At 43.5% G+C, this 230686-nt stretch carries 218 protein-coding genes and 4 tRNA genes (2 of these 222 cut by a window edge); 103 read left to right on the forward strand and 119 right to left on the reverse strand.

The window, feature by feature from the left end; all coding sequences use genetic code 11:
* The 3 genes in view from QEP06_RS07080 to surE are tightly spaced (at most 16 nt apart) and all read right to left on the reverse strand, a layout consistent with a single transcriptional unit that may run on beyond the window.
* On the reverse strand, positions 1-410 hold the 5' portion of the coding sequence (locus QEP06_RS07080; protein WP_285269666.1) for a GMP reductase. Its footprint begins 631 nt before the window's first position; only the first 410 of its 1041 coding nucleotides appear in the window; its start codon is at positions 408-410; its stop codon lies beyond the left edge, outside the window.
* Between the two features lie 15 nt (positions 411-425).
* A complete protein-coding gene (locus tag QEP06_RS07085) occupies positions 426-986 on the reverse strand; it encodes an HD domain-containing protein (protein WP_285269667.1) in 561 nt (186 codons plus the stop codon).
* A 16-nt stretch (positions 987-1002) separates the two neighbouring features.
* Complete coding sequence (gene surE, locus QEP06_RS07090) at positions 1003-1770, reverse strand: 5'/3'-nucleotidase SurE (RefSeq protein WP_285269668.1); 768 nt, start codon at positions 1768-1770, stop codon at positions 1003-1005.
* A 134-nt stretch (positions 1771-1904) separates the two neighbouring features.
* Between surE and QEP06_RS07095 the strand changes: the two genes are divergently transcribed.
* From QEP06_RS07095 to QEP06_RS07115, 5 genes are all read left to right on the forward strand, one after another.
* A complete protein-coding gene (locus tag QEP06_RS07095; RefSeq protein ID WP_285269669.1) occupies positions 1905-4025 on the forward strand; it encodes a carboxy terminal-processing peptidase in 2121 nt (706 codons plus the stop codon).
* Positions 4026-4181: 156 nt separating this feature from the next.
* The gene (locus QEP06_RS07100) at positions 4182-4982 is read left to right on the forward strand and encodes an alpha/beta hydrolase (RefSeq protein WP_285269670.1); all 801 of its coding nucleotides are present in this window, start codon (positions 4182-4184) and stop codon (positions 4980-4982) included.
* A 61-nt stretch (positions 4983-5043) separates the two neighbouring features.
* Entirely contained in the window at positions 5044-6378 is a 1335-nt protein-coding gene (locus QEP06_RS07105) for a 2TM domain-containing protein (protein WP_285269671.1), read from the forward strand.
* A complete protein-coding gene (locus QEP06_RS07110) occupies positions 6365-6655 on the forward strand; it encodes a 2TM domain-containing protein (protein ID WP_285269672.1) in 291 nt (96 codons plus the stop codon). Before QEP06_RS07105 ends, QEP06_RS07110 begins: the two co-directional genes overlap by 14 nt.
* Positions 6656-6671: 16 nt before the next feature.
* Complete coding sequence (locus QEP06_RS07115; protein WP_285269673.1) at positions 6672-7415, forward strand: LytR/AlgR family response regulator transcription factor; 744 nt, start codon at positions 6672-6674, stop codon at positions 7413-7415.
* Between the two features lie 37 nt (positions 7416-7452).
* Here the strand turns inward: QEP06_RS07115 and mnmA are convergent, their stop codons facing one another.
* The 3 genes from mnmA to QEP06_RS07130 form a co-directional block, all read right to left on the reverse strand.
* On the reverse strand, positions 7453-8640 hold the full coding sequence (gene mnmA / locus QEP06_RS07120) for a tRNA 2-thiouridine(34) synthase MnmA (protein WP_285269674.1): 1188 nt from the start codon (positions 8638-8640) through the stop codon (positions 7453-7455).
* A 355-nt stretch (positions 8641-8995) separates the two neighbouring features.
* On the reverse strand, positions 8996-9637 hold the full coding sequence (locus tag QEP06_RS07125) for a hypothetical protein (protein ID WP_285269675.1): 642 nt from the start codon (positions 9635-9637) through the stop codon (positions 8996-8998).
* Positions 9638-9739: 102 nt separating this feature from the next.
* Positions 9740-11959 carry a TonB-dependent receptor gene (locus QEP06_RS07130; protein WP_285269676.1) on the reverse strand — a complete coding sequence of 740 codons (2220 nt, stop codon included), beginning with the start codon at positions 11957-11959 and terminating at the stop codon, positions 9740-9742.
* Positions 11960-12088: 129 nt separating this feature from the next.
* On the opposite strand from QEP06_RS07130, the gene QEP06_RS07135 reads away from it, so the two are divergent.
* Positions 12089-12592: a superoxide dismutase family protein gene (locus tag QEP06_RS07135; RefSeq protein ID WP_251832545.1), complete on the forward strand. Its 504-nt coding sequence runs from the start codon at positions 12089-12091 to the stop codon at positions 12590-12592.
* 60 nt (positions 12593-12652) lie between these two features.
* Here QEP06_RS07135 and QEP06_RS07140 read toward each other — a convergent pair whose 3' ends face one another.
* The 5 genes from QEP06_RS07140 to QEP06_RS07160 form a co-directional block, all read right to left on the reverse strand.
* Positions 12653-13927 carry a DUF6080 domain-containing protein gene (locus tag QEP06_RS07140; RefSeq protein ID WP_285269677.1) on the reverse strand — a complete coding sequence of 425 codons (1275 nt, stop codon included), beginning with the start codon at positions 13925-13927 and terminating at the stop codon, positions 12653-12655.
* Between the two features lie 32 nt (positions 13928-13959).
* Positions 13960-15504, reverse strand: a complete 1545-nt coding sequence (locus QEP06_RS07145) for a protein adenylyltransferase SelO (RefSeq protein WP_285269678.1) — start codon at positions 15502-15504, stop codon at positions 13960-13962.
* Between the two features lie 72 nt (positions 15505-15576).
* Positions 15577-17955 carry a penicillin-binding protein 1A gene (locus tag QEP06_RS07150; RefSeq protein ID WP_285269679.1) on the reverse strand — a complete coding sequence of 793 codons (2379 nt, stop codon included), beginning with the start codon at positions 17953-17955 and terminating at the stop codon, positions 15577-15579.
* Between the two features lie 8 nt (positions 17956-17963).
* A complete protein-coding gene (locus QEP06_RS07155; protein WP_482183827.1) occupies positions 17964-18434 on the reverse strand; it encodes a gliding motility lipoprotein GldH in 471 nt (156 codons plus the stop codon).
* Positions 18418-19704, reverse strand: a complete 1287-nt coding sequence (locus QEP06_RS07160) for a PSP1 domain-containing protein (protein WP_285269681.1) — start codon at positions 19702-19704, stop codon at positions 18418-18420. The genes QEP06_RS07155 and QEP06_RS07160 overlap by 17 nt, the downstream gene beginning before the upstream one ends.
* 388 nt (positions 19705-20092) lie before the next feature.
* On the opposite strand from QEP06_RS07160, the gene QEP06_RS07165 reads away from it, so the two are divergent.
* The 4 genes from QEP06_RS07165 to QEP06_RS07180 all read left to right on the forward strand — a co-directional run bounded on the left by QEP06_RS07165 (position 20093) and on the right by QEP06_RS07180 (position 24524).
* Positions 20093-21328, forward strand: coding sequence for an OmpP1/FadL family transporter (locus QEP06_RS07165; RefSeq protein WP_285269682.1), 1236 nt, complete (start codon positions 20093-20095; stop codon positions 21326-21328).
* A gap of 15 nt (positions 21329-21343) precedes the next feature.
* Positions 21344-22801 (forward strand): SGNH/GDSL hydrolase family protein, encoded by a 1458-nt coding sequence (locus QEP06_RS07170; RefSeq protein WP_285269683.1) that lies wholly within the window; start codon positions 21344-21346, stop codon positions 22799-22801.
* A 96-nt stretch (positions 22802-22897) separates the two neighbouring features.
* On the forward strand, positions 22898-23836 hold the full coding sequence (locus tag QEP06_RS07175) for a ribose-phosphate pyrophosphokinase (RefSeq protein WP_251832537.1): 939 nt from the start codon (positions 22898-22900) through the stop codon (positions 23834-23836).
* A gap of 49 nt (positions 23837-23885) precedes the next feature.
* Positions 23886-24524 (forward strand): 50S ribosomal protein L25/general stress protein Ctc, encoded by a 639-nt coding sequence (locus QEP06_RS07180; protein WP_285269684.1) that lies wholly within the window; start codon positions 23886-23888, stop codon positions 24522-24524.
* A 202-nt stretch (positions 24525-24726) separates the two neighbouring features.
* On the opposite strand, the gene QEP06_RS07185 is transcribed toward QEP06_RS07180, so the two are convergent.
* Both QEP06_RS07185 and dinB read right to left on the reverse strand, forming a co-directional pair.
* Positions 24727-27786, reverse strand: a complete 3060-nt coding sequence (locus QEP06_RS07185) for a DNA polymerase III subunit alpha (protein WP_285269685.1) — start codon at positions 27784-27786, stop codon at positions 24727-24729.
* Between the two features lie 5 nt (positions 27787-27791).
* Positions 27792-28967: a DNA polymerase IV gene (dinB, locus tag QEP06_RS07190; protein WP_251832534.1), complete on the reverse strand. Its 1176-nt coding sequence runs from the start codon at positions 28965-28967 to the stop codon at positions 27792-27794.
* 61 nt (positions 28968-29028) lie between these two features.
* Between dinB and QEP06_RS07195 the strand changes: the two genes are divergently transcribed.
* Positions 29029-29796 (forward strand): XRE family transcriptional regulator, encoded by a 768-nt coding sequence (locus QEP06_RS07195; protein WP_251832533.1) that lies wholly within the window; start codon positions 29029-29031, stop codon positions 29794-29796.
* A gap of 13 nt (positions 29797-29809) precedes the next feature.
* Here the strand turns inward: QEP06_RS07195 and QEP06_RS07200 are convergent, their stop codons facing one another.
* Positions 29810-30658: a hydroxymethylglutaryl-CoA lyase gene (locus tag QEP06_RS07200; RefSeq protein WP_285269686.1), complete on the reverse strand. Its 849-nt coding sequence runs from the start codon at positions 30656-30658 to the stop codon at positions 29810-29812.
* Between the two features lie 151 nt (positions 30659-30809).
* On the opposite strand from QEP06_RS07200, the gene pepT reads away from it, so the two are divergent.
* Positions 30810-32069, forward strand: coding sequence for a peptidase T (pepT, locus tag QEP06_RS07205; protein ID WP_251832531.1), 1260 nt, complete (start codon positions 30810-30812; stop codon positions 32067-32069).
* 105 nt (positions 32070-32174) lie between these two features.
* Here the strand turns inward: pepT and QEP06_RS07210 are convergent.
* From QEP06_RS07210 to QEP06_RS07225, 4 genes are all read right to left on the reverse strand, one after another.
* A tRNA-Asn gene (locus QEP06_RS07210) sits at positions 32175-32248 on the reverse strand.
* Positions 32249-32322: 74 nt separating this feature from the next.
* Positions 32323-33660, reverse strand: a complete 1338-nt coding sequence (rseP, locus tag QEP06_RS07215) for an RIP metalloprotease RseP (protein WP_251832530.1) — start codon at positions 33658-33660, stop codon at positions 32323-32325.
* 102 nt (positions 33661-33762) lie between these two features.
* Positions 33763-34215 (reverse strand): DUF6646 family protein, encoded by a 453-nt coding sequence (locus tag QEP06_RS07220; protein ID WP_251832529.1) that lies wholly within the window; start codon positions 34213-34215, stop codon positions 33763-33765.
* 30 nt (positions 34216-34245) lie between these two features.
* The gene (locus tag QEP06_RS07225) at positions 34246-34686 is read right to left on the reverse strand and encodes a DUF6646 family protein (RefSeq protein ID WP_251832528.1); all 441 of its coding nucleotides are present in this window, start codon (positions 34684-34686) and stop codon (positions 34246-34248) included.
* A gap of 112 nt (positions 34687-34798) precedes the next feature.
* Between QEP06_RS07225 and QEP06_RS07230 the strand changes: the two genes are divergently transcribed.
* Positions 34799-35557, forward strand: a complete 759-nt coding sequence (locus QEP06_RS07230) for an amidohydrolase (RefSeq protein ID WP_285269687.1) — start codon at positions 34799-34801, stop codon at positions 35555-35557.
* Here QEP06_RS07230 and trxA read toward each other — a convergent pair.
* The 5 genes from trxA to QEP06_RS07255 all read right to left on the reverse strand — a co-directional run bounded on the left by trxA (position 35554) and on the right by QEP06_RS07255 (position 38910).
* On the reverse strand, positions 35554-35859 hold the full coding sequence (trxA, locus tag QEP06_RS07235; RefSeq protein WP_251832526.1) for a thioredoxin: 306 nt from the start codon (positions 35857-35859) through the stop codon (positions 35554-35556). The two genes, QEP06_RS07230 and trxA, sit on opposite strands and share 4 nt — an antisense overlap.
* A 23-nt stretch (positions 35860-35882) precedes the next feature.
* Complete coding sequence (locus QEP06_RS07240; protein ID WP_285269688.1) at positions 35883-36251, reverse strand: rhodanese-like domain-containing protein; 369 nt, start codon at positions 36249-36251, stop codon at positions 35883-35885.
* Positions 36251-37654: an MBL fold metallo-hydrolase gene (locus tag QEP06_RS07245; protein ID WP_285269689.1), complete on the reverse strand. Its 1404-nt coding sequence runs from the start codon at positions 37652-37654 to the stop codon at positions 36251-36253. The genes QEP06_RS07240 and QEP06_RS07245 overlap by 1 nt, the downstream gene beginning before the upstream one ends.
* Positions 37655-37734: 80 nt before the next feature.
* Positions 37735-38106, reverse strand: a complete 372-nt coding sequence (locus tag QEP06_RS07250; RefSeq protein ID WP_251832523.1) for a hypothetical protein — start codon at positions 38104-38106, stop codon at positions 37735-37737.
* 3 nt (positions 38107-38109) lie between these two features.
* Positions 38110-38910 carry a sulfite exporter TauE/SafE family protein gene (locus tag QEP06_RS07255; RefSeq protein ID WP_285269690.1) on the reverse strand — a complete coding sequence of 267 codons (801 nt, stop codon included), beginning with the start codon at positions 38908-38910 and terminating at the stop codon, positions 38110-38112.
* Positions 38911-39119: 209 nt separating this feature from the next.
* Here QEP06_RS07255 and QEP06_RS07260 point away from each other — a divergent pair, with 209 nt between their 5' ends.
* From QEP06_RS07260 to QEP06_RS07310, 11 genes are all read left to right on the forward strand, one after another.
* Positions 39120-40646, forward strand: a complete 1527-nt coding sequence (locus QEP06_RS07260) for a helicase HerA-like domain-containing protein (protein WP_285269691.1) — start codon at positions 39120-39122, stop codon at positions 40644-40646.
* 48 nt (positions 40647-40694) lie between these two features.
* The gene (locus tag QEP06_RS07265; protein WP_285269692.1) at positions 40695-41918 is read left to right on the forward strand and encodes a 3'-5' exonuclease; all 1224 of its coding nucleotides are present in this window, start codon (positions 40695-40697) and stop codon (positions 41916-41918) included.
* A 110-nt stretch (positions 41919-42028) separates the two neighbouring features.
* The gene (gene lysA, locus QEP06_RS07270; protein WP_285269693.1) at positions 42029-43228 is read left to right on the forward strand and encodes a diaminopimelate decarboxylase; all 1200 of its coding nucleotides are present in this window, start codon (positions 42029-42031) and stop codon (positions 43226-43228) included.
* A 62-nt stretch (positions 43229-43290) separates the two neighbouring features.
* Entirely contained in the window at positions 43291-43773 is a 483-nt protein-coding gene (locus QEP06_RS07275) for a hypothetical protein (protein ID WP_285269694.1), read from the forward strand.
* A 58-nt stretch (positions 43774-43831) separates the two neighbouring features.
* Complete coding sequence (locus tag QEP06_RS07280) at positions 43832-44560, forward strand: energy transducer TonB (RefSeq protein WP_285269695.1); 729 nt, start codon at positions 43832-43834, stop codon at positions 44558-44560.
* Complete coding sequence (locus QEP06_RS07285) at positions 44557-45282, forward strand: energy transducer TonB (protein WP_285269696.1); 726 nt, start codon at positions 44557-44559, stop codon at positions 45280-45282. Before QEP06_RS07280 ends, QEP06_RS07285 begins: the two co-directional genes overlap by 4 nt.
* A 155-nt stretch (positions 45283-45437) precedes the next feature.
* A complete protein-coding gene (miaB, locus tag QEP06_RS07290) occupies positions 45438-46895 on the forward strand; it encodes a tRNA (N6-isopentenyl adenosine(37)-C2)-methylthiotransferase MiaB (RefSeq protein WP_285270074.1) in 1458 nt (485 codons plus the stop codon).
* A gap of 27 nt (positions 46896-46922) precedes the next feature.
* Positions 46923-48200 carry a sigma-54 interaction domain-containing protein gene (locus QEP06_RS07295; protein ID WP_285269697.1) on the forward strand — a complete coding sequence of 426 codons (1278 nt, stop codon included), beginning with the start codon at positions 46923-46925 and terminating at the stop codon, positions 48198-48200.
* 49 nt (positions 48201-48249) lie between these two features.
* Complete coding sequence (locus QEP06_RS07300; RefSeq protein WP_425256196.1) at positions 48250-48738, forward strand: LptE family protein; 489 nt, start codon at positions 48250-48252, stop codon at positions 48736-48738.
* 1 nt (position 48739) lies between these two features.
* Positions 48740-50422 (forward strand): hypothetical protein, encoded by a 1683-nt coding sequence (locus tag QEP06_RS07305; RefSeq protein ID WP_285269699.1) that lies wholly within the window; start codon positions 48740-48742, stop codon positions 50420-50422.
* 24 nt (positions 50423-50446) lie between these two features.
* Complete coding sequence (locus tag QEP06_RS07310; protein ID WP_251832512.1) at positions 50447-50815, forward strand: sulfite exporter TauE/SafE family protein; 369 nt, start codon at positions 50447-50449, stop codon at positions 50813-50815.
* A gap of 24 nt (positions 50816-50839) precedes the next feature.
* Here QEP06_RS07310 and QEP06_RS07315 read toward each other — a convergent pair whose 3' ends face one another.
* The 4 genes from QEP06_RS07315 to QEP06_RS07330 form a co-directional block, all read right to left on the reverse strand.
* A complete protein-coding gene (locus QEP06_RS07315; protein WP_251832511.1) occupies positions 50840-51490 on the reverse strand; it encodes a DUF4126 domain-containing protein in 651 nt (216 codons plus the stop codon).
* 63 nt (positions 51491-51553) lie between these two features.
* Entirely contained in the window at positions 51554-51931 is a 378-nt protein-coding gene (gene rnpA / locus QEP06_RS07320) for a ribonuclease P protein component (RefSeq protein ID WP_285269700.1), read from the reverse strand.
* Between the two features lie 22 nt (positions 51932-51953).
* Positions 51954-52706, reverse strand: coding sequence for a tRNA threonylcarbamoyladenosine dehydratase (locus tag QEP06_RS07325; protein ID WP_285269701.1), 753 nt, complete (start codon positions 52704-52706; stop codon positions 51954-51956).
* Positions 52699-53334: a TatD family hydrolase gene (locus QEP06_RS07330; RefSeq protein ID WP_285269702.1), complete on the reverse strand. Its 636-nt coding sequence runs from the start codon at positions 53332-53334 to the stop codon at positions 52699-52701. The genes QEP06_RS07325 and QEP06_RS07330 overlap by 8 nt, the downstream gene beginning before the upstream one ends.
* A gap of 80 nt (positions 53335-53414) precedes the next feature.
* Between QEP06_RS07330 and QEP06_RS07335 the strand changes: the two genes are divergently transcribed.
* The 6 genes from QEP06_RS07335 (at position 53415) to QEP06_RS07360 (ending at position 59517) form a co-directional block, all read left to right on the forward strand.
* The gene (locus QEP06_RS07335) at positions 53415-54041 is read left to right on the forward strand and encodes a TetR/AcrR family transcriptional regulator (protein WP_285269703.1); all 627 of its coding nucleotides are present in this window, start codon (positions 53415-53417) and stop codon (positions 54039-54041) included.
* Positions 54042-54176: 135 nt separating this feature from the next.
* Positions 54177-55151: an outer membrane protein assembly factor BamD gene (locus QEP06_RS07340; RefSeq protein WP_251832506.1), complete on the forward strand. Its 975-nt coding sequence runs from the start codon at positions 54177-54179 to the stop codon at positions 55149-55151.
* A 42-nt stretch (positions 55152-55193) separates the two neighbouring features.
* The gene (locus QEP06_RS07345) at positions 55194-55520 is read left to right on the forward strand and encodes a DNA-directed RNA polymerase subunit omega (RefSeq protein ID WP_251832505.1); all 327 of its coding nucleotides are present in this window, start codon (positions 55194-55196) and stop codon (positions 55518-55520) included.
* 121 nt (positions 55521-55641) lie between these two features.
* Complete coding sequence (gene coaBC, locus QEP06_RS07350; RefSeq protein WP_285269704.1) at positions 55642-56859, forward strand: bifunctional phosphopantothenoylcysteine decarboxylase/phosphopantothenate--cysteine ligase CoaBC; 1218 nt, start codon at positions 55642-55644, stop codon at positions 56857-56859.
* A gap of 9 nt (positions 56860-56868) precedes the next feature.
* Positions 56869-57774, forward strand: a complete 906-nt coding sequence (porD, locus tag QEP06_RS07355) for a type IX secretion system protein PorD (protein ID WP_285269705.1) — start codon at positions 56869-56871, stop codon at positions 57772-57774.
* Positions 57775-57867: 93 nt separating this feature from the next.
* Positions 57868-59517 carry a DNA repair protein RecN gene (locus QEP06_RS07360; protein ID WP_285269706.1) on the forward strand — a complete coding sequence of 550 codons (1650 nt, stop codon included), beginning with the start codon at positions 57868-57870 and terminating at the stop codon, positions 59515-59517.
* A gap of 73 nt (positions 59518-59590) precedes the next feature.
* Here the strand turns inward: QEP06_RS07360 and fumC are convergent, their stop codons facing one another.
* Positions 59591-60973 (reverse strand): class II fumarate hydratase, encoded by a 1383-nt coding sequence (gene fumC / locus QEP06_RS07365; RefSeq protein WP_285269707.1) that lies wholly within the window; start codon positions 60971-60973, stop codon positions 59591-59593.
* A gap of 176 nt (positions 60974-61149) precedes the next feature.
* Here fumC and QEP06_RS07370 point away from each other — a divergent pair, with 176 nt between their 5' ends.
* From QEP06_RS07370 to scpA, 5 genes are all read left to right on the forward strand, one after another.
* Positions 61150-61437 carry a hypothetical protein gene (locus tag QEP06_RS07370; RefSeq protein ID WP_285269708.1) on the forward strand — a complete coding sequence of 96 codons (288 nt, stop codon included), beginning with the start codon at positions 61150-61152 and terminating at the stop codon, positions 61435-61437.
* 329 nt (positions 61438-61766) lie between these two features.
* Positions 61767-62852 (forward strand): peptide chain release factor 1, encoded by a 1086-nt coding sequence (prfA, locus tag QEP06_RS07375; RefSeq protein WP_251832499.1) that lies wholly within the window; start codon positions 61767-61769, stop codon positions 62850-62852.
* Positions 62853-62919: 67 nt separating this feature from the next.
* Positions 62920-63159: a hypothetical protein gene (locus tag QEP06_RS07380; protein WP_251832498.1), complete on the forward strand. Its 240-nt coding sequence runs from the start codon at positions 62920-62922 to the stop codon at positions 63157-63159.
* A 128-nt stretch (positions 63160-63287) separates the two neighbouring features.
* Entirely contained in the window at positions 63288-63554 is a 267-nt protein-coding gene (locus tag QEP06_RS07385) for a hypothetical protein (protein ID WP_251832497.1), read from the forward strand.
* A 117-nt stretch (positions 63555-63671) separates the two neighbouring features.
* Entirely contained in the window at positions 63672-65789 is a 2118-nt protein-coding gene (gene scpA / locus QEP06_RS07390) for a methylmalonyl-CoA mutase (protein WP_285269709.1), read from the forward strand.
* Between the two features lie 311 nt (positions 65790-66100).
* On the opposite strand, the gene sufD is transcribed toward scpA, so the two are convergent.
* The 4 genes from sufD to QEP06_RS07410 all read right to left on the reverse strand — a co-directional run bounded on the left by sufD (position 66101) and on the right by QEP06_RS07410 (position 70116).
* Positions 66101-67411: a Fe-S cluster assembly protein SufD gene (gene sufD, locus QEP06_RS07395; protein ID WP_285269710.1), complete on the reverse strand. Its 1311-nt coding sequence runs from the start codon at positions 67409-67411 to the stop codon at positions 66101-66103.
* Between the two features lie 99 nt (positions 67412-67510).
* Positions 67511-68254, reverse strand: coding sequence for a Fe-S cluster assembly ATPase SufC (sufC, locus tag QEP06_RS07400; protein ID WP_285270075.1), 744 nt, complete (start codon positions 68252-68254; stop codon positions 67511-67513).
* A gap of 77 nt (positions 68255-68331) precedes the next feature.
* Complete coding sequence (gene sufB / locus QEP06_RS07405) at positions 68332-69780, reverse strand: Fe-S cluster assembly protein SufB (protein WP_285269711.1); 1449 nt, start codon at positions 69778-69780, stop codon at positions 68332-68334.
* 6 nt (positions 69781-69786) lie between these two features.
* Positions 69787-70116: a HesB/IscA family protein gene (locus QEP06_RS07410; protein ID WP_251832493.1), complete on the reverse strand. Its 330-nt coding sequence runs from the start codon at positions 70114-70116 to the stop codon at positions 69787-69789.
* A 138-nt stretch (positions 70117-70254) separates the two neighbouring features.
* Between QEP06_RS07410 and QEP06_RS07415 the strand changes: the two genes are divergently transcribed.
* The 3 genes from QEP06_RS07415 to QEP06_RS07425 all read left to right on the forward strand — a co-directional run bounded on the left by QEP06_RS07415 (position 70255) and on the right by QEP06_RS07425 (position 74765).
* A complete protein-coding gene (locus QEP06_RS07415) occupies positions 70255-71064 on the forward strand; it encodes a GLPGLI family protein (protein WP_285269712.1) in 810 nt (269 codons plus the stop codon).
* 516 nt (positions 71065-71580) lie between these two features.
* Positions 71581-74268, forward strand: coding sequence for a TonB-dependent receptor domain-containing protein (locus tag QEP06_RS07420; protein ID WP_285269713.1), 2688 nt, complete (start codon positions 71581-71583; stop codon positions 74266-74268).
* 20 nt (positions 74269-74288) lie between these two features.
* Complete coding sequence (locus QEP06_RS07425) at positions 74289-74765, forward strand: hypothetical protein (protein WP_285269714.1); 477 nt, start codon at positions 74289-74291, stop codon at positions 74763-74765.
* 54 nt (positions 74766-74819) lie between these two features.
* Here QEP06_RS07425 and msrB read toward each other — a convergent pair whose 3' ends face one another.
* Positions 74820-75308 carry a peptide-methionine (R)-S-oxide reductase MsrB gene (gene msrB / locus QEP06_RS07430; RefSeq protein WP_285270076.1) on the reverse strand — a complete coding sequence of 163 codons (489 nt, stop codon included), beginning with the start codon at positions 75306-75308 and terminating at the stop codon, positions 74820-74822.
* Between the two features lie 119 nt (positions 75309-75427).
* On the opposite strand from msrB, the gene QEP06_RS07435 reads away from it, so the two are divergent.
* A complete protein-coding gene (locus tag QEP06_RS07435; RefSeq protein WP_285269715.1) occupies positions 75428-76672 on the forward strand; it encodes a DUF445 domain-containing protein in 1245 nt (414 codons plus the stop codon).
* Here QEP06_RS07435 and QEP06_RS07440 read toward each other — a convergent pair.
* The 8 genes from QEP06_RS07440 to QEP06_RS07475 all read right to left on the reverse strand — a co-directional run bounded on the left by QEP06_RS07440 (position 76669) and on the right by QEP06_RS07475 (position 81937).
* The gene (locus QEP06_RS07440; protein ID WP_285269716.1) at positions 76669-77676 is read right to left on the reverse strand and encodes a quinone-dependent dihydroorotate dehydrogenase; all 1008 of its coding nucleotides are present in this window, start codon (positions 77674-77676) and stop codon (positions 76669-76671) included. The two genes, QEP06_RS07435 and QEP06_RS07440, sit on opposite strands and share 4 nt — an antisense overlap.
* A gap of 104 nt (positions 77677-77780) precedes the next feature.
* A tRNA-Val gene (locus QEP06_RS07445) sits at positions 77781-77855 on the reverse strand.
* A gap of 36 nt (positions 77856-77891) precedes the next feature.
* A tRNA-Val gene (locus QEP06_RS07450) sits at positions 77892-77966 on the reverse strand.
* A 54-nt stretch (positions 77967-78020) separates the two neighbouring features.
* Positions 78021-79259 carry a bifunctional folylpolyglutamate synthase/dihydrofolate synthase gene (locus QEP06_RS07455; RefSeq protein WP_285269717.1) on the reverse strand — a complete coding sequence of 413 codons (1239 nt, stop codon included), beginning with the start codon at positions 79257-79259 and terminating at the stop codon, positions 78021-78023.
* Between the two features lie 169 nt (positions 79260-79428).
* On the reverse strand, positions 79429-80271 hold the full coding sequence (locus QEP06_RS07460; protein ID WP_285269718.1) for a ferric siderophore ABC transporter substrate-binding protein: 843 nt from the start codon (positions 80269-80271) through the stop codon (positions 79429-79431).
* Positions 80271-80669, reverse strand: coding sequence for an ExbD/TolR family protein (locus QEP06_RS07465; RefSeq protein WP_285269719.1), 399 nt, complete (start codon positions 80667-80669; stop codon positions 80271-80273). Before QEP06_RS07465 ends, QEP06_RS07460 begins: the two co-directional genes overlap by 1 nt.
* On the reverse strand, positions 80670-81323 hold the full coding sequence (locus tag QEP06_RS07470) for a MotA/TolQ/ExbB proton channel family protein (RefSeq protein WP_285269720.1): 654 nt from the start codon (positions 81321-81323) through the stop codon (positions 80670-80672).
* 152 nt (positions 81324-81475) lie between these two features.
* Positions 81476-81937, reverse strand: a complete 462-nt coding sequence (locus tag QEP06_RS07475; protein WP_285269721.1) for a hypothetical protein — start codon at positions 81935-81937, stop codon at positions 81476-81478.
* Positions 81938-82117: 180 nt separating this feature from the next.
* Between QEP06_RS07475 and QEP06_RS07480 the strand changes: the two genes are divergently transcribed.
* Positions 82118-83911, forward strand: coding sequence for a DUF885 domain-containing protein (locus tag QEP06_RS07480; protein WP_285269722.1), 1794 nt, complete (start codon positions 82118-82120; stop codon positions 83909-83911).
* Between the two features lie 111 nt (positions 83912-84022).
* Here the strand turns inward: QEP06_RS07480 and nth are convergent, their stop codons facing one another.
* Positions 84023-84649: an endonuclease III gene (gene nth, locus QEP06_RS07485; RefSeq protein ID WP_285269723.1), complete on the reverse strand. Its 627-nt coding sequence runs from the start codon at positions 84647-84649 to the stop codon at positions 84023-84025.
* A 32-nt stretch (positions 84650-84681) separates the two neighbouring features.
* Here nth and bcp point away from each other — a divergent pair, with 32 nt between their 5' ends.
* Positions 84682-85131 (forward strand): thioredoxin-dependent thiol peroxidase, encoded by a 450-nt coding sequence (gene bcp, locus QEP06_RS07490; RefSeq protein ID WP_285269724.1) that lies wholly within the window; start codon positions 84682-84684, stop codon positions 85129-85131.
* 2 nt (positions 85132-85133) lie between these two features.
* On the opposite strand, the gene QEP06_RS07495 is transcribed toward bcp, so the two are convergent.
* The 3 genes from QEP06_RS07495 to QEP06_RS07505 form a co-directional block, all read right to left on the reverse strand.
* A complete protein-coding gene (locus QEP06_RS07495) occupies positions 85134-86354 on the reverse strand; it encodes an aminotransferase class V-fold PLP-dependent enzyme (RefSeq protein ID WP_285269725.1) in 1221 nt (406 codons plus the stop codon).
* Positions 86355-86480: 126 nt separating this feature from the next.
* A complete protein-coding gene (locus tag QEP06_RS07500; RefSeq protein WP_285269726.1) occupies positions 86481-88022 on the reverse strand; it encodes a glycine--tRNA ligase in 1542 nt (513 codons plus the stop codon).
* Between the two features lie 207 nt (positions 88023-88229).
* The gene (locus tag QEP06_RS07505; RefSeq protein ID WP_285269727.1) at positions 88230-88709 is read right to left on the reverse strand and encodes a hypothetical protein; all 480 of its coding nucleotides are present in this window, start codon (positions 88707-88709) and stop codon (positions 88230-88232) included.
* Between the two features lie 150 nt (positions 88710-88859).
* Between QEP06_RS07505 and QEP06_RS07510 the strand changes: the two genes are divergently transcribed.
* Entirely contained in the window at positions 88860-90395 is a 1536-nt protein-coding gene (locus tag QEP06_RS07510) for a YifB family Mg chelatase-like AAA ATPase (protein WP_285269728.1), read from the forward strand.
* A gap of 12 nt (positions 90396-90407) precedes the next feature.
* Here the strand turns inward: QEP06_RS07510 and QEP06_RS07515 are convergent, their stop codons facing one another.
* Positions 90408-91517, reverse strand: a complete 1110-nt coding sequence (locus QEP06_RS07515) for a DUF3078 domain-containing protein (RefSeq protein ID WP_425256192.1) — start codon at positions 91515-91517, stop codon at positions 90408-90410.
* A gap of 146 nt (positions 91518-91663) precedes the next feature.
* On the opposite strand from QEP06_RS07515, the gene QEP06_RS07520 reads away from it, so the two are divergent.
* The 3 genes from QEP06_RS07520 to gdhA all read left to right on the forward strand — a co-directional run bounded on the left by QEP06_RS07520 (position 91664) and on the right by gdhA (position 95120).
* Positions 91664-92434, forward strand: coding sequence for a rhomboid family intramembrane serine protease (locus QEP06_RS07520; protein ID WP_285269729.1), 771 nt, complete (start codon positions 91664-91666; stop codon positions 92432-92434).
* A gap of 34 nt (positions 92435-92468) precedes the next feature.
* On the forward strand, positions 92469-93575 hold the full coding sequence (gene dprA, locus QEP06_RS07525) for a DNA-processing protein DprA (protein ID WP_285269730.1): 1107 nt from the start codon (positions 92469-92471) through the stop codon (positions 93573-93575).
* A 186-nt stretch (positions 93576-93761) separates the two neighbouring features.
* Positions 93762-95120 (forward strand): NADP-specific glutamate dehydrogenase, encoded by a 1359-nt coding sequence (gene gdhA / locus QEP06_RS07530; RefSeq protein ID WP_285269731.1) that lies wholly within the window; start codon positions 93762-93764, stop codon positions 95118-95120.
* Between the two features lie 85 nt (positions 95121-95205).
* Here the strand turns inward: gdhA and QEP06_RS07535 are convergent, their stop codons facing one another.
* Entirely contained in the window at positions 95206-95502 is a 297-nt protein-coding gene (locus tag QEP06_RS07535) for a hypothetical protein (protein ID WP_285269732.1), read from the reverse strand.
* Between the two features lie 105 nt (positions 95503-95607).
* Complete coding sequence (locus tag QEP06_RS07540; protein ID WP_251832470.1) at positions 95608-96099, reverse strand: YkgJ family cysteine cluster protein; 492 nt, start codon at positions 96097-96099, stop codon at positions 95608-95610.
* Positions 96100-96194: 95 nt separating this feature from the next.
* Between QEP06_RS07540 and QEP06_RS07545 the strand changes: the two genes are divergently transcribed.
* The gene (locus QEP06_RS07545) at positions 96195-96572 is read left to right on the forward strand and encodes a group III truncated hemoglobin (RefSeq protein ID WP_285269733.1); all 378 of its coding nucleotides are present in this window, start codon (positions 96195-96197) and stop codon (positions 96570-96572) included.
* Positions 96573-96623: 51 nt separating this feature from the next.
* Here the strand turns inward: QEP06_RS07545 and QEP06_RS07550 are convergent, their stop codons facing one another.
* The 5 genes from QEP06_RS07550 to QEP06_RS07570 all read right to left on the reverse strand — a co-directional run bounded on the left by QEP06_RS07550 (position 96624) and on the right by QEP06_RS07570 (position 100347).
* Complete coding sequence (locus QEP06_RS07550) at positions 96624-97700, reverse strand: calcium:cation antiporter (RefSeq protein ID WP_285269734.1); 1077 nt, start codon at positions 97698-97700, stop codon at positions 96624-96626.
* Between the two features lie 63 nt (positions 97701-97763).
* Positions 97764-98099 (reverse strand): DUF6122 family protein, encoded by a 336-nt coding sequence (locus QEP06_RS07555; protein WP_285269735.1) that lies wholly within the window; start codon positions 98097-98099, stop codon positions 97764-97766.
* Positions 98099-98815, reverse strand: a complete 717-nt coding sequence (locus QEP06_RS07560) for a DNA alkylation repair protein (protein ID WP_285269736.1) — start codon at positions 98813-98815, stop codon at positions 98099-98101. Before QEP06_RS07560 ends, QEP06_RS07555 begins: the two co-directional genes overlap by 1 nt.
* 12 nt (positions 98816-98827) lie before the next feature.
* On the reverse strand, positions 98828-100042 hold the full coding sequence (gene hflX / locus QEP06_RS07565; RefSeq protein WP_285269737.1) for a GTPase HflX: 1215 nt from the start codon (positions 100040-100042) through the stop codon (positions 98828-98830).
* Between the two features lie 35 nt (positions 100043-100077).
* Positions 100078-100347 (reverse strand): SemiSWEET family sugar transporter, encoded by a 270-nt coding sequence (locus QEP06_RS07570; protein WP_285269738.1) that lies wholly within the window; start codon positions 100345-100347, stop codon positions 100078-100080.
* A 76-nt stretch (positions 100348-100423) separates the two neighbouring features.
* On the opposite strand from QEP06_RS07570, the gene QEP06_RS07575 reads away from it, so the two are divergent.
* Positions 100424-100933 (forward strand): GNAT family N-acetyltransferase, encoded by a 510-nt coding sequence (locus QEP06_RS07575; protein ID WP_285269739.1) that lies wholly within the window; start codon positions 100424-100426, stop codon positions 100931-100933.
* Positions 100934-100988: 55 nt separating this feature from the next.
* Here QEP06_RS07575 and hemE read toward each other — a convergent pair whose 3' ends face one another.
* Genes hemE through hemA form a run of 4 tightly spaced genes read right to left on the reverse strand, consistent with a single transcriptional unit; the run spans position 100989 to position 104892 of the window.
* Entirely contained in the window at positions 100989-102017 is a 1029-nt protein-coding gene (hemE, locus tag QEP06_RS07580; protein WP_285269740.1) for a uroporphyrinogen decarboxylase, read from the reverse strand.
* A gap of 22 nt (positions 102018-102039) precedes the next feature.
* Complete coding sequence (locus tag QEP06_RS07585; RefSeq protein WP_285269741.1) at positions 102040-102711, reverse strand: uroporphyrinogen-III synthase; 672 nt, start codon at positions 102709-102711, stop codon at positions 102040-102042.
* A 5-nt stretch (positions 102712-102716) separates the two neighbouring features.
* Positions 102717-103631 carry a hydroxymethylbilane synthase gene (hemC, locus tag QEP06_RS07590; protein ID WP_285269742.1) on the reverse strand — a complete coding sequence of 305 codons (915 nt, stop codon included), beginning with the start codon at positions 103629-103631 and terminating at the stop codon, positions 102717-102719.
* The gene (gene hemA / locus QEP06_RS07595; RefSeq protein WP_285269743.1) at positions 103618-104892 is read right to left on the reverse strand and encodes a glutamyl-tRNA reductase; all 1275 of its coding nucleotides are present in this window, start codon (positions 104890-104892) and stop codon (positions 103618-103620) included. The genes hemC and hemA overlap by 14 nt, the downstream gene beginning before the upstream one ends.
* Positions 104893-105144: 252 nt before the next feature.
* Here hemA and QEP06_RS07600 point away from each other — a divergent pair, with 252 nt between their 5' ends.
* The 5 genes from QEP06_RS07600 to rodA are packed head-to-tail and all read left to right on the forward strand — an operon-like array spanning position 105145 to position 110795.
* On the forward strand, positions 105145-106170 hold the full coding sequence (locus tag QEP06_RS07600; RefSeq protein WP_251832457.1) for a rod shape-determining protein: 1026 nt from the start codon (positions 105145-105147) through the stop codon (positions 106168-106170).
* Positions 106171-106202: 32 nt separating this feature from the next.
* Positions 106203-107054 carry a rod shape-determining protein MreC gene (mreC, locus tag QEP06_RS07605; protein WP_251832456.1) on the forward strand — a complete coding sequence of 284 codons (852 nt, stop codon included), beginning with the start codon at positions 106203-106205 and terminating at the stop codon, positions 107052-107054.
* A complete protein-coding gene (locus QEP06_RS07610) occupies positions 107051-107557 on the forward strand; it encodes a rod shape-determining protein MreD (protein ID WP_251832455.1) in 507 nt (168 codons plus the stop codon). The genes mreC and QEP06_RS07610 overlap by 4 nt, the downstream gene beginning before the upstream one ends.
* Entirely contained in the window at positions 107554-109569 is a 2016-nt protein-coding gene (locus QEP06_RS07615) for a penicillin-binding transpeptidase domain-containing protein (protein ID WP_285269744.1), read from the forward strand. Before QEP06_RS07610 ends, QEP06_RS07615 begins: the two co-directional genes overlap by 4 nt.
* Positions 109566-110795, forward strand: a complete 1230-nt coding sequence (gene rodA, locus QEP06_RS07620) for a rod shape-determining protein RodA (RefSeq protein WP_285269745.1) — start codon at positions 109566-109568, stop codon at positions 110793-110795. Before QEP06_RS07615 ends, rodA begins: the two co-directional genes overlap by 4 nt.
* Positions 110796-111027: 232 nt before the next feature.
* Here rodA and QEP06_RS07625 read toward each other — a convergent pair whose 3' ends face one another.
* Positions 111028-111714 (reverse strand): C40 family peptidase, encoded by a 687-nt coding sequence (locus QEP06_RS07625; RefSeq protein WP_285269746.1) that lies wholly within the window; start codon positions 111712-111714, stop codon positions 111028-111030.
* A 298-nt stretch (positions 111715-112012) separates the two neighbouring features.
* Positions 112013-114220 (reverse strand): glutamine synthetase III family protein, encoded by a 2208-nt coding sequence (locus QEP06_RS07630; RefSeq protein WP_285269747.1) that lies wholly within the window; start codon positions 114218-114220, stop codon positions 112013-112015.
* A 426-nt stretch (positions 114221-114646) separates the two neighbouring features.
* Between QEP06_RS07630 and QEP06_RS07635 the strand changes: the two genes are divergently transcribed.
* The 3 genes from QEP06_RS07635 (at position 114647) to QEP06_RS07645 (ending at position 119078) form a co-directional block, all read left to right on the forward strand.
* Positions 114647-116326, forward strand: a complete 1680-nt coding sequence (locus QEP06_RS07635) for a DUF6909 family protein (RefSeq protein ID WP_285269748.1) — start codon at positions 114647-114649, stop codon at positions 116324-116326.
* Positions 116327-116441: 115 nt separating this feature from the next.
* Positions 116442-118301, forward strand: coding sequence for a M1 family metallopeptidase (locus QEP06_RS07640; protein WP_285269749.1), 1860 nt, complete (start codon positions 116442-116444; stop codon positions 118299-118301).
* Positions 118302-118316: 15 nt separating this feature from the next.
* Positions 118317-119078, forward strand: coding sequence for a type III pantothenate kinase (locus QEP06_RS07645; protein ID WP_251832448.1), 762 nt, complete (start codon positions 118317-118319; stop codon positions 119076-119078).
* Between the two features lie 51 nt (positions 119079-119129).
* On the opposite strand, the gene QEP06_RS07650 is transcribed toward QEP06_RS07645, so the two are convergent.
* The 7 genes from QEP06_RS07650 to QEP06_RS07680 form a co-directional block, all read right to left on the reverse strand.
* The gene (locus tag QEP06_RS07650) at positions 119130-119561 is read right to left on the reverse strand and encodes a nucleoside deaminase (RefSeq protein ID WP_285269750.1); all 432 of its coding nucleotides are present in this window, start codon (positions 119559-119561) and stop codon (positions 119130-119132) included.
* A gap of 76 nt (positions 119562-119637) precedes the next feature.
* Positions 119638-120192 carry a hypothetical protein gene (locus tag QEP06_RS07655; RefSeq protein WP_285269751.1) on the reverse strand — a complete coding sequence of 185 codons (555 nt, stop codon included), beginning with the start codon at positions 120190-120192 and terminating at the stop codon, positions 119638-119640.
* A gap of 50 nt (positions 120193-120242) precedes the next feature.
* The gene (locus QEP06_RS07660; RefSeq protein WP_285269752.1) at positions 120243-120875 is read right to left on the reverse strand and encodes an energy transducer TonB; all 633 of its coding nucleotides are present in this window, start codon (positions 120873-120875) and stop codon (positions 120243-120245) included.
* Between the two features lie 10 nt (positions 120876-120885).
* On the reverse strand, positions 120886-121212 hold the full coding sequence (locus QEP06_RS07665) for an SUF system Fe-S cluster assembly protein (RefSeq protein WP_251832444.1): 327 nt from the start codon (positions 121210-121212) through the stop codon (positions 120886-120888).
* 27 nt (positions 121213-121239) lie between these two features.
* Positions 121240-121935: a ribonuclease H-like domain-containing protein gene (locus QEP06_RS07670; RefSeq protein WP_251832443.1), complete on the reverse strand. Its 696-nt coding sequence runs from the start codon at positions 121933-121935 to the stop codon at positions 121240-121242.
* Between the two features lie 26 nt (positions 121936-121961).
* Positions 121962-122306: a tRNA-binding protein gene (locus tag QEP06_RS07675; protein WP_285269753.1), complete on the reverse strand. Its 345-nt coding sequence runs from the start codon at positions 122304-122306 to the stop codon at positions 121962-121964.
* A gap of 1 nt (position 122307) precedes the next feature.
* A complete protein-coding gene (locus QEP06_RS07680; RefSeq protein WP_285269754.1) occupies positions 122308-122634 on the reverse strand; it encodes a cytochrome C in 327 nt (108 codons plus the stop codon).
* Between the two features lie 229 nt (positions 122635-122863).
* On the opposite strand from QEP06_RS07680, the gene meaB reads away from it, so the two are divergent.
* The gene (meaB, locus tag QEP06_RS07685; RefSeq protein ID WP_285269755.1) at positions 122864-123844 is read left to right on the forward strand and encodes a methylmalonyl Co-A mutase-associated GTPase MeaB; all 981 of its coding nucleotides are present in this window, start codon (positions 122864-122866) and stop codon (positions 123842-123844) included.
* Between the two features lies 1 nt (position 123845).
* On the opposite strand, the gene QEP06_RS07690 is transcribed toward meaB, so the two are convergent.
* Complete coding sequence (locus tag QEP06_RS07690) at positions 123846-124373, reverse strand: DUF4251 domain-containing protein (protein ID WP_285269756.1); 528 nt, start codon at positions 124371-124373, stop codon at positions 123846-123848.
* 105 nt (positions 124374-124478) lie between these two features.
* Between QEP06_RS07690 and QEP06_RS07695 the strand changes: the two genes are divergently transcribed.
* Positions 124479-125282, forward strand: coding sequence for a M48 family metallopeptidase (locus QEP06_RS07695; protein ID WP_251832909.1), 804 nt, complete (start codon positions 124479-124481; stop codon positions 125280-125282).
* Positions 125283-125351: 69 nt separating this feature from the next.
* Positions 125352-125669, forward strand: a complete 318-nt coding sequence (locus tag QEP06_RS07700) for a hypothetical protein (RefSeq protein WP_251832438.1) — start codon at positions 125352-125354, stop codon at positions 125667-125669.
* A 32-nt stretch (positions 125670-125701) separates the two neighbouring features.
* On the opposite strand, the gene QEP06_RS07705 is transcribed toward QEP06_RS07700, so the two are convergent.
* The 9 genes from QEP06_RS07705 to lon all read right to left on the reverse strand — a co-directional run bounded on the left by QEP06_RS07705 (position 125702) and on the right by lon (position 135450).
* Positions 125702-126340, reverse strand: a complete 639-nt coding sequence (locus QEP06_RS07705) for an outer membrane beta-barrel protein (RefSeq protein ID WP_285269757.1) — start codon at positions 126338-126340, stop codon at positions 125702-125704.
* Between the two features lie 3 nt (positions 126341-126343).
* The gene (locus QEP06_RS07710) at positions 126344-127141 is read right to left on the reverse strand and encodes an ABC transporter ATP-binding protein (RefSeq protein ID WP_285269758.1); all 798 of its coding nucleotides are present in this window, start codon (positions 127139-127141) and stop codon (positions 126344-126346) included.
* Positions 127141-127893: an MlaE family ABC transporter permease gene (locus tag QEP06_RS07715; protein ID WP_251832435.1), complete on the reverse strand. Its 753-nt coding sequence runs from the start codon at positions 127891-127893 to the stop codon at positions 127141-127143. The genes QEP06_RS07710 and QEP06_RS07715 overlap by 1 nt, the downstream gene beginning before the upstream one ends.
* A 36-nt stretch (positions 127894-127929) precedes the next feature.
* On the reverse strand, positions 127930-129297 hold the full coding sequence (locus tag QEP06_RS07720) for an exopolysaccharide biosynthesis polyprenyl glycosylphosphotransferase (RefSeq protein WP_285269759.1): 1368 nt from the start codon (positions 129295-129297) through the stop codon (positions 127930-127932).
* A 35-nt stretch (positions 129298-129332) separates the two neighbouring features.
* Positions 129333-129965 (reverse strand): 7-carboxy-7-deazaguanine synthase QueE, encoded by a 633-nt coding sequence (locus tag QEP06_RS07725; protein WP_285269760.1) that lies wholly within the window; start codon positions 129963-129965, stop codon positions 129333-129335.
* On the reverse strand, positions 129958-130842 hold the full coding sequence (locus tag QEP06_RS07730; protein ID WP_251832432.1) for a bifunctional 5,10-methylenetetrahydrofolate dehydrogenase/5,10-methenyltetrahydrofolate cyclohydrolase: 885 nt from the start codon (positions 130840-130842) through the stop codon (positions 129958-129960). Before QEP06_RS07730 ends, QEP06_RS07725 begins: the two co-directional genes overlap by 8 nt.
* Before the next feature lie 27 nt (positions 130843-130869).
* Positions 130870-132510: a glucose-6-phosphate isomerase gene (gene pgi / locus QEP06_RS07735; protein ID WP_285269761.1), complete on the reverse strand. Its 1641-nt coding sequence runs from the start codon at positions 132508-132510 to the stop codon at positions 130870-130872.
* 110 nt (positions 132511-132620) lie between these two features.
* Entirely contained in the window at positions 132621-132974 is a 354-nt protein-coding gene (locus tag QEP06_RS07740) for a hypothetical protein (RefSeq protein ID WP_285269762.1), read from the reverse strand.
* A gap of 70 nt (positions 132975-133044) precedes the next feature.
* The gene (gene lon / locus QEP06_RS07745) at positions 133045-135450 is read right to left on the reverse strand and encodes an endopeptidase La (protein WP_285269763.1); all 2406 of its coding nucleotides are present in this window, start codon (positions 135448-135450) and stop codon (positions 133045-133047) included.
* Between the two features lie 237 nt (positions 135451-135687).
* Between lon and QEP06_RS07750 the strand changes: the two genes are divergently transcribed.
* The 9 genes from QEP06_RS07750 (at position 135688) to serS (ending at position 146029) form a co-directional block, all read left to right on the forward strand.
* Positions 135688-137838 carry a peptidylprolyl isomerase gene (locus tag QEP06_RS07750; protein ID WP_285269764.1) on the forward strand — a complete coding sequence of 717 codons (2151 nt, stop codon included), beginning with the start codon at positions 135688-135690 and terminating at the stop codon, positions 137836-137838.
* Positions 137839-137965: 127 nt separating this feature from the next.
* Positions 137966-138922, forward strand: a complete 957-nt coding sequence (locus QEP06_RS07755) for an MlaD family protein (protein ID WP_285269765.1) — start codon at positions 137966-137968, stop codon at positions 138920-138922.
* An 11-nt stretch (positions 138923-138933) separates the two neighbouring features.
* Positions 138934-140262, forward strand: coding sequence for a 4Fe-4S dicluster domain-containing protein (locus QEP06_RS07760; RefSeq protein ID WP_285269766.1), 1329 nt, complete (start codon positions 138934-138936; stop codon positions 140260-140262).
* Positions 140263-140354: 92 nt separating this feature from the next.
* Positions 140355-141137 carry a (Fe-S)-binding protein gene (locus tag QEP06_RS07765; RefSeq protein WP_285269767.1) on the forward strand — a complete coding sequence of 261 codons (783 nt, stop codon included), beginning with the start codon at positions 140355-140357 and terminating at the stop codon, positions 141135-141137.
* A 28-nt stretch (positions 141138-141165) separates the two neighbouring features.
* A complete protein-coding gene (locus QEP06_RS07770; protein WP_251832424.1) occupies positions 141166-141660 on the forward strand; it encodes a hypothetical protein in 495 nt (164 codons plus the stop codon).
* A gap of 75 nt (positions 141661-141735) precedes the next feature.
* Complete coding sequence (locus QEP06_RS07775; protein WP_285269768.1) at positions 141736-142866, forward strand: glycosyltransferase; 1131 nt, start codon at positions 141736-141738, stop codon at positions 142864-142866.
* Positions 142866-144125: an MATE family efflux transporter gene (locus QEP06_RS07780; protein WP_285269769.1), complete on the forward strand. Its 1260-nt coding sequence runs from the start codon at positions 142866-142868 to the stop codon at positions 144123-144125. The genes QEP06_RS07775 and QEP06_RS07780 overlap by 1 nt, the downstream gene beginning before the upstream one ends.
* 44 nt (positions 144126-144169) lie before the next feature.
* A complete protein-coding gene (locus QEP06_RS07785) occupies positions 144170-144667 on the forward strand; it encodes a hypothetical protein (protein WP_285269770.1) in 498 nt (165 codons plus the stop codon).
* 93 nt (positions 144668-144760) lie between these two features.
* Complete coding sequence (serS, locus tag QEP06_RS07790) at positions 144761-146029, forward strand: serine--tRNA ligase (RefSeq protein WP_251832420.1); 1269 nt, start codon at positions 144761-144763, stop codon at positions 146027-146029.
* Positions 146030-146072: 43 nt separating this feature from the next.
* Here the strand turns inward: serS and QEP06_RS07795 are convergent, their stop codons facing one another.
* The 9 genes from QEP06_RS07795 to QEP06_RS07835 all read right to left on the reverse strand — a co-directional run bounded on the left by QEP06_RS07795 (position 146073) and on the right by QEP06_RS07835 (position 155920).
* Complete coding sequence (locus tag QEP06_RS07795) at positions 146073-146861, reverse strand: hypothetical protein (RefSeq protein ID WP_285269771.1); 789 nt, start codon at positions 146859-146861, stop codon at positions 146073-146075.
* A gap of 139 nt (positions 146862-147000) precedes the next feature.
* Entirely contained in the window at positions 147001-147744 is a 744-nt protein-coding gene (locus QEP06_RS07800; RefSeq protein WP_285269772.1) for a sulfite exporter TauE/SafE family protein, read from the reverse strand.
* A complete protein-coding gene (locus QEP06_RS07805) occupies positions 147735-148190 on the reverse strand; it encodes a FixH family protein (RefSeq protein ID WP_251832417.1) in 456 nt (151 codons plus the stop codon). The genes QEP06_RS07800 and QEP06_RS07805 overlap by 10 nt, the downstream gene beginning before the upstream one ends.
* Before the next feature lie 8 nt (positions 148191-148198).
* Positions 148199-149647 carry a cytochrome c oxidase accessory protein CcoG gene (gene ccoG, locus QEP06_RS07810; protein WP_285269773.1) on the reverse strand — a complete coding sequence of 483 codons (1449 nt, stop codon included), beginning with the start codon at positions 149645-149647 and terminating at the stop codon, positions 148199-148201.
* A 99-nt stretch (positions 149648-149746) separates the two neighbouring features.
* A complete protein-coding gene (locus tag QEP06_RS07815; RefSeq protein WP_251832415.1) occupies positions 149747-150625 on the reverse strand; it encodes a cbb3-type cytochrome c oxidase N-terminal domain-containing protein in 879 nt (292 codons plus the stop codon).
* A gap of 17 nt (positions 150626-150642) precedes the next feature.
* Entirely contained in the window at positions 150643-150834 is a 192-nt protein-coding gene (locus tag QEP06_RS07820; protein ID WP_251832414.1) for a CcoQ/FixQ family Cbb3-type cytochrome c oxidase assembly chaperone, read from the reverse strand.
* A gap of 27 nt (positions 150835-150861) precedes the next feature.
* Positions 150862-153141 (reverse strand): cytochrome-c oxidase, cbb3-type subunit I, encoded by a 2280-nt coding sequence (gene ccoN / locus QEP06_RS07825; RefSeq protein ID WP_251832413.1) that lies wholly within the window; start codon positions 153139-153141, stop codon positions 150862-150864.
* 4 nt (positions 153142-153145) lie between these two features.
* Positions 153146-153358: a cbb3-type cytochrome oxidase assembly protein CcoS gene (gene ccoS, locus QEP06_RS07830; RefSeq protein ID WP_251832412.1), complete on the reverse strand. Its 213-nt coding sequence runs from the start codon at positions 153356-153358 to the stop codon at positions 153146-153148.
* A gap of 168 nt (positions 153359-153526) precedes the next feature.
* Positions 153527-155920, reverse strand: coding sequence for a heavy metal translocating P-type ATPase (locus QEP06_RS07835; RefSeq protein ID WP_285269774.1), 2394 nt, complete (start codon positions 155918-155920; stop codon positions 153527-153529).
* Positions 155921-156011: 91 nt separating this feature from the next.
* On the opposite strand from QEP06_RS07835, the gene QEP06_RS07840 reads away from it, so the two are divergent.
* The 3 genes from QEP06_RS07840 to QEP06_RS07850 are packed head-to-tail and all read left to right on the forward strand — an operon-like array spanning position 156012 to position 157925.
* Positions 156012-156725 (forward strand): Crp/Fnr family transcriptional regulator, encoded by a 714-nt coding sequence (locus QEP06_RS07840; protein ID WP_251832410.1) that lies wholly within the window; start codon positions 156012-156014, stop codon positions 156723-156725.
* Between the two features lie 51 nt (positions 156726-156776).
* On the forward strand, positions 156777-157592 hold the full coding sequence (gene panB / locus QEP06_RS07845) for a 3-methyl-2-oxobutanoate hydroxymethyltransferase (RefSeq protein WP_251832409.1): 816 nt from the start codon (positions 156777-156779) through the stop codon (positions 157590-157592).
* Positions 157593-157925 carry a hypothetical protein gene (locus tag QEP06_RS07850; RefSeq protein WP_251832408.1) on the forward strand — a complete coding sequence of 111 codons (333 nt, stop codon included), beginning with the start codon at positions 157593-157595 and terminating at the stop codon, positions 157923-157925.
* Here the strand turns inward: QEP06_RS07850 and QEP06_RS07855 are convergent.
* The 10 genes from QEP06_RS07855 to QEP06_RS07895 form a co-directional block, all read right to left on the reverse strand.
* Positions 157922-158380, reverse strand: coding sequence for a heme-binding domain-containing protein (locus QEP06_RS07855; protein ID WP_285269775.1), 459 nt, complete (start codon positions 158378-158380; stop codon positions 157922-157924). The genes QEP06_RS07850 and QEP06_RS07855 overlap by 4 nt on opposite strands.
* Positions 158380-160047: an Ig-like domain-containing domain gene (locus QEP06_RS07860; RefSeq protein WP_285269776.1), complete on the reverse strand. Its 1668-nt coding sequence runs from the start codon at positions 160045-160047 to the stop codon at positions 158380-158382. Before QEP06_RS07860 ends, QEP06_RS07855 begins: the two co-directional genes overlap by 1 nt.
* A 29-nt stretch (positions 160048-160076) precedes the next feature.
* Entirely contained in the window at positions 160077-161351 is a 1275-nt protein-coding gene (locus QEP06_RS07865; protein WP_285269777.1) for a serine hydrolase domain-containing protein, read from the reverse strand.
* An 83-nt stretch (positions 161352-161434) separates the two neighbouring features.
* Entirely contained in the window at positions 161435-162370 is a 936-nt protein-coding gene (locus tag QEP06_RS07870) for a 2-hydroxyacid dehydrogenase (protein WP_285269778.1), read from the reverse strand.
* A 27-nt stretch (positions 162371-162397) separates the two neighbouring features.
* Entirely contained in the window at positions 162398-162913 is a 516-nt protein-coding gene (locus QEP06_RS07875; RefSeq protein ID WP_285269779.1) for an acyl-CoA thioesterase, read from the reverse strand.
* Positions 162901-163614, reverse strand: a complete 714-nt coding sequence (locus QEP06_RS07880) for a hypothetical protein (RefSeq protein WP_285269780.1) — start codon at positions 163612-163614, stop codon at positions 162901-162903. The genes QEP06_RS07875 and QEP06_RS07880 overlap by 13 nt, the downstream gene beginning before the upstream one ends.
* Before the next feature lie 253 nt (positions 163615-163867).
* Entirely contained in the window at positions 163868-165979 is a 2112-nt protein-coding gene (locus QEP06_RS07885) for a TonB-dependent receptor (protein WP_285269781.1), read from the reverse strand.
* 214 nt (positions 165980-166193) lie between these two features.
* Positions 166194-166907: a WG repeat-containing protein gene (locus QEP06_RS07890; RefSeq protein ID WP_285269782.1), complete on the reverse strand. Its 714-nt coding sequence runs from the start codon at positions 166905-166907 to the stop codon at positions 166194-166196.
* 67 nt (positions 166908-166974) lie between these two features.
* Positions 166975-167364: a DUF2752 domain-containing protein gene (locus QEP06_RS11710; protein WP_425256193.1), complete on the reverse strand. Its 390-nt coding sequence runs from the start codon at positions 167362-167364 to the stop codon at positions 166975-166977.
* Complete coding sequence (locus QEP06_RS07895; protein ID WP_285269783.1) at positions 167348-167650, reverse strand: CD225/dispanin family protein; 303 nt, start codon at positions 167648-167650, stop codon at positions 167348-167350. Before QEP06_RS07895 ends, QEP06_RS11710 begins: the two co-directional genes overlap by 17 nt.
* 135 nt (positions 167651-167785) lie before the next feature.
* Between QEP06_RS07895 and QEP06_RS07900 the strand changes: the two genes are divergently transcribed.
* Both QEP06_RS07900 and QEP06_RS07905 read left to right on the forward strand, forming a co-directional pair.
* The gene (locus QEP06_RS07900) at positions 167786-170062 is read left to right on the forward strand and encodes an aconitate hydratase (RefSeq protein ID WP_285269784.1); all 2277 of its coding nucleotides are present in this window, start codon (positions 167786-167788) and stop codon (positions 170060-170062) included.
* 199 nt (positions 170063-170261) lie between these two features.
* On the forward strand, positions 170262-172421 hold the full coding sequence (locus tag QEP06_RS07905; protein ID WP_285269785.1) for an outer membrane beta-barrel protein: 2160 nt from the start codon (positions 170262-170264) through the stop codon (positions 172419-172421).
* A 43-nt stretch (positions 172422-172464) separates the two neighbouring features.
* On the opposite strand, the gene QEP06_RS07910 is transcribed toward QEP06_RS07905, so the two are convergent.
* The 6 genes from QEP06_RS07910 to QEP06_RS07935 all read right to left on the reverse strand — a co-directional run bounded on the left by QEP06_RS07910 (position 172465) and on the right by QEP06_RS07935 (position 177232).
* Positions 172465-173166 (reverse strand): RluA family pseudouridine synthase, encoded by a 702-nt coding sequence (locus QEP06_RS07910; RefSeq protein WP_285269786.1) that lies wholly within the window; start codon positions 173164-173166, stop codon positions 172465-172467.
* Positions 173167-173186: 20 nt separating this feature from the next.
* Positions 173187-173708, reverse strand: coding sequence for an NUDIX hydrolase (locus QEP06_RS07915; RefSeq protein ID WP_285269787.1), 522 nt, complete (start codon positions 173706-173708; stop codon positions 173187-173189).
* A complete protein-coding gene (gene xerD / locus QEP06_RS07920) occupies positions 173709-174611 on the reverse strand; it encodes a site-specific tyrosine recombinase XerD (RefSeq protein ID WP_251832392.1) in 903 nt (300 codons plus the stop codon).
* An 11-nt stretch (positions 174612-174622) separates the two neighbouring features.
* A complete protein-coding gene (locus QEP06_RS07925; RefSeq protein ID WP_285269788.1) occupies positions 174623-175048 on the reverse strand; it encodes a deoxycytidylate deaminase in 426 nt (141 codons plus the stop codon).
* Between the two features lie 10 nt (positions 175049-175058).
* On the reverse strand, positions 175059-175823 hold the full coding sequence (locus tag QEP06_RS07930; RefSeq protein WP_251832391.1) for an enoyl-CoA hydratase/isomerase family protein: 765 nt from the start codon (positions 175821-175823) through the stop codon (positions 175059-175061).
* Positions 175824-175897: 74 nt separating this feature from the next.
* Positions 175898-177232 carry a catalase gene (locus QEP06_RS07935; protein ID WP_285269789.1) on the reverse strand — a complete coding sequence of 445 codons (1335 nt, stop codon included), beginning with the start codon at positions 177230-177232 and terminating at the stop codon, positions 175898-175900.
* Between the two features lie 104 nt (positions 177233-177336).
* Here QEP06_RS07935 and QEP06_RS07940 point away from each other — a divergent pair, with 104 nt between their 5' ends.
* The 6 genes from QEP06_RS07940 (at position 177337) to QEP06_RS07965 (ending at position 181991) form a co-directional block, all read left to right on the forward strand.
* On the forward strand, positions 177337-178281 hold the full coding sequence (locus QEP06_RS07940) for a hydrogen peroxide-inducible genes activator (RefSeq protein ID WP_285269790.1): 945 nt from the start codon (positions 177337-177339) through the stop codon (positions 178279-178281).
* Between the two features lie 189 nt (positions 178282-178470).
* On the forward strand, positions 178471-179751 hold the full coding sequence (gene metK / locus QEP06_RS07945; RefSeq protein ID WP_285269791.1) for a methionine adenosyltransferase: 1281 nt from the start codon (positions 178471-178473) through the stop codon (positions 179749-179751).
* A gap of 79 nt (positions 179752-179830) precedes the next feature.
* On the forward strand, positions 179831-180319 hold the full coding sequence (locus QEP06_RS07950; protein WP_285269792.1) for a hypothetical protein: 489 nt from the start codon (positions 179831-179833) through the stop codon (positions 180317-180319).
* 177 nt (positions 180320-180496) lie between these two features.
* The gene (locus tag QEP06_RS07955) at positions 180497-181087 is read left to right on the forward strand and encodes a sigma-70 family RNA polymerase sigma factor (protein WP_251832386.1); all 591 of its coding nucleotides are present in this window, start codon (positions 180497-180499) and stop codon (positions 181085-181087) included.
* Between the two features lie 46 nt (positions 181088-181133).
* The gene (locus QEP06_RS07960; protein ID WP_285269793.1) at positions 181134-181268 is read left to right on the forward strand and encodes a hypothetical protein; all 135 of its coding nucleotides are present in this window, start codon (positions 181134-181136) and stop codon (positions 181266-181268) included.
* A 27-nt stretch (positions 181269-181295) separates the two neighbouring features.
* A complete protein-coding gene (locus tag QEP06_RS07965) occupies positions 181296-181991 on the forward strand; it encodes a YjjG family noncanonical pyrimidine nucleotidase (RefSeq protein ID WP_285269794.1) in 696 nt (231 codons plus the stop codon).
* Positions 181992-182109: 118 nt separating this feature from the next.
* Here the strand turns inward: QEP06_RS07965 and trpS are convergent, their stop codons facing one another.
* The 7 genes from trpS to QEP06_RS08000 form a co-directional block, all read right to left on the reverse strand.
* Positions 182110-183078 (reverse strand): tryptophan--tRNA ligase, encoded by a 969-nt coding sequence (gene trpS / locus QEP06_RS07970; RefSeq protein ID WP_285269795.1) that lies wholly within the window; start codon positions 183076-183078, stop codon positions 182110-182112.
* 61 nt (positions 183079-183139) lie between these two features.
* The gene (locus QEP06_RS07975) at positions 183140-183781 is read right to left on the reverse strand and encodes a lipoprotein signal peptidase (protein ID WP_251832383.1); all 642 of its coding nucleotides are present in this window, start codon (positions 183779-183781) and stop codon (positions 183140-183142) included.
* Complete coding sequence (locus QEP06_RS07980) at positions 183781-183966, reverse strand: DUF2683 family protein (protein ID WP_251832382.1); 186 nt, start codon at positions 183964-183966, stop codon at positions 183781-183783. The genes QEP06_RS07975 and QEP06_RS07980 overlap by 1 nt, the downstream gene beginning before the upstream one ends.
* Positions 183967-183974: 8 nt before the next feature.
* A complete protein-coding gene (locus QEP06_RS07985; RefSeq protein ID WP_285269796.1) occupies positions 183975-184214 on the reverse strand; it encodes a DUF6576 domain-containing protein in 240 nt (79 codons plus the stop codon).
* 97 nt (positions 184215-184311) lie between these two features.
* On the reverse strand, positions 184312-184692 hold the full coding sequence (locus tag QEP06_RS07990; RefSeq protein ID WP_251832380.1) for a TraR/DksA family transcriptional regulator: 381 nt from the start codon (positions 184690-184692) through the stop codon (positions 184312-184314).
* Between the two features lie 95 nt (positions 184693-184787).
* On the reverse strand, positions 184788-188273 hold the full coding sequence (gene ileS, locus QEP06_RS07995) for an isoleucine--tRNA ligase (protein ID WP_285269797.1): 3486 nt from the start codon (positions 188271-188273) through the stop codon (positions 184788-184790).
* An 85-nt stretch (positions 188274-188358) separates the two neighbouring features.
* The gene (locus tag QEP06_RS08000; RefSeq protein WP_285269798.1) at positions 188359-189810 is read right to left on the reverse strand and encodes a sensor histidine kinase; all 1452 of its coding nucleotides are present in this window, start codon (positions 189808-189810) and stop codon (positions 188359-188361) included.
* Between the two features lie 180 nt (positions 189811-189990).
* On the opposite strand from QEP06_RS08000, the gene topA reads away from it, so the two are divergent.
* The 20 genes from topA (at position 189991) to QEP06_RS08100 (ending at position 215672) form a co-directional block, all read left to right on the forward strand.
* Entirely contained in the window at positions 189991-192534 is a 2544-nt protein-coding gene (topA, locus tag QEP06_RS08005; protein WP_285269799.1) for a type I DNA topoisomerase, read from the forward strand.
* 628 nt (positions 192535-193162) lie between these two features.
* Positions 193163-196270: a T9SS type A sorting domain-containing protein gene (locus tag QEP06_RS08010; protein ID WP_285269800.1), complete on the forward strand. Its 3108-nt coding sequence runs from the start codon at positions 193163-193165 to the stop codon at positions 196268-196270.
* 175 nt (positions 196271-196445) lie between these two features.
* The gene (locus QEP06_RS08015; RefSeq protein ID WP_285269801.1) at positions 196446-197522 is read left to right on the forward strand and encodes an arginase family protein; all 1077 of its coding nucleotides are present in this window, start codon (positions 196446-196448) and stop codon (positions 197520-197522) included.
* Positions 197523-197543: 21 nt separating this feature from the next.
* The gene (locus QEP06_RS08020) at positions 197544-199067 is read left to right on the forward strand and encodes a hypothetical protein (RefSeq protein ID WP_285269802.1); all 1524 of its coding nucleotides are present in this window, start codon (positions 197544-197546) and stop codon (positions 199065-199067) included.
* Positions 199068-199070: 3 nt separating this feature from the next.
* Entirely contained in the window at positions 199071-200072 is a 1002-nt protein-coding gene (locus QEP06_RS08025) for a glycosyltransferase family 2 protein (RefSeq protein WP_285269803.1), read from the forward strand.
* A gap of 3 nt (positions 200073-200075) precedes the next feature.
* Positions 200076-201206: an EpsG family protein gene (locus QEP06_RS08030; protein WP_285269804.1), complete on the forward strand. Its 1131-nt coding sequence runs from the start codon at positions 200076-200078 to the stop codon at positions 201204-201206.
* 8 nt (positions 201207-201214) lie between these two features.
* Positions 201215-202333, forward strand: coding sequence for a glycosyltransferase family 4 protein (locus QEP06_RS08035; RefSeq protein WP_285269805.1), 1119 nt, complete (start codon positions 201215-201217; stop codon positions 202331-202333).
* Between the two features lie 31 nt (positions 202334-202364).
* On the forward strand, positions 202365-203219 hold the full coding sequence (locus QEP06_RS08040; RefSeq protein WP_285269806.1) for a polysaccharide biosynthesis/export family protein: 855 nt from the start codon (positions 202365-202367) through the stop codon (positions 203217-203219).
* The gene (locus QEP06_RS08045; RefSeq protein ID WP_285269807.1) at positions 203219-205699 is read left to right on the forward strand and encodes an exopolysaccharide transport family protein; all 2481 of its coding nucleotides are present in this window, start codon (positions 203219-203221) and stop codon (positions 205697-205699) included. The genes QEP06_RS08040 and QEP06_RS08045 overlap by 1 nt, the downstream gene beginning before the upstream one ends.
* Before the next feature lie 160 nt (positions 205700-205859).
* Positions 205860-206780 (forward strand): DUF6089 family protein, encoded by a 921-nt coding sequence (locus tag QEP06_RS08050; protein WP_285269808.1) that lies wholly within the window; start codon positions 205860-205862, stop codon positions 206778-206780.
* A 3-nt stretch (positions 206781-206783) separates the two neighbouring features.
* A complete protein-coding gene (gene uppS, locus QEP06_RS08055; RefSeq protein WP_285269809.1) occupies positions 206784-207536 on the forward strand; it encodes a polyprenyl diphosphate synthase in 753 nt (250 codons plus the stop codon).
* Between the two features lie 26 nt (positions 207537-207562).
* Positions 207563-210100 carry a BamA/OMP85 family outer membrane protein gene (locus QEP06_RS08060; protein WP_285269810.1) on the forward strand — a complete coding sequence of 846 codons (2538 nt, stop codon included), beginning with the start codon at positions 207563-207565 and terminating at the stop codon, positions 210098-210100.
* Between the two features lie 11 nt (positions 210101-210111).
* A complete protein-coding gene (locus tag QEP06_RS08065) occupies positions 210112-210765 on the forward strand; it encodes an OmpH/Skp family outer membrane protein (protein WP_285269811.1) in 654 nt (217 codons plus the stop codon).
* Between the two features lie 39 nt (positions 210766-210804).
* A complete protein-coding gene (locus tag QEP06_RS08070) occupies positions 210805-211299 on the forward strand; it encodes an OmpH/Skp family outer membrane protein (RefSeq protein ID WP_251832364.1) in 495 nt (164 codons plus the stop codon).
* A gap of 62 nt (positions 211300-211361) precedes the next feature.
* Positions 211362-211850 (forward strand): acyl-CoA thioesterase, encoded by a 489-nt coding sequence (locus QEP06_RS08075; RefSeq protein ID WP_285269812.1) that lies wholly within the window; start codon positions 211362-211364, stop codon positions 211848-211850.
* Positions 211851-211865: 15 nt separating this feature from the next.
* Positions 211866-212726: a dTDP-4-dehydrorhamnose reductase gene (rfbD, locus tag QEP06_RS08080; protein ID WP_285269813.1), complete on the forward strand. Its 861-nt coding sequence runs from the start codon at positions 211866-211868 to the stop codon at positions 212724-212726.
* On the forward strand, positions 212723-213421 hold the full coding sequence (locus tag QEP06_RS08085) for a hypothetical protein (RefSeq protein ID WP_285269814.1): 699 nt from the start codon (positions 212723-212725) through the stop codon (positions 213419-213421). Before rfbD ends, QEP06_RS08085 begins: the two co-directional genes overlap by 4 nt.
* Before the next feature lie 165 nt (positions 213422-213586).
* Positions 213587-214309, forward strand: a complete 723-nt coding sequence (gene bshB1 / locus QEP06_RS08090; protein ID WP_285269815.1) for a bacillithiol biosynthesis deacetylase BshB1 — start codon at positions 213587-213589, stop codon at positions 214307-214309.
* Positions 214310-214344: 35 nt separating this feature from the next.
* Positions 214345-214420: transfer RNA gene (locus tag QEP06_RS08095), tRNA-His, on the forward strand.
* 70 nt (positions 214421-214490) lie between these two features.
* The gene (locus QEP06_RS08100; protein ID WP_285269816.1) at positions 214491-215672 is read left to right on the forward strand and encodes a hypothetical protein; all 1182 of its coding nucleotides are present in this window, start codon (positions 214491-214493) and stop codon (positions 215670-215672) included.
* A 9-nt stretch (positions 215673-215681) separates the two neighbouring features.
* Here QEP06_RS08100 and QEP06_RS08105 read toward each other — a convergent pair whose 3' ends face one another.
* Complete coding sequence (locus QEP06_RS08105) at positions 215682-216020, reverse strand: DUF3276 family protein (RefSeq protein ID WP_285269817.1); 339 nt, start codon at positions 216018-216020, stop codon at positions 215682-215684.
* 110 nt (positions 216021-216130) lie between these two features.
* Complete coding sequence (locus tag QEP06_RS08110) at positions 216131-217792, reverse strand: ABC transporter ATP-binding protein (protein ID WP_285269818.1); 1662 nt, start codon at positions 217790-217792, stop codon at positions 216131-216133.
* A gap of 150 nt (positions 217793-217942) precedes the next feature.
* On the opposite strand from QEP06_RS08110, the gene nusB reads away from it, so the two are divergent.
* Genes nusB through yajC form a run of 3 tightly spaced genes read left to right on the forward strand, consistent with a single transcriptional unit; the run spans position 217943 to position 219663 of the window.
* Positions 217943-218848, forward strand: a complete 906-nt coding sequence (nusB, locus tag QEP06_RS08115) for a transcription antitermination factor NusB (protein ID WP_251832357.1) — start codon at positions 217943-217945, stop codon at positions 218846-218848.
* 1 nt (position 218849) lies between these two features.
* On the forward strand, positions 218850-219320 hold the full coding sequence (locus QEP06_RS08120) for a DUF1573 domain-containing protein (protein ID WP_285269819.1): 471 nt from the start codon (positions 218850-218852) through the stop codon (positions 219318-219320).
* A gap of 19 nt (positions 219321-219339) precedes the next feature.
* Positions 219340-219663, forward strand: coding sequence for a preprotein translocase subunit YajC (yajC, locus tag QEP06_RS08125; protein WP_251832355.1), 324 nt, complete (start codon positions 219340-219342; stop codon positions 219661-219663).
* A 74-nt stretch (positions 219664-219737) separates the two neighbouring features.
* Here yajC and QEP06_RS08130 read toward each other — a convergent pair whose 3' ends face one another.
* The 4 genes from QEP06_RS08130 to QEP06_RS08145 form a co-directional block, all read right to left on the reverse strand.
* Positions 219738-221426, reverse strand: a complete 1689-nt coding sequence (locus QEP06_RS08130; RefSeq protein WP_285269820.1) for a putative transporter — start codon at positions 221424-221426, stop codon at positions 219738-219740.
* A gap of 92 nt (positions 221427-221518) precedes the next feature.
* The gene (locus QEP06_RS08135; protein ID WP_285269821.1) at positions 221519-222784 is read right to left on the reverse strand and encodes a DUF2851 family protein; all 1266 of its coding nucleotides are present in this window, start codon (positions 222782-222784) and stop codon (positions 221519-221521) included.
* A gap of 78 nt (positions 222785-222862) precedes the next feature.
* Positions 222863-223996 carry an N-acetyl-alpha-D-glucosaminyl L-malate synthase BshA gene (gene bshA, locus QEP06_RS08140; RefSeq protein ID WP_251832352.1) on the reverse strand — a complete coding sequence of 378 codons (1134 nt, stop codon included), beginning with the start codon at positions 223994-223996 and terminating at the stop codon, positions 222863-222865.
* Positions 223997-224027: 31 nt separating this feature from the next.
* Positions 224028-225761, reverse strand: coding sequence for a glycoside hydrolase family 3 protein (locus QEP06_RS08145; protein ID WP_285269822.1), 1734 nt, complete (start codon positions 225759-225761; stop codon positions 224028-224030).
* A 118-nt stretch (positions 225762-225879) separates the two neighbouring features.
* Between QEP06_RS08145 and QEP06_RS08150 the strand changes: the two genes are divergently transcribed.
* Together QEP06_RS08150 and deoD are read left to right on the forward strand one after the other, a co-directional pair.
* Positions 225880-226374 carry a hypothetical protein gene (locus QEP06_RS08150; protein WP_285269823.1) on the forward strand — a complete coding sequence of 165 codons (495 nt, stop codon included), beginning with the start codon at positions 225880-225882 and terminating at the stop codon, positions 226372-226374.
* A gap of 178 nt (positions 226375-226552) precedes the next feature.
* Positions 226553-227260 carry a purine-nucleoside phosphorylase gene (gene deoD, locus QEP06_RS08155; protein WP_285269824.1) on the forward strand — a complete coding sequence of 236 codons (708 nt, stop codon included), beginning with the start codon at positions 226553-226555 and terminating at the stop codon, positions 227258-227260.
* A 38-nt stretch (positions 227261-227298) separates the two neighbouring features.
* Here the strand turns inward: deoD and ribA are convergent, their stop codons facing one another.
* The 5 genes in view from ribA to QEP06_RS08180 are tightly spaced (at most 36 nt apart) and all read right to left on the reverse strand, a layout consistent with a single transcriptional unit that may run on beyond the window.
* Positions 227299-227913, reverse strand: a complete 615-nt coding sequence (ribA, locus tag QEP06_RS08160; protein WP_285269825.1) for a GTP cyclohydrolase II — start codon at positions 227911-227913, stop codon at positions 227299-227301.
* Positions 227914-227929: 16 nt separating this feature from the next.
* The gene (locus QEP06_RS08165) at positions 227930-228382 is read right to left on the reverse strand and encodes a hypothetical protein (protein WP_251832347.1); all 453 of its coding nucleotides are present in this window, start codon (positions 228380-228382) and stop codon (positions 227930-227932) included.
* The gene (locus QEP06_RS08170; protein ID WP_285269826.1) at positions 228369-228989 is read right to left on the reverse strand and encodes a DUF4254 domain-containing protein; all 621 of its coding nucleotides are present in this window, start codon (positions 228987-228989) and stop codon (positions 228369-228371) included. Before QEP06_RS08170 ends, QEP06_RS08165 begins: the two co-directional genes overlap by 14 nt.
* 10 nt (positions 228990-228999) lie before the next feature.
* Positions 229000-229203 carry a Sec-independent protein translocase subunit TatA/TatB gene (locus QEP06_RS08175; RefSeq protein ID WP_285269827.1) on the reverse strand — a complete coding sequence of 68 codons (204 nt, stop codon included), beginning with the start codon at positions 229201-229203 and terminating at the stop codon, positions 229000-229002.
* Positions 229204-229239: 36 nt separating this feature from the next.
* On the reverse strand, positions 229240-230686 hold the 3' portion of the coding sequence (locus QEP06_RS08180; protein WP_285269828.1) for a peptidoglycan DD-metalloendopeptidase family protein. It continues 137 nt past the right edge of the window; only the last 1447 of its 1584 coding nucleotides appear in the window; its start codon lies beyond the right edge, outside the window — the gene reads right to left on this strand; its stop codon occupies positions 229240-229242.

Raw genomic sequence — 230686 nt, forward strand, 5'->3', positions numbered from 1 at the left:
TGTTCAGAATAGCCGTTGGCAACATCAATGCACAGAAATTCTATTTGAGGATGTTCCTCCATAATCTGTTTGATCTTTTCCTCATCAGCTTTCCCCGTTCCCGTGCTTAATGCGATGTATTCGTAAATCGAGTCGGGCTGGCTGCGAAGAAAAGTGCTCCATTCGTCCGGCGTATAATGTTTGTGGATGGCAGTGATGATCTTTTCTTTCGCCAGCGCTTCCGCCATTTCGAAAGTTCCGACAGTATCCATATTGGCCGCGATAATCGGCACGCCGCTCCATTTCTTTCCAGAATTGACGAACGTGAAATTTCGTTCTAAACTTACTTGGGATCTCGATTTTAAGGTAGATCTTTTTGGGCGGATCATCACATCCTTAAAACCCAGTTTTATTTCATATTCTATGCGCATCGGTATGATTTAATTTTATCGGTTCCGCTTCACTTTTTTGAGTGCATTTTCGACGTTTTTTTCTGCAATTGCTTTAAGTTCAGCGTCGCCCGATTTCATGTGTTGAAGTATGACCCGGCACTCCGACAGGAAAACGCGCGCGAAATCGGGGTCATGATCTACTATTTCATCAGTGTTATCGAGAATGTCAGCGTATTTTACTGTTTGGGATTCGGGCTGAATTTTTGAAAGCCGTTCAGTTTCTTTGGCTTTCCGCGCGCGGCGGTTCATTTTCGGAAATACCTGCTTGGTGTAAACGTCTGTCAGATCAATTATGTGCTGCAGCGCTTTTTCTGCCGCTTTTTCATCCAACAAAGTCTTTAAGAAATCACCGATTTCGTCTTCCGTCACAGGTGTATCTTCCAAAACATCATGAAGCAAAGCGGCGGCGAGTACTGATATGTCGTTTGTATATTTCTGGCAGGTCCGCATCACCCGAACAGGATGTACCATGTAGCGGTCATCGCAGTATTTCCGGCGCTGCTCACCATGGGCTTTATCGCCAAATTCAATGATTTTTTCGAGCGTATCTTCCATTTTTAAATGTAAATATTTAAAATTTCAAGACTTCAGAAAGTTCATTCATGTATTCGTGCGCAGTAAGGTCAAATTTTACCGGAACCACTGAAATATAGCCATCGGCCAAGGCAACTTCATCCGCATCCGGACTTGTATCCATATTATTGAAATATCCCGAAAGCCAGAAGTAAGTTTTCCCATGAGGGTTTACCCTCTGATCGAAACTTTCTTCCCATTTTGCGTCGGCCTGTTTGCAAACGCGGATGCCTTTTATCTGCTCCTTTTCGAGCTTTGGAATGTTGACATTCAGCACAATACCTTTAGGCATCGGATTTTCGAGTACTTTTTTTACTATTGACTGAATATGGTCTTTGGCCTGCGTAAAGTCTGCGTCCCACGAGAAGTCGAGCAGTGAAAAACCGATCGCGGGCAAACCTTCTACACCAGCCTCTACCGCTGCAGACATCGTACCTGAATAAATGACATTAATGGAAGAATTCGCGCCATGATTAATACCCGAAACCACAAGATCCGGACGGCGCGGCAATATCTTATCAAGTGCAAATTTCACACAGTCAACGGGTGTTCCGCTCAGGGAAAAGTCGCGTTGTGGACCGTCAAGATTGATCTCTTCAAAAGTAAGTGTAGAGTTGATTGTGATGGCGTGGCCTTTTCCGCTTTGCGGCGAATTTGGCGCAACAACCGTCACATTACCAATTTCATTCATAAATTCTACAAGGTTCCGGATCCCCGGTGCGGTGATTCCGTCATCATTGGTTACCAATATCAATGGTCTGTGCATACAAAGAGTGTTTTGAACAAAATTACTTAAAAATAAAAGGTTCAAATATGAAATAAGGTATTAATTTTGATACTTTGTACCGCCTTGTAACAAAATGGCAAAATTTTAAACAAATTCAGTTATTAAATAATTTTATGTTCAAGAAATTAAAAATCAATACTTTACTGCTGTTCATTCCGTTGACTACTTTGGCGTTCTGTTTCAACTCTCCGAAGAATGATGACGAGAAGATGTCGACAATCATGATCAGTGTTAAAAATACTCTAAGCTACCTCCACTATTCCCCGCGACCTATTAATGATGCATATTCTGCGGACGTTTATAAACAGTATTTCGACATGATCGATGCTTCCAAACGCTACTTTCTGCAGTCTGATATGAACGAATTTGAAAAGCACCGCACAAAACTTGATGATTATCTGAACCGTGGTGACCTGTCGTTTTATAAACTCACGGTAGACAGACTCTACCAGCGCGTTGACGAGATTGATAAGATTTCGCAAACCATCCTGAGTGCACCACTTAACTTCGATGAAGAAGAAACTTTGGTTCTGGAGCCTAAGCTCAAAAAAAATCCGGTAAATGCAGCGGAGCTTTCTGCAGAATGGAAAAAGTATATCAAATACAATATCCTGCAGGAAATGGAATCGCTTTCAGCAAAGGAACAGCTGCAAAGGGAAAAGAAGGATTCGGTACAGAAATTTAACCTTAAAGATACCATCAAACTTGAAATCCTTACTCCAGAACAAAAACGTATCAAGGCTACTGAGGAGGTGAAAGATATGTTGACTGATACCTTCCGAAGGTTTAAAAAAAGAAATAAGATGGATTGGTTCACCGTGTATATGAATGCATATACCGAGGTTTTCGATCCGCATACGAACTATTTCTCACCAAAGAACAAGGAAGATTTTGATACCAATTTTACCGGTAAGGTAATAGGAATCGGTGCCATCATTCAGGAAAAAAGAGGCTATCTTTATCTGGGAGCGCTCACGATTGGCGCGCCTGCCTGGAAGTCTAAGCAGCTCAGCGAAGGTGATAAGATCCTGAAAGTAAGGTCTAAACCTAATGAAGAAGCCGTAAATGTGGTCGGAATGCTATCTGATGAAGCAGTACGGTTGATCCGCGGCGAAAAAGGGACGAAAGTGACGCTTACAGTTGAGAAAAAAGACAAATCAATCAAAGAGGTGACGATGGTTCGTGAAGAAGTGGCAATTGAAGACACATTCGCGCGAAGCATTATCATCAATTCAGCTGACGGAAGAAAATATGGATTTGTAAATCTCCCAAGCTTCAACGCTGATTTTGAAGATTCAAAGGGTAGAAATGCTTCCGATGACATCAAGAATGAGCTTATAAAGCTTAAAGCCCAGAATGTGGAAGGCATTATTCTGGACCTTCGAAATAATGGTGGTGGCAGTTTGACGGAAGTAGGTGATATCATGGGGCTGTTTATGAACGCTGGACCGTATGTGCAGGTGAAAGACGGCAACGGCAAGATTCAAACACTGAAAAACAGAACCAACGCTCCGGTTTGGACGGGACCGCTGATCATCATGCAAAATGAACTGTCAGCTTCCGCATCTGAAATTTTAGCTGGCGCCGTACAGGATTATGGCCGCGGAATCGTCATCGGCTCTCCACAATCCTTTGGAAAAGGTACCGTACAGACTTTTGTGGACCTGAACCGTTTTCTGAACAGCAATGATGATTTTGGCTCATTAAAACTGACCATACAGAAATTTTACCGTGTGACCGGAGAATCTACGCAGCGAAAAGGCATTGAATCTGACATTAAAATGAAAGATTTCTTCACTTATGCTGAAATTGGTGAACGCTATGACGACTATGCGCTACCTTGGGATAAAATCCCTGCTGCAGCTTACCAGCCGCTGAACTTTTTACAGGTTAATTCATTACTCAAATCGGCCGAAAGCAGATTGGCTACTAATAAAAACTACCAGCTTATGCAGGAATCTGCGCAGTGGAAAGAAAGACTGGATAAGGAAGAAACCATTTCCTTGAACCAAAATAAATTCAGCGCCCTGATGAAGGAGCGTAAAGCACAAATCGAGAAGTTCCGTGCTTTGGAAAAGTATAATAACGGACTGAAATTCACACTGAATCCGGATGAGGTAGAACGCGAAAAGAAAGATGAAGCATTCGCGAAGAAAACCCAGAACTGGACTAAGAGCTTGCAACGCGATATGTATCTGCAGGAGGCAGTAGCGATAGCAGGTCAGATTAAATAAAATTAGACTTAATCTATCATAATTAACCATCGGAAATTTTCCGGTGGTTATTTTTTTACCGTTCAGTCTCGATATTTTACCATTCGGTTTTATAAATTTTAGTGAGGAGGGAGGCGAGTTTATCTTTGATTCATAATTAAAAACAAAAAAACTGTTATGAAAACTAAACTTTTATTTTTCGGCCTCTTCCTTTCAAGCCTTTGCTTCTCACAACTCGACGAGAAATTTTATCAGCCTGGAAAAACGATGAAACCTATTGAAAATTTAAAATTCCAAGAATTCTCCATTCCGGCTGAAAAAGATACGATAACCGGAATATTCATCGAAAGTAATGTTGTACCTAAAGCAACTGTGTTGTTTTTTCACGGGTCGGGCGGTAATGTTTCGAGTTACACCTTCATGGTGAAACCGTTGGCAGACGCCGGCTATCAGGTGATGATGATAGACTTCCGCGGTTATGGAAAGTCTAGCGGAACACCGACACACCAAAATATTCAAAGCGATGGTCAAAAGTTTTTGGAGTATGCTTTATCGCTTCCGCAAACTACAGGAAAGCCCGTAATCATTTATGGAGCCTCAATGGGAAGCCAGATTGCAACACATTTGGCTAAAAATAACCCCATGGTTATCGAGGCGCTGATCCTTGATGGCGCGATGTCCTCGCATGCCGATATTGCGAGTCACTTTTCACCTGAAAACGCCGCGATGATACAGTCTATTCCGTTTCCTTACTCCGCAAAGGAAGATGTGAAAACCCTTACGATACCCAAACTTTTCATCCACAGTGCGGCGGACAAAATGATTCCGATAGCGCAGGCGCAAACAATTTTCGATAATGCACCGGAGCCTAAAAAATTTCTTACGTATGAAGGCGACCACCTGGAAGGAATGGTGAAGAACGGAAGTGAAATTATTAAGAATATTGAAGCACTAATGAAAAAACAGAAAAAACTGTAGCTGAGGTAGGAGAAACTTTTCTACATTTAAACACCCGCAGCTGCCACACAATTTTCAGATCATGAATAGAAAAAGTCTTATTACCACAACCTGGATTACCTTTTTTATCGGGACGTTTATCTTTGTCTTCTTCAGCAAAGAAAAGTCTGTGGAGATGTTCTTTCTTTATCTCATGATTTCTGCGATGTATTCTTTTCCGCTGGCGATCGGGAATGGGCTTTTAAATGACATGCTCTCGAAAAAATATTCATGGGTAGCTGAAACACGTAAAAGAACTGTTCTGGGAGTCATCTGTACTTTGCTTCTGAATGTTGCACTGGTTTTTCTAATTAATTATATCAATTTCATCGTTATCCATAAGCAGGATTTTGCCAATTTTTTCCGTGGAACAATCGCGATAAATAACTGGTTTACAGTGAATGTAGCTTTACTGATATCGGCAATTTTGCATGCAAAAGGATTCATGGAAGAATGGAAAAAATCGACCCGTAAAGAAGTAGTGGAGCAAAAGCTGATAGCCCGTTCGGCGAATGCACAGTTTGAAAGTTTAAAAAATCAGCTAGATCCCCATTTTCTTTTTAATTCGTTGAATGTCCTAAGTGCACTGATTGATGAAAACCCCGATCAGGCGCAGTATTTCACCGTCTCAATGTCAAATATTTACCGTTACGTGCTCGAACAGAAAGATAAAGAGCTGGTCACTGTAGAAGAGGAAATAGGCTTCGCAAAAACCTACTGTAACCTTCTGAAGACAAGGTTTGAAGACAGCGTAAACTTTGAATTTGATGTTGCTGAAAACGACATGAAATCTTACGTCGTGCCACTTTCGCTTCAACTTTTACTGGAAAACTGCATCAAGCACAACTTTGCGACGCCTCAGAAACCTTTAACAATAAAGATCTATACCGAAAACGGATTTCTACTTATAGAAAATAACCTCATGGCGAGAGAACAGGTGAAAGAAAGCGCCGGAATAGGATTGTCAAATATTGTTCAGCGTTATTCCTTATTAACCCAACAAAATGTTTTTATAGAAAAATCTACCGATTTTTTCCGCGTGAAAATTCCAATGTTAACCCAAAAAATCACAGCTATGAACACACAGCCTTCAGACGAATCAATGGCTTACAGCAGAGCCTCCAAAAGGGTAAAAGAAATGAAAGGTTTCTACTCGAATCTCCTGTCTTATTGCCTGGTGATCCCATTTCTGATCTTCATCAATCTGTATACCGCGCCAAAATTCCAGTGGTTCTGGTTCCCGATGATAGGTTGGGGGATAGGTCTTGGCTCCCATGCGTTTCAGGTCTTCGGGCTGGGACGTGACTGGGAAGAAAAACAGATTCAGAAAATTTTAGACAAACAGAATCAAAAAACTCAAAAAAATGGAAACCTATAACGAAGAGGACCTCAAATATTCAGAAGCTCGCAAGAAGGTCAAAAAACTAAAGGGACTTTATGTTCACGCAGTAGTTTATGTGCTGGTAAATCTTTTTATCATTGCCAGCAATACCCAGCAGGGACTGCAGCTGTCGGATATGGATAACTATTGGACGGCCATTTTCTGGGGTGTAGGGCTCCTTGCACACGCGATCGGTGTTTATGTTCCAAATATCTTTCTGGGAAAAGAGTGGGAAGAAAGAAAAATCCGTGAATTAATGGACAAATACAAATAAAAATTTAAAATTGAGCATGATCCGAACAGTTATCATTGAAGACGAAAAACCTGCTGCACGAAAACTCGGGCGTCTTTTAAGCCGGTTCTCTGATTTGCAGTTAGTTGGAACGCTAAACTCCGTGGAAGAAGGTGTTCAATGGTTTACCGAAAACAGTCATCCCGATCTTATATTTTCTGACATCGTTTTAGGCGACGGATTGTCTTTTGATATCTTTGAACAGGTTCCAAGTAAAAGCTTCATCATTTATACCACGGCTTTTGACCAGTATACTTTAAAAGCTTTTAAACTCAATTCGATCGACTATCTTTTAAAACCGGTTATGGAAGAAGATTTACAGAAAGCCATTGATAAGTACAAAAGTTTTCTGCCCACGGAAAGTAATCATAACCTGAAAGAAATCAAGTCATTAATTAAAGAAGAGAAGCAAAAGCTTACCCGTATTCTGGTAAAGATAGGTTATAATCTGAAAATTGTTCAGACCGATGAGGTTTCGTGTTTTTACAGCGAGAACAAGATCGTTTACCTTCAAACTAAAGAACGGACGTTTCCCACTGATTTTACTTTGGATGAACTGCAGGAAATCTTAGATCAAAAGTGTTTTTTCCGCGTAAACAGGCAGTTTATCATCAATTCCAATTACATAAAAAACATCCACACATCTCCTTACTACAAAGTAGAAATGGAGTTTCAGCCAAAAGAAGAAATCACGGTCAGCCGGGATCGTGTGAAGATTTTTAAAGATTGGTTGTCAAAATAAGAAAAGCGCCAGCAGGCGCTTTTTTATTTTTATAATTTTAAGAGATCACGCCACTTCCCAGCAGTTCATCACCGGAATACCACGCCGCAAATTGGCCTTCCGCAATTGCAGACTGAGGATTTTCGAATTCAATGAAAAGACCTTCCTCAAACTGATAAAGTGTAGCTTCTTCGAGCGTTTGTCGGTATCGGATCCGCGCCTTAACCTTCATGGATTGGCCGTTGCCTAGCCGCAGGTCCTCGCGTACCCAATGCACGTCGCTGTTTTCTATTTTTAAAGCTTTACGGAAAAGTCCCGGGAATTTTTTTCCTTCGCCCACAAAAATCGTATTCGTCGGCATGTCGCGCTCAATGATAAAGCAGGATTCTGCGTGTCCACCGATCCCAAGGCCTTTGCTCTGGCCAATTGTAAAGTAATGAGCGCCCTGATGTTTGCCGATCACTTTTCCGTCGGTCTTGTTGTATTCAATTTTGCGCGACAAAAACTTAAGCTCCTCGATTTTTGATTCAAAAACAGGTTTTTCAGTGTGAAATCCATCAAAATCAGTAAAAATCTCCACTATTTCGCCTTCTTTTGGCTCGAGCTGCTGTTGTAGAAATGTTGGCAAACTCACTTTTCCAATGAAGCACAGACCCTGCGAATCTTTCTTGTCCGCAGTCACAAGTTCCATCTTTTTCGCAATCTCTCTAACCTCAGGTTTCGTAAGTTCCCCAATCGGAAACAGCGATTTAGAAAGCTGTTCCTGGCTGAGCTGACAGAGGAAATAAGACTGATCTTTGTTCGTATCCACGCCCGAAAAAAGATGAAATATTTCTTTGCCGTTTTCGTCGATAGTAGAATCAACACGTGCATAATGTCCCGTCGCAACCTTCTCTGCGCCAAGTGATAAGGCTGTTTTCATGAAGACGTCAAACTTCACTTCACGGTTACATAAAACGTCCGGATTCGGCGTGCGTCCGTTCTTGTATTCATCGAACATATAATCCACGATCTTTTCTTTGTAAAGTTCGCTCATATCAATCACCTGGAATGGTATCCCAAGCTTTTGAGCCACCATCAGGGCATCGTTGCTGTCCTCTATCCATGGGCATTCATCCTCCAGCGTAACCGAAGCATCGTTCCAGTTCCGCATAAAAAGCGCCACCACATCATGTCCCTGCTGCTGCAACAGATAAGCCGCAACACTGGAATCTACACCGCCCGATAAACCCACAACTACCTTCATATCAGAATCTTCAAATTTTTTGCAAATTTACGACTTAATTCCGACTAATTTTAGGAGCCACTAAACCTGGGCATTTACCAGCACTTTACCGGCTCTTCACTTCAATCTTTTTTGCTGGCTTCGGTTAGCCTCAGCCATCAAAAAAGGATTTCCGTTGCGATCCGGGCTATAATTTGAGGCATTTTCCCTCCCAAAAAGTAGATATTACGTCCTTTTAGATTTTAAAATGAAATCCTCCAGTTTCCGAAGGATTTGATTTAACATTTAAAGATTTAATAAGCTGAATCGTGCTTAAATAATTTGAACAATTTGAACAATTTAGCAATTAGAACAATTTGACCCCATTAAACCCCCTCTACGGTTTATTCGCCAGAAAGTATTCCGCTTCACCTTTGCCCCAGTTTGGTTCAAGCGCCGACTTTGTACTGTAGGTTTTGTATTGATCGAGCGATTTTTGAAAAAGTTCAAGACCGCGCTGCTTGCTTCCGCCAAACTGCTCGGGTGTGAAGTAGACATCTTCCGCCTTCATCAGTGTGATCCGGGGATTGTTTGGATCCAGTTTTTCAGCTTTGCTCAGCGCCTCAGCCGCCAGCATACCTTCGCTCATGAAGCGCTCCTGCGGATTCACCATCATTTTCAAGCCGTGGATCATCTTCTGCAGAACGAAGATCTCTGCGTTGTCTTTGCTGAGGTCCGCCGCGAGGTCGAGCGACTTTTGAGCTTCAGCGGCAATCGCGTCCAGGTCGGCAGTTTTCCCTTCACGCATCGCCAGGCGTCCTTTTTGGATTGAAGAGAACGCAGCGTAATAGTATGGCTGCCAAAATGTTTTCTCCTTGTCGGCAATGCGGCGGAAGTCGTTTGCGAGCGCAGTAAATTCTTCTGCGGTTTTTTGTTGTTCAACCTGAGACACTTTGCTACTCATCGCTTTCTCATAAGGTGTTTGCGCAAATGTAGCTGTGCTGAACGCAACACAAATCATTAAGAATAAATTTTTCATGGTTTTAATTATTTAAAGTTGATAATCAAAGGTATTTGTAAAACCCTGTAATCTGTTTATAATTTTTACTGAAAGGGTCATTTTACTTGCCGAAAGGTCTTTTTAAAGATTATTGTTGATGGCATCCTGGGTTCGGTCTACCCCAAAGCTGATGAATGCGCCGATGAAGACGAAAGTATTAGCACTTGGCAAGATAGGGCTTCTGCGAAGGCCGTCATTTGAAAAATTATACCCGAAAATATTCTTTCGGCCCAGGATGTTATTCACCGACAGAACCAAGACGCTGAAGGATTTTGCATCTTTTTTCCCGAGGTTTGGCAGATAGTTCAGGCTGAAGTTTAGCGTGCTGTTGTCTTTCACTGTTCCTTGCGCATTCAGGTAGTAATTTCCGCCTGCATCAGTGAGAAAATTATAATAAGGTCTGCCGGAAGCGTAGTTATAAGACAGATTGAAGCCGGTTTTCCAGTCGGTAACAAACTTTTTAGCCACCACAGAGAGCGTGTGCTTCGCCGCGAAGCCTGGAAAAAGCGGCCTGTCATAGTTCTGAAATTCTCGCTCAGAATCGAGGTAGGAATATGAAATCCAATAATCTATATTTTTCAGTGATTTGCGGTCACGCCAGAAAAATTCAATTCCTTTGGCAAAGCCCGAACCTGTGTTCGAAAATGCAGCCGGCCGGTATTCTTCTACGCGTGTTTTGATCAGATCGTCATAATTTTTGTAAAATGCTTCAAGTCTCAGGCTTCGGTTTTCAGAGGATTTTTGAAGTTGAAGTATAAAATGCTCCGCACGCTGGAAATTTAGCGGGTTCTCGCCAAAAAACTGGTTTTCTGGGTTTTGGTAAAATATGCCGTACGCGAATGAACTCGTCCAGTTTTTAGCAAGCCGATACGCCAAAGCAGCTCGCGGAGCCATATTCCATTTATCCAGCGCTGCCGAATGTTCGGTTCTCAAGCCTATTTTCGCTGAAAGATTATTGCTGAATCCAAGGTCCGTTTCCGCAAAAACAGAAGTGATATCTTCATTAAACTTGTAAGATGTCGGCGATAAGGCCACAGCAGTAGTTTCTGCACTGTTATTGAACTCAACACCGCCACGAACCGCAGAAATTTTGTTGATCCGTCTTTCGATGGTTGCTTTGGCGTTAAAGTAATTGCCTTTTACATCGATAGAATTTGGGTTTTGATCTTCATTTTGATAAGTTTCACTTAAAAAAAGTTGATTTCTGTTAAACGTATAAGAACTGCCTGCATTAAAGACATATTTCCCGAACCTTTGTCTGAAAGACAGGTTGTGGAAAGTATTTGCGCCTTTTAGCGAGGTGTTTTCAAAGTCGGTTTGTGGTTCCAGACTTTCAACCTGCAAACCAAGTTTGTTTGTATCAAAACTGCCGTAATATTTTAGTATTCCACCCGCGCGGTTCTTTACGCGGAAATTAAAATTCGTCCCAAACCCTTTGGGTGCCTCCGTGAAATCATTGTTGAAACGGATTATTTCAGTCATCAGACCTAAATTAGTATAAGCGGCTGACACACCGAACGATTTGGTTTTTTCTTCATTCACATTTTGGAAACCTGCAGACACAAAAATTGGCGAAATGCCAATGTCTACTGAATTTCTTTCCGGAAAATCAATGCTTTCAAGAATCAATACAGAAGAAAGTGCCTGACCGTACATCGCTGAATAGCCACCACTCGAAAACACGTTTCCTTTAAACAGCGAGGTGTTCAGCCGGTCCATTGACTTGATTCCGGGTACAGAATTTCCAAAGAAATTATTGACCAAATTTCCATCCATGAAAAATTTTGTCTCGGCGCCGGTGCCGCCACGCACAAAAAGACCTTCGGATTCCCCGACTTTCTGCACGCCAGGAAGTGTCTCCAGTGCCGAACTTACCTGTCCGTTCGCGCCTGCCGTGGTGTAAATGTCGATAGGCGTTAGAAGTACTGTGGCACGTTTGCGGTCGCTGGCTTCGATGGAACCTGCCGAAATCACCACCGCCGCGATTTCAGAAATTTCTTCCTTCAGTTCAGCATCTACTTTTACAACACCACCTGTTAGCAGAACCGGTTTTTCGGTTTCTACATATTTTGGGTTGGTAAAGATGAGTGTCTGATTTCCGGTTTCCGAAGTTTCAAATGAATAATTGCCGTCCTTATCCGTAGTCGCGCCGTCATAGGTCTCCTTTAAGGTGACAGAAACGTCCTGAATACCTTTGTTTTTATAGACAACTTTCCCGCTTACCGTAGTCTGCGAATGCATGGTGACGGCCATAACTAGGGCAATGAGCGCTGATACCTTAGAAATAATGAAAGTTTGCATGGTTTATTTTTTTAACAAATGTATTGCGGAATGCCTTTTGCTGAAAAATAATGTTACCGAACGGTAAAAAAAACTGGCTAAGCGGTCAGTTTTATTTTCAATAACTTTATAAACCATTAAATAAATACTATGAAAATCTTAGCACTTTCTTCACTGGCGGGCGCTGCGTTGTTGATGACATCCTGCACAACCACGAAAAATTTAGTTGTAACGCCTAAAAGCGGAACTGATACGCAGGGCACGGCGAAATTCACGCAAACCGGCAAAAACGTTGAACTGGACCTTAATGTTTATAAACTTACACCCGGCTTACACGCTGTGCATATCCACGAGAAAGGTGATTGTTCTGCAGCCGATGGTAGCTCAGCCGGCGGGCACTGGAATCCTACATCAGACGATCACGGAAAGTGGGGACATGATCAGCACCATATGGGTGACATCGGAAACCTGAATGCGAACAAGGAAGGAACGGCGCGCATTGTATTCAAGACCGATAAATGGTGTCTGGGATGCGCGGATGAAACTAAAAATATCGTCGGAAAATCACTTATTATCCACGCTTCCGAGGATGATTTCAAGACCCAACCTACCGGAAATGCCGGTGGGCGCGTGGGCTGTATTGAAATTAAGTAGATTTAGATCTAATAAACTTTAGCACGTCTCATATTGAGGCGTGTTTTTTTTGGACAAATTTTAGCGGTAATACAGTTCTAAAAAGCGGAAGAACTCCGTCATCCTGAAGATATTGTTCAGTAATACATAGCTGAAAATGAGCATCAATACAATGAAAAGCGAGGTAATCATTTTAAATGACGAGCGGTACGCGTGAAATAGCCAGCCGACCATCAATGGGAAAACAAACACAAAATGCCCGCCGTAGATATAAGATGTGTGGAGGCCAAACCGCAGGATTCCGTGAATTACTACATCCACCAGAAGTGACAGCATCAGGATGTTAGCTAATTTATTCTTTAAATTTTTAAGCCAACTCCAAATCAGCAGAATAATGATGGCTCCGATGACCGCGTGGGAAACCCAGTTGTCAAAAACATCCATGAAAAGAGCTTTGTACTCAAAACCCTTTTTGTTGTGATAGTCGCGCAGTTCAAATCCCGCAAACAAAATGTTGCCGCCGAGAAACCAGGACGCCATCATATCCCAATACGGCGTTACCTTTTGCTGCGAAAACTTCTCGAACTGCGCACCGGATTTGTCGAGAAACTGCATAAACTTGAAATCCATACGGTACATGAACAGCAGTAAAAAGACGGCAATCGAAATCACAACCTTCAGCGCAGCCCTTCCCAAATTTTTCCAGTTGCTGAAAATCTTGCGCTGAAAGAGAAGCGGAATATACACCTTAACCGCATTGGTAACGGTAAGTCCGCCGATCCCGACCACCGCGAGGGTTAAAGCAGATGCTGGAATCACTTCATCTTTGCGGATTTTCAAGGCAGCATAATAATTGAATAAAACCAGCAGAAAAAGGGTGTACGTATAAGTCTCAGGCGTGAATGAAAGCAGGATGTTGGTAGAAAATGCCGAAAAAAAGAATACGGTGAACAGCGAAAACCGATTTGGTAAGCCGATGATGTTTTTTAGATATTTAAATATTTGGATAAGACTGAGACTTACCGCGAAGTTGCTGCACCAAGCCAGTACAAGCCGGAAAATTTCGTTTTTTTGACCGCCCGAAAACATTAAAGCAAATTCCCGAAGCCACTCAAAAAAATAATTCGCAAGCGGATGCCGCTCATAGCCGCCGCCGGTGAGAACTATGGCGCGGTTGTCAAAGCTGAAATAAGCATCCCACGGAATGCGGTCATCGAAAATAATTCGGTAATCGACTGCAATGACTGTCCCGAGAGTTCCGTAAACACTGAGAAAAACCGCAAACAGCGCCCACTCTGTACTGTTGGCCGGAAAGACGGTCGAAAGAAATTGGATGAATTTATTTTTAAGATCCAAGACTGCAAAAATTTGCGCAAAAGTACTAAAAATCACGAACTGCAGGAGAGTGTGGAACAGCCCGGTGTGCCGTCGTAACCTGGCGGTCTGCGCTTCGAGAATTCAGGAAAAAGTTCTTCGTAAGGATTTTCGAGCGCAGTGAGGACTTTGTTAAGCAAGTCATGCTTGCCTTCATGGAGCTCGGCGATACAGTCGAATAGGATATAGTTTCGCAGGATGAATTTCGGGTTTGCAGCCTGCATTATTGACTGGGATTGTGCTTTTGAAATTAAATTTTTGGAAAGCCGGTTTCGGTAATTTTGTATAAATTCAATGAACTGAAATTTTTGATTATCAGTTGGTCGTGTATAAAAAACATCATTAAACAAAGTCATTATATCTACATCATCGGTCAACTTTTCGAGTTGAGTGAAAAATAATGTATAATCCATCTTAAGGTCTTCAAGCAATGTTTGCGCAGTGGTAAAAAAGTCGTTATCGCCTTCGGTTATCTGGTCAAAACCAAATTTAGAAGCCATCATCTCATCATGTTTTGTCCAGAAATAGGTGGAAAAATCATCCAGAATCTGCTCTAAAACCTCGGCATCATTGATCAGCGGAAAAAGCGCGGACGCAAGCTGCCAAAGATTCCATTGCGCAACTTTCGCCTGGTTTCCAAATGCGTAGCGCCTGCCTGGCAAGTCGGTTGTGTTTGGTGTAAAATTCAGGCTGTATTCATCTAGAAACGAGAAGGGTCCATAATCAATCGTCAGGCCCAAAACCGACATATTATCAGTATTCATCACGCCGTGCACGAAACCTACGCGATACCATTCTACCATAAGGTCAGCGGTTCGCACTGAGATTTGACGCATCAGTTCGGTGTATTTATCTGAACTTTCCTTATTGATTTCCGGGTAGTGATTTTCAATGACATAATCGGCTAAGTTTCTTAGCGTATCTATTTCGTCCTGCGCTGCCAACAGCTGAAAATGGCCGAAGCGCAGAAAACTATCAGCGGTGCGCATCATTACGGCTCCTTTCTCATATTCCGGATTTCCGCTGTACATGATATCGCGGAGCACCTGTTCGCCACTTAGCGATAACGATAGCGCTCTGGTGGTAGGCACACCAAGGTGAAACATGGCCTCACTCATAAGGTATTCACGAACTGAGGAACGCAGCACAGCACGGCCATCCGCATGTCTGGAGTAGGGTGTAGCACCGGCGCCTTTCCACTGAAGTTCGGTTTTTCGGCCGCTTTCATTCTTTATTTCACCGGCAAAAATTGCGCGACCGTCGCCGAGCTGCCCCGCCCAGTTGCCGAACTGATGTCCTGCATATGCGGTGGCGTAAGTTTTAATGTGATTTGGCAACTTAGTAGCATTAACAAAATCACTGTCGGCAGGAGCTTCTAATTTCCCAAGACCAATTTCTGAAGCTAATCTGTCGTTTAAAATAAGCAGTTCAGCTTCCGGAAAGCCAGCGATATTGGTGGAAGCAAACAAAACTTTCGGTGTCTGCCGTTGCCGGGGATTTCCGCTTTGGTCGCCAGGGAAAAGTTCTGTAAAGGGTGAAGAAATCTTATCTAAATTCATGGTGGTTTCATTAAAATAAAACATCCAGCCAATATCAGACCGGATGTTTTTATTAAGTGTGGTTAGCAGAAATTATTTATTAAAATCTATCTCGTCACCTGTATTCAGGTTTTCGTTGAGGTTTTCTTCTTTCGGCGTATTTCGCGGCGTGGTGCTTCGCGGCTCAGTCACGGTAGGATTTTTCAGTTCTTCAATGGTTTGCAGGCCACCATCGTCGCCATATCCACCAAGCCCCTGAAGGTCAGAACAACTGCCCGTCCAATTTGAAGGTTTCACGAATTTATCTTCTTTCAGGACGCCAAGTGTAGGGTCTGCCCAGACTTTTTTCATGAATATAGCCCAAATCGGTAATGCCATCCTCGCGCCCTGACCTTCGCCGGTTCCGCGGAAGTGGGTAGCGCGGTCTTCCCAACCAACCCAAACACCGGTGGCGAGGTTAGGCGTGATTCCCATAAACCATCCGTCGGAGTTATTCTGTGTGGTTCCGGTTTTTGCAGCTATTTCTATTCCTTTTTCCACGCCTCTTCTTCCAAGTTCGCCGGACGCTGTACCGAATTCTGCCACACCTTTCATCAGATCGATCATTGTGTAAGCATAAAGTTCGTTCATCACCTCCTTGAGTACCGGTTTCACCTCCTTTATCACACGTCCGTTGGCATCTTCAATCCTCCAGATCATCTCCGGCTTGATATAATTTCCGTAGTTCGCAAATGTAGAGTACGCACCCAACATTTCGTAGATGGTGATATCTGATGATCCTAAGGCTACGGCGTATTCGTTCGGAATTTCTTCAGTAACTCCGAGATCACGCGCAGTCTGTATAACGCTTTTTGGCGTTGTCATTTCAATAAGTCGTACAGCTACAGGGTTTTTGGAATGGGCGAGTGCATCTTTTAAGGTTAAACTGCCGCCTGATCCTTCAACCGTCCAGGTTCCTTTTCGGTAGGTAGCATTCGAGACGGTCGAGCAAGGTGTCATTCCCAATTTCATAATTGCGGTGGCATACACAAAGGGTTTGAAGGTAGATCCAACCTGTCTTTTCCCCTGTTTGATATGATCATACTGAAAATGCTGCCAATTGATTCCACCTACCCAAGCCTTAATTTCACCAGTTCCCGGCACCATAGACATCAGGCCGGCCTGCGCAATCTGCTTGTGGTAACGGATGGAATCCCAAGGCGACATTTCCACTTCTTCTTCACCGTTCCACGTGAAACGCGAGGTTTTGATAGGCTTTTTAAACTCCATCAAGATCGAATCTTCAGGTACGCCGGCGTTTTTAAGCTGTTTATATCTTCCGGTACGTTTCATGGCCTGAACCATTATTCCCTGGATCTGTTTGTCATCGATGAAATAGAACGGTCTTTGCTTTCGTCCGCGCTGTTCTGCATCAAATCTTTTTTGAAGGTCAGTAAGGTGTTCCCTGATCGCATCTTCGGCGTAGACCTGCATTTTCGAATCGAGCGTGACATAAATCTTAAGGCCGTCTTTAAATAGATTTAAAGTCTTGCCTGTTTTCTTTTCATAATCCTTCAGGTAAGCATCTATCTCTTTTCGAAGATAGAATTTGTAATAGGCCGAATATCCGTCATCGATCGTTTTTATCGGGTGGAAATCGGTTTTAATAGGTTCTGCTACCGCCTTATCGTAGGTTTGCTGGTCGAGATAGCCGGTTTTCAGCATTTGATCGAGCACCACATCGCGGCGACGTTTGGCACGTTCCGGATTTCTGAGCGGATTGTTTGCGACAGGAGCCTCAAGCATCGATACGAAAGTAGCGGCCTCAGGCAAAGTAAGTTGGTTGGTTTTCTTATTAAAATAAATTCGCGATGCCATCTCAATGCCGTTCGCATTATTTACGAAATCGAACTTATTGAAATACAGCGTAATAATCTCTTCTTTAGTATAGCGCTTCTCGAGGCTTACCGCTACAACCCATTCTTTGAGTTTTTGAAATGCACGCTGGATCTTGTTTTGCGAAACACGGTCAGTAAAAAGCAGTTTCGCGAGCTGTTGGGTAATTGTAGATCCACCGCCACGCTGGCCACCGTATACAACCGCCCTTGCAACAGACTGTAAATCAATACCGGAGTGCTCTTTGAAACGCTCGTCTTCTTTTGCCTGAAGCGCATAGATAAGATGGGGTGGAAGTTCCTGATAAGTAACAGGCTGTGTTTTTTCCTTTTCGAATTTGCCTAAAAGTTTGCCGTCAGAGGAATAGATTTCAGAGGCAACATAGATGTCAGGATTTTCGAGTTCCTTCACATCGGGCATACTGCCGAGGAAACCCTGCGACACCGCGAAAAACAGGAGCGCAATACCCAAAACCACAGCGAAGAGCGACATCCATACGATTTTCACCCATTTTCGCCAACCTTTGCTTTTCAATTTTTTTGGCGGAAGCGGGAATTTCTGTTGAGGTTTGCTTCCGGCAGTTTTTTTGTTTTCCATAAATTACGTTACGGTTTCAGCGTTTCTATTTTTACGCCAATATCTTCAATTCCTTTCAGGCTGTCTGCACGCATCGCCTGGGTGACCCCAATTTCATACTTTGCGTTGCGTGGGAACTTATAATTTAATTTGTATTGAAACATGATTTCCTTAGTATCACCAAAACCTTTTCCAAGCCAGGTACCATTGGGCTGCGCAAGGATGTAATTAAGTGTATCAGCATTTAAAACGCGTTTCCCCTCATTTAATTTTACGATCAGCCTAATGTTACTATACGGATAATCATTATTGTTCCTTACAACAAATATAATGTTTTTAGGATTTTGGGCATCTGAAATGCTGAAACTGAATTTCTGTTCGTCATTTTTCGGCCAGTTTCCGTCAAGACGCTTCATATCAACTGTTTCAGCAGAGTCAGCGCACGATAACATTACGGCTGACAAAAACAAAGCGGGCAACAATCTACGCACGGTCATCACGTTTTGGCTGAAACTTTTTCTTGAATTTCTTGGGCTGTCCTCCTCCCTGTGGCTGTTCTCCTTTGGGCGCGTTTCTTTCAGAATTCTGCTTTCGCGGCGCGGCAGATTTAGGCTGAGAGCGGTTTTCCGGTTTTTGATTTGGGTTTGGCTTGCCTTTTTTCCGGTTTTGATTTGGATTTCTGTTTTTGCGCTCAAAACGGTCCACACTGCTTTCCTGGATTAGGTCTACAGATTTTACGGTAACATCGTGTTTCTGTAAATCTTCCAGCGGTGGTGTTTTCTCGCCTTTTTTATTTTGTGCGATCAGTTTTTTCACGTCCGCGACATCCAGATCATACCAGGCCATTGAACGTTCCACATAAGCAAACCACATTTTCTTCTTGAAAACATCGATTTTAATGCAGAAGGCACGCCCTTTTTCTGTATCTAATGTTGCATTTGAAGGCGGGAAATCGCTTAGAGCATCGAGGTAACTGTCGAGTTCATAATTAAGACAGCACTTTAGCTTACCACATTGTCCCGCCAGCTTCTGGGGATTGATACTCAGCTGCTGATAGCGCGCAGCATTGGTATTCACCGAACGGAAATCTGTAAGCCAGGTTGAGCAGCACAATTCACGTCCGCAAGAACCGATACCTCCAACTTTTGCAGCTTCCTGACGAAAACCGATCTGTTTCATATCGATCTTTGTGCGGAAAGCCGACGCATATTCTTTGATAAGCTGCCGAAAATCTACACGTGTCTCGGAAGTATAGTAAAATGTAATTTTACCGCCGTCACCCTGATACTCTACATCGGTTATTTTCATGCTGAGATTCAGCGAATAAGCTATTTTTCTAGCTAAGATTTTTACGCTCTCTTCCTTCGCACGAGACTCCTGCCAAACTTCGATGTCTTTCTGGTTGGCTAAGCGGTAAATTTTCAAAGGATTAGCTTCGGAAGCGAACTTCTTCTTCATCTGTATACCCACCAGTTCACCGGTGAGACTTACCACGCCTATATCATGACCCGGACTTGATTCTACTGTGACTACGCTGCCAATATGCAGCGGCAAATTATTTACGTTTTTAAAAAAACATTTCCGATCGTTCTTGAACCTCACTTCTACAAAGTCACACTTTGATTCCGAAGGATTATTAATGTTCGAAAGCCAATCAAAAACACTTAATTTATAGCTATTACCGCAGGTATTTACATTTTCACAGCCACTTGCAGATTTTGTACCGCAGGAGTGGGAAGAATCGCCGGATGTTTTGCATCCACAACTCATATTTTATATATTATTTCGTGCAAATTTAGTATAAATTTTTTTGTGCAAAATGAGGTCTGTCAGCGCACATACGTAATTAGATATATTTAATAAAAAATAACATACATTGCGTATTGTGCATCAAAATGAATAATATTATGCAAATCATATAATTTATAATTTGGCGATTTCTGTGCTTTTTTGCAATTTTATTTAAATTAAATTCTTTTAATTAAGTATTATATTCAATTAACGAAACCTGCCTTATTTAGTAGATTTCTGACCAAAATTATCGGTTATAAATTTTAAACAGTGCGACATTTGGGGAACCTGTTTAAAATAAATTATGACTTGTTAACAATTAGTTAAAAAATAATTTTATATTTGGAACATTAATAATGAAATGTCTATGAAAAAATTAGTTGTATCAGCAGCACTTTTGGCAGGTGTAGTAATGCATGCGGGAGGCTTCAGGGTTTCCCTGCAGGGAGTGAAGCAGCTTGCAATGGCGCATACCAGTGCTCACGCGGAGGACGCGAGCGTTGCATTCTTTAATCCGGCGGGAATGTCTTTCATTCCGAATAAACTGAGTGTGGCAGCAGGTGGTTTCGGTATCAGTACTGAAATTACGTATCAGAATCCTGAGAATATGCAGTCTTTCAACACGGATAATCCGCTTGGGACGCCTCTTTATGCAGCCGTTGCCTACAAAGTTGTAGACAATGTTTCTGTAGGTTTCAGTTTTTCCACACCTTATGGCAGTACCATTGTATGGCCTGATGACTGGGCAGGAAGAGAGATTGTGCAGAAAATTGAGCTAAAAGCACTTTATTTCCAACCAATGGTATCTTTTAAACTTGCTCCTTGGATGTCTGTGGGTGGAAGTTTCATATATGCTAAAGGTACGGTAGACTGGACGAAGAGCCTGACACAGTTTGACGGCACCCTTAATATTAAGGATGACGAGGCTTCAGGTACCGGTTTCGGACTCGGATTCTATTTCCGTCCGTCTGATAAACTGGACGTGAGTATCGCCTACCGTTCGCCGGTGGATATGAATGCTGATGCGGGCGTTGCAACATTTGACGTTTCGCCAAGCTTGTTCCCACTTATCGGAATTGACGGTAACGGACAGGATAATTTCACCGCAATGCTTCCGTTGGTTGACGAATATACCATTGGTGCAACATATAAGATTACACCAAAATGGCAGGTTTCCGGTGATTTTAATTACAGTGGCTGGGCTCAGTATAATAGTTTGACACTTGATTTCGAAAACGCACCGATCGGAAACCAGGCAAGCGATCCTACAAAACTGGTTACACCTAAGAACTGGAAGAGCACACAGACCTGGCGTGTAGGAACACAATATATGGTGACCGATAGCTTTGCAGCGAGATTAGGATATTACCATGACGAATCGCCTTACGGAGACGAAGGTTTCAGTGCCGAAAGCCCTTCTTTCGAAGCGAACGTAATCACAGGAGGTATCGGTTATAAGTGGAACGGCCTTGGAATCGATCTGGCTGCCGCTTACAACTTCCAGACTCCGCGGGATGTGAGAAACACATTTTACAACTTTAATGGCCAGGCGAAAGCAAAAGCCTACTACTTCGGCTTAGGCTTATCTTACAACGCATTTTAAGAATTATTTTTAATTATGAAAAGAATATTAATATCAACAATAGCGGTTTCAGCTCTACTCTTTAATGTAAGCTGTGACACAGATTTTGATCAGGATGTCAATGATATCGTGGTTACAAGCGGCGAAGCAAACTTTTCCAAATATGTAGCTCTCGGGAACTCACTTACTTCCGGATATCGTGACAATGCTCTGTATATTGACGGACAGAATGAATCTTATCCCAATATGCTTGCAATGCAAATGAAAATGGCCGGCGGTGGCGAGTTCAAGCAACCGATGATGCCAAATAACACTGGTGGTTTTTCTGATCTGCCAGGATTTGGAGGTAAATATGTTTTACAGGTTGTTAACGGTGCGCTTTCACCGGTTCCTACGGCTCCGGGCGCGGCTTTAGACAATGTAAAAGCTGGCGGTCCTTACCAAAATATGGGTGTTCCGGGTGCGAAATCTTTCCACTTGGGTGCAGCAGGTTACGGTAACCAAGCAGGTCTGGCAGCAGGTAAAGCGAATCCGTACTATGTAAGATTTGCGTCAAGCGGAACTTCATCTGTAATTCAGGATGCTGTAGCACAGGCGCCTACCTTCTTCTCACTTTGGATTGGGAACAATGATGTTTTGTCTTACTCCACGAGTGGTGGTGTAGGTGTAGACCAGACTGGTAATCTGGATCCTTCTACTTATGGAGCTAATGATATTACAGATCCCAACGTATTCGCATCGGTGATTAATTCTTATGTAACCGCTCTTACTGCTAACGGTGCAAAAGGGGTGATGGCTAACATCCCGAATGTAACTTCCATCCCATATTTTACCCGTGTACCTGCAATGCCGATCGCCGGTCTTACAGATTCACAGGTTGCCCAGCTTAATGCCGGTTATGCGCAGTATAACGGAGGATTAGGACAGGCAAAAACCTTAGGTCTTATAAATGATGCCGAATACCAGCAGCGACTTATCAAGTTTACTGCAGGTGTTGCGAACGGTGCCGTGATTCAGGATAAAGACCTTACTAATCTTGGTGCATTAGGTATTCCGTCTTATCGCCAAACCACTTCCAAAGACCTGATTCTTCTTACGGCTTCTGCAGTTCTTAACCCCACTGTTGGAGGTGGAACTTCAGCTCCATTGGAAGATAAGTACGTACTTACAGAAAAAGAAACTGCACGTGTTACAACAGCTACAACTGCTTATAACGCCGCATTGAAATCTATTGCAACGGCAAAAGGACTTGCTTTCGTAGATGCAAACGCGAAGATGATCGAGCTTTCAAAAGGTTCAGGAATACAGTTTGATGGTGTGAAGTATACTGCAACTTTCGTTACAGGCGGTACTTTCTCGCTGGATGGCGTTCACCTTACCGGAAGAGGATATGCGCTGATTGCCAACGAGTTTATCAAAGCCATTAACACAACTTATAAGTCCACTTTACCAATGGTGAATGTGAATTCATATTCAGGAGTTAAATTCCCATAAGCAAACTTATTCTAAGATTGTTTTTTGAATATAACCATCAGATTCGTCTGGTGGTTTTATTTTTTTAAATTTGCACATCCTAAAACAATAAAAAAAATGGCTCACCAGGCAAGTTATCTGTTTTCAACCAGAACGAGCAAGGCATTAGCAGAAAAGATCGCACAACACTACGGCCAGGAGCTGGGTAAAATCAATTTTCAGGAGTTCAGTGATGGCGAGTTCGAGCCGGTATTAGACCAGTCTGTACGTGGCGGCCGCGTTTTCCTTATCGGTTCCACATTTCCCCCGGCGGATAATTTACTGGAACTTTTGCTGATGATTGACGCTTCCAAAAGAGCCTCGGCCAAAAGCATCACCGTCGTCCTTCCGTACTACGGGCTTGCACGCCAGGACCGCAAAGATCAGCCCCGCGCACCTATCGGAGCCAAGCTGGTCGCCAATCTGCTTACAGCTGCAGGAGCCACTCGCGTCATGACAATGGATTTGCATGCAGACCAGATTCAGGGCTTTTTTGAGATTCCGGTGGATCATCTTTATGCGTCTACACTTTTCATTGATCATATTCTTTCGCTTAACCTTGAGAATCTTACCATCGCTTCGCCTGACATGGGAGGTGCAAAACGCGCCAAAAACTACGCCGGTCACCTTGGAGCAGAGGTAGTGATTGCGTATAAAGAGCGTAAGAAAGCCAATGTGGTAGAAGAAATGTTCCTTATCGGTGACGTGACAGACCGTAATGTGATTCTTATCGACGATATGATCGATACAGCCGGTACACTTTGCAAAGCCGCAGACATCCTCATCGCAGGAGGTGCCAAAAGTGTCCGCGCGATGGCTACACACGGCGTACTTTCGGGAAAAGCGTATGAAAACATCGAAAATTCACAGCTTTCAGAGGTGATTGTCACAGACACAATCCCTATCAAAACCGAGCTTTCCTCAAAAATAAAAGTGCTCTCCTGCGCCAAACTTTTCGCAGATGTGATGCGGATGGTACATGAGCATAAATCCATCAGCGATAAATTTATAATTTAAAGTAAATTTACCTATATTTGCACCCTTAAAATTTTTATAACAGATTATAATGAAATCAATTACAATTCAAGGCACAAAAAGAGAAAGCGTGGGCAAGAAATCTACGAAAGCTTTACGCGATGCTGAATTAGTTCCTTGTGTTGTTTACGGAGGCGCTGAAACCCTGAACTTTTCTGCAGAAGAAAGAGCATTCAAAGGTTTGGTATATACTCCTGAAGCACACACGGTATCTATTGAGGTTGACGGACAAACTATTCCTGCCGTGCTTCAGGACATCCAATTTCACCCGCTTACAGACAAGATCCTTCACGCAGACTTCTATCAGTTAGATGAAAACAAGGCTGTGGTAATGGAAGTTCCTGTAAGAATCACAGGTCGTGCAAAAGGTGTTGTAGCCGGTGGTGCGATGCGTCAGTCATTCAGAAAACTTAAACTTAAGGCTCTTCCGGCAAACCTTCCGGATGAGATCGTGGTAGATGTTACGCCGCTTAAGATTGGTAACAAACTTTATGTAGGTGACATCAAAACCGATAACTTTACGTTCATGCATCCGGACAACGCGGTAGTAGTAGCCGTGAAAATGTCTAGAACTGCAAGCAAAGGCGGTGCTGCAGCAGAAGATGATGAAGAAGAGACAACTGGTGCAGAGGGCGAAGCTCCGGCAGCAGAAGAAACTTCAGCAGAATAATATTTGCATAATAAATACAGAAACCCGACAGTTCATAGCTGTCGGGTTTTTTATTTGGAAGCTACACTATTTACGCAGTTTTCCACTGGCGTACGCGCCCTCACTACTCGCTTCCGCCGCCGCGGCGGAGAGCTCAGACAGGCCGTTCGGTCACGGCTAGAATAGCCGGTATTTTCTCTTTCGCTATTTTTTTTTCTGCACTTTAGCTGCGCAGCTTATGCCGCGGCAAACCAATCTCATGCTCCTGCGGATAAGGCGCACGGAAGGTCATGCTCACATCCTCCTTCAGCTGGCGGTGCACATCATACTGCTTTTCTTTATGATAAGAATAGCGAGGGTCCGGTATCATCGGCATCTTTGCCATTTTGTGAATGGTGATGGTCGGGAAATGATAATCTACTTCCACTGTCCCCAGCAGCAGGTAGCAGCCTCCCCCCTGAAACGGATATTTTTCGAGGCTGTCCGGGAAGTGCGCAGTATCGAAATAATCGCCGTTTACATCGATCCAGGTTCCGAAATACATCGTGCCTTTCTTGGTGGGGACGTGTTTTCTCGAAATAAGATACGCCAGCATCTTTACCTGTCTTTTGTGGAATTTCAATAGATCTTTTACGAAAACAGAACCGCGGTATTTGGTTTCCAGCAAATCAAACGGTGTACACGAAACCGGGAAACCAATGATCTCTATTTCATCAAACGCATCCTCAAAAGGATCCCGCTTCAGTTCCGGCAGCCTGTATTCGGCTACAGGTTCCTCAATAAGCATCATCGTGCGGTTTTCGGGCTTGAAACTGATCAGAAGCAGCCGCGCTTCAATCAGCAGTTCATTTTTAGGCTTGCCCGTAAACCGGAAAGCGCCAATAAATATAAGCGTCTGCACGGTTTCAATACCGATTGGGATGCGCCGGATGAAATCTTTGAGGGAATGGTAAAGTCCGTTTCTCGTGCGTTCTTCTGCGATCTCATGGGCAATGCGGGTTTCAAGGCTCTGCAGATGCATGAATCCGAGATAAACCGTTTGATCATTAAGTGTAGTTTCAAAGCGGGAATTATTCACACATGGGTTTTCAATCAGCCCGCCCGACATTTTCGCTTCGTGAACGTAAACTTCTGTCCGGTAAAAACCGCCCTGATTGTTGATGACGCAAACCATAAACTCAAGCGGATAATACACCTTTAAATATAAACTCTGGTAACTTTCCACCGCGTAGGATGCTGAATGTGCCTTGCAGAAAGAATATCCCGCAAAAGACTCAATCTGGCGGTAAACTTCTTTCGAAAGATTCTCCGGATGTCCCTGCTTCCTGCACGATTCGAAAAAATGGTCTTTCACTTTCTGCAGCGCGGCCAGGGACCGGCCTTTTCCGCTCATTGCACGGCGCAGGATATCGCCGTCTGCCAGTGAAAGCCCGCCATAGTACTGCGCAATCTTGATCACATCTTCCTGATAGACCATGATTCCGTAAGTTTCGCTGAGGTTTTCTTTAAAGACTTCGTGGAAGTACTCGAACTGATCGGGATGGTTGTGCCGGAAGATGTATTCCTTCATCATTCCGCTTTGGGCTACACCAGGTCGGATGATTGAAGAGGCGGCCACCAAAGTTCTGTAATCACCACATTTTAAACGTCTTAAAAGCCCGCGCATTGCCGGGCTCTCTATATAAAAACATCCTATTGTCTTGCCTACTGCCAAATATTCATTACACAATGCTTCATCTTTAGAAATAGAAGTATCCCGGATATCGACTTCAATTCCGCGGTTTTTTTTAATGAGATGCACTGTGTCGCTAATCGTTCCAAGACCCCGTTGCGAAAGGATGTCAAATTTTTCCAATCCGATGTCTTCGGCTACATGCATGTCAAACTGCACGATCGGGAAACCCTTCGGCGGCATTTCCAGCGCGGAATAATCGGTGATGGGATCTTCGGAAATCAGGATCCCGCAAGAATGCATGCTGCGCTGGTTCGGAAACTTTTCGAGCAGTTGGCCGTATTCATGCACCAGCCGCACTATTTTGTCTTCGTGATGGTCGCTGAGGGGTTTTGTGGCCAGGGTATCCAATTCTTCTTTAGGCAGACCAAAGGCCTTACCCACCTCCCGAAAAATTGAGCGGTATTTGAATTCTACGTTCGTTCCACAAAAGGCCACGTGTTCTTTCCCGTATTTGGTGAAGATGTAGTCAAGAATCTGGTCACGGTGTTGCCAGCTCCAGTCAATATCAAAATCAGGTGGTGATTTCCGGTTGAGGTTCAGGAAGCGTTCGAAGTAAAGATCGAGTTCGATAGGGCAGATATCGGTAATTCCCAGACAATAGCTTACGATGGAATTGGCACCGCTGCCCCGGCCAACATGCATAAAACCCAGGGTGTTGCTGTATTGAATGATATCCCACGTGATGAGGAAATAGGCGGAGAAATTGAGTTGGTCAATTACTTTGAGTTCTTTTTCAGTCCGTTTACGCGCTGCTTCGTCATGTTCGCCGTATCTTCTTTTCAGGCCGGCATAGGCGAGTTGGCGGAGAAGTTTCATGTCATCTTTTTTGGAGGTGGTGAAGAACTTCTTATTTTTTACTTTTTCTTTAAATGTAAAATCAAAGCCGCTCTCATCCAGAATTTTCTGTGTGTTGGCAATGATTTTCGGAAAGTTGGCGAATGCATTTTTAATGCTTTCAACAGGCTTGAAGAACTCGGTTTTGGCGCAGAAATCATTAGCATTAAGCTTAGACAGCAACGTATTTCCGTCGATTGCACGCAGGATCCGGTGAAGGTTGTATTCTTTTTTAGTGCTGAATGTCACGGGATGCCAAATCACCATTTTGGGGATTTTCGCTTTTAGCTCCGGTTTCATCAGCAGGTTGATTTCCTCTTCGCGGATGCCGATGTATTCGTTTTCCCGTAGGCTTTCGGGGCAGTTGGTGAGCGGATAGATGATGAAAACTTTGCGGAATTCCGGGGCGGTTTCGGTAAGTTCGGCTCCATCGCAGTTGCAGGCGGTGAGCATCCGGTTGATCTCTCCGATTCCCAAAAATTCTTTGGCCACGGCAATGTAGAGCAGGCGGTTTTCTTTCCTTATTTCTACGCCAACAATGGGTTTGATGCCATAGCTTTCGCACGCTTTTTTAAAATCATAAATAGCCGAAACAGTATTGATGTCTGTTAGAACTAGTTCTTTAGTTCCGAATAAGTGCGCTTGTTTTACGAGTTCTTCCACGGATAAAGTTCCGTACCTCAGGCTGTGAAAAGAATGACAGTTCAGAAACATTATTTTCAGGCTTTTTGAGGAGATTCAGAAATTTTCGCAGGATAATGGAAGCCTGCAGCTCGGCCCACGGCTTCTGAGCCAAACCGGTTTTTGATGCGGTCCATCGTCTGATAGAGATTCATCAGTTCCTCAGTATCTTCAAAAAGATTCATCTGGTGGCTGCCGTGTACCAAGCCCGTGAAACGGAGCCCCACAAGCCGCAGCCGCATTCTTCGGGTATAGATTTTATCGAAAAGGCCCAGGGCGGTTTTTGTTAACGTATGGTCTGCCGCCGTGTAAGCCACTTTTTGCTGTTTGGTTTCCGTATCAAAGTTGGCGTACCGTATTTTTATGACAACCGTGGAGGTAAGCCATTTTTCTTTCCGCAACTGATACGCGAGCTGTTCTGCCATGCCCGAAATCAGGCTCCGCATCGCGAAAATATCCATCGTATCATCCGAAAATGTGTGTTCTTTTGAAATAGATTTTCTTTCGGAATAGGGAATTACCGGAGTTTCATCAATGCCGTTGGCTTTTTTCCAGAGTTCGGTGCCGTTCTTACCGATCATCTGTTGAAGCGTAAGAACGGGCATCTCTGAAAGGGTTTTTATGGTGCGGATACCGATCCTGGAGAGCAACTGAAACGTAGTTTCTCCCACCATCGGGATTTTTCTTATGGAAAGCGGATTCAGAAAAGGTTTGATCTGTGTTTCTTTTATTTCAAGCCTTCCATGCGGTTTAGATTCTCCAGTGCCGATTTTAGACACGGTTTTATTCACAGAAAGAGCAAAACTGATGGGCAAGCCGGTTTCTTTGGTCACTTCTTCCGCGATTTCCCGTGTCCACTGGTAACAGCCGAAAAATTTATCCATACCAGAAAGATCCAAGTAAAACTCGTCGATGCTGGCTTTTTCCATCACAGGCACACGCTGTTGAATGATTTCGGTGACTTCATGTGATAGTTTTGAAAACATATCATAGTCGCCTTTCACTACTTTGGCATCCGGGCAAAGTTTTAGTGCCATTCGGATTGGCATGGCAGACCGAACCCCGAAATACCGTGCTTCATACGAACACGATGCTACCACACCGCGGTCTCCACCTCCGATGATCAGAGGGATTCCGTGGAGTTGGCTGTTGTCCCGCCGCACGCAGGACACAAAGAAGGTGTCCAGATCCATATGTGCAATCGCATGATTCATGGGACAAAAGTATATACTATTTGTCCCAAAAACATTATATTTGCAGATACAATCTGTCCCAATGTCAGTTTTCTCAGATAACATCAGGTTTCTAAGAGGTAAAAAAGATTTATCTCAAAACGGTTTTGCCGAACAGCTTGGCATCAGCCGCGACCGTTATTCGAAGTACGAAAGTGGCCGCTCAGAACCGCCGTATGATATTCTCATACAGATTTCAAAATATTTCCATGTAAGCATAGATTTGCTGCTGACGGTGGATGTCCGCAAATATCCGCTTGAAGGAATGCTGAAACTGCCCGATAACAGGATCGTACTGCCGGTATTGATCGATGATGAAGGCGATGGTTATATTGAAATCGTGCCGCAAAAGGCTTCAATGGGCTACCTGAAAGGATATATGGATCCCGGTTATATGGAAAGTCTGCAAAGGATGAAGCTGCCTTTTCTGCAACATGGCAAGTACCGCGGGTTTTTGGCGGACGGAGATTCTATGCCGCCATTTGCGGACGGTTCCTACGTCATCGGCGAGTATGTAGAGAATATTTCGGACTTAAAAACCGACAAAGGCTATATTTTCGTCACCCAGGAAGGCATTACCTACAAGACGCTGGTAGCGGTTAACGAAAAATCTATTACGGTGGCGGCAGACAACCCGTTTTACCCGCCTTACGAGATCGCGTTAGAGGAAATCGTGGAAATCTGGCGTTACGTGCGCGGTATTTTGCCGCAGGATTATAAACCCGGCGCTTCCTCTGACACTGAGATTAAAAACATGTTCCAGGAAATCCGCAAAGACATCCGCGGACTTGGCGATAAAATTTCGGGCTAGATTCAGGATTAATTTAAAAATGAAAGATGTCCTTGGCTCTGTTATATGAACTTTCGAAGTGCAGCAAATTCAGTGAATGTTCGATTCTTTCAGATGCCATAAAGTTGATCACCTGTTCGGTCGGCATATTTCCCACCAAATCATCTTTAGCCATCGGGCAGCCACCAATTCCTTTGATGGCGGAATCGAATCTGCGGCAACCGTTATCGTACGCAGCTTTCAGTTTTTTGTAAGAATCCTCGTAGCGGTTATGAAAGTGCGCGCCAAAATCGATCTGTGGGTACTTTTGGGGAATTTTACTGAAAAGAAGCTCGATCTGTTCCACGGATCCGGTGCCGGTGGTATCGGAAAGCAAGATGTTTTTAATGCCGATATCGCTGAAACGCTGTGCCCAAAAATCTACATCTTCCCATTTCCACATCTCGCCGTAAGGATTGCCGAAAGCCATCGAAAAATAGATGTTCAGCGTACGGCCATCTGTTTTCAGCAGTTCCAGGATTCTCACAATATCATTGAAGGCGGTTTCCCGGCCTTTGTTCGTGTTTCTGTGCTGGAAAGTTTCTGATATTGAAAACGGAAATCCCAGAATATCAACCTGCTGATGGGCCAGCGCCTTCTCGGCACCACGTACATTGGCGACAATTACTGATAGTTTGGTGTTCGAAATTCCTTTGTCAATCTCATCGATCACCTTTCCGGAATCCGCCATCTGCGGAATAGATCTCGGGGAAACGAAACTTCCACAATCGAGCACATCAAAACCTACATCCATCAGTGAATTAATGTAGTCGATTTTTTTCTGAGTCGGGATGAATTCTCCCCAACCCTGCATGGCGTCGCGTGGACATTCGGTTAAAAACATTGTTTGTTATTCGGTTTTTCCAAAGATAATAATTTTTTGCAATGCGCTTTCAGGCGGAAAATGGGGCCATAGCAATTTAAAAAAGGGCAGTTCCGGAAGTTTTTTCCAACTGTGATTTGCTACCTTTGCTTAAACTCAAATTTACTTAAAAATGAAGACGATAGAATTTGATCTGGAATGGAAACTGAAACTTCAGAACCGTTTCATCACTTATGCTAAAATTTATTCTACCAGTGATCCTGAAAGCGAATCTACGCCGAGCACAGAACGACAGTGGGATATCGCCAACTATATTTTTGAAGAACTGAAGTCCCTCGGTCTGAGTGATGTTTCCATTGACGAAAACGGCTACATCTACGCCTATGTGCCGTCAAACCTCGAAAATGATGATGAGCCGGTTGTCGGTTTCATCGCGCATTATGACAGTTCGCCCGATTTCAACGGAGAGAATGTGAATCCACAGATTTGGGATAATTATGATGGCGGCGATCTGCTTCTGAATGAGGAAACGGGTTTCACGCTCTCACCTTCTAAATTTGAGAGTTTAAAAGACTATATAGGTAAAACTTTAATAACAACTGACGGAACCACACTTTTGGGAGCTGATGACAAAGCGGGTGTCGCTGAAATCGTCACCGCTGCGGAGTATTTACTGGCACATCCCGACATCAAACACGGAAAAATCGCGATCGGTTTTACGCCTGATGAAGAGATCGGACGAGGCGCGCACAAATTTGACGTTGCAAAATTCGGTGCCGAATGGGCATACACGATGGACGGGGGTGAAGTAGGGGAACTTGAATACGAAAATTTCAATGCCGCCGGCGCCGTGGTGAAAATTCACGGTTTGAGCGTGCATCCGGGCTACGCGTTCGGAAAAATGGTGAACGCTTCGCTTCTGGCGGCTGAGTTTATCAAGATGCTTCCCGAAAACGAAACGCCTTCCACGACCAAAGGTTTTGATGGGTTTTATCATTTAACGGACCTGAAATCTGATGTTTCAGAAGCTAAACTTCAATATATCATTCGTGATCATGATGAAGCTAAATTCGAAGCCAGAAAGAAGTTGATTACCGAAAAAGTAGCAGAATTTAATGCTAAATTCGGCGAAGGAACTGCGGAAATAGAGATCAAGGAGCAATACCGCAATATGAAGCAGCAGTTCGAAGGTAAGATGCACATCGTAGATATTGCCGAGCAGGCGATGAAGGACGCGAATATTGAGCCTAAAATAAAAGCCATCCGCGGCGGAACAGACGGCGCGCAGCTCTCTTATATGGGTTTACCTTGTCCAAACATTTTCGCGGGTGGAATTAACTTTCACGGACCTTACGAATACGTAGCATTAGAATCTATGGAAAAAGCGGTGAAGGTGATTATTAACATTGCGAAAGCGGTGAAGAAGCAGTAACTGTCATCCATCATTATAAAAAATAACCTGTGGCTAAAGCTGCAGGTTTTTTTTAATTCAAAATTTTAAAAACAAAAAAACCATCACATTTCTGTGATGGTTTTGCTCCTCCTGCTGGGCTCGAACCAGCGACCCTCTGATTAACAGTCAGATGCTCTAACCAACTGAGCTAAGGAGGAGTGTTGCTCCTTTGTTTAAGCGTTTGCAAATATAAAAACTTTTTGAATACTGCCAAAATATTTTAGCCGAATTTCTAAAATTTTCCTGTAATCCATTTTACGATATCATTCCCGAAGATCAGCACCATCAGTCCGAGCAGGAAAATGACGCCAATCATCTGCGCGTTCTCCAATACCTTCTGCGGTACGGGTTTCCCCGTGATCATTTCCCAAAGCGTGAACATCACGTGGCCGCCGTCCAGACCCGGAATCGGAATCAGATTCAGGAAAGCCAGCCAAACGGAAAACATCGCCGTAAAACTCCAGAAAAACTCCCAGTTCACCGTTTCAGGCATCATTTTGATGATACCGATAGGACCTGAAACTTTCTTGTAACCTTCCGTGGTCGTATTGAAAACAATTTTAAACTGTTTGATCTGCATCGTTAGTACATCAATAGTGCGGGTCAATCCGCGCGGAATGGCTTCCAACAAAGTATAGTTTTTGGTAACGCGTGCGGTTTCCAGTGAGGCCTGAGCCACGTTCACGTCCGTAGTGAAACCGAGTTTTCCCTTACCATCTACTTTTGTAACTACAGTTTTGGTCGTATTATCCCGGAGGATGCTAAGGTTGATATCCTGATTTTTGAATTTTTCAAGTTCAGTCCCAAGTTCATCGAAGTAATTGATAGATTTGCCGTTGATGCCGACGATTCGGTCACCTTTCTGTAAACCGGCATTTTTTGCAGGTCCGTTAGGTACTAAACTGTCGATAACCACAGGGAATCTTGGGGAAAAGTACGCTTTTGCTTCATTTTGAGCCAACACCGCAGCCACGCCGTGCTCATCTACCGGGAAGGTGATTTCTTTCCCGTCTCTTTCCACGGTAACTTCATTCGCAAAAAGCATGTTTACCGTTGAGGTTTCCATGCGGTCAGCGGTCTTGCCGTCGATTTTAAGGATTTTGTCGCCAGTTTTGAGGCCCATTTTCCGTCCCGCTTCAGACACTGCTATTCCGTTTTCGAATTTGGTATTGTCGTGGTATGTTTCACCTTTAAAATAGCTTAAAGATGAATAAATAAGCCATGCCAAAAAGAAATTTACGGTAACGCCGCCCAGCATGATGATAAGCCTCTGCCACGCCGGTTTGCTTCGGAATTCCCACGGTTCTGCCGGTTTATTCAGCTGCTCGGTATCCATACTTTCGTCCACCATCCCGGCAATTTTCACATATCCGCCAAACGGAAGCCAGCCGATACCATATTCGGTACCACGGAATTTTACCTTGGCGAGCGAAAACCATGGATCAAAAAACAGGTAGAATTTTTCAACTTTTGTCTTGAAGTATTTTGCGGGTAGAAAGTGCCCTAATTCATGCAGAACAACTAAAATGGAAATGCTGAGAATAAACTGCAGCAACTGTATAAGCGTCATTGATTTGTATTAAAAATTACAGATTGGCGAAGATACGGAATCTTCAAAGAAAAAGGTTCCCAAAAAATTGAGAACCTTTTCCTATATAATGTGAGGAGTCTCTTAGAAATTGAATGATACACCTAAGCTACCATTGTTTCCGAATTCACCGTAGATACCTACATTGTTGTTGAAGAAATATCTTACGCCAAGGTGTGCACCGAAACCGAAGTCTTTGCCCAGAACACCTAAGTTAACACCTGGATAGATATCCCACTGCTCAGGCAAACCAAGTGGCTCCTGAAGGTGGAAACCTAATCTACCGAAAAGGAATACGTTGTTGTCTTCGTTGTCATCTTTATAACCATCGAAATAGAAGTTTGCACCTGCACCGAGGGAAACGATGCTTCCTAAACCATAATCGTACGTAGCTGTGATACCGTTACCATAGCCCCATCCGTTGAAACCAACCTGAAGTTTTTGGTCACCTTTGCCGTTCCAGGCTTGCGCGGAAGCATCCGCAGTTCCTAAAATCATTGCAACTGCCAGTGCAGCGCCAGAGATTAACTTTTTCATAATGTTTATTTTTAATGTTTGTTTACTATTTTATAAGTTGATTGAAACACCAATGCTTCCGTTGTTTCCGGCTTCTATGAAGGCGCCGAACTTTTCATTAAAGAAGTACCTTGCGCCGATGTGTGCCCCGAGACCAAGCGTATTTCCGAGAACGCCTACATCAAGCCCGGGATATACATCCCACTGTTCCGGCAAACCTAATACATCCTGAAGGTGAACATTAAATCTTCCGAACAGGAAGAAATTGTTGTTATTTTCACCATCCTTGTCGTCATCAAAATAGATGTTTGCGCCGGCACCTAGGGACAGCATATTGCTGATTCCATAATCGTAAGTTCCTGTTATTCCGGTGCCGTTTCCCCAACCGCTAATGCCAATCTGTACTTTCTGATCACCATTCCCGCTCCATGCCTGTGCCGCCACAGGTGCCGAAAGTAGGGCGGAGGCGATCAAAATCATTAGTCTTTTCATAAAAGGTACAGTATTGCGTTGCATGGCATCAAATATAAGACCAAAGCCTGACGCGCCGAAATTCTATTTATTTAATTTGTATATTTAATGGCACTTTTTTAATGATATAGAAATGGAAACTTTAAAAGTAACAGGGCTTAACCTAGACATAATCTGGAAAGATAAAACAGCTAATTTTCAGCAGATTGAACGCCAAACCAAACATTCGAAGGCGGACATCATCATGCTTCCGGAAATGTTCCCGACGGGATTTTATATGAAAGCGGAAGAAATTGCAGACCGTGACAATGAGACACTCCGCTGGATGAAAAGTCTCGCCGCAAAGACCGGCTCTGCCTTATGCGGAAGTGCCTCTGTAAATGAAAGCGGCAAGTTCTACAACCGTTTTTACTTCGTAAACCCCGATGGAAGCTACCAGTTCTATGACAAGCGGCATCTGTTCTCGTTTTCGGGCGAACACAAAACTTATTCGCCGGGCACGGAAAGGGTAATTGTTAATTTTAACGGTTGGAGAATCTTACTGCAAGTCTGTTATGACCTGCGTTTTCCGGTTTTTGCGCGTAATAATGATGATTATGATGCCATTTTCTATGTTGCAAACTGGCCTGAAGCCCGAATTGATGCCTGGCAAACACTGTTGAAGGCGCGAGCCATTGAAAATCAGTGCTATGTATTTGGTTTGAACAGAATCGGAACAGATGGGAACAATCTTCATTACCCGCAGAGCTCCTATTGCTTCAATGCGAACGGAGAAATAATTTCAGAAGTCACGGACCAACAGGTGATTGCGGAACTCGATATGGAAAGCCTCAATAATTTTCGCGAAAAATTTCAGTTTCTGGGTGACCGCGATTTTTTCAGAATACTTTAGGCTCCCGCGAATTCGTGCAGCAGATTGGTTAATGTATTTACATCGTGTAAGCCGCTTTCCTTCCAGAGAAGCTGGCCATTTTTGAATACTGCTAAGGTCGGGACTCCTCTCACACCATATTCAGCCGCGATTGTCGGGTATTCATCGACATCGATTTTTACAATTCTTGCCGCGTCGCCCACGTTGTCTTTCACCGTATTCAGAACCGAAGACTGCACTTTGCACGGGCCGCACCAGGTGGCAAAGAAATCGATCAGTACAGGTCTTTCTGAATTAATTAACTCGTTGAATTGCTGTGACATAATTAATTAAAATCAGATTAAATTCATTTTTCGGCTTGAATTGCCTTTACATTTTTGAGCGTTTTGCCGTAATGGACATTTTTAATTCCATTCTTCTTTAAAACAGTCATCGCTTCATTAGCCTGCCGACCAGTGTTGCAGAAAATGACTGTATTTTTCTGTTTACGGAAGAAATCAAGATTGTTTTCTATCGTCGCAAGCGGAATATTAACGGCATTGGCAGCGCTTCCTTCCGTAAACTGCTCCGGAACTCGCACGTCAACGAGCGCGGTTTCAGGATCTTTTACAAGTTCTTTCACGCTAATCAGTGTATCTTCAACCACAGGTTTAACTGCGGTGCACGAAAACACGGTGATCAGAAAAAAGAGCTGAAGTAAATTTCTTAAAACCATCAGATTTTGCTTTGACAAACGAAGTTGCTTTTAGGGATACCGGTTTCTTTAATCTTATTGAAGCCACCATCAACTTCAGAGAAATTGCGGATTCCGCGCGAATTCAGGATGCTCGCAGCAATCATACTTCGGTAGCCGCCCGCGCAGTGAATGAAGAAATGCTCGCCATCATCAATCATTGAAGCCCATTCATTTATGTTTGCCAAGGGTCTGCGGAACGCATTTTCTACATGTTCAGCTTCATATTCGCTTTCTTTTCTTACATCGATTACTTTTGAATTTTCATTGAATTGTTCGGCAAATTCCTGTGGCGAAATCCTGTGGATGCTGTCTGTTTCTTTATTTGAATTTTTCCAGGACTCAAAACCGCCATAAAGATAGCCCAACACATTGTCGAAGCCAACGCGGGATAGTCTCGTGATCACTTCTTCCTCGGTACCGCTGTCACAAACCAGCAAAATCGGCTGCTGCACATCCACGATCATTGCGCCAACCCAGGGTGCGAAATCTCCTTTTAAACCGATGTTCACCGAGTTCGGAATAAAACCTTTATGAAAATCTGCAGCGGACCGCGTATCCAGGATCAATGCGCCCGATTCTTCCGCCAGATTTTGAAATGCTTCTGTGTCCAATGGATTGTTGCCTTTTTCCAGCACCTCTTCGAAACTGCTGTAGCCGCCTTTGTTGAGCGCGACATTCATTCCGAAATATTTTGGCGGCGCTGAAAGTCCGTCGAGAACCTCCCGGACAAAAGATTCTTTATCCGGCTGATTCAGTGCATAATTGGTCTTTTTCTGGTTTCCAAGCGTATCTACGGTTTCTTTCTGCATGTTTTTGCCGCAAGCGGAACCTGCACCGTGAGCTGGATACACCGTGATGTCATCGGCCAGCGGCATGATCTTGCTCTGCAAACTTTCGTAAAGCATTCCAGCGAGCTGTTGCTGCGTCATGTGTGCGGCTTTCTGTGCCAAATCTGGACGGCCAACATCGCCTAAGAACAACGTGTCTCCTGAGAATATCGCGGTTTCCCTGCCGTCTTCATCAATCAGCAGAAATGTAGAACTTTCGAGTGTGTGTCCCGGTGTGTGGAGTACTTTGATTTTAATATTTCCGATCTCAAAAATCTGGTTGTCATCGGCGATGATTGCTTCAAAATCCGGTTCTGCGGTGGGTCCGTAGACAATAGGCGCACCGGTTTTTTTGGACAGGTCTAAATGTCCGGACACAAAATCTGCATGGAAGTGCGTTTCAAAAATATATTTAAGTTTCACACCGTCTTTCTCCAGCCTTTCGATATAAGGTTTGGTTTCCCGCAAAGGATCGATGATCGCGGCTTCATTTTCAGAAACGATGTAATAAGCACCCTGCGCGAGGCATCCGGTATAGATCTGTTCGATTTTCATCTTGAGGAGATATTAAAAAAATTATGGCACAAACATACGGCATATGTTAGCAGCCTAAAAGTATTGTGCGATTGAACGTGTCAATCTGCCTGTTGGGATAACCTGTATTCTGTAGTTTTTCCGGCTTTGTCAGACAGTTTTCCGGCCTGCCCATCCTGCACGATTTCCCACATGTAATTTTCATTGGTGAAAATTGGGTTTCCGCTGTGATTTACCGTTTTCGCGACCAGTCTTTGTTCACCTCCGTCGATTGGTGTAAGTTTTACAGCGACCAAATCGCCTTCGGAGTAATAAGTGACTGTAAGGTTTTCGCCCGCATCGTTTTTAAATTCGAGCGGTTTTTGAACCAGTTCGGCCTCTGCCGAAGCGCTTTCCGAAGCATTTTCTGTCGTGGATTGTTTGCATGCGGCCACACTTAAAATCACAAAAAGACCAAAAATTATATTTTTCATAGTTTAAAATTGTTGCTTTAAAAATATTTCTTTAATAATGATGAAAAGCCCCATTGCCAGTACGATCCAGCCAAACAGCGGCTTCAGTTTGCGGCCGTCCATCTTTTTTGACAGCCCCAAACCGATAAAGATTCCGAGTACGGATAAGGCACTGAAAACGAGCAGAAATCCCCAGTCATGCTTCACCATTTTCATCGTACTCAAAAAACCAAGCAGCGAGTTCATCGAGATAATGAAGAGCGACGTCGCTACGGCTCTTTTCATCGTGAGACCCAGCAGCATGACCAGTGCGGGAACGATCAGAAACCCGCCACCAGCGCCAATCAGTCCGGTAATAATTCCGACCAGCAAACCCTGAGAAACAAGGAGTGTGTAGTTGACCTCATCATATTTTCGCAGCCGCGGTCTTTCATTTTTCTGGATCATTTTTACAGACGCGATCAACATTAGGATAGAGAACAGCAGCAGCAAAAACATGTCTTTGGTAAGCGTAATTCCCCATCGGTTGATGATATAGTGCGGTAAATGCGGCAAAACAAGCCGCCGCGAAAAGAGTACACCTAAAATTGAAGGAATGCCGAAGGTGAAAGCGGTGCGGTAATTAATCTGTCCCTGCCGAATAAACCCTACGGAGCCTACGGTGCTGGTGACGCCCACTACAAATAGCGATAATGCTGTGGCGGTGACGGCATCAAACCCGAAGACATAGACAAAAATCGGTACACTCAGGATACTTCCGCCGCCGCCGATAAGACCCATTACGAGTCCGATGATGATTGCCGATAGGTAACCTAAAATTTCCATTATTAAATGTGGGATTTTTGAAAGTGCAGAAAAAAAATTGCCTTTTTGAAAAATTGAGCTTCACAAAACTACTAAATTTAAGGTAGAATTCCGGATTAGAACTGTTCGTTAGAGATGACTTTTATACAGTTTGGCTTTAAATTCACACCCGCTGTTTACCGGTTGTTTGACCGCCATTCCTTAACTTTAAACATTAAAAAGATACTAAAATGCACAATAAGATCAAATTTATTGAGGAACTTTCAGCGCGCTACAGCACCAAAGGAAGCTTTATTACCCTCGGAAAAGGCATGCTGGATGGTGAGGTGATCGCAGAAACCGACATCAAGATTCCCTTGAAAACGCTGAACAGACATGGTCTTATCGCGGGTGCTACCGGAACCGGAAAAACAAAGACCCTGCAGGTTTTTGCCGAACAGCTTTCGCATCAGGGCATTCCGTCGCTGGTTTTGGATATAAAAGGTGATTTTTCGGGCATTGCGGAAGCCGGTGCGGAAAGCAGCATGATTTCCGAACGTTACGCAAAAACTAAATTACCCTATCAGCCGCAATCTTTTCCGGTGGAATTAATGACCATCTCAGGTGAAAAAGGTGTCAAGCTTCGGGCAACGGTCACCGAATTCGGGCCACTTCTGCTGTCAAAGATTTTAGATCTGAATGATACCCAGACGAGCATCATGTCAATTGTTTTTAAATATTGCGATGACAAAGGCTTGCCGCTGATTGATCTTGATGATTTAAAGAAAGTTTTGCAGTACGTCACAGATAGTCCGCAAGGCAAAGCAGACCTTGCCAATAATTACGGTTCTATCGCACCGGCTTCGCTTGGCGCTATCCTGCGTTCTATCGTGGCTTTGGAGCAGCAGGGCGCAGCGCAATTATTCGGGGAGCCGAGTTTTGATGTGATGGATCTTTTGCACATGCGCGACGGAAAAGGTGTGGTGAATATTCTGCGCGTTGCGAACATTCAAAGTCAGCCACAACTGTTTTCTACGTTCATGCTGTCTCTTTTTGCGGAAATTTATATGACCTTCCCGGAGGAGGGAGATTCTGGCAAGCCGAAACTTGTGTTGTTTATCGACGAGGCGCATTTGATATTTAAAGAAGCTTCGAAAACCCTTTTGTCGCAGATTGAAACGATGGTGAAACTGATCCGTTCAAAAGGTGTCGGAATTTATTTCATTACCCAAATTCCGGGAGATGTGCCGGAAAATGTACTTTCGCAGCTTGGTCTGAAAATTCAGCATGCGCTGCGCGGATTCACGGCGAAAGACCGAAAGGAGATTACGAAAGCGGTGGAAAATTATCCCGTAACCGAATATTACAATGCAAGCGAGCTGATCCAGAATTTAGGTATTGGCGAAGCTTTTATCACCGCATTAGATGAAAAGGGAATTCCAACACCGCTCGTTCACACTTTTTTGATTTCTCCGGAGTCTCGGATGGACGTACTTTCGGACGCGGAAGTGGCTGAACTGACCAATAAGTCTGCTCTCGTAGCTAAATATGAACAGTCACTGAACAAAGATTCCGCCTACGAGATGCTTACCAGCCGTATGGAACAGGCTGTGCAGAAAGCCGGGCCTACATTGCGTAAAAAGGAAGTAAAGGAAGAGCCCGGAATGTTTGAATCTGTGATGAAATCCCGCGCCGGGCGTACCTTCGCGAACACACTTGCACGTGAAGGTGCTAAATTTGTACTCGGAATGTTTGGTTTGGGCGGCAGAAAAAGGTAAAATTGCGGCAAATTTGGCTTTGCCCGATTGATTTGAGAAGACTAAAAAATGTACGCAGTAATTGATATAGAAAGTAACGGAGCGGGTTTCAGGCAGGAAAGTATTATTGAAATTGCTGTGTTCAGGTATGATGGTCACGAGATTGTTGACCAGTTCATTTCTTTGGTGAACCCAGAAAGTGACATCACACCGTACGTGCAGAAACTCACCAATATTTCGCCTAAAATGGTGCGCACCGCACCTAAATTCCCGGAAATTGCCCGGCGAATCATTGAGATTACGCGAAACACCGTTCTGGTGGGACATAATATTGAATTCGATTACCGCATGCTTCGCCAGGAGTTTAAAAGATTGGGTTACGAATTTAAAATCAATACGTTAGACACTATTCCATTAGCCAAAAAACTCATTCCGGAAGCGGAGAGTTATTCGCTCGGGAAACTCGTGAAATCACTGGGTATTCCGCTTGTTGATCAGCATCGTGCCGCCGGGGACGCGCGTGCCACTTTAGAACTGTTCAAGCTGCTGCTGATCAAGGATAAAGATTCAGAAATAATTCAACAGCATCACGAAGAGAGTAACGGCAAGACGTACCTGAACAAAGTGCGGAATCTTACACAGGATTTGCCCGCGGCGCGTGGTATCATTTACCTTCAGAACAAAGACGGCAAGATTATCTATTACGATTTCGTAGATGACCTCAGCAAATTTGCAAAACATCTTTTCAGCTCCAAGCTTAAACGCTGGAAACAGATTCAGGAAGAAACAGAGCAGATCCAGTATGAGCTTACCGGCAGCAATCTTCTGGCAAAACTGATGATTTCCACAAAAGGTTTACGCAAAAAAGAAAACCTGCAATACGGTCTCTTCCATCGCAGTGACAAATATTTCGTAGAAAAGACCGTCAATATCAAAACGGAGGAGCCACTGTTGAGGTTCAGGTCATTTACACAAGGCCTGAAAGCGGTGAATTTTCTTCAGTCACGGCCTGAGCTTCAGGACGTGGAAAAGCTAAAAGACCTTCTTACCATGCGCGACCGCAGTGAACTTTGGTCTGCCGAAGGCAGAACATTGGGTGAAAAATCTTTTCTTATAATCGAAAATGGCCAACTGAACGCTTTTGGTTTCTACGAATTTCATACGCAGATCAATACACGAAAAAAGATCGACGCCATCAAAATTCCGTTCACCAGATTTTCTGATGATGTGAAAAACGAACTGAAACTTTCGCTTCTGCGCGGCGACTTTACAGTTTATCCACTTCCCAAATAAGTTTTTTGAAAATAATATAACTTTGCATCTTCTTATTTTTAAGAGGTTGCCGGTGAAATGGTTATCGACTTCACATTTTGCTGCTTTACTAATATTTTAACAACCATAAAATGACCGATAAAGATTTATTAAAAACAGCCGAACAGTTCGGCACCCCCACGTATGTCTATGACGCTGAATCCATCAAAATACAGTACGAGAAACTTACCTCAAGTTTTCACAAGACTACGCGGTTTTTCTATGCCTGCAAGGCACTTTCAAACATTAATATCCTGAAATACATCAAAAATCTGGGTGCAAATCTGGATTGTGTTTCTATCAACGAAGTGAAACTCGGCCTTCGCGCAGGTTTTGAAGCTAATAAAATTCTGTTTACGCCCAATTGTGTTGATCTGACGGAAATAGAAGAAGCGATGGCGCTTAATGTGCACATCAATATTGATAACATCTCTATTCTGGAGCAATTTGGGAATAAATATGGCGGCTCATATCCGATTTTTGTCAGAATAAACCCACATATTTTCGCGGGCGGAAATTATAAGATTTCCACAGGACATATCGATTCCAAATTCGGGATTTCGATTCATCAGCTCCGCCATATCGAGCGTGTGATGAAAACCACCAATCTCAATGTAGAAGGCCTTCACATGCACACCGGAAGCGAAATAAAAGATCCGGATGTCTTTCTACAGGGACTTGAAATCATGTTCGAACTGGCCGAACATTTCCCAAATCTAAAATACCTGGACATGGGAAGCGGCTTCAAAGTGCCTTACCAGGAGGGTGACATGGAGACTGATGTGAAAACTTTAGGTAAAAAAGTGGAAAAAGCGCTCGCTGAATTCTCAAAGACATCAGGGAAAAAATTTGAACTTTGGTTTGAACCAGGGAAATATCTCGTAAGCCAGAGCGGAAATCTGCTGGTAAAGACAAATGTCATCAAGCAAACCACAGCCACGGTTTTTGCGGGTATTAATTCAGGTTTCAATCACCTGATCCGTCCGATGTTTTATGATTCTTATCATAAAATCGACAATCTTTCGAACCCAAAAGGTGCACAGCGCATCTATACAGTAGTAGGTAATATTTGTGAAACCGATACTTTCGCGTGGGACCGCAAACTGAACGAAACGCGCGAAGGCGACATCTTGGTCTTCCGGAACGCCGGTGCGTACGGTTTTGAGATGAGTTCAAACTTTAATTCGCGGCTGAAGCCTGCTGAGGTTTTGTTCCTCAATGGAACCGCGAATCTCATCAGAAAGCGCGACGAGTTCGAAGATCTGCTCAAAAATCAGATTGAGGTTTTGTAAAAACTTCATTCAGTAACGACGAAAGTAGTAAGGAATCTGTAACTTTATTCAAAATTCACCCAATGAAAAAGCTATTAGTACTGTTTATGTTCTGCTGCAGTTTTTTGAATGCCCAATATCTTGTGGAAGAGACAGATATCTCCGATAATACGAGTGAACTTGCAAAACTTTCCATCTATTACGATCTGAATAACCCGATGGAGTTTTACCGTCTGAAATGCGAAAATGCGGTTTATGCGCAGTTTCCGGGAGGCGAAAATGCTTTTAAACAGACGTTGTTTAGTAACCTCCAAAGCTATCTGGACACGAGCCTGTATTCGGTGAACGGAACTTTTGAATTGATCCTTTTCGTGAACAAAGCCGGTAATCTGCAGAGTTTTCAGCTGAAGCCGGAAGTGCCGAACAGCAATTTGCTTTACCGCGACCTCGAACTTGCCTTGCGGCGAATGAACCCCAAGTGGACACCCGCCAGATGCGGCGGCGCGGCAACCGACTCCAAATTAAGGCAAAAGCTGAATTTCAGAACTGAAGCCTCAGATATTTAGTAAGGTAGCCCTGCAAGCAATTGCAGGGTTTTTTTATATATATTTAAAAAAAAATTAAATGGTGAAAAATTTATCCATTCTCCTGTTCATTAACAGCTTGGTATCTGCCCAAACACTAAAAAGCTTTCCGCCTGATCAGCACAGTTATTTGGGAGGCAGAGAAGCATTCTACCGCGACTTTCAGAAGATTATTCTTGAGAAAAAACTGTCTCCGTGTGAAAATAAAAAAGAATATTTCCATGCGCCCATCATCATAGATAAGGATGATACCGCGATAGTTTATGATGGGAATAACGCGCGTGCGCCCGAAAGTCAGTGTGCAGTGGCCCTCACAAGAGAAGTAATAAAGTCAATGCCAGGCTTTGTAGCGGCAAAGATAGACGGGAAGCCAACGGTAGCCGTAGCTCAGTACCTTATTTATCCGGATGCTTTTTTTGAGAATTACAAGGATGGTTATTCTCCTTACAATCAGATAGTGCAGCCTGAGTTCCCGGGCGGTATTGATGCTTTTCGGGAGCTTGTTAATCATCGTACTGACGTAAGTAATTTTTATCTTAAAGGAAAAGGCAAAGTCACCGTAGTCGTTCAATTTAAAATTAATAAAGAAGGGTCTATTGAGAATGTAACGCTTAAAAATTCGTCAGGACTTAAGGAATATGATGATATGATCATTTCTGCAGTGAAATCAATTAAGAAAAAATGGACGCCTGCGACGGTTCATGGAATCATTATAGATTACAACTTCACTATGCCTCTTTCTTTATCCTCAAAAGATATCATCCGATGAAAGTAAAATTTCTCTTTTTTCTGCTTCCATTTTTCAGTTTTTCGCAGGCCGTAAGTGATTTCCCGGACGGTCAGACGCCTTATGTTGGCGGTTATGATGCGTATTATAGAGATTTTCGTGAAATAATTAAGGACCAGAATATAAAGCCGTGCGCAAACGAAGCGGAGTTTTATCAGTTTACCGTATTGGTGAATCCTGACGCGACCATTAGTTTTGTGAAAGACCGGCACGAAAAGTATCTTTCCGCCAACAAATGTGCAGCAGATCTTGCGCGGGAAGTGGCAAAATACCAGGATGCGTGGAATCCCGCGGTTATCAATGGCGTGAAACAACCTGCGATCGCAACGTTTACCATTTTCCCGAAGCTTCTTTTTCAGAATGCGGCTGATGCTTATCAGCCTTCCATTACTTACCCTGTTTACGACAACCGTGGCGAAAAACATCTTTCTCATTTTTCGAAGCAGCTGAAAGCAAATCTGGATTTGCAGCGTTTCTCGTGGAATGACCGTTTCACTGTGGAAGCGAACTTCATTATTACCAAAGAAGGAAAACTCGAAGACATCGTATTAACCAAGAAAACAGGTCTCGAAGAATTCGACCGGATGATTTATTATGCTTTCAAAAGAACCAATAAACGCTGGAAACCCGCTACAGTAAACGGTCAGCCCGTAGATTACCGTTATAGTTATGTTTTGTCTGCACGTACGGAAATAGAGTATTAAGGTCGTGTATTTTTATTTAATGGTTTCGTTTCCCATGCCGATACACTGACATTCTGTCACGAAATTACTTATCTTTGCAATCTTAACGTGCCTTTGTATTTTTAAATTAAAGGCAGCGTATTTTTACTTTTAATATTTTTTTGAATTTTAATATCGTGCAGGAAAAATATATTGACGAAACCAAGCAGGGCGAAGCCTTTGCAATTGCGGAAAAACCTCAGAACTCCAAAAAACTCTTTCTCGAAAGCTACGGCTGCCAGATGAATTTTTCAGACTCTGAAATTGTAGCCTCCATCCTGAATGAGCAGGGTTACAATACCACTTTAAAACAGGAAGAAGCAGACCTTATCCTGCTGAACACATGCTCTATCCGCGAAAAGGCGGAGCAGACTGTACGCATGCGTCTGTCTCAGTTTAAAAATTTAAAAAAGGAAAAACCAAATCTTACCGTGGGTGTCCTCGGTTGTATGGCAGAACGCCTCAAAACTAAATTTTTAGAGGAGGAACAGCTGGTTGACCTCGTTGTGGGTCCCGACGCCTATAGGGATCTGCCTAATCTTTTGAAGGAAACCGATGGTGGCCGCGATGCGATAAATGTAATTCTTTCAAAAGAAGAAACGTATGCGGATATCAATCCGGTGCGCTTGGGCGGCAGCGGTGTTACCGCGTTCGTTACCATCACGCGGGGCTGCGACAATATGTGTACGTTCTGCGTGGTTCCGTTTACGCGCGGCCGCGAAAGAAGCCGCGATCCGCATTCGATCATCAAAGAATGTGTGGATTTATGGGAAAATGGATACAAAGAAATCACATTGCTGGGTCAAAACGTAGATTCATACCTGTGGTACGGCGGCGGTGCAAAGAAAGATTTTAAAAACGCCTCTGAAATTCAGAAACTGACGGCGGTGAAGTTTTCGCAACTGCTTGATATGGTCGCTACTGCGGTTCCTGAAATGCGTATCCGCTTCTCGACCTCGAATCCGCATGACATGACGACGGATGTTTTCGAGATCATGGCCAAACATAAGAACATCTGTAAATACGTTCACCTGCCCGTACAGAGCGGCAGCGACAGGATGCTGGAGAAAATGAACCGTCAGCACACGCGCGACGAATATTTAGACCTGATTGCGCAGGCAAAAAAAATCGTTCCTGAAATCGCGTTTTCGCAGGATATGATTATCGGTTTTTGTGGGGAGACAGAAGAAGATCATCAAATGACACTTTCGCTGATGCGTGAGGTAGAGTATGATTACGGATATATGTTCGCCTATTCTGAAAGACCCGGAACGCCCGCGCACAAAAAGATGGAAGATGATGTGCCTGCAGATGTGAAGCAGCGCCGTTTGGCTGAAGTAATCGCTCTGCAGGGTGAGCTTTCGCGAAAAAGGATGCAGGGATATGTGGGCCGGATTCATGAAGTTTTGATTGAAGGAACTTCAAAGAAAAACGAAAACCAGTGGAAAGGCCGCAATTCGCAAAATGCAGTTTGTGTGTTTGATAAGCTTGAAGGCCAGAAATTAGGAGACATCGTGTCCGTTATGGTGCACGGAAACACGCAGGGAACACTTTTGGGGAAGACGGTTCAGTCGGTTTCCGTTGAGGTAAACTGATTTTCCTGAAATTAAAATTTTTAAAAAATGGCAGATCTACAATCTATAAAAGCAAGATTCGGCATCATCGGGAACTATCCCGCACTCAACCGCGCGCTCGAAAAGTCGATACAGGTTGCTCCGACAGATATTTCGGTTTTGGTGATGGGTGAATCTGGTGTTGGAAAAGAATTTATCCCAAAAATAATTCACGGAGAATCCCGCCGTAAGCATCAGCCATACATCGTGGTCAACTGCGGTGCCATTCCGGAAGGAACGATTGATTCTGAGCTTTTTGGTCACGAAAAAGGTGCTTTTACTGGCGCAACTTCCACGCGTAAAGGATATTTTGAAGTAGCTGACGGCGGAACCATCTTTTTAGATGAAGTGGGTGAACTGCCCTTGCAGACGCAGGTACGGCTTTTGAGGGTTTTGGAAAGCGGTGAATTTATGAAAGTAGGTTCGTCACAGGTGCAGAAGACCGATGTAAGAATTGTAGCTGCAACCAACGTGAATATGCTCAATGCCATCGAAGACGGCCGGTTCCGGGAGGATCTTTATTACCGATTGAATACGGTTCAGATCGATATGCCGCCACTGCGCGAACGAAAAGGTGATATCCATCTGCTTTTCAGGAAGTTCGCAATAGATTTTGCCGAAAAGTACCGCATGCCGGAACTGATGCTGACAGACGATGCCGTAAATTACCTGGAAAAATACCCGTTTCCCGGAAATGTGCGCCAGCTTCGAAACCTCGTAGAGCAGATGACCGTGGTAGAACAAAACCGTTCGGTAAACGCGATTAAACTTTCAGAATACATCCCGCAACATAATAATTTGCCGGCTATCGTTCAAAAAAATTCGGGCAGTGGCAGCCAGGATTTCGGTTCGGAACGTGAAATCATGTACAAGATTCTTTTTGACATGCGAAATGACCTTAATGACTTGAAATCACTTACTTCCGAGCTCATTAAGAACAGAGGCAACAATGATTTGAGTCATCATGAGAAAAATCTCATCAACCGCGTCTTCACGCCGGACACTGCAAACGCAAATACGAATTCTCTGTTGTATTTCGAGAACTCAAATAACCAGTTCCCAAATCAAAATATGATGACGGAGAGTGGTGATGACTATGGTGAGGTAGAAGATATCGAGATTGAGGAAACCAAACAAACTTCACTTTCGCTTCAAAATAATGAGCGTGAATTAATCGTAAAAGCACTCGAAAAGTATAATGGCCGGAGAAACAAGGCTGCGGATGAACTTGGGATTTCGCAACGCACGCTCTACCGAAAAATTAAGCAGTATAATCTTGAAGATTAAGATGAGGTACGATTTAAATAAAACAAAAATTCTGGCGCCGTTATATGTAATGGCTGTCGTTATTTTGCAGGGTTGTTACTCTTTCACGGGCTCATCTCTGAGTCCTGAAACACAGACAATTCTTATACGGGATTTTCCTAATAATGCTGCGCTGATGAACCCGAATCTGGCACAGCAATTTTCCACGGATATTCAAAACCGGTTCCTGCAGCGCACCACACTCAAAGGAGCCGCAGAAAATCCCGATATCCTGATAGAAGGTGAAATCACCGATTATGCAATCACGCCCACCACGATATCGTCTGCAGTGAATGCTCCCGGCGGCAATATTCAGGCTGCACAGAATAAGCTCACCATAACCGTAAAAGTTCATTATGAGAATAAGATCGAACCTGAAAAAAGCTTTGACCGTACCTATTCGGATGAGGCGGTTTTCAGCAGCGACCTTGATATCAATGCGATAGAAGCATCACAGGTGAAGGTGGTAAACGAAAGGATTATTAATAAAATTTTTAACGACATCGTCGCTAACTGGTAATATGAAGGGAAGAATCTTAGAATTGGTAAAAGCGCCGGATTTGGTAGTAAGCAGTGATTTAAAACTGCTTCAGTCTGAAATCGAAAAAACACCTTATGCGCAAAGTATCAGGGCGTTATATCTTTATGCTACACACAGGCTGAATCCGGAAAGTTACACTGAGGTTTTATCTGAAACTGCCGCGTATACTACCGATAAAAAGAACATCTATCAATTCATCAATAAGAAAACTGCTCCAACACCAGAAATGAAAGTGGCTTCTGAGCCACAGGTTGAAGAAGCAGAAGTAGCGGTTGTTCAGGATTCTAAAGTTTATACTGAAATCATAGCTGAAGAACGCGAAGCACCAAAGCAAGTGCACGTAAACGGCGAACTGAACCGAATTTTGTTTGAAGGCGAGGAAGATTTTCTGGAGCGTGAACAGGTTGCGATTGACATTGAACAAAGCAGAGAAAGTGGCGTGATCACCACCCAGCCTGTTGAAAACCAAAAGGAAATCGAAAAACCTAATGTTTCTCAAAGTGATCCGGAGACGGTTTCTGAGACAGTTCCTCTTGTTCCGCAAACCCCGGATCTTCCCGAAATTCCCGAAGAATCGGGGAATGAAGGCGCGCAAGTGATCGATACAGATCCAATAAAGGATGCTGCAACCGATACGGTTGAAGTGCAAGAAGAGGAAGTTCAAGGGGCGGGCACATCAGTAAATTTCCACGGCACGGAGGATTTCCTGCCCGAAGTGAAGCTTTCTGCAACGCCGGTTTCTCCTGCAATGAAGCATGTGTCAGAAGTATCACCTTCCAAACATGAGCTCGAGATGCAGCAACTTATTGCGGAAGTGGAAGCGAAAATGAAAAAGCGTCGCCGAATCGCTGAGCCGGAAAGCGAAACAATACTTGATAAAGGTTTAGATTTCGCCGATGTGCAGGATTTTGAAGTGAAGGATGAGGAAAAAGAAACAACTGAATCAACAGTCTTTGAAAATTCTCACAATGCTGAAAAATCTTTGGAAATTGAAGACCAGGGTACTGAAAATAATGAGGATTCGGCCGCAACAGACAGCAAACCTACTGATGGTTGGAAGCCAATGTCTTTTTCAGGAAACACACCGGACGCGCTTTTATTGCAATCTGAAGATAAGAAAGAAATACCTGCAAAAAGTGCTGATATTGAAGCTGAAAACTCGGTTTTCGCAGCGGAGAATTCTGAAGATTCTGCATTTAATATTTCATTTTTCACCCAGGAAGTTACCTCGCTCGAAACTACGGCTGCTGAAGATTTGATCCGCGATCTGAAAGACCACGTCGAACCACAGGAAACAGAGGAGGCCAGTAATGTTCCGGTTTTCATCAATACCTGGCAGAAGTGGTTGAAAATTGACCGCACACCGGAGGTGCCGCAGGTTTCAAAAGAAGTGGAGAAAGAAAAGGTGATCGAGAATTTTATCGTAAAAGAGCCAAAGATTTCCAAGCTTAAGGAAGAATCGGATTTTGTGGTTAAAGACCGCGGCGACAACATCTCACACCTGATGACTGAAACGCTCGCAAAACTTTACATGGATCAGAAACTTTACGCCAAAGCGATAAAAGCCTACGAAACACTGACGGAGAAGTTTCCCGAAAAGAAATCTTATTTTGCGGAACAGATTAAACTGATCAAGGAACTGCGCCAGAACAGGCAGCCTTAAAACAATCCAAAATAATTAATGAAAATGGATGTTACGATAATTGTTGGCCTGATGTTATTAGGTCTGTTAGCTGGCTATCTGAGCGGTCTGGTGGGCATTGGCGGCGGAATAGTAATGGTGCCGGTTTTGGTGCTTTTGTTCGGCTTTACGCAACATCGCGCGCAGGGAACAACATTAGCTCTCCTTATTTTTCCTGTTGGAATTTTAGGCGTATTAAATTATTATAAAACCGGAAATGTCGATATAAAAACGACATTGCTGCTGTGCGTGGGGTTTGTGCTCGGCAGTTATCTTGGCAGCAAAACGGCAATTACGCTGTCACAGGACATGCTTCGGAAGATTTTCGCGGTGCTGCTCGTGGCCGTGGCTGCTAAAATGTTTTTTCAGAAATAATACTGCTATACTGCTAAATGCCGGCTAATGTTCGATATTACGCCGCTCCACAGCTTCTACATCGATGATTTTTGCGTGGCTCGGAGTTCTTAAACCTTTGATTTTCCGCCACAATTTCCGTCCAAAGATAAACACCGTAATCAGCAACCCGATTGCAACTACAAATGCGATTACTGGTGCTGCCAAAGCCAAAAATGACATCAAGCCTGCACCTGCTGTCTCAGTTGTGGCCACCACGGAATTACCTAAACCGCCTGTGGTAGCCGTAGATGCCGCACGCGTGCCGGCAAAACCCGAACTGATCGCCGCGGCTGTTCCACCACCAGCAATCAACGCCAATGCCCATTGCGGAAACAATCCAATATCAGCGAACTGACTTGCAAACATCACCGTACCGGCAGCTGTCGCGAGCGGAACCGACAAAGTATCCAGCAAATGGTCAATAAATGGGATATAATATGCCAAAATCTCAGCTATCATCGCGATTCCTGTCGCTATAAGTGTCGGTAGGCCCGTAAGCCACGCAAAGCTTTCCGTCATCGGAATCCAGCCAAGGTACGAGGCCAAACTTACCGCAAACATCGGCATGAAAATGCGGAAACCTGTAGCCGCAGCCAGTCCGATACCGATAAATGCACTGAGGATATAAGGCAAAAATGAGGCTTCGCTGAGCATATTTTAATCGTTTAAAAGGTTGAAGGCAAAACAAATGTACAAATTAATCACATTTGCCGGACTCTAATTTTTTGGTTTACAAAGCATTAGAAAATCTTCCTGTACTGCATTGAAATCTGCGGGCATTTCTTTGGAAATCCAGAAGATCATCGCAAGTGTATTCTCGCCAAAACGTGCTGCAAACGCCGGTTTGTGATGCCGGTACGCTTCGCGGAGCAGGCGTTTGACACGATTTCTGTGTATCGCTTCTTTAAATAATTTTTTCGAAACTGACACGCCGGTTTTCGGTCCCAACAACTCGGAACCTTCCTGCGGCTTCCTGTCCAGATCCAGCGAAATGACGCGCAGATTTCCGCAGGACGTCCATTTTCCTTTGGTGAAGAGCAAATCGATCTGGCGTTTTTGCTTCAGTTTTTGATGTGCGGAATATTTGTAATCCAAGTTTAGTGTTTAAAAGCCGATTCTAAATGTCTGAGCTGGTTGCGGTGTCGTTCTCTTTATCAATGAGATAATTAATGACTTCTGCCGCTGCGTACAAACCGAAAATTGCCGGAATATAGCTGATCGTTCCGTAGAACGAACGTTTATAGTTGCTTCCGTCTGTCATTTTCAGGCTATCTTCATCCTGAATTTCATTTGAAAACACGCAGCGCACGCCTTTGTCGATCTTTTCGGCTTTCAGGCGTTTCCGCACCTGGCGGGCGAGGAAACAGTTGTAGGTTTTGCTGATGTCGCGCACCATCACTTTGGCAGGATTTATTTTTCCGCCGGCACCCATACAGCTCACGATTTTTATGCGTTTGCGTTTGGCTGCTTTTATGAGTTCAATTTTTGGCGTAACGCTGTCAATACAGTCGAGCACATAATCGAACTGGTCTCCGTCGATCACGGCCTGCATTTTTTCCGGTGTCAGGAATTCGTTGATCTCAGTGAGTTCAATTTCGGGATTGATGTCGCGCAGACGCTGTGCCACCAATTCTACTTTCGGTTGCCCGACCGTGGAGTGAAGAGCCGGCAACTGCCTGTTGATGTTGGTTAAATCAACCGTGTCACCGTCAACAATGGTAAGTTTTCCGACGCCTGCGCGCGCCAAAAATTCAGCAGCAAATGAACCCACGCCACCAAGTCCCACTACTAGCAGGTTGGCACGTTTAAGTTTTTCAATTCCGTGCGCTTTTACCAAAAGTTCTGTGCGTTCCAGCCAGTTTTTATCCATTTTGAAGTGGTAAATTTATTGATTTGAGGTTTTCGGGGATTTGAAGGTTTAATTCTTCAATCGTTATATTTCTAAGTTCAGCCGCCTTTTGATAAAGTTTTTCAATTTCAATGTCCGCAGAGTCGGTTTCGATAAAAAATCGGTTTGGCGGCATTTCTTTAAAAAAGGCCTGCAAATTTACGTTATACATCAGTGATTTGCCAAAACTGAGCATGAACTGCTTTTCAAGAAGCTCATCTCCGATGGTTTTCCGCTTATTGAAACCGTGAATTACCACCGGTACATCCGCGTTCCGGCAAATTTCAATTATTGCCGGAAAGCTTTTAACACAATGGATGATTAAAGGTTTCTGAACTTCGTTGGCCAGCATGATCTGTTTTTCAAAAACGTGTTTCTGCAGATCTGCATTTTCATACCGTGCGTCGAGGCCGCATTCGCCAATCGCCACGCAGTTTTCCAATACCGCCATTCTTTCCAGCCAATCAAACTTCTGCTCAAGGTCTTCGGAAAAGGAATCTGGATGAATTCCTGCAGAAAAATACGTTTTCGGCAGTTCATCATTAAACTTCACGTTATAGATTCCAAAATCTGTGTTTGAGTTGTGGTGATGAAAATCAAAGTACAGCATCAGAATTCGCGGACATGATTGTTAAACATTCGTTTGAATTTTCAAGTTAAAATTTTTAACTTTACTAAAAATACAAAAAAATGAAAAAGAAATTTTCGGATAAGCAGATTCATATCCTGGATGTAGCCGAGAAACTCATCGCCCGGAAAGGCTTTGAAGGCACATCGATCCGTGATATTTCGTCGCAGGCCAACATCAATGTGGCCATGATTTCCTATTATTTCGGTTCTAAAGAGAAAATGATGTCTTATCTGTATCGCTACCGCGTGCAGAAAACACGTGAAAGTTTTGCAGAATTTGCCGAAGGCATAAAAGATTCAAAACCCGAAGTTCAGATGAAGGAACTGGTGAAACATGTGGTGAGCCAACTTTTTAAATATAATTATTTTCACGGTTTCGTCACGCAGGAGCTTCGCCATACAGAGCATCTTAAAGACGACCTTCTCGATTTCTATACCACTTTCACCTCAAAGATCGATGATGTGGTGAAAAAAGGTGTTGCGAGCGGTGTCTTCACTTACGCACCAAAAGCCGAAGATTTGCTGACTATCATTTTAGGCTCGTCGCTGTTCGTCATCCGTAACAAAAACTTCTATGAAATTTATCTGCCCGAGAAAGAAGAAGATTATCTGAAAAATGCCGAACGCAAGATGCTTGCAAATATGCTTGTGGCCGTTTTTGCGCTTTTAGGTTATAAAACAGCCTGAAATTTCGATGATAAATCCTTACGTCCGAAGTCTTTTAAGTTAAATAGTCTTAAATAAAAATCTATTAGCAAAAAAAATCTATTTTTGCAGACTGAAGTGCAGAAACCTTAATTATCTTTCTGCCATGATTCATTTATGAGAAAATATCTGATAGTTCTGGTTGCTTTTATTGCGATCACGGCCTGCAACCGCCAGCAGGATCTGGCCATGAAAAGTGCCGACAAAGACTATATCTTAAAAGTAGCAAACGAAAATTTCGAGAATAAAAAGTGGACCAACGCTCTGGCGCTGTACGAAAGGCTTTCAAACCTTGTGGCGGGTACAGATGACGCGCCAAACGTGGTTTACAACTCGGCTTACGCCAATTACTACGACAAAAACTACAAACTTGCAGGGCATCAGTTCAAAAACTTTTCGGTAACGTTTCCACAGGATCCACGTGCTGAAGACGCGGCTTACATGTCTGCCCTTTGTTTTTACGAAGGTTCGATGGATTACAACCTTGATCAGACAAGTACTGAACTCGCGATCAATGAACTTCAGAACTTTTTGAATAACTATCCAAATTCGGAAAAATCAAAAAACATCAATACGCTTATCGATGAACTTACCTATAAACTGGAGTTCAAAGCGTACGAAAACGCCCGTCAATACTACAAAATGGCAGACTATAAAGCTGCAAATGTAGCATTTGAAAATGTGCTTTTTGATTTTCCAAGTACCAAACTCGCACCGAAGATCCATGATTTTATCTTAAGGTCTAAATATGAGTTGGCCGTAAATTCTGTTTATGATCTGAAAAAGGACAGGATAGAGAACGCGCTTGCTTATACAAAACAGGTGGAAAGAGAATACGCCGGTAGCGAAAATGCAAAGACCGCCGTGGAACTTCGTGAAAAACTTGCAAAAGAAAAAGAAGCATTCCTCGAACTTGAAAAGAAAGTAGAAGAGCGCAAAAAAGAATTGCAGGATCGCCAAAAAGCTGAGGAAGCAAGGCTTAACGCAGAGCGCGACCAGCAGCAGGCTGAGAAAAAAGCAGGGCAAATTGCACGTGACAGTGCTGCTCAGGCAACGCCGCCGCCCGCGGCCACTTTCAATATTGGGAAATAAGCCGTATATTTGCAAACTTTAATTAACATCAATCAACTGAAAATGAGCGCTAAAGATTCTAAAGCCGAACTGAGTACCATCACGTACGATAGAGATAAAATCGAAGAAAATGTGGGTTCAATCTATGAAGCCATAGTGATCATGGGCAAAAGAGCCGAGCAGGTAAATGCTGAGATCCGCTCTGAACTTCACAATAAACTGGATGAATTTGCAGTGCACAATTCAACGCTGGAGGAGGTTTTCGAAAACCGCGAGCAGATTGAGATTTCAAAACACTACGAAAAACTTCCGAAACCTACTTCAATCGCGATTCGTGAGTGGCTGGATGAGGAAATCTACTTCCGCCACACAGACGAGAAAAACAGCTAGAAGTTTTTTTCCGGTAAAAGACAAACCACAGATCAATGCGCTATCTGTGGTTTTTTTTAGGCCAACTCTGGCGTAAGGTTTCTTAAATTTAACTAAATTCGTTCAGCGAATAAAACAAAATATGGCCATCAAGGGAAAAAAAATTCTCATCTGCGTTTCCGGCGGAATTGCTGCTTATAAAATCAACATCCTGATCCGGGATTTTGTAAAACAGGGTGCAGAAGTACAGGTGCTGATGACGCCTTCGGCCGAAAATTTTGTTTCGAAACTTACGCTTTCCACGCTTTCAAAAAATCCGGTTTATTCGCATTTTTATTCAGAAAATGGCACGTGGAACAATCATGTTGAATTTGCGTTGTGGGCAGATGTGGTTTTAATGGCGCCGTGCACGGCAAACACTTTAGGCAAGATGGTCCACGGACTTTGTGATAACCTGGTGCTGGCTACGTATATGTCGGCAAAATGTCCTGTTTTCATAGCTCCGGCGATGGATCTGGATATGTATCAGCATCCCTCAACGCGGCAGAATCTGGAACTCGCTGAAGATTTTGGGCATATCATCATCCCCGCAGAAACCGGCGAACTTGCGAGTGGTCTTCACGGGCAGGGCCGCATGGCAGAACCGCAGACCATCTTCCGTCATATCGAAAGTTTTTTCACAGAATCAAGCAGTTTAGCAGGTAAAACAGTATTGATTACGGCTGGACCAACCTATGAAGCGATTGATCCAGTGCGCTTCATCGGGAACCATTCTTCCGGAAAAATGGGCTTCGCTCTTGCTGAGGCATCGGCAGAACGGGGCGCAAACGTGATCTTGGTTTCAGGTCCTACAAACTTGCATCCTGTGCACGAAAACATTAAGATCGAAAGAATTACTTCCGCACGCGAAATGTTGGAGGTTACCTCCAAGTATTTTGACGAAGCAAATATCTTTATCGCCAGCGCAGCTGTGGCTGATTACGCTCCAAAGGATGTTGCTAGTGAGAAAATCAAGAAAAATGATGATTCGTTGACCATTGAGCTCGTAAAAAATCCGGATATTTTGAAGACTTTGGGTGAACAGAAAAGCCATCAGTTCATCGTCGGCTTTGCGCTTGAAACTCAGAATGAGGAGGCCAATGCAAGACAGAAACTCACGAAGAAAAATCTAGACATGATCGTGCTGAATTCCCTGCGTGACGAAGGCGCAGGCTTCGGAGGCGATACCAACCGGATAAAGATTATTACCAAGACAGACGAAACAGATTTTCCGATAAAAACTAAAAACGAAGTGGCTAAAGATATTCTGGATGCCATCGAAACGCGTCTTTCAAATAATCAGGCTAATATTACGTTTTAGACTTTACTTATGAAGAAATTATTTACCATATTCATCGCCCTTTTCGTATTTCAGCTTTCAACAGCGCAGGAACTTCTGGCCAATGTGCAGGTGAACGCGCAGCAACTTGGAGGCAGCAACACACAGGTTTATAAGACATTAGAAAAAAACCTTCGCGATTTCATCAACAATACAAGTTGGACGGGCAAGAAACTTCAGAATTTCGAGAAAATCAAATGCAATTTTGCGGTGGTGATTACAGAGCGCAGCGGAAGCAGCAGTTTCAAAGGAAGTATCGTGGTACAGGCTGTTCGGCCGGTGTTCAATACCACGTATGAAACACCTTTGCTGAACATCAACGATACCAATTTTGGTTTTGATTATACTGAAAATGAGAATCTGGTTTTCAATGAAAGACAGTTTTCAGGCAAAAATCTTATCGATGTGGTGAGTTTCTATGTGTACACAATCCTGGGTTATGATGCAGACAGTTTCCAGGTTCGGGGCGGGCAGCCGTGGTTTGAAAAAGCCCAGAAAATCAGCAATAATTCGCAAAATCAGAATTTTGGCGGCTGGTCTGTGATGGACGGAACACGAACGCGCGGTGCGCTGATCGATAATATTCTGAAACCGGAACAAAATACACTACGAAATATTTTCTACACGTATCACCGCGCCGGCCTTGATAATATGGGCAAAACTGATCAGAGTTCGGGTAAAAAAATCGTTGCAGATGCGCTGTTGCAGCTTAAGAATTATGAGAACAGTTTCCAGATGAACTATCCGGTAAACATCTTTATCGATACTAAAAAGCAGGAAATTTTTGACATTTTCAGTAACGGGAACAACGCCAATGTGAACATGGCCGACCTGAAAGCGCTTTTTGTCATCCTGGCACCACGTGAAATCGACAGTAAATGGAATAAGTGGAAATAGCCGCGGGAGCTCCGAAAGGCCGATTCCTTTTAAATTTCCCTAAATTTGCGTTCACTTTTAACGTAACCATTTCGCTAAAACGATTTTCAATACATGCTTTCCAGAATTTTTATTCAAAATTTCGCGCTCATCGATTCTCTTGAGATTACTTTAAACAAAGGTTTACAGGTAATTACGGGTGAAACCGGGGCAGGGAAATCTATTATTTTGGGTGCTTTGCGTTTGATTTTGGGTGAACGCGCAGATTTGAAATCACTTCAGAACTCCGAATCTAAAAGTGTGGTGGAAGCCGAATTTGTTGTGGGTGAGAATTTCAGGGTATTCTTTGAAGAAAACGACCTTGACTTTGATGAACATACAATTATCAGAAGGGAAGTGCTGCCGAACGGCAAATCGCGGGCGTTTGTAAATGACGTTCCGGTCACGCTGGATATCCTTCGCGGTCTGTCCGGAAATCTGATCGATATCCACTCTCAGTTTGAAACTTCAAACCTGTTTAGTGACGAATATCAGTTCAGTATTATTGACGGACTTTCGGGCAACAAAAATCTTATTTCGAAATACCAGAAGCATTTTTCCGATTTCAAAAAACTGAATCGTGATCTGAACCTTGCAAAACAGCAGCTTGCAGACGGAAATAAGGAAAATGATTATAAGACTTTTCTGCTAAACGAATTAAATGATGCAAATCTCGACCAGATTGATCTGGAAGAGCTGCAGAGTAAAGTGAAAAAGCAGGAAAATGCCGAAACAATCACCGAGAACCTGTCTCAGATTTTCGCGAAGATGGATGCTGAGGAAGTAGGAATTTTAGATTCGCTTAATGATGTGAAAGCCAAATTATCGAAAGTAGCGGAGCTTTCACACGAGTTTACGCTGCTTAACCAGCGTTTTCAGGAAAATTTTCTTGATTTTAAAGACATCGTGTTCGAATTGCAGGACGAAGCCGAAAAAATGGATACGAGTCCGGAACTTCTTTTTGAGCTTACTACAACCTTGAATTCCGTCAACTCACTTCTGGTGAAACATTCGGTAAATACCGTTGAAGAACTTCGCGCAATTCGTGACGAGCTTGAGAGTGAACAGCACAATTTTTCCCAACTCGAAAATACAATTGCAGACCTTCAGAAAAAAAAGGAAACTGCACAGGCTCAACTTGAAAAATTAGCTGCAGAATTGGCGGCAAACCGAATAAAATCGGCACCGATTTTCGTTTCCAAAGTTGAGACATTGCTGAAACAGCTGGGTCTTGAAAAAGCAAAACTTGAGGTTGGTCTTCAGCCGGCGGAAGATTTTAATAATTTTGGTAAGGAAGAGATCAAACTTTTGTTTCAGGCCAATTCCGGTTTTGCCTTAAAACCTATACAATCAGCGATTTCGGGTGGTGAACGGTCACGCGTAATGCTTTCAATAAAAAAACTGATGGCTGAAAATACCGAACTTCCCACATTGATCCTAGACGAAATCGACACCGGTGTTTCCGGAAAAGTGGCTGAAGAAATGGGCAATGTGATGAGGGAAATGTCGGACAACCGACAACTCATCGTCATCACACACCTCGCGCAGGTGGCCGCAAAAGGCGATAATAATTATAAAGTTGTAAAACGCGATATCGCTGGAAAAACGCAGTCAACTATTATCCCGCTCGATTCTTCGGAAAAACTCAATGAAATCGCGCAGTTGCTTTCGGGCGCAAAGATTACCGAGGCGGCAATTTCTCAGGCGAGGGAGTTGATGAAGTAAATTTAAACCATTAAAAAATAAAGAAAAGCGCAATCCAAAATTAAGATTGCGCTTTTGTATTTTAAATTAGATACTAGACCATATCCTCCGCTCTCACCCATTCATCAAACTGCTCAGCAGTTACGAGTCCTAGGTTTACAGCTTCTTCTTTCAGCGTCGTGCCGTTTTTGTGGGCTGTCTTTGCTATTTTGGCAGCATTCTCATACCCGATGTGTGTGTTCAGCGCAGTAACAAGCATTAAAGATTTATCTACAAGCTCCTTAATCCGTGGCTTGTTGGCTTCAATACCTACTGCACAGTGATCGTTAAACGAAATGCACGCATCGCCCAAAAGCTGCGCAGATTGGAGGAAGTTGTACGCCATCACCGGCTTGAAAACGTTCAGTTCATAGTTCCCCTGCGTTCCTGAGAATGAAATGGTGGTATCATTACCCAAAACCTGTGCGCAAACCATTGTAATGGCTTCATTCTGTGTTGGATTCACCTTTCCAGGCATGATAGAGGAGCCCGGTTCATTCTCCGGAATGTGTATTTCTCCAATTCCGCTGCGCGGTCCGGATGCTAACATTCGGATGTCCTGTGCAATTTTATAGAGCGCTACAGCTAACTGCTTCAAAGCACCGTGACTTTCTACAATGGCATCGTGTGCGGCCAGCGCTTCAAATTTATTGGGTGCCGTTTCAAAGGGAAGACCCGTAAATTCAGATATATATTTTGCTACCAGTACATCATAACCTTTCGGGGTGTTCAGGCCGGTTCCAACAGCAGTTCCACCGAGCGCAATTTCCTGAAGATGGTCTAAAGTGTTGGTAATGGCTTTCATTGCATAATCAAGCTGTGCGACATAGCCCGAAAACTCCTGGCCAAGGGTAAGCGGCGTAGCATCCATCAAGTGTGTGCGGCCAATTTTTACGATATCTTTAAACGCCTCTGTTTTCTGCTGCAGCGTATCGCGCAGTTTTTCCACAGCCGGCAGCGTATGTTCCACCACTTTTTTGTAGGCGGCAATATGCATGGCGGTTGGGAAGGTATCATTTGAACTTTGAGACTTGTTTACGTCATCGTTTGGATGGATGATCGATTTTTCGCCCAGTTTCCCACCGTTATTTACGTGCGCTTTGTTCGAGATCACTTCATTCACATTCATGTTGCTCTGTGTGCCCGAACCGGTTTGCCAGATCACGAGCGGAAACTGGTCATTCAGTTCACCGGCAAGTATCTCGTCACAAACCTTTGCGATCATATCACGTTTTTCCGTCGGCAAAACGCCCAATTCTGCATTGGTATAAGCCGCGGCTTTTTTCAGGTAAGCAAAAGCCTCGATGATTTCCTGCGGCATTGATCCTTCCGGACCAATCTTGAAATTATTGCGGGAACGCTCCGTCTGTGCGGCCCAGAATTTTTCGGCAGGAACCTGTACCTCGCCCATCGTGTCATGTTCTGTTCTGTAGTTCATTTTTTGGTATTTAATAGTACGATTCAAAGTTACGATTATTCACTAAAATCACGGTTCTGTTTCACTTAGATTTCATGGTGGAAAAGTCTCGGGAGTTTACCGCTCCTGCCGAATATTCCGTGAAAATTCTTTGCCCGAAACAAAATTTGTCCTACTTTTGCCTAAAATCATTTGCAATGTTGATCTTATCCTCATTCTTCCCGTTTTATCAGTTCCTTTGGACGGTTTATTTCCTCATCATGTTCCTCGTAGGATTCTGGTGTATATTTATGTTCTTCGGATACGTAATCCCTATTTGGTTGACGTCCGGTCTTATGGAATATTTCGGCAAAACAAAACCGTTTGATCCTGAGGATGTACGCCGCAAGATCCTTACAGAGCAGGAAGGTGTAGAACTTGTTTACAGCAATCCGAAAGGTCGCGGCCCGTTTTTGCACAGCCACGATAGTCACGGTCATCACTAGTTGATGTCATCGCTTCCCACTTTACTCCCGGGAAAAGCGATCACTGAGCAACATATCATATATCGGTCAGGTTTCGTTTACGGAACCTGATTTTTTTTGCCTGATTTTAAGGAGCAACATGGGTTTTGCAGTTTGCGGACACCCTTCCGGCTTTCCATTTTAGCCACGCGGTGCTGGCGCGCCGCGTGGGCTGCCATTGCAATCCGGGCTATAAGACTGGGGAGATTCCCTCCCGAAACGTTTAGTTCGTGCTTGCGGTATTTCGGTCTGCAACTTCTTACTTTGCTCTTTCCACAATTCACTATCTTTGCGCACAAATTTTTTTTAAAATGTCCAAATCGCTCATTCCAAAGCTTGAAGCCATAAAACAGCGCTATAACGAAGTTGCTGACCTCATTATCCAGCCCGACGTAATTTCTGATCAGAAAAAATACTCCGCACTCAATAAAGAATACAGTGACCTCGGTAAGATTGTTACAGTATTTGATCAGTATACGCAGGCATTACAGACCATTCAGGAATCAGATGAAATCATCGCTGATGGCTCAGACCGCGAGTTCATGGAAATGGCCAAGATGGAAAAGAATGAGGCGTTGGACAAAATTCCGGGCATCGAGGAGCAGCTGAAAGTATTGCTTATTCCAAAAGATCCCGCAGATGATAAGAACGTTATCGTTGAACTTCGCGCGGGAACTGGTGGGGATGAGGCAGCCATTTTTGTAGAGGATGTGTACCGTGCGTACGCCATGTTCTTCAAGACAAAGGGCTGGCGACACGAAATCACCGATGCGAATGAAGCCTCCAAAGGATACAAGGAACTTATCATGAAAGTGGAAGGTGAGGGAGTGTACGGCATTATGAAGTTCGAATCGGGTGTTCACCGCGTGCAGCGTGTGCCTGAAACCGAATCTCAGGGTCGTGTTCATACTTCTGCGATCACCGTGGCTGTACTTCCGGAAGCCGAAGAAGTGGATTTCGAACTGAATCCCGCGGACATTGAGATGCAGACTTCGCGTTCCGGCGGCGCGGGTGGACAAAACGTAAACAAAGTGGAGACGAAGGTTCAGCTTACGCACAAACCTTCCGGATTGGTAGTTGTCTGCCAGCAGGCTCGTTCTCAGCTTGCGAACCGCGAACTGGCGATGGAGATGTTGCGGACGAAACTTTACGATATAGAACTTCAGAAAGTGCAGGGCGATATTGCTGCTCAGCGGAAAACTATGGTTTCTACCGGTGACCGTTCGGCAAAGATCAAGACTTATAACTATCCGCAGGGCCGTGTGACCGATCACCGGATTAATAAATCCATTTATAATCTTGATGCGTACATGAATGGCGACCTCCAGGAAATGATCGATGCCGTGATCATGGCTGAGAATGCAGAAAAAATGAAAGGCGAAGAAGATAATTATTAATAAATAATCGTTATTTAAATAAAATATGTAATTTAGTCAGCACATTACAACTTAAAAAACAATTATTATGAAAAAAACCTTATTTGTCGGCATCGCTGTTGTTGCTTTTGCACTTTCTTCATGCAAGAAATCTGAAAACACAGAAAACATGAGCACAGATTCTTCGATGACTGGTACTACTGACTCGATGATGGTAAGCCCGGATACGATGGCTGCACCAAATGCAGATTCTATCAACACTACTGTGATGCCAGATGCTACAGGAACGGGCACTGGTACCACTACTGATGCAGATTCTGCGAGATAATCTCCGTATTATCGTAATAAGCAAAAATATGGGCGTTAGCCCATTTTTTTGTGCCGTATAATGATTTCGATATAAATATTGGTAATTCGCCAAATTGTTTATATTTGCAGTCATTAAAATTTTATCTTATGAAAAAATCAATCTTCATGGCGGCGGCTTTCGCAGCAGTAACGCTAATCTCTTGTAAAAAAACTGACACTACAGCAACTGACGTTAACGCTGATTCTGCTGATGCAGTAGTAGTAGTGGATGCAGATTCACTTCCGGTAATGTCTGACTCAAGCGCAGTAGATAACGCTTTGGATTCTACAGGTGCAGCTATCAAAGACGGTGCTAACGAAGTGAAAGATGCGGCTAACGACGCAACTGATGGCGACGGAAACATCACAAAATAACCTGTTTTCAGGATATTTTTAAAGTCTTTCTTCGGAAAGACTTTTTTTATGCCAATATCCGGCCTACGCGAACATACCAAAATTCGTAACTTTACGCTTCAAATAAATCCTTCAAAAATGCGCCGTAAAATCAAAAATACAGAACCAGACTTCTCACCTAAAAGCACCGCCAGGGAACCTTACTTTTTTGAGAAGGACGGCCTGGAGATGAAGTCTCTGTACACCGCTGAGGATTCACGGCAATTCACAGAGAAACAGTATTCTGCTGGCATCGCACCGTATCTGCGCGGACCTTATGCGACGATGTACGTTCAAAAACCCTGGACAATCCGGCAGTATGCAGGTTTTTCAACAGCTGAAGAGTCCAATGCTTTTTACAGAAGAAATTTGGCGGCCGGTCAGAAAGGACTTTCCGTGGCTTTTGATCTGGCGACCCACCGCGGTTACGATTCTGATCATCCCCGCGTGGTAGGTGACGTGGGAAAGGCCGGTGTGGCTATAGATTCAGTAGAGGATATGAAAATTCTGTTTGATGAGATTCCGCTGGATCAGATTTCGGTTTCTATGACGATGAACGGTGCTGTGCTGCCCATTCTCGCATTCTATATTGTTGCCGCGGAAGAGCAGGGGGTTTCTCAGGAAAAACTTTCAGGAACTATCCAGAATGATATTCTTAAGGAATTCATGGTGCGTAACACCTACATTTATCCGCCCACACCTTCAATGAAGATCATTGCTGATATTTTCGAATATACATCCACGAACATCCCGAAATTTAATTCGATATCTATATCAGGTTATCATATGCAGGAAGCTGGTGCAACGCCGGTCCTGGAAATAGCTTATACACTCGCAGACGGGCTCGAATATGTTCGCACCGGAATTAAAGCCGGAATGAACATTGATGATTTTGCTCCGCGACTTTCATTCTTTTGGGCGATCGGGATGAATCACTTTATGGAAATTGCGAAAATGCGTGCTGCGCGCGTCATTTGGGCTGATCTTCTGCAGCAGTTTAATCCGAAAAATCCAAAATCAGTGGCGCTCAGGACGCATTCTCAAACTTCCGGCTGGAGCCTTACGGAGCAGGAACCCTTCAACAATATCACACGCACCGCAATCGAAGCACTGTCTTCGGCCTTGGGCGGCACACAGTCGCTGCATACTAACGCACTGGATGAAGCGATCGCGCTACCTACGGATTATTCAGCTAAGATCGCGAGAAATACGCAGCTTATCCTGCAGCACGAAAGTGGAATTTGCGATGTCGTGGATCCTTTTGGCGGCAGTCATTTGGTAGAAAGTCTTACGCAGAAAATGATTGAGGAGGCGATGAAATTCATCAGTGAAGTAGAAGAAGAAGGGGGAATGACAAAGGCCATCGAAGCAGGAATCCCCAAGATGCGTATTGAAGAAGCTGCCGCCAGGAAGCAGGCGAAAATCGACAGTGGTGAAGAATTCATCATCGGCGTGAATGCTTTTAAATCTTCACAGAAACAAATGGATCTCGATATCCTGGATATTGATAATTCCGAGGTGCGCAGAAAGCAGGTTGAAAGACTCAGCGAAATAAAATCAAACCGAAACAGCGACGATGTTGCAGAAATCCTCGATAAGTTGAAATCTGCCGCAGCGAACAGCGACGGAAATCTGCTCGAAATCTGTATAGAAGCCGCGCGCAGACGTGTCACTTTGGGCGAAATGAGCGATGCGATGGAAGAAAGTTTCGGACGCTATAAAGCGAACATAAGAACAATACAAGGTGTTTATGCGATGAATGCAAGTAAAAATGAATATTTCAGCAGAGCACTGGAGCTTACACAGAAATTTGAAGATCAGGAAGGAAGGAGACCACGCATTATGGTGGTGAAAATGGGCCAGGACGGTCATGACCGCGGGGCTAAAGTAGTGGCGACGGCTTTTGCTGATATGGGATTTGATGTGGATGTGGCACCTTTGTTCCAAACGCCAGAGGAAGTGGCGAAACAGGCGGTGGAAAACGACATTCATATACTGGGCGTCTCGTCTTTAGCAGCCGGACATAAAACTTTGGTTCCGCAGGTAGTGGAGGAACTTAAGAAGTTAGGCGCTGATGATATAAAAATTGTGGTGGGCGGCGTAATCCCCCAGCAGGATTATGAATTTCTTTATCAGAACGGTGCCGATCATATCTTCGGGCCGGGAACCAATTTGCCTAAATCGGCATGCGAGATCTTGGAAGAATATTTAAATTAAGACAGAAACTCCCCTTTAATAATTTATTTTAGTGGAAACATGAGGCCTAAGGCAGTACCTTTGAGGTCTAAGGCCCCCATTTTAAGTCTTAGGCTTTAAATGTAATGTCTTAAACCCTAATGCTGCTGTCTAAATAAACATCTGCGCAATTTTAAACAGCAGCAACGTTAACTTAGCATTCAGAAGCGCTGTTTAAGCCAGCGGTGTGATGGTATTAGACCCTAAAACAGGGCTTAATCACGCTGACGCAGAATTCAATAAAAAAAAACGGGCTGCAGTGCCCGTCTTCTGTTCTGTAATTGTTTAGCGTATTATTCGAACTCACTTTCTACGCCAAGTTTTTCAGCCAATAAATTCGATATTTTTACTTTGAGAGGCTCAATGTCAATGTTCTGAATGGCATCGCTCGCAAATGCGAACAGCAGAAGTGCCTGCGCTTCTTTCTTCGAAATACCGCGCGCACGCAGATAAAACAACGCATCTTCATTCAGTTGCCCGACGGTACAGCCGTGCGAACATTTTACGTCATCTGCAAAAATCTCAAGTTGCGGTTTGGTGTCAATAGAGGCACCTTCATCGAGCAAAATGTTGTTGTTTTGCTGGTAAGCATTAGTTTTTTGGGCAATTTTGTCCACGAAAACCTTTCCGTTGAACACGCCGCGGGATTTGTCTTTATAGATTCCCTTGTAGTTCTGGTAAGACTCGCAGTGCGGTGTGTTATGATGCACGGCGGTGTGATGATCGGCCAGCTGCTCGCCACCGATGATCGTGATTCCGTTCATGAATGAATTGATATTCTCGCCATTATGAATGAAATCGAGGTTGTTACGTACGAGTTTTCCGCCGAATGTAAACGTGTTTACAGTGGTTTGGCTGTCTCGCTCCTGCTTCGCGAACGTATGATCGATCATGTAAGAATTGTCGCTGTCGTTCTGCAGTTTGTGCCAATCTGCTTTCGCGTTTTGGTAGGTAAAAATTTCAGTTACAGTGTTTGTAAGAACGAAGTGGTCGTCAAAATTGTGATGACTCTCAATGATTTCCACTTTTGAACCTGCTTCTGCAATGAGCAGGTTCCGCGTATTGTAAAACGTGTTATCGTGCTGATTATGTGAAATATAGAAAACATGAATGGGTTTCTCAATCACCACATTTTTTGGGACTTTAAGGAAAAAGCCTTGTTTGCAGTATGCGCTGTTCAGGTTGGTGAACGCGAGATTTTTGGCCGCAATCTTATCAAAATATTTTTCAAACACTTCTTTGTGCAGCGGATCATTCAGCGCATAGTTGAACGACAGAAACTCTACATTTTCGATGCTGATTTTCGAAAGTTCCTTATTTAAAATCCCGTTGACGAAGACCACACGGTCAAAATTTTCTTCGCCTAAAAGCAGATCGTCTAATTTTTCTTTCGGGAAATTATACGCTTCGCTGGGGAAGAAATTGTAGTTTTTCTCGGTGATTTCGCGGAGGTTGGTGTATTTGTATTCCTCATCTTTTCTGGTCGGAAAACCGTGCTGAAAGAATCTCTGCAGAGCGGAAGTCCTCTCTTTATCTAGAAACCTATGTTTCAGAGTTTCAAGGAAAGCTGCGTGATTATTTTGAATATTTTCTAATAAAGCCATTTTTAACTGGAGATTTGAGGTTTGAATCCGATGAATTCAGCCTGGTGCAAATCCGAATTTTATCTGTTAACGTTTAGAAATGTGGTTAATGACTTCGGTCTAGTTCAAAAGCCAGTCATAACCTCTTTCTTCGAGCTCCAAGGCAAGGGTTTTGTCGCCTGTCTTGATGATTTTTCCGCCTGCCAAAACGTGCACGAAATCGGGCTGGATATAATCTAGAAGCCTTTGGTAATGCGTGATGAGTAATACCGCATTGTTTTCATTGCGGAATGAGTTTACACCATCAGCAACGATTCTCAGCGCATCGATATCGAGACCGGAATCGGTTTCATCCAGGATAGCCAATTTAGGATTCAGCATCATCATCTGGAAGATTTCATTTCTTTTTTTCTCACCGCCGGAGAAGCCCTCATTAAGTGATCTCGAAAGAAAATCACGCTTGATGCCTAATTTTTCAGAGTTTTCACGGATCAGCGCTAGCATTTCCTTTGCCGGCATATCTTCGAGTCCGTTTGCTTTGCGTGTTTCGTTCAGGGCTGCCTTTATGAAATTCGTTACAGAAACACCCGGAATCTCTACCGGATACTGAAAAGACATGAAAATCCCTTTGTGTGCGCGGTCTTCCGGCGCGTCTTCCACGATATTCTCGCCACGGAACAGGATTTCTCCTTCTGTAACTTCGTAATCTTCCTTTCCGGCGATTACAGATGAAAGTGTTGACTTCCCTGCGCCGTTCGGTCCCATGATGGCGTGAACTTCGCCCGGATTTATCTGGAGGTTAATCCCTTTTAAAATTTCTACGCCGTCTTCAATTTGCGCATGTAAGTTGTTGATTGCTAACATAATAATTTTCATCAACGCAGCAGCTTAATTTAAAACTGCACCGTTTGCTTTTTAGTTTTTAAATAATCTGTAAATCCTTAGCCCACACTGCCTTCAAGTGATATTTCCAACAGTTTTTGGGCTTCAATGGCAAATTCCATCGGTAATTTATTCAGTACTTCCTTGCCGAAACCATTAACGATTAGTGCAATTGCTTTTTCAGTATTGATGCCACGCTGGTTGCAGTAAAAGATTTGATCTTCCCCGATTTTCGAGGTTGTTGCTTCGTGCTCCAGTTGTGCGCTTGGGTCCTTGATTTCGATGTAAGGGAAAGTGTGCGCGCCACATTCGTTGCCCATCAGAAGCGAATCACATTGTGAAAAGTTCCGCGCGCCTTTCGCAGACGGCATTACTTTCACTAGACCGCGGTAAGAGTTATTTGATTTTCCGGCGGAAATACCTTTGGAAATGATCGTTGATCTGGTGTTTTTGCCGATGTGGATCATTTTCGTGCCCGTATCAGCGAACTGATGGTTGTTTGTCACCGCAATCGAATAGAATTCACCGATCGAGTTGTCACCTTTCAGGATGCAGCTCGGATACTTCCACGTTACTGCAGAACCGGTTTCAACCTGGGTCCACGAAATTTTAGCTCTTTTTTCACAGATGCCACGCTTGGTAACAAAGTTGAAAACGCCACCGTTTCCTTCGGAATCACCGGGGAACCAGTTTTGTACTGTGGAATATTTTATTTCAGCATCATCCATCGCGATTAGCTCTACCACAGCGGCATGGAGCTGGTTTTCATCACGTGCCGGCGCCGTGCAGCCTTCGAGATAAGATACATAGCTTCCCTCGTCAGCGATTAGTAATGTTCTTTCGAACTGGCCTGAACCTGATTGGTTGATTCGGAAATAAGTGGAAAGTTCCATCGGACATTTCACACCTTTCGGAATGTAGCAGAAGCTGCCGTCTGAAAACACCGCCGAATTTAGCGCTGCATAGAAATTATCGCCGCGTGGAACCACTTTCCCGAGGTATTTTCTCACAAGATCCGGATGTTCCTGGATGGCTTCCGAGATTGCGCAGAAAATAATTCCTTTTTCCTTTAGTGTTTCCTGAAACGTTGTCTTTACCGAAACTGAGTCGATTACGATGTCCACCGCTACGCCCGCAAGTCTCTTCTGTTCTTCGATGTTGATCCCCAGCTTCTCAAATGTTTTCAAAAGTTCCGGATCTACTTCATCAAGACTCGCCAATTCAGGTTTTTTCTTCGGTGCTGCGTAATATCGGATGGCCTGAAAATCCGGTGATTCATAACGAACGTTTGCCCACGTAGGCTCATCCATTTTTTGCCATATCCTGAAAGCTTCAAGTCTCCATTCGGTCATCCATTCCGGCTCATTTTTTTTAGCCGAAATCATCCGCACTACATCTTCATTCAGCCCGACAGGGAAGTCCTCGTATTCAATGTCGGTTTCCCAACCGTATTCGTATTTCTGGTTTTCAAGATCGACTCTCAGGTCGTCTTCTGTATATTTTGACATAATATTTTATAAACTGAAAGATTCACCACAACCGCAGGTTCTGTTTGCATTCGGGTTGTTGAATATGAAACCTTTACCGTTGAGGCCGCCGGAATATTCCAAAACAGTTCCGGCTAAATATAGAATCGACTTTTTTTCAATGATGATCTTGATCCCGTTATCTTCAAAGACCTGATCGGAATCTGACCGCTCACTGTCGAACTTTAACACATATTCCAATCCCGAGCAGCCGCCACTTTTCACGCCCACTCTTATATAGTCTTCAAAAGGCCGGAATCCATCTTCAGTCATCAACTGAATCGCTTTTTGCTTTGCCTGGTCGCTTACCTTAATCATTGTTTTTATTTAGACTTATTTTAGATTGCAAAATTACGCAATATATAATGAATAACAAATTAGGGTCTACAGATTTATCTATTGCAGCGATAGGATGAGCTTGATTTAACTAACCTGGAAAATTTAAATCAAAAAACTATGAAAAAATTCCTACTGCTCGCACTTTTCTTCTCGGTACAAAGTCTTTCGGCACAGGCCGCGCGCTTTATTTATCAGGTTTCAATGAAGCTTGATTCCACGCAGCGTGGTGACATAAAAACGGAGACCGCAATTTTGGATGTTTCCCCTGCGAAATCGGTTTTCTTTGCCGAAAAGAGAATCCAGCGCGATTCGGTTTTTGCACGTGCCCGCCAAACCCGCGGCTCCGGATTTGACCGTTCACAGATGGAAAATCTCCGCTCAAATATGGATTATGTTGTAGAAAAAGATTTTGCAAACGGAACGAAGACATTTATCGGCCGAATTGCGCGAAACCAGTATTCTTACACCGAAGACCGGCCGTTGGAGTGGACGATTTTGCCTGAAACTGCCACCATCGGTGCATACAAAACACAAAAAGCTGAAACACAGTTTGCAGGCAGAACCTGGTACGCATGGTTTGCGAACGAAATTCCGTTTCAGGACGGACCGTACAAGTTTTCGGGACTTCCGGGACTTATCGTGAAAGTGGAAGATTCAAAGGGCGATTATTCTTTTGACCTTAAAGAAACGCGCAAGGTTGACGAAATTCAGAATGTAAGTTCGCAAGGAAATGTACTGAAAATCAGCCGCGAGGGTTATGAGAAGCAGCTCGAGAACTACCGGAAAGATCCTGTAGCTGCTATGCAGGCGGGTAGAGCGCCGGGTCGTGGCGGAGCGGGGAATCAGGATCCCAACCAACGTCGGCAAGTCGAGAGCAGACTTAAGGATGAAATTCAAAAAAACAACAATCCAATTGAGCTAAAGTAGTTGATGTGATACCAATCAACATTTTAAAAATCTGTTATTGATTTAAAATTGCTAATTTTGCTCCCACGTGTCAAAGTCACTTAAAATATTTTTAATTGTACTTGGGTTGGGAATTTTTGTTTTGCCTTCTCAAACACTTTTCGCGCAGGAAACTGAGCAATGCTGTGACGCGTCCCAAAATCAATCTGAATGTTGTGATACACAGACTTCGAAACCTTGTCACGACAGTTCGGGCAAAAAAAAATCAGACAAAAACAATTGCGGCAATGATTGTTCAAACTGCCATTCGTGCGTTGTGAGCATGGTTTTTACATCCTTTTCCCCGGGAAATGTACTGGAAGATATGACGGTTTTCGTCTCAAACGAACCGGTTTATCCATCGAAAGTTCAGTTTTTCACCTCTCTTTTTCATTCGATTTGGCAGCCGCCGAAACTCGCTTAATTTATTGCTTTACAGCCTGAAGAATATTCTTTAAGGCCATTTTATATACATAAATTAACGAATTTCAATAGAAAATGAAAATTTTATTTAAAAGCTTTCTGGCTTTTACCCTTTTATTTACCCAAATTTTATTCGCGCAAACGCTTAATTCAACTTTTAAAGTAAAAGGCGAATGCGGAATGTGTAAGGAACGCATTGAAACGACTGCCAAAAAAGCAGGCGCCCAAACAGCAACCTGGAACGCTGAAACCCAACAGCTTACCGTAGAATTCGACCAGGCAAAAGTAGCCTCGGATGCTATTTTAAAGCAAATTGCCGAAGTAGGTCACGACAATGAACGTTTCAGAGCTCCCGATGCTGTATATGACGGGCTGCCGGGCTGCTGCCACTATGAAAGAACACCTTCTTTCCCGAAAGCTTCTGAAACTGAACATGCTTCATCTACCGTTTCGCAAGCGCCATCCCTAAAGGAAAACAATCAGTTTTACGTCCGGGGAAACTGCGTGTCATGTAAAAACCGGATAGAAGCTGCCGCAAAGAGTGCGGGCGCAGGTTCTGCATTTTGGGATCCGGAAAAACAGATTGTGACTTTGGATTTTGATGAGTCTAAAACATCTGCAGATGCGATTTTAAAGAAAATTGCGGATGTAGGTCACGACAACGAAAAATATACCGCATCTAATGCCGTGTACGATGCTTTGCCCGGATGCTGCCTTTACGACAGAGCTTTACCGCTAGGCGTAAAAAGTTCGCTGGTACATATGGAGGAAGCTCCGGCGCGAAAAGATTTTACGCAACATGCTGACCATGTTGACAAAACCATCGAAGAGGTGAAAGTGGTTCGGCTTGGCGACGCGACAGCTTTAAACAAAAAAGAAACCGGCCTCACCTTCAACATCAGTTCAAAAGAATTGCTGAAAGCGGCCTGTTGCAACCTTTCAGAAAGTTTTGAAACCAATGCAACTGTGGATGTGTCATTCAGCAATGCGGTTACGGGAACTAAACAGTTGAAGATGTTGGGCTTAGACCAAAAATACACGTCGCTGACGAAAGAACTTTTACCTTCAATCCGTGGACTTGCATCTCCGTACGGAATGAATCTAATTCCGGGCCGGTGGATTGGTGGAATTCAACTTACAAAAGGTGGAAGTACGGTCACGAACGGCTATGAAGGCATCACGGGTCAGATCAATACGGAACTTTTAAAGTTTCAGGATCAGCCGGAATCAGCTGTAAATGTTTTCGGTGACATCAATTCAAGATTTGAAACCAACATTACGACAACGAGCCTGCTTTCCGAACATTGGAACCAAACCATTCTGCTCCACGGCAACGCTACACTGGCAAAAATGGATACAAATGATGATGGCTTTCTGGACCAGCCGACCGGTAACCAAATAAACGCGGCATATCTTTTAAATTATAATGGTCTCGATCATAATGGTCTCGGCACGCATTTCGGGATCAGTTTTGTGAAAGACGAACGTTTTGGTGGACAGACGAGTTTTGATAAAAACCTCGACCGCTCACAGCAAAGCGCGTACGGCGTGGGTATCGATATTTCAAAATTTGATATCTGGAACAAAACCGGCTATGTTTTTAAAGGTAAACCTTACCAAAGCATCGGTTGGATGAACCAGTTTACCTACCATGAGCAAGACAGCTTCTTCGGACAGCGAAATTACCTTGGAAATCAGAAAACGTTTTATTCAAACCTTGTTTTTGAAAGTATTTTCGGCAATACGAACCACAAATACAAAACCGGCGCAAGCTTTCTGTACGACGATTTTGATGAAGATTACCTGATTCAAAACTACCAAAGGACGGAAACTGTACCCGGGCTTTTCTTTGAATACACGCTGACAGGGCTGAAATATACTTTGGTGGCCGGTGCAAGGACCGATTTCCACAATTTAGCCGGCACGCAGTTTACACCACGGCTTAATTTTAAATATGACCTTTTTCCAAAAACAATCCTGAGGCTTTCTGCGGGCCGAGGCTTCCGTACAGCGAATGTTTTTGCTGAAAACCAACAATATTTTGCTTCGAACAGACAGATTGAAATCACTCAGAACGGCGGCGATATTTATGGCCTAAAACCTGAAATCGCGTGGAATTATGGCCTAAGTCTGCAGCAGGAATTCAAACTGTTTAACCGAAAAGCAACATTGGTGGCCGATTTTTTCAGAACCGATTTCCAGGATCAGGTTTTGGCGGATCTTGATCTGTCGCCGAACAAACTTCTGTTTTATAATCTTGATGGGAACTCATTCGCGAACAGTTTCCAGACGCAAATCGATTTTGTGCCGGCAAAAAACCTCGAGCTGCGGCTGGCCTACAAATATTATGATGTACAGGCTGATTTTGAGGGCGGAAGAAGAGAGATTCCGTTTATGGCTAAAAACCGAGGCTTTTTCAATGCTTCTTATGCAACCGAAAAAACTGATAAAGGTTCTTTCTGGAATTTTGATACAACTGTGCAAATTGTTGGTCCACAGAAACTTCCAAATCTGAATGCAAACCCGGCCGAATTCAGACTGCCGGAATATTCTGCTTCTTTTGCGACTCTTAACGCGCAAATTTCGCGCAATTTCAATAAAAATATTCGTGTATATTTGGGCGGAGAAAACCTCACAAGTTACGTGCAGGAAAGGCCGATCATTGATGCAGCCAACCCTTTCGGAAATTATTTTGACGGTGGAATGGTATACGCGCCGATCATGCCGGCAAATATCTACGCAGGCTTTGACGTTTCTTTTTAATGACTAAATCCAAATCGAAAATGAAGAGATTACCTTTTTTAATGATTATTGCGGCTAGCGTACTTATTGCATGTGAAGCCAAAAAATCGAACGAAGTTCAAACCAAGTCTGCGGGTCAGGCTGCTACTGATTCTACAGCAAGCGCTCAAAACTCTACTGCGCTGCCTGATCAGCAAGTGGCTGAAGTAAACGAAGGTTCACAAGCCAATGCAGGTGCAAAACCGGCCTTGAATCCACCGCATGGCGAGCCTTATCACCGTTGCGATATCCAGGTAGGTGCGCCGATTGACAGCCCAGCGCCTGTGCAACCTGTGGCACCGCCGGTGGCAAGTCCGCAGACAAACAGTTTCAATACAAATCCTATTCAGCCTTCTGTTTCGGCACCGGCACCTTCTGTCTCTTCGAGCGCCGCCATCGGTCCAAAACCGGCTGTGAATCCGCCGCATGGCGAACCGCATCACCGTTGTGATCTGCAGGTTGGCGCGCCTTTAACGTAAACTTTGACTATTTTAAAACAAAAAAATTGCGGAACCGAATCAGTTCCGCAATTTTTATTTGCTTTCAGAGTCACCTACAAATTCCAGGCTTACCGAATTCATACAGTAACGCGTTCCGGTAGGTGGCGGACCGTCATTGAAAACATGCCCGAGGTGTGAGTCGCAGCGTTTGCAGACGACTTCGATTCTTTCCATGCCGAATTTGGTATCGCGGTGGTAGGCAACACCTTCTTTGTCGGCTTCAAAAAAACTTGGCCAGCCGCATGTGGACGAAAACTTAGAATCTGAACGGAAAAGGTGGTTTCCGCAGACGATGCAGTAGTATTCGCCAAGCTCGTCAAACTCATTGTATTTTCCGGTGAAAGGTCTTTCGGTATCAGCCTCTCGCGCGATGGCATATACCTCGGGCGACAGTATTTTTTTCCATTCAGAATTAGGAACATTAAGTTTGGTACGGTCAGTGCGCGAATAGTATGGATTGTTTTTTGTGGTTGAATTTTCCATTTTTAGGGAGTTTTCGGATTTTTTAATCTGTGTACACATCTGCAAAGACGTAAGTACCAGAATAGTGAATAAAATTTTCATAAGTATGAAACTCATTTTTTTTGGAGATAAGTATCCCCGGATGAGTTACCAACCTCAAAATTACTAATTTTGAAATAATGAATGATACGGAAAAGAAACTGCAGCTACGTCGATACAAGGCTTTCGCTACTTCGCTTTTTGTGCTGATGGCAGTGATTTTTATTGTGACGACGGTTTTACAAAAGAATAATCCTGCGCACTGGATCGGCTATATCAGGGCGTTTTCTGAAGCTGCGATGGTCGGTGCACTTGCAGATTGGTTTGCGGTGACGGCGCTTTTCCATTATCCTTTAGGCCTTAAAATTCCACACACAAACCTCATAGAGAACAGCAAGGAAAGAATTGGCGACAATCTCGGCAATTTTGTTGTTTCAAATTTTCTATCGCCGGAAAATATACGTCCGTACATTCAGAAACTAAAAGTTTCTGCAATGGCAGGAAAGTGGCTTTCAAGTGAGCGGAATCAGGACGTTTTGGTAAATGAAATCACAGCCTTGGCTTTTGATATCGTAAACAAACTTGATGATTCCGAAGTGGTAAATTTCATCGCCAATAAAGCACGCGAAATGTCCGACGAGCTGAAAATCAATAAAATAGTAGGAACTGGCCTGGAATATATCCTGACAAATAACGATCATCAGAAATTGATCACTAATCTCTCAGCGCAGATAAAAGATTATGTTTTAGATAATCAGCAGATCGTGCAGCAACGCGTGAAACGTGAAAGCTATTTTCTGATACCAAAATTTGTTGACAGTTCCATTGCGGCAAAGATAACTGACGGTCTGGCTGGCTTTTTCGAGGAAGTGGAAACCGATGCGCAACATTCTTTAAGGTTTGAGATTACGGAAAAACTGCAGGTCTTTGCTGATGAAATTCAGCATTCAGAAAGTTGGAATGAAGATTTTAAGAAAATAAAAAACGATTTTCTACACGACGAAAAATTGCAACAGTATGCCGGCGATATTTGGCTCTCAATAAAAAATGTGCTTAAAAAGGAGCTTGAGACCGAAAATTCGGCTTTAAAAAAATACATCCTGAAAAATATGTCTGAGCTGGCAATCAACCTTCAGTCCGATGAAAATCTACAGCACAAAATCGATCACTGGATCCGCGTGACAGCGTACAAATATATTCTGAAGAACACGCATCAGGCCGCAAATCTGATCAGTTCTACCGTTGGCAACTGGGAAGGCCGCGAACTGAGTGAAAAACTTGAACTCGAAGTGGGTAAAGACCTGCAGTTCATCCGCGTGAACGGTACTTTGGTAGGCGGATTGGTCGGACTGTTGATTTATACCGTCTCGAACTTTTTCCTTTAATTTTTCCTTAAAACTGCCTCATTTATTTCCGTGATCAATCCGGGACCTTCGTAGATAAATCCGGTGTAGAGTTGTACCAAACTAGCGCCTGCCTCGAGTTTTTCGAGCGCGTCTGCAGCTGAATGTATTCCACCTACACCGATTATCGGAAACGCTTTTCCACTCTTTTCGGCAAGAAAACGAATTACTTCGGTTGACCTTTTGGTGAGCGGTTTTCCCGATAATCCGCCTGTTTCCGCTTTTACTGGAGAAATAAGTCCGTCGCGGAAAAGCGTAGTATTCGTGGCAATCACACCCGCAATTTTGGTGTCGTGTACGATGTCGATAATATCGAGCAGTTGGTCATCGCTGAGATCCGGCGCGATCTTCAGCAGTATCGGTTTTGGTTTTGATTGTTTTGAATTTAGATGCTGCAGTGTCGCCAAAAGCTCCGTGAGCGGCCCTTTTTCCTGCAATGCGCGAAGGTTGGGCGTGTTTGGTGAACTCACATTCACCACAAAATAATCAACGTAAGGATACAGTGTTTCGAAACAGTAAACGTAATCGGAAGTGGCTTTTTCATTCGGCGTATCTTTATTTTTGCCGATGTTTCCCCCGATAAGCACATTTTTATTTTTCTTTAAACGCGCTGCGGCGGCTTTCACGCCCTCATTGTTAAAACCCATGCGGTTGATGACCGCAGAATCTTCCTTCAGCCTGAAAAGTCTTTTTTTGGGGTTTCCTGGCTGTGGTTTAGGAGTAAGCGTTCCAATTTCTACGAAACCAAAACCAAGATCCGACAGTTCACTGTACATTTTTGCGTCCTTGTCAAAACCTGCCGCAAGACCAACGGGATTTTTGAATTTTAAACCAAAGACTTCGCGTTCGAGTCTTTTATCCTGAAGTGGTCTTGGGAAAAAGAGTTTGGTGAGAAAACCAAAGTTTTTGAGAATGTAAAATGTAAAATAATGGACATTCTCAGGATCAAATTTGAATAGAAGCGGGCGGATAATGCTTTTGTACATCGGAAAGAAGTTTAGCAAAATTACATTTTTGAAAACATAAGAGCCGAATATTTCTATACTTTTCGCACAAATAAAAAATTCTCCGCCGTTCCGGGTGGAATAGGTGGGCAGTACTGGGCTCGAACCAGTGACCTCTACGATGTCAACGTAGTGCTCTGAACCAACTGAGCTAACTGCCCTAAAATAAAAAAATCTCAGATTTCTCTGAGATTTTGTGGGTCCTGAGGGATTCGAACCCCCGACCCTCTGGGTGTAAACCAGATGCTCTGAACCAACTGAGCTAAGAACCCTTTTTGCCTTGTTTGATTTCTCAAATTTTGGTTCGGCAAATATACGACGTTTTTCTATTTCTCCAAATTTTTTTCGAGAAATTCTCCCACAATAAAGTTGCTTCCGCCCACAAAAATCATTTCATCTTTTTTAATATTCTGTTTTGCAGAAAGATAGGCCGGCTGCAGGCTGTCAAATATTTTATAATTAATTTTAAATCTTTTCAGCAAATCCTCATAGTCCCGGGGATCGCGGCCGCGGTTTACATTCGGTTTGGTAAAATAGTAGGTAGCGTCGCGCGGAAGAATAGCCATTATTTGATCAATTTTCTTTTCCTGCACAAAGCCCAAAATGATATGTTTATGAACCGGAATAGACTCCAACTGTGAAAATACCACCTCCAGGCCGGCCTGGTTGTGCGCGGTGTCGCAAATGATAAACGGATCGGAAGAGAATTCCATCCATCGGCCGGCGAAATTGGTGTTTTTCTGCACGTTCAACAGTCCGCGCTCTATTTGTTCAGCTGAGATTTCGTAGCCAGATGTCTGCAGTTCATTGATTAATGCAAGTACCACTTTTATATTGTGGCGCTGGTAACTGCCGTTTAAATCTGATTTTAAGTCAGATTCCATCAAAGTAGCATCGATGAAATCCGACGCGTTTTCTTTTGCTTTTTCTTCAATTATACGTTTTACTTCCTCATCATTGGACCCCGAAATAACGGGAATTCCGGGTTTTATGATGCCGGCTTTCTCGCGCGCAATCTCCTCTAATGTTTCGCCTAAAATATCCTGATGATCCAGCGCAACGTTTGTGATCGCAGAAACGAGCGGCGTAATGATATTGGTAGAATCAAGTCTTCCGCCTAAACCAACTTCGATGAGGGCAATATCTACATTTCTGAGGCGGAAATACTCAAATGCCATTACTGTAGTGAATTCAAAGAAGGAGGGCTGGATATCAGCGGGCAACTTCTTGAGTTTTTGAATGAAATCAAATACAAATTCCCGGTCGCAGTTCTGGCCGTCAATCTTTATGCGTTCAGTAAAATCGATTAGGTGAGGCGAGTTGTAAAGTCCGGTTTTGTACCCGGCTTCCTGCAATATGGAAGAAAGCATATTGCTTGTGGATCCTTTGCCGTTGGTCCCGCCGATGTGCACCATTTTCAGGTTTTGCTGCGGATTTCCGAAGAATTCGCACAGTTTCGTGATGTTTTCGAGGCCCGGTTTGTAGGCTTTTTTTCCGTCTATCTGATAGTTTGGCGCCTGCTCAAACAGCCACGCGACCGCGTTGTCATATTCCTGATTTGTCATGCTGCAAAATTCTCAAAAGTTTTTGGAATTCTGCTTCAAATTTCGAAAAAGGGGGTGTATAAGTCGCGGTCCGCGCTCCGGCCTGAATGGAGCTCTTTTTTGTGGCGTGAGGCAACGAACGCCACGAAAAAAGCGGGAATGGAGGACGGAAAAAGCGCCCGAAAAAAAATCAGAAAGTTATCCGGTAAGTTCCGGTGGACGAAGTGTTCGACCGTTCGGCTTTTACGTACTGCTTCACCCACTGCACCGAGGTTGACACAACGCAAGGATCCGAAGTTCCGCCCGATCTGCGCGCAGAAATCACGTTACCGGCTTTGTCCACGGTGTATGAGATGTTGATGGTTCCGCTCGCCGAGCAACTGTGGGCAGGCTGTGCGCCGCCACGGCCCATGGTTCCGGGGATGAAGCCGATCAGATTACGGTCTACACCGATTTTGCTGTCTCCGTTCCCGTCTCCGCCGAGCGGATCGCCCTGGTTTCCGGTAGTTCCGTTGGTGCCCTGAGTGCCGGGTTTGGTGCCGCGGCCTTTGATCAGATTACCGATCGCCGCGGTTCCTTTGCCGTCTCCGCTACCGGTTTTAGCGTTTGAGGTGCTGTTTTTTGCAGGTGCGGATTTTGGTGTAGAAGCGGTTTTTGGTGTTACATTTTTCGGCGCAGATGCTTTGGTATTTGAACCGGTGATGACTTTTTCCTTAATTACAGGTTTCGGCGCCTCCACTTTGGGTTCGGGCTTGGTTTCAGCAATGGTATTTTCAATCGGTTGAGGTTCCGAAATTTCAGTATTTGCTGCCAAACTGCCTTGCTGATCTGCAGGTTCATCCGAACTTTCACCGTTCTGATTGTCTCCGAAATTAATGAGCATCGTGGTCATCTCGTCCGGTTTTACGGTGATTTTGGTGAATTTATAAAAGAATATTCCCAAAAAAACCATCGCGGATATCAGAAGAGTGATTATCGCACTGTTCCGTCGGTCGCGTTGTTCTGCGTTTTTATGTTGAATACTGTAATTCATTAATTTTCCTGTATGGTCGCAATTGCCAGGTTAAATTTGTGTATTTCCGCGATTCCCATCACGAAAACTACATCTTTGTGGCGGGTATTCTCGTCTGCGCGGATGGTAAATGTAGGATTGGCTTCATCCTTCAAAGCGTTTACCAAAACATTTTCAAGCTGTTCTTTGGGAACTTCCTTATCGTTGACGAAATATTTGCCTTCCGGATTGATCGTAACGGTAGACGGATCCTGCGCACTCACGTTGGTAGCGTGCGCTTTCGGCAGTTTCACATCGATTGCGCTCTGGCTGATGGCTGAACTCGTAATCATGAAAAATATCAACAACAGGAAGATAATATCCGTCATCGATGCCATGCTGAACTCTGCGTTTACGCGGTTTCTTCGTTTTAGTTCCATTTACAGCGGTTTATTTAGCGCATCGAGAAATTCGTTGACATGCGTCTGGATTTTGAGGACTAACCGGTCTACATTCGTCACCAGAATGTTATAGAAGAAGTATGCCGGAATGCCGACAAACAAGCCGACTGCGGTAGTTGCCATCGCGGTGTAGATTCCCGAGGCCAACAGTTTCGGACTTACCGCACCGGTTACATTTGAAATTTCAAAAAATGCCATGATCATACCCACCACGGTTCCAAGAAATCCGAGCATTGGTGCTGCACCGGAAGCGGAAGCCAGGATATTAAGGTTTTTTTCGAGTTTTGAGACTTCAAGTTGTCCCTGATTCTGCATCGCGTTTGAGATATCCGAAATCGGGCGGCCAATTCTCGCCAATCCTTTCTCGATCATTCTCGCTTCGGGAGAATCGATCGTTTTGCAATAATCTACAGCGGTTTGAATCTTGCCTTCCTGCACGAAATCTTTGATGTTTTCGAGGAAATTGGGTGTAGCTTTTGAAGCACGTTTAATGAAAAAGTAGCGCTCAAAGAAAATATACAGGGCCAGAATACCGAGCAAAAAGATTAAAATCATGATGATATTTCCAAGCAGGCCTCCACTGAACAGGATTTCCCAAAGAGAAAAAACGTGTTCTTCTGTGGTTGTATTCATTACTTGAGTAGGAGTCTGTAAAAACATACGGTGGTTTAATTTTAGATTTGGAACAGCAAATGTAGCGCAATATTGCGGGAATGTGCATCAATAAGGACAAAGCCACTCAGGCCTGTCATTAAAATAAGAAAAAATCGGAGGACAGTTCGGGTTTAATCCTCGTCAATCTTTATCTCATCTGGCAGGAAATTGCATTTCAGCTTGAAAGGTATCGGCTCATCAGAACCAGTATAGAAATCGCTGATTTCGCCCTGCCAGTAAAGATGAAGTCCTTTTTCGGCTTCGTTGCAGAAATTGAGTTTATTGTTGAAAACATAAGCATCTTCATCATCAAACAGGTCAACTTCAGTGAAGAAATTTTCGTCAGAATCTTCCACTTCAAAGGTTTTACCTTCTAACACGTCATCTTCTATAGGGAAATCGCTTACAGAGAGGCGAAGTTGCGGGAAATTGTACTGCAGAGAATCATCATCCACATGCTCCACCGAATCATCGGTAAGGATTTCGACTTCCAAAAAATGTTGTTTGTTGATATAAACCGCTTTGCAGTAGGTTCGGTCCAGGTTATACTTAAGGGTTTCTTCAGGATGGTAGATTTTTAATATCCCTTTCATTTCTTAGAACAAAATGCGTTAACTGATTGATGATTAAACTTGTGAAGCAAAGATAAAAAATTGATTGAATGTGCAAAGTTTTTTAAGAAAACATCAGGCGCCAGGCGCAGATTCTTTTAAATCAAAGCAATATTGAGAGATGTGTTTAAAAAACTATAATTTAGCATAACAATAATTTTTATGAAAGTAAATCTTTTTCACACTTTATTTCTGGCGGTGACCGCAGCAGCCGTCATGAGTTGTAAAAAAACCGACTATCCGCTTACCCGCGAGACACCTGCGGAAATAGATTCCATTGCAGCCAACTATTACGAGAATTACCTGAAACTTTATCCGCTGGAAGCTACTGCACAGGGTGATTTGAGATATAATGACCAGTTGCCGGTGAACATCGATAAAGATTTTATCTCCGGTGAGATATCATTTTACAATTCGGTGCAGAACCAAATGAAAAAAGTGGAGTATGATAAGCTTTCAGACGAAAAAAAGACCGTTTATGACGTTCTTGATTATACATTAAAAGACAAAATTGAGCGCTACGCCTACCATCCGGAATACATTCCGTTCACGCAGTTTGGCGGTTTGCCGCTTGATTTGCCGTTATTGGGCAGCGGCCAGGGAAGTCAACCGTTTAAAACTGAAAAAGATTATACTGACTGGCTGGTTCGTGCGCGTAAATTCCCGTTGTGGATGGATACTGCCATTGACAATTTCCGTGAAGGAATTGCGCAGAAACACACTTTGCCGAAGAAACTTGTTGCGAAGATGATTCCACAAATGTCTGCTGATGAGATCATTACCACAGACCTTGAAAAAAATATCTTTTACGGACCCGTGAAGAATTTCCCGAAAAACTTTACCGACGCCCAAAAGGAGAAATTCACGCGTGAGTACAGCGACTTAATTACGAAAACATTGATCCCGACTTACCAAAAAATGGCCTACTTCCTCGAACAGGAGTATCTGCCGAAAGCCCGCGACACCGATGGAATAAATGCGATGCCGAACGGAAACGAAATTTACGCCTACTACGCCAAAAGCTGGACCACCACGAATCTTACGCCCGATGAAATCAACAAAACCGGTATCGCAGAGGTGGCGCGTCTTAGAGCTGAAATGGAGAAAGTGAGGCAGCAGGTTAATTTTGAAGGCACTTTGGAAGAATTCATCACGCATGTGAAGACCGATCCGAAAGCCTTCCCTTACAAGACGGCGGATGAAGTGCTGGGCGGTTTTAATGCTATTTTGAAAAAAATCACGCCAAAACTGAACACAATGTTCAGCGTAACTCCGAAAACACCGTTCGAAATCCGGCAAACGGAAAAATTCCGGGAAGCTAGCGCAAGCGCTGAGTATATGCCCGGAACACCCGACGGAAAGCGCCCCGGAATTTTCTACATCCCCATTCCGGATCCAACTAAATTCAATGTGACTTCCGGCATGGAATCGCTCTTTTTACATGAAGCCATTCCGGGTCACCATTACCAGATTTCGCTGCAGCAGGAGAATATGTCTTTGCCTAAATTCATGCGTTTTGGCTGGTTCGGCGCCTATGGTGAAGGCTGGGCACTTTATACAGAATCGCTCGGGCCGGAGTTTGGTCTTTACACCGATCCTTACCAGAAAATGGGCTCGCTGAGTGACGAAATGCTGCGTGCAGTGCGTTTGGTAGTCGATACCGGACTTCATACCGGCACTATGAACCGCGAAGAGGCCATCCGTTATTTCCTGAGCAATATTTCCTATGACGAAGCGGCCGCAACAGCGGAAGTTGAGCGTTATATGGCCATGCCGGGACAGGCTTTAAGTTATAAGATAGGTTCCCTGAAAATTCGTTCCCTGCGCGACCAGTACCAAAAACAGCTGGGTGCAAAATTCAGTTTAGCCAAATTCCACGATGAAATTTTAAATCAGGGATGTTTGCCACTGGATGTGTTGGATCGCAAGATGCAGCTTTGGGCAAAAAGACAGTAACTTCAAGGTGAATTTGAATTATTAAAGTGAAGCCATTTGGCATTTTCTTCCCAAACCGTTTGAGATTGATGAGTTGATCGCTAAAGTCTCCGCGTTACTTCCAAAAAAAGACTAATTTTTGTCGGGGAAGAGCATTCGCGTGATAGAGTCTCTCTCCTGGCTGCCTCTTGCCGGGGAATATTCGCGGCCATAAAATATAATCTGCAGATGTAGTTTATTCCAGGCTTCACGCGGGAAAAGTTTCTTCGCATCATTTTCGGTTTCAATGACGTTTTTGCCCTCGGTCAGTTTCCACTGTTTCATAAGTCGGTGGATGTGCGTATCCACCGGAAATGCCGGTACGCCAAAAGCCTGGCTTATCACCACCGACGCGGTTTTGTGACCCACGCCCGGCAATGCTTCCAATTCGTCGAAAGTTTGCGGCACAATTCCGTTGTGGTTTTCCACCAGCATTTCGGCCATGCGTTTTAGGTTTTTGGCCTTCGTGTTTGCTAAGCCAATTTCTTTGATCAAATATTTAATCTCATCTTCTTCCAGCGCGGCCATTTTAAAGGGGTCGCCGGCTACCTCAAAAAGTCTAGGCGTGATCTGGTTTACTTTTTTGTCCGTCGCCTGTGCGGAAAGTGCCACAGCAACCAGAAGTGTAAAGGCATCCCTGTGGTCCAGCGGAATCGGAACCTTGGGATACAGTTTTTCAAGTTCCGTCATTACCGTCAGCGCTCTTTGCTTTTTTGTCATTTAACCTTTAAATTTGAGCTAAAATACTAATTATGCTAAAAGTAGGTGACCAACTTCCGCAGTTTGAAGCGTTAAATCAAGATGGGGAAACAGTGAAATCTCAGGATTTTCTGGGTAAAAAGCTCGTTGTTTTCTTTTATCCAAAGGCAAATACGCCCGGTTGCACAGCCGAAGCGTGCAACCTGAACGATAATATTTCGCAGCTTGCAAAAGAAGGTTTCCAAATTTTAGGAGTTTCCGCAGATGCGGTAAAAGCGCAGAAAAAGTTCCACGAAAAATTTGGCTTTCAGTATCCGCTGATTGCGGATGAGAGCCGGGAAGTTTGTGAAAAATTCGGTGTGTGGCAGCTGAAGAAATTCATGGGCCGCGAATTCATGGGAATTGTGCGCACCACTTTCATCTTTGATGAAAGCGGCATTTGCATCCGCGTAATCGAAAAAGTAAAGACCAAGGAAGCGGCGAATCAAATTTTGGAAAACTAAGTTTAGCTCAACATTCTCTGCGCTTTTTTAACGCCTTCCACCAAAATATCGATTTCTTGAAAAGTATTGTACACCGCAAAACTCGCCCGTACGGTTCCCGCGATGTCGAAATGTTTCATTATCGGCTGCGTACAGTGATGTCCGGTTCTCACGGCGATGCCCATTTTGTCAAGAATCATCCCAACGTCCGACGAAATTCCGACACCTTCAAGGTTGAACGAAGCTACGCCCGTTCTGTTGGCTTTTTCACCATAAATTTTTAAACCTTCAATTTGCAGTAGCTGCTTTTGAGCATAATCAAGTAATGCATTTTCATGGTTCTGCAAAGCTTCACGGCCGATGCTCTCCATAAAATCTACCGCGGCACCAAGTGCGATATTTCCACCTACATTTGGCGTTCCGGCTTCAAATTTAAATGGTAAATCCGCGTAAGTTGTCTTTTCAAAAGAACATACCGCGATCATCTCGCCGCCGCCATGAAAAGGCTGGATTTTGCGCAAGATTTCTTCTTTGCCGTAAAGAATTCCGGTACCCATTGGTGCGTACATTTTATGCCCCGAAAAGACGTAGAAATCACAATCCAGTTGTTGCACATCGATTTTGAAGTGTGGCACCGCCTGAGCGCCGTCAATCACAATAATCGCTTCGGATTTTCTGCGCGCTTCTGCAATGATTTTTTCAATCGGATTTACGACGCCAAGCGCATTTGAAACGTGATTTACGGAAACAAGTTTTGTCCTTCCGTTGAGGTTTTCCTCTAAATAATCCAGTTGCAAAACGCCGTTTTCATCGATAGGAATCACCTTCAGTTGGGCGCCCGTTCTTTCACAAAGCATTTGCCACGGAACAATGTTCGAGTGGTGCTCCAGATGCGAAATCAAGATTTCGTCTCCTTCTTTAATCAAGCCGGTTAATGAATAGGCAATCAGGTTGATACCTTCGGTCGTTCCTTTTGTAAAGATGACCTCAAAATCGTTTTTAGCATTGATGAATTTCTGGATCTTTCTGCGTGAAAGTTCCATTTCTTCGGTCGCGAGCTGACTCAAGGTGTGAATGCCGCGGTGAACGTTCGCGTTGATTTCAGAATAGTAACGGTTCCAACTTTCAAGAACAGAAACCGGCTTCTGCGAAGTGGCCGCATTATCCAGATAAACCAAAGGTTTACCGTTAACTTTCTGGTCTAAAATCGGGAACTGGATGCGGATATCTTGAAGGTCGAACATATTGCTTATTTAGAATGCCTCAAATTTACGGATTTTATTCGGGCTTCCCCAAGCCGTGTACTGATGGTCTTTAGCCAAAAAAAGTCCCGAAAAATCCGGGACTTTAATTTTAACAATATATTCAGCTTAAATCTTCGAAAGCAGATTTCTGAAGTTTGTCTTTTCATCGATAATCCTGCGTAAATCAGCTACCGGAACTCTTTCCTGCTGCATCGTGTCGCGGTCTCTCAATGTTACCGTATGATCGGTCAGTGTATCATGGTCAATCGTGATGCAGAACGGCGTCCCGATCGCATCCTGACGGCGGTAACGCTTACCGATGCTGTCTTTGTCTTCATAAATCATATTGAAGTCAAATTTCAGGTCGTTAAAGATCTTTTCACCGTATTCTGCAAGACCGTCTTTCTTCATCAAAGGTAGAATTGCAGCTTTTACCGGAGCCAAAGCTGGCGGAAGTGACAGCACAGTTCTTTCGGAACCGTCGTCCAAAACTTCTTCTTTAAGTGAGTTGGAGAAAATGGCCAGGAACAAACGGTCCAAACCAACCGAAGTTTCCACTACGTAAGGAATGTAATTCTCGTTTCTTTCCGAATCAAAATACTGTAATTTTCTGCCGGAGAATTTTTCATGCGCTTTCAAATCGAAATCAGTTCTGGAGTGTATTCCTTCCAGTTCTTTAAATCCGAACGGGAATTTGAATTCAATATCTGCCGCAGCATTCGCGTAATGTGCGAGTTTTTCGTGATCGTGGAATTTATAGTTATCTGCGCCCAAACCTAAAGCCAGGTGCCAGTTCAAACGTTTCTGTTTCCACTCTTCGTAGAAACTGAGCTCAGTTCCCGGTGGAACGAAAAACTGCATTTCCATCTGTTCGAATTCCCGCATTCTGAAGATGAATTGTCTGGCTACGATTTCATTTCTGAAAGCCTTACCGATTTGTGCAATTCCGAATGGCAGCTTATGACGTGAAGTTTTCTGAACATTTAAGAAATTCACAAAAATTCCCTGCGCCGTTTCAGGTCTTAAATATAAATCAGTTGCAGAATCTGCGGAAGCACCTAATTTGGTTCCGAACATTAAGTTGAACTGACGAACATCCGTCCAGTTTTTGGAACCGGTGTCAGGATCAGCAATCTCAAGTTCTTCGATCAAAGCTTTTACATCCGCCAGATCTTCATTTTCCAAAGATTTCGCCATTCTGGAGAGAATGGTTTTCTGCTTTTCGCGATATTCCAGAACGCGGCCGTTTGTGGTTTCAAATTCATTTTTATCAAAAGCATCGCCAAATCTCTTTGCAGCTTTATCAATTTCTTTCTGTGCTTTTTCTTCCAGTTTTGCACAGTAATCTTCCAGCAAAACATCGGCTCTGAAGCGCTTTTTAGAATCCTTATTGTCGATCAGAGGATCATTAAAAGCGTCTACGTGGCCGGAAGCTTTCCAGATCGTTGGATGCATAAAGATGGCAGAGTCGATGCCCACGATGTTTTCGTTCATCTGCACCATGGCTTTCCACCAATATTGCTTGATGTTGTTTTTCAGTTCAGCACCATTCTGTCCGTAGTCGTAAATTGCTGAAAGTCCGTCATATATTTCACTCGAAGGAAAAATAAAGCCATATTCCTTAGCGTGCGAGATCAGTTTCTTGAAAACATCTTCCTGTTTAGCCATCGTTAATTAGTATTTGCAGCAAAAATAGGGAATTTTAGCCGAAGTTTTGAGGAGCCGGGAACCTGCTCTCCGCTGTATCTTTTACTGCGCTTCGCTCCGCAAAAGGATGCCGCTGCGATCAGGGCTATGAGAACCCGCTGATTTCGCTGTTCCGCAAAAAAAAACGGACAGAAGTTCTTCTGTCCGTTGGTTATGGATTTTTTATCTCTAAAAGTTGTAGCTCAATGCCATACCGTTTCCGGCAGTTTCGAGTTTGAAGTAAGGTTGGAAAGCCGTTTCTCCACCGTTTTCTAGTGTCAGAGCTTTTTGCGCATTTTTGTTTGACGCAATCGCAAACGGGATTCCAATCGCAACCAAACCGGCACCAATTCCCACTACCGTCCAGGCAGAACCTGCATCATTTTTATATACTACGCCGCTTCTGGTTTCAGTTTTATTTCCCTGCAATGCCGGAATCAAACCAAATCCAATTCCGAAGCCACCCGCATAAGCAAAGATCTGCCCTACAGTGCTGTTTGTGCGTGCCTTACTGAACGCAGTTTTTGCTTCGGGATTGGTGAACACCTCCTTGTATTTGGAAAATTTGTACTCCTGCCCGTCTTTCACGAGGCGGTTTCCGGAAATAGTAACCTGTGCGGATACACACTGTGCAATGAATATTGCAAAAAACAATAGAAATTTGTTCAAATTATAAAATTTCATGCGAAAATATACTAAGTAGACTTATATGGCGAAATATTCATTATGATATTTTGCAGAAGATAAGGAAAACTGGTGAGCAAACTTATTGCTCAGCTTTCAGCAATTTTTTGGTAATTTTATATCAAAACACAAATTATGTTGGTAAAAGTTTATGGAAGCGCAATCTTCGGTGTTTCGGCGCAGACGATTACGATAGAAGTCAACGTAGATTCTCCCGGCGTTGGCTATCATTTGGTCGGTCTGCCGGACAATGCAATCAAGGAAAGCAGCTACCGGATTTCGGCCGCGCTGAAGAATGTTGGTTTCAAGGTTCCGGGCAAGAAAATCACCATCAACATGGCACCTGCCGATCTTCGGAAAGAAGGTTCGGCTTATGACCTGAGCATTGCGCTCGGAATTTTGGCGGCTTCAGACCAAATCAGTGCAGAAAACATCAGTCAGTATATCATCATGGGTGAACTTTCGCTTGATGGCGGCCTGCTGCCGATCAAAGGTGTCTTACCGATCGCGATAAAAGCCCGCGAAGAAGGTTTCAAAGGCATCATTTTACCCAAACAGAACATTCGCGAAGCCGCGATAGTAGACCAACTGGAAGTGTACGGCATAGAAAACATCAAACAAGTTATCGATTTTTTTAACGAAGGCTCGCCGCTGGAGCGTACTACGATTGACACACGCAAAGAATTTCAGGAGAAAATCAATTTCTTTCCGACGGATTTCTCTGAAGTCAAAGGTCAGGAAACCGCGAAACGCGCGATGGAAGTTGCGGCAGCGGGTGGACACAACATCATTCTCATCGGGCCGCCCGGAAGTGGAAAAACCATGCTCGCCAAAAGAGTTCCGAGTATTTTGCCACCTTTAACTTTAAAGGAAGCACTGGAAACTACCAAGATTCATTCAGTGGCCGGAAAAATCGGGACCGAAACTTCGCTGATGACCGTGCGGCCGTTCAGAAGTCCCCACCACACGATTTCGGATGTCGCGCTAGTCGGTGGCGGCAGCTATCCGCAGCCGGGCGAAATTTCCCTCGCGCACAATGGCGTTCTGTTCCTCGACGAAATGCCGGAATTTAAACGCACTGTGCTCGAAGTGATGCGCCAACCACTCGAAGATCGTGAAGTCACGATTTCGCGTGCAAAATTCACGGTGAATTATCCGGCCAGTTTCATGCTCGTGGCAAGCATGAATCCCAGTCCAAGCGGCTACTTTCCCGATGATCCGAACAATACTTCCTCGCAATTCGAGATGCAGCGGTATATGAACAAGCTTTCCGGGCCGCTGCTTGACCGAATTGACATTCATATCGAAGTACAAAAAGTGGAGTTTGAGCAGTTATCAGACAAAAGAAAAGGCGAGAAAAGTGAGGAGATCCGTTCAAGAGTGTTGAAAGCACGCGAAATTCAAACTTTAAGATACCGCGAAGCTGAAATTCATTACAATGCCCAAATGGGTCCGAAAGAAATCGAGAAATACTGCGAACTCGACGTTGCCTCGCAAAATCTCATCAAAACTGCCATGGAAAAACTAAATCTTTCGGCGCGCGCCTACGACCGAATTTTAAAAGTTGCCCGCACGATCGCAGACCTTGAACAGGCTGAAAATTTAAATTCAGGTCATATTTCGGAGGCAATTCAATACCGCAGTTTAGACCGTGAGTTCTGGAATGTTTAAACCAAAATTAAGCTAAGGTGCTACAAAAGGCTTGATGAGTTTTTTGTTTTTCTCGCGGTTTTCAAGTCCTAAATTATAAGAAAAACCTACGCCGAGCGTCTGTTTCATCTGCAGATTCTGCAGTTGGTCGTGGTCATACACCAGATCCAGGCTTATTACGGTTGAGATAAAACGATTGAAACGGATATTCAGCGTACCATTATAAGCGATGTCCACGCGCTCCGGATGATTTACGTAATTGCTGAAAAAATTGATCTGGTTTACAAAATTGATGTCTTTGTAAATTTTCAACCGGTAAAGCACGTTCAGCAAGGCACCAAGCTCTGAGCGTACGCTTTGCCCGTCTCTTTCAAGTCCGTAGCGGCCCGCTTTCTGCAAATAGGGATCGGCTACAAAAGTAAACTTGCCGTTTACAGGTCTGAAAATCAGCTGGAAGTTTTCATTTGGATTGTAAGAAAGACCCAAACCGGCATTCAGATATCCTGGCGCCATAAAACGCGAGATGCGGTCTTTGAACTCAGGATCCGGCGTTTCGGAGTAATTGTACCCCGGCGAGAACTGCGACAGAAACTGGAAACCGGTTGACAGATAGAAATCTTTGCCGATATCATAGCCATAATTAGTCATTACATTGATGAAATCTTCGGTTTTTCGGGAAGATTCACCTTCAGAAGCAACAAATCCGTAGCCTAGCTGAATATGATTATCGAGAAAATGGCGGTTGTTTTTGTAGCTGATGTTATAATTTATCTTGCCGATTACGCCGATGTTGTTATTCCCGCCCGAGTTCCAGTTCGAGAATGAAGATTGGTTGAAAACAAGGTTATTCTGGCCATAAAAAAACCATCTTTTCGGCTGATTCAGCTTTAAAAAATTATACGGTGTCACCGGAATTTCATTTGTTACGGCCGGCACCACCACTGCATCACGAATCACAAGGGTATCTTTGAAATGAACATCAAAATTGATGAGTTTAGGGTTGGCCAGGCTGTCAAGGTCCAGGGAAACCGAATCCCATCTGCGCTGCGAGATTGAATCTATTTCGTGAAAGATGCTGCGGCGTTCCTGCCCGAACAGAAGTGTGGTAGAAAATATCGTCAGTATGCTGAAAAGGTGTTTCATAGCCCGCAAATTTAGGGCAAACAATTATATATTTCAAATTGCGGCGGTTACTGCACGGATTTGTCTTAGAAATTGATGCATAATATTATAATTTAGACATAATTACCTACATTTATTCGTGGCAACAGTTTTGACAAAAGTTCCGAATGCTAAAACAATCCCTTAATTTTAAAGCAGTTTATTATGCCACTGCCATGGTGGCCGCGATGTGGCTGGGCTTTGTGCTTCAGAAGACTGGCATTGTGAGCGGCTGTGATGGCGCGATAATTCCGCTGCATCCGGATGGGCTGAAGGGAGTTTTCTTTTCGCCGTTCCTTCACGGGAATATCGATCACATCTTTGGGAATTCGGTGCCGGTTTTTGTGCTGATATTTTTGCTTTTTCAGTTTTACGGCCGCATCGCGGGCACTATTTTTTTTACCGGATGGTTCGTTTCCTCATTTCTTGTGTGGCTTTTGCCGCCGGTAGATGTGTACACGGGCGAATATTATTCGGTGTGTATCATTGGCGCTAGTGGAATCGTCTATGTTCTCGCGTTTTTCCTTTTTTTCAGCGGACTGTTTCGCTGGAATATGAAGTTGCTCACGGTTTCGCTGGTTGTAGCGCTCTATTACGGAGGACTTGTTTGGGGTGTGATGCCGGAAGAGTTTTTCTACAACCTTGAAGAACCGAGCCGCGTGTCGTGGCAGTCTCACCTGTCCGGTGCCATCGTCGGAATCTTGCTCGCTTTTATGTACCGCAAAAGCGGTGAGAAAGAAAAGCGATTTATCTGGCAGTTCCCGAACTATTACAGCGAAAAAGATGACAAACTCTGGCAGGAGTACAAGGAAAAGTTCCCGGATGATTTCAATGAGTTGCCATACCGCAAGAAAAAGGACAATGCCTGGGAACATTTAGACGAAATCCGTAAGAAGTAATTTTATTTTTGGATAAATTTGAATAAAAATAACCATGTTTTCCGAGGAAACCCTGTATTCCATTGCGCTTCGGCACTGTCCGCTGATCGGCGACAAAATCTTTCGCAGACTTGTTGCGGAAGCTGGTTCGGCAAAGGAAGTCTGGGAACTTTCGAAATCGGGTCTCAGCAATGTATACCGTGTGGGGAAGCGGATTTCTCAGGAAATCGGCAAACCCGAGCATCTTGTTTTTGCCGAAAAGGAGGTCGCCTTCTGCGAGAAAAATAAGATCCGCATCCTGCTTCGTCATCAAGGGGAGCTTCCGCCACAACTTAATGAATGTGAAGATGCGCCCGCTATTCTTTACCAAAAAGGCGAGTGGAAGACCACGCTGCAGACTTTAAGCATTGTCGGGACCCGAAACATCACCTCGTACGGCAAAAGTTTTATTAATGATTTTCTGAATGAAATTAAAGACCACCGGGTCATCACGGTCAGTGGTCTTGCGCTGGGTGTGGATACGGAAGTACACGAGGTTTCCCTAAATAACGGTCTTCCTACGATTGCTGTTCTTGCACACGGTTTCCACACACTGTATCCGAGCAAAAACCGCCGTTTAGCTGAAAAGATCCTGGATAATGGTGGTGCGCTTTTTACAGAATTTAATTCTTCCCAAAAGCCCGATCGTGAAAATTTCATACAGCGCAACAGGATCATCGCCGGACTTTCAGCAGCTACCATCGTCGTTGAAACTGCATTTGGCGGCGGGTCTATGAGCACAGCTACATTTGCCAACAATTATAATCGTGAAGTCTTTGCGCTGCCCGGACGCATTACGGATAAGTTTAGTCAGGGCTGCAACCAACTGATCGTGCAGAATAAAGCGGCTGCCATCTCTACGGTCACTTTACTTGCAGACCAACTTGGTTTTTCGAAAAGCGCAACTGTTGGTGTATTATTTCCGAGTTCGGAAGTACAGATAATGCTGCCGGAAAATCAGAAGCAGCTTCTGGCAGTACTCGACAGGCAGGCCGCACTTTCGCTTGACGAGATTTGCCTCAAACTCGATTTGCCCACTTATCGCGTCTTACCGGTTTTGCTTCAGCTTGAATTACTGGGTTATGTCAAAGCACTTTCGGGACGTCAGTATTTGGCATTATAAGCGATTAATGGTTTTAGAAAATCTATTAATATCCTGTTAACATTCAATTATTTGTATTTTTAAATATGAATTTATTAATTTAACAAAAATAAAGTTTAAAAACATTAAAGTTTCGGCAATTACTAAAAATTATCTTGCAAGTTTTGAAAATAAAATTAAATTTGTTGATAATAATACTCACCCTAAATGGAACATTTTAACGTAGAACAAAAGATCCAGGATTTTATCGCCAAAATAGAGGCGAGAAACCCAAACGAACCCGAATTCCTACAAGCCGTAAAAGAAGTTGCTGTGACCGTAATTCCCTTCATTGCTACTAAAAAGCAGTACAGCGGAATGAAACTCCTTGAGCGTATGGCAGAGCCGGAACGCACCATTATCTTCCGCGTGCCGTGGGTTGATGACAAAGGCGAAATTCAGGTAAACAGAGGTTTCCGGATCCAAATGAATTCTGCAATTGGTCCTTACAAAGGAGGTATCCGTTTCCATCCGACTGTGAATCTTTCGGTACTTAAATTTTTGGCCTTCGAGCAAACATTTAAGAACTCACTTACAACCCTGCCAATGGGCGGCGGTAAAGGTGGTGCAGATTTCGATCCACAGGGAAAATCGGATATGGAGGTGATGCGTTTTTGTCAGGCATACATGACTGAACTTTGCAAGCATATCGGTCCTGAAACCGATGTTCCGGCAGGCGATATCGGTGTAGGTGCAAGGGAAATCGGTTATCTTTTCGGGCAGTATAAGAAAATCAGAAATGAATTCACGGGCGTGCTTACCGGTAAAGGTCTGGCATATGGTGGGTCTCTTATTCGCCCTGAAGCTACCGGTTATGGTGTGGTTTATTTCGCAGAGCAGATGTTGAAGACAATCGGTCAGGATTTCGCAGGCAAAACGGTTACGGTTTCCGGTTTCGGAAATGTGGCTTGGGGTGTAGTGAAAAAAGTCACAGAACTTGGCGGAAAAGTAGTGACAATCTCTGGTCCGGACGGTTATATTTATGATAAAGACGGAATTTCCGGCGAAAAAATAGAGTACTTGCTTGAACTTCGCGCTTCAGGTAACAACCGCGCTGCCGATTATGCCGACAAGTTCCCAAGTGCAGAGTTCCACGCAGGCAAAAGACCGTGGGAGGTAAAATGTGATGTTGCGATTCCGGCAGCAACACAAAACGAACTGTTCCTTGAAGACGCACAAATTCTGGTAGAAAACGGTGTGATCTGCGTAACAGAAGCTGCAAACATGCCTAGCACGCTGGATGCGATCAATCATTTTCTTGACCATAAAGTATTGTTCTCACCGGGTAAAGCCTCTAATGCAGGTGGTGTAGCAACTTCAGGACTTGAGATGACACAGAACTCCATCCGTCTCAACTGGTCTTCCGAAGAAGTTGATGCGCGTCTGAAAGAAATCATGATCGGCATTCACAAGGCTTGCCGCGATTATGGAAAAGAAGAGAGCGGCTATGTAAACTATGTGAAAGGTGCGAATATCGCAGGTTTTGTCAAAGTTGCGGAAGCAATGCTTGCCCAGGGCGTGGTATAAGGAATTTTAACATATTACGACATAAGAAAAGCGTTGAAATTTTTTTCAACGCTTTCTTATTTAATTAATTCAAATCACCGAATTTTTACATTGCCTCCAGTTTTATTGGAGCCTGTTTGGCATTTTCGGCCGGTTTTACGGCTTCATTGACTTTTGCTGGAGATCTTTCAGTAGCGTGTTCAGTTTTTTCATCCCGGCGTCTCGCGGTTTCGATTTCATTGGTTTTAATGTCTGTGGTAACTTTTTTCACCGGTGGCGCGATGGTTTTCGGTGTGCGGACAACCGATTTTGTGTCTGTTTTCTCAACTTTGTCGGTTTGTTGGGCGTTCATCAGTGTTGCGGTTCCAAGCATGATGGCGCAGGCCAATACAATTTTTTTCATCTTTCTTTCTTTTGTGTTTTGTTAATTTTAAAGTGTTCTGATTTCACAATCGTTTTAAAATCAAAACATTAATGCAATTTAGACAAAATTCTTATCTAAAATGTTTTATTTTTTGTCTAAATTTTGCTGCAATTTCTCCACAAAATCAAATGCTGCCGGACAGATCAAGGTATTCTTAATCGTCAAATTATTGATCTGGTAAATCTTCTTACGGTCAGTATGTGGAAACTCGCGACACGCTTTGGGCCGCACATCATAGATCGAACAGAAATTGTCTTCACCGAGAAACGGGCACGGCAGCTGTCGCAAAACTTTATCCTGGTCCTCGTCTGTACGCAGATATTTTTGTTCAAAAACTGCGGGACTCATGCGGAAATGTTTTGCAATCCGTTCAATATCTTTCTCAGTAAAAAGCGGTCCGGTGGTCTTGCAGCAGTTCGCGCATTTAAGGCAGTCGATGTTCTCAAAAACTTCTTCATGCGTTTCCAATACGGTATAATCGAGGTTTTTTGGCGGCTTGCGCTTCAGTGCATCGAGAAACTTTTTGTGTTCTTTCTGCTTCAGTGTGGCCAGATTTTTATGCGCTTTCAGATCCATTCGGCAAAAGTACGCGAATAATTTTTTTTATTTTTAAAGAATTCACGCCTTGTAATCTAAAAGCCAAACTGTTATAAAATCGCTAATTTTGCATTATGAAAAAGATTGAAGACCGCGCTGATATTGAAGTTCTGGTGAACAGATTCTATGATAAGGTTGGGCGCGATGAAAAGATCGGTTTCTTCTTTAATGACGTCGCAAAAGTAGACTGGAGCCAGCATCTTCCGAAAATGTATGCATTCTGGGAAACGCTTCTTTTTGGTCAGATTTCATACAAGGGAAACCCCATGGCGGTACATTTTCCAATCAATGCAGAGGTGCCGATCGAAAAAGACCATTTTGCGCATTGGCTTGCGTTGTGGACAGAAACTGTAGAGGAGAATTTTACCGGAGAAATGGCGGATTTGGCTATTTATAAAGCAACAAATATCGCCAATCTGATGGCGCACAAGATGGAAGTCGCACGCCGTTAAGTGACTTTAAGTATTTGATAATCTGTTCAAAATCAATTTTCCTGATTATTCTTAAGGAAAAATTACGGTGAATATGTATGCCGCTAAATTGACCAACAGTACAGTTCCGTACAGATGATTCGTTTTTCCCCGGCTTAATGAAAGCATCACGGTAAATACCGACAGTGCGAGCAAGATTATCGATTTCAGATCGAGGCCCAAAACAAACGGGATATCGTACACAATACACACGATCGATATCGCCGGAATCGTGAGCCCTACACTCGCAAGCGCCGATCCCAAACCTAGGTTGATCGACGTTTGAATCTGGTTTTTTGCTGCCGCACGGACCGCCGCGAAACCTTCGGGAAGTAATACGACGGTTGCGATAATCACACCGACCAACGCACGTGGCGCACCCACGGATTCAACAAAATCTTCGATCACTGGCGATAAACCTTTAGCCATAAAAATCACAACGGCCAGACATATAATCAGCAGCACCAAACTTATCGCGGTCTTCATATTGCTCGGCGGATCAGCCTCGTGCGTTGTTTGATCTGCTTCAGTCACGATAAAATAATTCCTGTGGCGAACCGTCTGGAACATCAGGAACGCAATATAGATCGCGAGACAGGCCACAGCGACAAAAACCAATTGGGCGTTGCTGTAGAAAGGTCCGTTGACAGATGAGGTGTAATTTGGTAAAATCAGCGTAAGCACAAGAATAGCAACCAAACTCACGAGATAGGTTGTGGCGGAACTCCGCATAAAGAACTGTTCTTTATATTTTCGGCTTCCAACCCAGATACACATGCCCAAAATTCCGTTTAAAATCAGCATTACGGCCGCAAAAACCGTGTCACGTGCATAAGTCAGCGCGCCTTCGCTGCCCGAAAGCATGAATGAAATGATCAGACCTACTTCAAGCACCGTGATACAAATCGCGAGGATAATAGTACCATACGGCTCACCCACACGGTGCGCCACCACTTCAGCATGGTGTACCGCTGCCAGCACGGTAGCAAAAAGCAAAACAGCTGCGATAATATTCGAAGTTACCGAATCCGACAAAAAACCGCCAAGATAAAATAGGGCGGCTATTAAGGGAAAGACGATATACCACTGAAGTGCTTTTTTTATTTTCATAAAGTCGGTTTTTACAATTATACGAAAATGATTTAAAAATCACGATATGGTGACTTAAAAAATCTAAAATTTCCAAAGATGAAAATCCTGAAAATCTGTCACCATATGTAAAACCAAACCAATGCAGATGATGCGGTAATTCCCTTTTAGGAACAGTGCGCCGAGCAAATACAGCGCAACCATTGGATATGTGTGCAGCAAATGGAAACCGATACTGCCGCGGTGCGGATCAAAAATAGGAACTGCCCAAAGATGATCGAGGTCGACAAGCATTGTCGCGAGTAGGATGAGGTACACTTTGCGCCAATTATCTTTAAAAAATAAAAGAGCGATGAAATAAGGAAAGATAAAATGCAGAAAATAATGGCTGATCTCCCGCATATAAAAAATATTTTCCATCAGATGCGGCCTTTTAAAAAATCCTGACGCAGGTGCGGCGAAAGTTTCTCTATTGCGTAACGAAGCGTAGTTCGCGGCATTTTGTGGTAATGCAGTTTCAGAAAGGCCATAAATTCGGTCTCGCCTTTATTTCCCATTTCGCGGAGAAGCCAGCCGTTGGCTTTGTGCATCAGATCGTGTGGATGTTGCAGATTTTTGAGCACAATTTTCTTTAACAGGTCAAATTCACCGCGTTTTACGTAATACATCGTGCTTACGATGGCAATCCTTTTGCTCCAAAGATTCTCCTCCTCAGCAAGTTTTAACAGAAGTTCCGGGTTGTCTGTTTCGTAGGCGTGCCGACCCAGAATTTTGTAACACGAATTATCTACCAGATCCCAGTTGTTGATGAACTGTTTATTTTTAAGATAAAAACCGACAATTTCCTCCTTTGCCTCTTCGGATTTTGTTTTTTCGTATTTGCTAACTAGCATCAGCAGTGCGCTGTGCCGGTGTTCATGGATTTTGGAAGACAGAAGTTCGGCAATTTCCTCTAAAGATATTCGACTCCAGTATTCTTTCACAATTTTCCTTTGATCCGGAACGGTAACGCCGATGAATTGGTCGCCTTCAGCGTACTGACCTTTTCCGGCTTTAAAGAATCTTGGGAAAAATTCAGCTTTTTCGGGCAGCGCAAGCACACGGAGTGCGTTCTTTATTTCATCAGCGGTTGTCATCTGTACTTAAAGTCAATCATTTTCCTCCTCTTCGTGATACTCGAAAAGAAAATCATTGTACGGAAACCTTGAAATATGAATTTTTAATACTTCATCGTAAATCAGTTTCTTCATTTCGGGGAAGTTTTCCTTCGTCAAAGCGGAAATGAACACCGTTGGATATTTAGATTTTGACATCCAGGTTTTTTGCCATTCAGACAGCGAAATATTTTTGCGGGTTTCGGGTGTGAGATCGTCTTCTTCCTTTTTTTCATAGCTGAAATCATCTATTTTATTGAAAACCATCACCATCGGTTTCTGGTGCGCATTTATTTCCATTAAAATCTGATTTACAGAATCGATGTGGTCTTCGAAACTTTCATGCGAAATATCCACCACGTGAATCAGTAGATCGGCCTCGCGAACTTCATCCAAAGTTGATTTGAAACTCTCTACAAGCTGCGTTGGGAGTTTTCTGATAAATCCAACAGTGTCGGTAAGCAGAAACGGCAAATTGCCGATGACCACCTTTCTTACTGTTGTGTCAAGTGTGGCGAAAAGTTTATTCTCTGCAAAAACTTCGGACTTTGAAATAGCGTTCATCAACGTCGATTTTCCCACGTTGGTGTAACCCACCAACGCCGCCCGAACCACTTTTCCGCGGTTGTTGCGCTGCGTTGCCATCTGGCGGTCGATAGTTTTCAGTTTTTCTTTTAGCAGGGAAATCCTGTCGCGGATGATCCGTCGGTCAGTTTCGATCTCCGTTTCACCCGGACCACGCATCCCGATACCCCCTTTCTGTCTTTCAAGGTGGGTCCACATTCGCGTAAGGCGAGGTAGAAGGTATTGATATTGAGCAAGTTCGACTTGTGTCCGCGCATAAGAAGTCTGTGCACGCTGCGCAAAAATATCGAGGATCAAATTGGTGCGGTCGAGGATTTTTACCTCAATTTCTCTTTCGAGGTTTTTAAGTTGGGACGGTGAAAGTTCGTCATCGAAAATCACTGTTCCGACTTCATTTTCTTTCACATAATCGCGGATTTCCTGCGCCTTACCGCTGCCGATGAAGGTTTTCGGGTCCGGCTGAGTGAGTTTTTGTGTGAAACGTTTGATCACCGTCGCGCCTGCGGTATCTGCCAAAAATTCAAGCTCGTCCATATATTCCACGAGCTTTTCCTCGTCCTGGTGTTGCGTGATAAGGCCGACTAGAACGGCTGTTTCGTATTTGTGTGCTTTATCTTCAAGCATAGATTATCTTTTATTTAATGTCTGATTTTACAAATTTAAGGTATTTGACGGTCATAAATAAATTTACAGAAAATAAGGATTGTAGTTGCGGCCACGGCGATGCTGTTTGTCACCATCATGGAGATGTGATCCTGCAAAATCCCGTACCAAAGCCACAGCGCGGAACTTACCACACCGATGATGCAGGTGACAAGTGAGATTTCTTCTGCAGATTTTTCTTTGATAATTTTTATGATTTGAGGTATAAACAGTGCCGAGGAAAGCCCTCCGGCCACAAATCCGATTATTTCTGGGTTTAATGCCATCTGGATGCGATATTTTCTTGTAGCAAACCATTTTTATGCCGCTATTTAGTTAATTTTAAATACCAAAACGACGCGTATGAAACCTAAAGCTTTCGAAACGGAGCGGCTGACGCTCACGCCTGTTTCCACCGATGATGCTGAACTGATCTTCAGACTTTACAATGAGCCGAAATTCATCGAGTTTATCGGAGATAAAAATATCCGTTCGGTTGAGGATGCGGACCGGTATATTAAAGAAAAATTTCACCCTCACATCGAGCAGTTCGGTTTCGGGAATTATGTCATCACCAGGAAAAGTGACGGTATTAAGTTGGGGACGGTGGGCGTTTTTGGCAGGGAAGGACTCGAAGTTCATGATATCGGTTTTGCGCTTTTACCTGAGTTTGAAAATGGCGGTTATGCACTTGAGGCTGCGCAGAAACTGTTTGAGGCTGCGATTTCAGAATTCGGTCTGAAGAAAATTTCGGCCATCACAACCCACGCCAATTTAAAGTCTCAAAAGTTAATTGCAAAACTCGGGATGAAATTCGTTAAAAACGTCCGGTTACCCGGCGACGGCGAGGAACTTCGCTATTTTGAAAGTTAAAAAACAAAAAAAAAGAAACGCGGGCGCGTTTCTCTTATATTTAAAAAATAAAAATTTAGTTCGGTTTCCAGTCAACCACCGCGCGGATGAACGCTTCCGCATTTTCGAGCGGGATGTCGGGTAAAATTCCGTGACCTAAGTTCACGATATATCTGTCTTTTCCGAAATGGACGATCATTTCGTTGACCATTTTTTTAATGGTTTCCGGCGAAGAATACAGCCTTGAAGGATCAAAATTACCCTGCAGCGTCATGTTTTCGCCAACGAGTTTTCGCGCAATTTCCGGACGGATCGTCCAGTCTACGCCAAGCGCGGAAGATTTAGACAAACTCATTTCCTCCAGCGCGAACCAGCAGCCTTTACCAAAAACCACCACGTGCGTAAGTGGACTTAAAGCTTCCACTATTTGGTTGATATACGGCCACGAGAACTCCTGATAGTCATAAGGCGACAACATACCGCCCCACGAGTCGAACACCTGAACGGCAGAAACGCCTTTTTCTACTTTTCTTTTAAGATAAGCGATCGTAGTATCTGTAATTTTTTGCAACAGCAAATGCGCAGCCTCCGGATTTTCAAAACAGAATTTCTTAGCAACGTCAAATGCTTTAGAACCTTTCCCTTCCACGCAATAGCACAAAATTGTCCACGGTGAACCCGCGAACCCGATCAGTGGAATCTGCTTGTCGAGTTTGTGCAGCGTAAGTTCAATAGCATCGAAAACATAACCCAAAGTATCATCCACATTCGGCACTTCAATTTCCTGAACCTGCTCCAATGTGCGGATCGGCGTCTCAAGCCACGGACCTACACCTTCCCTCATTTCGAAGTCGATGCCCATCGCCTGCGGAACTACCAGGATGTCTGAAAAAAGTATAGCGGCATCCAGCGGATATCTGCGGATTGGCATCATGGTGATTTCAGCGGCAAGTTCCGGTGTGCGGCAGCGCGTGAAAAAATCATACTCATCGCGCATCGCACGGAATTCCGGCAGGAATCTGCCAGCCTGTCTCATCATCCATACCGGCGGCCTTTCTACGGTTTCGCCTTTCAACGCCTTTATATACAGGTCATTTTTAATCATATCTTTTATTTTAACTTTGCTGCTATTCGGTTCTTGCGATGAGACGCAACAGATCCTCCATAGTGCTTTCCTTACTTGTGATAATTGGGTTTTTTGTGAACTTCTTAATTTCCTTTTCGGTAGTTTCACCAATGGAATATATCTTAATATTATCCAAAGAATTAAACTTTGCAAAACTACGAACTCCGCTCGGGCTAAAAAAGCAAACCGCATCATAAGTGCCGGTGACTTTTGGGTAAAGCAGCACGGTTTCGTACACCGGAATCTTTCGGTAAGAGATGTTCTGCAGCGGCAGGGTTTTATTTAAAACGTCGAGGGCCAGGTTTCCGCAGAAATGCAGAAAATTTTCCTTCGAGCTGTTTTCTATAATGAATTCTGAAAGTTCCTTCGCGTGCCGGGTTACTTTGAAGGTTCCGAAACCATATTTCCGCAGTTCTTTCTTGGTGGTAATGCCTACAGTGTAAATTTTATTGAAATTCCGGCTGGTGAAATTTTCGTCTGGTCTGAAGCCGTTTTCGAAAAAGCTCTTCACCGCATTTACACTTGTGAAAATCAGCGATTTATTTTTGAGGTCAAACGGTTCAACCTGCATCGGAACTATTTTGATCACTTCTACAAAATCATAAGAAAAATGACTCCCTAATTTCTTGGAAATCATCATTTTATTAAAGTTCTTTGTGAAAAGTATCCGCATCAGTTCTATTTTAATGCGCTTTTTATTTCTTGCATCAGTTCACGTCCGCCGTTATCCAGGATTTTTTGTGCCATCACTTTACCAAAATCTTCATTTTCATTCCATTCGAAGATTTCATCGGTTTCAATACAGTTTTGTCCGTCAAGCGAGCAAATCCGGCCTATAAAACGGATTTCATTGTGGTCATTTATTTCAGCGAACGCACCGATTGGCGCTGTGCAACCTCCTTCAAGTGTATTTAGGAAACTTCTTTCAATATTTACACAGATCCTGGTTTCGCGATGGTCTACATCGCGGAATAATTCTTTGGTTTCCAGATCGTCCGCACGTCCGCAGATTGCCACGACGCCCTGTGCAGGTGCCGATATCATCATCGGAAGATGTTCATAATCAACCTTTAAGCCCATTCTTTCAATGGCCGCAAGAGAAAACATCGTCGCATCAAAATCATTCTCCTCGAGTTTGTTCAGACGCGTCTGAACATTACCGCGAATGTCAGCAAATTCAGTTTCCGGAAATTCTTTAAGCCAAAATGCACGGCGGCGCAGACTGCTCGTGGCTACTTTCAGCATGTGCAGGTCCAGCGTAGCAGCATCTTTTTTTCGAACCAAAACATCCTGTGGATAATCTCTTTCAAGAACCGCGATGATTTCAATGTTTTCGGGAAGATTTGTCGGGATATCTTTCAGCGAATGTACTGCAACGTCAACCTGATTATTAAGAAGTGCAATATCCAGATCGCGCGTGAAGACACCGGTAATCCCAAGACTGTAAAGCGGCTGTGTAAGATTTTTGTCGCCGGTGGAAACGATTGGGGTGATATCTGTTGTGTAATTTTTATTCTGAAGGTGTCTGGCTACTTCGCGTGCCTGCCATAGGGCGAGCGGCGAGTTGCGCGTGCCGATCTTAATGCTTTTCATTGAATTCGTTATTAGGCTGTTCAACTAAAATCTCGTGCATTAATCTGCTGACTTCCTCTGCTTTCCACGGATTGTCGATTATATATTTGGCAAAACGGTTCGTAATCTTTTGGATCATTTTATTAGACAGCTGCATGTCATTCACATCTACATATTTATGTTTTTTGTGAATGTTGTGCATCTCGTTCCGTTCCATATTTTTCAGGACGGCTTTAAAATGATGGATATTGGGCGCCATTTTACGCTTCTTTTCCCATTCCAGAAAGTCTTTGGTCATTTCACGGATGATTTCTTCGGCTTTTGGAATCTCCTTTTGGCGAGTCTCCATCGTTTCATTGATCTGCTTGGAAAGGCCGTCTACATCTACCAGTTTTACATTTGGATTTTCGGTGATGTCTTTTTCTACATTATTCGGGATCGAAAGGTCGATCACCAACGTTTCTTTACCGTTCGGAAAATGCGTTTTATTGATGATCGGATGCTGCGCACCGGTCGCCACAATGAGAATATCAGTCTGGCTGAGCTCTGTTTGCAACTGTCCGAACTCAATATGAGGTATCTTGTATTTTTCTGCTATTTTCTCCGCCTTGTCAGCGCTTCGGTTTGCTACTTTCACACGCGGTTTATACACGTGTTTTACTAAATTTTCAACGGTATTCTGACCAATTTCGCCCACACCGAGCAGCAAAATGTTTTTGTCTGAAATCTGTGGTTGGTTCTTTAGGATATAGTGAACTGCTGCGTAGGAAACGGATGCGGCACCGGTAGAAATTCCGGTTTCATTCTTAATTCTCTTTGAAATCTGTATGGCTGAATTTATAGCACGTTCAAGAAATGGGTTTGCGTTTTTCCTTTCTTTTTTAAAGCGGTGATACGCATTCTTAATTTGCCCTATAATCTCAAAATCACCGATGATCTGACTTTCCAAGCCCGCTGCTACGCGGAAAAGGTGGTTCAGCGCTTCTTCATGCTTGAGGATATTCACATGCTTCATGAATTCTGAAAGGCTTACCCCGATTGTTTTGCAGTAAAGTTCCGCTACAAGCAGATAATTGGTAGATGTAGTATAGATCTCTGTACGGTTGCAGGTAGAAACTACGAAGGCATCACCCAGGTTAAGCGCGTGCAGATTGCTCACGAACTCCTTGATGTGGTCATCGAAGAACGAAAACTTACCACGCGTAGCCGCATCAGCTTTCTCGAAACTTACGCTGAGGACGGCAAAATTGGCGGTTTTGTGAATGTTCGGATCTTGGTTCATAAAGCAAGCGCAAATTTAAGACTTTAAATTGAATTGGCGAAAGTTAGCAGCCGAAGCATTGGCGCTAATAGGGTACATCTATCACAACCGTTACCGTGAAATTTTGCCTGACGCGAAATATTTAACCCACAAAAAAGTTTATAAGTTAAACCGGACAATTTTAATATAACTTTAACCAAAATAAAATGCGCGCAATTTCCGGAACGCGGGTATTTTTATATCTTTGTACACTTTAAAAAAATCACAGAAAAAATGGGTCTATTTGATATGTTTACGCAGGATATTGCGATTGATCTTGGTACAGCTAACACGCTGATTATACATAACAACAAGATCGTAATCGATCAGCCATCAATAGTGGCGATTGAGCGCTCCAGCGGCAAACCTATCGCGGTGGGTGAGAAGGCGAAGCATATGCAGGGAAAAACGCATGAGGATATCAAAACTATCCGCCCGCTGAAAGACGGTGTGATCGCTGATTTTCATGCATCGGAGCACATGATCAAGGAATTTATCAAACAAATTCCGGGAATTAAAGGAAAACTGTTTCAGCCTACCCTCAAAATCGTAATCTGTATACCTTCCGGAATTACCGAGGTGGAAAAACGCGCCGTGCGCGATTCTGCCCAAAAGGTGAACGCGAAGGAAGTACGTTTGATCTATGAACCGATGGCTGCGGCGATAGGTGTAGGGATTGACGTACAGAAGCCAGAAGGAAACATGATCATCGACATAGGCGGAGGAACAACCGAAATCGCTGTTGTGGCACTTGGAGGTATCGTTTGCGACAAATCTGTGAAGATTGCCGGTGACGTTTTCACCAATGATATTGCCTATTATCTCCGTACACACCACAATCTTTACATCGGTGAAAGAACAGCCGAGCGCGTGAAGATTGAAGTAGGTTCGGCGGTTGAAGACCTTGATTTGGATTTGGAAGATATCCCGGTACAGGGCCGTGACCTGATCACTGGAAAGCCGAAAGAGATTATGGTGAACTATAAAGAAATTGCGCGTGCACTTGATAAATCCATTATCAGGATAGAAGACGCAGTGATGGAAACACTTTCGCTTACTCCGCCGGAATTGGCCGCGGATATTTACAAAACCGGAATTTATTTAGCGGGTGGTGGTGCATTGCTTCGCGGACTTGCAGACAGGCTTCATAAGAAAACAGGACTTCCTGTCTTTGTGGCCGAAGATCCTTTGCGTGCGGTAGTACGTGGTACAGGAATCGCACTGAAAAACATGGACAAGTTCAATTTCCTTATTAAATAATTTTTCTTCTAACTTTTCACGAAATTTAATCGATGGGATTTTTGCTGCGCTTATTTTCGAAGAACGGCTTGTTCGTCTTCTTTACATTTTTGCAGCTTATCGCGGTGGTGCTGATATTCAGCCGGAACTCCATGCAGCAATCCTGGATAGCGGGGCAGACGGCGGCATTCAACTCGTGGGTTTCGGGGTATATTGATGAAGGTGCTTCTTATTTAAAGCTTAAGCAAATCAATGAACAGCTCGTTGCGCAGAACAAAATGCTGATGGAGCAGGTTTACGGCAAAAATGTGACTGAGATCCCGCAGTTCCGAAAAGTGCACGATACCATCGGCGGCGGACAGATCTACACCTTTGTAGATGGCGATATCATCTTTAACAGCATCAACAGGAAAGACAATTATTTCACTATAAACCGAGGAAAAAGAGACGGCGTACATCCTCAGATGGGTGTGATGGCGCCGAACGGAATCGCCGGAATTGTTATTAATTCAACCAATTCCTACTCCCTTGCGCAGTCGGTTTTAAGTTTAAATAAGATCAAGATAAACGCAGCGCTGAAAAAATCAGGCTATTTTGGTACACTGACGTGGCGCGGCGAAGATTCTCGCACGATGCACCTTTCGGATATCCCGAAATATGTGCCGCTTCAGGTGGGAGACACGGTGATCACTGATGGTAAATCCGCTATTTTCCCACAGGGAATCATGATTGGAAAAGTCGCAGGTTATGAAGTTGACAGCAAAACCGGCTTCTGGGATGTTTCGGTTGAACTGACTGAAAAAATGGGAAATCTGAGCAAAGTGTACGTCGTAAAACATCTTAAGAAGGCGGAAGTGAAAAGAATTCAGGATACGCTGCAGGCAACCATAAACCGCGAGAAATGATTAGCAGGACATTTTTTACCGATATTCTGATGATTGCGGTGCTGATTGCACTGCAAATTTTCGTGCTGAACAGGATTACGGTTCTCGGAAAGTTCACACCGGTGCTCTATCCTGTGTTCGTGATGTTTTATCCGTTTTTCCGAAACAGGTTTCAGTTTCTGGCGCTCAGTTTTTTGTTGGGTTTGGGGATTGATGCGTTTCTTTACACATGGGGGATCAATGCGTTTGCAACGACAGCGATAGCCTATTTCCGGACGCTTATTTTCCGCACATCCACAGATACATCTACAGATTTTTTCTCGTTTCAGTCTTTGCAATGGTCGCAATATCTGTTTTTTATTTTGGCAAGCATTTTTCTGCATCAGCTTCTCGTCCAGTACACTGAGTTTTTCAAGCTGAGCCGTTTCTTTGAGATTTTTCTGAATGTTTTGGCTACCACTGCCATTTCGTTTATATTTATCCTGATGTATGCAATTGCATTTAAAATCAAACAGAAAGTTTGAAGTCACAATATTTAAAAATCACATTCATACTGGCTGGTCTGGCGCTGATCTTCATTGCGCGGCTCGCCTATTTGCAGCTGTTCACTGACCGCTACGCGCTTAATGCTGCGAATACCTCAATTAAAACCGAATACATCATTCCGCAACGCGGCGTCATTTTCGACCGCAACGGTCGAATCCTGGTCGGAAACCAGCCTGCGTACGAAATTTCGTTTACCGAAGCGCTAATTCGGCCGGATTTTGATACCATCGGATTTTGTAATCTGGTCAACATCAGCAAACAGGATTTCATTAAGAGAATCGATGAAATAAAAAATGAAAAGTACTATTCGAAGCTCACGCCGATGACCTTTATGAAAAACCTGACCCGCGAAGAAATAGCACGCATTCAGGAAATCATATTCAAATATCCTGCGTTCAGCATCGTATCCCGTCCCCAGCGTCAGTACGAAGTTTCGACATCTGGGAATCTGCTGGGCTACACGAATGAAGTGAATGAGCGCGACATCAAGAAAGATTCGCTGTATTATCTTCCGGGTGATTTTATCGGAAAATCGGGCGTAGAAAAGTCTTATGAGAAGGTTCTGCGCGGCGAGAAAGGCATCCAATATATTCAGAAAGACATTCGTTTAAGAAGCATCGGCTCATATAAAAACGGAGCATTGGATAAAGATGTGGTTACCGGAAGAGACGTCACACTGACCATTGATTACGATCTTCAGCGCATGGCAGAAGAAATGCTGGTCAACAAACAGGGTGCGATTGTCGCACTTGATCCTGCAAACGGCGAAATACTGGTGCTGGCTACCGGTCCGGATATTGACCCGAACCTGTTCACCGGCCCCGATAAGTCCAAAAATCTCTACCGGTTGCAGATGGATACCATTTACAACAACCGGCCAACTTTTGACCGCTCTATACAGGCGGCCTATCCGCCCGGCTCAACATTTAAACTGCTCACTGCCGCAGCCGCGATGCAGATGGGTGTGATGGATGAAAACACGATTTACCCGTGCGGTGGCGGTTTTAACTACCGTGGGCTTCGGGTGAAAGGTCATGGCGGTGCAGATCCGCTGATACCAGCCATTCAGGTGTCGAGTAACTGCCATTTTTCGTACGCTTTCATTTCCATTATGAACAAATATCCCGGCAATCCAAGCAAAGGTGTGAATGAATGGAAAGAAATAATGAGCAGCTTTGGACTGGGCGAATTCCTAAATAATGATTTGGCGGTAGGCGCGCGGGGAAGGATTCCAAGTGGCGCCTTTTATGAGAAAAGAAGCGGCAAGAAAGACTGGAGTTCTGCATACACGATGAATGGTTCTATCTTTAATGGTATGGGTCAGGGTGACGTTCTTCTTACTCCGCTTCAGATGGCCAATGCTACGGCGGCGATTGTAAACCGCGGCTGGTACTTTACACCGCACATCGTGAAGGCCATTGACGGAAGACCAAATCCTGATCCTAGATTTAAAGTAAAACACAAAACGCTTGTTGACCCAAAGCATTTTGAGCCTATCATAAAAGGTATGGAAGCGGTGGTAAACGCCGGCACCGCGCGTAGTCTGAAATCAAAGGACTTTACGATGCTGGCGAAAACTGGTACTGCGCAGGTTCCTCAGGGAAAAGATAATTCCATATTTGTTCTCGCGGCACCGGCAGAAAATCCGAAAATTGTGATTGCAGCCGTAATGGAACATGCAGGCTTTGGTGGAACGTGGGCCGGCCCGGCTGCGGCGGTAATCGCTGAAAAGTACCTTACCGGCGACGTGAAAAGGGAGCATCTTTATAAAAAGCTCACCGGCGCCAGCTTTATGCCTGAATACAGACGCCAATGGGTTTCTGAGCTTAAAAGGAAAGGACTTTACCGAGAACCCGATAAAGACTCTTCGATGCTCGAAAATATTAATGACAGCCTGAAGATTATTGGCAACGGCGCTCTGCGCACCAAGCTGATCCTAAGAAAAGACTCCATTCAGCGAAAACTTAATTCAAAAATTTCACGCAAATGAAATGGGCAGAAGGGCTTGATAAACTGAGCATATTTCTCTATTTGGCGATCTCGCTTTTTGCAGTTGCCAATATCTACAGCGTGGACGCAGGTTTAGGCAGAAAACAACTCATGTTTTTCGGGATTTCTATAGTGGTTGGGCTGGTGATCTTCGCGATGAGAACCAAATTCTTTGAAAATTTTTCAGGTATATTTTATTTTTCAGGGTTATTGCTTTTAATTGGCCTTTTTCCGTTCGGAACAGAGATATTAGGCCAGAAAAACTGGTACAAATTCGGCGGTTTTACCATGCAACCGGTTGAATTTGCCAAAATTGGTATCGCATTGATGCTTGCAAACTATGTTTCAGCAGGAGATTTTGACATACAGCGAAAAAAGTCGCTCTGGAGTGTAGTCGCAATCATTGCTGTTCCTGCTGTAGTGGTTCTCGCGATCCCCGACGTTGGATCGTTGCTCGTTTTCACCGCGTTTTTCATTGCGTTATACCGGGAAGGACTCAGCGGTTGGCTCTTTGGTACTGGTGGAATTATCGCAGCTGTGTTTCTCGTGGCATTGGCGGTTAATCCGCTTTATGTAATCGGGGCCATTGCGCTTATTTTAGGTTTTGTGCTGTTTGTCAACCGCCAGACAATCCACTGGAATGTGATCTCGGTATCTTCATTTGTCGGAATTTTTCTCCTTTTATCAGGGCTTTCCTACAGCTCACCTACCATTTTGGAAAAACTTCCGAAACACCAGCGTGAACGTATCGAAGTTCTGTATAAAGGCGAGAAAGCATTCCGCGATACTTCTGGTTACAACCTGCTGTATTCTAAAACCGCGATTGGATCCGGCGGCTTTTTCGGCAAAGGCTATATGGAAGGCTCGGTAACGCGCGGTAAATTCGTTCCAGAACAGGAAACCGACTATATTTTTTGTACCGTCGGCGAAGAGTGGGGATTTTTCGGTGCCTCCGTGCTCGTCATTTTTTACGCACTGTTTATCGGGCGGATTTACTATCTCTCAGAACGTCAGAAAACCACATTTAACCGTGTTTTCGGCTATAGCTTTGCCTCGGTCCTGCTGATGCACTTTACCATCAATCTGGGCATGGTGATGGGGCTTTTCCCGACTGTAGGGATTCCGCTGCCGTATTTTAGCTATGGCGGAAGTTCCTTCCTCGCATTTTCTATCATGACATTCATCTTCTTCAAGCTCAACTACGCGGACCGAAACAGTCTGGTCTAATGGTAAGTATTTATTTTGGGCGGACATTTCGCGCTTTCCGCTGCAATCTTTTGGTCTTCGCTTCGCTCAGCACAAAAGGATTTCCGCTGCAATCGCGGCCGCGGGTAGGTATCATTTACACGGATTAATGCAACAATGCGGAAACGTTTGCTTCAAAATATTGAGTCCAAAAATTCGCCCAAAAAAAAACCACCTTCAGGAAAGGTGGTTTTTTACAGAAAATATGATCTGCTTAGTTGTTGGCAAAGTTATTTTGAAATGTATCGATAGTCAATACTCTTTTTGCAAATCTGAATTTCGGTCCCCAATAAGAATCGTTAAGACTGGAAACCATAACACCCTTAGAAGTGGCAGCGTGGATGAATTTCACTTGTCCTTCGCTTGTTACATCTTCCACAATTCCTACGTGCGAGATGCGTCCGCGGCCTTGTGAGAAAAATACCAAATCACCTTTCTGAAGGTCTTCCTTTTCTACTTTTTCGCCCTGCTGCGCTTGTGATGCTGCAACACGTGGAAGCGTCATACCAGTCGCTGCACCGAAAACTGAAAGTACGAATGCAGAACAGTCAATCCCATTGCGGGTCATACCGCCATATTTGTACGGAGTTCCCAAGTAAGTTTCTGCTTCGGCTAAGATATCATCGATTTTTTTGGTGAAATGAAGCGTTTTGGCGATCTCATCTTTTCGGATCGTAGCTTCCATTGTTTTTGCCGCTGCAAGCTTCTCGTCCTGGAAATTGGTAAGAAGTTGTGCTTTTGCAACTTCCAGTTTCTTTTGGTCGATTGATGCAAGTTTGGCATCTGATTTGTATTCTTTATTATATGTAGCAGGGGCTGAGACTACGTAGTTAGAAACGCATGACTGCAATGAAAAAGCAGCGGTTATAGCTAATACGTAAGACAGAACTCTTCTCTTCATATATATTTGATTTTCTGTGTTAATACTTAATACTTCGTTTGAAATGCAAAGCAAAATTAGGTATTATGGCCAATGCGCGGGTTAAAACACCCACTGCCGCAAAGGTGTTTTAACACTATTTAACATTTTTTTTTGGAATGTTAAAGGAAAAGAAACTGCAATCCCTTTATTCAAGGGGTTGCTTTTTTTATTTCTTTAAGACTTGTTAACATTTATAGCATCTATTGGAATTATTTTGCATGTCTATCTGGCTCTGAAATATGACAAACCTCAGCTAAATGGCTGAGGTTCATTATATTTATCTTGTAAAAAGCAATTCCCGGTATTTTGTGAGCGGCCAAAGTTCGTCATCGACGATCATTTCCAAAGCATCTGAGGCGCTGCGCAGTACTTCGAAGTATGGCAATACATCATCGCGAAACGCAAATGCCACTTCCTGCGACGAAGATTTTTCCTTTGCCTTTGCGATTGCCTCCAACAGGTTTTCGCTTTCAATCTTCAGTACAGACACGTATTCCGAAATCTGCGAGATCATGCTTATTTGCTCTTTTGCAAAATTCTTAAACTCATTTTCACCAAAGATTTCCTTCAAGCCTTTTACATTTTCGATCAGGCGGTTTTGGTAATTCAGCGCACAAGGTATAATGTGGTTTCGTGTGATATCCGCAAGAACGGTTGCTTCGATAGCGATCACAGATCCATACTTCTCAAGTTTCACTTCGTTTCGGGCTTCAATCTCACGGTGTGTATAGATTCCCAAATCTTCGTAAAGCTCAACAAATTTCGTGTCGAGTTCTCTTTCAAGTGCTTCCGGCGTAGTTTTCAGGTTATTGAGACCGCGTTTTTTAGCTTCTTCCGCCCAATCGTCCGAATATCCGTCGCCCTCAAACATGATATTTTTTGAGTCCTTAATATATTCACGCAGGATATTGAAGATTGCTTCGTCTTTTTTAAGGCCGTCCTTATATATAAGAGTGTCAACTTCTTTTTTAAATGTCTGAAGTTGCTTTGCCATAATAGAGTTCATCACGGTCATCACCTCAGCACAGTTAGCAGACGAGCCTACCGCACGGATTTCGAACTTATTTCCGGTAAATGCAAACGGTGAAGTTCGGTTACGGTCTGTATTGTCAAGCAGAATCATCGGAATCTTTCCGACAACGTTTAATTTGAGTTCGGTTTTCTCTTCAGGCGAGAGTTTTCCATCCGTCACTTTTTCGAGCTCTTCCAGCACGCTGAATAACTGAGTTCCGATAAAGGCGGAAATAATTGCCGGCGGCGCCTCATTCGCTCCTAAACGGTGGTCATTGCTTGCTGAGGCGATACTTGCTCGCAACAGATCAGCATAATCGTGTACTGCTTTAAGTGTATTCACGAAAAACGTGAGAAACTGCAAATTCTTCTTTGGATTTTTTCCGGGGCTTAATAGATTTTCGCCCGTATCCGTAGCCAAGCTCCAGTTGTTGTGTTTCCCGCTTCCGTTCACGCCTGCAAATGGTTTTTCGTGGAAAAGGATGTGGAAATGATGTTTGTGGGCAACACGCGCCATGATATCCATCAAAAGTGAATTGTGATCCACCGCGACGTTTGCTTCCTCGAACATCGGTGCAAGCTCAAACTGATTCGGCGCAACTTCATTGTGCCTTGTAGTCACCGGAATACCGAGTTTCATCGACTCAATCTCCAGTTCTTTCATGAAGTTCATCACGCGTGTCGGGATCGAGCCGAAATAATGGTCGTCGAGCTGCTGACCTTTCGCGGGAGAATGTCCCAGCAAAGTTTTTCCTGTGATCACGAGATCAGGGCGCGACTGGTAAAGCGCTGAATCTACCAGAAAATATTCCTGCTCCCAGCCCAAAGTTGGGGTGACTTTCGTTACGTTTTTGTCGAAATAGGCTCGGCAAACTTCTGTAGCAGCTTCGTCCACAGCATTTAACGCGCGGAGAAGAGGTGCTTTGTAATCTAAAGTTTCGCCGGTGTAGGAGATGAAGATTGATGGAATGCAAAGCGTGGTGCCCATGATAAACGCGGGAGACGTTGGGTCCCAGGCAGTATATCCGCGGGCCTCGAAAGTGTTTCTGATGCCGCCGTTCGGAAATGAAGATGCATCAGGCTCCTGCTGTATCAGCATACTGCCGGAGAATCGTTCAATTGCACGGCCGCCGCCACCTTCGATCGGAGTGAAAAATGAATCATGTTTTTCAGCAGTAGAGCCTGTCAATGGCTGAAACCAATGTGTATAATGAGTTGCACCTTTGGAGAGGGCCCAGTCTTTCATGGCTACTGCAACTTGATCTGCGATGTGACGTGGAATTTTAACGCCTTTTTTTATAGCGTCCATTATGGATCCGAACGCTTCTTTGGTCAGGTATTCGCGCATTGTTTCTTCAGAAAAAACATTTGTGCAGAAAAGTTCGGAAAGTTTTGCAGGAACCGTAACGGCATTATCCTGTCTGAAATTCTTAAAAGAGAGGGTTTCTAAAGCTTTGAATCTTAAATGTGACATTGGTTGTGTTTTTATTGGGGGTAAATGTACAAAAAAGTTGGTTTTTACAAATAAAAAATGAAAATTTTTAGGGGTGTGGTGTTTTATCTTTAAATATGCGAGTTGATTTTTATTCAATATTTATATTGACTTTATATATTATCCTCACTTACGCTATTTCAATAAAAGTCCTTTGATAGTAGAAAAACGTCCGCGTCCCGACCTGAATGGAGCTCTTTTGCACAGCGCAGCGAAGCAAAAAAAGCGGGAACGGAGGGCGGAAAAGACGCCAGAAAGTTGTGACAATCTCTACAAACACTCAATTTTCATATAGCATTCTTATTTTTTTCTCCAATAGTCTTGCGCAAATCCGGATACTGATATCCCTCAGTGCCAGCCCCCGAGGAAATTTGAAGGATATGTGTTATCTTTGCCAAAAGATACACTATGGTAAATTCTCGTGCACGCGAAACAACAGAAGCAATCGAAAGGCTTTATGTTTCAATGCGACACCTCTTCTATCGCGGTTTTTTCAAACCTTCCGGGATCTCCGGCGAAAGTCTTCGCTCACTCCTAATGACTATCAACCCCGAAATTTACGGGACCATGGGCATCCCCAATAAAATAGAGCTCGATGGTCTGCTTTACGTGTTGGACCGTCTGCCTGAAGGAATCGAGGAATGCTCATTCATCCATCTTACTTCGGACGAAGGTTTTGAGAAAGGTAGTTTTGAGGTGATTGTCCCGAAAAAAAGAAGAAGAAACTGCTACCGTATCGATGAGCACCAAATGAATATCGAGGTTTTGCTGGGCCGCTCCGAAATCTATGATATACTGACGCACCTTACCTTCTTATATATAGAAGCGGACAAAATCCGCAATCTGGCGTTTGTTTCTGACGAAGATGACCGGCCAACACGCGCCTGGAGAATCATCGAAGAGGTTGCGCGCGGTGAGAAAAAATACAGCCGAAAAGAAAAAGAAGTCGCTCTGATCCATCTTTCCTCGTTACTTGGACGTACGTTCGATGAAACGCTAAACGCTTACAACAGTTTCGGCGACGATGCCAATCCGGACCGACTTTTCAAGATCATTTATCATCTGGGGAACGAAAGTTTCAATGACCTGAAGAAAATCCGCGAGCGCGAAGTACATTTCTCTGCGATTTTGCGTGAGAGGGTAGGTCATCACTTCTTTGGTGAGAAATGGGCGAACAAGGTGAAGACAGTATTAGCAGAAAACGATCTGCAGATGCGCCCTTTGCACATCATTTCGGCCAACATGCATTCGGTGAAGAATATGCTTTACGGAAACGACGCATTAGGTAAAAAAGCGACAAAGTCCGTTGATTTCAAGCTTTACGAAGATATTTCGAATAAAAAGGCGCTGCAGGAAAAGGTGCTTACGCACAGCCAGAATGCAGGTCTGATCTATATTGATGACCAAAGCGGTAGTAATATTGATGTTCAGATCATTGACTTGGCTAAAACTGATCTTACCAACACCCCTTTTGCAGATGAAGATTTTGCGTCTGATGATGTGATCATGGTGTTCGATTATGCTTTTGGTGAACAGGCGTACGAAATCATGGATGAGCTTCTCCGTCCGTATGAATACAATGACGAAGTGTATACGATGAAAGTGAAATCTATCTCAATCATGGGGAAAGCCGGCATCCTGATGGGTGGCAAAGGCGATATCATGATTCCAACTTCACACGTATTCGAAGGTACGGCTGATAATTATCCGTTTGAGAACGCGCTTTCTTTAGCCGATTTTGAAGATGATGAACTGCAGGCTTTCGAAGGCGGAATGGTAACCGTCCTCGGAACTTCACTGCAGAATAAAGACATCCTGCGCTACTTCATGGATACTTCATGGAAAGCGATTGGTCTTGAAATGGAAGGTGCGCACTACCAGAAAGCAATTCAGGTTGCTTCAAAGATCCGCCACCATATTTCCCAGGATCTGTTCGTGATGTACGCGTACTATGCTTCTGATAATCCTTTGGAAACGGGATCAACGCTTTCATCAGGTGGTTTGGGCCTGACCGGTGTAAAACCAACGTATCTGATCACATTAAAAATTCTTGAGAAAATTTTAGCCAGCGGAAAACCGCAGTCCTAAAAATCAATTGATATTATAATCCCTTTTAAACGTGCTTTAAAAGGGATTTTTTGTGCCTGGAGCCTAGGGTTAAGCCAAAATTCTTATCTTTCGGCTTCTTTTAAAATTTCACAGAATGAACAAGGGACTTTTTTTGATCTTTACTTTTATTTTTGGGCTGACTGCCGCACAGCAGGGCCCGTACTACCAGCAGTTTGCGAAGTATAAGATGGACATCGATGTAGATGCGCCGAATTTTACTTACAAAGGAAATCAGACAATTACTTATACCAATAATTCTCCCGACGAACTTAAAGTAGTTTACTTCCATCTTTACTGGAATGCATTCAAACGCGGCTCCATGATGGACCAAAGGGTTCAGAATCAGGGAAAAAATGGTGACGGCAGGCTTCAGCGTGAAGGAGTTTCGCGTCTCGCTTCCATTCCGGAAGGTGAAGAAGGTGCTCAAAACATTAGATGGATTCGTCAGAACGGTAAAGACCTGAAATTTGAAGTTCAGGAAACTATTATGAAAGTGGTTCTGCATACACCGATCAAACCCAACTCCTCTACCACTTTTTCAATGGAATGGGATGCTGTGATTCCGCACCAGATCCGTCGTGCCGGAAGAAACAACCGCGAAGGCATCGATATGACGATGACACAGTGGTATCCGAAAATTGCGGAGTACGACTATGACGGCTGGGCAACGTTCGACTATATCGGCCGCGAATTCCACGCCCCGTTCGCGGATTTTGATGTGAGCATAAAAATCGATAAAGATTACGTGATCGGCGCCGGCGGTACTTTAGAAAATCCTGGTGAGGTGAAAGGTTATGACGCCGCCGCAAACATTAAGACCGACAATAAAAATAAAGCAACCTGGCGCTGGACCGCTAAAAATCTTCTCGATTTCGCCTGGGCTGCAGACCGCGATTACACAGTGGAAGAATTTACCGTACTGGACGGACCCAAAGTGTATTACGTTTACCAGAAAAGTGAAAAAACAGCACTTTGGGAAGAAAGTAAAACTTATGTGACCAAATTTTTCCAGTTGATGAATGCTGCATTCGGACGCTATGTGTATCCGTCTTACTCGTTTATCCAAGGTGGTGATGGTGGAATGGAGTACGGAATGTGTACGATGATTCTCGGCGAAGGCCGTTCGCTCGAAGGTTTGGTGGGACTGATGGTTCATGAAGGCGGACATTCATATAACCAGCAGATTCTTGCGTATAACGAAAGTGTACGTCCCTGGATGGATGAAGGTTTCACGAGTTATTATGATGATTACGTGATGCACCAACTGTTTCCGCCAAAAGAACCGGTTGCGAATCCTTTCATGGGCTCCATTAAGTCTTATGTGAATTTTACAAAAACAGGCAAAGAAGAACCCGCGGTCTGGTTAGCCGATCATCATGACAATGGAAGTGCTTATTCGATAGCATCTTACGTGAAAGGAGATTTATTCCTAGTACAGCTGGGCTATATTATGGGTGAACAGAACCTGTCGCTTGTGATGAAAGAATTCTACAACCAATGGAAACTTAAACATCCTACGGACCGCGATTTTATGCATATCGCGCAGCGAATTTCGGGTATGGACCTGAAATGGTTCCATCATTATTGGATCAACACGACCAAAACGATTGATTACGCCATTAAAAGTGTAGAATACGGCGCCACTTCGACTGTCATTACGCTTGAAAACAAAGGGGAGGTTCCCATGCCTATCGATTTTTCAATTATGACGGCAGATAAAAAAGTAGTTAATTATCATATTCCTTTAAATATGACCCATACATGGAAGTCCAATGACATCTATGGGAAGTTCACTACGCTGAATTATTGGCCGTGGACACAGAAAGAGTATACTTTGACGGTACCGTACAACAAATCTCAGCTTTCGGCATTGGGAATTGACTTTTCGCAGCGGCTTGCAGATGTGAATCCTGAAGATAATTTTGTCGATCTAAACCACACAGGCGTTAAATAAACTGCAGGAAAAAGTATGTTAACAATCGTCATCAATATCGGCAACACCAATATCCGTTTCGGTCTCTTTGAAGGTGAGGAATGCCGGACTTCATGGATACTGAATACCAAACCTTACCGCACCAGCGACGAACTGCAGATGCAGTTTACAATGATGTATCAGACTCACCACATCGATGCGTCTACGGTGGATAAGGTGGTAATTGGCTCCGTAGTTCCACAGCTTACTTACGATATCACAAGGGCGATCAAGAAGATTCACGGCCTGAATCCGGTGGTGGTAAACCGTGAAACCGCTTCAGGAGTTCAACCGAAATCGAAACAGATGGGGACAGATATCTACGCCAACCTTGTGGCCGCGCACCACCTGTATCCTGAAGGCAAAAAAATCATCTTTGATTTTGGCACCGCACTCACGGCGAGCTGCATTGATGCGAAAGGCGAAACTTTGGGCGTGATCATCGCGCCGGGAATTATAACATCGTTAAATTCTTTGATTCATGATACTGCACAATTACCTGAGATTGAGCTCATAAAACCTAAGAAAGTACTTGGTCTCGACACTGTTTCTTGTATGCAGAGCGGGATGGTCTACGGTTTTTTGGGTATGGTAGAAGGTTTTATTGACCGCATCAACGCAGAAGTTCAGGAAGATTGTTTCGTCATCGCAACCGGCGGTGTTTCGCATGTGTACAAGCCCTTGACAGAAAAAATTCACGTGGCAGACAGGCTTCATACGTTGAAAGGGCTTTATTATTTGGGTGAATCTGCTTCCTAATAAGGTACGTTCGGAAGTAAAGTGAAGTAGTCGCCGATTTCTTTTCGTCCTTTATCTTTTATTCTTAAAGAAGTCTTTCACAAGTGCCGAACATTCATTCTCTAAAACGCCCAAAACGATCTCTGTTTTTGGATGTAGTGAGAGATTTTTATTGATGAAACCACGCTGTTCATCGCGTGCGCCAATCACCACTTTTGAGATCTGAGACCAGTTCAGCGCGCCGCAGCACATCACGCAGGGTTCCAGCGTCACGTAAAGCGTACAGTTCTGCAGGTATTTTCCGCCCAGAAAGTTTGCAGCTGAGGTGATCGCCTGCATTTCGGCATGAGCAGTGACGTCGTTCAGGGTTTCGGTGAGGTTGTGCGCTTTGGCGATGATCATGTCATTTGAGACCACAATACAGCCCACCGGCACCTCGTCCTGCTCAAAAGCATTATGTGCCTGCTGCAGCGCCATCCGCATAAAATATTCGTCGTTGAACATTGTATTATTTAATTTTTAAATTAAAAAGCTTCCGTCATTAATGACAAAAGCTCTTTAAAATATCATTGATTAATAATTAGAAACGATAACCGATGCCGAGCATTCCCTTGCCTGTAATTGCAGAATTATAACGCTCCGGCATACCAAATCTTCTCGCGATACCTGTACTGGCTTCGAAAACCACATTATTCCGGGCAATCCACTTTCCGCCAAATCCGATTCCGACACCAACGGTCGTGTTGCTCTCCACGCGTGATTCCTGGTTGAAATATCCGGGCCCAGTGTACGTTTCATAGTAGGTATCCTTAGTTGTGGTTATCGGAACAAAACCTTCCACAAAAAACCCGGAAGCATATTTACGACCGAAATACATCCGGTAGTAAGGCGAAATTTGCGTCATGCCGTACTCATCATCATCATCATTATTACCGAAATAGAACATGCCGTTGATCCCGACTCCGGAATTCTCATTCAGCAACCTTTCGTACGAAAAGTTGAGCAGCGGAATGGCAATAAGTTCAATCGGACTAATCAGCAAGTCATTCTGTTTGGGTGTTTCTGCCACAGCTTCCTGAGCTTGTACGCTGAATACTGCCGTGAATACCGCGACTGCGAATAAAATTTTCTTCATAATTTTTTTTGAAAGATAAAATTATTTTCCGAAAGACCGCAGAAAATATTTTAGTCGAAAGTCAGTGCGAGCGGCAGGCGGAATCGGTAACGAACTGCATTTCCGTTCGATTTTGCCGGAGAAAATTTCTCAGGAAGAAGATAGAGTGCAATTTCAGCCTGACGGTTGAAGGTGAAGTTGTGCCCTTCTGCATGTACATTGCTGATGGTGCCATCGCGTTCTACCATGAACAGTACCTCAGCGCGGATGTGTTTTTCGTCGGCATGCACAGATTCCTGGTAAAAAAGGTCAGCGACCTGCGTGCGTAGTTTTTCAAAACCACCCGGATACTGCGCCTGTTCGGTAAGCGTTTCACGTGGCAGATTTTTAAGTTGCACTTCCGGCAGTGTCGTATACGCGTCGAGATCTTCGCGGTTTTTTACTTTGATAAGGGTGTTGATAAATGCGTTGTTCTGGATGCTGTCTAGCTTAACCATAAAATCCGCATAGTCTTTCTTAGCAAGTGCCTGCTGAAAAGGATTTTTTTCTGCGTTGAGGTGTTTTTGAAACTCTTTCGCGAGCATGTCCCGCTGATAATCGAAAAACCGTTTGGTACTGCGGAATTCCTCGTTTTGCTGCGCAAATATAAATGTGGACGCAAATAATACGAATAAATAAACCGCTTTTGAAACCGGATTTTTCATTTTTAAATTCTTAAAACATTCCAAGTTCAAAACGGGCTTCCTCGCTCATCATGTCCTTATTCCAGGCTGGTTCGAAGGTAAGTTCCAAATCAACTTCCTTCACGCCTTCAATTTCGGAAACTTTTTCACGCACCTCCGCCGGAAGGCTTTCTGCCACGGGACAGTTTGGCGTTGTAAGCGTCATGATCACTTTCACCTCACCGATTTCGGAAATCTGTACATCGTAAATGAGGCCGAGTTCATAGATATCTACCGGAATCTCGGGATCGTAAACGGTTTTTAAGTTTTTGATAATATTTTCGCCGATTTCGGCGATCTGGTCGTCTGTATAATTCATGTCGTTGGCTCTCTGGCCGCCGCGGTTTTAGTCCAGTTTCTCAAGTAAATCTTCCTGTCTCATGCGGCGGAAAATGTTTGCCAAAGTTAGCACATCTTTTTCACAATATTGAACTATTCTAAATAAGTCTTTTTCTGTGTGGTATATAGATGCGACCATGGAACCGTCTATATCGTCCTTCGGCGTAGGGATGCCGAAGACGTGCGCTAAAAGTTCAAGCGAAATGTAAGATTTATAATCTCCGAATTTCCAAAGTTCCATCGTATCGAGATGCGGAATCTCCCAGGGCTTTTTGCCAAACATCTGAAATGGCATTGGCGGTTGAAGGCCGTTGATAAGGAAGCGTCTTGCAATCCACGGAAAATCGAATTCCTTTCCGTTGTGCGCGCATAGGATAACATCGCGCAGTCTTGGCTTGTTAAAAATTCTACCAAAATCCTCAAGCATCGTTTTCTCATCATCTCCGTAGAAACTTCGGATCAGCAACTTATCACTCTTGTCCAGCATCCCAACAGAAATGCAGATGATCTTGCCAAATTCTGCCATTATACCGCCACGCTCTGCATAGAAAGCTTCCGCAGTGTGATCGTCTTTACGCTGCGGTTTGGTTTTTTTGTCCCAAAGATATTTGCCCGATTCATCCATATCGTCCCAATTTCCATGCTGCGGCACCGTTTCGATGTCGAGAAACATTACTTTTTCTAATGGAACATGCTGAATCACAATGCTTTTATTTAAATATTTAATTCTTACCCAACCTTCAGACCGTTGTTTACATTCGACAGCGGTGTCAGCAAAGTTACATCATTATTCTCGCCATATATTCCTAAAATCAGGCACTCGCTCATAAAGTCTGCTATTTGCTTTTTAGGAAAATTCACGACCGCAATTATCTGTTTGCCGGTCAGGTCGTCGGCTTTATACAGCGCCGTTAATTGCGCCGAAGATTTTAGAATTCCAAGTAAACCAAAATCAATTTCAAGTTGATAGGCGGGTTTTCGTGCTTTCACAAAGTCCTTGGCAGAAATAATCGTGCCCGTTCTGATGTCGAGTTTTTCAAAATCTTCCCACGAAATTTCGGGTTTACGGTCCATGTTACTTTTTCACAGAAACTACATAATCATACACCAAACTGTGCTGCTCTTCAGTCAGTTTTGCTTTTGGTGCCATCCAGTTCATAATGCCTACCCAATCCTGTGCTGAGTGCGCAGTAGGATTCGGTAATGCATGACAGCGCGCGCACGAGTTTTCAAAAATGGTTTTTCCGGCAGCCAAATGCTCGGCGCTAAAGGTTTTTGATCCTTCGGCCACCGCGTTTTTCGGTGTACATGCTGTCATTAAAACCATTAAGGCTGCAAATAAGGCTAAAGAATACTTTTTTCCGTCGATTTTACGTGATGTCGCTTGCTGTTTTGATGTCATTAATGCTATAGTTTAGATTCAAAAATAACAAATTTCTCTTACATTTGTTCGGACAGCCCTTTTATTAATGGAACTTTCCTGCCAACGCGAGACATATTTTAAATGAACCTTTCAAAAAAATGTTTCGGAAGCAACTTCCAACGCGAAAGTCCTATTTTCCTCGTTTTGAACGTGGAACTTTAAGATCTAATAAACTAGGGTTGCGAATTGAATATCCGAATTTCTAATTATGGAATTTAAACTAGAGCAATACCTGGATGGAATATACAGTGGCGATAAAAGAATGATCGGCAAAGCGATCACGCTTGTAGAAAGTAAAAAATCTGCGCACCGTGAGCTTGCTGATGAGTTGCTCCGGAACATCATGCCACGCACCGGCAAATCTGTACGTATCGGTATCACAGGAATTCCGGGCGCGGGGAAATCTACATTTATCGAAAGCTACGGCAAAATTTTGGTGCAAAAAGGCCATCGCGTCGCAGTTTTGGCCATAGATCCGAGTTCATCACTGAACAAAGGGTCCATTTTAGGAGATAAAACCCGCATGGAAGAACTTGCCAAAATGGATAAGGTTTTTATCAGACCTTCACCGACATCCGGATTTCTGGGAGGTGTGGCCAATGCAACTTTCGAAACCATGCTCATTTGCGAAGCTGCGGGCTACGATTATATCTTGATTGAAACGGTAGGCGTGGGACAAAGTGAGGTTTTGGTTGCTGATATCACCGATGCTTTTGTGTTCCTGAAAATTACAGGCGGCGGCGATGAACTTCAGGGTATAAAAAGGGGAATAATGGAAATGGTTGATCTTATTTTCATCAACAAAGTAGATGAGCAGAACCGTACGCTTGCTAAAAACACCAAGATTGAGCTGATGCGCGCACTACATTTCCTTTCACCTAAGGAAGCCGGTTGGAAGGTTCCGGTACTAATTGGAAGCGCGCTTCAAAGCGAAGGTCTTGTGGAAGTGTATGAAAAGTTAAGCGAATTGGTGGCACTTAAAAAATCTTCGGGACGGTTTGACTCCGTACGCAAAGAGCAGGCGCAAAAACGGTTTGAATATTGGGTTCATGCATTTATCCTGCAGCAAATTTCCGAAAATAATCAGGCAGAAGCACTTTACAACTTGCACAAAAAAAATGCTTCTGAACTGACATCAAATCCCAGTACAGAAGCACAACTCTTCGTCTCGAAGTTGTTTAAAAAATAAATTATTTCTTTTCCAGGTTTTTGGTGACGTATCCGCTGTATGAAATAGGCTGGCGGTCGTTCGAGTCAATCGAAAGATAGGCTCTGCCTTGTGGGAAAACTTCGAGTATCAGACGCTGCACCCCGGAACGGTCTTGTGGAATGATGGTATAGACGGTACTTCCTTTCTTGCCTTCTTTCTTGGTAATACCGAATTCTTTAGTTTTAAATCTATAGGCACTTTTAGAAGTGTCGTAACTTGGTGTATAAGACCTGCCGAAATAGGGCAGTTCCGCAGTGATTTCAGATTTTTCAGCCCTTAGGCTGTAACCGTAATCGAGATCCAGTACACGTGCAGAACTGGAGTTTGGCAAAGAATTAAGGACATTGATCACATCCGCATTTGTTGGGTGCGCCTTTTCAGCCATAAATGTGAATTCACCCTGCTGAAGAAGCGAAGAAACCTCAGCTTTCGGCATAGTGTTACTGGTTCCGCAGCTTGACAGAATGAGCAACAGTGTTGCAGCACAATATTTTAGTAAGTTATTCATATCCGATTTTTTGTATTTGATACAAATATGGTGCGAAATGTTAAGGAGCAAAAATTTATTTGGAATAAAAATTGTTTAGCAATGAAAAATCTGAAATTTACAGCAATGAAAAATTTGAACAAAATAATGGGCGTAGGGGCCCTGGCGGTGATCCTTTCCTGTACGACAAACCCTATTACAGGCCGAAAATCGCTCCATTTGGCGAACGATCAGGAGATTTCAGCGATGGCTCTTCAGCAATATCGCCAAACATTATCCACTTCAAAGGTGATAAGCGGTACTACAGCTGCAAACAGCGTGAAAAATGTAGGCGCACGTATAAAGAATGCTGCCAACAACTATTATAAAAGCATTGGGCGCGAAGGTGACCTGACAAATTACCAATGGGAATTTAATCTCATCGATGATAAACAGGTCAACGCATGGTGTATGCCGGGGGGAAAAGTGGCTGTTTATACAGGAATTCTACCGATAACCAAAAATGATACGGGTCTAGCAGTAGTTTTGGGACACGAAATTTCGCATGCCCTCGCTGGTCATGGAAATGAAAGAATTTCGCAGGCGATGGTTGCCCAATATGGAGGTGCGGTGCTTGGTAGCGCTACGAGCGGACAGATGGCCAGCATTTTCCAGCAGGTTTATCCTATCGGTGCACAAGTGGCGCTGCTGAAATATGGCCGCAGCCAGGAACTGGAAGCTGACGAGATGGGACTTTACCTAATGGCGATGGCCGGTTATGATCCACGTCAGGCACAGCCTTTCTGGGAGCGTATGGAAGCATCATCTTCAGGTAACAGACCACCGGAGTTCCTTTCCACTCACCCGAGTCCTGAAAACCGACGGGCAGATATCGAGAGACGTTTGCCTAAAGCACTTGAGTATTACAAAGCTGCTGGCGGAAAACTTTAAATATTACTCATTAAACAACGAACCTTCCTGAATAATTATTAAATTTGGGAAGGTTTTTAATATTTGAAAATGAAAAATTTACATTTTATAGGCTTTTTGCTGCTGGCACTGGCTTTTCTGCTTTATTATCTGTTGCCTGAGTTTTCATTTGTAAAATTGTTTGAACCTATCAGCCTTATGGGTATCCTTGCCGGAATCGGTATTGGTTTAATAATCGGCGGGATCGTAGGTTACGTAAGCAAAGGAACCGCATTGCGCGAAGAGCAGAAACGTCAGGAACTGAAAAAACTCCGCAAGGAAAAAGAGGAGCTTGACCGACAGATTGCTGAGCTTGCGCGGGAACAAACCATCGATGAGCTACCAAAAAATAATCCTCAGAACTATTGATTCTGAGGATTTTATTTTAGTCTTTAAATTTATTAGAACTTATAACCTAAACCGACCATAAAGAAACTCGGTCTGTTATCATACTCTATTTCCTGGTCTGAACCGGCCACAGTATTTACAAACTTACGTTGGTCGCTGGAGAATGCGCCTTCATAACGCGCAGAAAGAATAAGTTTTTTTATTTCACTCTGCACACCGAGCTGATACCCGATCGTGAAATCTTTAGCTTTCACCTGTTGTACAAAGGTTCCGAAATCATCTCCTTTGGCTAAATTAAAACTTGCAACAGGCCCAACATACGCACTAAGCATATCACCTAATAAATTGTAACCCAGCAAAACAGGAACATCTATACGGCTGTTTTTTGCCTCTAGCGTCGTTTGCTGGTTATTGGTGTCACCGGCTACGGTAACTTCATTCTTAAAGTTGGTATAATAGATTTCCGGCATTACATAAAGTGCGGTTGGTAAATCAACTTTTAATGACAGACCCGCATTAAATCCTGTGATGTTTTTTCCGTTTTCGCTCACCGCTGTGCCGGCAGCGTCTTTGAAGTTTTGCCACGTTGCTGAGCTTGTAGGGATCAGCACATTGGCTTTACCAGCAACAGAAACCTGCGCTGATGCAAAAATACTGGCTCCTAAAAGAGCGATACTAAATAATTTATTCATTGTTCAAGGATTGTTTACAATATTTTCAATGGATGTTTTGTTCGTTTCAAGAAAGTACTCGCGCAGTTCCTTGAAAAGTTCCGACGAATAAACGAAATCGATGAGGTTTTTATTGCCTGCATTGATCAGGATGTCTTTGTTTCCTTCCCATTCCTTTATTCCAAGTCGCAGATATACAATTTTCTCGCCAATTGTCATCACCGAGTTCATGTCGTGTGAATTGATGATGGTTGTAGTGTTGTACTCTTTGGTAATTTCAAGCAGCAAATCATCGATGATGTTTGATGTGTATGGATCGAGACCTGAATTGGGCTCATCGCAGAATAAATATTTCGGATTGTTTACGATCGCACGCGCGATCGCCACCCGCTTCTGCATTCCACCGGAGATCTCAGAAGGGAATTTGCGGTTTGCATTTTCGAGGTGTACACGCCCGATTACTTCAAAAACACGTCTTTTTTTCTCACGGTAAGATAGATTGGTGAACATATCGAGCGGAAAAGTGATGTTTTCTTCCACCGTCATTGAGTCAAACAGTGCGCTGCCCTGGAAAACCGTCCCGATCTCGGAGCGGAGCGTCTGTTTCTCATCACGCGACATTTTATTGATATCACGTCCGTCGAACAGAATCCCGCCGGAGGTGGGCTGGTAAACATTGAGCAAACTCTTAAGAAAGACCGTCTTGCCCGAACCACTCTGACCGATGATTAGATTCACCTTCCCAGTCTCAAAGGTGGTTGTAATACCTTTGAGTACTTCAACATTCTCGAAGCTTTTCTTTAAATCTTTTACTTCTATCATTAGCTTAAGAACATTTGTGTTAATATTAAATTGGTGATGATGATCGCAACAATGGTCCAAACAACCGCCTGTGTACTTGCGCGACCCACTTCCAGTGAGCCTCCTTTCACATTATAACCAAAGTACGACGGAATGGTGGCAATCAAAAATGCAAACATAGCCGTCTTAAAGAAGGCATACCATATGAAATGTTGCGGCATATACATCTGTATTCCGGTAATATAATCGGCCTTGCTCCAGCTGCCTGTTGCCTGGCCTGCCAAATATCCTCCCCAAATGCCGAATACGATACTGATCGCAATAAGCAAGGGATTAAAGATTACACTTGCCAAGATTTTCGGCAGGATCAGAAAGTTTGGAGAATTGACACCCATGATATCGAGCGCATCAATCTGTTCTGTAACCCGCATCGTACCAATACTGGAAGCAATATATGAACCGACCTTACCTGCTAGAATAACCGAAATGATAGTTGGGGCAAATTCGAGGATCAAAACCACTTTTGTGGCATAGCCGATAAAAGCATTTGGAATAGGGAAAGAGGAAGCACTGAAATTATTGAACATCTGGATGGCTACCACCGCACCCACAAAGATGGAGGTGAAGAGTACCAGCCCAAAAGAATTGACACCTAAATCATGAATCTCACGCATGAAAAGCTTGCCGAAAACCGAACTTTTTTGCGGTCTTTTAAGGCTTTTCGAGAGCAGCAGAAAGTAAGCTCCTATCTCACTGAAGAGTTTTTTTAACATTTGGCTAAATTAGTATTTTATTTATTTCTAAGATTTTTAATTGGCATTTTTGTCCCCGCCAATTACTAGAAAAACTGTCTTCAAAATGATGACCAAATCGAGCATAAAGCTCCAGTTTTTCACATAGAACGCGTCCGTAAGGATCCTTTTTTTCATTTGGATATCCATGTCACCATTATCACCGCGCAAACCGTTCACCTGCGCTAGACCGGTAACACCCGGTTTTACAAGGCTGCGTATCGAGTAGCGACCGATTTTCAACTTATAAAAATCGTCCACCAACAGCATATGCGGGCGTGGACCTACAACAGACATATCGCCGAGCAGCACATTGATGAACTGCGGAAACTCATCCAGACTGGTCTTGCGCAGAAACTGACCTATCCGGGTGATTCTGTCATCATTTTTCGCCGTGGTCTTATGTGTACAGTCGCCATTTACACGCATCGTGCGGAATTTAATGCAATTAAAAACACGTTCATGAAAGCCATACCGCTGCTGCGTAAAAAACACCGGTCCTTTTCCGTCGAGCTTTATGAGCAGCGCAACAAGCGGGAACAGCCAGATGCCAATCAAAAGTAGGACCGCAAGGCTAAAAGCGATGTCAAAACTTCGTTTTAATGTATTATTCGACAGGAAATCAAGTGGAAATTTAGATGGGACCAATATTGGCTGCATCTCCACATAGGCGAGGTCATACTGGAAAAAATTGGTTCTGGTTGTCCCGGGAATCAGGGAAATCCTCACTTTGTGCAACTCAGCCTGACGGAATATCTCATTTTCCTGGAGTTTTTCAAGGAAGCCGGCTGACACATACATCGTGTGGATGCCGGTTTTTTTCCAAAAGTCAACAAGGTGTTGCGAATCAAGTGGCTCCTGAGCGGGATAATTAAAAATTTTAAAACCGTAATCCTTTCGTTTCCTGAAAATGTTTTTAAGTATTTCTGCGGAGCTGTCATCAGGCAGGAACATGATATTCCGGTGGTTAATACCGCGGCTTCGCAGATATTTTAAAATAAAGGAAATCACAGATTTTATGACCACCAGCAATACAAAAAGCGTGACTGCGATCATGAAGCGATCCTGCTTCAAAAAATCGTTGTTGCTGACTTTAGCCAAAAGTATGACGCCGAAAATGAAAATGAAGATGTGCGTGACCAGACGTTCCAGATAAATGGTGTACGTTAGGTTTCTCGCAATCGAATACAATCGCGTGGTTCCACTGAGCAAGATCCAGAAAAATGCCAGGAGTATGAGCGAAAATATATTCTGTTCCCAGATATCCCTCGGAATTGGCTGATTGTAGTTTCGCAAAAAATAAAAAAGAAATACACTGGTGATTACCAGCACATCCAATATGATAAATAAGACCTTAAAATACCTCGAATATCGAATTTTCTGCATAAAACCGAGTTACATTATGTAAATTTAACATAATTTTATGGAATATTCAAATATTTGTGGGTTTGTACAGAAGCCTGCCAATTCGGGTTTGCTAAAATAAAATCGGTGATTTTAGGATACATTTCCTCACGCTTGCTCCATTCGCTTTGCATATAAAGTCTGCACGTTGGGGATACCTTAGCAGCCTGCTCCTGCGCAAACTTAAAATCATTATTGTTAAATATGATCATTTTCAGTTCATGTGCCACCGCATAAATCTCTTCTTTCGGCAAGCCCGTTTTTTTAGGTGAAAGCGTGATCCAGTCAATATGTCCACTCAAAGGGTAGGCGCCGGAAGTTTCAATATGTATCGTACAGCCAAGTTCTTTTAGCCTTGAAGTCAGGATTTCAAGGTTCCACATCAACGGTTCGCCGCCGGTAAGTACAATGGTTTTGCAGTGTTCGGCGGCCGTTTCAGCGATGAATTCTGCGCTCATAAGCGGATGCAGCGTGGGGTCCCAGCTTTCTTTCACATCACACCAGTGACAACCGACGTCGCAGCCACCCAGACGAATGAAATAAGCCGCTTTCCCTGTATGTGCGCCTTCGCCCTGCAATGTGTAGAAGTGCTCCATGACGGGTAGCATTTTCCCCTCCGCCAGCAAAATATTTTCTTCTTCTTTAGTCATTGTACACAGACGTTTTATAAGCTAAAAGCGTGTTTTTCATCAACATAGCCCGCGTCATAGGTCCTACGCCACCTGGAACAGGCGTTATCGCGCCCGCGATTTCTTTGCAACTTTCAAAATCTACATCGCCTACCAATTTGTAACCTTTGTCCGACTGATCTTCGATGCGCGTAATTCCTACGTCGATTACGATCGCGCCCTGTTTGATCATGTCACCTTTAAGGAAATTAGGGTCGCCCAACGCGGTAATGACAATGTCTGCATTTTTCGTAAATTCCTCAATATGTGGCGTATAAGAGTGGGTAAGAGTCACCGTAGAATTTCCCGGAAAATCTTTTCGGCCCATCAGGATGCTCATCGGTTTGCCAACAATCCGGCTGCGACCGATGATCACACAATGTTTTCCTTTGGTATCGATCTGGTATCTTTCTAAAAGTGTAAGGATGCCGAATGGGGTTGCTGGCAGAAAAGTATCCATCTCGAGGGCCATTTTACCGAAATTTTCAGGATGAAAACCATCCACATCTTTCCGCGGATCAATCGCCATGATGATTTTCTCCTGATCGATCTGCGGTGGAAGCGGCAACTGCACGATGAATCCGTCAACGTCTTTTGAAAGGTTCAGTTCATTTATCTTTTCCAAAAGTTCAGCTTCAGAAACCGTACTTGGGAATTTTACCAAAGACGATTTGAAACCCACTTCTCGGCAATCTTTTATTTTATTGTTAACATAAGCTATGCTGGCGCCGTTTTGACCCACCAAGATTGCCACGAGGTGCGGAGGACGTCTTTTGCCTTCCACTATTTTTTCTACGTCGTATCGGATTTCGGTTTTAATTTCCTTTGAAATCTTTAATCCGTCGAGTATTTGTGCCATGATATCTGTTTAAATGTGTTTAAGAGCTTATTTCTGAGCCAGATAGTAGTTCATCAGTCCGTTTGTAGAAGAATCGTGCGAGGAAATTTCTCCTTTTGCTTCCAGTTCTGCAAGTATTTTTCCGGCCAAAACTTTTCCGAGTTCCACGCCGAACTGATCAAAACTGAAAATATTCCAGATCACGCCCTGCACGAAAATCTTATGTTCATACAGTGCGATCAGCTGACCAAGTGAATACGGTGTTAATTCATTGAATATAAATGAATTAGTTGGAGAGTCGCCTGAGAAAACCTTGTAGTTTAAAAGTTTTTCAATTTCATCAGACGACTTGCCTGAGGCCTGCATCTCCGCGGTTACTTCAGCTTCATTCTTGCCAAATGCCAAAGCTTCGGTCTGCGCAAAAAAGTTCGCCAGCAGTTTATCCTGATGGTCGGAAACTTCGTTGCACGATTTTACGTATGCTAAAAAATCCACCGGAATAAGCTCAGTACCCTGATGAATTAATTGGTAAAACGCGTGTTGACCGTTTGTTCCCGGTTCACCCCAAATAATCGGGCCGGTTTCGTAATCTACATATTCGCCGTTTCGGTCTACGGATTTACCATTACTTTCCATATCGCCCTGCTGCAGATACGCTGCAAAACGGTCAAGATACTGAGAATATGGCAGGATGGCGTAAGTTCCCGCGCCGTAAAAATTTCGGTACCAAATGCCAAGCATCGCCATCAGCACCGGTACGTTTTCTTTAAAATCTGCGGTACGGAAATGATTGTCAGTTTCATTTGCACCTTTTAAGAGTTGCTCGAAGTTATCATAACCAACCGCGAGCACGATGCTGAGGCCAATCGCACTCCAAAGCGAATAGCGGCCGCCAACCCAATCCCAAAATTCAAAAATGTTTTCTTCGGCAATCCCAAATTCCTTCACCGATTTTACATTGGTAGAAAGTGCTACAAAATGCTTCGCTACATCGTCCGGCTGTCCTTTTTTCAGGAACCAGTCTTTAGCGGAAGCCGCATTCGTCATCGTTTCCTGCGTGGTGAAAGTCTTGGATGCAATGATGAAAAGGGTGGTTTCAGGATCTAAACTTTTCAAAGTTTCAGCGATGTGATTTCCATCTACATTTGAAACAAAATGTACGTTAAGCCGCGTTTTGAAATGTTTCAGTGCGGAGCAAACCATCACCGGACCAAGGTCTGAACCTCCAATCCCGATATTTACCACATCGGTGATTTCCTTGCCGGAAAAACCTTTGTGCGAACCTGAAATTACTTTTCCGGAAAAATCCTTCATTTGACCCAGCACTCTGCGAATCAAAGGCTTGATGTCTTCGCCGTCCACCATCAGTGGAGTGTCTGAAAAATCTCGCAAAGCCGTGTGAAGCACCGCGCGGTTCTCTGTTTCGTTGATTTTCTCTCCTATAAACATGGCCTCGATCGCCTGTTTCAGCTCGGTTTCGTCCGCGAGTTTCAGGAGCAGTTCAAGCGTTTGGTCATTAATTAGGTTTTTAGAAAAATCGAACAGATAGCCGTCGCGCTGAACAGAAAATTCGCGAAAACGGTTCGGATTGTTCTGAAACAATTCGCGAAGCTCAAAATCATTGTTCGCAAAATGTTCTTCCAGATTTTGCCACGCGTTCGTTTGTTCGGGATTTATTTTAGGAAGCATTCGGTTGTATTTTAAAGGTCAAATTATTGAATGGAAGCCACTCAGAAACGCTGCAAATTTACAGAAAATAAAAACCTCCGAAAAATCCGGAGGTTTGTGATTTTACAATTTTATCGCCCGCCTACGGGTTCGTTTTTGGAATATGCCGGAATGGTGATTACCGCTGCAGCGACACCCGCCGCAATGAGAACCGTTCCTAGTGTGTTACTTTTATTCACCGAGGCAACCTGGTTTCTTTGAAGGTTGTAGCTTTTAAGATCGAGGTCGGTGCCCGTAATGGTTGTTGCATCAACTTTTGACACTTTAAATTTTGCTCGGCTGCCATCCAGTTTTTTAAAAGTATATGTATTCCCAACCCGTACTTTACTGTCAATTTGATCGGTTTCGCCCGGCCTGACAACTTTTGTAGCACATGAACCTACGATGAGTAAACTTAGTAAACTGCCCGTGAATTTTGACTTCATTAAAAATAATTTTTGGCAAATTTAAATTTTATAATGAATCACAATCTCTAAATTAACCTGTTTGTGCACATTATTTTTCAATGGCAAGATCAATGACTTCGCTCATTCGGTTCACATAATTTATCTTTAAATTTTTCAGGTAATCTTTTTTGATTTCTTCCACATCTTTGCGGTTTGCTTCGCACAGAATAATTTCGGTGATTCCGGCGCGCGTAGCCGCGAGGAGTTTCTCTTTGATGCCGCCCACAGGCAAAACTTTGCCGCGCAGCGTGATTTCGCCTGTCATTGCCAGATGTTCCTTCACTTTTTTATTCGTAAAACTGGAAACAATTGAGGTCAGCATTGCGATTCCTGCTGATGGACCATCTTTTGGCGTGGCACCTTCAGGCACGTGAACGTGAATGTTTTTCTTTTGGATGTCTTCGGAAGAAATCCCAAGTTCATCGTGTTTCGCTTTGATATATTCCAAAGCAATGGTCGCGGATTCCTTCATCACAGTTCCCAGATTTCCGGTCATCGTCAGGTTTCCCTTGCCTTCGCTCAGGATACTTTCTATAAACAGAATGTCGCCGCCAACCTGAGTCCAGGCAAGACCTGTCACAACACCCGGCACGCCAGTAATTTCAGAAAGGCTTTTTGGTCTTGGAACGCCCAGGATCTCATCAATTTTACTGATCGATATTTTTGCGTTGTACTCTTTTTCCATCGCGGTTTGCAGTGCGACCCATCTTGCGACGGAGGCCAGCCTTTTTTCAAGACCACGCACGCCACTTTCGGACGTGTGCGCATCGATGATATGTTTCAGTTCGGCGTTTCCGAGCTTGAATGAATTCAGCGCGAGACCATTTTCCTCCTGCTGTTTTTTAATTAAATGCCTTTTCGCGATTTCCACTTTTTCCTCTAAGGTGTAGCCCGCAATTTCTATGATTTCCATTCGGTCAAGCAACGGACGCTGTACCGAAGAAAGCGAGTTCGCGGTTGCAATAAACATTACTTTCGACAGATCATAGCCCATTTCCAGGTAGTTGTCATAGAAAGAGTGATTCTGTTCGGGGTCAAGCACTTCCAGCAGCGCTGAGCTCGGATCACCATGGACGCCCTGGCCAATTTTATCGATCTCATCGAGCACGATCACCGGATTGGATGTCCCGGCTTTCTTTACTGACTGCAAAATTCTTCCAGCCATTGCACCAATGTAAGTCTTGCGGTGTCCGCGTATTTCAGACTCATCATGCAACCCGCCGAGTGATACACGTACATATTTGCGGCCGAGCGCGTCTGCGACAGATTTACCAAGTGAGGTTTTACCAACTCCCGGTGGGCCTACCAGGCAGAGAATTGGCGATTTCATGTTATTTTTAAGTTTCAGTACCGCCATATGCTCAAGAATCCTTTTTTTAATGTCTTCAAGACCGAAATGGGCTTTATCTAAAACTTTTTGTGCCTTATTGATATCAAATACATCCTTTGAATAATGTTCCCACGGCAATTCTGTAAAGAAGTCGAGGTAATTCCGTTGCACGTTGTAATCGGGCGAACTTGGGTTTTGCCTCTGTAGCCGGTTGATTTCCTTGTTGAAATGTGTCGCCACATCATCACTCCACTTTAGTTTTTTGGCTTTTTCCATCAGTTCCTCCACATCAGAATCAGGACCGCCGCCCAGTTCTTCCTGGATGGCGCGCATCTGCTGGTTCAGGAAATATTCACGTTGGCTTTTGTCGAGCTCGCGGTTGGTCTTTTGATGGATCTGATTCCGGAGTTCAAGTTTCCGGAAATCCGCATGCATCAGTTCATAGCAACGCTGCGCGCGGTTCATGAGGTGTTTTTCTTCGAGGAGTTTTTGCTTTTCTTCCGGCGAAAAATTGGCATTTGCACAGATGAAATTCAGCAAATCCTCATTATCACTCATATTTTTTATAGCGAAATTGGCCGCGGCCGGAATGTTAGGATCAAGCTCAATGATCTTGAAGGCCATGTCCTTGATATTTTCGAGCAGGGCCGCGTATTCTTCTTTTTTCTTTGAAGTAATGTCTTTAAGTTTGGTAACTTCAGCTTTGAAGAATGGCTGTGTCGCGGTGAAATTCTTTACCGTGAAACGCTGGAAACCACGCGTGATAGCGGTGATGTTTCCTTCCGGAAGCTTTATTATTTTAATGATCTTGGCCAAAGTTCCTGTTCTGTAAAGATCATCTTCGGTAGGATTTTCGATCCCCGAATTATTCTGGGTCAGAATACCGATATATTCGTTGTTACGCTGAGCTTCCTCAAGCAATTTAATCGATTTTTCACGTCCGGCTGTAATTGGGATGATCACTTTCGGGAACATCACCATGTTCCGCACCGGCAAAATAGGAAAAACCTCCTGCACGGAGTTTTGTGTGCTTTCGGAAAAATCTCCGAGTTCGAGCTCTTCGGCCATTATTGTGAAACCATCTTCAATCATCTGCTCAATATTTAGTTCATTAAAATCTGCCATAATATATTTGAATGACAATCTGTCATCAGTAAAAACGTGCGTTTTGTTTAAATTTTTTAAAATCTTCATCCACGTGCTTAGATAAACGGGACGGAGGGTAAATTCACAAGCACTGTGCCAAGGACATATGTAGCCATATTTGCCGATGATTTAAAAATTACAGCATTAATTCTCAAAATTTTTCCTAATATGTTTAAAATGTGTATTTTCGCAAACTGATAAAATTTAAACAACAAAATGGCTATTTTAGGACAGATTAGAAACAGGCCTTGGCTTTTGATGGGGATTATCGCAGTCGCAATGCTGGCTTTCGTGGTAAATCCTGACAGTTTGGAAAAATTGTTTGGCGCAAAACCCGGCGTGTACGGTAAAGTAAATGGCGACGAGATCACGAAGGAAGAGTATGACGACCAACTCTTTATGTTGCAGCAACAGGCTCAGCAGCAAGGGCAACCGGGCACAGGTTTGGAAGAACAGGCCTGGCAGCTGATGGTACAATCGAAACTCATCAAGCAGCAATTCGAGAAAATGGGTCTTACGCTGACCGAAGACATGTTCTGGAATCAGCTTCAGTATGATCCTATGTTCGCTCAAAACAAAGAAAATTTCGATGCGAAAGGCAACTTCAAGACCCAGGAAATCAAGAAGCAAATTACCGATCTGCAAAACAGCGGCAACGTAGAGATGTACAACAATTGGCTGCGTACGCGCCGCACAATGGAGTACCGCATGATGGCACGTCAGCTTTTTGCAAATGTTTCCATTGGTATTACTGCGAGCAAGAAAGAAGCTGAAGAAATGATGAAGCAGCGTGACCAGCTTGCCAATATCGATTTCGTAAAGATCGATTACAGTGTTTACGAGAAGAAAAACCCTGTAAAAATCACTAGACAGGACCTTACAGATTATATCAAGAAGCATCCAATTCTTTTCAAGCGTGATGCGAGCCGTAATATCGGGTTTGTATATTTCCCGGCGGCCCCAAGTGCGCAGGATGAAACACTTGCTCAAAACGAGATCAACAAATTGTTTTCGCAGGGAACGGATATGAGCGATGGGAAAGAGAACTTCCAGAATACGACAAATGACTCCATGTTTGTTTCTTTAAATTCTGACTTACCGTTCAACCCGCAGTATTTCTCGGCAGAACAATTACCTTCTCAGATTAAGGATAAAGTTGCCGGTGCAAGCATTGGTAGCACTTTCGGTCCTTACAAAGAGCAAAATTTCTACGTAGTTTCTAAAATTTTAGATAAAAAACCTTCAGATTCCACGCTTTCACGACACATCCTGGTGACTTACAAAGGCAATCAGGCTGGGGCAAATGAAACCAGAAGCAAGGATGAAGCAAAAAAATTAGCTGATTCTATCGGTGCCGTACTTAAAGCTGATCCGGCAAAATTCACCGAAATGTTGAAGTATTCAGCAGATCCAAGTTCTGCGGCGCAGGGTGGAAGCGTGGGTTGGACAACACCGGCGACACCATTCGTACCGGAATATCTAAGCTTCCTGGCTAACAACGGGAAGGGCGCAACGGGTGTTGTAGAAACGCAGTTTGGTTACCACATCATCAATATCGAAGACAAAAAATCGGGCGCGATGACTTACAAGGTTGCTAACCTGGTAAAGGCGATCAAAGCATCAGACAAAACTGAAAATGAAGTGTACACTAAAGCTACCCGCTTTATTCAGCAGGTTCAGGGCAAATCTTTCAACGATTTCGCAAATATCGCGAAGAAAGGAAACTATCAGTTTGACAATCCTAAAGAAGTAGGCCGTTTCCAGGGACAGCTACCAGGTTTGGGAACCGATAAAGATCAGGAAATCATCGCGTGGGCATTTAACAAGAAACGCAGCAAAGGTGATACAGAAATCTTTACCGTAGATGGTACTGGTGACCGCATTGTAGCTTATCTGAACGGGATTCAGGATGCAGGAACTGCTGATCCGGAAGCGGTGAGAGACCAGATAGAGCCTATCATTAAGAATAAAATAATGGCGAAGCAGATTTCTGAAAAGATTAAAGCTGCAAATGCCAAATCCCTTGACCAGATCGCGAAGCTGTTCGGTGCTCCGAAAGGAAGCGGACAGATCAACATACTGAACCCGCTTCTTGCAGGGGCAATGGAACCGAAAGTCGCAGGTGCTGCATTTGGCGTTGCTAAAGGAAAACTTTCAATGCCTGTAGAAGGTATGACCGGTGTGTATGTTTTGGTGAAAAACTCGGAAACCGTAAACAAGCAACCAGGTGACATCAAGCAGGTGACTGAGGCAATTGCAGGGCAAAACTCACAGCAGTTTGGTCAGGCACTACTGAAGAGTCTTCAGGACAATGCAAAAATAAAAGATTACCGAATCGAACTGTTCAACCAGACAGCGATGCAGTAAGAATTTTAAAGAATATATCTCGAAAAGCGGCTTTCACAGTCGCTTTTCTGTTTAGATGGCACAGTTTTCACTAATGTGAACTTGTTTCAAAAATGTATTATATTTGTTTACTTAAAATACCCCAAGAGTGAAGTTTTCTAAAGAGATAAAAGCCGGATTAATCGCTGTTTTAGCGATCATAGGATTCGTAATCCTGTTTCAGTTTATGAAGGGCAAGAGCCTTTTTACCACAGACAATATTTTTTACGCACAGTTTGACAATGTAGAAGGCCTTGAAGCCTCAAATCCCGTTTCTATCAATGGTCTAAAAGTAGGGCAGGTAGATGAGATCATGCCTGTGACGCACAAAGACGGAAGGATTCATTTCGTAGTGAAGGTGACCGTGGATGAAAATTTTAAATTTTCCAAAAAGTCTACGCTGGAGATCTTTGAACCCGGTTTGATGTCCGGAAAACAAATGCGTGTAAATCTGGCTTATGGCGGTCCTGAAGCGAAGGATGGCGATACGTTGAGCGGTGAATTCAAACTTTCAATGATGAACAGTATCTCATCACAAGTCGGTCCCGTAAAAGATCAGCTTCAGGTAGTTCTGAAACGTGTGGATTCGCTTACAAACAACGCAACCCAACTGCTTGATGACCAAAACAGAGCTGAAATCCGTGCGCTGTTGATCAACCTGAACAGAACTGTGGCGTCTTTTGAAAGTACTTCGCGCCAAACCAACGCTTTGTTGGCTAATAATGATCCACGTGTACAGAAAATGCTCGATAATGCAAACCTTGCGACCATCAGTGCACGTACTGCAATCGACAAATATGGCCGCGTTGCCGATGAGGTAGATGTGAAAAAGCTTAATAATACCATCGACAACCTTAGTATTACCGCAGATAAGCTGAATGGTGTTATTTCGGGCATACAAAATGGCGAAGGTTCTCTTGGCAAATTGGCCAAAGATGAAGAACTTTACCGTAATCTCAATGAGTCATCAGCCAACCTGAACAATTTGATATTAGATCTTAAAGCAAACCCGAAACGTTACCTTAATTTTTCGGTTTTCGGTAAAAACAGCTCGCCTAAAGAATAAACGCTCTCAATATGCAGTATATTGACAATATTATATTTTTTATCGCCCTCATCGTAGGTTTCGGACTTTTTTTTAAAAGTTTAAAGGAAATTTACCGCAACATCCTACTCGGAAAAAAGATTGAACGCAGTGACCGGCCGGCAGAACGCTGGGCGATGATGTCGAAAGTTGCACTCGGGCAAAGCAAGATGACCAAGCGGCCCATCGCCGGAATTCTGCATATCATCGTATATGTTGGTTTTGTAATCATCAATCTGGAATTGCTTGAAATCATCATCGACGGAATTTTCGGTACTCACCGTTTTCTCGCAGGAATCATAGGCGATTCTGCTTACTCAGTTTTCACGGCAACACTTGAGGTACTAGCGCTGTTAGTTCTCGTCGCAGTTGTTATTTTTTTTATCCGAAGAAACTTTTTTGGTGTAAAGAGACTCACCATGAAAGAGCTTTTTGGCTGGCCTAAACAGGATGCGAACTGGATACTTATCATTGAATTTACCTTGATGATCGCATTTTTAACGATGAACGCTGCTGACTGGGCGCTTCAGCAAAAAGGTGAATCAGCCGCTCACGGAAATTTTCCCGTTTCTTCAGGTCTGATTGGCAGTTTGATACAGAATTTTGATGCAACCTCACTTGTAATTTTAGAACGTGGCGCCTGGTGGTTTCACTTCCTCGGGATTTTGTTCTTCATGAACTATCTCTATTACTCAAAACACCTTCATATAATATTCGCGTTTCCAAATACGTGGTACGCCAACCTTCAGCCTAAAGGAGAATTCAGCAATTTAGCTTCTGTAACTCAGGAGATTAAACTGATGATGGATCCGAATGCTGATCCTTATGCTGCGCAACCTGACGCTGATCCAAACACAGTTCCGGACAAATTTGGGGCTAATGATATTTTTGATTTGAATCAGGTACAGTTACTCAATGCATATTCATGTACGGAATGTGGGCGGTGCACCGCGGTTTGTCCGGCCAACATTACAGGTAAGAAACTTTCGCCGCGAAAGATCATGATGGATACACGTGACCGTATAGAGGAAGTTGGTAAAAACATCAACAAGAACGGAAAATTCGTCGATGACGGAAAAAAACTGATTGATGATCACATCCAGCGGGAAGAAATTTGGGCTTGTACGACGTGTAATGCATGTGTAGAAGCCTGCCCGGTGCTTATTGATCCGCTTTCAATCATTATAGATTTGCGCAGATATCTTGTGATGGAGCAGTCTGCAGCGCCACAGGAACTGAACCTCATGATGGCCAATATTGAGAACAATGCTGCGCCGTGGCAATATAACCAGGCTGACCGTCTGAATTGGGCACAGGATTAAAATTTAAATTAATAGAAGATTGTGATGGCTTCGGCCTCGCTTCAAATAACTTATTTGAACTGGAAAACGAAATTCAAGTAGCATAACAGATAATGGATTTTACTATAAAAACAATGGCAGAGTACGCTGCCGAAGGCAAATCTCCGGAAGTTCTATTTTGGGTAGGTTGTGCCGGCAGTTTCGATGACCGCGCAAAAAAAATTACACGTGCTTTCTGCAAGCTTTTAAATAAAATCAATGTAGAGTTTGCCGTTTTAGGTCCTGAAGAAGGCTGCACGGGCGACCCTGCAAAACGTGCCGGAAACGAATTTGTTTTCCAGATGATGGCGCTTACCAATATTGAAGTTTTGAATGCCTACGATGTAAAGAAGATTGTGACGGCTTGCCCGCATTGCTTTAACACCATTAAGAACGAATATCCAGGTTTAGGCGGAAATTATGAAGTGATCCATCACACCCAGTTTCTGCGCCAGCTGATGGATGAAGGCCGTTTAAAGATAGAAGGTGGAACCTTTAAAGGAAAGAAAATTACCTTCCATGATCCCTGCTACCTCGGACGTGCAAACGGCGAATATGAAGCGCCGCGTATGCTTTTGGAAAAACTTGATGCGGAGCTGGTAGAGATGAAACGCTGCAAAACCAATGGTCTTTGCTGTGGTGCTGGTGGTGCGCAAATGTTTAAGGAACCGGAAAAAGGTTTTAAAGATATAAATGTCGAAAGAACAGAGGAAGCGCTTTCTGTGCAACCTAATGTAATCGCCACTGGCTGTCCGTTCTGTATGACGATGATGACAGATGGTGTGAAACATCTAGACAACACTTCCGTGCAGGTAAAAGACATTGCGGAACTCTTGGCAGAAGCAGAAGATTTGTAATCTATACATTTTAATTTTACAGGAGAGAATGAAAATAGAAGAGTTAAATTCCGTAGAAACCAGCGATTACCGCGTGATCATATACCCGGCTTCCCGGCCTTTTACGGCGATGGAAAGCAAAGTGATTACCGAAAAACTGTATGATTTTTTGGCCGGATGGGCCGCACACGGCAAGCCGCTATCATCTTCATTTAAGATTGAGAAGAATCAGTTCATCGTGGTGTGTGTAGATGAAGAAGTGGAAGCTGCTTCCGGTTGCTCAATCGATGCGCTAGGTGGCGTGATGCGCGAAATAGATGAGCAGTACAAGCTGGGGTTGTTTGACAGGATGAAGGCCACTTTTGTGGAAAATGGTGAGGTGAAAACAATGAAGTTGCAGGATTTCAGAAATGCATTAAAAATTGGCGAAATTTCGCACGATATAGAGGTTTTTGATTTCTCGAAGAACTCATACCTGGCTTTCCTCAGCGATTTTTTATTGCCGCTGAAGCGAAGTTGGGCTTCAATGTATGTCAGCAAGTAAGTAATCCGAATCTTATTTCTAAATTTATATCCCTTTCTGCTTGCGGGCCGAAAGGGTTTTTAATAAAAAGTTGAAATGCTCAGAATTTTATTTCTCACCACCTCACACCGTTATGATGATGACCGTATTTTTCATCATCAGGCCAAAGAGCTCATAAGACAGGGTAATGAGGTGAAAATCAGCAGCCTGTCATCGGATTTTGAGGGTGAGATTGATGCCGTTTCTGTAAAATCTCAAAATATTTTATCGGCGACAGTTAACGTCAAGAAAGCGTTTTTTCAGGATGTGATCAATGATTTTGAACCTCACTGCATTATCGCGTCAGAGCCGTTGGCGGTTATTGCGGCGAAGGACTACAATAGACGCACAAAGTGCAAAATCCTGTATGATGTTACAGAATGGTATCCCTCAGACCGAATGTTGGCAGTGTATTCAGTTTTTTTGAGGCCACTTCATTACGTGAAGTTTTCTTTGATCCAACTTTATGCCGGTTTCCTCAGTAACGGATTCATTTTTGGCGAAAAATCTAAACGACAGCCGCTTGCCCAGGTTTTTCCATTCAAACCCCAAATTTTGCTTCCTTATTTTCCAGATGAGTCACTCATTTTTGAGTCGGTAAATGAGCTAAATCCTCGAAACATTACACTTTGCTATACCGGCACATTCTCCAAAGACAAAGGCATCGATAATTTCTTCAATGCGGTTAAGTCATTACGTAAGATGCGGCCTGAACATACAATTTCGATATTATTAGTTGGCTCAGCGAGACCTGGCGATGAAGATTATTTTGAAAGACTTAAAACTGAAAGCGCTGTTCACGAATTAAAAATTTTACCACCAACATCCCTTGAAAAATTCACCGAAAGCATCGCCGAGGCCGATATTTGCTTTGATCTTCGTCCGGCAACCCGCGAAAATCACCGGTGCCTGCCGATTAAGATTTTCTACTATGCTGCTGCTGGTAAACCGCTGATATATACGCATTTAAAAGCAATTGGTGAGCATTTGAACATCTCCAAATTTGGTTTTACAGCAGATCCCGAAAACGCTGATGAAGTTGCTGAACGCATTTGTCAATACCTGGATGACCCGAAATTATATCGTAAACATGCTCAAAATGCAGTTTCATACTATAAAAAAGACCTGAACTGGAATAAAATCAGCGGAATATTTGTAAATTTCGTGAAGCAGTTCGCACCTAAATAATGAAATCAAGAAGGATTCTCGAAAGTTTTGCCGCACGCTTCATCATTCTGGGTTTAAATTTCGGGCTGTTGATTTTCACGACAAATTTTTGGGGCACAGAAGGCAAGGGCACCATTTCACTTGTGATTGCAGACCTCGCGATCATCGGTTTTTTCAGTAATATCTTTACAGGTAGCAGCGTCTCCTATTATTCATCAAAATTTCAGGCCGAGCAGGTGGTATCGCGTGCTTACATCTGGTCGCTAATCTCCGGAGTCATTTTTCCTGTCCTGCTTTCGTGGCTGCACCCGATGGATCATTTAGCATATCTCATCGGACTTTCAGTGAGTTTTTCGCTGCTTACCACCAACATCAATCTCTTTATCGGCAGGCAGCAGATTGGGATGTTCAATCTCTTTTCGGTACTTCAGCAGGCGATTCACCTCGCGGTTATGCTGGCGCTGATTTATATTTTCAATGTGCGTTCAGTCGAAGTTTATTTCGTGGCACTTATTGTCTGTTACATCATACTTTATGTGGCGAGTTCGGTGCTGCTACTGCGCGGATTTAAAATTTTTAATATTTCCTGGTCCAAAAATATCTTCAGAAACCTGTTCGATTACGGGTGGAAATCGCAGCTCAGCGCCTTCCTGCAATTTTTGAATAACCGCGCCTCCTTTTATTTCCTCGAATATTTCCGCGGCATCTCAAGCGTCGGTATTTTTTCGGTAGGTGTGGCTTTTTCTGAAGCAATCTGGACGGTGAGTAAAAGTCTTTCCGTGATTCTTTATTCTGATTTGGTCGCCAAAGACGGATCCGCAGATGCGATTATCAAAACCAAGATATCACTCCGGGTGAGTTTCATGGTGAGTTTACTGTTTCTGATCATCATCCTGCTGATTCCCGCGGATTGGTATGCTGCTATATTAGGGGCAGATTTTGTTCAGACCAAAATCATCATCTTACTTTTGGCGCCGGGCATCCTGGCCATTGCGGTGTCAAATATCGTCGGGCATTATTTTGCAGGAATTAACAGTCTCCGGATTCTCAATATTAAATCTGCTATTGGTTTGATTTTCACCCTGGTTACTTCTTGGCTTGTCATCCCGAAATGGGGCTTGTTGGGTGCATGTGTCGTTACTACACTTTCGTACCTTCTGTCCTCGATGGTGCTTTTTTACCGTTTTTATGAAATCACTGAATTCCGGATGAGCGATTTTATACTTTCCAAAAGCGAACTCACTGTTCTAATTACAAAAATAAGAGGAAAAGCGTCGTAAGCCTTCATTTTCAACAATGCACCAGAAATTCTATCTTTGCTTAAATGAAAAACGCACTATTTACAGCGCTTCTTATCGCACTTTTCTTTACCGCATGCCGCAGTGACGAGGAGCAGATTCAAAGGATAGACCAGGTGATCCAGCTCTACATCGATTCCGCGGGCACAGATCTGCTGAATCAGAACGTGGAAGGACATTATTCAAATATCAGGATGAATGATGTCTATGGCCTCACAGATAATGCGCCTGTAAATTTCACTTTAAAGAAAGACGCAGACACGCTGAATTATATTGAGTACATTGCCGGCGCGCGTCGTATTTTAATAGATTCTACCACAAATCAAAAGGTTTACGAATCGAAAATAGCTATGCTTTTGACAAAACAGTTATCAGACAGCACTGATACCATAGTGAACGATACACTTTCTTTGCGGTACAGGTCTGCGCCGGATATTTTTGAAATCAGCGAAGTTTATTACAACAACATTTTAAAATTCAGAAAAACCGATGCCGGGCCTAATCTGGTGAGGGTTTCCAAATGATTAGCTTAAAAAAGTTAGCCTAAAAAGCTTAAATTTGTATTTTCTGAGCAGCTGTCAAGCCTAAGTCTATCTTAATAAAAATTTCACCGTTAAATGTTACAGGTCAATATCTTGCGCGAGGAGCGCGAACGTGTTTTAGAAGGTTTAAATAAAAGAAATTTCCGCCAGTTAAACCTGGTTGATGAAGCGATTGCAACCGACGATGAGCGTAGAAGCCTACAGTCTGAGCTTGAACTGAACCAGACCGAAATGAATAAGATTTCGAAAGAAATTGGGATGTTGATGAAGGAAGGCAAAAAAGATGAAGCTGAAAACGCTAAAGCACGGACCGCAACCTTTAAAGATAATGCGCAGACGCTGCAGCAAAGTTTGAAAGACGCAGAAAACAGGTTGCTCGATATTCTGTATCAAATCCCAAACATACCTTACAGCAAAGTGGTAGCCGGAACCTCCGCTGATGATAACGAGATCGTTTATCAGTCGCATGATGTGGAAGGATTGGGCGAAGGCGCTGTACCGCACTGGGAACTTGCCAAAAAATACAATCTGATTGATTTTGAGCTGGGTGTAAAGATCGCCGGTGCAGGTTTTCCTGTATATTTCGGCAAAGGCGCACGGTTGCAGCGTTCATTAGTCCAATATTTTCTCGATAAAAATACAGAGGCAGGTTATCTGGAAGTGAATCCGCCACACGTGGTGAACGAAGCCTCGGGCTACGGAACCGGACAGTTGCCGGATAAAGAAGGCCAGATGTATTTTGCGAATGAGGACAATCTGTATTTAATTCCGACCGCAGAAGTGCCAGTAACGAATCTTTACCGCGATACTTTGCTTGATGAGAAAGACTTGCCGGTCAAAAACACCGCCTTTTCACAGTGCTACCGCCGAGAAGCGGGAAGTTACGGCGCACATGTTCGTGGACTAAATAGGCTGCACCAGTTCGAAAAAGTGGAAATTGTGCGTCTGGAAAAGCCGGAGAACTCTTACGCAGCACTGGAGGAAATGGTAGAACATGTAAAATCGCTGTTGACAGACCTTGAGCTTCCTTTCAGGATTTTGAGGCTTTGTGGCGGCGATATGGGCTTCACGTCTTCGATGACATACGATTTTGAAGTATGGAGCGCAGCACAGGAAAAATGGCTTGAGGTTTCGTCTGTATCAAATTTTGAAACCTTCCAGGCTAACCGCTTGAAATGCCGCTACAGAACCGACGGCAAAACGCAACTCGTGCATACACTGAACGGTTCGGCGCTTGCATTGCCACGAATCATGGCTGCGCTTCTTGAAAACAATCAGACTGAGAACGGAATCAGAATTCCGGCGAGAATAGCGGAGTACACAAAGTTTGACCTGATCAATTAAAATCCAGAGTAAAAAAAGCCACCTCATACAGGTGGCTTTTTTGTTATTGTGTAGTTATTATGATCTTGCGGTCTTTGTTGGTGAGCGCTTTTCCGTTATCGAGAAGGTCACTGGTCCGGACATTAATCTTAATCGTTTTCGCGTCAATTTGTTTCACAAAATCATGTTTTCCGGAGATTGAAGTGATTGGCTTTTGAAATTTCATCGTGCTGGTAAAGTTCATGTTGAACATTTTCATCATTCCAAGCATTCCCTGAGCCATTTGTTTGCCATACACTTCCAGAGAGTCGCTTTTGGTTTTCGGTGCTGCAGTTTTATCCTGAGCAGTCGTTTTGCTCATTTGGCTTAAAAACTCCGTTGTATTAAACTTATCAGTATCTATCGTCAATGTTTTCCCGTCCCAATTGGCAATGTTTTGCAACGGCAAACTCTTAAGTTGTTTGTTCTGGGCGAATAAGCTCGCAATCTCGGCTGGCAAAAGTTTGTCATACTTTAATGAAAGCCCGTAAATTTGGCCTTTGTCCTTATTTATTTTTAAAAACATTTTCTGCAGGACCTTAGCGGAATCTTTGTTGACGGTTATCAATTCATCTTTCTGGATGTCGTAAAGACTTTTCCACTCGGTCGAAAGGTTTTTCAAAGTCTTCGAATCGGCTAAATTTCCACTTCCAGCGTTCATTGCACTCAGCATGCCGAGTGCACTTTGATCCATCAATATGTTAGATTCCATGCTGGTTGCAGCATCTTTGAAGTAGGTGGTTTCGCTATTTACGGAGCACGATTGCACTAAAAATGCGCCGGCGGCAATCAGCCATATTTTCATTTTCGTCATCTTAAACACAATTTTCATGTTTAGATTCAAAAGCTGTACCTAAGTTAGTCCTAGTGATTTTAACAGGCCGAAATAATGGTGAGAACCGAAGACAGTGGGAAACAATTAAGGTATTTTTGAGAAGGAAACATTCACCAAATTAATGACATGTCTCGTGGTTTCCGTTGTGATGGGCATCAGAATCATTGTGATGAATCTGCAGTGCTTCTTTTTTCGGGGAAATGTATGGAATTCCGATTTCGAGACCGCGAACGATAAACAGTCCGCCTAAAATGAACATCATGACCGGAATAAACTTTAGAATTTTAATACGGAACGCAGCAGTCATCAGATTTCCCGCCAATACGACAGCAAACATAAATGGCAGCGTGCCGAGTCCAAATGTGGCCATGAACGCTGCGCTTTGCCAAATGCCGCCTGACGCGAGACTAGCGGTAAGTGCCATATACACCATTCCACAGGGGAGAAAACCGTTTAAGATTCCGGTTGTGAATCTGGAGCGATAATCTGCTTTTTGGAGTAATGAACCCAGATTTTTTTTGATTTTAAATAAGAAAGAAGAAAAAAACGGAATTTTTGAAGCGAAGTCTTTTCCTCCAAATGAAAACAGCGCCATGATGATCAGAATCACGCCAACCGTAACGGTAAGATATTGCTGGAAACCGGCCATCGCGAAACTTTGTCCTACAATCCCGAGGACGGCGCCCAAAAAGGCGTATGTAGTGATTCGGCCAAACTGATATGTAAGGTTTTGCAGGTAATAATTTGTTGCCTGTTTTTTTGTAAGACCCAAGGACAGCGCAATGGGTCCGCACATACCGATACAGTGGAAGCCGGACGCAAATCCAAGCGCGATTGCCGCGAAGAGCATTGTCAGTTCCATACCACGTCGTAATCTACCTGATAAGGTTTTTTATTCTGTTGCCATTTAAGTTTTAGAGTGTAGGATCCGGCAACGATGACTTTGCTCGGAATTGTAAACTTTTTCTGGCTGTTGAGTTCTATTTTTTTGTGTACGTCAAGATTCGAATCATCGGTACGGAAGAGGTCAAAATCTACTTCCTGGTTATCTGGAACAGTTCCGCTTGGGAAGGTAATTGTGATACCCGCCGGTGTCTGGCTGAATGACGGTTTGTCCGCCAGTTCATCCGCATTAGTTTTAGCATCGATGACATCCTGATAGGTGAGTTCGTCCTGGTAGTAATTATCTGAAATGAGTTCGGAATTTTTCATTCCGTGTGAGAAGACAAATATCAGAAACAGGATAAAAGCTATGAATGAGCCCAGGGCCAGCACTACGCCGTGTCCCCAGCTGAATTTTTTGAACATGATTTTTATTAAAATTGTAATGTGAACGGACCTTCAAAATAGGTGTCGAATGAATCTAAAAGTTCGCCTTTCTGATCATAAACGCCTATCGTGACATTTTGTTTTGAAAACTTAATCTCTTTCTCCGGGAAACTGATATTTACAGTTCCTTTGGTCATTTGGTCGCGCTTGAGTAATATTTTATTGTCTGAACTCAGTGTGATGGTTCCATGTGCCGGCTCTATGACTTTAATGGTTACAAGTTGGTCCTGGTTTGATTTATTAAGGAAAGTATAATTATAGATATTCGTGATCTTTCCCTCCCGTACAAAGTAGGTAGAACCTGCTGGTTTAATGAATTTCGCTTCCATACTTCCGCGGTTTGTAAGAAGAAATCCTAAAAAACCGACGAGCAAAACGAGCACTGCAGTGTATGCTTTCATCTTGCCGGTATATTTAAAAGATTCTTCTTTTTCTATTTCATCTTCTGTAGCGTATCGGATAAGACCTAATGGCAACCCGACTTTCAGCATCACTTCATCACAGGCATCGATACATGCTGTACAGTTTACGCATTCAAGCTGCTGTCCGTCGCGGATATCGATTCCTGTCGGGCAAACAACCACGCATTGGTTGCAGTCAATACAATCACCTTTTCCTTCTGCGCGGCGGTCTTCTCCCTTGCGCCATTTCGAGCGGTTTTCGCCACGCTTAAAATCGTAATAGACGTTGATTGTCTGTTTATCGATTAACACACCCTGCAGTCTGCCATAAGGACAAACTAGCGTACAAACTTGTTCCCGGAACCATGCAAAAGTGAAATAAAATGCCGCGGTAAACAGGATCATCACAAGAAAACTTGTAAAGTTGTTCATCGGGCCCTGTTTCACCATTTCGAATACTTCCTGATAACCCACGATGTACATGAACATCCAGTGGGTGATTATAAGGGAAATAATGATGAATATTGACCATTTCAGAGACCGCTTCCAGATTTTTTCAGCGTCCCATTCCTGTCTGTCCAGTTTCATCTGCTTGTTTCTGTCACCTTCTATCAGATAATCGATCTTACGGAAGATCATCTCAAGAAAAATAGTTTGTGGGCAGATCCAACCGCAGAATATACGGCCGAAAACTACGGTGAAAAGAATGATAAAAACAATTGAAGTAATGGCTCCAAGTGCCAGTATGAAGAAATCCTGAAGGTAGAATGGTTGTCCGCCGATAAAGAACTGCCGCTCGACAAAATTGAGCATCAGGAACGGATTGCCGTTAATGGTGATGAATGGCAGTGCGAAGAATATGGCTAAAAGGAACCACGCAACCAGCGTTCTGTAATTGGTATACCTGCCTCTCGGTTTGCGCGGAAAGACCCATTTGCGCTTTCCTGACTGATCCATAGTTCCCACAGAATCGCGGAAGGTTTCTGCTTCCACAACCTGGTTCTGACCTCCTTTTATAAACTGATCATCCGACATGTTACAAACTCATTTTTTTTAAAAACAAAAAACATAATCCGCTATTTTTTGATTTGAATAACGCATTATGTTTATGATTATATTATATGGGAAAATTCGCTATTTTTCCCAGGCTGCAGGTGTTCCCTGCGGTGCCGCTCCGCCGTTGGCAGGCGTTACCGGAGGTTGCTCCTGATTTATATGATAAACATAAGCTGCTACATTCTGGATATCGAACCCAGAAAGTACGTTGTTCTTTCCGAAAGCCTGCATGGTAGGGTTATTCTGGCTTCCGTTTTCAACCATGTGGAAAACGTTTTTAAATAAAGTTTTCTCCGGCTGGTTGATCCATGCATTATCGGTAAGGTTTGGCCCGATTCCACCGCGTCCGCCATCACCGTGACATGTAACACAGTTTGTTTTGAAAACTTCTTCGCCTGCCGCGATGTTATCAGGGCTGTAGACTGCGTTTTCAATAGTTGGGGGAGGCGTGTTGGCCATGTACTCAGCAATGCTTGCCGTTTGTGCCGCATATTCTTCGTCATATTCAGCCATTTGGTGACCAAAATCGGTAAATGAATACGCAACCAAATACACGATACAATATGCAACACCGAAGTAGAACAGGCCTAGCCACCATTTTGGCAACTGGTTATCGAGCTCCATGATACCATCGAAACCGTGGTCGATTAGAATATCTTTTTCCTCGCTTGCCGACTGTTTCTTGAAAGCACTTTCGTAAAGTGCTTTGAAATAAGGAACTTTTTTAGCTTCCAGATATTCAGCTTTTTCCTGATCAGTTAGTCTTTTAAACTTAACATTCTCTACCAAATCTCCAATAGCGTGCTGAATCATCGCGATGATACTCACAATCACTACCGTGCCCCAAAAATAGGCTGACAGTAAAAATGATGAGTTCTGGATAAACATATAGCAGGCCAGCATAAGCAGTGCTACTATAACAAGAATGGTTACGAATACCGGCGTTCTCTGTTTCATGGGTATTTCTTTAAAAATTAAAAGTTTTTGTCTTCGTTGTCATCGTCCAGGGGTGCGCTGGCCTCCTCATCGTAATATTTCTTCGGTCTCGAAAACACATAATATGTAATTCCCAGAAATAAAAGCAGGAACAATATTAGCGCCAATGTTTGGTACAGGCCCGTATTTTCGGAGTTTGAAAGAATGTCTTTTACATTTTGAGGAATCATTGCTTTGCCTTTTTTAAATGTGAAGATCTATTTCGTGCTCGCAGTTTTGATTTCGGTTGTCTTGATATCTGTTCCCAGCCTTTGCAGGTAAGCAATCAGCGCAACGATCTCTTTCTTCTCAAGTGGAGTGAAATCTGCACCTTCAGCTGCTTTTTTATCTTCATAGGCCTTTTTCACGTCAGCTGCTTCTGCGTAAATCTGACCTACGATCAACGATGCTTGGTTATCCGCCCAGGTATCAGCCGAATCAATCTGTGCCTGCGTATACGGTACATCGAAACTGTTTTTCATAAGTTTAATCTTATCTACCATTTTACTGCGGTCCAAATCATTTGAGATCAACCATGGATATCTAGGCATAATAGAACCTGCGGAAGTTACCCTAGGGTTAAGCATGTGTCTGTAGTGCCATGAGCTTGGGTTTTTCCCACCCTGTCTGTGAAGATCCGGACCGGTTCTTTTCGATCCCCAAAGGAAAGGTCTGTCATAAACAAACTCTCCAGCTTTGGAATACTGTCCGTTTTTACCGTTAAATCTTACAACTTCGTCACGGAATGGTCTGATCATCTGCGTGTGACAGGCGTTACAGCCTTCACGGATATAAAGGTCGCGGCCTTCAAGCTCCAGCGGAGTGTATGGTTTCACTGCCGAAATCGTCGGTACGTTGTCTTTTATCGCTAAAGTAGGAACAATTTCAATGAAACCACCGATTGCTACTGCTACAAAGGATAGTACAGTCAATAGAACCGGAGTCCTTTCCAGCCAAAGGTGATAGCCTTCGCCTTCTTTTCTTTTCTTACTGATATTTCCAAGTGCAGGTGCTTCTGCCGGAACTTCTTTTTGGAATGAGCCCTGACGTACTGTTGCAACTACGTTGATCGCCATTAAAATAGCTCCGGAGATGTAAAGCAATCCGCCTACAAATCTCATCTGGTAGTATGGAATGATCGCCGTTACCGTATCAAGGAAGTTTTTGTAAACCAAAGTCCCGTCCGGATTAAACTGTTTCCACATCAATCCTTGTGTGAAACCGGCGATGTAAAGTGGCACGGCGTAGAAAATGATACCTAAAGTTCCCAGCCAGAAGTGCCAGTTGGCTAATTTAACAGACCATAGCTTAGTTCTCCACATTATTGGAAGAAGGTAATAGATCATACCAAAAGTCATGAATCCGTTCCAGCCAAGTGCACCAATATGTACGTGACCGATTACCCAGTCTGTAAAGTGCCCGATTTTATTTAATGTCTTAGTCGCTAAAAGTGGTCCTTCGAAAGTAGCCATACCGTAGCAGGTAATCGCCACAACGAAGAATTTCAACACTGGATTTTCACGAACCTTGTCCCAGGCGCCACGAAGTGTAAGAAGACCGTTCAGCATACCACCCCAAGACGGTGCGATAAGCATGATGGAGAAACCTGTTCCCAAAGCCTGCGCCCAACCTGGAATTGCCGTATACTGAAGGTGGTGAGGACCCGCCCAGATGTACACGAAAATAAGTGACCAGAAGTGAATAATTGATAATTTGTATGAGAAAACCGGACGGTTTGCAGCTTTCGGTAAGAAATAATACATCAAACCGAGGATTGGCGTCGTAAGTACGAATGCTACCGCATTGTGGCCATACCACCACTGTACCAACGCATCTTTTACACCGGCGTAAGCCGAATAAGATTTCCAGCCTGCAAATGAAAGCGGAACTTCAAGGTTATTGAAGATATGAAGCATCGCAATTGCAACCCAGGTGCCAAGATAGAACCAGATGGCAACGTATAAGTGGCGAACCCTTCTTTTGATGATGGTTCCAAACATATTTATACCAAAGATCACCCAAATCACGGTAATCAGGATATCGATTGGCCACTCGTGTTCTGCATATTCTTTTGAGGTGTTGATACCCATAAGGAAAGTAATCACTACCGAAACGATCATCAGCTGCCATCCCCAGAAGTGAATCCACGAAAGCGTGTCACTGTACATGCGGGTTTTAAGCAATCTTTGGATTGAATAATAGGCACCAGCAAAAAAACCGTTACAGACAAATGCGAAGATTACCGCACTGGTATGCAGCATACGGATTCGGCCAAAACCAAATGCACCCTGAGAGTTGATCAAACCCTGCAGATTTCCGCTCTGTAAACTTTTAATCGTGGTGTCATCGGTTCCAAAGATAAATTCAGGTAGTTCCGGATAGAACAGCATCAGCGCAGCAATAAGGCCTAGAAGAAATCCTACGAGACCGAACACAACGGTCGCGTAAAGGAACGCCCGCACAATATTGTTGTCGTAACTAAACTTTTGTGTTTCCATATTATTATTCACTTATTTCGTCTGTTTTTTTGTTTTTTTGCTCAGTTTCATTTGAGGTTTCGGGCTCATTTTTCACGACTTCATTATCGAGCAAAATGCGCACTGCGGGCGATTCGTCATCTTCGAACTGTCCCTTTCTTGCACTTACAATAAAGATGATTAAGAAAATCACAGCTACTGAAACGCTGCAGAGAATCATCAAATATAAAATATCCATATTCCAGTGCAAATTTAGCGAAAAACCGCTTCAAAATTACTCAAAATTTATGATAATATTATAATATAACCGGTCGCCTATTTAACATAAAATTACCTCGTCGGTTCTGTTTTAACTTAAGTTGTTGATTAATACATTTTTAAATAAATATCCCTGCATTTTTGCCTTCTAATCTGTTTTCAGTCTAAAATACTTCAGGCTCCTCCACCACGTACTTGCAGACGTGAAAGCTACTACACTTATCGAACTGATGGGCATGATGATTGCCGCGAAAAGAGGTGACATGTGGCCGGTGACCGAAAAAGAAAGCCCGATGATGTTGTAGAAGAAACTGATCCCAAACGTAATCTTCACAATCGTCATCGCATCTTTAGTGAAGTTTAGATAATCGTGGAGAGCCGGCAGTTTTACTCCCGCCATGATGACATCTGAGGAAGGAGTGAAAGCGTGCGTGTCATCGGCCACCGCAATTCCTACATCGCTCTGTTTCAGCGCTCCGGCATCGTTCAGGCCGTCGCCTACCATCGCCACTTTTTCGCCGCGGTTTTGTAATGCCTGTATGTACATCAACTTATCCTCCGGACTTTGATTAAATGCCATTCCAGCTGCATTTGGAATGATCTCAGCAAGTGATTTTTCCTCCGATGAATTGTCACCGCTTAGGATATGCACAGCGTATGTTTTCAGCTTAGTAAAAAGATGTGCTAAATTCGGTCTGTATTCGTTTTTGAAGACATATTTTGCCAGTAACTGATCATTTTTACTGATATACACCGCAGTTTCGAGATTTTTCGACTTTACACCCACGAGCTTCGCAGAACCAATCCTGTAATGGCGTCCGCGTACATCCGCTTCATAGCCTTTACCCGCAGTTTCGATGAAATTCGTCACCGGAAAATGGTCGTCATTGGCCGGAAGAAAGTCATACAAAGCTTTCGAAAGCGGATGATTGGAGTTGTTCAGGAGTGTTTTGATGTTTTTAAGGTCAAATTCTTCGAGTTCAGCACCTTCAAGTGCGATATTTGCTTTGTTGCTGAATGTGATTGTCCCGGTTTTATCGAACACCAGCGACGTGGTTTTTGCCAGTTTTTCAATCGTAAGCGTGTCTTTGACGTAGAATTTATTCCGGCCCAGAATCCGCATCACGTGACCGAAGGTAAAAGGTGCCGAAAGTGCCAGCGCACACGGACACGCAATGATCAGGATGGCGGCCACTACCTGGAACATTTTCTCAAAATCAACCTGCGCCCAGTAAATTCCGGCAATCAGTGTAATCCCTAAGATGATGAAAGTGAAATATTTGGAGATTTTATTCGTCAGCGTATCAAGGCCGGTCTCGTGTTTTTTAAATGCTTCTTTGTTCCAAAGCTGCGTAAGGTAACTCTGGTTTACGGTTTTTATGACTTCAAGCTCAAGCGCGGAACCCACCTGCTTGCCACCCGCAAAGATCTTATCGCCCGGTTTTTTAGGCACCGAAGCACTTTCGCCGGTAATAAAACTGTTGTCGATATTGCCCTCACCGCTGATCAGAATGGCATCTACCGGAATTATTTCCTGGTTGCGGACCAAAATTCGGTGACCTATTTCCAGTTCGGACAGCAAAATGTTTTCGTGCTGACCATTAAAATCAACTTTGGTTACGGCGATAGGATAGAAGGATTTGTAATCGCGGTCATAAGAAAGCGCGCCGTACGTCCGCTGTTGAAAAAGTTTACCCAAAAGCATGAAGAAAAGTAGTCCGCAAAGCGTATCAAAATAGCCAGGGCCATAATCTGTAAGTATCTCGTAAATGCTTCGGCCATAAAGCATAATGATTCCTAAAACGATCGGAACGTCGATGTTTACGACTTTGTTTTTCAGGCCATACCAGGCTGATTTAAAGTAACCTGATGCGGAGTAGAAAACAACCGGTGTGGCGAGCGAGAAAGTGATAAACCTGAACAGATGTTTGTATTTTTCCATCCAGAAGTCGGTGGTCCCCATTATCTGTTCGGCATATTCAGGATAGCTGAAGAACATTCCGTTTCCGAAGGCAAAACCTGCCACAGCGAGTTTTAAAATCAATGAACGGTCGTATTTCTCTTCTTTCCTTTCGGCAGATTCTAGCGTGATAACCGGTTTATAGCCAAGATTGGTAAGGAACTTTGCAAGTTCGCTAAGCGGTAAAGCATTAGCATTGAATGAGATCTGAACGGTCTTGCGCGTAAAGTTGACCTGAGAATATTTGATGTTTTTGTTCAGTGTATGAAGGCTTTCGAGAAGCCAGATACAGCTGGAACAGTGGATTACCGGGATCTTGAAATTGACTATCGTAGTGTCACCCTCCGAAAAATCTGTGATTCTGTCGAAAATTTCGGCGGTGTCGAGGTAATCAAACTGGGAATTTTGCGACTCGTCCGGCCGTATGCCCGATTGTCTGTTCAGTTCGTAGAAATCGCCTAAGTCATTTAGATTTAATATTTCATAGACAGATTTGCAGCCCGCACAGCAGAACTCTTTATCGTCAAATGCAATACGCTCTTTCACGATACTTTGGCCGCAGTGGAAACAGTTTTCAGACATTATAAGGGCAAAAAAGGAATGCAAACTTATGACAATTATATTTGTGCCAAGGCTTTATAATTCCTATTTTTGCTGATAAATGTCATAAAATATGTCGCTGGAAAAACAAAAGTTGATCGAGGAAAATCTATTACAAGTATTTAGTGATGAGTCGTTTAAGGAAATGTTGTCTGCCGAAGATTATTCGCGCTATGTTAACGCAAAACAAAACCTGAAATTCCGCAAGGGACAGACCATTTTTGATGATGGAGGAACGCCAAACGGCGTTTATTTTTTGAATAAAGGAACCGCAAAACTCAGCAAGCAAGGTGTTTACGGAAAAGAGCAGATCCTGCGATTCATCAAAGAAGGTGATCTTATTGGGTATCGTTCATTGCTTTGTGGTGAGCAGTTTCAGGCAAAAGCAGAGGCGATGACCGACGTGGAAGCTACTTTTTTACCATCAGATGTTTTTCTTCATCTGCTGGAAGTATTTCCGAAACTGTCTTTCGTTATGCTACAGAAAATTGCGTTTGAACTTGGCGAATCTTCAAATACGGTGACAGTTTTAGCACAAAAGACAGTGCGTGAACGCCTTGCTGAAATTCTGCTGCTGCTCGAACAGAAATTGGGTACAGACCCGGAAGGCTTTATCAAAATCACGTTAACCCGTGAAGAAATCGCTAATTTGGTGGGAACTGCCACAGAGAGCGCGATACGCTTGATTTCAGAATTCAAACAGGACGGCCTGATCGAAGCTGACGGGCGGAATTTAAAAATATTGAATCACGAAAAACTCATCAAGCTGGGTCACGTGACATTGTAGTATTTCTAAATTTTTGCGCAGCCGGTTAATAATTATTTTAAAACAAACCTAATGTCTGTACATTCCGAAATAAAGAAAATCACCACCGAAACTTTGCGAAAAATGAAATTCGACAAAGAGAAAATCACCATGCTTACGGCATATGATTTCACTACCGCGAAAATGGTGGATGCCGGTGGCGTAGAATCAATCCTCATCGGTGATTCTGCAGCAAATGTGATGGCAGGTTTTGAAACGACACTTCCTATTACCTTAGACCAAATGATCTACCACACCCAATGTGTGGTGCGCGGTGTACAGCGTGCACTGGTGGTTGCAGATTTGCCGTTTGGTTCCTACCAAAGCAATCCGGACAAGGCACTTGAGTCAGCGGTACGCATGATGAAGGAAGGCGGTGCACATGCGGTGAAGATAGAAGGCGGCATCGAAATTGAAGAATCGATCCGGAAAATCATCAATGCCGGTATCCCTGTGATGGGTCACCTCGGCCTTACGCCGCAGTCCATCTACCAGTTCGGGACGTATAAAGTTCGCGCAAAAGAGGAAGCGGAAGCTGAAAAACTCTTGAGCGATGCTAAATTACTGGAAGAACTCGGCTGTTTTGCGCTTGTACTGGAGAAAATTCCGGCGAACCTGGCGAAAAAAGTCACTGAAAATATCACAATTCCAACCATCGGGATTGGTGCCGGCGCAGACTGTGATGGTCAGGTGCTGGTATATCACGACATGGTGGGGATGAACCACGGTTTTTCGCCTAAATTCCTCAGGCGCTACCTCGACCTTTATACAGAAATCACAGGCGCAGTTTCACAATTCGTAAAAGATGTGAAAACTGCTGATTTCCCTAATCAAAATGAAAGTTACTAAATGAATACCAATACACAAACCATCCAGGGAATCCTTTCGATTGCCGCATTACTTTGCCTTATCGTAGGTTTTTTCAACCTTTTTTCACCCGAAATAAATGATCTGCTGTACAACAAGGTTTTCTATGTCTTGATCGGAGCCAGTTTCTATTTTCAGGCACCTACGCTCGCCAATAAGAACATGCTGTATCCTATGTACGCAGCGGCAGCGCTTTGTATTATCGGTGCTTTCCTTCCACAGGATTCACAGTTTGCGGTGATTAAGACTATTGGTTTGTTTGCCGGCGTTTTACTTTCAATTTTCAACCGCCCAAGAACAGTTCGCCGTAACTAATACGCGCCCGATTTAAGAATTTCTTCAAAATAATTTGTAAGTAACACGCGTTCAGCCTTCGTAAGATTGGCTTCGGGATGACGTGTGATGTAGGCTGGCAGCGGCATCGCATATTCTTTTACCGAATGGACGCTGTTTTCGAGCATACTTTTCTTTAGATCAGGATTGTACCTTCCCCAAACAGAAAGGTTTAAATGCTCCCGACCTTCGTTTACGTGATTTTTAACTGACCAGGAAATTGGAGCTACAAAGGCATAGTCAGGATACACGGTTTCGTTTGAATGACAGTCGTAACAAGCTTTTTTTAGAATTTGGCGTACTGCTGGTGGCGTATTCATAAGCTTCACGAAGTTTTCTTCCTGCTTTACGGGTTTATTGTTTCGGTCTACGGGAATAAACTGGATCAGTGCGATGACAATCAGTGTCCAATAAATTATATTCAGGAAAATTTTCATTATGGAATTACTGGTGTTGAGGTAGTTTCGCCGGAAGACTGCAGCCCGGGTTTATCTTCGGCAGCTTTCAGGTCCCAGGTTTCACGTATTTCCCAAAGTGGTCTTATCTCAATGGTTTTATTGAGGATATAAACGTCTTCAGCGAACTCGTCGGTGAGTAAATCCGCAGAATCCCAGATGCCGTTTTCGTTATTATCAACCAAGATTCGGGCTTTGTATCTTCCCGGTTTTAAAGCATTAAACGTAAATACCGCGGTTTTGCCTGTGGAAGAATAAGCAATCTTATTGTTATCCGTAAGAAGTTGCAGCCAGAATGTATTTTCCGGTATGTTGTCTAAGGTAAGCACCAGCGAACCGTAATTTTCGGTCTTATCCGCCTCGAAGTCAAAACGGTAAGATTTCGGGACCGAAACATAAAAAGAACTTAAACTTTCACGTGGAACCGTAAGCGAATATTTTTTACCTTCTTTAAATTCACTTTGAATGTTTACTTCAAAACGGTTGTTCTCATTAATCCGCGCAGTAAACGGCTGCGACAGACTGTCGGAGACCAAGGTCCACTTTTCGGGTTGGATGCTGTCGATAATGTAATTCGAAGAAATGGTAAAGCCGTCACCTGGTGCTAACAAATTACCTTTGTTATTTGAAAGTGTCAGCTCATTCCGCGTATTGTAACGGTAGAAAAGTGAGACAGAATCTTTCTTCAGGCCATCATCATAACTAAAGCGCAAATTTTCACTGGCCGAGATTCCCACATCCTGTTTCTGCGCATCGAACCAAATATGTACAGAATCTGATTTTGGCTTGTGTGTCACCTTATAATCCTGCAGTTTTTCATTTAAAGAAAGTACATTTACCGTTTGCGGATTGCCTTCAAATGTCATCAGGATTCCACCCGGCGCCTCCTTCATTTCCACATATTTCACCGCTTTTCGGGATGGATACAAGGTGAGATTGAGACCTGAAATATTTTTGTCCAAAACAACAGGTTCCTTTAAAAATGCAACATTTTCTTTTCCGGCATCATACACGGAGTTTGAATTTCCGTCTTCGAAGGCTAAAATACGATAAGTGCCCGGTGAAAGGTAGTTGAGTTCAAAATAGCCGTCCGGATCAGCTTTCGTTATATAATACGGCTTCTGGCGGTATTCCATAGAATCTTTTGCCGTATATAAACCTACTACCAAATCTTTTTCGGTAGAAACCGAAGTTTCTTCTGCCATCAGATCTTTCAGTTCGCCACTGATGTATAGGTCGTCTATTTTTTCACCGGTAGAAAAAGCAAAATTATAGTAGCGGAGCGGGTTACCCTCGTTGTTATCCTGAATAGCATTGCCAAAATTAAAATTATAAGTGGTGTTGGCCTGCAGGGTATCATCCCATTTGATGAGCAGATATTTATTTGCCAAGCCGGACGGGATGATCTTGGTCATCTTGCGCAGTGGTGGAGAAATAATAAGCTGTCTGTTGATGTCTTTCAAGGTGATATACTCATCAAAATCTATTCTGAGCTCACGGATGTCACGCGGAACGTTCACTCTCGAAGTATCAATATTTGAACCGACTACCTGCGGCGGCAAAGTGTCTTTGTCACCACCGACCGGCGATCCCACGCGTGCGCATGAAAAAAGCAGAAGACTCAGAAAAAGAAAGACAACTTTCTTCATTAAAAAGGTATTTGCGCAAAAATAAGAAATTATTCGCTGTAAGGCTCGCCGGCGTTTGTTTCCGGAGGTACCGCGGGAGCAATCGGTGCAGAATTTTCGTGCATCAGTTTCGCCAGTTTTTCGGTTTCTGCCGGAAAGTTTTCAAAAAGTCCTGAAAGTGCCAGCGACGTGTAAACTCTTTGCGAATATTTGTTGCCAATCGCAATTATGGTGACATTAGACTTCAACAGATGCGCAAACACAGAATTAGTACCGTGCCACCATCCGTTGTGGTACGTGAGTTTTTCGCCATTGTTGAAAATCTTCATCCGGAATCCGAGTCCATAATTATTCACGCCCGGACGCTCATTGCTGTACGGCTCAAAGACCATATTGTGAAGGTCTGCGCGAAGGAAATTTTTGGCATAAAGTGCCTTAGAGAAATTCAAAAGGTCACGTGGAGTGGTGTACACATTTTTGTCGCCGTAGATGGCATCAAGCCTGTCATAAGGATAAACTTTAGGCCCGCGCTGCAAGAAAGATTTCGCAGCCGTAGCAGTGTCTTTTTCCTGGAATATATACGTATCCTTCATTTTTAATGGCCGGAAGACAATTTGCTGCATCGCCTCCGGAAACGGAACGCCCGTCACTTTTTCCACCAGGGATGCAAGCAGCGCATAATTGGTGTTGCAATACATAAAACCTGTATCGGTGGGCCGCGAAAGCTCCGGTTTGTAACGGATAAGTAGATTTACGATGTCACGGTTGGTCAGGAATTTTTTAGAAACTTCTGCCGGTGCAGGAGAAATCTTTTCCACGAAATATTCATATTTGGGCAAACCGCTGCGTTGGTTCAGCAGGTTGAAAACAGTGACTTTTGGATACGGAAATCCCGGAAAATATTTTGAAAGCGGATCATGTAGGCCGATCTTGCCGGCTTCCACCAGTTTCAGTGTCGCGATTGCAGTAATTGATTTCGAAACCGATGCTACGTGCAGTGCCACTGTATCATTAATGGGCGCCTGTCTGTTATCCTGGCTGTAGCCACGGTAACTTTCGTAGATTATTTTGTCGCCTTTAGCTATGAGCAAGCTACCCCAAAGGTCCCCTTTTTCCCAAACCTTTTCGTAATAATTATCGATTACGCTGACGATCGAATCTTTGTTTTTCAGGCGGTTGTCTTTATTTTTAAAGATACCGTCGAGGTCTATTGCGCTGAAATTTGGAAGGTCCGTTGGCGGTACAGTTTCCTCATTTTGTTTGTTACATGAGAAAATCAGTAAACTGAAAAAAAGAAGTAGAAAAATCCTTCGGAATGTTGTCATTAAAAAGGCAGTTGAGCTTAAAAAGTGACGCAAGGTAAGAGGTTTTAAGCAGAAAAAGGTAAGACTGCCGTCATAAAAGAATGTTAATTTGGCTGAAATTTCGCTTTGATTTTATCGACGATCACCTGTGCGAGCATCTTTTTGCTTTGAACTGTCCACCCGGCAATGTGTGGTGTAACGATTACATTATCAGTATTTAAGAGGTAATTTAAGTCTTCATTTACAATCTCCAGGTTCTCAAATGACGGTTTTTCAAATTCCAGCACATCTAAACATGCACCTTTGATTTTTCCCGAAGTTAAAGCATTGACTAGGTCTTTCGTGTTTACGTTTTTTCCGCGCGCCGTATTCACCAAATAGAAATCTTTCTGCATTTCCGAAATCATTTTTTCATTCACAAAATGCAATGTTTCCGGCGTTTCGGGCAAATGAATGCTCAGTATGTCCGCTTCTTTTTTTAAATCTTCTAAGGAAACCTGTTCCGCGAATTCATCCGAAAGATCAGGCCGAATATCGTAGAATATTACCTTAACGCCAAAGCCCGAAAGTCTCCTGGCCACAGCTTTTCCCATCACGCCGTAGCCGATGACGCCAAGAGTTTTACCGCGAAGTTCGTCACCGCGGTTTTCCTCGCGTCGCCAAATGCCGTTTTTTACTTCCGAAGCAGCGATCTGAAGTCTGTGCATCAGCATCAGAAGCATCCCCAAAACATGTTCTGCAACAGAATCGCGGTTTCCTTCGGGTGAGTTGATGAGTTCGATTCCTTTGCTTTTCGCAAATTCACAATCGATATTTTCCATTCCGGAACCTACGCGTGCGATAAATTTTAGCTGTGTTGCGTTCTCGAGCAGATTTTGATCAATCGGAATCCGGCTGCGGATGATAATTCCATCATACACGGAGATTTTCTCGCAAATTTCCGCGTAAGTTGAACTGAAGTCATCTTCTATCATAAAGCCAGCCGCTGTCAGCTGGTCGGTAAGGAGCGGATGGTTTTTGTCAATTTGCAGAATTTTCATTCGAAAAGCTGTATAAAAAGGCGTTTTTTAGCTGCTGAAAAGCTTTTTAAGCTCGATGGAATCCGCCGCTTTCATTCGGCCAGAGAGAATCAGCGACAGTTCCTTACGTCGCAAAGCTGCATCAAACCTCTGTTTTTCCTCTTCCGTTTCAGGTTCCATCTGCGGAATCGGGATCGGCCTGTTAAACTCGTCGACCGCAACAAAGGTGTAGATACCCTCGTTGGTATGTATTTTTTTTTGATTGATAGGATCATCCAACCAAACATCGACGTAGATTTCCATCGAAGTAGAAAATGCCCGCGAAACTTTGGACTCCAGCACCACAATGCCACCTTCGGGAATAGGATGGTTGAATGAAACATGATTCACAGACGCTGTCACCACGCGGCGCTCGCAATGTCTTGCTGCTGATATAGACGCGCAACGGTCCATTTTAGCGAGCAGTTCGCCACCAAAAAGGTTTCTAAGGGAATTGGTTTCGTTCGGCAGTACGATATTCGTCATAACCGTCAGAGAATCAGCGGCTTTTTTTATTTTCCCCATCGTGTACTTTTATTTTTTAAAGATGTAGTGGCGTTCGCCGGATTTATTATGCTGTCTGTGACGCTTGGGTCTGATTTTATTTGAATTTGTAAAGAATCCGGACGGGAAGGTTTTACAACTTTCACCGGTGTAGGTTTCGGAGTTTCAAAATGGGTCCGTGCGCCGAAAATCAGTTCCGGTTTTGCGATACCTAAATAAAAGAGCACAGAAATAATTAAGATCAGTGGCAGAAGCCAATATGCAGATGTCCCAAGTTTATAATCTGCTTTCCGCGATTTGCCCGGCTTGGCGATTTTTGCAAGATTAATTTCTTCAAGACCGTAAAAATCTGGTGCGGTATTCTGCAGCCTCTCGCCGCGAAAGACGAGTGTGCTGTCATTTAGAAAAAACTTCCCGACGCCTTCTATCGCAAGGCTTTCCTCTTTCTGAAGTGCGGCTTTCCAGAAATTGACCTGTTTCAGGATTTCTGCAGCAGCTTCCTGCACAGAAATGCCTTTCCTGGACGCGAAAAACGCAGCAAAATCTTCCGTATCGGTACCGTCGGAATCGTCAAAGCCCACTTCAATACCGGGTGGTGAAATGGTTTTGGCGTCAGATTCTATCTGCGCAGGAATATTTTGAAGATAAAAAGTTCCGAAACCGGCAAATGAAAGCCGGCGGTTACTCTTCAGAAATTCTAAAATGAGAGATATAAAACCCATATCGTGCAAATTTATGCCTTTTGAAGCACTTTTTCAAAACAAATAAAGGCTGCAGAGCTGCAGCCTTTTAAATAAAATAAAAAAATGAAATTTATTTTCTGAATTTTACTGTCTCAGTTTGCTTAGCGCTGGCCCACGTAATTTCCGCTCACCAAAGAAGAATGTTTTTTTCATCACTGAGTTTTTAAGTTATTTAGAATTCAAAATTACGAAAAAGTGAAAGATTTACGTGTATTGTTAAGCTTCCATCAACTTATTTAAAACTGTAGCTCATCCCAAACATGAAATTGGTGCCGGCTTGCGAAAAGTACATGGGTCCATCATACACAAAGCCGTTGTTTACATATTTCTTGTTGAAAATATTATTGAGCAGCAATTTGAAATCGATTTCCGTTTTTTTGATATTCAAAGTATATTTTGCATTGAAGTCGGTTAGCCAATAATCTTTCAATTGCAGATTCTCGTTGTTCGTGTTATCAAGAAACTGCTTTCCAACATATTGATTTTGAATGCTAAAACTCAGTTTATTATTTGGAGTGTAATTCACTAAAAGATTTCCGATGAAGTTTGGGGAGAAAGAAATTGGTGTATCTCCCAAGATTTCAATTCCTTCGGAAGTTTCGTTCTTAAAGCTTTTATTCTCGCTCTTACTCAAGGTTACATTCCCCGAAAGGTTCACCTTTTCTGAAAGTTGCGCTAGTGCGCCCAATTCTACTCCCATTCGGTAACTTTGCCCGGAATTCACCCGAATAAATTCGCCTACATTATTGATCTGCCCATTTAAAACAAGCTGATTCACGTAGTTCATATAATAAAGGTTCCCTGTGAAAGAAACTTTCCCTGTTTTTTTCTCGATTCCCGCTTCGAAATCGTAGAGTTTTTCTGCTTCTGTTTGTGGGTTTGCAAAAAGATCATCACGGTTCGGTTCCCGGTGCGCAACGGCTGCGGAAATAAAAATTTTACCTGCCGGGATTTTATAATTGATTCCTGCTTTTGGGTTAAAGAAGGTCCATTTCTTATCGAGATTCACTCCTTCATCATCTCCTTGTTGTACAATTTTGGTGTCGTAGGTGATGTTTCTGAGCTGTAGATCTCCGAAAAACTCAAAACGGTTTTTTGTAACGATAAATTTTGCAAATCCCGCCACTTCATTTTTCAGCGAGTTGTTCCTGTAATATTCATGTTCATCGATTTGTGGGAAATACACGCCCGTCACATTTCCAAAATGACGCCCATAATATTGATTACCAACCAATCCGAAATTCAAATCCAAGTTTTCAAATTTCCCGTATAAAGTTGAAACTACTCCATAAAAATCATTATCTAACCATTTTTTTCTGATGAAATCGCTTCTTTTAATCTCGGTACCGGTTTGGAAAATATTGGGAAGATTGTATTTTGAAAATTTAACATCTTGCTTATAATTTTCGTAATAACCTTTGCCTTTGGTGTAGTGGAAAGTGGTTTCCATATTCCAACGGTCGTTCAGTTCCTGTTCCCACAAAAGCTGATAATGATTTTGTCGGTAATTATCGGTTTCATTATCATAAAAACCAATAATATTTTCCCAGTTCGCATCATAGATCGCCCCGGAATAGTTGAATTTTGGGTTGGTTTCCCAAGTTGCTTTATCGATTCCGTTCCAGGCTTGGTATGTTTTTTCTTTGCCTCCAAACGCCATCAAACGGATTTTGGTTCTGTTTTCTTCAAAAAGCGCGGTAAAGTTGTAAGAATTAAGATCAGAAAAAGCCCGGTCGATATATCCGTCAGAATGAATGTGGGTATAACGCCCCATCAATGACAGCCGGTCTTTCCAGAATTTACCGGAACCGATTTCGGCGGAGTATTTATAGGTGTTAAACGATCCGTAGCTGTTGTCGGATTTTATATAAAACTTCTCCTCCGGATTTTTAGAAATCACGTTGACACTCGCGCCAAAGGCAGAAACTCCGTTAGAAGATGTCCCTACACCGCGCTGAATGATGATTTGTGAAGCCGAACTGGTGAGATCCGGAACATTTACGAAAAAAGTTCCCTGGGATTCCGAATCATTGTACGGAATGCCGTTCATCATTACATTGATGCCGTTTCCACCAACACCACGAATTCTGAAACCTGTGTATCCAACGCCGTTTCCGGCATCTGACGTGGAAATTACGGAGGTTTGGTTTTTAAGTAAAATCGGCAGATCCTGACCGAGATTCTTGAACGCCAGATCGCGCTCAACATTGATGATTTCTTTTGAGACCGGAAGTCTTTTGGTGAAGTTTACGCTTTCAATGGTGTAGGTTTTCAGCGTGTCCTGCGACGTTTGCGCGTAGAAAATTGGCCCTGCAGCGAGGCCTAAAATAAAAAATCCTTTCATTCTTTTAATTTTTTTAAGATTAATTGAATAAAAGGGGCGATTAGATCAATGTAGCAATCTTTTTAATTTATCAATGTAACAATACAGGCTTGCTACATTTTTCAATTGTACATTTTAAATTCCCTAAACAGCATTACCTGTTCCAGGTTCATTGGGTATAATCTCAGCTTTTTACAGCACCCCTTTATTTCAGTGACGAAAGTACAATAAAATTTTAATATGCCTGGTTTTTAATGTCGATGAAAAAGTAGTTTTGACCATCTTTGGTCACTTCAAACAGCTGTGCGAGTTTCCAGCTGAAATTCCGCTTGATGTCGCTGTATTCGAACGGGACGATGACGCGGTTATTGATATCGATTATCCCAAAACGGTTGTTTTTTGCAGCAATGATCATCGGATTTTCAAGGTCGTCGCCTTCCAGTATGTGCAGATAATCGTATTGCGGATAGATCGTGAACTGCCGGTAATCTCCGGGGTTTTCAAAACGTGAATCTTCGATGATTCCATAATTATCGTTGAAAACATAGGCATGAAACAGCTGCTTCCGAAACTCGTGCGGGCATTTTCCCAAATCATTGTCCCGGTAGGCATAGACGCGTTTTCCAGCACGGTTGATCCTGTAATCTTTACCGAGATATCTTACTGCCGCATATTTTGCCGATCCAAAAACACGGACTTTCGGATTTGGGGAATTCTGCAGCTGACAGTCTTCTGCGAAGAAGCCTACATTGCTGTACAGATGCGGGATTATGACCTTTCCTTCGGTGTTGATAAAACCGAATTTCCCGTCTGATTTTTGTGGGATAAGAAGCGTTTCGTTCTTATCTTTTTTAATGTTTTTGTGTACATCAGCAGATTCATCCCTGGGTTGAACCTTGGCAGTCGATTCCTGAGCGTAGCCGTTTCCGGAAAGCCAAAAGGTCAACATCAAAACTGAAAATATTTTTAAAAAGTCCATTGGTTCACTTGGTTTAAATGAAGGCAAAATTAGCCATTTAAAAATTCCTGAATATGGCAAACAGGATAATGACACCTAATACAATCAGAATAGCCCTGTAACCGAAAAAGATAGTTCTGGTTTTAGGCCATCTCTTTTTTGCAAAATCGGTGTAGAATAGCATTGCCGCAAGAATGTACGGTATTGAGATCACCAACAGTGGGTTATAAGTGAAAGCTTCCTTTAAATTTAAATGTAGAATAGCATGCACGGCACGCTGTGAGCCACAGCCCGGACATTGCAATCCGGTAAGCGAGAGAAAGGGACATTTAGGAAAAAACTGGTAAACCGCCGGATCAAAGTGATAATACAGGATTGCGCAACTGACAATTCCGACCGCCAAGATCCACGGTAAAATTTTGCGCGTGGTTTTATTCTGCTGCTGCACCTAGAAAAGCTAAACCTCCAAATACGATTAAATATAAAAATCCACCCAGGACGCCTACAACAACGGAAATAAGGACCATCGTTTTAGCCGTTTGTGCAGCGCGCTGTGCTCCCGCCACGTCACCCTGCGCAAATTTTCCTTCTACGCCGGCTGCATTGATGATTCCGACGATGCCCAATGGCAAACAGCAAAACAAGGTTACCAAAATAGATTCTACCAGCCAGTTCTTTGGCGGAAAACCCGAAGGCCTGCGCTCAGCGCCCATACTTTCATTTGAAAATTCCATCAATATTTTTTTTAAAAGTAAGCAAAAATAGATTTCCGGCATCGCTTCAACATATTTTCTGTATGACTAAAACCATTTAAAACCTAAAAATGTCGTAATTTTGAGTTTCCTAAACTTTTAAAAAATACTTTAGACATGATATTTGATTTTGATATGATTCAGTCGGTCTATGCGCGTTATCCTGAAAGGATTGCCAAAGCCCGAGAAATCGTTGGAAAACCCCTTACACTCTCGGAGAAAATCCTTTTTACCCATCTTTGGGAAGGTAACCTGAGCCAGCAATATGAGCGTGGGAATTCTTATGTAGACTTCGCGCCAGACCGTGTTGCGATGCAGGATGCTACCGCACAGATGGCCTTGCTCCAGTTCATGCAGGCCGGCAAAGCAAAAGTTGCTGTTCCTTCTACGGCGCATGCGGATCACCTTATTCAGGCGCGTGTAGGTGCGGAAGCCGATTTGCAGGATAGTATCAATAAAAACTCCGAAGTTTTCAATTTTTTAAGTTCTGTATGCGATAAGTACGGAATCGGATTCTGGAAGCCGGGCGCGGGAATCATTCACCAGGTAGTGCTCGAGAATTACGCATTTCCGGGCGGTATGATGATCGGAACAGATTCACACACTGTGAATGCCGGTGGTTTAGGTATGGTGGCCGTAGGTGTAGGGGGCGCTGATGCAGTAGATGTCATGGCTGGCATGGCCTGGGAACTTAAAATGCCGAAACTTATCGGTGTGAAGTTGACAGGCAGACTCAACGGTTGGACTTCCGCAAAAGACATCATCCTGAAAGTGGCAGGTATCTTAACTGTAAAAGGTGGAACCGGCTGCATCATTGAATATTTTGGCGAAGGTGCTGAAAGCCTTTCTGCGACCGGAAAAGGAACAATCTGCAACATGGGAGCTGAGGTAGGTGCTACGACGTCTACTTTCGGATATGATGATTCTATGAGAAGATATCTTGCCGCTACCGGACGACAGGCCATCGTAGATGCTGCTGATAAAGTGGCAGAACACCTGACCGGCGATGCAGAGGTCTATGCAAATCCTGAACTGTACTTTGATCAGGTGATTGAAATAAATTTAGATGAACTTACGCCGCACCTGAACGGTCCGTTCACGCCCGATTTGGCTACGCCAGTATCTGAGTTTCGTGCGAAAGCCGAAGCAAACGGCTGGCCGCTTGACGTAGAATGGGCTTTGATTGGTTCTTGCACCAATTCATCTTACGAAGACCTTTCACGCGCAGCTTCGATTGTAGAAGATGCCGTAGCTAAAGGTGTAAAGCCTAAAGCAATTTTAGGAATCAACCCAGGTTCAGAGCAGGTGAAATATACTGCGGAACGTGACGGATTCCTCGATTCTTTCAGAAAATTTGAATCAGCGAGAATTTTCACGAACGCTTGTGGGCCATGCATCGGTCAGTGGGATCGTGAAGGTGCTGAGAAAGGAGAGAAAAACTCCATTATCCATTCATTCAACAGAAACTTTGCAAAAAGAGCGGACGGAAACCCAAATACGCACGCCTTCGTTGCTTCTCCGGAAATGGTAGCTGCGATCGCGATTTCAGGTCGTCTGGATTTTAACCCGATTACCGATACACTGACAAACCAGAACGGTGAGCAAATTCGTTTGGACGAACCTAATGGTTTTGAATTGCCTGCTAAAGGTTTTGATGTAGCCGACAATGGTTACCAAGCACCTTCTGAAGACGGTTCGCAAGTTCGTGTTGACGTTAATCCTACGTCTGACAGACTTCAGTTGCTTACGCCTTTTGAGCCGTGGGACGGCAGAAATATTACAGGAGCGAAACTCTTAATCAAAGCGTTCGGAAAATGTACGACAGACCATATTTCAATGGCTGGACCTTGGTTGAAATACCGCGGACACCTTGATAATATTTCAAATAACATGTTGATTGGCGCTATCAACGCTTACAACATGGAAACGAACAGCGTGAAAAACGGTCTTAACGGCGAATATGATGAGGTGCCAAATGTGGCGCGCGCTTACAAGGCAGCCGGCATCCCAACCATCGTTGTAGGTGACCAAAACTATGGTGAAGGTTCTTCACGTGAGCACGCTGCAATGGAACCGAGACATCTTGGTGTACGTGCAGTTTTGGTGAAGTCTTTTGCGAGAATTCACGAGACCAACCTTAAGAAGCAGGGTATGCTTGCGCTGACTTTTGACAATGTTGATGATTATGACAAGATCTTCGAAGATGACACAATCAACTTCCTTGATTTAGATCAGTTTGCACCCGGACGCCCGGTACAGCTCGAGTTTCAGCATGCCGACGGAACGAAGGACATCATCCTTGCAAACCATACGTATAATGCGCAGCAAATTGGCTGGTTCAGAGCTGGTTCAGCTTTAAATCTGATTGCTGAAGAAGCAAAAAACAATTTGTAAGAAATATTAAAACCTTATAAAAACAGAAAACCGTACTGATCCAGTGCGGTTTTTTTGTGCTTTGTTTTTAAATAAATAACGGAAACAAAAATTTAATATCTCAAATAAGTTAATTCCCGCACAGTATGCAGGCTTTTGTAACAATTTACCGCTTTCATGGTCTAATTGAAGTAAATTAAATTCAGTAGCTTATCCATTTATGAAAAAATCAATCGTAATTCTTTCTATTACCTTTCTTAATTCCTATGCGCAGGAAAAACCCAAAACAGACCGCGAATCTACTATTGAAGGAGTTACTGTAGTAAAAGCTAAAAAAGCGGTTGAGCAGAAAGCCGACCGTACCATTTTCGACTTTTCCGAACAACCCCAGCTCAACTCCGGCACGCTGATGGAAGGTGTGAAGAAACTTCCGGGTCTGGTGGTAACCGATCTCGCCGGAATGATGTACCAGGGAAAAATCCTCGATGTGTTTATGGATGGCCGGCCGCTGAATATCAGCTCAAATGAACTCAATGGTTTTTTGGAAGGTATGCCCGCGAATTCTGTTGAACGTATCGAAATCATTACGCAGCCGGGAGCGGAATTTCCCGCAACTTCAGGTGGCGCCATCCTGAATATCATCACTTCTAAAACGGCCAAAAATTACCTTTCCGCAACCTACTCCGGGAATTATAGTTTTACAGATTATGACAGGTTGAGAAGCCGAACCAATAATTCATTAAGCTTAAATGCGAAAAACAAATATTTCGGGTGGCAGCTTAATGTGGGCCAAAATTACCGCGAGAATCTGATGTTTGCCGCACTAGATGACCTCTCCACGACAAGAACTGATGGCCGCCGCCGCGGCTATTTTGCGAAAGCCGCCATGACTTTTGATATCGCTTCAGACCGTCTCTTGCTGAACTATGACATCTACCACAACAATAATGACAATTATACCTTCAGCACCGGACGGTATTTCGGAACGCCTTTCCAGAGCGAAGATGATGCGAACACCTTTAATGTCCGTCATGAAGCCGTAGCCACTTACCAAAAAAGGTTCGCTGATAAGAATAAAAAACTGGATTTTAAGTATAACCTAAGCAATTCGTCGTCAGAATTTGAGCAGATCAATCGTCTGCAGAATAGTGCGGTACTGCAAAATAATTCTGAAATGAATGTTTCGACGTTTAAAGTAGATTATTCACAACCGCTGAATATTCTGGATGAAGGTAAGATGAGTTTCGGTGGATTGTATGATATACAGAACTTCACCACAGAAAGCGAAGGTATCACGAATCTCGATTATGAGCGCCAAACGGCTTCCACCTATCTTGAATTTCAGACAAAATTTAAAAAGTTCGATTTCATTTTGGGCACGAGAGCCGAAAATTATGATATTTCGGGCATTTCGAGAGCTTTTGACACCAGCGGGAATCTGGTCGAAAAAGATTTGATTCCGTTTAATAAATTCCAGTTTTTCCCAAATTCCAGCGTGCAGTATAATTTTGTTCCGAAGATTTACCTTGCGCTTAATTACAACCGCAAAATTACACTCCCGGGAATTTCTGCCCTTAATCCGAACAACAGCATTTACCAGAACGGAAACACCGTGACAACCGGTAACCCGAATCTCCAACCCACGATATTCGACAATTATGAAGTGAAAGTTTCGATGTTCGATTACGCTTTTATCGGCTACAGCGCGAGTAATGCAAAAAACCAGGTTATGCAGCTCGTAACGCGCGAAAAAGTGACAGATCCAGCGACTGGACTTGAAAATGAATACATCAGAAACCGTCAGGAAAACATCTCGGAAGTTACGGTTCACAATTTCAATGTGGGCTTACCAATTCCTTTAATGATATTTTCTACGCCTCTGAAGGAAATCATGAATTTCAATTTCAACCCTGATAAGATCAATTTCATCTACGTTTATGCGGCTTATCAGAAACACGTGCTGCCTGATATCGACACCAAAGGATTTCTGATGCTGAATCTCAACTCGCAGTTCATTCTGCCCAAAGACATTAAGCTTGCCATCAATTATTTCGTGATTCCGCGGAATGCGAATTATTACTATTTCCAGACGGTGAATCCGGTGGGCAACAATATTGATGTGACGCTCTCGAAGAAATTCATGAAAGACAGATTGAGCGTTTCGGTGTTTGCAAATGATATTCTGAATGGTCAGCAAATGTCTTTCCGGTCACTTACAGCACAGCCGAATGTGGTTTTGATGAACAAATTTGACAGCAGGAACTTCGGTTTTTCGGTAAATTATAAGATCCCAACCAAAAACAAACTGGCGAAAGAAGCCCCAAATTTGCTGAATCAGGAGAAAAAAGAAGATGGCGGAATGATAAATCCGCTTCCATAATCCGCCAAAAAAACCGTGACTTTCTGCACGGTTTTTTTTGTTTCTATTTTTCGCAAGCCTGCCACACGGGATCTTCTTTCGGAACAGGTGCAGTAATCACCACGTTTTCCTTGGTCACAGGGTGGGTGAATTCAAGTTTCCTGGCGTGGAGATGTATGCCACCGTCAGGATTTGAGCGCGGTGCTCCGTATTTCAGGTCACCTTTAATAGACGCTCCAATTTTAGAAAGTTGCGCGCGGATTTGGTGATGACGGCCGGTTTCGAGGTCTATTTCCAAAAGCATGAAATTGTCGAGCTGTCTGATGACTTCGTAATTGAGGATGGCTTCCTTCGCGTTGTCGGTTGCTTTGGTGAAAACAGTCGATTTATTTGTCTTTTCGTTTTTCTGTAGATAATTGATTAGGCGCGCAGATTGCGGAATATCGCTCTTCGGCACCACCGCCCAATAGGTTTTTTTGATCTCGCGGTCTTTCACCATTTTGGTCAACCGCGTCAGCGCTTTAGAGGTCTTAGCGTAAATCACAAGTCCTGAAGTTGGCCTGTCAATGCGGTGTACGAGTCCTAAAAATACATTTCCGGGCTTTTGGTCGCGGTTTTTTATATGATTTTTAATGAGTTCAAGTATAGATTTATCGCCGGTCTTATCACCCTGAACAAGTTGGCCCACCTTTTTGTTGATGACCAAAATATGATTGTCTTCAAATATGATCTGATCTTCGATATTACTTTCGTTTTGCCTCTCCATTATTTATAGAGCCGTGTTTTTTATTTAATTAAATGCTTGAGATAACCGGAAAGAAAGAGTTTCTGCGATTCGAAAGCCAAATCCTCTAAATCCAGATTTTCAGGTTTGAGCCAAACGGTTTCCGAAACTTCAGCAAGATCCAGTTCAACATCGAATTTTTGATCCGTTGCATATTCGTAAAACAAATCCAAAGTATTGTAATCGATCCCGTTATAATGATATACGTTTGGTAAACTGCCTAAGTGTTTTAAGCCGGACGGATCAATATTGTAGCTAAGCTCTTCCGAAATTTCACGTACGCAGGTGACTTCGGCGCTTTCTTTTGGATCCACGAAACCACCGGGAAGGTCCAGTTTGCCTTTCATCGGTTCCTGGCTGCGGCGTGTGAAGAGAATTTCGTCGTTATATTTAATCAAGACCGCTACTGCGCCGGCAACATTATGAAATAAACTGAAATCGCATTCAGAACAACTCCATTTTTTCTCACCATCCCACTGCAGCGTTTCCCGTCCACATTTCATACAATACCTCAGTGCGCTCATTTAAACCTTGTTTCGCGGATGATAATTGAGGATGACATCCCGAAGTTCTTCGTTTTTCAGGTGTGTGTAAATTTCTGTAGTTGTAATACTTGAGTGACCCAACATTTCCTGGATATACCGCAGATCCGCACCATTCTGCAGTAGGTGCGTCGCAAACGAGTGGCGGAACGTATGCGGTGAAATTTTCTTGTTAATTCCGGCTTTTTCCGTTAATTCTTTAATGATAATAAAGACAATCACACGGGACATTGCCGAACCGCGACTGTTCAGAAAGAGGATGTCCTCACACTTTTTGTTGACTTTATATTTGCTGCGAACCTCGGTGATATACTGTTTGATAAGTTTCGCTGTAAAATGGGCAAGCGGTACAAACCGTGATTTATCACCTTTTCCGTCTACTTTTAGGTATGATTCTTTAAAATTTATGTTTGAAATTTTAAGGTCGATCAGCTCGGAGACTCGTAAACCACAGCCGTAAAGCACTTCGATCATGCAATGATTGCGGCGACCTAAATCTGTAGAGAGATTGATGGCTTTGATGATGCGTTCCACATCCTGAAAACTTAATGTGTCCGGAAGATAAAACCCGAGTTTAGGGCTTTCAAGCAGCGTCGTAGGATTGTCTTCGCGGGCCTCGTCTTCAGCTAAATATTTAAAAAAAGCTTTAATAGAAGAGATCCACCGAGCCTGAGAACGCTCGCTGAATTTCTGCTTGGAAAGCTGGAAGAGATATTCCTGCAGATTTTCATACGAGATTTCCAGAGGGCCCACATCCAGTGTTTCTTCGGCGTAGCTCTGTAACTTCCGGATGTCCCGCAGATAGGCATCAAGGGTATTGTCGGAAAAATTCCGTTCGTACTTCAGAAACTTTTCGAAATCCTCTATTTTTTCCTTCCAGGTCATTTTGTTGGGTTTTAGCTTAATAGTTCCTTGGCAATCCTCAGTACAGAAACGCCATGTTCCTGCAGGAATTCTATACCTGCATTGTCCGAATATTCGTCTACGTAGACCACTTTTTTTATTCCGGCCTGCACGGCAAGCTTGCTGCAGTCTTTGCACGGCGAAAGTGTAAGGTATAATGTAGCATCCATAGCCGATTGCGTCGAGCGCGCCAGTTTCAGGATCGCGTTGGCCTCTGCGTGCAGCACATACCAGTGGGTTTTTCCCAACTCGTCTTCACAGCAGTTGTCAAATCCTGAGGGCGTTCCGTTGTAGCCGTCTGAAATAATCATGCGGTCTTTCACGATTAGTGCGCCAACCTGGCGCCGCTTGCAGTAGGACAGTTGTGCCCATTCCATCGCCATTTTCAGATAGGCGATGTCGAATTTTGTAGGTTCCAAATGATATCTGTTAAAATGCTGGTTTTCTTTTTTCAAGAAACGCGGCTACGCCTTCTTTCTTGTCTTCCATCTCGAAAAGTTGCCCGAACGACTTTATTTCCGCGTCAAATCCTTTTTCAGTGTCTGATAGGTTTACCGCCTCGATTGCTTTGGAAATGGCCATTGGCGAATTCCGTACAATTGTCGTAGCAAGTTCCAATGTTTTTGGCAGCAGATCTTCCGGACTAAAAACCTCGTTTACAAGTCCAATCTCTTTCGCGCGCGCTGCAGGCAGCATCTTAGCGGAAAAGATAAGTTCATTCGCCAGGCCTTTACCTACCAGTTTCGGCAGGCGCTGTGTTCCGCCATATCCGGGAATAAGTCCTAAGGTAACTTCCGGCAGACCGAGTTTAGCGTTTTCTGAAGCATATCTGATGTGGCATGCTAAAGCGAGTTCAAGTCCGCCTCCGAGTGCAAAACCGTTAACAGCGGCAATCACGGGTTTATTGAGGTTCTCGATCTTATTAAACAAAATATTCTGCCCGTTTCTCGCCAATTCCTCTGCCTCGGGCGTTTTAAAGTCCGAAAATTCTTTGATGTCTGCACCCGCAACGAAAGATTTCTCTCCGCTACCGGTTAAAACTATTACTCGTATCTGATCATCTTCATTAAATTTTCCGAATGCGTCGCTCAGTTCACTTATGGTCTTTGAGTTCAGTGCATTCAGGCTTTGTGGTCTGTTAATGGTGATGATCGCAATACGTTCCTGAATTTCTGTAAGGATATTTTCGTACATGCTTAAATTCTGTTTGTTAATGGTTTATGTTTCTGTTGACTTAGCCGGGATAAAGTCGGTGTCTTTAAATCAAATTAGAGCGAATGGCTCATCATATTAGCATCGATATTCACCTGCAAACCGGTCGCTACCTTCATCCCGAGTTCTATATTCGCACGGAAAAGGTGGCACAGCTGACGGTTGATGATGTTTTTTGCGTCGCTTCCTTCTATTTGCTGCATCTCTTCGACGATGTTTCTGATCAAAATCTGCCGTTCGGCATCATTCAGAACTTTAGAAAAGAAAAGGCCGGGTTGGGTATAGTGATCACCTTCGTTGTCATATTGGTCCGGCTTAAACGAAATGCTTTGTGCTACGTCATCCATCGCATGATATTTAGGGGAAGAAAAATCCTGATTGACAGGTAATTGCTCTGCATTTAGGCCTAAACGGTGGCGCTGCGCATCAGCGTATGAAAAAAGACGTGCCTGCAAAATTTTATCCGGTGACAAACCGATGCCGGAAATGGTATTGGCAGGGGAAAGTGCCGCCTGCTCCACATCATCAAAATAGTTGGTCGGAATCTCGTTAAGCTCAATTTCGCCGACTTCAATAAGCGGGAAGTCCTCATGCAGCCAAACTTTGGTAACATCAAAAGGGTTCCAGCGGGAAGTTTTCGCTTCTTCTGCGGTCATCACCTGTATCGCTAAAGTCCATTTCGGGAAATTCCCGGTGTTTATCGAACTTAAAAGGTCAATATGCGCAAAATTATGCTGTGTGCTTCCACCGTTGAAAGCGTGTGCGCCCTGTTGGCTGATCAGATGAAATTTAACCCAGAATCTTTCCGAGTTTCTATTGATCAAAGAAAAAGTATGTGTGCCATAGCCGTGCATTTCGCGGAAGTTTGCCGGCACGCCACGGCCCGACATCAGCATCAGCAAAACATGCAGAGATTCAGGATGTGCGCTGTAGAAATCCCATTTTTTTGCTGCGGAGCGCAGGTTTGTACTCGCGTCCGGACTTTGTGCACGCATATACTCTGAAAAATGCTGTGGCTCTTTGGTGAAAAAAACAGGCAAATTATTTCCTACCAGATCCCAATGGCCTTCTTCTGTATAAAACCTTAGCGAAAAACCGCGCAGGTCACGTTCAGCATCAGAGCTGCCTTTTTCGCCGTGCATCGTAGAAAAGCGCGTAAATACGCGGCATTTAGTACCGATTTTTGAGAATAGTGATGATTTGCAATAATTAGAAATATCATGAGTGACGGTGAAAGTACCGAAGGCGCCGCTTCCTTTAGCGTTCGTCACCCGTTCGGGAATTTTGCGCCGTACAGAGCGCGCTACGCTTTCACCCACCAATAAATCAGACAAGCCGAGAGCGGGTTGTGTAATCTTCTGAGAATCATTAAAGTTATGGTCAGGGCTCATGAAAAAAAATTGTTGTGCAAATTTACGGAATTTGAACTGAAAGTTGCGGATTTCGATTAAAATAGAGAAAACAGCTTACATTTGCAGCAGAAAAATTTACTTTTATGAATATTCAGCAGTTGGAATATCTTATCGCCGTGGATAAGTTTAAACATTTTGGGCGTGCTGCGCAGTCCTGTTTTATTACGCAGCCTACGCTCAGTGCGATGATTCAGAAATTCGAAGACGAGTTGGATGTGAAAGTTTTTGACCGTACAACGCATCCCATCCGTACTACCGACGTTGGAACACACATCATCGAAGATGCCAAGCGCGTCATCGATGCCGTGAACGAACTTCGGAATAAGGCCAGCTTGCTGAATAATGTTCTTGCCGGAAAACTGAACCTGGGCATTATACCTACGATTTCAAGCTACATACTGCCGGCTGAGATTTTTGATTTTCTCAAAGAAAACCCAAAGATAGAGCTCGATGTGAAGGAAATGACTACGGACAATATCATCAAACTGCTGAAATCCGGTGAATTGGATGCGGGCATTATTTCCACACCATACGATGCGGCAAACGAATTCTTTCAGGATTTCCTTTTTAATGAGGAACTGATGGTTTATTCATCTGAAAGTCAAAGCAAAGACACTTTTGTTCTTCCGGAAGAGGTGAACAACAGTAAGGTGTGGCTTTTGGAGGAGGGAAATTGCCTTCGGACGCAGTTCGAGAACATCTGTATGCTGAAGGAAAACTCTTTAAAACCGCAAAATCTGGAATTCCTGGCTTCTAATATCAGCACTCTTATCCAAATGGTTGACCGCGTTGGTGGTCTCACCGTATTGCCGGAACTTGCCGTGCCGCAACTTTCAACGGAACAGAAGGAAAAAGTGGCGCGTTTTCGCAAGCCTTTCCCGTTCCGGGAGGTGAGTTTGATCTATTACAAACCTACTTATAAACAAAAGATTCTGGATCAGATGGCGGATTCGATCCGCAATTCGCTTCAGGAAAAACTCAACTACAACCGCAGCCCGGAAGACTTTGAAAGTGTGCAGCCGCAGTAATGTTGCAGCGGTATGGTTTAATTTGTAATCTGCATTATTTGTAGTAAATTTGCCTCCGATAATTCGAGAGGAAAAATTTGACTGATTGCAACCTCACTAAAAAATGCTAAAACAGAATTTCTATTTTAGTTTCTTTTGTAATCACTCCCTTTTTTTCTTTAATATTTTAATTAAAAAATCAAAAGAAATATGTCCTATTTATTTACGTCCGAGTCTGTATCAGAAGGCCACCCGGATAAAGTGGCCGACCAGATTTCAGATGCACTGATCGATCATTTCCTGGCCTATGACCCCTCTGCGAAGGTAGCTTGTGAAACGATGGTTACCACCGGCCAGGTAATTCTTGCCGGAGAGGTGAAGTCTTCTGCCTATCTTGATGTTCAGGATATTGCGAGAAAAGTGATCAACAATATTGGCTATACCAAAAGCGAGTATATGTTCAATGGTGATTCCTGCGGTGTGATTTCTGCGATACATGAGCAGTCACCGGATATCAATCAGGGTGTAGACCGTGTGTCAGATCATGCAGATTTTGAAACGAAGGCCAACGCTCAGGGTGCTGGTGACCAGGGAATGATGTTTGGGTATGCTACGAATGAAACCGAAAACTACATGCCGCTGGCGCTGGATTTAGCACACACCATCTTGCGCGAACTTTCGGCTTTGAGACGCGAAAGTAACGCTATTTCTTATCTCAGACCAGATGCAAAATCGCAGGTGACTATAGAATATTCTGATGATCACAAACCTATCCGCATAGATTCAATCGTGGTTTCTACGCAGCACGACGAGTTCGGCAGTGAAGAAGCGATGCTGGCTAAGATTGAAAAAGACATCATTGAAATCCTGATCCCGAAAGTGAAAGCTGCACAAAAGCGTGAGGTACAGGAACTCTTCAATGATCAGATAAAATACCATATCAACCCAACCGGAAAATTCGTTATCGGTGGGCCGCACGGTGATACAGGACTTACCGGCCGTAAAATCATCGTGGATACATACGGTGGAAAAGGCGCGCACGGTGGAGGTGCATTTTCGGGGAAAGATCCATCGAAAGTTGACAGAAGCGCTGCTTACGCGGTGCGTCATATCGCTAAAAATCTTGTAGCTGCCGGGGTGGCAGATGAGGTTCTGGTTCAGGTTTCTTATGCGATAGGTGTAGCTGAACCTTGCGGACTGTTCGTAACGACTTATGGTACTTCAAAAGTTGATTTTACAGACGGTGAAATAGCTGAGAAACTTAAAGGCATCTTTGACCTTAGACCTTACGCTATCGAGCAGAACCTGAAACTGCGAAATCCGATTTACCTTGAAACAGCATCTTACGGACACATGGGAAGGTCGCATTATGTTGCCAGTAAAACATTTAACAAAGGCAAGGACAATGAAAAGACGATTGATAATCTTGAATTTTTCACCTGGGAAAAACTGGATAAAGTAGAAGAGATCAAGAAAGCTTTTGAACTTTAATACAAAATAAAAAAAACCGAACTGCTTTGCCTGTGCAAAGCAGTTTTTTTTACCTTTACCATTTACACCAAATATAAAAATGGCTAGATATTTCTTACTCCCGCTTTTCCTGATGATGTGTTGTTCGCCCCTTCTTCGTGGGCAGATGGCCGTGCATAGGCTGCTGCATGCCGGCTATGTTTACCAGAACCAAAGTTTCGGTGAAGTAGGAGGGCGACTTCTTTTTCTGGAGAACGATGATGTAGTGTACCGCCTCGGTGCCTCTGCATTGATGGGTTCTGCAAACGGGGAGTTCGCCATCATGCCCAAAGTGCAGGGAGATATTTTACTTAATTTTGAGCGTAACGTAGATTTTTATCATTCCTACTATTTTTTGGCAGGCGCAGAAGTCACGACCAAATACGCAGCTCCGAAAATAGGTGCGACACTTTTCGGCCTGATTGATGTTACCGGCGGATATGCGTTCCCGATCGATAAAAAGGGCATCAACGGGAAGGAATTGAAAGGTTTTAATTTTAACTTTACAGTCAACCTTCCGCTCGTCATGTTGCAGGATTTGAGCCGATAATTAATTTTCTTTAAAAGATTCAAAAAAATTAACAGTGTATTAACTTTTTTATTACTTTTACAGACCTAATTCAAAACAAACCTCTATAGATTAAATAACTCTACTTCTGTAAAACCGGACCTCGGAAAACCAACTGTGAAAGTTGGCAGCAATTCGGTTTTTAAAATGAAGCAAGTTATGAAAACACATACAGATAGCAGGTTGATCTCAGACTATCGCAGCGGTAACGAAAAGTCCCTCGCCATACTGATCGAGCGACACCAGAAAGACCTTTTTTCCTTTATTTTCTATAAGCTGATGGATGAAGAGTTGGCTAACGACATCTTCCAGGATACTTTTATGAAAATAATTGTCACCCTAAAAGAAGGGCGATATAATGAAGAAGGCAAGTTCATCCTTTGGGCTAAACGCATCGCCCACAATCTCATTATCGATCATTACAGGCTGAAGAGCAAACACGTGAAAGTTTCTGAGACATCTTATGAAAATGATGAATTCTCTATTTTTGACCTTATCGCAGGAAGTGAGGAAAACATTGAGGAACAGCTTATCAGCAAGCAGATCAAAGATGATCTGATGAAGATGCTCATATATCTTCCCGAGAACCAGCAGGAAGTAATCCGTCTGCGTTTCTTCGATGGGCTCAGTTTCAAGGAAATCGCAGATCATACAGACAGCAGCATCAATACCACGCTCGGCCGCGTGCGTTATGCCCTTATCAACCTACGCAAAATAATGGATGAGCACAAGATAATTTTGACGCGCTGATACTATTTGGCAGTTTCTTCCGTTTTTAGTGAAAACCATTTAGCCTATGAAAAAAAATGACACTTTAAACGAAAAACTATTGAAACCAAAAAAACACACCATTGATTTTCTCCTGAGTTTTTCCAAAAGCATACATGTGCTGAAAACTAAAACCAAAAACCAGGTCGTGGTGAAGAACTAAGGTTTAATTTACCTAATTTTGTGCTGTATGAAGATGCAGCACATTTTTTTTGACCTCGACAATACCCTTTGGGATCACCGCCATAACGCGTACCTCACACTTAAGGAAATTTTTGAACGCGAAAAGGTTCGGGACAAGTATAACATCCACTTCGAGGAGTTTCACAAAGAATACTTTACCATTAACGAACGTCTGTGGGCGCAGATCCGGGATGGCGAAATAGACAAAGAACATCTGCGTAAACACCGCTTTCACGATTCTTTCCTATTTTTCGGCATCGATGATTTCACCTTGGCGCAAACCTTTGAAAAAAATTTTTTAGATGAAATACTGAATTATAACGACCTTGTGGAGGGTGCGTTCAGCTTGCTGGAATATCTTTCAGACAAAGGCTACACGCTGCACATCCTTTCAAATGGTTTTGAAGAGGTGACGTACCGCAAATGTGAACTTTCAGGCATAAAGAATTACTTCAAAACCATCACCAGTGCCGATGAGATCGATGTCCGCAAGCCGAATCCGGAGATTTACGCGTATGCGTTGAATAAAGCCGGTGCAAAGATTGAGGAATCTGCTATGATCGGTGACGACTGGATTGCCGATGTGGAGGGCGGAAAAGCCTTTGGACTGAAAGTGGTTTTCTTTGATGTCTTTAATGACAATTATGAAGCGGAAGGTGTCACTGTCATTAAGAAATTAGCAGAACTCAAAGATATATTCTGACCCTCCCGAAAGCTCATCAGGACGTTTGGACAAAAACATACAGGTCTTTTAAACAAAACATACGGACGTTTTCACTGAAGCGTCCGTATGTTTTTTAATGCTTTTCAGCATGAATATTTCAAACGCCAAGGCTTTCTCTTACACGCGCCAGCGTTTCCGCTGCAATCTTTCTGGTTTTTTCGGCCCCTTCCTGCAGTTTGTTCTCCAGTTCGTGGAGGTTGTTCATATAATAACTGAAGAGTTCACGCTCTTTTTGGAACCGTGTTAAAATTAGATTCAAAAGCTCCGTCTTTGCATGTCCGTAGCCAAAATTGCCCGCAAGATACTTTGCTTCCAGTGCAGCTGTTTCTTCCGGCGAAGCGATGAGTTTGTAAATCGCAAAAACTTTGTCGGTTTCGGGATCTTTTGGCTCCTCGAGCGATTTAGAATCTGTCTCGATGCTCATCACCTGTTTTTTAAGCTGTTTCTCCGGAAGGAAAATGTTGATGATGTTGCCGCGTGACTTAGACATTTTGTTCCCGTCCGTACCGGGCACATATTTGGTATCTTCCTGTAGCTCCGCATTCGGCAGCACAAACACCTCACCCATCTGATGATTGAAGCGTGAGCCCATGTCTCTGGCCATCTCCAGATGCTGCAGTTGGTCTTTACCGACCGGTACCACCTCTGCATCATAAAGCAGGATATCTGCGGCCATCAGCACCGGATAGGTGAAAAGGCCGGCATTTACGTCTTCCAGACGGTCAGCTTTATCTTTGAATGAATGCGCCAGCGTAAGTCTTTGGTACGGAAAAAAGCATGAAAGATACCACGAAAGTTCACAGACTTCAGGGATGTCGCTTTGCCTGTAAAAAAAGGTTTTTTCAGTATCGAGGCCACATGCGAGCCACGCAGCCGCAATTTCGTACGTATTTTGTTTAAGTTCTGCCGCATTTTTTATCTGCGTTAATGAATGCAGGTTCGCGATGAACAGAAAAGATTCGTTATCCGATTTTTTTGATAGTTCGATGGCGGGGATTATGGCGCCCAGAAGATTTCCAAGGTGCGGTGTACCCGTTGCCTGTATACCGGTGAGGATTCGTGACATTTATCGAAATGTTTGGTTTGAAAAACATGATTATTTAAAGAAGATTACCTCTTCGTAGGATCTAAAAATCCATCCCTTCCGGGAAAGCTTTCTTACGGAAAATAAGCAGTAGCAAGCCTCCTACGGTGATTGCGGAATCAGCGACATTAAAGATATACTTAAAGAATTCAATATGTTTACCGCCGATGATTGGCCAGCTTTCCGGTACCCACCAGTCTACCAGCGGGAAGTGCAGCATATCTACCACGCAGCCTTTCATGAAATGTGAATATCCTTCGCCAAAAGGCACCACATTTGAGATGCCGCCATAATCGATCCAGCGGCCTACACTTTCATCGAAAACAGTACCGCTGTCGAAGATGAGGCCGTAGAACATACCGTCGATCAGGTTGCCGATTGCGCCTGCAAAGATCATAGCCATCGGGACGAACAGGTAATTGCTGTGGATGCCTTCTTTCAGCCATTTTCGGAAAAGGTAAATCATTCCGCCAATGAGGAAGATACGAAGGATGACCAAAGCGTATTTGCCCAGCAGTCCGCCGAAATGAAGCCCATAAGCCATACCCGGATTTTCCACGAAGGTGAGTTTGAAACCCGGCAGTACATCTACGCTTTCACCCAGATGAAATGTGGTTTTAATGTAAAATTTAGAGATTTGGTCTACCAATAAGATGGCAAGAGTGATGAGCGCTATCTTCTTCATTACAGGTCCGTCTTTGGCTTGTCTTTGAATGTTCTCGGCGGTTTTGCCTGAGTCTTGACTTCAGGTTTCACCGTTTTCGTATTGCGGGTGTGAAATTTTTCATACCTGATTCCCATTTCCTTCATTACACTTTTCAGTGCATTCAGCTCCATTTGGTTTTTGGGATGTACTATGAGTGATTCCATTTTTTTAATTATTTTTTTGAAAGTTCATCAAGCCGCTGGCGGTCTTTTGCAGAAAGATCATCGGTGCCGTTTTTGCCCATTTTAGCAAGCAGACTGTCGATCTCGCGTTCGCGTTCGCGTCTCTCTGCATTGAAGATATCATCCTGCGACTGGTATTTTTCGGTTTTCCCAAAGACATCCCGCCGAAGTCTGTGCCGGAAAAAATAAAAGATAACTCCGATGGCTGCAATGATGAGTAACGCTTCCAAACTGCTTCTGAAATTAATTTTTTAAAATTCAAATAGGTTTACAATGTGCCGCGGGAGCATATTATAAACCTAAATGAGTGATTGCGAAAAGTTTGGTTTAGCGTTGCAGATTCTTTGCCTCGATGCTCAGCGTTGCGTGTGGAACGGCTCTCAGACGGTCTTTACCGATAAGTTTCCCGGTCACACGGCAAATTCCGTATGTTTTGTTCTCTATGCGTACAAGCGCGTTCTTCAGATCGCGCACGAATTTCTCCTGGCGGCCGGCTAAGATGGCGTTCTGCTCTTTGCTGAGGGTTTCAGCACCTTCTTCGAATGCTTTGAAAGTTGGCGATGTGTCATCGGTACCGTTGTTTTGGTCGTTGATGAAACTTTCGCGTATCAACATCAGATCGCGTTCTGCTTTTTCTATTTTTTGCTGAATCAGCTCCTTGAATTCCTGTAAATCGGCATCACTGTACCGCTGTCTTTCTTCTGCCATAGCTATAATTTTCGATCAGAATCGCCGCCTTTTTTCCTACATCTCATCCGTTGCCCAGGGCGCGTTCTGAATGTTTTTTTAATAAATTGAATGAATTAAACTTTTTTCACATTTATCTTGAATCTCACGTCATCAATCTCAATCTCTGCGAAATTTGCGAGTGAATTTACAATTTCTATTTTATCTGACAATACTTCTTCGGAAATATACGCCTTATTCTGCAGTAACTGCTCATCAAACCCGGAATTGTGCTCAATCTGAACCGTGATTCGGTCGGTCAGCTCAAAATTATTATCCTTACGGATATTCTGTACACGGTTCACAAACTCGCGCGCTACACCTTCCGCTTTCAGTTCCTCGGTTAGCGTAAGATCGAGCGCCACTGTGATTTTTCCTTCGCTGGCAACCGTCCAGCCAGGGATGTCTTTGGTCAAAATTTCCACATCTGCGGTAGTGATTTCGTAACCTTCGATCATCATTTTGCCGTCCTTCTCAAGTTGGGAAATCTGTTCAGCATTTAGCCCTGAAATCGCGGCACCTACGGTTTTCATGTCTTTTCCAAGCCGTGAACCTAAGGTTTTAAAGTTTGGTTTAATCTGTTTCACAATAAGATGCGAAGCCTCATCAGCATTGATTAATACCAGTTCCTTAACGTTAACTTCCTGTTTGATCAGTTCTGAAACAGCCAAAATCTGCGCTTCCGTTTTCGCATCCAGAACCGGAATCATCACTTTCTGAAGCGGCTGGCGAACTTTGATGTTTTCTTTTTTTCTTAAGGAGAAAACCATCGAAGTAATCTGTTGTGCTAAGTGTGTTTTCTCCACCAAATCCTGATCGATCAGACTTTCGTCCGCTTTCGGGAAATCAGTTAAATGCACAGATTCTGCAGCATCTTTACCGGTGATTTTATTCAAATCCTGGAAAAGCTGGTCCATGAAGAATGGTGCAATCGGTGCTGAAATTTTCGCTACTGTTTCAAGACAGGTATATAACGTTTGGTACGCTGAAATTTTGTCTTCAGAGTAATCTCCTTTCCAGAAACGGCGTCTGCAAAGCCTTACATACCAGTTGCTTAAGTTGTCATTAACGAAATTGTTGATCGCTCTCGCAATTTTCGTCGGTTCGTAATCATTGTAGAATTCGGTCACTTCTTTTACCAAAAGATTCAGTTCAGAAAGAATCCAACGGTCAATTTCAGGACGGTTTTCAACTTCTTTTTCATAATAGGTAAATCCGTCAACATTCGCATAAAGCGCGAAGAACGAGTAAGTGTTGTAAAGTGTGCCGAAGAATTTACGTCGCACTTCATCGATTCCTTCCACATCAAACTTCAGGTTTTCCCAAGGGTTCGCGTTGGCAATCATATACCATCTTGTCGCGTCAGGACCGTATTTTTGCAATGTTTCAAAAGGATCAACCGCATTTCCAAGACGTTTCGACATTTTCTGGCCGTTTTTGTCCAGCACCAAACCGTTCGACATTACATTTTTATACGCTACAGAATCGAAAACTGCCGTTCCAATTGCATGAAGTGTATAGAACCAACCGCGTGTCTGGTCAACACCTTCCGCGATAAAATCCGCTGGGAAAGCTTTTCTTTCGTCAATAAGTTCTTTGTTTTCAAACGGATAATGCAGCTGTGCATAAGGCATTGAGCCGGAATCAAACCAAACATCGATAAGGTCCGACTCGCGTTTCATTGGTTTTCCTGAATCTGAAACCAAAACGATTTCATCTACAATATTTTTGTGAAGATCGATTTTAGCATAGTTTTCCGCTGACATATTTCCTCTTTCGAAACCTTCAAAAGGATTTTTCGTCATGAAACCTGCTGCGATGGATTTCTGGATTTCATTCATCAGTTCTTCAACTGATCCGATGATGATTTCTTCTTTCAAATCCTCGCTACGCCAGATCGGAAGCGGAATTCCCCAATATCTTGAACGGGAAAGATTCCAGTCGTTTACGTTTTCAAGCCAATTCGCAAAACGTCCTTCACCGGTGGATTTCGGTTTCCAGTTGATGGTTTCGTTAAGTTCTACCAAACGGTTTTTCACGGCCGTCATTTTCACAAACCAGGAATCCAGCGGATAGTAGAGAACAGGTTTGTCGGTTCTCCAGCAATGCGGGTAGTTGTGAACGTATTTTTCAACCTTAAAGGCTTTGTTTTCGGTCTTTAAAAGGATCGCGAGTTCTACATCCCAAGATTTTTCAGGTGCAGTTCCGTTCTCGTAATATTCGTTTTTAATATATTTTCCGGCAAAAAGATCAGGCGTATTTCCACCTGAAATAAATTTTCCCTTAAGATCAACCAAAGGCACAAGATTCCCGTTTTCGTCTTTGATCAACATTGGAGAAATTCCGCTTTCTTTCGCAACACGGGCATCATCCGCACCAAAAGTAGGCGCGATATGTACGATACCGGTTCCGTCTTCGGTCGTCACAAAATCTCCGATAATTACTTTGAAGGCGTTTTCGGGATTTTCTGCGGGTAAAAACCATGGAATCAACTGTTCGTAATCTGAACCGGCTAAATCTTCACCCGTTAATTCGGAAATGATTTTAAAAGGAATGGTTTTGCTTTCAGCTGTATAATTGGCGAAATCTTCGTCAGTTCCTTCCGCATACTTTTTACCGAAATTTTTCTGCAAAAGCACTTTAGCCAAAATGATATTGATCGGCTCGAAAGTGTACTGGTTGAAGGTTTTCACTAAAACGTATTCAATGTCTTTTCCTACAGCCAACGCGGTATTCGAAGGTAGAGTCCACGGAGTTGTCGTCCATGCAAGAATATGGATTGGTAATTGGTTTTCTTTATCGAATTCTTCCCAATGAAGCGCGCCGCCACAACTTGCACCTGCGATTTCATCGGTGTCAATTGATATTTCAGCTTGATTTTTATTTATTTTCTGAGTCGCTTTCTCCGAAAGTTTTTTCACTTTGAACTGCGCAACAACGGTCGTGTCGCTTACATCACGGTATGTTCCGGGTTGGTTTAGCTCGTGCGAACTCAAGCCTGTTCCTGCGGCAGGAGAATATGGTTGGATGGTGTAACCTTTATACAGCAGTTTTTTGTCGTAAAGCTGCTTCAGAAGCCACCAAACGGTTTCCATGTATTTTGGTTCGTAGGTAATGTACGGATCTTCAAGATCTACCCAATACCCGATTTTTTCGGTCAGATCATTCCAAACACCGGTGTAACGCATCACCGCATTCCGGCAGGCTTGGTTATATTCTTCAACGGAAATTTTAGTTCCAATATCTTCCTTAGTGATGCCCAACTCCTTCTCAACACCAAGCTCAATCGGCAAACCATGCGTGTCCCAGCCGGCTTTACGGAAAACCTGTTTCCCGTTTTGCGTTTGGTAGCGGCAGAAAATATCTTTCAGCGCTCTCGCCATCACGTGGTGAATTCCCGGCATTCCGTTTGCGGACGGAGGACCTTCATAGAAAACATATTCAGGTTTTCCCTGGCGGATTTCCACGGATTTTTTAAATGTGTCCTGCTCATTCCAGAAATCGGAAATGTTTTGCGCAACAGCAGTAAGGTCGAGATTTTTATATTCGTTAAACTTCTTCATTGTCAGTCAGTTCAATTAGAATGTTCCTAATTTAATTAAGTTTGCGAAGATAGGCTTTTTGTTTAAATTTTTGGGCCTCCGCGCTCTAAAAGTCAGCATTAGGCAGCGTGATTTCCACCCGCGTACCCGCAGGTTTCCCGAAAGTGAAGAGGTCTGTGTATTCGATGCTGAAATCGCGCGGCTCAAAGTAGCTTTTCAGCATGCCGCGGGCAATGTTCACGCCCATTGATTTCTGTCGGCTGTCCACCGTAGTTTTAAGTCTCATCGCTGCTTCACGGCCAATTCCGGTATCCGAAATATGGATCTTAAGGGTATCCGATTGTTCAAAGATGTCAAGCGTAATGCGTTTCTCTTCCGCATGCGAAAGACCGTGAAGAATTGCGTTCTCAATAAACGGCTGCAAAACCATTGGTGGGAGTTTTATCGCGTCGGGTTCAATCTGCGGCGCCACGTTTATTTGAAAATCGATATCCGTAAAGCGCAAATTTTCGATATCTATATACAGCTGCAGCGTATGGAGTTCTTCCGCAAGGGTAAATTCTTTCATCCTGGACGCAGCCAGTATCGTACGGATGATTTTTGAGAATTTAGTGAGATAATTCACGGCCTTTTCGTTGTCATTTTCCAAAATGCAGAATTTAATGGAATTCAGCGCATTAAAAATGAAATGTGGGTTCATCTGGTTTTGCAGCACCGTAAGTTTGAGGTCCGAAATCTGCTGCAAGTACTTAAACTTTTCGTTTTCCACAGTTAGGCGGATTTCGTTTTCTCGACTCACTTCGTCTTTCAGTATTTCATTCTTCTGAAGTGCTTCTACGGCCTCTTTGTGATAGGCCACTTTTTCATCAAATATCACTTTTTGTTTATGGCCTAAAGCCAGGGAAAAGGCGAGGTTTTCTATCAGCAAGCCAACAAAATAGATTATGTTTCCTGTTTCGCGCGAGATATTGATCCAGGGATGATTGCGCACGCGGTTTTCGCCTAAGATAGAACTTACAAATAAAATGAGACCTCCAAAAATGATGTAATATTTCAGCTTGTTCTGAAGTTTCATCAGGATGTAGAAAGACAGCGCGGTCTGCAGGGTGATAAGCACGATGAAAACTTGGTTGTATAAATTGAGAATATCCTGACCGGTCATTTTATCAAGCACAAATGCCACAACGGCCAGCAACGCAAACGTTGCCACAGGAAACACAATGATCTTATACAATCTTTTGTTTGTAGGCTTTATATCTAAAAATGCGGCGAAAAAGAAAAAATAGATGCAGTTGAAAATTATGGTGAAGAAAGTCTTCGTGTCGTAATCAAGGCCGGTTATTTCGCAGAATGTGACCAGAAAACCTTGCTCAGCAACCGGCAGATATGCTAAAAATGAGAAGAAACTATAGGAGCTGTAAAGCAGATAGCTGCGGTCCCTGTTTCGGAAAAACATAAACAGATGGTACGCAGAAAGCATGAATAGCGCACCCAGAACCATTTGTAGGACGTGGGTGTGCGCATCTCTTTCGATAAGCGAAAAGAACGACTGTGACATTTTTTCGCGGTTTTTTCAAATCTACGAAAAATTGGATTTTAAGATTTATTAACTTATTAAGATTGTATGCAATGCCTGGTATATGTAATTGTAAAAGACCAAAACCTAGACGTAATGCATGCTGACGCGTCAGCTGGGAGTCATTAAAAAAAAACTTCTACTTTTGCAAAAAGTTAGTGAATGTCTAAGAATCTTGTTATAGTAGAGTCGCCTGCGAAGGCGAAAACCATCCAAAAATATCTTGGTAAGGATTTCGAGGTGAAGTCGAGTTTCGGCCATATCCGCGACCTTCCTAAAAAGGGGATGGGTATAGATTTGGCGACCTTCACGCCTGATTATGAAGTGTCTGCGGACAAAAAGAAACTGGTCACCGAGCTTAGAGCAGCAGTGAAAAATGCTGATACTGTGTGGCTTGCGTCCGATGAAGACCGCGAAGGAGAGGCCATTGCATGGCATCTTGCGCAGGAACTTAAACTTAAAGAAGACAATACGCGGCGCATCGTTTTTCATGAAATCACAAAGAATGCGATTCTGAAAGCGATTGAGAATCCGCGGAAGATTGACCAAAACCTTGTAAATGCGCAGCAGGCCAGACGCGTGCTCGACCGTATTGTAGGTTTCGAGATGTCTCCAGTGCTCTGGAAAAAGGTGAAAACCGGTCTTTCTGCCGGGCGCGTGCAGTCGGTTGCAGTGAGATTGGTTGTAGAACGCGAGCACGAAATCCGTGATTTTAAAGCAAAATCAACATTTAAAGTTGATGGCGTTTTCTTAAACAGCCAAAAACAGGAAATCGCAGCGAAACTGAAGAAAGATTTCGCACAGGAAAGTGAAGCAGAAAACTTTCTTTCGCAGGCGCAAACGGTGGATTTTACAGTACTGAATGTTGAGAAAAAACCGGGTTCGCGTACGGCGTCTGCTCCTTTCACAACATCAACCTTACAGCAGGAAGCCAGTAACCGTCTCGGTTATGGTGTTACGGCGACGATGCGTGTGGCACAAAGACTTTACGAAGAAGGTTTCATCACGTACATGAGAACCGACTCGGTAAATCTTTCTCAGGAAGCGATCGAAAACGCAAAAAACCAGATTATTTCTGAGTTTGGCGAACAGTATTCGAAACCGCGAAACTATAATACAAAATCCGCTTCTGCGCAGGAAGCACACGAAGCAATAAGACCGACCGATTTTGGATTGAAAAATGTGCCGGATGTACAGCTGAACAAGCTCTATCAGCTCATTTACAAACGTACACTCGCTTCACAGATGGCGAATGCAAAAATTGAGAAAACGGTCATCGAGATTGGTAATGCAAAACTTCCGCATCATTTCGAAGCGCAGGGTGAAGTGATTGTATTCGATGGTTTCCTTAAAGTATATGGAATAACCAAAACCGACGAGGAAGATGAAGAGAATACGGAAAAATTATTACCAAAAGTGTCTGTCGCTGAGACTTTAAGCTATAAAAGAATAGAAGCTACCGAAAAATATTCGCGTCCGCCGGCGCGTTACACTGAAGCGGGTCTTGTGAAAAAGTTGGAAGAATTGGGAATCGGGCGTCCTTCCACGTATGCGCCAACCATCCAAACAATTCAAAACCGGGAATACGTAGATAAAAGGGAAGTCCTGCCCCAGGAACGCGAGATTATGAAGATCACGCTCGCCGATAAAGGTATTAAAAAGCAAGTGCTGACGGAAAAATTCGGTGCAGACAAGAATAAATTTTTACCTACTGACATTGGCGAAGTGGTAAACGATTTCCTTACCCAAAACTTTTCCGAAATCCTGGATTACGGATTTACGGCCAAAGTAGAGCAGGATTTTGATGAGATAGCCAATGGCCACGAAAAATGGAAAGATGTTTTGCAGGGATTCTACAAAGATTTTCATCCCAAGATTGCTGACGTGGAAGAAAACGCGGACCGCGCAAATGGTGAGAGAATTTTAGGAACAGATCCCAAAACAGGCAGAAATGTCCTCACACGAATCGGCCGCTTCGGTCCGATGGTGCAGATTGGCGAGCAGGATGATGAAGAAGCACCGATTTTTGCCAGCCTCATGCCTTCCCAAAATATAGCCACCATTACTTTGGAAGAAGCACTTGAACTTTTCAAGGTTCCTTTTGATCTGCAGGATTTTGAAGGGAAACCAGTATCTGTAGGTGTGGGTCGCTTCGGTCCGTACGTGAAATGGGGTGATGCTTTCATCAGCATTCCACGTGGTGAGGAGGCGCTTTCGGTTACACAGGAACGTGCAGAGGAAATCATTAAGGAAAAGCAGATTGCAGACGCGCCCATTGCGACTTACAAAGGCGACGATGTAACCAAAGGAACCGGCCGTTTTGGACCTTTCATTAAATATAAATCGCTGTTTATCAACGTGCCGAAACGGTATGATTTCGATAATTTATCGCAAAGTGATATTGAGGAGTTGATCGAGGCAAAACTTCTTAAGGAAGCCAACCGCTACATAAAACAGTGGGAAGATGAAAAGATTTCGATTGAAAATGGCCGTTGGGGTCCATTTATAAAATTTGGTAAGGCGATGTTCAAAATTCCTAAAAACAAGAAGGAGGAAAAGTTCACGGCCGAAGAACTCGCTGAAATTTCGCTCGATGAGGTGAAAAAGTGGATCACCGCACAGGATAAAAATGCGTTTAAGGAAAAAGCGAAAAAGACACCTGCCAAGAAAACCGCGGCAAAAAAGACTACTGCTAAGAAAAAGTAGATATCCCTTTCGTTGTAAAATATTGCGCTCTAATGGAAATTAGAGCGCTTTTTTTTGAAATGTTAGGCTTTCAACTTAAATAGTAAAAAAAAATAATAAAAATGCTTCTTATTCGAAAATATTTTTAATTTTATCAACAGATGTTTCGTCTGATAATTTGTGATTAATGCTTTAAACCGGTTAGGCTCTGTTTTTAAATTTTTTTTAATTTAAAGATTCTTTACCGATTGAAAATTGTTAAACATAAGTTTAATTATATCCGCTATTTTCCCGAGATCTGATTCAGTTTTTTACTTTATCAGATTTTTTAGGCTAAAATTTTAAAACCAGATATCTAATGCATATTAAAAACTTTTAAACCAAAAAATATCCCGCCAGCGCTGTGTTGGGGCGATTTATATTCATTGCTAAGGGGTTGCGGTGGATATAAATTCAATGTAAAGAGTGAGGTGTGTTTAAAATATTATTCAAAAAGTTTGTTTTGGTTAATATTATGCCACATATATTTTTATATTTGCCCTCACACAGATGAAAAGAAGTTATTAGCAAATATGGTGAGTTAGAAGAACCATTTTTAAACACAAAAGATGTAAAAAAAGATCAAATAATTATTTGAAAATTTTTTACAATGATAAAACTTCATCTGTTAGTATTTTGCCTTTTGGCAAATGCCGTGTTTTCGCAGACTGCGAATTACACTAAAGCACCCAACAGTTATATTTACGATTTAGATAAGGCCAGGGAAAATAACTTTGGCGGTCTGATTATTCCCGTGAAAAAAGCCTACGAAATGTGGGCTAAATATCCCTATTTGAAAACCAACGGAAATGCCACGCCCATCCCAGCCGGCGTTCAGTCCGCTTCCATTTACTGGGAGGATGTTCCGGGCTTGGTTCGCGAGGTAAGCCTTGTTTCTGCGGGCGATGCCAGCGATTCGAATATCAAGGTAAAAATAGACCAGGGCAAAGGCAAAGGAAATGCAGTGATCGCTTTCAAGGTTGACGGCACCATCTATTGGAGTTGGCATATTTGGGTTACCGATAACCCCGAGAACGGTGTAACATACGGTCACGGAACTGAAACTGATGTAGATGGTAACCCGATTGCCATTCAGTACATGGACCGAAATCTTGGTGCAACAGCCAACGGGATTATAGACCACGACTGGCAAAAAACAGGCGGTCTGATGTATGAGTGGGGAAGGAAAGACCCTTTTCCGCCATTGGTTTACAAAGACGCGGATTTTTATTCGATTTCAGGAGAGGTCGGAAATCTGCGCCATCCGGAAATAGATGCGGTAAATACAATTCCCGTTGTGGTGCGCCCTTTCGATGAGATCGAAAAAAACATGCAGTACTCAGTAAAAAATCCAATTAAATATATCGTAAATACAGATTCCGGCGGCAACTGGTTTAGCAGCAGCCGCTACAAGGTACCGGGTGCGAGTCCGAATTATGTGACCTGGGACCTTTGGTCTGATAATGCAAAGGGTGCAAACGGAAACGGCAACAGTTCCAGCCAGACTTTGAGCAGCGAAAGCCGCTCATATGAATTGAAGTCTGAACTTGATCCCTGCCCTAGCGGATGGCGGATTCCCTCTTATTACGGACGTGAAACCCAGAATAACAACCTTGCTTTCTTCGGAAAAAAAGGCGACTGGAACAATGCAGACACCAACATAAATAACCGCCAGCTTTTCCCGGATGCTGTAAATCCGCACCTGAATGGCATTAAGGTTTATCCGGGCATTGGTATGGATTTTACCAATGCTGAAGCCGGCAACCGCAACATTGGCCAACTTCCTCTGCCGGGAGCCTATGTTTACTATCCAAATTCCGTGGCCCCAAATGCACCGGTAGGCGTGATGTTTCAGGACAATGCTGCTAATGGTGGCTGGTGGAGTTCTACTTTTGGTTTTGACGGAGCGAGATTGTTTTCAATGATTTCTGATCCGGAAAGAACCAATACCACTGTAGGTCTGCATGCTATATTCAATAATCAAACAAACCCGACGCGCACCGGAAACGCAGTGCGTTGCATGCGCGATCCTAACTTAGCGAAGATTGGCCATTTCGCGACCCAATATTTTACGGCTGACAAAGAAAATTATACGAAAGGAATTGATAATCCTAATTCATACATAGTTGTAGGACAGTCGGAATTGTTGATTCCGGTGAACAAAGCGTTTGCGGTGCACAATCAGTTGCTTTCCGATCAGGAAATGCCGCGTGCTGACCGCTTGGTTGCAAGCGTAGTGTGGAGCAGTTCGCCGAATCTGATTAAAAAAGTATCGGTGAATGTAGATGCAAATGACCCGCGCGATTCAAAAATTGAGATACTGCTTGATCCTGACTATACCGGAAATGCCGTGGTTGCTCTGCATAACGGATCAAAAAAGGACCCTGTACTTTGGAGTTGGCATATTTGGGCGCCGGGAGATGATCCCACAGCCTATCCGACAACTTACACTACAGAGCAGCCTGTTCCTGTGACATATAATTTCGTGAACGCTGCCGCAAGTAAACATCCACCACTTACTACCGTTTTTATGGACCGAAACCTTGGTGCGCTTTATCATGATATAGATTCAGGAATGAGCAACGGACTGCACTATCAGTGGGGCAGAAAAGATCCGATTCCGACGCCTGGGGCTGGTTTAAGACGCCGCGTCTATTTAGGAATTCCTACATCGGGCGCGCACCTTACCGATTCACCCGTGCGAACGGATACTTATTACCACGAGCTTTCAGAATCTGCCTATGACAGTGAGTTTACAACTTCTTATTCTGCGTATGGCTCACAAACTGCCGATCCCGGCAAGAAAATCCAGGAAAACATCCGTTATTCTGTGGAAAATCCGTTCAGGTTTTTATACCATGTAGGAATGGGTGCACCGTTTGACGGTGGCGATAAATACCAGAATGACTTGAACCAAATCCGCGACTGGGTTTCAGATGATGCGGCTCAGGCTTCAAACCGATGGGGACACGGCGGCAAGAAATCGCCGTTCGACCCTTGTCCGGAAGGCTGGCGTGTACCTGATGTATCGTCCACAAATCTCTATACAGGATCGAAAGGAACTTCGCCATGGTACAACGGCTACAGAGCAGATGCGTATGGCAAGAGCGGTGTAATTCAGGATCAGTGGCACAGTATCGCGCAATATTATGGAGGTGCAACGCTTTCACAGAAAGGTTGGAAATTTGAAGATCCTGCATATAACATCGGTCAGTTCCCGATGGACGGTATCCGCGGTGAACTGGGTGAATATAAAGTGAAAACCACACGTTCAGGCCTATGGACAGCTTCTATGGCAGACCTGAATACCGGTTTTGCCCTGGCGATGCTCTTCCAGAATGATAAAGTGCAGACGGGTACAGGCGTTTATCCGCAGGCGGGCTTAAGCGTACGGTGTGCGAAAGACGAAAAAAGGCTGCTTGGAACCCCAGCACAACCTAATAAACCTTCTGTCGCACGACCGGTTGTGATACCCCGCGAAATGCCGGAAACACGTTCGGAAGTCCACATTACTCCAAATCCGTTCCAGACAGAATTTGCGCTGCACAATGCAGACGGATCCAGCTATGAAATCTATGATTTCAGCGGAAAACTGGTGCAGACCGGCGTTACTGCGAACGGTAGAGTAGCTGCCGCCAACTTACCGGCCGGTGTGTACGTAATAAAAATTACGATGAAAGACGGTGTCGTGGTAAGTAAAAAACTTATTAAAAACTAGCCGGATGAATGAGTGATTGAATAAATTTTTCATTTGGAAGCCGCCTGAACTATTATGGTTTGGGCGGCTTTTTTGTAAAAAACAGATGCGTGTCAGACGCAAGTTTTTCGTTACATTTGTGCGGCGCGGCTTTGCTGTTCATATAATTAAACATTAAAAAAATACGGTTGTCCTGATGGATTTAGAAGATATATTGATGCCTGCAAGAAAACTGAAATCGGAAAAATGGCAGTTTGGAAGCCAGGTTTCGGATGAATTGCAGGAGGGTGGGATCGCGCTTATTTACTGTTCAGATTTTCGTGGTCATAATGATGGAGATGCTGAAATTCTTGATTACCACGAAGTGAGGCGTGAGCTAAATAAGCTGTCAAAACTTGATTTCACTTTGCCCGTGTGCGATTTGGGAAATCTCATTTCGGGGAGATCGCACGCTGATACGCATTTTGTACTGCAGGAATTACTCTTAGCGTGCTTTAAGAAAAATATAATCCCCATCGTTGTCGGAGGCAGCAACGATATGGCTTTTTCACTTTTTTCAGCGCTGAACCATCACCGAAAAAGTATTACATACACACAAATTTCAAATGTTGTATCTCTTGCAGCAAACAGCGAGGAGATCACGGAAAATAATTATTTAACTAAAATTTTCAGTGATACTAATTTCAGTCTCAAAAACTATCATCACCTTGGCTACCAAAAACATCTGAACGAAGTAGATTCTGTGCGTCTGATGAAGGAAGTAGATTTTGATGTGGTGCGTTTGGCAGAGATGATGAACACTACCGAAAATACCGAACATTTCTTTCGGCGTGCAGATTTGGTGACTGTCAACTGTGACGCGGTGGAAAGTTTCAGCGACGGTTTTTCTACCACGCCGCAGGTAAACGGCCTGAACCGCCGCGAGATCTGTGCTTACATGAAGGAAGCCGGCCTAAGTGATAATCTGGCCTGTGCGGGAATCTTTAATTTTAATGCGGATTCATCATCGCAGTTGAATAATCAGTTGCTGGCGCAGATGATCTGGCATTTGGTGGAGGGCATTAACATTCAGCGCTCACATCCCAGGGAAAGGCAGTTTGAAACTTTCCATATCATGGCAGATGACACGCAATATACTTTTCAGCGCGACAGTTTCAGCGGATTGTGGTATTTTGGTTCCGATGAAAACCGTGAAAACCTTATCCCTTGTTCGCGGCAGGAATATGAAGCGGCGATCCGCGGGGATTTGCCGGCGCGGCTCCTGAAATTTTAGCACTTCTGAAAACACAAGCCGATGATGAAACCTTTAACCAGACTTTACAGCAACCCAACATTATGGGTCATGCTTACGGTATTGGTAAAGGTGCCAATCTTCCTTACACGTCACATTCAGGAGGATGCATTTATCACATGGCGTGTCGCAAAAAATGTCCTTGATTTCGGGGTAATCGGTTTTAACGGCGCCGAGCGTATCTCGGCTTCCACCACACATCTTTATGTGGCGGTATCGGCGTTTTTCCAGTTTTTGTTTGGCGGTTTTTTCGTATATCCGCTACTGGTTTTCAGCAGTATTTTGTTTGCGGTGGGAAGCATTTGGCTTGCGCGTCTGTTCTTTAATGACGATCTGAAACGCCAATTTCTGTTTGTGGTTTTGCTTAATATTGTGCCCCCGGCGCTCACCGCTTCCTGCGTTGGGATGGAATACGGCATCCTGTTCTTTTTCTACTGCGGACTCATCTATCATGCGGTATATCGGGGAAAAAATTGGGCTTATTTCGTGTTTCCGCTGCTTCTCCTGTGGACGCGGCTGGACGCGGCAATTTTTCTGGGTGTATTGTTTTTAGCTGATTTTATCATCCGCCGCAAGTTCAATTACGTTTTCCTGATGGCAGGAATTATCGGGCTTTCAAGTATTGTTTTGTTTAATTTTCTGTATTTCGGCGAATTGGTAAATCATACGATAACGGCCAAAAAAATTGCATATAAAAATTTCTTTTTAGACCAAAGTTGGCGGCATATTGTGCTTCAGTGGGCTTATTATGGAGGATTGATTAAGAAATATTCGGTACTTACACTCGGTGTTTTCGTGGCTTTTCTACTGCTTTTATGCTTTTGTCTTTTTAAAATTATTAAATCTAAGATGTTCAATCGCGAGCAGAAAATTCTGATTCTCGCAATCTCGGTTTTCGCCCTTCTGAAAATCTCGGTTTTCGCGTACTTTCAAGCCTATTTCGATTGGTATTACTGGCTCCCGCGCGTATTTTTGTTTGTTGTAATGATTATTTATCTGCTAAATTTCCTGCCATTAAATAAAAAATTCCTGCTGCTTGGATTGGTGATGTTTTTCGGCACTTTTTATCTTTTCCAGTTCGTGCAGTCTTATGCAATAGGCTATATGGAAGACGGGCAGCGCCGAAAAATTGCGAAAGAACTGAGTGTTGATGGCGATCCACGACATTCCATAATGCTTGAGCCGGCCGGAATTATTCCGTTTTACACAGGTTTTTACACGTATGACGAAGTAGGCTTGGTGAATAAAAAGATTACCGCTGAAATGCAAAACGATGAAAATTTATGGTGGGTCAATTCTGTGCGGAAATTTCAGCCCGATTATATCCTGACCGTAAAAAACAAAGTGGGCGCAACAGGAAGTTATTATCAACTGAAACAGGCCGATACCGAATTTTTCAATTCCCGATACCGTTTCGTGAAAACCTATCAGATTGCGGAACTGACGCAAAATGCGCCGCAAATCCTGAAGTGGGTTTATGAGTTTCGGCCGATCGGCAAAGATTATCACCTATACAAAAAACGCTAAGTTATGGTGAAAGTTTCGGTGATCGTTCCGGTTTATAATGTTGAGAAATACCTGAAGAAATGCCTGGATTCTTTGTTAAACCAGACGCTGCGCGAGATTGAAATCATCGTGGTGGATGATGGTAGTACAGATTCGTCGCCAGAGATCATTGAGGAATTTAAAAATGAACATCCGCAACTCATTAAACATTTAAAAAAGGAAAATGGCGGCCTGAGCGATGCGCGGAATTTTGGTCTCGACCACGCGGCGGGCGAATTTATTGGTTTTGTAGATGCGGATGATGAGGTGAATCCTAAAATGTTCGCGGAATTGTACGCTTTATGCCAAAAACACGATGCGCAGATTGCACTATGCAACCTCGTGAAAGTGAATGAGCACGGTAACGAACTTCAAAAACTTCCACAAATTCCAAATTTGCCCGAAAAAGTCATGCTGTATGAGAATCTCATGGCATTTGCGGACCTTTCTTATTTCGCGTGCAATAAACTTTTTAAGAAAGAACTGTTTAAAGACAAAAGGTTTAAAAAAGATGTTCATTTCGAAGATATTCAGCTTATACCGCAGCTTTTGCTCGACAGTACGGTCATTGCGCATTCGCCGGAATATTATTACCGGTATCTTGAAAGGAACGATTCCATTTCGCGCACGCATACTTCGAAAGGCCTTGATATTCTGCGCGCGGTAGAAGATGTGGAGAAATATTTCTCATCATCGCGTTACAGGAGGCAGCAGAAGGAGTTGCGTCGCTTTCAGATCCTTGAAGGTGTCTATACTTTCCTTGCATACTGGGCTTTTGTAAAAGATGCCGAAACGTCAGCGAAAATGGCGGCCGAACTGAAAAAATTCACGCAAAATCGTGGTCTGGGCATCATAGAAATATTACGTTATCAGCGTTTTGGGCAAAATTATCTTTTATCTTTACCCGTCGGAAAACAAATATTTTACCTGCTTTATTTCGCTGGTTTCCGTCGCCTGCCGCAAAGGCTGGCTAAAAACACAAATTGATAAATGGCGATTCTGCACCCGGTTTTTATCGTGATTTTCCTGTTTCTTGCCTACGCGAGTTACATGGAAATCTTTAAACTGGACCGAAAAGTAAACTTGTACACCTGGATTGCCGCCGTGCTGATCATCACCGCCGTTGGTTTAAGACTCGATGCAGGCGCAGATTATCCGGTTTACCGGATGCTTTTTTCGGGTTTTGCTGTGTACACTACGTATGCGGATGTACTTGATAAAGCGCTGTTTCAGCCAAACACCGAAGAAATTGAGTGGATATTTGTGCTCATCAACAAGCTGGTGTTTGATTTTGGCTTTCCGTTTTATATCGTAACGCTGATCATGGCAATCATTGCAGTCAGTCTGAAGTTCACTACGATATTCAAAAATGTAGCGTATCCGTCACTTGCGATTCTGTTTTATTTTATGCCGATCATGTTTTTCGAAGATTCCGGGCAGATGCGACAGGGACTTGGGATTGCGGTTTGCGTAGCCTCTTTTAAGTTCATTAAGGACAGAAATCTGCCGATGTTTCTGCTTTGCATGTACATCGCGCTCGGCTTCCATAAAACTTCCATCGTTTTTCTTCCTGCTTACTGGATTGTGAAAATCCCGATGAACAGCAAGCGTATTTTCTGGGTGCTCATCGTAGCACTGATCTGTTCTCCGCTGGAACTTTACCGCCTCGGAGGCGATTTTTTCAGCACATTGGCGCCTCAGGACATATCGGGTGCATATGTGGGTTATATGGATGACCGCTATTACGGTACGCAGGTAGAGACGGGCCTGAATGATTTGGTGAAGTTGATTTTTATTGTAATTTTAATTCGCTACGATAAAAAAGGTTGTGAGGAGATCTGGTGGTATGAGTATATGCGGAATCTTGCCGTTTTCGGGCTGGCGCTGTTTTATTTTTTCAGGTCTAATGAGATTTTTGCGGTGAGACTGCCTGGCGCTTACATGTTTTTTGTGACTATGTTTTGCCTTACGAATTTGGTGAAAGCCGTGGAAGGACGTACACGGCAAGTGCTGTATTTGGGTTTTATGGCATATTTTATCGCGATGTTTTTTTATTTTGGCAGCGGCAACGGTCACCGTGGGGGATTCACTGTAGACCGGTACAATAACGCACTTTGGTAAACACACAAATGGATGAATTAAAAAATTTACTTCAGCATGCCGGCATAGCTCAGTTTTACCTGAAATTAGTTTTTGGGATGGTGAGTTCTTTTCTGCTGACATTTTTCACAATACCGACCATTTCGAAGATTTCACGCCGAAAGAACCTTATGGATGAGCCGGGCGTGCGCAGTTCTCACCTGCGTAAAATCCCGAATCTTGGCGGCATCGCTATTTTTTATTCTATTGGCGTCTGCGCTTCGGTGTTTGCATTCGAACTGTTCGATATTTACAAATTCCTGTTTGCCTCGCTTGTGATTTTGCTCTACATCGGTGTGATGGATGACATCGTGGTGATGCGTGCCTATAAGAAATTGATCGCGCAAATCATTGTCACCGCCTTCATGGTCATTGGTTCAGATGTGCGGCTTCGAAGTTTTTTTGGTCTTTTCGGCATTTATGAACTCAATTATTTCTTCAGCGTGGCAATCAGCATCTTCACTTTCATTGTTTTAATTAACGCATTCAACCTTATCGACGGTATTGATGGCCTCGCGGGCGGTTACTCGATCCTGTGCAGCGCGATGTTCGGAATCAGCTATTTCCGTTTAGGCGAGTACAATTATCCGCTTGTGGTGTTGTCGGGGACCATCATTGCGTCCGTAGCGGCATTCTTATATTATAATCTTTCGGCCCAACGCAACACAAAGATTTTCATGGGTGACACCGGTTCGATGATTTTGGGTTTTCTTTTGGCGTTCACAGCCATCTGTTTTATTGATATTTTCATAGATAAAGAACTGCCCGGCGTGCCGCGCTATTATTTGCAGTCGGCTCCGTCGATCGCGATGGCGATCCTGATCCTTCCGATCGTAGATACGCTGAATGTCTTCATCATAAGAACGTTTAAAGGTCAGTCGCCATTCCGCGCAGACCGGAACCACATACATCATTCGTTGCTGGATTTGGGTCTCACACATCGCCGCAGCACGTTTTATATACTGCTGTACTACCTTATGATCGTGGGCACAGCCTATTATTTCAGGCACATCAACGTAAATGTGCTGCTGTTGGTCATCATTACATTAGGGTTCATGGGCGCGTATTTACCTAAAGGACTTCTATTTATAAGAAAGAAAAGCAATTAATTGCTACTTTTGTTTATTACACACTTCATCGATGAAAAAAAATTACCCTTATTTTTTAATTATTTTAAGCTTAATACTGCACTCCTGTGTTTCTACTAAAGATGTCCGCTATCTCCAGCCCAGCGAAACATTAGTCATCAATGAAGAAGGTTTGGTTCCGTACAACGTTCCTGTTTACCGTGTAACTAAAAACGATATTCTCACGCTGAACGTGGTCACCACACCAAAAGGTGATGCCGCGCAGTTTTATTCTGCCCTGAATTCGAGTACTTCTGCGGACGGCGGCGGAGTCGCACAAAACGCTGTAGGAAATAATGTGCAGGGTGGTCAGGGTGGAAATTCTATTTTTTATTTTAATGGTTTAAAGGTTGATTCGAAGGGTGATATCAATATAATGGGTATTGGCTATGTGAAAGCTGAAGGCCGCACTTTGGAAGAAATCACGCAGGAAATACAGCAGCGTGTGAATGAGAATTTCGTGGAAGGTAAATCTGAGGTTCGCCTTAATACCGATGGGATAACCTATTATATTCTGGGTGATGTAGAATCCGTAGGCCTCAGCGGTGAGAAAAAGGCGCATAAAAACACACTCACACTTACAGAAGCATTGGCGATCAATGGTGGTCTGAACCGCACGGTGGACCGAACGAATATCATCATCCACAGAAAGCTGCCCGAAGGAATAAAGATTGCGAAAATAGACATCACGCGTGAAGATGCGATGAACTCGCCCTACTATTGGGTACAGAACGGCGATGAGATCCTGCTGAATACGCGGGCAAAGAATCTTAACGGTTTCGGAAAAGATCCGATACAAACCCTTACTACGGGAGTTTCTGTCATCACGACGGCTCTTTCGATATATCTAATCTTAACGCGCCTTTGATGATTCCCGAAAAAGAAAATAAAGCAAAGGCAAAATCTGAATCTTTAGGTGCCTTCGCGCTGTTCGATATCGAGCATTTCCTGCACCGTGTACTTCGCAACTGGTATTGGTTTGTGCTGATGGCCCTGCTTGGATACACTATCTCGCTGATTTACAGCAAATACTACGCGCAACGCATTTACGCTTCGAACCTTTCTTTAAGTATTTCAAATAATACGGCCAGCTATTTCACGCCAAATCAATCAATTAATTTCATTTGGGGCCAAACCGGTAATCAGGATGGTGTTTATTTGAAAAAAATGCTCCTTTCGCGTTCGCATAACGAATATTTGGTGCAGCAACTTGATCTTTTTATTAATTATTCCACAAAAGGTCTCATCAAACGGACTTATCTCGATAAGTACGATTCACCGGTTTTTCTGGAAGTTGATAAATCGCATCTTCAGCAGGTAGATTATCCGATCACACTTATACCGCGCGGAAAAAGCCGCTATGAAGTTGTCTTGCCCGAAGAGGCGCCCAGCAGCACGCTATATTCGTACAAAACCGAAAACTTCCAGCGAGTTCCGGCATTCCCAAGGCCTGCAAACCGTATAATTGGTATAAACGAATGGTATGTATCGCCCGGTCTGAAATTCAAACTTGTCCTAAATCCACAGGAAACACCGATAAAGCTTGATAATATCATCCTAACACTGTCCACCGTCAACAATACGGTGAACAATATCGTTTCTACGATCAGTGTAGAGTTTGATAAGGAGATCAACAGCATAATGCTTATCAGCAAACGCGGCTATAACCTGAATGGCACGGTGAATTTTCTTAATACGTCTGTAAATGAACTGCAAAAGAAAAGACTTATAGACCAGAACACCGTAGATAAGAACACGCAGGATTATCTGTTCCAGAACCTGGCCGAAATCCGTAAAAAGCTGGATTCAAGTGCGGCGGTTTTGAACCAGCTGAAAGTTTCGGAAGGGCTTTATGACATCGAAGACCGTGATGAAAAGACCATTAAAAATATTAAAGACCTTCAGCTCAAAAAGGCTGATCTTCTCACAAAACTCAATTCGCTGAACAGTATTCGCACCTCACTTTCGTCGCAAAACCTCGACCGTATGATCAGTCCGAGTGCAGCCGGTGTGGAAGACGGTGTGTTTTCCGCTTCGGTTTCTGAACTGAAGGCCCTCTACCAAAAAAGACGTGAACTGGCGCTGATCTATACTCCCAATTCTGAACCGATGCGCGAGATTAACAGGTTGATAAATGAGGCCCGCGGAAGCTCGACCGGTTCATTGCGGAATTATTACAATGTCTACGCGGTAGAAATCGCTAAGATCGACCGCGAAATTGCGGCGGAAAGTGCCGGAATGGCATCCTATCCTGAAAAAGAGCGCCGCTATCTCGACGCAGAGCGGGGCTATAATATGATAGAATCTACGTACAACATCCTGCTGACAAAGCAAAACGAGACGCAGATGCGTGTTGCAACGAATAAATCTGACATTACCGTAATCGATCCGGCCAAAAACCTAGGCCAGGGCCCCATCGCGCCCAATGTTCAGCGGACACAATACACCATCATCGGTGGATTGGTACTCCTACCACTGCTGTTTCTGGGTATTGCGGAGGTTTTAGATTCACGAGTGCGAAATTTAAAAGACCTTTTAGTGGCGACACGCATTCCGTTGCTTGGCGTCATTGGCAAGAATTCACATGAAAATAATCTTACCGTGCTGGAACAGCCTCGTTCGTCTATTTCAGAGGCCTTCCGCGGTGTTCGGGCTAATCTCCGTTTTCTGCATAAAGAGGATAAACAGTCAAAAGTTATTTTACTCACTTCGTCGGTCGGTGGTGAAGGAAAGACTTACATTTCAATCAACATCGCTTCCGTTTTAGGTTTAAGCGGAAAGAAAACGATTCTACTCGGGATGGACCTACGGAAACCGAAGATCTTTGGTGATTTTAAAATTGACAATAAATACGGCATTTCAAATTATCTTACCGGCGAAGTAGAGATCGAAAGAATCATCAACACGACTAAAATCCCTAATCTCCATGTCGCCACATCGGGTCCTATACCACCGAATCCTTCTGAACTGCTGATGAGCGAGCGCAACAGGGAATTCATCGAAGAACTTAAAAATCATTATGATTTTATCGTGATAGATTCTCCGCCGGTGGGTCTTGTGGCAGATCCGTTTGAACTGATGAATTATGCAGATGCCAGCATTTATGTGGTAAGGCACGAATATACCGAAAAGTATATGCTGAAGATGATCACCGAGAAATATCATTCACAGGAAGTGAAAAACCTGGGCCTTATCTACAACGCTTTCGAGGCGAAACAGGGTTACGGCTATGGCTACGGCTACGGTTATGGTTACGGTTATGGGTATTTCGATGAGGATAAGAACTATCAGCAGCCTTTATTGATCAGAATCCGCGACAGAATCCGCACATTTTTCAAACAAAAGTAAAATATCTTAATTCCGGCTTTAAAATGATTTCGAACTGTTTAATCATAAATATGTTCTTCTGCCGTTTTTCAGGTAAGTAAATTATGCTTTATTGTTGGTATTTAACTAAATATTAAGAATTTGCTTAACCACAAAATGTCCTATATTTGCAAAATTATTTATGAAAATTGATCTTCAATCGTTTAGAAGGAGGACTTATGTTTTTTCCTTTTTTGCTGTGATGCTGCTTTCCGCGCTCTCTTTTGGGCAGCGGCATGAATTGGGGGTTCAGCTTGGCGCGAGCAATTTGGTTGGCGATATTGGCCGGACCAATTATGTGCTGCAGAAACCTTTAGGCAATATCAGTGATTTCGGTATCCCGTTTTACGGTGGCATTCTTTACAGGATGAATTTTAATCCTTACCAAACCCTGCGTTTCAATGTCGGGTACAGCCATATTCAATTCGCGGATGGCGCGGCAAAAGAGGCTTACCGCAACAGGAGGAAACTTTGGGGAACCAATTCAATAATTGAAGCCGATGCTATTTTCGAATACAATTTCCTGCCGGTAAATGACGAGCAGCAAAGCATGCTTAGTCCGTACATTTTTGCGGGTCTGGGTGCGATGCTAAGCAACACGCCTCAAATCGCTCTGGAACACGATTTCCGAAGAGACGCCGGCGGAACTGCGCAGACGCCTGTTGACAGCGAGGATTTCTTAACCCGACAGGGAGATTATCAGTCTGTAAGCCAAATCACCATGGGTGTTCCGTTTGGTGTGGGTTTAAAATATAAATTTAATTACAACTGGGCACTTTTCGGCGAGTTCATGTTCAGACCTACTTTTTCAGACTCGATTGATTACAGTGTCGTAGATGAAAACAGTCTGCAGGTGACTTACAACAAAGATATATTGGCAGCGGGAAGCACTACGAAATCGCTGTTGCAGGAAACCCCTTTTCTTGAGGTTGCCGAAGGCCGTGTAGCGGATTTTCTTAAAAACCGTACGGTAGGTAACCCTAATTCCAAGGACTGGGTCAATTCGGTAACCCTTGGTATCAGCTATTCATTCGGTAGGCCGCCGTGTTATTGTGGAGATTAGAAGATGCAGACATTTAAAGACAAAATAAACCCGGAGCGCCTGCCACAGCATGTTGCCATAATAATGGACGGTAACGGCAGATGGGCGAAATCGCGCGGCGAAAAGAGAACTTTTGGGCACAAGCACGCCATCAAGGCAGTACGTGAAGCGGTAAACGCCTGTAACGAGATCCATATTCCTTACCTTACACTTTACACGTTTTCTTCTGAAAACTGGAACAGGCCTGAAGATGAGGTAGATACCTTAATGAGTCTCATTTCTGAGACACTTATCCTGGAAGCTGAAGAGATTTTCACTAAAGGTTTGCGGATGCATATCATTGGTGATATAGAGAAGCTGCCGCCGCTTGTTCGCGAGCAGATGCTGCATCTCGTAGATATCACCAAAGAAAATAAGCAGGGAAATCTAATCCTGGCGCTAAGCTACGGTTCGCAGAACGAAATGCTGAATGCGGTGAAACAAATCAGCGCAAAAGTAAAAGCCGGTGAACTCACGGAAGATGAAATTACCGAAGAGGTCTTTGAAAATCATCTGTACACCAAAGATTTTCCGCCGGTAGACCTGCTGATCCGTACCAGCGGAGAAGTGAGGATCAGCAACTTTTTGCTTTGGCAGATCGCCTATGCTGAGCTGCAGTTTCTGGATATCTTGTGGCCGGATTTCGGGCGCGAAGATTTTTTCAGATGTATCTACAACTATCAAAACAAAGAGCGCCGCTTCGGTAAAACCAGTGAGCAGCTCGAAGAAAATATTTAAAAAAAAGACAGTTAGCAACATAAAAAATGAAGTTTAAATTCTTACCCATCATCATGTTTGTGGCTTCGGCACATTTCTATGGCCAGACCACTCCCACGCAAACACCACAGGACAACAATCCGGTATACGCGCAGAACGAAGCCGGGACCTACATCCTGAAAGACATCGTGGTAGATGGTGTAAAAAAGTACAGCCCTGCACAGATCCTCAGGTTTACCGGTCTGAATAAGAACGAAACCGTGGAAATTCCGGGACAGAAGATCAGCAATGCGATCAAGAAACTGTGGGAAACTCAATCTTTTTCTGAGGTGGAGGTTTACATCCAGAGCATTGAGGGCGACCAAATTGTCTTAAGATTTAATCTTCAGGATTTAAAGGACCTCGGTGAAGTGAAATTTACCGGAAAAGGTATTGGCAAGACCAAAAGCGAGAAACTTGCAAAGGATAACAACCTGAAGCCCGGAACTAAGATCACACAGAATCTGGTTTCGACACTTCAGACCAATATACCGAAAGAATATGTGAAAAAAGGGTTTGCTGACGCGAAGGTGACCATTCAGGAGAAGGTGAACGCACAGGATCCCGAACTGATAGACTGGACGATTGATGTAGACCGTGGCAAGAGAGTGAAGATCAGCCACATCGAGTTTGAAGGTAATGAAAGCGTTTCAGACAGAAAACTCCGCAACAAAGCATTCAAAGATACCAAACAGCGTCGTTTCGGCATTAAAGGTATCCTGAAACCTTCAAAATTCATCCAGGAAAAATATGAAGAGGATAAAAACAACCTGATCAGTTATTACCGTTCACTCGGTTTCCGCGATGCCAAGATTGTATCAGACTCGGTTTGGAGAAACCAGAAGAATGATTTTGAGATCAATGTAAAACTGAACGAAGGGAAAAAATATTACATCGGCGACATCAATTTCCTTGGAAATACCGCGTTCCCGACAGATTATCTGCAGAAAGTTTTAGGCTATAAAACCGGCGACATCTATGATGCGGTAGGATTTAACAAGAAAGTTGGCGAAGACGGCGGTAAAGAAGACGACTCAGACATCAAGTCGATCTACATGAACAACGGTTATCTTTTTTCAAACGTTACACCTATCGAAAAATCCGTAGTTGGCGACTCAATCAATCTGGAAATCCGGATTTCTGAAGGCGAGAAAGCGACTTGGAACCGTGTAACCTGGAGTGGAAACACTACAACACACGATCATGTGGTTTTACGCTCACTCCGTACAAAACCCGGAAGTCTTTTCGCGAAAAGCGACATTAAAAGAACGTATTTTGACTTAGCGGGGATGCAGTTTTTCGATCCTCAGCAGGTGGGCCAGAACATCAGCCCAAATCCGCAGGACAACACAGTAGACATCCACTGGACACTGGTAGAGAAAGGATCTTCGCAGGTTCAGCTTCAGGCGGGCTACGGGGGCGGCTCATTTATCGGTACTCTTGGGCTTACCTTCAATAACTTCTCGCTGAGAAACTTTTTGAGATTTAAAGATTTCAAACCGGTTCCTCAGGGTGACGGTCAGACACTCTCCATTCAGGCGCAGGCGGGCCAGTACTTCCAGAATTACGGTATTTCATTTACAGAACCATGGCTTTTCGGTACCAAACCTACAGCACTTTCAGTAAGTGTAAACCAATCTTTGGTAAGATATACCGATCAGTTCGGTGATACACAGAAACTCAATATTTTCTCTGCCAGCGCGGGTCTGAACAGACTTTTGAGATGGCCGGATGATTATTTCTCACTTTATACCGGAATTCAGTTTCAGAGCTACGATTTTAGAAATTATCCTTTCCAGTTCGGAAACCAGACCGAATATAACGGGTCTGCAAAGAACTTCAGCTTTAATGTAGGTTTAAGCCGAAATTCTGCCGGACTTGACCCAATTTTCCCAACTCAGGGTTCAAATGTGGAAGCTACAGTGAAATTTACGCCACCGTATTCACTCTTCAGCGACAAAGATTACTCTTCAATGTCAAATGTTGAAAAGTACAAATGGCTCGAATTCTACAAAGTGAAATTAAAAGCCGATGTTTACAACACCGTAGTGGGCAAACTTGTTTTGCGAAGCACCGCAGAAATGGGCTTCCTAGACGGTTATAATGCTGACCTTGGCGCACCGCCATTCGAGCGTTTCTACGTAGGTGGAACCGGTCTTTTCGGTGGAAGGTATGACGGACGTGAACTTGTTCCGTTAAGAGGTTATGAGAATGCATCTTCTACCGGCGGAATGCTGGAAGACGTAACACCATATGGTGGGGCAACAATTTATAACAGATTTGCGTTAGAAGTACGTTATCCGATCTCAATGAACCAAACGGCTAAGATTTACGCACTGTCATTCGTGGAAGGTGGAAACGCCTGGAATACCTTTGGAACTTACAATCCGTTCCAGCTGAAAAGGTCTGCAGGTGTAGGTGTGCGTGTTTATATGGGCGCTTTCGGGCTCATCGGGTTCGATTTCGCGTACGGGTTCGACAAGACGCTTATCGGCACAGAACCGGCAGGTTGGAAAACACACTTCCTGATGAATCAATCTTTATAAAAGCATGGACAATGAAACACATTAAATTATTTGCGCTCACCTTCATTATTTTTTGCGGCACGCTGAATGCCCAAAAGATTGGTGTGGTGGACACAGACTATATCCTTAGCAAACTTCCGCAGTACAAAGACGCTGAAGCACGCCTGAATGCGCAGATCCAAAACTGGCAGACCGAAATTCAGACGCTGCAGTCGGACTTTGAGAAGAAAAAAACACTTCTTGAGAATGAGCGTGTACTTTTGATTGGCGATCAGCTGAAATTAAGGGAAAAAGAAGTGGAAGATCTTGATAAAAAAATCAAGGCGATGATCAATAACCGCTTCGGGACTTTGGGTGAAATAAACAACGCACGCTCCAATCTCACCAAGCCTTTCCAGGATCAGATTTGGAATGCAATCCGCACGGTATCAGAGAAGAATGCGTTAGGCATAGTTCTTGACAAAAGCAATAACATCAGTGTCATTTTCCTCGAAAAAAGGTATGATTATACGGATAAAGTATTAGATTTGCTACTGAAAAATGCGGGAACAACAAAAACCGAGAACGTAAATCAAAGGCCCGGCACTTCGCAGTCTGATGCGCGGAACGAAAAATTAAGAATACAGAAAGAAGGGGACAGAAACGGCGCCCAGGAAGTTCAGCAGCAACAGATGAGAAAAAATTAAAATTTTAAAACAAACAAAACAATTTATTTATCTTCAATTATGAAAAAATTAAGTGTATTATTCGCAGCAGTAATGATGTTAGTAACCGTAGGAACAGCAAACGCACAAAAGCTTGCTTCCATCGATTACGAATCAGTACTTGCAGCAATGCCCGAAACTAAAAAAATGACCACTGACTTAGATACCTTCAGCAAAACAAAAGGCGACGAACTAAACAAGCAGGCAGAAGCTTTCCAGAAAGAAGTTCAGCAGTACCAGGCTGAGGGCGCAAAAATGACCGAAGCTCAAAGAACTGCAAAAGAAGGCGATCTTCAGAAGAAGCAGCAAAACCTTCAGCAACTTCAGCAGACTGCCCAGCAGGATCTTGCACAGAGAAGAGATGCAGCCGTGAAGCCAATCATAGACAAGCTGAACAATGCAGTAACAAAGGTGGCTAAAGCAAACGGTTTTGATTTCATCATCGATTCTACAGCGTTGATCTACAAGGCAGGTCCTGATGCAACTCCTTTGGTTAAAAAAGAGTTGGGTCTTTAATAAAAGTCTTCGATAACCTAAACCATCCCGAGTTTTCAGGATGGTTTTTTAATTTAATTTAAATGCAGAAAGAACTTTCAACGGTAGTAAAAGTACGCTTCAGCGACTGTGACCCAATCGGTCATCTGAACAACGTAAAATACCTCGAATATATGCTGAATGCCCGTGAAGACCATGTAGAGAACGGCTATGGCTTCACGTACGAAGAATACACGCGGCGCACCGGCTGCACCTGGATCACCATCCAGAATGAGATTGCGTATCTGAAAGAAGTGCGTTACAACGCGAAAGTGATGATCACGAGCAAGACCATCGAAGTTGGCGACCGGCTTTCCAAAGTGGAGATCCTGATGAAAAGCGAGGACGGCAGCACGATACACAGCGTTCTATGGCTCACGGTGATTTATTTTGATATGAAAACGCGCCGAGCAGCTATTCAGCCGCCGGAAACCATCAGTCTGTTCAAAGATTTTCTTGTGAATCTTGAGGAACCTGATTTCAAATCGCGGGTGGCGTCATTACGCAAATTAAACAAGTCCGTTTCCAAATAGTTTTAAATTACTTCAATGAAGAAAATTTTAGTCACCGGAGCCAATGGTCAGCTGGGACAATGCATCCAAAAAATTGCGCCGGATTTTGAAGACCGTTTTGAGTTTATTTTCGCGGATTCACAGGCGCTCGATATCACAGATGCAGACAGTGTCTCCGATTATTTTTACGATCACAAGCCGCATTTTTGTATCAATGCCGCAGCTTACACAGCCGTAGATTTAGCCGAAACTGAGGGCGAAAAAGCTTTCGGCGTGAATGCTGAAGGCATTAAGAACCTTGCAGAAATCTGCGCGGAATATAAAACAGTCTTAATTCACGTTTCAACAGATTACGTGTTCAATGGTGACACGCAAATATCGTATTCAGAAGACTCATTTACCGATCCACAGGGCGTTTACGGCGCTTCTAAATTGGCGGGCGAGGAGTTGGCTTTAGCGGCAAATCCGAAAACGGTGGTAATCCGCACGTCCTGGCTTTATTCGGAATTCAGTAAGAATTTCGTTAAGACGATGCTGAATCTTTTCAGGCAGAGACCGGAGCTTGGCATTGTGAACGATCAGTTCGGACAGCCCACCAATGCGAATGATCTAGCCGAAGCCATTTTAAAAATTATCGGAACAGAACCAAAAGTTTACGGTGTTTTCCACTTTTCGAATTATCCGGAAACCACCTGGTTCCATTTCGCAGAGAAAATCGCTGAATTCGCTAAGTCTCCAGTCAAATTGAATCCGATACCAACAGAACAGTTCCCCACGCCCGCAAGACGTCCGGTACGCAGCACCATGGCGCTCGATAAAATCGGGGAAACTTATGGAATTGAGCCTGAGCATTGGGAAAATTCACTCCAAGACTGTATCGAAATCCTTACAAAATGAAGCACATAAGCATCCTTTTCGTGATTTTCTTTGGCCATTTTTTAGTGGCTCAGAATGTCATTTTAAATAATGTGGAACGCAGCCACAGCAATACCGATAAAGTTTTCTACAAAATCAATCCTACGGAAACAAAAGCTGAATATTTAGGCGAAATAGAAGTGCAGGGCTTTTCAGACGATGATGCCGAAATGTTCGGGAAAGTTTATAAAAAAGCCAAGCAAATTGGCGCGAACGCCTTTGCATACAAGCCATTTGAGTCAGTCACCGGCGGGCAGCAGAAGTTCGATGCGGCGCATTACAGGCTTAGTCTTTATTATGTGGAACAGGCAGATTTCCGGCCCGAAACGAACATTGTCTACCTTATTTCTTCACCGTACAGGGATCAAATAATCTCATTTAATGAGGAGAAAATAGCGTTCAAGCCGCGTACTTTTATCCGTAAGACTTTACTTCCGGGCACCGTTTACACAGTTTCAACGCGAAAATTTTTGGGCTCGTCCATCAAACTTTCTGCGCAGGAAAACCAGCCCGTACAGTATTTTCAGTTTTCCGCGTTTTCGGTGAACTCCAACCCATACGGAACTTCGGGAATCAATCTGAAATCCGGCGATATCACGCGCCTGGAGCAGTCTTACGCGCAGTTTCTCACCACCATTTATCAGTTGTTGGATTCGCTTGAGGAGCAACAAAAGTAGTTTCCATACAGAAACAGGTCCGGCTTTCCGTTGCAATCTTTTTTGCGGGCTTCGCAGGCTCAGCCCGCAAAAAAGGATTTCCACTGCAATCCGGGCTAAAAGGTCGGGCCTCTCTTCCCCCGAAACGCAGAAGCGCGTAAATCTTCAATTTCGTATCTTTATACCATGCAAAAAGTAGATATCTTAGCGATTGGTGCGCATCCCGATGATGTAGAACTAGGATGTGGCGGGACGATTTCCAAAATGATCGCTGCCGGAAAAACAGTAGCGATCGTAGACCTTACGCGTGGCGAACTCGGGACGCGCGGCACCGATTTGACACGTGCTGAAGAAGCCGCAAAAGCATCTGAAATCCTGAAAGTTTCAGCACGCGAAAACCTTGAAATGAAAGATGGTTTTCTTCAGAATTCAGAGGAATATCAGCTTAAGATCGTGAAGATGATCCGCAAATACCAACCCACGATTGTGTTTTCAAACGCAATCGATGACCGCCATCCTGATCATGCGAAAGCGCATAAACTCGTTTCAGATGCATGTTTTCTTGCGGGTTTGTCTAAGATCGAAACAGTTTTGGACGGTCAGTCACAAACTGCGTGGCGCCCGAAACAGATTTTCAGTTATATTCAGTGGAAAAACATTACGCCCGATTTCGTGGTAGATATTTCAGGCTTTATAGACAAGAAGATCGAAGCCTGCCTGGCCTACAAAACGCAGTTTTACGATCCGGGATCCAAAGAACCGATGACGCCGATCGCGACCAAAGATTTCCTTGAAAGTCTGACCTACCGTGCACAGGACCTTGGCCGGCTTTCCGGTGTGGAGTTTGCGGAGGGCTTTACCACAGAAAAACTTTTAGCTTTCAAAAATTTTGACGGAATAGTTTTGTAATTTCTCGAAAAGGCCTATATTTGCAGACCTAAAACGGTGATTGTAGCTCAGTTGGTTAGAGCGTCGGATTGTGGTTCCGAAGGTCGTGGGTTCGAGACCCATCATTCACCCTGATTTTTACAAAGCGCTTTCGGCAAACCGGAAGCGTTTTTTACTTTTGTGAAACCTTTATGGGGCTACAATGAACAAAAAAACCGATTACCTTCTTTTTGCCATTTTTTTTGTGGTTTTGCTTATCTCGCTTCCGGGCGAGGTCGGGTTGAAGTATGAGTGGCTGCTAATAATGGAAGAATCGGATTTCAGCAGTGGTTTGAAAATGTATGGAGTGCCGTCCGCTTATATGCCTCCGCTTTATCCTTATTATTTATTGCTTTGTAAGGGCGTATTCGGTTTTACGGATTGGCTTAAAGTATCTCTGGTTTTGCAGGGATTAGTGTATTTTTTTTCACTGCGGTTTTTAGTCAAAACTCTCTGCTCAACCCATTTCCGTACGCTGCGTGTGCAGATTTTTCTGCTTGTGCTGTTGCTTTTTCCGCCCCTGTTTGCAGGTAATATTACGGTGAGTTCATTATCTATGTCTGTCAGTTTGCTGTCTGTTTTCTTTGCTTTGCTCTACAGGATTTCAAATGAAAAAGAATGGAGGTCTCAGCAAATTGCAGGCCTCGCGGCGGTATCAGTTTTAGGGCTGTATCTGCGTTATGAATTTTTGTACATTATTTTGATTGCTGGTGCTGTTTTTCTGTATTTGCGTAAAATCAAGATTATCAACTTTATTTTAACAGGCTTATTTGTATTTATAAGTTACTTGCCCTGGATGGTGAGAAATTATTTAAAAATAGGGAAGTTTACTTATTCGACATCACTTAACTATAATTTCGCAAAAGGATATAACCTGGAGTATAATGTTTTTTCTGCCTATAATTTTCCATATTCACCAAAAACTGATGAAGTTTTACCGGTAGAGGTGCTGTATAGCAGATTTGGTAATGAACGTGAAATAGATTCATTTCTTTCCGGGCTCAATAGTGAATTTGTAGCTACAGAGCACATGCTGTTTGTAAAACTCACACTTCAGAAATTTGCAGTCAATTTTACCCAGTACTTCCCGGATTATGGTTGGATGTCGGGCATGGGGATTTATATTTTTTACAGTATCTTCTTTCTTGCTTTCCAATTTTTTCTTGTATGGGCACTCCTTAAAATAAAAAACAGACAGCAAGGCTACCTGTTTGTATTTACGCTAAGTATTTATTTATTCGTGCTTATTTTTTACACGGTAGCACCTATGCCACGTTATTTTTTGCTTTTTGTCCCGTATTTCTCTGCTGTTATGGCTAGAATATTTCTGATCCGAAATGCATAAAAATAAAACTCATTCGAAATCTTCGTCTGATTCTATCGTATAAGAACGCGATTTGAAATCTTTATCGTGTCGTTCTGAGATTACATCAGTACCTTTTTGGTTAATGATAAACTCCGCCGACTGTGTGAACATTTCCTCAAAACTTTTGAAATCCTCTTTGTAAAGGTAGATTTTGTGCTTTTCATAGCTGGCCTCGCCACCTTCTGAGAAGTGTTTTTTACTTTCGGTAATCGTCAGATAGTAGTCTCCGGCTTTCGTCTCGCGCACATCGAAGAAGTAGGTTCGCCGTCCAGCCTTCAGAACCTTCGTGAAAATTTCATTTTCCTGCCGGTCTTTGTAATCATTCATTTGAGCTTAGTTTATAATGGATACAGACAAATATAAATGAATTCTTTTAATTGCAAAATAAAATTTTAACTTTTATTAAGAAAAAGGAATTATACCTAAAGAATTCGCATCTAAGCTGGCTCGGAAGTTTCTATTTCGGTGAGATTCAGTATTTTATCTGCACGCTTCGCACTGCTCTCGCGGTGTGTAATGATGATTGATGTGCTTTTCTGGATTTCGTTTTCCAGATTTTGGAGGATATTTTCTTCCGTTTCCGTATCCAAAGCAGACAGTGAATCATCGAAAATTAGGATTTTCGGTTCCTTAATCAATGCCCTAGCGATACAGATCCGTTGCTTTTGCCCGCCCGAAAGCATCACGCCGCGCTCACCAACCAAAGTTTTATATTGGTCTTTGAATTCGACAATATTCTTGTGTACATCAGCTTTTTTAGCGTATTTGGTCACCTGCTCAAGGGTTGGACTGTCAACAGCGAAACCGATATTATTCTCAATCGTGTCTGAAAACAGGAAGCTTTCCTGCGGAATATAGCCGATGTGTCTGCGGTAATTGCCCAGGTTGTGGTCTTTGAGATTTACTCCGTCAACCAGTATTTCTCCTTCTGTCGGATCGATCAGGCGGCAAAGCAGCAATGCGATAGTCGATTTTCCGCTCCCGGTTTTTCCCATTATTGCGAGCGACTTTCCGGCTTCAATCTTGAAACTTAAATTATCTAGTGCTTTTATTCCTGTATTTGGATACACGTACGATACATTTCGAAATTCGATTTCACCACGGATCGGGTACACGTCGTTATTTTTGTTAATGATGTCCGTTTTCATATCCAAAAATTCGTTGATACGCTGCATCGAGGCGTCTGCGCGCTGATTTACCGAAGTTACCCAGCCCACCATGGAAAAAGGCCAGATTAAAATATTAATGTAAAGAAAGAAATCTGCGATCTTACCAACGCTCAGTTCATTGTTAAGGTATTTTTGGCCACCGATCAGCAATATCACCACATTCAGCAAACCGATGACAAATAATATGATCGTAAAAAAATACGCTTCGGTTTTTGCTAAATCCAACGCCTTTACCTGGTAATCTTTCACTTTCGCACCATAGTTTTTCTCGATGTACTTCTCTTTTGCAAAGAATTTCACCACGCGAATTCCGGAAAAACTGTCCTGCACAAAGGTTGAAATCGCCGACTGGCTTTTCTGCATGACTTTCGATTTCCCATTGATAATCGAGCTTACCTTATAGATCACGAACGACAAAATGGGCAGCGGAACCAGAGACCATATCGTCATTGAAACGTCGGTCTTCAACATATAAACCGAAGTGATGATCAACAGGATAAGCAAGTTCACCACATACATCACGCCTGGGCCCAGATACATTCGAACCGCGACTACGTCTTCACTCAGGCGGTTCATCAGGTCACCGGTTGTGGTTTTTTTAAAATCAGTTACCGAAAGTTCCTGATAGTGCGTGTAAATTTTGTTTTTAAGTTCGTATTCTATCCTGCGCGAAGCCACGATGATGGTCTGGCGCATCATGAAGGTGAAAAAACCTGTGAGGATTGATGATACTACGATAATTGCCACATTAATCAGGACCTGCGGATTAAAGCCAAGAGTCGTAGTCTTCGAAATTTCATCTACAGACCGGCCCACAAACTGTACTTTGTAAATACTGAAAAAATTGCTCGCTATGATGAACAGGAAACCCCAAAAGAGCAGAATTCGGTGCTTGTAAAAGTAGGGATTGAGTGTTTTCAGGGCGTTCATGCGCGGTTGGAGTGGTTTTTTGAATTAGATATACAAAAGTAATAAAATGAAAATTGATGAGCCTGTTTTTCGCGCGGCTGAAGGCCATCGCGGACCTGTGAGTTTACAAAAAAATGCTATCTTTGCACGCACTAAAATAAGCTCTTTGAAATGCTAGGAAGAAGACAGATCCGTGAAAAAGTTGTAGAGTCGGTATATTCTTATTACCAAAATCCTGTGAAAGTGGATGTGCTTGAAAATAATATGTTCACGCAGATTGACAAGATTTACCACCTGTACATCTACCAGCTGAATTTCCTGGTTGCGCTGAAGCATCTTGCGGAAAACCAGATTGAGATTGGGAAGAAGAAATTTCTGAAAACTGATGAAAACATTAATCCGAACCAGAAATTCATTAATAATCAGGTTCTTTTGATGCTTGAAGAAAATACCGAGAGGTTATCTTTCACCTCAAAGCATCAGGAACTGAAGTGGGATTTGCACGACGAACTTTTGGTAAAAACCTTTCAGCGAATGACCGCCGGGAAACGGTATCAGGATTTCATGAAAGAGGAAGGCTACTCTTTTGAAGCCGATCAAAAGTTTATCGGGAAACTGTTTTTACGCTATGTAGCGGAGAATGAAGATTTTCACGAGCATCTGGAAGAGAAAGAGATCAGCTGGTCTGATGATATGCATATCTCACACTCGATGATTCAAAAAACCATTGGTTTTTTCAAAGAAAATGAGCCCACGCACACATTGATCAAAATGATCAAGGATGAAGACGACCGCGAGTTTGCACGAAGACTCTTACGCCAAATCCTGAATCACTGGGATGATACGGAGAAAAAACTCATTTCACGTCTCGAAAACTGGGATATAGAACGGGTTTCACTGCTCGATAAGATCATACTTATCACGGCTATGACCGAACTGGATTACTTTCCGCTCACACCCGGACGTGTGATCATCAATGAGTATATCGAAATCTCAAAAGTCTTCTCCACAGACCGTTCGAACATTTTCATTAATGGAATTTTAGATAAATACACCAAAGATTTTAACCGAAATTAATATGAAAAATTTAGTCAAATTATTGCCAGTTGTGGCTGCTCTAGCTTTAGTAAGCTGCAAAAAAGACCAATCCGCAGAACAGATCGTAACTACAGATTCTCTTGCTGTAGCTTCTGAACCGGCTACTGCAGTTGCTTCAGAACCGGTTTCTACGGCGCCAACAACTACTGTGGCACTTTCTGAATCTACTTTTGAATTTGGAAAAGTGAAAAAAGGCGAACAGGTAGAGCACATCTACGAAGTGACAAACACCGGAACCAACCCGCTGATCATCTCACAGGTGAAGCCGGGCTGTGGCTGCACCGCGCCAGATTATACCAAAGATCCTATCATGCCGGGTCAGAAAGGCAAAATTACGCTGAAGTTTGATTCAGGGAATTTTGACGGGCTTGTGAACAAGCAGGCTGAAGTATTCGCAAACGTAGAAAAGGCACCTATTGTCATTGGCTTTACAGCTGATGTTCAGCCTTAATATTTAAAAAAAAGTTAATATGATTTCAATATTTTTACAGGCCGCCGCGCCGGATACCATGATGCCTACAATGATCATGATGGGACTGATGTTCGTCGGGTTTTACTTTCTGATGATCCGTCCGCAAATGAAAAAAGCAAAGCAGGAAAAAGGTTTTCAGGCTGCGCTGAAAGTGGGCAGCAGAGTAGTGACTACGTCTGGTATGCATGGCAGAATCGCGCAGATCATGGAAGATGGTGTGGTGATTGAGACGCTTTCGGGCAAATTAAAGTTTGAGAAAGCCGCTATCTCAAGGGAGTTTACACAACAGCGATTCCCAGACAGCACTGAAGAGAAGAAATAATCCCCGCATTATTTAAAAATAAAAAGCAACTCATTTTCGGGTTGCTTTTTTTTATTTAAATATTTAAAGTAAAATCAAGTAAGGAGCAGAATCAGCAAACTCGCCACGAAGATTCGGAAAATAGTAACGAGCGGATAAACCTGCGCATAGCTTTGCACGGGAATGTCAGAATCCAGATAATTGGTGCTGAACGAAAGTGCGGCCGGATCTGTATAGCTGCCGCTCATGATGCCGGCGAGCTGTAAATAATTGATTTTAAGGATAAAACGGCCGATGATCACCATCAGGATTAATGGTATGAATGTGATAGCAGAGCCATACAGAAGCCACATCCAGCCGTTGTATTTCACGAAGTTTTCATAGAAACCGTCACCCGCGTGAATCCCGACTGCGGCGAAGAACATACAGATACCGAAGTCTTTCATAAAATAGATCGCGCCATTATTAATGTACGAATGGATGAACGAAATGCCGCCAAATCTCGATATAAGCAGCGCCACAATCAGTGGGCCGGCGGCAAAACCAAGTTTTAGCGGTACCGGAAGATTTGGAATGACAATCGGGATGGAGCCCAAGATTACGCCCAGCAACAGACCGCCAAACAAGGACAAAAAGTCGGGTTCAAGCAGTTTCTTTTCAGAGTTCCCAATGATCTTCTCCACCTCTGTGATGGCATCTTTCGCGCCGATGACACGCAGTTTGTCGCCATAGAACAGTTCCAGCGATGGTCGGGGCAGAATTTCGCGGCCGGCCCGAAAAACGCGTGTCACTTTAAGGTCATATGTGTTGTAAAGATCGAGCTCTGCAAGGGTTTTATGAATGGCAGAGGCCTTCGTGACAAAAATATTGCGGCTGTGGATATCCTCGTCAGACTCGATGAATTGGTCCGTTGACGGGCGACCCACGATTGCAATGAAATCTTTGAGGTCATTTTCCAGTCCTACCAGCATCAGTACATCGCGATCGCGCATCAGCATATCCGCCGTGGGCGACTGTACCGCCGCACTGCCACTGTGTTTAAGTCTTGAAATCACAATCGGCCTTCCAAAATCTTTAGTGGCCTGAAAAATAGATTTACCGAAAAATTCAGGGTTGGTTACACGCATTTTCATGTGAACCAACGGTAATTCGCGGTTGATCTTTGCCATCCTGAAGCGACGCATCTCGGTTTCCGGATTAATTTTAAGCAAGATTTTAGACAGAATCACCACGCCGATTATTCCGAATACGCCCAAGGGATAAGTGATCGCATAGCCAATCGTAGGATCATTGAACGGTCTGCCCGGAAAGGTATGCTGTAGTTCTTCAATCGTGTTTTTCGCTGCACCCAAACCCGGCGTATTGGTGACCGAGCCACTCATGATGCCGACTAAATCTTCGATTTTCAAACCTGTAAAATGGAAAAGCAGCGCTGTAATGAGTCCGCCCAGCAAAACGGTTGAAACGGCAAGAATATTAAATTTAAGTCCTTCATTACGGAAAGAGGAGAAAAATGACGGACCAACCTGTAATCCGATGCCGTAAACGAAAAGGATAAGTCCAAAATCCCGGATAAAATCCAGAATATGCGTCTCAATCCTGTATCCGAAATGCCCGAGGATAAGACCCGTGAACATCACCGCGGAAACGCCGAAGGTGATTTTGCCCAGTTTCAGCCGGCCGAAAAAGATTCCGGTGCCTACTGCGAGCATGATGACGACAATGGACTGTGTGATATTCGGATTTTCTGCCGGTAAAAGCAGCGTGCGTAACCAATCTAACATAAGCCTGATTTTAATACAAATTTACGGGGAAAAGTTGCCGTAGGCTGAATACATACCACGAGATTTGTCACTATTTGAAGAAATTTCGGTTTTTAATTGTGCTTTAGCAACTGAAACCCAATCGCACATTCGAGGCAGCGTTTCGGCTGGCAATAGTGCTGAAAATGAAACAGAAAAGCCTGGCTGTCTAGCGCATCGCGAATGGGCGTTTTCAGGGCTTTCCAGTTTTCAATCACCGTGTTCTTTTCGGCTGGTAAACTGCGGTACATCGCAATGATCTCATCTGTAATATTTTCATTTGAATTTTTCTGGTATGTATATTTCAACGGTAAAATTGCATTAATGATAATCAGGCTGATAAAATCATCAGTGAGAATTTTTTCGCCCACAGTCGTTGAAATTTTTCCAAAATTAAAATGATCATTCCAGTACGGACTTGCCACCACGTTTCGGAAGACCTTTACGATATCGCCCACGCTTTTTGCGGTCATCACTTTCGAAAAAAGATTCTGATTCAGATGATACAATGAAGCCAACTGCGCGAGCCGAACAGTGGGGAAGGACGGCGGCCGAAGTTTTGAAAATTTCGGGACCACGCCGCTGGGTTTAATTTGATATTTGATGAGCAGAAACTCAAATTCACGCTTCCAGATCGTAGTTTGTTCGTCATCAGGACTTTGCAGCCAGCCACACATGCCGAAAAACAAAGCTTCGAGTTGAGTGAGATTTTGCCGGACTTTATTCAAAACAGCGAAATCAATATTTTCCGCCAACTGCCTGAAAATTTGCGCGTTTACCTTTAGTCCAAATGCGTAGGCAATGTTTTGAAACAGCACCGCTTCATAATTGTTTTTGTTTTTTGCGAGCGCGATTTCTATTTCTAATGATTTGTGATCCAGTTTTTTAAGTAAAGTCTCTTCTTCAAATTGAAACGGGATTTTCTTGGCGTTAAAAATTTCTTCGCACGGGATGAAAACTTTCGCGTTTTCGAGTGAAGCGTATTTATCGAGCACTGTTTCATCGATATAATTCTTCAGTTCCAGCGTTGGAATGTTTCTCGAAACCAGTTCCGGAATATCAGCATCATGAAAATAAACCGCGTGCAGGATCAGGTTTTCAAATTCAGGATTTCCCGTATGGCGGTGAAAAATATAGTCGGAGGAGCGGATGTGAAGTTCAATATGCCCGACAAGTGTCACGCCCTGAAATTTGATTTTTCCGAATAGAAAATCGGGTCCGGAATCAAAATTCCATTTGCCGAAGTCAATAATCTCAACAGGGTTTCCGGCCACATCCTTGAAATCAAAACTATTGAAAATTTTGAAATTCCATAGATACTGCAGGAGTTTCTCCTTCATTTTGAGACGATTGTGTCAAACGAAGTTAAGAAATTTAGTGAAAAAAATGTTTAGGTATTAAGTTTTTAAAACGGCGGTTTATTTTCCAAATGTTGCCAACGTGTCCGCGTACATTTTTTCATAAACCGGCAAAACATTCTGAAGGTCGAATTTTAGCGCCTGCTCCTTTGCATTTATTTTCATTTCGGCGAGCAGATTCTCGTCGCTGAGCAGTTTTATGGTATAGTTGCTCATTGCTTCTACGTTACCTATTTCGGCCAGAAAACCTGTCACACCCTGAAGGTTCACCTCCGGTATTCCGCCCGCGTTAGAACTGATGACTGGTGTGCGTGCTGCCATTGCTTCCAGGGCGGCCAAACCGAAACTTTCCTGTTCCGAAGGAAGGAGAAAGACATCTGAAAGTTCGAGGATTTTGTATAAATCATTTACTTTTCCCAAAAGCCGGATTTCGCCGATCAGTTCGGGGTTTTCTTCCAGAAACTGGCTGATAATCTCCATATCCGGGCCTTCGCCGATGATGATCAGTTTGGACTTGATGAGTTTATGTACATTTTTAAATATTGTCAGTACTTCACCGACTCTTTTTACAGGACGGAGATTTGACACGTGAATCAGGATTTTCTCGTCATCGGTTGCGAATTGGCGGCGCGTGCAATCGTTCGGACTGTCGAAATCACTGTTGTCTATAAAATTGGTGATGACCTGAATTTCTTTCTTAATATTAAAAAACTGCAGCGTGTCTTTCTTTAAACTTTCTGAAACTGACGTGATCGTATCGGATTGATTTATAGAGAATTCCACCGCATGTTTATAGCTCGGATGTTGCCCGACAAGCGTAATATCGGTGCCGTGAAGCGTAGTAACCAGCGGAATATCCTTGCCTTCTTCTTTCAGCATCTGTTTTGCGGTAAATGCCGCGTACGCATACGGAATTGCATAGTGCGCATGCAAAAGATCGAGTTTATAAAGGTTTACAACGCGGTAAATCATGGAGGAAAGCGCGATATCGTACGGCTGATACTGGAAAAGCGGATACGTCTGCACATTTACTTTGTGAAAGAAAATGTTGGGATTGGTGATATCGAGGCGCGCAGGCAGATTTGAACTTATAAAATGCACTTCGTACCCTTTGTATGCGAGCGCCATGCCCAGTTCGGTGGCTACAATACCGCTTCCGCCGTACGTAGGATAACAGAGAATTCCTATTTTCATTTTAATGGATTCAGTTTTTTTGGTAAAATAATCACTTTTTGGCTGCGTGAACCTTTGCAGAAGATTTTGGAGTGGATCTCAGGTCGATGCCACTGCCGGCTTTTAATTTGTCATTAACCAAAACCGGTAAACGTCCCGAAATCGCAGTTTTGCCGACAAATGCATCTGCTGCGGCGCGCATTGAGCCCTCATTGTTTTCATACGCAACCAAAACGCTTGAGACTTTCGAGATATCTACATCTTTCAGTGCATACGGCGAACCGAAGACAGACAAAATGACGTCATTGTTCGCACTAAGTTTCGCTAAGATGTTTTTCGATTCTGCGGAAATACTGTAAGGTTTGTACGCAGTGGAATTGTCTTTGTGAAACCCGACAATCACTTTAGAATTTGCAGGAATTGTGGAAATCTCAGATGCTTTCTTCAAGATTACTGTCGTCTCACGCTGTAAATTGTCCAGAAAAGTATCGTAGAGCGCCTCTTCGAGCGGAACGTAATAGTAAGTTTCACTGCAACTTAACGGAAGCAGATTCTTGGTGTTTTTAATCAAAGTCAGCGCACTTGCGTATAAGTTCTGAACCAGCGTTCGGTGCGATTCGTTGTTGAGATCGTAGTTAATGTTTTCAGGATTTCGCGGCTCATATTTATTTAAGCCTAAGAAATATTTGGTCAAAAGGATTTTTTTTACGCTTTCCTCAACACGTTCCTGTGATATTTCGCCCTTATCGATGGCTTGCTGGATGAGCTTTTTACCTTCTTCTACACCTTCTGAAAACAGCATGATGTCATTTCCAGCCTTGAAAGCTAACGCATCCAGTTCGCCGGGTTTGTAACGCTTGGCTACCGCGCCCATATTCAGCGCATCAGTGATGATCAGACCTTTGTAGCTATATTTTTCTTTTAGTAAACCGGTGATAATATCTTTCGATACCGAAGCTGGAACGCCTTCTTTTTTCTCGAGTGCGGGTACGTACAGATGCGCGACCATCACACCGCCAATTCCTTTATCCATCAGTGATTTGAAAGGCGCAAGTTCTACGTTCTGCAGGCGATTCAGATTATGAGAGACTACAGGCAAATCATGGTGCGAATCAGTATTGGTGTCACCGTGACCCGGAAAATGCTTGATCGCCGCCAAAACATTGTTTTCCTGCAACCCGGCTGAATAAGCGCCGGCAGATTTTAAGACATTTGAAACATCGGAACCAAAACTGCGGTTTCCGATGATCGGGTTATTAGGATTTGTGTTCACATCTACCACGGGTGCAAAATTCCAGTTGATGCCCATGCGCTGGCAGTCTTCGGCGATCTTTGCAGCCATTTGTTTTATTAAATTCTTATCCTGAATAGCCCCGAGTGTCATCGCCCACGGGAATTTGTGCGCTGCGGCAATCCGCTGGAAAACACCCCACTCCGCGTCCATCCCAATCATCAGCGGTACTTTCGATTTTTGCTGGAATTCATTTACCAACGTAATTTCACGTGCCGCATCATCCTGCATCAGGATCAGACCGCCAATTTGTTCGTTTTCTACAATTTCACGCACATTCTGGATGTAGTCTTCGCCCTTGTTGGTATACAGCGCTATGATGAACAACTGGCCAAGTTTCTCTTTCTGGCTCAGTGAACTGTACGTGTTTTCTACCCACTGGTTCGCTTTTCTAAGTTCGGCACTGTTTATATTTTTGGGCTGAAACTGTGCATTAATGGTCAGGCTAAATATGTAAACGGTCAGCAAGCTGAGTGTAGCGCGAAAATTATTCATTAAGATTTAATATAGATAACGAACAAAATTACGATATTTATAGTTTAAAACTCTGCGTTTTGTGGCATACAAATTGAGTTGAACCACGCATAAATAATCAAAAAAAATATTTACCGACATGAAAAAGTTTTTTACAATAATGCTGCTGGCTGTATTCGCATTTCTTGCTTTCAGCTGCGATGACAGGAACGATGACATAGATAATGATACGTATGCAGTGATGACCGACGTTACAGGATCATTCAATGCGGCGAATAATTACACTTTAGACCAGGGAATAAATATAGCGGCAACTGATGTGGTTTTGGTATACCGAAATAGGAATTCCGGGAATGGCGGAACCACCGCATGGCAACTGATTCCCAAGACTGAGTTTATTGGCAGCGGTCGTGAGTTGGATTACAATTTCCTGTTTGATGCTCAAAATGTGGAAATCTATACGGAAGCAAATTTCGATCAGGCCACACTTACGGGTGCCGAAGCCAACACGTATTTAAATAATCAGCGATTCCGAATCGTCCTGGTACCGGCTTCTCAAGGCAAAAATGCGAATGTAGACTTCTCGGATTATAATGCGGTTTTGCGTCACTTCCAGATTGCTGACCGACCATAAAAAAAACAAATCCTTATAAAATCCCGCTATTTTTGGCGGGTTTTTTTATGTTTGGACGGTTCCGCAATCTGCATTACGGAAAAAGTTTGGAAGTGCCCATATAATTTAAATCATAGCCGCAGCAAACCCGCTTCCTAAAGTTTTTTGTATTTTTAAAGTTCAAAATATCTTTAAAATTATGAGTGTTCATATTGCTGCCCAAAAAGGCGAAATCGCAAAAACAGTGCTGCAGCCCGGCGACCCGCTGCGCGCAAAATATATTGTTGAAAATTTCATGGAGGACGTGCGCCTGGTAAGCCAAACGCGCAATATTTTTTATTATACAGGTCTGTACAAAGGCCGTGAAGTGTCTGTCGGTGCCAGCGGAATGGGTGTGCCAAGCATCGGGATCTATTCCTATGAACTCTACACAGAATATGATGTAGATACGATCATCAGAATCGGTACCTGCGGTGCCTATACGCCGGAACTTAAAGTTTTTGATGTTCTGAACGTAGAAAATGCCGCCAGTGAATCAACTTACGCGAAATTCGCCTGGGGAATTGAAGAGGAAATTCTGACGCACCAGGGTAACGTCTTCTCGGTGATCAATGACACAGCGAGAAATCTTTCACTTGACCTGAAAACGACAAACATCCACACGAGCGATATCTTCTACCGCAAAAATCCAGGAACACCTGAGATTGCTGTGAAACATAACTGTACCGCTGTGGAAATGGAGGCATTTGCACTTTTCGCGAACGCCCAATATTTAGGAAAAAATGCTGCAACGCTGCTTACGGTGTCAGATATCATCCCAACAGGGGAATTCATCTCGGCGGACATGCGCGAAAAAGCACTTACACCGATGATCGAACTTGCGCTCGAAACTGCGATAAGTCTTTAAGATTCATTTAAATAAAAAAGATAACGCTTTGAAATATTTCAAAGCGTTACGTTTTTTATATCGTCATCATCTTCGAGAAAATGGCCGAAATAGTCTTTTTTTACCTTTAGATAATCCTTGCTTTCAAGTGTGGAATTGATCTGAAGCGGAATTCGTTTGTTTAATTTGATATTACTGCTTTCCACAATCTTCACTTTTTCCGGATTGTTTGTAAGCAGATTGATTTCGGTAACATTCAGCAGATTAAGAATTTCAATTGCTGCTGAAAAGTTCCGGTCATCAGCCGGTAAACCAAGTTCAAGATTGGCCTGCACGGTATCAAATCCTTTTTCCTGCAGAGAATAGGCTTTCAGCTTATTGATAATGCCGATATTCCGGCCTTCCTGCCGCAGATAAATGATGATGCCGCCGTTGTCGTGAATGTATTTCATGGCCGCATCAAGTTGCTGGCCGCATTCGCATTTTTTGGAATGAAATACCTCACCCGTGATACATTCAGAATGAAAACGGATATTGACAGCTGTGGAAAAATCTGTATTTTCAGCTACAATCGCCATGTGCGGCATCCAGTCTGTGGCAGACTCAGAGAATGCGATCATGCGAAAATTACCATACTCGGTAGGTACATTGGCTTCCGCCTGAATTGTGAGCATCGGAAAATTAAATTATTTAAGGCAAAGATAGTGAATCCTTTGGCAGATTGGTCTGAAGGTGGTTCATGTTGATTTTTATCCGCACCAGATAGCGGTTCAGCACTTCATCTTCGTCCTTGTTCAGGAACTTGCGGAGTTTCTGGAGTTTTTTGTAGGAACGTTCGAAGCGGGCATAAGATTTTGCGGTTTCAAACTGGTTGAAGTTCTTCATCGCATCCACATAATCGCGCAGATGCGATTTTAGGTTTTTCACCTCAAGATTTACCGCGTCATTTCTGAACTTTGGGAATGAGCTGATCAGGTTGGTGATTTCAGAGGAATAGAGCACAAGGTTTTTCTGACCTTCCAACGGCACATAGGCACTATTGTTTCCCAATAGCGTATCGCCCGTGGGTGAAAGATTAATTTTTTCAGCCGAGCACGATATAATAAAGAATAGTAAAAAGTAGTAACATTTAGGCTTCGCCATTTTTTATTCTTTGATATAGAACCGGATTCAGACTTTCGTCATTATACATCTTCATTTGCTTATAAACTCTCATCTTCACCTGGCCATTTTCGATATCAAACAGCAACCGGTCGATTGCTTCGGTAAGGTCTTTTTTCTGTTCCAGCAGTACAGAAAGTTTGTCTGAGCATTTGTTCCGGTGCTCTTCACTTGCTGTATCTCTGTTTGCTTCCAGCGACATGTGAAAGACTTTCAGTGCTAAAATGGAGAGTCGGTCAACCGCCCAGGCTGGGGTCTCCGTGTTGATCTTGGCGTCATCAGCTGCATTTACGTTTTGGTATTTCCTGTAAAACCAGCTGTCTATATATTCCACCAAATCAGTTCTCTGCTGATTAGAGGAATCAATTCTTCTTTTTAATGCAAGTGCCTGAATGGGTTCGATGTTTTCGTCGCGAATGATATCCTCGAGATGCCACTGCACGGTATCAATCCAGTTTTTTGCATACAGAAGCCATTCAAGGCTACCGTTTTCAAATGGATTTACCGCAGCGCAATCTACGTCATCTGTAAGATGGTAATCTGCGATTGATTGGTTGAAAATAGTCCATGCACGGTCCGAAAAACCCATAGCTTCTTGCTTAAATCGTAGGTGTAGAATTGCTTTTTGGTTCTTCGGGAGATTTTTTCTCGTCCTCCTTCACTGCATCTTTGAATTCTTTGATGCCCGATCCAAGACCACGCATCATCTCAGGGATTTTTCTGCCTCCGAACAATACGAGCAACACGATGGCTACGATAAGCAAATGCTGCCAGGAAAGGGCTAATATGGTAAGTGCTTCCATTACTTTATATAAATTTTTTACAAAGTTAGTTATTTTTTAATTCACCCAACCGAGCGGATCCACCGGATTGGTACCGTTCCAGATCTGGAAATCGAGGGTGTAAGTTCCATCGAAATCCGCACCCACAGCGCCAATTGAGGTACCGGCTGAAACCTGTTGGTTGGCCGAAACCATGGCGTTTGAAAGGTTTGCGTAGATCGTGAAATAATCGCCGTGTTTTACGAATACCATCTTAGAGCCGTCACCTGAAACTACCACACGCGAAACGGTTCCCGGCGCTACACATTTGGCTACGGTCCCTTTTGCTACCGCTATTTTGATCCCGTTGTTTTCTTCAATAATATTTTTGAACACCGGATGCGGCTGGCGCCCAAAACGGTGCGTGATGGTGCCGTACGCCGGCATCCCCATCTTCCCGCGGTTCGCCGCGAAATTGTTTCCTACGGCGCTGCTCACTCCATAGTTGGTCATCGCACGCGTTTCAGCGGCTTTTTTCTGTTCCTCATTCTTTTTTGCAAGTGAGGCTTCTGCAGCCCGGGCGTCTGCGGCCTTGTCTGCAGCGGCTTTAGCATTGGCAGCGGCTATCGCGGCATCCCGTGCAGCTGCGGCTCGTCTTGCTTCGGCGCGTTCAGCATCTGCCGCTTTCTTGGCATCATCCGCTTTTTTCAGATCCGCAGCGGCGGCGATCTTAGACCGTTCTTCCTCTTCGGCAGCTTTTTTATCAGCGATGTCTTTGAGGCGTTTTGCTTCTTCGTCAGCGCGTTTTTTCTCTAGTGCCAACGCTTCCATTCGTGCTTTGTTTTCAGCTTCGATGCGGGCTTTTTCGCGGTCTGCAGCAATCTTGGCCTGACGTATTTTCTCGGCTTCCGCTTTTTTGCGCTCTTCTTCTTTAGCTTTCGCAATACGGATTTCTTCCGCGATTATGGAACGGATCTGACCTTCAAGTTTTTTAGATTCGGTTTGCTTTTGGCGAAGTTCGGCGGTGAGTTGCGCTTCGTTTTTCTTAAAGTCTTCAAGCAGTTTTTCCTTTTGCTTTTTCTCTACTGCGATGGTTTGCAACTCCTTTTGCTGGTTTGTCAAAATGGTTTCTTTGTCTTTCACAGACCGTTGTTTGGCCTCAATATTGGCCAGGAGTTTCCGGGCGGCTTCGGAGATTTCAGCAGCTTTTTTATCCTGATAATCAGAATAATCTTTCAGGTACTGGATGCGGCGCAGCGCTTCGCCCAGGTTTTTAGAGGAAAGAATAAAGGTGACTTTGTTCTGAACGCCTTTGTTTTTATAAGCTTTCACCAAAACCTCCGCATAGTTTTTTCTTAAAACGGCGAGTTCACGGTTTTGGCGGTTGATCTCAAGCTGGCGCAGGTAGATGTCGTCTTCGATCAGCCTCTTTTCTTTTTGAGTGTTTGAATAAACTTTTTCACGTAACTGGATTTTTTTCTGAACGTCATTGAGATAAGCTACCGAAAGTTTCGACTGCTGCTGG

This window comes from Kaistella rhinocerotis (assembly GCF_030243905.1).
GTDB classification, from domain to species: Bacteria; Bacteroidota; Bacteroidia; order Flavobacteriales; family Weeksellaceae; genus Kaistella; species Kaistella rhinocerotis.

What these genes read in the sequence shown, in the direction of transcription:
- QEP06_RS07085 (WP_285269667.1), bottom strand. Translation starts at nt 986, where the DNA reads ATGGAAGATACGCTCGAAAAAATCATTGAATTTGGCGATAAAGCCCAT.
- surE (WP_285269668.1), bottom strand. Translation starts at nt 1,770, where the DNA reads ATGCACAGACCATTGATATTGGTAACCAATGATGACGGAATCACCGCA.
- QEP06_RS07095 (WP_285269669.1), top strand. Translation starts at nt 1,905, where the DNA reads ATGTTCAAGAAATTAAAAATCAATACTTTACTGCTGTTCATTCCGTTG.
- QEP06_RS07100 (WP_285269670.1), top strand. Translation starts at nt 4,182, where the DNA reads ATGAAAACTAAACTTTTATTTTTCGGCCTCTTCCTTTCAAGCCTTTGC.
- QEP06_RS07105 (WP_285269671.1), top strand. Translation starts at nt 5,044, where the DNA reads ATGAATAGAAAAAGTCTTATTACCACAACCTGGATTACCTTTTTTATC.
- QEP06_RS07110 (WP_285269672.1), top strand. Translation starts at nt 6,365, where the DNA reads ATGGAAACCTATAACGAAGAGGACCTCAAATATTCAGAAGCTCGCAAG.
- QEP06_RS07115 (WP_285269673.1), top strand. Translation starts at nt 6,672, where the DNA reads ATGATCCGAACAGTTATCATTGAAGACGAAAAACCTGCTGCACGAAAA.
- mnmA (WP_285269674.1), bottom strand. Translation starts at nt 8,640, where the DNA reads ATGAAGGTAGTTGTGGGTTTATCGGGCGGTGTAGATTCCAGTGTTGCG.
- QEP06_RS07125 (WP_285269675.1), bottom strand. Translation starts at nt 9,637, where the DNA reads ATGAAAAATTTATTCTTAATGATTTGTGTTGCGTTCAGCACAGCTACA.
- QEP06_RS07130 (WP_285269676.1), bottom strand. Translation starts at nt 11,959, where the DNA reads ATGCAAACTTTCATTATTTCTAAGGTATCAGCGCTCATTGCCCTAGTT.
- QEP06_RS07135 (WP_251832545.1), top strand. Translation starts at nt 12,089, where the DNA reads ATGAAAATCTTAGCACTTTCTTCACTGGCGGGCGCTGCGTTGTTGATG.
- QEP06_RS07145 (WP_285269678.1), bottom strand. Translation starts at nt 15,504, where the DNA reads ATGAATTTAGATAAGATTTCTTCACCCTTTACAGAACTTTTCCCTGGC.
- QEP06_RS07150 (WP_285269679.1), bottom strand. Translation starts at nt 17,955, where the DNA reads ATGGAAAACAAAAAAACTGCCGGAAGCAAACCTCAACAGAAATTCCCG.
- QEP06_RS07160 (WP_285269681.1), bottom strand. Translation starts at nt 19,704, where the DNA reads ATGAGTTGTGGATGCAAAACATCCGGCGATTCTTCCCACTCCTGCGGT.
- QEP06_RS07165 (WP_285269682.1), top strand. Translation starts at nt 20,093, where the DNA reads ATGAAAAAATTAGTTGTATCAGCAGCACTTTTGGCAGGTGTAGTAATG.
- QEP06_RS07170 (WP_285269683.1), top strand. Translation starts at nt 21,344, where the DNA reads ATGAAAAGAATATTAATATCAACAATAGCGGTTTCAGCTCTACTCTTT.
- QEP06_RS07175 (WP_251832537.1), top strand. Translation starts at nt 22,898, where the DNA reads ATGGCTCACCAGGCAAGTTATCTGTTTTCAACCAGAACGAGCAAGGCA.
- QEP06_RS07180 (WP_285269684.1), top strand. Translation starts at nt 23,886, where the DNA reads ATGAAATCAATTACAATTCAAGGCACAAAAAGAGAAAGCGTGGGCAAG.
- QEP06_RS07185 (WP_285269685.1), bottom strand. Translation starts at nt 27,786, where the DNA reads ATGTTTCTGAACTGTCATTCTTTTCACAGCCTGAGGTACGGAACTTTA.
- dinB (WP_251832534.1), bottom strand. Translation starts at nt 28,967, where the DNA reads ATGAATCATGCGATTGCACATATGGATCTGGACACCTTCTTTGTGTCC.
- QEP06_RS07195 (WP_251832533.1), top strand. Translation starts at nt 29,029, where the DNA reads ATGTCAGTTTTCTCAGATAACATCAGGTTTCTAAGAGGTAAAAAAGAT.
- QEP06_RS07200 (WP_285269686.1), bottom strand. Translation starts at nt 30,658, where the DNA reads ATGTTTTTAACCGAATGTCCACGCGACGCCATGCAGGGTTGGGGAGAA.
- pepT (WP_251832531.1), top strand. Translation starts at nt 30,810, where the DNA reads ATGAAGACGATAGAATTTGATCTGGAATGGAAACTGAAACTTCAGAAC.
- rseP (WP_251832530.1), bottom strand. Translation starts at nt 33,660, where the DNA reads ATGACGCTTATACAGTTGCTGCAGTTTATTCTCAGCATTTCCATTTTA.
- QEP06_RS07220 (WP_251832529.1), bottom strand. Translation starts at nt 34,215, where the DNA reads ATGAAAAAGTTAATCTCTGGCGCTGCACTGGCAGTTGCAATGATTTTA.
- QEP06_RS07225 (WP_251832528.1), bottom strand. Translation starts at nt 34,686, where the DNA reads ATGAAAAGACTAATGATTTTGATCGCCTCCGCCCTACTTTCGGCACCT.
- QEP06_RS07230 (WP_285269687.1), top strand. Translation starts at nt 34,799, where the DNA reads ATGGAAACTTTAAAAGTAACAGGGCTTAACCTAGACATAATCTGGAAA.
- trxA (WP_251832526.1), bottom strand. Translation starts at nt 35,859, where the DNA reads ATGTCACAGCAATTCAACGAGTTAATTAATTCAGAAAGACCTGTACTG.
- QEP06_RS07240 (WP_285269688.1), bottom strand. Translation starts at nt 36,251, where the DNA reads ATGGTTTTAAGAAATTTACTTCAGCTCTTTTTTCTGATCACCGTGTTT.
- QEP06_RS07245 (WP_285269689.1), bottom strand. Translation starts at nt 37,654, where the DNA reads ATGAAAATCGAACAGATCTATACCGGATGCCTCGCGCAGGGTGCTTAT.
- QEP06_RS07250 (WP_251832523.1), bottom strand. Translation starts at nt 38,106, where the DNA reads ATGAAAAATATAATTTTTGGTCTTTTTGTGATTTTAAGTGTGGCCGCA.
- QEP06_RS07255 (WP_285269690.1), bottom strand. Translation starts at nt 38,910, where the DNA reads ATGGAAATTTTAGGTTACCTATCGGCAATCATCATCGGACTCGTAATG.
- QEP06_RS07260 (WP_285269691.1), top strand. Translation starts at nt 39,120, where the DNA reads ATGCACAATAAGATCAAATTTATTGAGGAACTTTCAGCGCGCTACAGC.
- QEP06_RS07265 (WP_285269692.1), top strand. Translation starts at nt 40,695, where the DNA reads ATGTACGCAGTAATTGATATAGAAAGTAACGGAGCGGGTTTCAGGCAG.
- lysA (WP_285269693.1), top strand. Translation starts at nt 42,029, where the DNA reads ATGACCGATAAAGATTTATTAAAAACAGCCGAACAGTTCGGCACCCCC.
- QEP06_RS07275 (WP_285269694.1), top strand. Translation starts at nt 43,291, where the DNA reads ATGAAAAAGCTATTAGTACTGTTTATGTTCTGCTGCAGTTTTTTGAAT.
- QEP06_RS07280 (WP_285269695.1), top strand. Translation starts at nt 43,832, where the DNA reads ATGGTGAAAAATTTATCCATTCTCCTGTTCATTAACAGCTTGGTATCT.
- QEP06_RS07285 (WP_285269696.1), top strand. Translation starts at nt 44,557, where the DNA reads ATGAAAGTAAAATTTCTCTTTTTTCTGCTTCCATTTTTCAGTTTTTCG.
- QEP06_RS07295 (WP_285269697.1), top strand. Translation starts at nt 46,923, where the DNA reads ATGGCAGATCTACAATCTATAAAAGCAAGATTCGGCATCATCGGGAAC.
- QEP06_RS07300 (WP_425256196.1), top strand. Translation starts at nt 48,250, where the DNA reads ATGGCTGTCGTTATTTTGCAGGGTTGTTACTCTTTCACGGGCTCATCT.
- QEP06_RS07305 (WP_285269699.1), top strand. Translation starts at nt 48,740, where the DNA reads ATGAAGGGAAGAATCTTAGAATTGGTAAAAGCGCCGGATTTGGTAGTA.
- QEP06_RS07310 (WP_251832512.1), top strand. Translation starts at nt 50,447, where the DNA reads ATGGATGTTACGATAATTGTTGGCCTGATGTTATTAGGTCTGTTAGCT.
- QEP06_RS07315 (WP_251832511.1), bottom strand. Translation starts at nt 51,490, where the DNA reads ATGCTCAGCGAAGCCTCATTTTTGCCTTATATCCTCAGTGCATTTATC.
- QEP06_RS07325 (WP_285269701.1), bottom strand. Translation starts at nt 52,706, where the DNA reads ATGGATAAAAACTGGCTGGAACGCACAGAACTTTTGGTAAAAGCGCAC.
- QEP06_RS07330 (WP_285269702.1), bottom strand. Translation starts at nt 53,334, where the DNA reads ATGCTGTACTTTGATTTTCATCACCACAACTCAAACACAGATTTTGGA.
- QEP06_RS07335 (WP_285269703.1), top strand. Translation starts at nt 53,415, where the DNA reads ATGAAAAAGAAATTTTCGGATAAGCAGATTCATATCCTGGATGTAGCC.
- QEP06_RS07340 (WP_251832506.1), top strand. Translation starts at nt 54,177, where the DNA reads ATGAGAAAATATCTGATAGTTCTGGTTGCTTTTATTGCGATCACGGCC.
- QEP06_RS07345 (WP_251832505.1), top strand. Translation starts at nt 55,194, where the DNA reads ATGAGCGCTAAAGATTCTAAAGCCGAACTGAGTACCATCACGTACGAT.
- coaBC (WP_285269704.1), top strand. Translation starts at nt 55,642, where the DNA reads ATGGCCATCAAGGGAAAAAAAATTCTCATCTGCGTTTCCGGCGGAATT.
- porD (WP_285269705.1), top strand. Translation starts at nt 56,869, where the DNA reads ATGAAGAAATTATTTACCATATTCATCGCCCTTTTCGTATTTCAGCTT.
- QEP06_RS07360 (WP_285269706.1), top strand. Translation starts at nt 57,868, where the DNA reads ATGCTTTCCAGAATTTTTATTCAAAATTTCGCGCTCATCGATTCTCTT.
- fumC (WP_285269707.1), bottom strand. Translation starts at nt 60,973, where the DNA reads ATGAACTACAGAACAGAACATGACACGATGGGCGAGGTACAGGTTCCT.
- QEP06_RS07370 (WP_285269708.1), top strand. Translation starts at nt 61,150, where the DNA reads ATGTTGATCTTATCCTCATTCTTCCCGTTTTATCAGTTCCTTTGGACG.
- prfA (WP_251832499.1), top strand. Translation starts at nt 61,767, where the DNA reads ATGTCCAAATCGCTCATTCCAAAGCTTGAAGCCATAAAACAGCGCTAT.
- QEP06_RS07380 (WP_251832498.1), top strand. Translation starts at nt 62,920, where the DNA reads ATGAAAAAAACCTTATTTGTCGGCATCGCTGTTGTTGCTTTTGCACTT.
- QEP06_RS07385 (WP_251832497.1), top strand. Translation starts at nt 63,288, where the DNA reads ATGAAAAAATCAATCTTCATGGCGGCGGCTTTCGCAGCAGTAACGCTA.
- scpA (WP_285269709.1), top strand. Translation starts at nt 63,672, where the DNA reads ATGCGCCGTAAAATCAAAAATACAGAACCAGACTTCTCACCTAAAAGC.
- sufD (WP_285269710.1), bottom strand. Translation starts at nt 67,411, where the DNA reads ATGGCTTTATTAGAAAATATTCAAAATAATCACGCAGCTTTCCTTGAA.
- sufC (WP_285270075.1), bottom strand. Translation starts at nt 68,254, where the DNA reads ATGTTAGCAATCAACAACTTACATGCGCAAATTGAAGACGGCGTAGAA.
- sufB (WP_285269711.1), bottom strand. Translation starts at nt 69,780, where the DNA reads ATGTCAAAATATACAGAAGACGACCTGAGAGTCGATCTTGAAAACCAG.
- QEP06_RS07410 (WP_251832493.1), bottom strand. Translation starts at nt 70,116, where the DNA reads ATGATTAAGGTAAGCGACCAGGCAAAGCAAAAAGCGATTCAGTTGATG.
- QEP06_RS07415 (WP_285269712.1), top strand. Translation starts at nt 70,255, where the DNA reads ATGAAAAAATTCCTACTGCTCGCACTTTTCTTCTCGGTACAAAGTCTT.
- QEP06_RS07420 (WP_285269713.1), top strand. Translation starts at nt 71,581, where the DNA reads ATGAAAATTTTATTTAAAAGCTTTCTGGCTTTTACCCTTTTATTTACC.
- QEP06_RS07425 (WP_285269714.1), top strand. Translation starts at nt 74,289, where the DNA reads ATGAAGAGATTACCTTTTTTAATGATTATTGCGGCTAGCGTACTTATT.
- msrB (WP_285270076.1), bottom strand. Translation starts at nt 75,308, where the DNA reads ATGTGTACACAGATTAAAAAATCCGAAAACTCCCTAAAAATGGAAAAT.
- QEP06_RS07435 (WP_285269715.1), top strand. Translation starts at nt 75,428, where the DNA reads ATGAATGATACGGAAAAGAAACTGCAGCTACGTCGATACAAGGCTTTC.
- QEP06_RS07440 (WP_285269716.1), bottom strand. Translation starts at nt 77,676, where the DNA reads ATGTACAAAAGCATTATCCGCCCGCTTCTATTCAAATTTGATCCTGAG.
- QEP06_RS07455 (WP_285269717.1), bottom strand. Translation starts at nt 79,259, where the DNA reads ATGACAAATCAGGAATATGACAACGCGGTCGCGTGGCTGTTTGAGCAG.
- QEP06_RS07460 (WP_285269718.1), bottom strand. Translation starts at nt 80,271, where the DNA reads ATGAATTACAGTATTCAACATAAAAACGCAGAACAACGCGACCGACGG.
- QEP06_RS07465 (WP_285269719.1), bottom strand. Translation starts at nt 80,669, where the DNA reads ATGGAACTAAAACGAAGAAACCGCGTAAACGCAGAGTTCAGCATGGCA.
- QEP06_RS07470 (WP_285269720.1), bottom strand. Translation starts at nt 81,323, where the DNA reads ATGAATACAACCACAGAAGAACACGTTTTTTCTCTTTGGGAAATCCTG.
- QEP06_RS07475 (WP_285269721.1), bottom strand. Translation starts at nt 81,937, where the DNA reads ATGAAAGGGATATTAAAAATCTACCATCCTGAAGAAACCCTTAAGTAT.
- QEP06_RS07480 (WP_285269722.1), top strand. Translation starts at nt 82,118, where the DNA reads ATGAAAGTAAATCTTTTTCACACTTTATTTCTGGCGGTGACCGCAGCA.
- nth (WP_285269723.1), bottom strand. Translation starts at nt 84,649, where the DNA reads ATGACAAAAAAGCAAAGAGCGCTGACGGTAATGACGGAACTTGAAAAA.
- bcp (WP_285269724.1), top strand. Translation starts at nt 84,682, where the DNA reads ATGCTAAAAGTAGGTGACCAACTTCCGCAGTTTGAAGCGTTAAATCAA.
- QEP06_RS07495 (WP_285269725.1), bottom strand. Translation starts at nt 86,354, where the DNA reads ATGTTCGACCTTCAAGATATCCGCATCCAGTTCCCGATTTTAGACCAG.
- QEP06_RS07500 (WP_285269726.1), bottom strand. Translation starts at nt 88,022, where the DNA reads ATGGCTAAACAGGAAGATGTTTTCAAGAAACTGATCTCGCACGCTAAG.
- QEP06_RS07510 (WP_285269728.1), top strand. Translation starts at nt 88,860, where the DNA reads ATGTTGGTAAAAGTTTATGGAAGCGCAATCTTCGGTGTTTCGGCGCAG.
- QEP06_RS07515 (WP_425256192.1), bottom strand. Translation starts at nt 91,517, where the DNA reads ATGAAACACCTTTTCAGCATACTGACGATATTTTCTACCACACTTCTG.
- QEP06_RS07520 (WP_285269729.1), top strand. Translation starts at nt 91,664, where the DNA reads ATGCTAAAACAATCCCTTAATTTTAAAGCAGTTTATTATGCCACTGCC.
- dprA (WP_285269730.1), top strand. Translation starts at nt 92,469, where the DNA reads ATGTTTTCCGAGGAAACCCTGTATTCCATTGCGCTTCGGCACTGTCCG.
- gdhA (WP_285269731.1), top strand. Translation starts at nt 93,762, where the DNA reads ATGGAACATTTTAACGTAGAACAAAAGATCCAGGATTTTATCGCCAAA.
- QEP06_RS07535 (WP_285269732.1), bottom strand. Translation starts at nt 95,502, where the DNA reads ATGAAAAAAATTGTATTGGCCTGCGCCATCATGCTTGGAACCGCAACA.
- QEP06_RS07540 (WP_251832470.1), bottom strand. Translation starts at nt 96,099, where the DNA reads ATGGATCTGAAAGCGCATAAAAATCTGGCCACACTGAAGCAGAAAGAA.
- QEP06_RS07545 (WP_285269733.1), top strand. Translation starts at nt 96,195, where the DNA reads ATGAAAAAGATTGAAGACCGCGCTGATATTGAAGTTCTGGTGAACAGA.
- QEP06_RS07550 (WP_285269734.1), bottom strand. Translation starts at nt 97,700, where the DNA reads ATGAAAATAAAAAAAGCACTTCAGTGGTATATCGTCTTTCCCTTAATA.
- QEP06_RS07555 (WP_285269735.1), bottom strand. Translation starts at nt 98,099, where the DNA reads ATGGAAAATATTTTTTATATGCGGGAGATCAGCCATTATTTTCTGCAT.
- QEP06_RS07560 (WP_285269736.1), bottom strand. Translation starts at nt 98,815, where the DNA reads ATGACAACCGCTGATGAAATAAAGAACGCACTCCGTGTGCTTGCGCTG.
- hflX (WP_285269737.1), bottom strand. Translation starts at nt 100,042, where the DNA reads ATGCTTGAAGATAAAGCACACAAATACGAAACAGCCGTTCTAGTCGGC.
- QEP06_RS07570 (WP_285269738.1), bottom strand. Translation starts at nt 100,347, where the DNA reads ATGGCATTAAACCCAGAAATAATCGGATTTGTGGCCGGAGGGCTTTCC.
- QEP06_RS07575 (WP_285269739.1), top strand. Translation starts at nt 100,424, where the DNA reads ATGAAACCTAAAGCTTTCGAAACGGAGCGGCTGACGCTCACGCCTGTT.
- hemE (WP_285269740.1), bottom strand. Translation starts at nt 102,017, where the DNA reads ATGATTAAAAATGACCTGTATATAAAGGCGTTGAAAGGCGAAACCGTA.
- QEP06_RS07585 (WP_285269741.1), bottom strand. Translation starts at nt 102,711, where the DNA reads ATGCGGATACTTTTCACAAAGAACTTTAATAAAATGATGATTTCCAAG.
- hemC (WP_285269742.1), bottom strand. Translation starts at nt 103,631, where the DNA reads ATGAAAAGCATTAAGATCGGCACGCGCAACTCGCCGCTCGCCCTATGG.
- hemA (WP_285269743.1), bottom strand. Translation starts at nt 104,892, where the DNA reads ATGAACCAAGATCCGAACATTCACAAAACCGCCAATTTTGCCGTCCTC.
- QEP06_RS07600 (WP_251832457.1), top strand. Translation starts at nt 105,145, where the DNA reads ATGGGTCTATTTGATATGTTTACGCAGGATATTGCGATTGATCTTGGT.
- mreC (WP_251832456.1), top strand. Translation starts at nt 106,203, where the DNA reads ATGGGATTTTTGCTGCGCTTATTTTCGAAGAACGGCTTGTTCGTCTTC.
- QEP06_RS07610 (WP_251832455.1), top strand. Translation starts at nt 107,051, where the DNA reads ATGATTAGCAGGACATTTTTTACCGATATTCTGATGATTGCGGTGCTG.
- rodA (WP_285269745.1), top strand. Translation starts at nt 109,566, where the DNA reads ATGAAATGGGCAGAAGGGCTTGATAAACTGAGCATATTTCTCTATTTG.
- QEP06_RS07625 (WP_285269746.1), bottom strand. Translation starts at nt 111,714, where the DNA reads ATGAAGAGAAGAGTTCTGTCTTACGTATTAGCTATAACCGCTGCTTTT.
- QEP06_RS07630 (WP_285269747.1), bottom strand. Translation starts at nt 114,220, where the DNA reads ATGTCACATTTAAGATTCAAAGCTTTAGAAACCCTCTCTTTTAAGAAT.
- QEP06_RS07635 (WP_285269748.1), top strand. Translation starts at nt 114,647, where the DNA reads ATGGTAAATTCTCGTGCACGCGAAACAACAGAAGCAATCGAAAGGCTT.
- QEP06_RS07640 (WP_285269749.1), top strand. Translation starts at nt 116,442, where the DNA reads ATGAACAAGGGACTTTTTTTGATCTTTACTTTTATTTTTGGGCTGACT.
- QEP06_RS07645 (WP_251832448.1), top strand. Translation starts at nt 118,317, where the DNA reads ATGTTAACAATCGTCATCAATATCGGCAACACCAATATCCGTTTCGGT.
- QEP06_RS07650 (WP_285269750.1), bottom strand. Translation starts at nt 119,561, where the DNA reads ATGTTCAACGACGAATATTTTATGCGGATGGCGCTGCAGCAGGCACAT.
- QEP06_RS07655 (WP_285269751.1), bottom strand. Translation starts at nt 120,192, where the DNA reads ATGAAGAAAATTTTATTCGCAGTCGCGGTATTCACGGCAGTATTCAGC.
- QEP06_RS07660 (WP_285269752.1), bottom strand. Translation starts at nt 120,875, where the DNA reads ATGAAAAATCCGGTTTCAAAAGCGGTTTATTTATTCGTATTATTTGCG.
- QEP06_RS07665 (WP_251832444.1), bottom strand. Translation starts at nt 121,212, where the DNA reads ATGAATTATACAGACGACCAGATCGCCGAAATCGGCGAAAATATTATC.
- QEP06_RS07675 (WP_285269753.1), bottom strand. Translation starts at nt 122,306, where the DNA reads ATGGACCGTAAACCCGAAATTTCGTGGGAAGATTTTGAAAAACTCGAC.
- QEP06_RS07680 (WP_285269754.1), bottom strand. Translation starts at nt 122,634, where the DNA reads ATGACATCAAAACAGCAAGCGACATCACGTAAAATCGACGGAAAAAAG.
- meaB (WP_285269755.1), top strand. Translation starts at nt 122,864, where the DNA reads ATGGAATTTAAACTAGAGCAATACCTGGATGGAATATACAGTGGCGAT.
- QEP06_RS07690 (WP_285269756.1), bottom strand. Translation starts at nt 124,373, where the DNA reads ATGAATAACTTACTAAAATATTGTGCTGCAACACTGTTGCTCATTCTG.
- QEP06_RS07695 (WP_251832909.1), top strand. Translation starts at nt 124,479, where the DNA reads ATGAAAAATTTGAACAAAATAATGGGCGTAGGGGCCCTGGCGGTGATC.
- QEP06_RS07700 (WP_251832438.1), top strand. Translation starts at nt 125,352, where the DNA reads ATGAAAAATTTACATTTTATAGGCTTTTTGCTGCTGGCACTGGCTTTT.
- QEP06_RS07705 (WP_285269757.1), bottom strand. Translation starts at nt 126,340, where the DNA reads ATGAATAAATTATTTAGTATCGCTCTTTTAGGAGCCAGTATTTTTGCA.
- QEP06_RS07710 (WP_285269758.1), bottom strand. Translation starts at nt 127,141, where the DNA reads ATGATAGAAGTAAAAGATTTAAAGAAAAGCTTCGAGAATGTTGAAGTA.
- QEP06_RS07715 (WP_251832435.1), bottom strand. Translation starts at nt 127,893, where the DNA reads ATGTTAAAAAAACTCTTCAGTGAGATAGGAGCTTACTTTCTGCTGCTC.
- QEP06_RS07720 (WP_285269759.1), bottom strand. Translation starts at nt 129,297, where the DNA reads ATGCAGAAAATTCGATATTCGAGGTATTTTAAGGTCTTATTTATCATA.
- QEP06_RS07725 (WP_285269760.1), bottom strand. Translation starts at nt 129,965, where the DNA reads ATGACTAAAGAAGAAGAAAATATTTTGCTGGCGGAGGGGAAAATGCTA.
- QEP06_RS07730 (WP_251832432.1), bottom strand. Translation starts at nt 130,842, where the DNA reads ATGGCACAAATACTCGACGGATTAAAGATTTCAAAGGAAATTAAAACC.
- pgi (WP_285269761.1), bottom strand. Translation starts at nt 132,510, where the DNA reads ATGCTTCCTAAAATAAATCCCGAACAAACGAACGCGTGGCAAAATCTG.
- QEP06_RS07740 (WP_285269762.1), bottom strand. Translation starts at nt 132,974, where the DNA reads ATGAAGTCAAAATTCACGGGCAGTTTACTAAGTTTACTCATCGTAGGT.
- lon (WP_285269763.1), bottom strand. Translation starts at nt 135,450, where the DNA reads ATGGCAGATTTTAATGAACTAAATATTGAGCAGATGATTGAAGATGGT.
- QEP06_RS07750 (WP_285269764.1), top strand. Translation starts at nt 135,688, where the DNA reads ATGGCTATTTTAGGACAGATTAGAAACAGGCCTTGGCTTTTGATGGGG.
- QEP06_RS07760 (WP_285269766.1), top strand. Translation starts at nt 138,934, where the DNA reads ATGCAGTATATTGACAATATTATATTTTTTATCGCCCTCATCGTAGGT.
- QEP06_RS07765 (WP_285269767.1), top strand. Translation starts at nt 140,355, where the DNA reads ATGGATTTTACTATAAAAACAATGGCAGAGTACGCTGCCGAAGGCAAA.
- QEP06_RS07770 (WP_251832424.1), top strand. Translation starts at nt 141,166, where the DNA reads ATGAAAATAGAAGAGTTAAATTCCGTAGAAACCAGCGATTACCGCGTG.
- QEP06_RS07775 (WP_285269768.1), top strand. Translation starts at nt 141,736, where the DNA reads ATGCTCAGAATTTTATTTCTCACCACCTCACACCGTTATGATGATGAC.
- QEP06_RS07780 (WP_285269769.1), top strand. Translation starts at nt 142,866, where the DNA reads ATGAAATCAAGAAGGATTCTCGAAAGTTTTGCCGCACGCTTCATCATT.
- QEP06_RS07785 (WP_285269770.1), top strand. Translation starts at nt 144,170, where the DNA reads ATGAAAAACGCACTATTTACAGCGCTTCTTATCGCACTTTTCTTTACC.
- serS (WP_251832420.1), top strand. Translation starts at nt 144,761, where the DNA reads ATGTTACAGGTCAATATCTTGCGCGAGGAGCGCGAACGTGTTTTAGAA.
- QEP06_RS07795 (WP_285269771.1), bottom strand. Translation starts at nt 146,861, where the DNA reads ATGACGAAAATGAAAATATGGCTGATTGCCGCCGGCGCATTTTTAGTG.
- QEP06_RS07800 (WP_285269772.1), bottom strand. Translation starts at nt 147,744, where the DNA reads ATGGAACTGACAATGCTCTTCGCGGCAATCGCGCTTGGATTTGCGTCC.
- QEP06_RS07805 (WP_251832417.1), bottom strand. Translation starts at nt 148,190, where the DNA reads ATGTTCAAAAAATTCAGCTGGGGACACGGCGTAGTGCTGGCCCTGGGC.
- ccoG (WP_285269773.1), bottom strand. Translation starts at nt 149,647, where the DNA reads ATGTCGGATGATCAGTTTATAAAAGGAGGTCAGAACCAGGTTGTGGAA.
- QEP06_RS07815 (WP_251832415.1), bottom strand. Translation starts at nt 150,625, where the DNA reads ATGAAACAGAGAACGCCGGTATTCGTAACCATTCTTGTTATAGTAGCA.
- QEP06_RS07820 (WP_251832414.1), bottom strand. Translation starts at nt 150,834, where the DNA reads ATGATTCCTCAAAATGTAAAAGACATTCTTTCAAACTCCGAAAATACG.
- ccoN (WP_251832413.1), bottom strand. Translation starts at nt 153,141, where the DNA reads ATGGAAACACAAAAGTTTAGTTACGACAACAATATTGTGCGGGCGTTC.
- ccoS (WP_251832412.1), bottom strand. Translation starts at nt 153,358, where the DNA reads ATGGATATTTTATATTTGATGATTCTCTGCAGCGTTTCAGTAGCTGTG.
- QEP06_RS07835 (WP_285269774.1), bottom strand. Translation starts at nt 155,920, where the DNA reads ATGTCTGAAAACTGTTTCCACTGCGGCCAAAGTATCGTGAAAGAGCGT.
- QEP06_RS07840 (WP_251832410.1), top strand. Translation starts at nt 156,012, where the DNA reads ATGTCGCTGGAAAAACAAAAGTTGATCGAGGAAAATCTATTACAAGTA.
- panB (WP_251832409.1), top strand. Translation starts at nt 156,777, where the DNA reads ATGTCTGTACATTCCGAAATAAAGAAAATCACCACCGAAACTTTGCGA.
- QEP06_RS07850 (WP_251832408.1), top strand. Translation starts at nt 157,593, where the DNA reads ATGAATACCAATACACAAACCATCCAGGGAATCCTTTCGATTGCCGCA.
- QEP06_RS07855 (WP_285269775.1), bottom strand. Translation starts at nt 158,380, where the DNA reads ATGAAAATTTTCCTGAATATAATTTATTGGACACTGATTGTCATCGCA.
- QEP06_RS07860 (WP_285269776.1), bottom strand. Translation starts at nt 160,047, where the DNA reads ATGAAGAAAGTTGTCTTTCTTTTTCTGAGTCTTCTGCTTTTTTCATGC.
- QEP06_RS07865 (WP_285269777.1), bottom strand. Translation starts at nt 161,351, where the DNA reads ATGACAACATTCCGAAGGATTTTTCTACTTCTTTTTTTCAGTTTACTG.
- QEP06_RS07870 (WP_285269778.1), bottom strand. Translation starts at nt 162,370, where the DNA reads ATGAAAATTCTGCAAATTGACAAAAACCATCCGCTCCTTACCGACCAG.
- QEP06_RS07875 (WP_285269779.1), bottom strand. Translation starts at nt 162,913, where the DNA reads ATGGGGAAAATAAAAAAAGCCGCTGATTCTCTGACGGTTATGACGAAT.
- QEP06_RS07880 (WP_285269780.1), bottom strand. Translation starts at nt 163,614, where the DNA reads ATGGGTTTTATATCTCTCATTTTAGAATTTCTGAAGAGTAACCGCCGG.
- QEP06_RS07885 (WP_285269781.1), bottom strand. Translation starts at nt 165,979, where the DNA reads ATGAAAGGATTTTTTATTTTAGGCCTCGCTGCAGGGCCAATTTTCTAC.
- QEP06_RS07890 (WP_285269782.1), bottom strand. Translation starts at nt 166,907, where the DNA reads ATGTTGACCTTTTGGCTTTCCGGAAACGGCTACGCTCAGGAATCGACT.
- QEP06_RS07895 (WP_285269783.1), bottom strand. Translation starts at nt 167,650, where the DNA reads ATGGAATTTTCAAATGAAAGTATGGGCGCTGAGCGCAGGCCTTCGGGT.
- QEP06_RS07900 (WP_285269784.1), top strand. Translation starts at nt 167,786, where the DNA reads ATGATATTTGATTTTGATATGATTCAGTCGGTCTATGCGCGTTATCCT.
- QEP06_RS07905 (WP_285269785.1), top strand. Translation starts at nt 170,262, where the DNA reads ATGAAAAAATCAATCGTAATTCTTTCTATTACCTTTCTTAATTCCTAT.
- QEP06_RS07910 (WP_285269786.1), bottom strand. Translation starts at nt 173,166, where the DNA reads ATGGAGAGGCAAAACGAAAGTAATATCGAAGATCAGATCATATTTGAA.
- QEP06_RS07915 (WP_285269787.1), bottom strand. Translation starts at nt 173,708, where the DNA reads ATGAGCGCACTGAGGTATTGTATGAAATGTGGACGGGAAACGCTGCAG.
- xerD (WP_251832392.1), bottom strand. Translation starts at nt 174,611, where the DNA reads ATGACCTGGAAGGAAAAAATAGAGGATTTCGAAAAGTTTCTGAAGTAC.
- QEP06_RS07930 (WP_251832391.1), bottom strand. Translation starts at nt 175,823, where the DNA reads ATGTACGAAAATATCCTTACAGAAATTCAGGAACGTATTGCGATCATC.
- QEP06_RS07935 (WP_285269789.1), bottom strand. Translation starts at nt 177,232, where the DNA reads ATGAGCCCTGACCATAACTTTAATGATTCTCAGAAGATTACACAACCC.
- QEP06_RS07940 (WP_285269790.1), top strand. Translation starts at nt 177,337, where the DNA reads ATGAATATTCAGCAGTTGGAATATCTTATCGCCGTGGATAAGTTTAAA.
- metK (WP_285269791.1), top strand. Translation starts at nt 178,471, where the DNA reads ATGTCCTATTTATTTACGTCCGAGTCTGTATCAGAAGGCCACCCGGAT.
- QEP06_RS07950 (WP_285269792.1), top strand. Translation starts at nt 179,831, where the DNA reads ATGGCTAGATATTTCTTACTCCCGCTTTTCCTGATGATGTGTTGTTCG.
- QEP06_RS07955 (WP_251832386.1), top strand. Translation starts at nt 180,497, where the DNA reads ATGAAAACACATACAGATAGCAGGTTGATCTCAGACTATCGCAGCGGT.
- QEP06_RS07960 (WP_285269793.1), top strand. Translation starts at nt 181,134, where the DNA reads ATGAAAAAAAATGACACTTTAAACGAAAAACTATTGAAACCAAAAAAA.
- QEP06_RS07965 (WP_285269794.1), top strand. Translation starts at nt 181,296, where the DNA reads ATGAAGATGCAGCACATTTTTTTTGACCTCGACAATACCCTTTGGGAT.
- trpS (WP_285269795.1), bottom strand. Translation starts at nt 183,078, where the DNA reads ATGTCACGAATCCTCACCGGTATACAGGCAACGGGTACACCGCACCTT.
- QEP06_RS07975 (WP_251832383.1), bottom strand. Translation starts at nt 183,781, where the DNA reads ATGAAGAAGATAGCGCTCATCACTCTTGCCATCTTATTGGTAGACCAA.
- QEP06_RS07980 (WP_251832382.1), bottom strand. Translation starts at nt 183,966, where the DNA reads ATGGAATCACTCATAGTACATCCCAAAAACCAAATGGAGCTGAATGCA.
- QEP06_RS07990 (WP_251832380.1), bottom strand. Translation starts at nt 184,692, where the DNA reads ATGGCAGAAGAAAGACAGCGGTACAGTGATGCCGATTTACAGGAATTC.
- ileS (WP_285269797.1), bottom strand. Translation starts at nt 188,273, where the DNA reads ATGAAGAAGTTTAACGAATATAAAAATCTCGACCTTACTGCTGTTGCG.
- QEP06_RS08000 (WP_285269798.1), bottom strand. Translation starts at nt 189,810, where the DNA reads ATGTCACAGTCGTTCTTTTCGCTTATCGAAAGAGATGCGCACACCCAC.
- topA (WP_285269799.1), top strand. Translation starts at nt 189,991, where the DNA reads ATGTCTAAGAATCTTGTTATAGTAGAGTCGCCTGCGAAGGCGAAAACC.
- QEP06_RS08010 (WP_285269800.1), top strand. Translation starts at nt 193,163, where the DNA reads ATGATAAAACTTCATCTGTTAGTATTTTGCCTTTTGGCAAATGCCGTG.
- QEP06_RS08015 (WP_285269801.1), top strand. Translation starts at nt 196,446, where the DNA reads ATGGATTTAGAAGATATATTGATGCCTGCAAGAAAACTGAAATCGGAA.
- QEP06_RS08020 (WP_285269802.1), top strand. Translation starts at nt 197,544, where the DNA reads ATGATGAAACCTTTAACCAGACTTTACAGCAACCCAACATTATGGGTC.
- QEP06_RS08025 (WP_285269803.1), top strand. Translation starts at nt 199,071, where the DNA reads ATGGTGAAAGTTTCGGTGATCGTTCCGGTTTATAATGTTGAGAAATAC.
- QEP06_RS08030 (WP_285269804.1), top strand. Translation starts at nt 200,076, where the DNA reads ATGGCGATTCTGCACCCGGTTTTTATCGTGATTTTCCTGTTTCTTGCC.
- QEP06_RS08035 (WP_285269805.1), top strand. Translation starts at nt 201,215, where the DNA reads ATGGATGAATTAAAAAATTTACTTCAGCATGCCGGCATAGCTCAGTTT.
- QEP06_RS08040 (WP_285269806.1), top strand. Translation starts at nt 202,365, where the DNA reads ATGAAAAAAAATTACCCTTATTTTTTAATTATTTTAAGCTTAATACTG.
- QEP06_RS08045 (WP_285269807.1), top strand. Translation starts at nt 203,219, where the DNA reads ATGATTCCCGAAAAAGAAAATAAAGCAAAGGCAAAATCTGAATCTTTA.
- QEP06_RS08050 (WP_285269808.1), top strand. Translation starts at nt 205,860, where the DNA reads ATGAAAATTGATCTTCAATCGTTTAGAAGGAGGACTTATGTTTTTTCC.
- uppS (WP_285269809.1), top strand. Translation starts at nt 206,784, where the DNA reads ATGCAGACATTTAAAGACAAAATAAACCCGGAGCGCCTGCCACAGCAT.
- QEP06_RS08060 (WP_285269810.1), top strand. Translation starts at nt 207,563, where the DNA reads ATGAAGTTTAAATTCTTACCCATCATCATGTTTGTGGCTTCGGCACAT.
- QEP06_RS08065 (WP_285269811.1), top strand. Translation starts at nt 210,112, where the DNA reads ATGAAACACATTAAATTATTTGCGCTCACCTTCATTATTTTTTGCGGC.
- QEP06_RS08070 (WP_251832364.1), top strand. Translation starts at nt 210,805, where the DNA reads ATGAAAAAATTAAGTGTATTATTCGCAGCAGTAATGATGTTAGTAACC.
- QEP06_RS08075 (WP_285269812.1), top strand. Translation starts at nt 211,362, where the DNA reads ATGCAGAAAGAACTTTCAACGGTAGTAAAAGTACGCTTCAGCGACTGT.
- rfbD (WP_285269813.1), top strand. Translation starts at nt 211,866, where the DNA reads ATGAAGAAAATTTTAGTCACCGGAGCCAATGGTCAGCTGGGACAATGC.
- QEP06_RS08085 (WP_285269814.1), top strand. Translation starts at nt 212,723, where the DNA reads ATGAAGCACATAAGCATCCTTTTCGTGATTTTCTTTGGCCATTTTTTA.
- bshB1 (WP_285269815.1), top strand. Translation starts at nt 213,587, where the DNA reads ATGCAAAAAGTAGATATCTTAGCGATTGGTGCGCATCCCGATGATGTA.
- QEP06_RS08100 (WP_285269816.1), top strand. Translation starts at nt 214,491, where the DNA reads ATGAACAAAAAAACCGATTACCTTCTTTTTGCCATTTTTTTTGTGGTT.
- QEP06_RS08105 (WP_285269817.1), bottom strand. Translation starts at nt 216,020, where the DNA reads ATGAATGATTACAAAGACCGGCAGGAAAATGAAATTTTCACGAAGGTT.
- QEP06_RS08110 (WP_285269818.1), bottom strand. Translation starts at nt 217,792, where the DNA reads ATGAACGCCCTGAAAACACTCAATCCCTACTTTTACAAGCACCGAATT.
- nusB (WP_251832357.1), top strand. Translation starts at nt 217,943, where the DNA reads ATGCTAGGAAGAAGACAGATCCGTGAAAAAGTTGTAGAGTCGGTATAT.
- QEP06_RS08120 (WP_285269819.1), top strand. Translation starts at nt 218,850, where the DNA reads ATGAAAAATTTAGTCAAATTATTGCCAGTTGTGGCTGCTCTAGCTTTA.
- yajC (WP_251832355.1), top strand. Translation starts at nt 219,340, where the DNA reads ATGATTTCAATATTTTTACAGGCCGCCGCGCCGGATACCATGATGCCT.
- QEP06_RS08130 (WP_285269820.1), bottom strand. Translation starts at nt 221,426, where the DNA reads ATGTTAGATTGGTTACGCACGCTGCTTTTACCGGCAGAAAATCCGAAT.
- QEP06_RS08135 (WP_285269821.1), bottom strand. Translation starts at nt 222,784, where the DNA reads ATGAAGGAGAAACTCCTGCAGTATCTATGGAATTTCAAAATTTTCAAT.
- bshA (WP_251832352.1), bottom strand. Translation starts at nt 223,996, where the DNA reads ATGAAAATAGGAATTCTCTGTTATCCTACGTACGGCGGAAGCGGTATT.
- QEP06_RS08145 (WP_285269822.1), bottom strand. Translation starts at nt 225,761, where the DNA reads ATGAATAATTTTCGCGCTACACTCAGCTTGCTGACCGTTTACATATTT.
- QEP06_RS08150 (WP_285269823.1), top strand. Translation starts at nt 225,880, where the DNA reads ATGAAAAAGTTTTTTACAATAATGCTGCTGGCTGTATTCGCATTTCTT.
- deoD (WP_285269824.1), top strand. Translation starts at nt 226,553, where the DNA reads ATGAGTGTTCATATTGCTGCCCAAAAAGGCGAAATCGCAAAAACAGTG.
- ribA (WP_285269825.1), bottom strand. Translation starts at nt 227,913, where the DNA reads ATGCTCACAATTCAGGCGGAAGCCAATGTACCTACCGAGTATGGTAAT.
- QEP06_RS08165 (WP_251832347.1), bottom strand. Translation starts at nt 228,382, where the DNA reads ATGGCGAAGCCTAAATGTTACTACTTTTTACTATTCTTTATTATATCG.
- QEP06_RS08170 (WP_285269826.1), bottom strand. Translation starts at nt 228,989, where the DNA reads ATGGGTTTTTCGGACCGTGCATGGACTATTTTCAACCAATCAATCGCA.
- QEP06_RS08175 (WP_285269827.1), bottom strand. Translation starts at nt 229,203, where the DNA reads ATGGAAGCACTTACCATATTAGCCCTTTCCTGGCAGCATTTGCTTATC.